The sequence below is a fragment of the Pseudomonas sp. JE3303 genome (assembly GCF_056312565.1).
Genome location: NZ_JBWGIF010000014.1, coordinates 1 through 230,686, shown reverse-complemented (window position 1 = coordinate 230,686; position 230,686 = coordinate 1). Strand labels below are relative to the sequence as shown.

Here is a 230,686-nt window from a genome sequence, read left to right as displayed (position 1 = left end):
TGCTCCATCCGTCCATGAGGATATGGTGGCTGGTGTAGACCAGGTGGTAGCGGTGCTCCGCGGTGCGGGCCAGCACCAGGCGCAGCAGTGGCGCCTGTGCCAGGTCGAAGCCCGCGGCGCGTTCATCGCGAGCCAGTTGCTCCAGTGTCGCGTCGAGCGCTGCCGAGGCGCGCAGGTCATCGATACGCATCGGCATCGGCACCTGCTTGTGCACCACTTGCAGCGGCTGCTCGCCAAGGTTCCAGACAAAGCCGGTGCGCAGGATTTCATGCCGCTCCAGCACCTGCTGCCAGGCCTCGCCGAACCGCTGCGGGTCGAGCCCGCTGACGTCCATGCGCATCTGGTTGATGTAGCCAGTCTCGCCCTGCTCATAGAGGCTGTGGAACAGCATGCCCTGCTGCATGGGCGAAAGCGGGTAGATGTCTTCGATCTGCGCGGCCGGCACCGCGAGGCCATCGAGCTGCGCCTGGGCAAGGCCCGCCAGAGGGAAGTCCGAAGGCGTCACGCCACTGTGACACGGCTCGCTGCAATGGGTGATCAGCGCCTGCAGCTCGGCGGCATACTGCTCGGCCAGGCGCTCGATGGTAGCGGTGTCGAACTGCGCCTCGCTGAAATTCCAGCCCAGGCTCAGCTGGCCGTCATAGACCTGGCCGTTGAGGGTCAGCCAGTTGCCCAGCGGCGCCTCCGGGCTTTGCTCGGCACCGGCCGGTTCAGGGGCCGGCGACCACAAGCGGTCTTCGCTGCTGTCGAAGCTGGCATCGAACTGGCCCAGATAGTTGAAGGTCATGCGCGGGACCGGCAATACGCCCAGGGCCTGCTGGGTGGCCGTGTCACCCAGGTGACGCAGCACGCCGAAGCCCAGGCCCTTGTCGGGGATGGCCCGCAGCTGCTCCTTGAGCTGCTTGATCGAGTCGGCCATCTCGGCCTGTGGCGTCAGCAGGACCGGGAAGACACTGGTGAACCAGCCCACGGTACGGCTCAGGTCGACCTGCTCGAACAGCGCCTCGCGACCATGGCCTTCCAGCTGCAACAGCAGCGATTGCTGGCCGGTCCAGCGCACCATGACGCGCGCCAGGGCAGTGAGCAGCAGGTCGTTGACCTGGGTCCGGTAGCTGGCGTTGCAGCCTTGCAGCAGCCGGCGGGTCGCCTGGGCATCCAGGCGGGTGTGCACGCGGCGGGCGCGGGCATTGCCCAGGTCATCGCTCGGGCGGTCACGCGGCAGGTCGCGCGGCGCATCGCGCAGGCGCTCTTGCCACTGGCGCACCTGGGCCTGGCGTTGATCGTCCCGCGCCCAGTCCTGCAGGCGCATGGCCCAGGTCTTCAGGGCGCTGGTCTTGAGCGGCAACTCGACCGGCTGGCCGGCGAGCAGGCGCCCGCAGGTGGTGCCCAGGTCTTCGAGCAGAATCCGCCAGGACACGCCGTCCACCGCCAAGTGATGGATCACCAGCAGCAGGCGTTGTTCACCGTCCGGCAAACTCGCCAGCAGCGCGCGCAGCAATGGGCCCTGGGTCAGGTCAAGGCTGCGCTGGGTCTCTTCGCAGGCAGCTTCCAGGGCCTGGGCGTCAGCCACGTCAAGGGTACGCAGCAACGGCTGGGCCAGGGCGTCCTCGACGCTGCGATAGCGCGCGGACCAGCCCTCGTCCCCGTGGCTGAACGCCAGGCGCAGCGCATCGTGATGGCGCACCATGGCCTGCAACGCCTGCTCGAGCACCTCGGGCTGCATGGGCGCATGGGCGCGCAGCAGCAAGGACTGGTTCCAGTGATGACGCTCGGCGATCGGCTCATCGAAGAACCATTGCTGCACGGGCAGCAACGGTGTGCTGCCCGCCACCGGCGCCTGGTCGATGGCCAGCGACGCGGCGCCGACCTGGGCGACCCGTGCCAGGCCCATCACCGTCTGGTGCTGGAACAGGTCCTTGGGCGTGAAGTGAATGTCCAAGGCACGCGCCCGGCTCACCACCTGGATGGAGACGATGGAGTCGCCGCCCAGCTCGAAGAAGTTGTCCGCAAGGCCGACGCGCTCCAGCTTGAGCACCTGTTGCCAGATCTCGGCGATCTGCTGCTGCACGGGTGTCTGCGGCGCCTGGTAGGTCTGCTGCAGGGCACTGAAGTCCGGCTGCGGCAGACGCTTGCGGTCGACCTTGCCGTTGGGCGTCAACGGCAGCTCGGCAAGCATCAGCAGGTGCGCCGGCACCATGTAGTCGGGCAGACGCTCCTTGAGATGACCGCGCAATGCCTCCCGCAGCGTGGCCTGCGCCTGGCTGTCGCCAAGCAGCACCTGGGCAGCCTCCGGCACCACGTAGCCGACCAGTTGCTGGCCACTGGGGCCTTCACAGGCCACCACGACGGCCTCGCGCACCGCGGCGCTGTCGAGCAGCCGCGCCTCGACCTCGCCCAGCTCGATGCGGAAACCACGCACCTTGACCTGACGGTCGATCCGGCCCAGGTAGTCGATGATGCCGTCGTCACGCTGCGCCACCCGGTCGCCGCTGCGGTAAAGCCGCGCACCGTCGCCGAACGGGTCCGGCACAAAGCGCTCGGCGGTCAGGGCCGGGCGGTTGAGGTAGCCACGCGCAAGGCCCTGGCCACCCAGGTACAGCTCGCCGGGAATCACCAGCGGCAACAGGCTAAGGTTGCCATCGAGCACATACGCGCGGCGCTCGCCGACACGCTCCCCGATGGGCGCGTAGGCGGCGCCGCAGCGGTCGTGCCCAGCGGCCTTCCAGATCAACGGGGTGACTACCGTTTCGGTCGGGCCATAGCCGTTGATGATGTATTGCGGGCGCAGCGCGCGCCGCGCCAGGGTATAGCTGGCGTCGGCCACGGCGTCGCCGCCGAAGCAGTAGACGCGCACAGGTGGCGGGTTGCCGTCACGCTCGGCGTGCTCGGCCAGTTGCTGCAGGTAGACGGGCGGGAATGCCGCCACCGTCACGCCATGGGCATGCAAGGCTGCGTAGGTCTGTTCGGGCGTCCATAGCTGCGGGTCGCGGATCAGCAGCGAGGCGCCGTGGGTCAGCGCGGTCAGCCAGCGCTCGTGGGCACCGTCGAAGGCAAACGACATGAAGTGCAGCTCGCAGTCCTCGGCACTCATCTCGTAGCGTGCGCCGATTGCCCGGCAGTGCATGGCGATCGGCCCGTGGGCCACCGCCACGCCCTTGGGCAGGCCTGTGGAGCCGGAGGTGTAGATCACGTAGGCCAGGTGCTCGGCGTGCAGCGCGACCTCTGGGTCATGGGCCGGCAGGTCATCGAGGCGCAGTTGGTCGAGGGCCAGGGTGTCGAGGCCCTGCGGCACCGGCAGGCGCTTCAGCAGTGCGGTATCGCTGAGCAGCAGGGCCATGCCACTGTCCTGCATCAGGTAGGCCAGGCGCTCGCGCGGGTATTCCGGGTCCAGCGGGGCGTAGGCGCCACCCGCCTTGAGTACCGCCAGCAGGCTGACCACCATCTCCAGGCCGCGCTCCAGCGCGATGCCGACCAGGACCTCAGGCCCGGCACCCGCGGCGATCAGGGCATGGGCCAGGCGGTTGGCGCGCAGGTCGAGTTCGGCAAAGCTCATCTGCTGGTCGCCAAAGATCAGCGCGGTGGCGTCCGGCGTCTGCCGGGCAAGCTCGGCGATGCGCTGGTGTACCAGCGGCCCCTGCACGTGACGCAGGTCAGGCGCATTGCGCTCGATCAGCAGGTGCTCGCGCTGCGCCGGGTCGAGCATCGGCAGTTCGGCGATGCGCTGGGACGGCCCGGCGACGATGCCCTGCAGCAGCGTCAGCCAGTGGCCGCCCAGGCGCTCGATGGTGGCGGCGTCGAACAGATCGCTCGCATAGGTCAGCGAGGCCCACAGGCCTTGCTCGCCCTCGACGGTGTCCAGGGTCAGGTCGAACGAGGCGCTGTGGCTGTCCCAGAACAGGCCTTCGATCTCCAGGCCCGGCAGCTGCCGGGCGCGATTGTCACGGGCCTGGCGATCCTGGCGCTGATGGTTGTACATCACTTGGAACAATGGGCTGTGGCTCAGGCTGCGGTCCGGTTGCAGCGCCTCGACCAGTTGCTCGAATGGCAGGTCCTGGTGCGCCTGGGCGCCCAGCACGGCCTGCTTGACCTGCTGCAGCAGCTGGCCGAAGGTCTGCGCGCCGTCGACCTGGGCACGAAGCACCTGGGTGTTGACGAAGAACCCCAGCAGGCGGTCGGTCTCGACGCGGTTGCGGTTGGCGGTGGGCACGCCGACGCGGATGTCATCCTGGCCGGTGTAACGGTGCAGCAGCACCTGGAACGACGCCAGCAGCAGCATGAACAGCGTCACCTGTTCGCGCTGGGCCAGGGCCTGGAGGGCTTCCCCCAGCGCCGGGTCAAGCGGCAGGTCGAAGCGCGCGCCCCGATGACTGGGCTGCGCCGCGCGCGGGCGGTCCGTGGGCAGTTCCAGTACCGGCTGCTGCTCACCCAATTGCGCACGCCAATACGCCAGTTGCTGTTCGCTGCCGCCGGCCTCCATCCAGCGCCGCTGCCAGACCGCATAGTCGGCGTACTGGATGTCCAGCGCTGGCAGGTTCACGTCATGGTCCCCGGCGAAACCCAGGTACAGCTGGACCAGCTCATCGACCATGACCTGCATCGACCAGCCGTCGGAGACGATATGGTGCTGGACCATCACCAGCACATGCTCGTCCTCGCTCACGCGCAGCAGGCTGACCCGGATCAGCGGCCCCTGCTCCAGATCGAAAGGCAACGCCACCCGGCGTTCCACCTCGGCCTGGATCAGGGCTTCGCGCCCGGCGGCGTCAAGGGTCTGCGTGAGTTCGCCCAGCTCGATGTCCAGCGGCATCTGCGCATGGACCTGCTGGCGCGGACGCTCGTCGTCGACGACAAAGGTCGTGCGCAGGGTTTCATGGCGCTCGATCAAAGCGGTGAACGCCTGGCGCAAGGCGCCGACCCGCAGCCGGCCACGCAGGCGCAGCGCGGTGGGGATGTGGTAGGCAGCGCTGCCGGGCTCCAGTTGCCAGAGGAACCACTGGCGCTCCTGGGCGAACGACAAGGGCAGGGTCTGCAGCTGGTCGCGGATTTCAGGGATCGGCAGGTTGGCCGGCGAAACCTTCTGCTCGGCCATCTTTTCAAGGTACTGGCGACGCTTGTCCAACGGCAGGGCAATGAAGCGTCTGGCAATGCGCAGGGCGGTGGAACGGTCCATTACGCCTCCTCCATTTCGTCGAGCAGGCTTTCGAGCTGGTTCAGGGTGGAGTCATCCATGCCGTCGCCAGCCTGTTCAAGCTGTTGGGCGAGGTCGCCAAGGGTCGGGTACTGGAAAATCAATTGCGCTGTTGCCTTCATACCAAGCTCGAGTTGAATGCGTGAAACCAGGCTCACGACGAGAAGAGAGTGGCCGCCAAGGTCGAAGAAGTGGTCGTTCAGACTCACCTTCTCCAGCTTGAGCACGTCTTGCCAGATCGCTGCCAGCTGGCATTCGACCGGGGTACGTGGCGCCACAGGGGGGTGTTGCGGTTGGGACGCTTGCGGCAGGGGCAGGGCCTTGCGGTCCAGCTTGCCGTTGGGGCTCAGCGGCCAGCGTTCGAGCAGTACCCAGTGGGCAGGCACCATGTACTCGGGAAGGCTGGCCTTCAGGTGCGCCTTGAAGCCTTCGCGCACAGGGGCCTGGTGCTCGCTTTCAAGATGCTCGGGTGCGGCCAGCACATAGCCGACCAGCTGTTGGCCGGCAGGGCCTGGCTGGGCCAGGACCACCGCGTCGCGAACCTGCGCCAGCTCCAGCAGGCGGGCTTCGATCTCGCCCAGCTCGATACGCTGGCCGCGGATCTTCACCTGATGGTCCAGCCGGCCGAGGTACTCGAGCGCGCCGTCCTGGCGTTGGCGCACCAGGTCACCGGTGCGGTACAGCCGCTCGCCGTCGCCGAACGGGCTGGCCACGAAGCGCTCGGCGGTCAGCGCCGGGCGGCGGTGGTAACCGCGCGCCAGCCCCACGCCGCCCAGGTACAGCTCGCCCGCCACGCCCGGCACCACCATTTGCAGCGAGGCATCCAGCACATGGCTGCGCAGGTTGGCGATCGGATGGCCGATCGGCACGCTGTCCGCGCCCTCCTCCACGCAGGTCCAGTGGGTCACGTCGACGGCCGCCTCGGTCGGCCCGTACAGGTTGTACAGGGCCGCCTTCGGCAGGCGGGCGAACACCTGGGCCTGGGCCTCCAGTGGCAAGGCCTCGCCGCTGCAGACGATGCGCCGCAGGCTGTGGCAACCGGCCAGGTCCGGCGACTGCAGGAACACCTGCAGCATCGACGGCACGAAGTGCAGCGTGCTGATGCCATGGCGCTCGATCAGCGCGGTGAGCTGCGCCGGGTCACGGTGCGCGCCCGGCTCGGCGATCACCAGCTGGGCGCCGGTGATCAGCGGCCAGAAGAACTCCCACACCGACACGTCGAAGCTGAACGGGGTCTTCTGCAGTACCCGGTCGCTGGCGTCCAGGCTATAGGCCTGCTGCATCCAGTACAGCCGGTTGCCCAGGGCCAGGTGGCGGTTGCCGGCACCCTTGGGCTTGCCGGTGGAGCCGGAGGTGTAGATCACATAGGCCAGGTGCTCGGGCGACAGCGCGACCTGCGGGTTGGCCAGCTCGGTGTCGAGGTTTTCAGGCACGTCCAGCAGCAACGTCGGCAGCGCAGCCGGTACTGGCAAGGCCACGTCCAGGCTGCGTTGCTGCAGCAACAGGGCGATGCCACTGTCCTCGATCATGTAGGCCAGGCGTTCCCCGGGGTAGTCCGGGTCCAGCGGCAGGTAGGCGCCGCCGGCCTTGAGGATCGCCAGCAGGGCCACGACCATCTCCAGGGAGCGCCGGGCGGCGACGCCCACCAGCACCTCCGGGCCGACGCCGCGCCCGATCAGCGTCAGCGCCAGTCGGTTGGCGGCCTGGTTGAGCTGGCGGTAGCTCAGCTGGCGGTCACCGAACACCAACGCTACCGCGTCGGGCGTGGCCTGCGCCTGGCGCTCGAACAGGCGCTGCACGCAGTATTCGCCGGGGTAGCGGACATCGGTATGGTTCCAGGCCTGCAGGGCCTGCTGCTGTCCGGCGTCCATCAGCGCCAGCTCCCCCACCCATGCCTGTGGGTCGGCCACCATGCCCTGCAGCAGGTGCTGCCAGTGGCCGGCCAGGCGTTCGAGGGTGGCGGGCTCGAACAGGTCGGTGGCATAGGTCAAGGTGGCACCCAGCCCGAGGCTCGTCTCGAAGGTGTCCAGCGACAGGTCGAACTGCGCGGTCTGGTGCTCGCCGACCAAGGTCTCGACGTGCAACCGCGGCACCTGGAAGCCTTCGCCCAACTGCTGGTCAAGGGCATTGCGGTGGTTGAACATCACCTGGAACAGCGGGTTGTGGCTCAGGCTGCGGGCCGGCTGCAAGGCCTCGACCAGTTGTTCGAACGGCAGGTCCTGATGGTCCTGGGCGCCAAGGGATGCGAGGCGCACCTGTTCGAGCAGATCGCTGACCCGCAACGGCGTATCGAAGCGGGCGCGCAGCACCTGGGTATTGACGAAGAAGCCGATCAACCGCTCGGTCTCCAGCCGGTGCCGGTTGGCCACCGGCACGCCGACGCGAATATCGGTCTGGCCACTGTAGCGGTGCAACACGGCCTGGAACGAGGCCAGCAGCACCATGAACAAGGTGACGTTGTGCTGCTGGGCAAGGGCTTGCAGGCCTTCGGCAAGCTGCGCGGGCAATGCCACCTCAAGGCGTGCACCGCGATAGCTCTGCACGGCGGGCCGGGCATGATCGGTGGGCAGCTCCAGTACCACGGGATCGCGGCCCAGTTGCTCGGTCCAGTAGGCCAGCTGTTGCTCGCGCGCCCCGGCATCGAGCCACTGGCGCTGCCAGTGCGCATAGTCCAGGTACTGGATCGGCAGGGCCGCCAGCGCCGGCGGGTGTCCTGCGCAGAGGCTGGCGTAGCTCTGCATCCACTCATCGACCATCACCTGCATGGACCAGCCATCGGAGACGATGTGGTGCTGCACCAGGGTGAGCACATGGTCGTCCTCGGCAACGCGCAGCAGTCCGATGCGCAGCAGCGGGCCGGTCACCAGGTCAAAGGCATGCGCGGTCTGCCCCGCGATAAACGCCTGGATACCCGTGTGCCGCTCCTCGCCCGCGGGCAGCGGCTCGACCGTGACAGGCAAGCGCAGCGCGGCGTGGATCACCGGGCGCACTTGGTCGTGCTCCTGGATAAACGTGGTACGCAGGCTCTCGTGGCGCTGGACCAGCAGGTTGAAACTGTCTTCCAGCGCCCGTACATCAAGCTCACCCCGCAGGCGCAAGGCCATCGGGATGTGATAGGCGGCGCTGTGCGGGTCGAGCTGCCACAGGAACCACTGGCGCTCCTGGGCGAATGAGAGGCGCAAAGGCTGGCTGCGGTCGATGGCCACGATCTTCTGCGCGCCATTGCCCTCCAGGGTGCTCAGCGCCCGGGTGAAAGCCTGCAACGTGGTGTGTTCGAACAGCAAGGCCAGCGGGACTTCCAGGTCCAGCTCCCGGGCCACCCGGGAAACCACCTGGGTCGCCAGCAGGGAGTGCCCGCCCAGGTCGAAGAAGTGATCGGCCATGCCGACCTGCTCCAGGTGCAGCACTTGCCCCCAGATGGCCGCCACCGTGCGTTCAAGTTCGCTGACCGGTGCCTGGAAGTCCTGACGCGCCTGGCCTGGTTCAGGGGCAGGCAGGGCCTTTCGGTCCAGCTTGCCGTTGGGGCTCAGCGGCATGGCTGGCAGCCACACAAGCTGCGAGGGCACCATGTAAGCCGGCAGGCGGGCGGTCAGTTCGGCCTTGATGCGCTCCTGCCAGGCAATCAGGTCGGCTGGCGGCAACGGATCGGCCACGTAGCCGACCAGGTGCTGGCCCTGCTCGTCGCTGCGGGCCACCACCAAGGTCTCCCCTCCCGCCACCTCGAGCAGGCGGGCTTCGATCTCGCCCAGCTCGATACGCTGGCCGCGGATTTTCACCTGATGGTCCAGCCGGCCGAGGTACTCGAGCGCGCCGTCCTGGCGCTGGCGCACCAGGTCACCGGTGCGGTACAGCCGCTCGCCGTCGCCGAACGGGCTGGCCACGAAGCGCTCGGCGGTCAGCGCCGGGCGGCGGTGATACCCACGCGCCAGCCCCACGCCGCCCAGGTACAGCTCGCCCGCCACGCCCGGCACCACCGGTTGCAGCGAGGCATCCAGCACATGGCTGCGCAGGTTGGCGATCGGATGGCCGATCGGCACGCTGTCCGCGCCCTCCTCCACGCAGGTCCAGTGGGTCACGTCGATGGCCGCCTCGGTCGGGCCGTACAGGTTGTACAGGGCCGCCTTCGGCAGGCGGGCGAACACCTGGGCCTGGGCCTCCAGTGGCAAGGCCTCGCCGCTGCAGACGATGCGCCGCAGGCTGTGGCAGCCGGCCAGGTCCGGCGACTGCAGGAACACCTGCAGCATCGACGGCACGAAGTGCAGCGTGCTGATGCCATGGCGCTCGATCAGCGCGGTGAGCTGCGCCGGGTCACGGTGCGCGCCCGGCTCGGCGATCACCAGCTGGGCGCCGGTGATCAGTGGCCAGAAGAACTCCCACACCGACACGTCGAAGCTGAACGGGGTCTTCTGCAGTACCCGGTCGCCGGCGTCCAGGCCATAGGCCTGCTGCATCCAGTACAGCCGGTTGCCCAGGGCCAGGTGGCGGTTGCCGGCGCCCTTGGGCTTGCCGGTGGAGCCGGAGGTGTAGATCACGTAGGCCAGGTGCTCGGGCGACAGCGCGACCTGCGGGTTGGCCAGCTCGGTGTCGAGACTTTCAGGCACGTCCAGCAGCAACGTCGGCAGCGCAGCCGGTACTGGCAAGGCCGCGCCCAGGCTGCGTTGCTGCAGCAACAGGGCGATGCCACTGTCCTCGATCATGTAGGCCAGGCGTTCCTCGGGGTAGTCCGGGTCCAGCGGCAGGTAGGCGCCGCCGGCCTTGAGGATCGCCAGCAGGGCCACGACCATCTCCAGGGAGCGCTGGGCGGCGACACCCACCAGTACATCCGGGCCGACGCCGCGCCCGATCAGCGTCAGCGCCAGGCGGTTGGCAGCCTGGTTGAGCTGGCGGTAGCTGAGCTGGCGGTCACCGAACACCAACGCCACCGCGTCGGGCGTGGCCTGCGCCTGGCGCTCGAACAAGCGCTGCACGCACTGTTCGCCGGGGTAGCGGACATCGGTATGGTTCCAGGCCTCCAGGGCCTGCTGCTGAGTGGGGTCGAGCATCGGCAATTCACCGATGGCGCGACCGGCATCGGCGGCCATGCCGCGCAGCAGGTGTTGCCAGTGGCCAGCCAGGCGCTCGATGGTCGCCGGTTCGAACAGGTCCGCGGCATAGACCAGCGCGACCGCGATGCCTTGCGGTGTCTCCACGGTTTCCAGCGACAGCTCGAACTGCGCACCACCCCCGTCGAGCAGCAACTCGCCAGCCTGGAGGCCTGGCAGGCTGCTGCCATTGGCGGTAGCGCCGAGCGTGCTGAGGTGGTTGTACATCACCTGGAACAGCGGGTTGTGGTTCAGCGCCCGCTGCGGATTGAGCACTTCGACCAGCCTGTCGAACGGCATGTCCTGATGGGCCTGGGCGGCCAGCGTCACTTCCTTGACCTCATGCAGCCATTGCCCGACCGGCGTCTGCGGCTGCGGGCACAGGCGCATCACCAAGGTATTGACGAAGAAGCCGACCACGCCTTCCAGCTCCTGGCTATTGCGGTTGTTCACCGGCACGCCGATTCGCAGGTCATGCTGGCCGCTGTGACGTTGCAGCAACAAGGCGAACGCGGCGAGGAAAAGCTGGAACAGGGTCGTGCCCTGGGCCTGGGCGAGGCCGCGCAACTGCCGCTCCAGATCAAGGGGCAGCCGCAGGTCCAGGCGCGCGCCACGGTCACTGGCCTGTGCACTGCGCGGGTGGTCGGTCGCAAGCTCCAGCACCACCGGCTCGCCGCCCAGTTGCTCGACCCAGAAATCCTGCTGGCGCTGCATCTCGCCCTGCTCCAGCCAGGCGCGCTGCCAGTGGGCGTAGTCGGCGTATTGCACGGCCAGGGGGGCCAGTTGCGCGGCCACGCCTGCAGTGAAGGCGCGGTACAGCTCGACGAATTCGTGCACCAGCAGGCTCATCGACCAACCGTCGGAGGTGATGTGGTGCAAGGTGAGCACCAGCACGCAGTCCTGCGCCGAACTCGCGATCACCTTGGCCCGCATCAGCGGCCCCTGGTGCAGGTCGAACAGGCGGGTGATCTCCTCGCGCACTGCCCATTCCAGCTGCGGCTGGCTGGCCCCGGGCAGTTCGGCCCACCGCAAGTCCACCGAGGTGGCGGGCTGGACCTGCTGGCAGAGCTGGCCGTCGCGCTGGACAAAGGTGGTGCGCAGCGATTCATGACGCGCCAGCAAGGCGTCGAGAGCCTGTTGCAGCGCCTGGCGGTTCAGTTCGCCTTGCAGCCGCACCGCCAGCGGCGTGTGATAGGCGGTGCTGTGTGGTTGCAGGGTCCAGAACAGCCATTGGCGCTGTTGCGCATAGGACGCAGGCAGGGCATCGCTGCGCGGCTGACGGGGGATGGCCGCCTGCTCGCGAACCGGCTCGCAGTGTTCCAGCGCCGCGGCCAGCGCCTGCAGGTCGGCGGTGTCGAAGATCGTGCGCAGCGCCAGGTCCAGGCCCAACTGGCGACGCACCCGCGAGACAATCTGCACCGCTAGCAGCGAGTGGCCGCCCAGGCTGAAGAAGTTATCCTTGAGGCTCACCGACGGGACCTTGAGCACCTGCTCCCAGATGCCCGCCACTGCCTGCTGCAATGCAGTGACCGGGGCCACGTGATCCTGCAGCGCACGCTCGAGGCCCGGTGCTGGCAACGCACGGCTGTCGAGCTTGCCGTTGGCGGTCAGCGGCATGACGTCCAGGGCCTGGTAGAACGTCGGCAGCATGTAGTCCGGCAAGCGCTGGGCGAGCCAGTCCTTCAGCTCGACAAGGGCCTGCTCGGCGGCGTCCTCGGCGAACACCACATAGGCCACCAGCTGCGCCTCACCGGCGTCACCCACCATCAGCACCGCAGCGTCCCGCACCTGGCCGGCGGTGCGCAGCACCACCTGTATTTCTTCCAGGTCGATGCGGTAGCCGCGCAGCTTGACCTGACGATCGACCCGGCCGAGGAAAGCCAGCTCACCGCCCGCGCGCCGGCGCACCCGATCGCCGGTGCGGTACAGGCGTGCACCCGGAGCGCCGAAGGGATCGGGGATGAAACGTTCGGCGGTCATGCCCGGCCGGCCCTGGTAGCCACGGGCAAGGCCGGCACCACCGATGTACAGCTCGCCATGGCTGCCCGCGGCCTGCAGTTGCAGCGTGCGGTCCAGCACATGGGCGCACAGGTTCGGCAGCGGCCGTCCCAGGGCGATCGGGGTGTCGACGGCCGTCAGGGACTGGGTCAGCACGCCAACGGTGGTCTCGGTCGGGCCGTAGTGGTTGACGATCTCGCAGAGCCCGAGCTCGCGCACGCGTTCGATCAGGGCGGCAGAGCAGGCTTCGCCGCCAAGCACCAGGCAACGGCGCGGCAGTACGCGCTGCGGCTGCTCGCTGCCCAGCAGCGCCTCCAGGTGCGATGGCACGATCTTCAACACATCGATGCCATGGGCCTGCAGGTAGTCTCCGAACCTGACCGGGTCGAGCGCGACATCCTGTTCGATGACATGCAGCGTACGGCCAGAGCACAGTGCGCCGAAGAGCACCGTATGGCCCAGGTCGGCCGCCAGGGTCGAGACCACCGCCATGCTGGCCGCGCCTTCCAGCGGCAAGGTGTGCAGCATCCCGTGCAGGTAGTTGCCCAGCGCGCCATGGCTGACGGCCACGCCCTTGGCCTGGCCGGTGGAGCCGGAGGTGTAGATCACATAGGCCAGTTGGCGAGGGTCGATGACCCGCTGCGGGCCGTGTTCGGCGCTTGCGGGACGCTGCGGATCGAGCAGCAGCGTGGTCACGCAGGCAGGCACCGGCAGGCTGTCCAGCAAGGCCTGCTGGGTCAGCAGCACGCCGATGCGACTGTCTTCGATCATGTACGCCAGGCGCTGGGCGGGAAACTCGGGATCGAGCGGCACGTAGGCGCCGCCGGCCTTCCAGATAGCCAGCAGGCCGATCACCATGTCCAGCGAGCGATGCGCTGCCAGGCCGACACAGACGTCCGGCCCGACACCCAGCTCCACCAGGCGCAGCGCCAGCCCGTTGGCCCGCGCATCCAGCTCGCCCAGGGTCAGGGACTGGCCCGCATGGACCAACGCCTGGGCCTCGGGTGCGCGCCGCACCTGCGCCTCGAACAGCTCGCACGCAGAGGCCGCCCGGGAGGCTGAACCGTTCCCACCCAGCAGCAATTGCTGCCGATGCTCGTGCTCGTCGAGCAACGCCAGCAGGCCGACGGGCTGATCGGCGCTGGCGACCATCGCGTCCAGCAGCCTCAGCCAGTGCCGTGCCATCCGCGCGACCGTGGCCGGCTCAAACAGCTCGCAGGCGTAGGTGAGGGTCGCGTGCAGCTTGCCACCGCGCTCGAAGGTCGTCAGGGTCAGGTCGAACGGCGTCGAACGGCTGCCGGCTTCCAGGGGACGCAGCTCAAGGCCGCTGCCCACGCGCATCACTTCGACGTCGGCGACATCCGGCAGGTGGTTGTACATCACCTGGAAGAGTGGGTTGTGGCTGCGGCTGCGGTCGATGTCCAACGCTTCGACCAGTTGCTCGAAAGGCAGCTCTTGATGCGCCTGGGCGCCGCTGACAGTCTCCTTGACCGCTGCCAGCAACTGCGCCACCGACTCGCGTTCGTCGATGCGGGTGCGCAGCACCTGAGTGTTGACGAAGAAGCCGATCAGCCCTTCCACTTCCGCCCGGTTGCGGTTGGCGATCGGCACCCCGACCCGCAGGTCGGACTGGCCACTGTAGCGGGACAACAGCACGTTGAAGGCGGCCAGCAGCACCATGAACACGGTGACGTTGTGTTTTCTCGCCAGGGCACGCACCTGCTCGGCCAGCTCGGCGTCGATCGCGAACTCATGCCGCAGGCCACGCTGGCTCGACACGGCTGGGCGCGGCATGTCGGTCGAGAGCTCCAGCAGGGGGTGCTCGTCACCCAGCTGAGCCCGCCAGTAGTCGAGCTGGCGTTCCTGCTCGCCCGCCTCCAGCCACTTGCGCTGCCACAGGGCATAGTCCCCATACTGGATCGGCAAGGCCGGCAGGCCGGGCTCTTGCCCTTGCTCGAAGGCTGCGTAGCAGCGGCTGAATTCATCGATGAGCACGTTCATCGACCAGCCATCGGAGACGATATGGTGCAGCGTCAGCAGCAGCACGTGCTCACGCTCGCCCAGTACCAGCAGGCTCACCCGCAGCAGCGGCCCGTTGCCCAGGTCGAACGGACGCAGCGCCTCTTCCTCGGCCAACTGCCGGACCCGGGCTTCTCGCGATGCCTCGTCCAGTCCGCGAAGATCCACCCGCGTGACGGTAAGGCCGTGCGCAGCCGGCGCTTGCAGCAGCTGATCATCCACGCCCTGGACAAACACCGTGCGCAGGCTCTCGTGACGCGCCACCAGGCTCTGGAACGCCTGTTCCAGGGCCACGACATCCAGGTTTCCGGTCAGCCGTACCGCGCTTGGCAGGTTGTAGGCACCGCTATGGCGATCGAGCTGCCAGAGAAACCACATGCGCTGCTGCGCATAGGACAGGGCATGACGGTCGTCGACCTCGACGCCGGCCGGAATCGGAAACTGGGAGAAGTCGATGCCTTCGGCCCGCAAACCGTCGAGAAACAACCGACGCTTTTCCACTGGCAATTCAATGAAACGGCGGGCAAGCGCCTGGGACTTCTCGGCATTCATCTGCAATCTTCCGTACAGTTGGGTATCGAGCTTCGGCTCGGCTATCCCTACGGAACGTAAGAAGACGCGGGAAAATTAGCGCCAGGGGCCGCTGGCCCGTCGCTAAATCGCCGGTTGCGGCCGTCGTTATCTGTGAACCAAGACAGACTGACGAGGCTTACCGTGGACCTGCAAAGCATCATTGCCAGACTCTTCGCCAACGCCCATGGCGTTGGTATCGAAGGCGTATTCCAATTCGTCTTCGGGCCCGACCGCATTATCTGGTCCGAAGTCGGCGCCACCAGCCGCACGGGAACAGGCCTGCATGCCGCGCCGGACGTGACCATCGAAGTGGTCGAAGGCGACTTTCTCGGCATCATGGGCGGCACGGCCAATGTCGAAGAGCTGTTCGCCAGCGCGCGCCTGAAGATCACCGGCAACATGGGCCTGGCCACGCTGCTGCCGCAGATCATCAACAGGGCCCGCCAGGGCACGGCGGCCGCCAAGGTGGCCATGAACCAGCGCTACGCTACCCCCACGCGCATCAGCGAACGGGTCTCGGCGGCGCAGCCCCCGATGGTGAGCGTCGAGCGCATCCCGCGCGCGCAGATGAGCCGGGAGCGTTTTCGCGATCACTACCTGTCAAAGGGCACGCCAGTGATCCTCAGCGATGCCCTGCAGGACTGGCCGCTGTTCACCATGGGCCGCGAAGCCTCCCTTGCCCACTTCGCCGAGCTGCAAGGCATCACCCGGCACGGCGACTATGTAGCGAAAACGTTCTCTACCGACCGTGATTTTCGCTCCACCTCGATGGCCGACTTCATCGCTTCGCTGGATGAACCGGCCAGCGCCGGGACGGGGGCGCCACCGGCTTATATGGGCAACAACATCGTCCCGGAGAAACTGCTGGAGCTGATCCGATTCCCGGACTATTTCGAGCGCTCGCGTTTCATTGCGCCGCGTATCTGGATCGGCCCCAGGGGCACCCTGACGCCGTTGCACCGTGACGATACCGACAATTTGTTCGCGCAGGTGTGGGGGCAGAAGTCGTTCATCCTGGCGGCGCCGCACCACCGGCCTGTTCTGGGAACCTGGTCGACCTCGCCAAAGGGCGGGCTCGACGGTTGTGATTTCAATCCCGATGCGCCGGATTACCAGCGGTATCCCGGCGCGCGGTCGGTGGGTTTCCTGCGGGTCGTCCTGGAGGCCGGGGACCTGCTGTTCCTGCCCGAGGGGTGGTTCCATCAGGTGGAGTCGGTGAGCACGTCGTTGTCGGTCAATTTCTGGGTAAATTCGGGGCGGGGGTGGTGAGCCTGCAGTTTCATCATGCAGGCGGCCCGCCCCCCGGTCCCGATCTGGCTAGAGCCCCTCCAGCTCGGCCATCAGGTCCCCCAGCCGGTCCACCTTTTCCTCATTCAGCACACTCCCGCGCAACCCCTCCACATAGACCCCCAGCTCTTGCACCGTACTGCACTCGAACATCGCCCGCAGCGGCACGTTCAACTCCAGCCGCTTCTGCACCCGCGATGCGATCTGGGTGGCCAGCAAGGAATGACCTCCAAGCTCGAAGAAGTTATCGCGTACCCCTACCCGCTCGACGCCAAGCACCTCAGCCCAGATCCCGCTGAGGGTCTGTTCGAGCTCATTGCGCGGCGCAAGGTACGCCTCGCTCTGCTGGCCCCCGATTTCAACCACCGGCAACGCCTTGCGGTCCAGCTTGCCGTTGGCGTTGTGCGGCAGCTGCGCCAGCCATGACCAGTGCAACGGCACCATGTATTCCGGGAGCTGAGCCCGCAGACGCTGCCTGACCCGGTCAAGCAGGTCGGCGCTGGCCGCCACACCTTCATGGGCGACCAGACAGCCCACCAGATAGGTGCCGTTGGCGCCATCCTGCACGCCCACGGCCGCATCCCGCAGCTCGGGCTGCTCGTGAAGGCGCGCTTCGATCTCGCCAAGCTCGATACGGTAGCCGCGGATCTTCACCTGATGATCGATACGACCGACGTATTCAAGCACGCCGTCGGGCCGGCGCCGTGCCAGGTCGCCGGTGCGGTACAGGCGCTCGCCCAGGGCACCGTGAGGATGGGGGATGAAGGCCTGCGCCGTGCGCACCGGGTCCTCGACATAACCCCGGCCAACGCCGGTCCCCGCGACACACAACTCACCCACCGCGCCCAGCGGCACCAGAGTCTGCTCTTCGCCCAGCAGGTACAACCGGTTGTTGTCGGTCGGCGTGCCGATCGGCAGGTAGCTGCCCTCGGTCGAGGCGGCATCGACGCGGAAGAAGGCCACGTCATCCGAACACTCCGCAGGCCCGTAGGCATTGACCAGGCCAATCGCAGGGTAGCGCTGCAGCCACTGCGCGGCCAGCTCGGGCGGCATGGCCTCGCCGGTCGGCAGCATCCAGCGCAGGCCGTCGAGGGCTTGATGCTCGTTGGCGAGCATGCCCTGGATCAGCGATGGCACGCTTTCGAGCACGGTGATGCCAGTGGCCTGTACATGCTCCAGCAATCCCTGCGGATCATGGGCGATGGCGTTGGGCACTATCTCCAGCCGGGCTCCGAACAGGGGCGCGGCGAGGAACTGCCAGACGGAGATATCGAAACTCTGCGAAGCGGTCTGGGCGATCACGTCGCGCTCGTCCAGCGCCAGATACGGCACCTTGCTCAACTGGTTGTTGAGCATGCCGCGCTGCTCGACCATCACGCCCTTCGGCATCCCGGTAGAGCCTGAGGTGTAGATCACATAGGCGAGGTTGTCGGGGGCGCTGTGGATGCCAGGGTCATGGCTGGCCACCATGCTGCCCTGGACATCTTCCCAGACCAGCAGCCTGGGACGCGCTACACCGGCCACCTCGTCGAGCAACTGCCGCGCCTGCTCGGCATGGGCGGCGGTGCAGACCAGTACTGGCGTGCGGCTCAGCTCGACGATGCGTTGCAGGCGGGCAGGTGGCAGGCCAGGGTCCAGCGGCAGGTAGCCCGCACCGGCCTTGAAGCTGCCGACGATCATGCCCAGCAGCGGCAGTCCGCGCTCGGCCAGCAGCGCAACCGGCTGGTCGATGCCCACGCCAGCGGCGACCAGGGCATGGCCCAGGCGGTTGGCCGCCAGGTTCAGACCGGCATAGTCGAAGCAAGCGTCCAGGCAGCGGGCGACGGTGCGCTCAGGGTGCGCGGCGACCCGCGCCTCGAACAGCTCGACGTAGCTTTGCTCCAGGCTGTACGCATGCTCGGTGCGGTTGCATTCTTCGAGCAGGAAACGCTGCTCGTCGGCACCCAGCAGCGGCAGTGACTCCACCTCGGCGTCAAAGCCCTCGACCAGCGCCATCAGCAGGCGCTTGAACTCGGCCAACAGGCGCTCGACGGTCGGGTAGTCGAAGTAGCGCTGGTCGAACGACAGATGCAGGCCCAGCTCATCGCCCGGGTAGCACACGGCGGTCAGCGGGAAATTGGTGTGGGTACGGCCCGAATCGGAGCTGGCGTTGAGGTGCTGGGCATGGTCGAGCACGGCGGTTTCCACCGGGGCGTTCTCGAACACGAACAGGCTGTCGAACAGCGGCTGGCCCTTGGGCAGCTCGCTGCGCTCCTGGATCGCCACCAGCGGCAGGTACTCGTACTCGCGCAGTTCCATGTTGCGTTCCAGCAGGCCTTGCAGCCACTGGCGCACACTCTGCCGCTGGCCTGGCCGAGGCAGCTGCACGCGCAAGGCAACGCTGTTGATGAACAGGCCAACAGTGCGCTGCATCTGCGGCATGCTCACCGGACGCCCGGCAACGGTGACGCCGAAGACCACGTCGCGCTCGCCGCTGTAGCGGGCCAGGACCAGCGCCCAGGCTGCCTGGGCAAAGGTGTTCACAGTCAGCTGGTGGGCTTGCGCCAGCTCGCGCAGCCGCGCCCCTTGGGCAACCTCCAGCCGGGTATGGCAGTCGCCGACGATCATGCCGTCTCCCGCATGGTCATGGCGCAGCGGCCGGTCGCTGGGCAGCGCCGTGGCACGCTCGAAGCCGGCCAGGTTGGCCTGCCACCACTGGCGCGCTTCGCCCAGGTCCTGGTGTTGCAGCCAGCCGATATAGTCGCGGTAGCGCGGCGGCACCGGCAGCTGGGCCTGGCGGCTATCGCCCAGGGCCTGGTAGATCTCGAAGAAGTCATTCATCAGCAGCGATCGGCACCAGGCATCGATGAGGATGTGGTGGTTGCTCATCATGAACCAGTAGCGTTCATCGGCCACGCGCACCAGCCGCAGGTGGAAGGGCGCCTGCACCAGCAGCTCGAAACCGGCCTCGCGCTCCTGCTTGTGCAGGGCCTGCAGGCGGCCTTCCTGGACAGCCTCGTCGAGGCCGCGCCAATCCTGGTAGTCCACGGGCGTCTTGCCCGGCTTGTGGATGATCTGCAGCATCGCCTCGCCGGCGTTCCAGCTGAACGACGCTCGCAGGGCCTCATGCCGGGCCACCACCGCCTGCCAAGCCTGGGCGAAACGCCGCGGGTCCAGCGCGCTGTTGATCCGGTAGCGGTCCTGCATGTAGTAGATGCCGGTGCCCGGTTCCAGCAAGGTGTGCAAGAGCATGCCTTCCTGCATGGGGGTCAGCGGGTAGACGTCGTCGATCTCGGCTGCCGGGACCGGCAAGCTGTCGATCTGGCCCTGGCTCAGGTGTGCCAGGGGGAAGTCCGACGGCGTGAAGCTGCCATTGCCTTCGGCCAGGCAATGGGCGACCAGCGCCAGCAGCTCATCGCGGTAGGCGTTGGCCAGCTCGGCGATGGTGCGTTCTTCATAGCGCTCGGTGCTGAAGGTCCAGCGCAGTTGCAGGGCACCGCCGTAGACCTGGCCATCCACGCTCAGCCAGTTGGGCAGCGGCGCTTCCGGGTCATGGGCCAGGCCCGCCGGTGCATCCAGCGGCTGGAACAGCGCGGCATCGTCGAACTGCTGGTCGAACTGGCCCAGGTAGTTGAAGGTGATCCGCGCCTGGGGCAGCGCGGCCATGGACTCGCGCACGGGCTCGTCGGCCAGGTAGCGCAGCACGCCGTGGCCGATGCCCTTGTGCGGCACCTGGCGCAGCTGTTCCTTGATGCGCTTGATGGAACCTGCACGCGCCAGGTCGTCCTCCCCCGCCTCAGGGCTCAGGGCCAACGGATAGGCATTGGTGAACCAGCCGACGCTGCGGGTCAGGTCGATATCCTCGAACAGTGCTTCCCGGCCGTGGCCCTCCAGTTGCACCAGTACCTCCTTGTCACCGCTCCAGCGGCACAAGATCCGAGCAAGGGCGGTCAACAGCAGGTCGTTGACCTGGGTGTGGTAGGCGGCCGGCGCCTGTTGCAGCAATTGCCGGGTCTGCTCCACATCCAGGCCGATGGCCAGGGTGCTGGCATGGCGGTTGAGGTTGCCGCCTTGCGGGTGGTCGCAGGGCAGCTCATGGCCCACGCTTCCCAGTTGGTCCTGCCACCAGTCCTGCTCGTCGCGCAGTGAATCGCTGCCGGCGTAGGTGGCCAGGCGCGCTGCCCAGTCGCCCAACGTGTGGGTCTTGGCGGGCAGCGGTTCTCCACGGTACAGCGCCTGCAGGTCTTCGAGCAGCACGCGCCAGGACACGCCGTCGACCACCAGGTGATGGATCGCCAGCAACAGCCGTTGCGCACCCTGCCCGTCGCTGACCAGCAAGGCGCGCAGCAGCGGTCCCTGCTGCAGGTCGAGGCTGCGTTGCACGTCGGTGTAGAGCGCCTGGCAATCCTCGAAGCTGGCCACGATGGCGGTCCACAGCAGTGCCTGCGCCGCTGGCTGGGCGTACTCGCCCTGCCAGCGGCCGATCACGTCGGTGAAGCGCAGGCGCAGGCTGTCGTGATGCTCAAGCAATGCCGCCAGCGCCTGCTCCAGGGTTTCCGCCAGCAGCGGCTGGCGGACCTGCAGCAGCACAGCCTGGTTCCAGTGCTGGCGCTCGACCACGTCGCTGTCGAAGAACCAGTGCTGGATTGGCGTCAACGCGGTCTCGCCCTGCCGTGCACCCTGTTCGATATCGCTCGGCGCCTCGCTGTGCCGGACCACCGCCGCCAGGGTCTGGATGGTCTGGTGCTGGAACAGGTCGCGCGGGGTGAACTGCAACCCCAGCTGGCGCGCGCGGCTGACCACCTGGATCGACAGGATCGAATCGCCGCCCAGTTCGAAGAAGTTGTCCTGCACCCCTACGCGGGCCACGTTGAGCACTTCGCCCCAGACGTGCGCCAATTGCGTTTCGAGCTCGCTGGCCGGTGCGTGGTAGTGCTGCTGCGCCTGCTCGAGGTCCGGCGCTGGCAGGGCGCGACGATCGAGCTTGCCGTTGCCCGTCAGCGGCAGCTGGTCGAGCAGCACCAGGTGCACAGGCACCATGTAGTCCGGCAGGTGACGGCGGGCATGCGCCTTCACCCCCTCGCGCAGGCTGGCCTGGGCCTGGGCATCGGCGTTCGCCTGGGCGCAGACCAGGTAGCCGGCCAGTTGCCTGCCTCCTGGCAGGTCAAGTGCCAGGACCACGGCCTCGTCGACATCGGCATGTTCCTGCAGGCGGCTTTCGATCTCGCCCAGTTCGATGCGGAAACCGCGGATCTTCACTTGCTGGTCGGCGCGACCCAGATATTCCACCAACCCGTCGACACGCAGGCGTACCAGGTCGCCGGTGCGGTACAGGCGACCGCCGTCCTGGCTGAAGGGGTCAGCGACAAAGCGCTCGGCCGACAGCCCCGGGCGGTCGTGGTAACCCTGGGCCAGGCCTGCGCCACCGACATACAGCTCACCCGTGCCACCCTGGGGCAACAGCGCCAGGTTTTCATCGAGGATGTACGCGGTGCGGGCGCCGATCATCCGGCCGATCGGCACGCTGCCAGCATCGGCAGGCAGGCTGTCGGGCGCCAGGCAGGCCAGGGGCATGACCACGGTTTCGGTGGGGCCGTAGGCATTGAAGAACTGCTGGGGTGCGAACGCCTGGCGGATGCGCTGCAGGTGCTCGCCCGTCAGCGCCTCACCCCCGGTAATGACCAGCCGCACCGGCAACCGCTCGGCGACACTGGCCAGGTACTGGGCCAGCTGGCTGCCATAGCTCGGGGTGAAGCCCAGGACGTTCACCTGCTGCTCGCGCACCAGCTGGCAGATGTCCTCGGCACCCCACTGGCCCTGGGCGCGGATGACCACGCGCGCACCGCACAGCAGCGGCGCCAGCAGGCGCTCGGTGGCGGCGTCGAAGTTGATCGAATAGAAGTGCAGCTCGCAGTCGTCGCTGCGCATGCCAAAGGCGGCGATCACTGCCTGGCAGTGCATGGCGATCTCGCCATGGCTGACCATCACGCCCTTGGGCTTGCCGGTGGAGCCGGAGGTGTAGATCAGGTACGCCTGGTGCTGCGGGAGGGTCAGGTCGTCCAGCGCGGTATCGCCATAGGCGGACAACGACGTCATGTCGTCCTCGAGGCTCCAGCGCGACACGCCTGCGGGCAGCTGGCCCAGGCTTTCGAACAGGGCGCGCTGGCCCAGGAGCAGGCCGATGCGACTGTCTGCGATCATGTAGTGCAGGCGGTCGAGCGGGTATTCCGGATCAAGCGGCACGTAGGCGCCACCGGCCTTGAGGATCGCCAGCAGGCCGACCACCATGTCCAGTGAGCGCTCAAGCGCCAGCCCCACCCGTACCTGCGGGCCCACGCCGCGCTCGCGCAGGGCGCGGGCCAGGCGGTTGGCCTGCTGGTCCAGCTCGGCGTAGGTCAGGTGCTGGCCAGCGCAGGTCAGCGCGCGGGCATCCGGCGTGCGGCGAACCTGCGCAGCGAAGAGGCCGTGGAGCGTGTGGTCGAGTTCGAAATCCTGCTCGCCCTGAAGCTGGCCCGACAGCACCTGCTGCTCGGCCGCCGCCAGCATCGGCAGCTCGGCCAGGCGCTGCTGGGGATTGTCCAGCAGGCCCAGCAACAGTTGCTGCCAGTGCTCGGCCATGCGCGCGATGCGTGGTTCGTCGAACAGGTCGCGGCTGTAGGTCAGGCAGCAGCCCAGGCGGCCATCCAGGTCGGTGACTTCCAGGTAGAGGTCGAACTTGGTCGCGCTGGCGTCGTTGACCAGGTAGTCCACCTGCATGCCGGCAAGTTCGCGGCTCTGCTGGAAGGCCCAGCGCTGGACGTTGCACATCACCTGGAACAACGGGTTGTAGGCGCTGCTGCGCGGTGGCTGCAGGGCCTCGACCAGCTGGTCGAACGGCAGGTCCTGGTGCGACTGGCCCTCGATGACGCGCTGGCGCACCTGCTCGAGCAACTGCGTCGCACTCATCTGCCCGTCCAGTTCGCAGCGCAGCACCTGGGTGTTGAGGAAGGCGCCGATCAGCCCTTCGCTCTCGGGGCGGATGCGGTTGGCCATGGGCACGCCGATACGCAGGTCGTGCTGGCCGCTGTGGCGGTAGAGCAGCGCGGCCAGGGTGGCAGTCATGGTCATGAACAGGGTCAGGCCACGTTCGCTGTTGAACTGGCGCACGCGGGCGGCCACCTCGGGGGCCAGGTCGAAGCGATAGAGCTCGCCGCGATGGCTCTGCACCGGCGGGCGTGGGCGATCTCCAGGCAGTTCGAGCACCGGGTGCTCGTTGCCCAGGCGTGCTTGCCAGTAGTCGAGCTGGCGCTGGCGTTCGCCGCCTTCGAGCCACTGGCGCTGCCAGACGCTGTAGTCCAGATATTGCACCGGCAGTGGTTGCAGCGGCGAGTCGCGCTCATCGACGAAGGCTTCGTACAGCTCGCCCAGCTCGCGGGCAAAGATGTCCATGGCCCAGCCTTCCGTGACGATGTGGTGCAGGGTCAGCACGAAGTAGTGCTCGCGCTCGCCGGTCTTGACCAGGCAGGCGCGCAGCAGCGGGCCGCGCTCCAGGTCGAACGGCTGGTGCGCCTGGTCATCGGCGAGCACCTTTAGCCGTTGCTCGCGGTGCTCGGCGGTACCCCCGGTGAAGTCGAACCAGTGCATCTGCAGCGGGCTGTCTGCGGCCACGCACTGGCATGCCACGCCATCGATGCTCGGGAAGGTGGTGCGCAGGGTTTCATGGCGCACGACCAGGGCGTGCAAGGCACGCTCGAAGGCGTCGACATGCAAGGTGCCGCGCAGCCGCGCCATGCCGCCCACGTTGTAGGCGGGACTGTGCGGCTCCATCTGCCAGAGGATCCACATGCGCTGCTGCGAATAGGACAGCGGTACGTTCTGGGCACGGTCGACCCGGGCGATCTCGCCTTGCAGGTCATGCTCTCCGGCCAGGCGCTTGCGCTCGACTTCGGCGCAGAACGCCCCCAGCTCGCTGGACTCGAACAGTGCCTTGAGCGGCAGCTCGACATCGCAGGCCTGGCGGGTGCGCGAGACGATCTGCGTGGCCAGCAACGAGTGGCCGCCCAGGGCGAAGAAGTCATCCTGCAGGCTCACCCGCGCAAGCCCCAGCACTTCGCGCCAGATCGCCGCGACCTTTTGCTCCAGGGTGGTCCGCGGCTCGACGTGCTCGCGCTGTTGCCACACGGGCGCGGGCAGCGCCTTGCGGTCGACCTTGCCGCTCGGCCCCAGTGGCAGTTGCGCCAGGTGAATGAGCTGCGCCGGCACCATGTAGGCCGGCAGGCGTTGGGCCAGCGCGGCCCGCAGCGCCTCCGTCTGCCCGGTGCCGCTGTAGTAGCCGACCAGCTGGGCGCCGATGCGGTCCTGGTGGATGAGTACCACCGCCTGCTCCACACCGGCCTGGGTCAGCAGGCATGCCTGGACCTCCTCGGGCTCGACGCGGAAACCGCGCACCTTCACTTGCTGGTCAAGCCGCCCGAGATACTCCAGCGCGCCCTGCCCTACCCGCCAGCGGGCACGGTCGCCGCTGCGGTACAGCCGTTCGCCATTGCCATCGGGCCGGGGCACGAAGCGTTCGGCGGTCAGGCCTGGCCGGCCGAGATAACCCCGGGCCAGGCCCGCGCCGCCCAGGCACAGCTCACCGGCGATGCCCGGCGCGCTCAGTTCCAACTGGTCATCGAGTACGCGGCACAGCACGTTGCCCAGCGGACGGCCGATTGGCGAGCGATCGCCATCCTCGGCGCGGCAGTGCCAGTGAGTGACGTTGATGGCGGTTTCGGTCGGGCCGTAACGGTTGTGCAACTGCACCTGCGGCAATACCTGCAAGGTCCTGTCACGCAGGCTGGCCGACAGCGCCTCGCCGCCGGAGAACAGCCGGCGGAGCTGGGTGCAGCCCACCGCCAGCGGCTCTTGAACGAACGCTTGCAGCAGCGGCGGCACGAAGTGCAGCGTGGTCACGCCGTGCTCGCGCGCCAGCTCGGCGATACGCCGGGGATCGCGGTGCTCGCCAGGACCTGCGAGCACCAGCTTGCAACCGGTGACCAGCGGCCAGAAACACTCCCATACCGAGACGTCGAAGCTGATCGGCGCCTTCTGCATCAGCACGTCGGTGTCATCCAGTGCGTAGGTGGCCTGCATCCACTGCAAGCGCTCGGCCAATGCCGCGTGGGTGTTGCCCACGCCCTTGGGCTGGCCGGTCGAACCGGAGGTGTAGATCACGTAGGCCAGGTTGTCGCCTTCCAGGTGCAGGCCCGGCGCGTGGCCTGGCCAGTTGTCCAGGTGCAGCTGGTCCAGGGCGATGGTGCTGATGCCGGCCACCTGGGGCAGGTGATCGAGCAGGCCGCTGTGGCTCAGCAGCAGGCTGGCCTTGCAGTCATCGAGCATGTAGGCCAGGCGCTCGGCCGGGTAGTCCACATCCAGCGGCACATAGGCGCCGCCTGCCTTGAGGATGGCCAGCAGGCCGACCAGCAATTGCGGTGAACGCTCCACGGCGATGGCCACACGGGCGTCGGGGCCCACGCCCTTGTCGCGCAGGTAGTGGGCCAGGCGATTGGCCTGCTGGTGCAGGGTGGCATAGTCGAGGCTGCCGCCTTCCCAGGCCAGCGCCGTGCGGTCCGGAGTTTGCCGGGCCTGCTCGTTCAACTGCTCGACCACCCACCGGCGCGCTGCGGGTGCCGGGGCCTGGCCCCACTCCAGCAGTTGCGCACGGGCCTGTTCATCGAGCAGGCGCACCTCGCCCACTGCCAGCCGTGGCTCGGCGCAAACCTGCTCAAGCAGAGCCAGCAGGTGATCCGCCAGGCGCTTGATGGTCGTCAGCTCGAACAGTTCGCACGCGTAGTCGAAGGCCAGGCTCAGGCGGCCCAGGTGATCTTCCTCGCTGTGCAGCTGCAGGTCGAACTTGGCCTCGGGGCTGTGCCAGGGCAGCTCTTCGGCAAGCAGGCCCGGCAGGCGGCGCAGGGCCGAGAGGTCACGTTGCTGGTGGTTGAACATGACCTGGAAAAGGCCATGCTCGCGGGCCTGGGGCAACGCTTCGAGCAGCTGTTCGAACGGCAGGTCCTGGTGTGCCTGGGCTTGCAACGTGGCGTCGCGCACCTGGACGAGCAGCTGCTCGAACGGCAGGCGCGCATCGAGCTGCGCCCGCAGCACCTGGGTGTTGATGAAGAAGCCGACCATGCCCTGGGTTTCCAGGCGCGGGCGGTTGGCATTGGGCACCCCGACGCGGATGTCGCCCTGGCCGGTGTAGCGGTGAAGCAGGCCCTGCCAGGCGGCCAGCAGGACCATGAACAGGCTGGCCTGGTGATCGCGGGCCAGGCGCTTGAGCGATTCGGCGAGGGGGGCCGGCACCTTGACACTCAGGCGCGCGGCGCGGTCCTGCCGTTGGCTCGAGCGCGGGTGATCGGTGCTCAGGTCCAGTACGGGTGACTCATCACCCAGTTGCTGTTTCCAATACTCCAGCTGGCGTGCCGCCTCGCCCTTGCCCAGCCATTGGCGTTGCCAGGTGCCGTAGTCGGCATAACCCAGCGGCAAGGCCGCCAGTGTCGCCTGCTGACCTTGGCAGCGCGCGGCATAAAGGCGGGCGAACTCATCGAGCAGGATGTTCAGCGACCAGCCATCGGCGACGATGTGGTGCAGGGTTACCCAGAGCTGGTGATGTTCATCGCCCAGGCGGGCAAGGGTCACGCGCAGCAGCGGGCCCTGGGTGAGGTCGAACGGCTGCTGGGCCTGTGTCTCGCGGTGCGCCGCGACGTCGCTGGCGTCCAGCCCTTCGAGGTCGACGCGATGGAGGACGAACCGTTGCTCCGGCAGGACGCGTTGCAGGGCCTGGCCTTCGACCTCGCTGAACAAGGTGCGCAGCGATTCATGCCGTGCGACGAGGGCCTGGAAGCTCGCTTCGAGCGCCGCTTCGTCGAGTTCGCCGCGCAGGTGCAGGCCGGCGGGAATGTTGTAGGCAGCGGACTGTGGTTCCAGTTGCCACAGCAGCCACAGGCGGTTCTGCGCCAGCGACTGTGGCAACGCCTGGCCACGGCCGAGCGTGTCGATGGGCCCGTTGCCCGGTCGGCCCTCGGCAAGGAGAGCGGCCACGGCCGCGCTGTAGTCGGCGAGCACCGGCGCCTCGAACAGGGTGCGCAGGCTGAGGGGGATGTCCAGCTCATCGGCCAGGCGCGCGGTGACCTGGGCCGCGGCAATGGAGTTGCCGCCCAGCAGCAGGAAGTGGTCGTCCGGCGCAACAGCCTCGACCTTGAGCAGCTCGCGCCAGGCCGAGGCGATGCGCGCTTGCAGTTCGTCCACCGTGGTGGCTGGCTGTGCAGTGGCCTGCATGGCCGGGAAGCGTGCGTAGCAATCCAGGCTGCCATCGTCGAGGCGCAGGCGGCAGGCCGAGCGCTGCAGCTTGCCGCTGGAGGTCTTGGGCAAGGCGCCCGGGTTGAGCAGCAGCACCACGGCCGGGGCCTGGCGGCAGGCATCGGCGATCACCTGGCGCAGCGTCTTGATCAGCGCCTGCGCATCGTGCGCCTTTTGCATGTTGCGGCTGATTTCCACGGCGACGCCGATCCCCTCCTCGCCTTGGTCGTCTACCGCGAACACCGCCACGCGGCCCTTGCGCAGGACATCGACCTCGCGCTCCAGGGTCCTTTCCAGGTCCTGCGGGTAAAGGTTCTGGCCACGGACGATCAGCATGTCCTTCAGGCGCCCGGTGACGAACACCTCACCCTCCCGCATGAAGCCCAGGTCGCCCGTGCGCAGCCAGGTCTGGCCGTCCATCTCGACGAAGGTGCGCGCCGTGGCCTCGGGGTTGCGCCAGTAGCCCAGGGCGATACTCGGGCCGCCGGCCCAGATTTCACCGACCCGGTTGTCGGCGAGCACCTCGCGGCGTTGCGGGTCGACGATACGGACCGCGTGGCCCGGCTGCGGATAGCCGCAGCTCATCAGCACGCTGCCATCGCCTGGCTCGGCACGGTTGCTGGCGAGCGCCTCGGCGTCCAGCTCCAGTGAGGGAATCCCCTCGCCACGGCGGCTGCCGCTGACGAACAGGGTTGCCTCCGCCAGGCCGTAGCTGGCGAAGTAGCTCTGTGCGGTGAAGCCTGTTGGCGCGAACTTGTCGGCGAACGCCTGCAGGCTGTCCTGCCGGATCGGCTCGGAGCCGGAATAGGCCACGCGCCAGCGGCTCAGGTCGAGCCCTGCCAGCGCCGCGTCGCTGACCCGCTCGCTGCACAAGCGGTAGGCGAAGTCCGGACCGCCGCTGATGGTGCCGCCGTAGTCGCTGATTGCCTGCAGCCAGCGCAGCGGCCGGGCCAGGAAGTACCCTGGGGACATCAGTACACAGGGCACGCCGCTGAAGATCGGCTGCAACAGCCCGCCGATCAAGCCCATGTCGTGATACAGCGGCAGCCAGCTGACGATGACGTCGTCCGGGTTCACGTCGATGCCAAAGCCCTGGCGGATCAGGCGCTCGTTGGCGACCAGGTTGCCATGGCTGACCTGCACGCCCTTGGGCAAGGCCGTGGAGCCGGAGGTGTATTGCAGGAACGCGATGTCTTCGGCGGCCAGCACGGGCGGCTGCCAGGCACTGGCCTCGGCAAGATCGAGCGAGTCGACTGCCATCAGCGCCGGTGCGTCGGTGGCAGACAAGGCATCAAGACCCATCAGACCCTCGCGCAGCGCATCCACAGTCAACAGCAGGCGCGGCTGGGCGTCGTCGATGATCGACAGCAGGCGCTCCTGATGATGCTGGCGTGCGGACTCCGGCGGATAGGCCGGCACCGCGATCACGCCCGCATACAGGCATCCGAAAAAGGCGGCGACGTAGTCAGGCCCGCTGGGGAACAGCAGCACAGCACGCTCCCCGAATCCGGCATGCGCCTGCAAGGCCGCGGCGATGGTCCGCGCGCGCAGGTCCAGATCCCGGTAACTGAGCACGGCCTGCTCACGCGGGTCGTCTGCCAGAAAGCGCAGGGCGATCTTGTCCGGGGTCTGCGTGGCGCGCTGGGCCAGCGCCTGGACCAGCGAGAGCGGGAGTTCGAAGGCGTCCGTCATGGGGTGTTCCTGCCAATGTCTGGGTGAGCCGGGCCGAGGCAGGTCTCAGCTTGCAGGTAGCAAGAACGAGCGCCTGGCATGCGGCCGGGGGATGTACTCAGAGGAACGGATCTGGCGGAAAAATAATTAGGTGGGAGCCCACAGGCCTGGAGTTGCGCGGGGAACACGACCCCGAGGTGGTAGCAGAACGCCGGCATTATTAATATCAAGACTCAATGCTTTTCGCGTTTGACAATCATTATCATTACGCATAGCTTGTCGCACGTCTTAGGAAGTACCCGACAGGAGTCGCTTCCTTTTCCTACAAAAGACAGGTGATTTCCATGGCGGAACAACTATCCACAAGTAAGTGCGATTCACCATTGCTTCAAGCGTTCGTCGACAACCGCAGCATCCTGGTCAAGATTGCCGCGCGCATCACCGGCTGCCGCTCGCGCGCCGAGGATGTGGTGCAGGACGCTTTTTTCCGACTTGCCTCGGCCCCCCAGATCACGTCCTCCTTCAAGGCTCAGCTCAGCTACCTGTTCCAGATCGTACGTAACCTTGCGATCGACCATTACCGCAAGCAGGCGATGGAGCTCAGGCATTCGGGCAGCGAAGAGGAAGGCATGAACGTGGTCATCCAGAACGCCTCACCGGAAGCCACGCACATCAACCTGGCGACCCTCGAGCACATCGCCGACGCGCTCGGAGAACTGCCCCAGCGCACCCGCTATGCGTTCGAGATGTACCGGCTGCACGGCGTGCCGCAGAAGGATATCGCCAAGGAGCTGGGGGTTTCGCCGACCCTGGTGAACTTCATGATCCGCGATGCCCTGGTGCATTGCCGCAAGGTGTCGGCGCGGCGGGGGTGAGGGTTGCGGGGGGGATCGCGGGGCGGGCGGCGCTCGATCTCAAGAGCGCTAAAAGCCCCAAGGCATGCACCTCCAAACCACCCTGCATCCCTCCCCTTCACACCAACCCACACCGGTCAAAAAACTGCTCCCGCCCCAGGATCATCAGCGCGGCGCGCTTGTGGGGAAAATCGAATTCCTTTTCACAGTGAAAACACTGCTCCTGCATGTACCCGATCATCCGGACATTGTCGGCGCGTGGCTCGGCGACCACGCGCTGGGTGCGGGGGTCGTCGAGGAAGAGGTAGTGCACCAGGGCCGATAACCAGCTGGCGACCTTGTGCGGGCCGCGGTGGGTTTCTTCGCCGACCAGCATGTGGATGCCGCGGTCATGGTCACCCGCCGGGTAGAACGGGGCGATGCGGTCTTCCTTGGCCCAGTAGGCTTCGAAGTAGGCAAACGGCTGGTCGTCGAAGCAGCCGATCAGGGTCAGCGCATGAGGGTCGGCCGCGAGCTTGTCCAGATAGCTGCGGTGCTGTTCCAGGGTGCCGCCCTCCTGCCAGAACTTGAGCACGCGCGGGTTGTTCTGCCAACGGTTGAAACGCTCCAGGTCATGTTCGATTTCCAGGGTACGCAACGAAACCCAGGCGCCCACGCGCGCATCGAAACGGCGGTACACCTCGCCCCGGGGCTTGGGCGCCCGGCGGGGGTGGCGCTTGCCGTCGCTGATCTGCATCTGCTGCGGATACACCCCGTCCACCACCTGCCCCAGCCAGGGCTGCGGCAACTGCCAGAACAGCGTGCGCTCGCAGTGATAGACCCCCGTCTCGACGCTGGCCACCAACAAACCGCTGGCCAAGGCCTGCACGGGCGGCTGTGGCAAGTGCCAGGCCAGGCGCTGGCAACCGGGGTCGCGGGACAACAGCCAGTAGCAGGTTGCCCACAGGGCTTGCTGCGGGCGCTCCCCGCAGCACTGCTCGAGATGCACCTGCAACACGTCACCTGGCACCAGCCGCACCTGCGACAACGCGCGTCCTTCGAGGGTCAGGCTGAGGCGGTGCTCATGCTGTTCTCCGGCGAGACTGCGCCAGCGTGGAAGGGACAAGGGTTGCGAAGCATCGATGGGCATGATCCGGGCTCACGAAGAAGGTGTCACTGGACATGACGTGGCCAGGGCGGACGAATTTAGTCGCTCGCCGCAGGCCCAACGGTGATCTGGTAGGGCTTGAAGATGCGAAGCAGCTCGCCGTTGTCGCGCAGGCGCTGCATCAGGCTGGCGAACTCGGCGCCGTTGAGGGGCGCGCCGGGGCGCAGCAGCGCGTAATGGTGATAGGCCTGGTCGACGCGCGCCGAGGCCATCAGCTCGCGCGCGCTGCCGGGATGACGCACGATGAAATCGTTGAAATAGGAACGGGTCACCAGGGCGATATCGGCGCGCCCGCGCTGCACCATGAAGAGGTTGCTGTCATGGGAATAGGTCAGGATGGCCGGGAAGGCTTCGCCCAGATAGTGCGGGTCGGCATTGAAGTCGGCGAAGGCGTAGTGGTAACCGTTGAACAGCGCCAGACGCTTGAGGTCCAAATCGTCGAAGTAATGCTGGTCACGTCCGGGAAGCTGGCGCGCGACGAAGATTTCGGCGTCTTCCAGGCCCATGTCGACCGCTTGATGGGGAATGCTTTGCCAGCCCCAGCCGGGGTTCTCGAAGATCGCCATGTCGGTGCGGGCCTGCTGGAAGTCGCCAAAGCGCCGCGGGATAGAGGTAGGTACCAGCACGAAACGGTACTGCTGCTGCACCTGGTTCAACGCGTTGACCAACTCTGGCAACAGGCCGCTGTCGGCGCCCTGCTCCGGGCGCAGGGTATAAGGAGGGAAATGAGCGGCGCCGATCTTCACCTCGATGCGCTGGGCCGCCCAGCCCGGGCCTGCCTGCCACGACACGGCGAGCATCAGCATCAGAAACAAGGCCTTGCAGCGGGACACGGGAATCAAGGCAACACGCTCATCATCACAGGTTGAGGCCAGAATCCGCCTAAGCTAGGCGTTTTCCTGCCGAGGCACAACCGGCGCTTGCGTCACCCCATGGCAGTGGGCCAGGGGATGCATGCTGGCTGACATTGGCTACGCTCACCTGAGCATTTTTTACTTGGGAACCTTGTATGGGCCATTGGCTGGTGATCGATCTGGAAGCTACCACCGATGATGGTGGCTGGCCGGTGACGGAGATGGAAATCATTGAAATCGGCGCAAGCCTGGTGACCCGCGATGGCCGCGAGGTCGATCACTTCCAGCGGTTTGTCCGACCGCGCAGGCGCCCGCAGTTGACGCCGTTCTGCCGAGAGCTGACGCACATCAGCCAGGCCAGCGTCGACAGCGCCGCCACGCTGCCCGAGGTGTGGGCGAAGTTCGAGCGCTGGCTGGGGCATCACCAGGCGCACCTGCAGGCCTGGGTGAGCTGGGGCGACTACGACCGCCAGCAACTGGTGCAGGAGTGGCAGCAACATCGGTTGCACAGCCTGCTGGCCGAAGTGCCGCATATCAACCTCAAGCAGCGCTTTGCCAAGGCCCGGCATCTGCAACGGCCGCTGGGGCTCAATGGCGCACTGCAACTGGCGGGACTGCAGTTTTCCGGGCAGCAGCACCGGGCGCTGGAGGATGCGCGCAACACGGCGCGGCTGCTGCCGTTGAGCCTGCCGGCCGTGGGTGCCTGAAAGCGGATGACGGGGCCAGATGCCTTGGGCATACTGGCCAGCCCTTTTTTCCATCCTATTGTTCAGGAGTCGCCCATGTTTAAAGTCAACGAGTACTTTGATGGCACCGTGAAGTCGATCGCCTTCACCACCGGTGAAGGCCCGGCCACTGTCGGCGTCATGGCCCCGGGCGAATACGAGTTCGGCACTGCCCAGCGCGAGATCATGCACGTGGTGTCCGGCGAGCTGACCGTCAAGCTGCCGAGCAGCGACAACTGGGAAACCTTCAAGACCGGCGACCAGTTCAATGTACCGGCCGACAGCAAGTTCCAGCTGAAGGTGGCGGTCGATACCGCGTACCTGTGCGAGTACCGCGACTGATCGGCTGGCGATCCTGCCTGATTGCCGCGGGGTCGCCAAACCTGTGGGAGCGGCCTTGTGCCGCGATCGGCTGCGAAGCAGTCGTGAAACCTGCATCCGCAGACTACCTTGCAGATTGAGGCCGCAGGTCTTGCGACTGCTTCGCAGCCGATCGCGGCACAAGGCCGCTCCCACAGGATCTGCGGAAATCAATAAGCTTCAGGGAAGTACCCCTAAGATTTCAGCAGCCTTCTCAGCACATCAACCCCGCTGCTTGAGAAACGCCGCCACCCGGCCCGCCGCCGTCTGCAGATGCTGCTCATGACTGAACCCGGAAACCTTCAGCGGCTTCAGGTCATGATCCCCCGACTCCAACCAGCACACCTCGATCGCGGGCGACAACTCATACCCCTCGACCGTCTCGCGATTGCCCAGCGCATCACGCTCGCCCTGGACGATCAATGTGCGCGTGCGCAAGCCCGCCAGGTGCTCGACCCGCGGTTTTTCCGGCTTGCCCGCGGCATAGAACGGGTACCCCAGGCACACCAGTGCATCGGCCTCGAGCTCGTCGGCTAGCAGGCTGGCCATCCGGCCGCCCATGGACTTGCCGCCAATGGCAATGGTTCCAGCGACCATTAGCCGCACCTGCTGGTACACCTCACGCCAGGTTTCGAGCAATAGCTTCTGTGGATTCGGCGGACGCCTGCCCGCCGTGGCCCGCCGCTGCGCCATGTAGGGAAACTCGAAGCGCACGACCCCAATCCCTTGCGCCGCAAGCTTTTGCGCGATGTCGTCCATGAACGGACTGTCCATCGGCGCGCCTGCCCCGTGGGCCAGAATCAGGCACCCCGCATACCTCCCTTCCCCCAGGTTTTGCGGGGCATTGCAGCGCCAGCCGGGCGTTTTCGCCAGCTGCACCCATTGATCCCCGTCAATACCGGACCGTGGCCCATTACTCATGCTTGCCCCGCTTATCAGTCTGCCTATAACCGTGGATGGGAACCCATACATGAACACAAACACAAGTACCACCTACAACTACAAGGTGGTTCGCCAGTTCGCCATCATGACGGTGGTATGGGGGATCGTCGGGATGGGGCTCGGCGTTTTCATCGCCGCCCAGCTTGTCTGGCCCTCACTCAACTTCGACCTGCCCTGGACCAGTTTCGGCCGCCTGCGCCCGCTGCACACCAACGCGGTCATCTTCGCCTTCGGCGGCTGCGCACTGTTCGCGACCTCCTACTACTCGGTGCAGCGCACCTGCCAGACCACCCTGTTTTCCCCGCGCCTGGCGGCCTTCACCTTCTGGGGCTGGCAACTGGTGATCCTGCTGGCGGCGATCAGCCTGCCGCTGGGCTACACCAGCTCCAAGGAATACGCCGAGCTCGAATGGCCGATCGACATTCTCATCACCATCGTCTGGGTCGCCTATGCGGTGGTGTTCTTCGGCACCCTGGCCAAGCGCACGACCAGGCATATCTATGTGGGCAACTGGTTTTTCGGCGCATTCATCCTGACCGTGGCGCTGCTGCACGTGGTCAACAATCTCGAGCTGCCGGTCAGCCTGACCAAGTCCTACTCGGTGTATGCCGGCGCCACCGACGCCATGGTGCAGTGGTGGTATGGGCATAACGCGGTGGGGTTCTTCCTGACCGCAGGCTTCCTGGGGATGATGTACTACTACGTACCCAAGCAGGCGGGACGCCCGGTGTATTCGTACCGGTTGTCGATCGTGCACTTCTGGGCACTGATCACCCTGTACATCTGGGCCGGCCCGCACCACCTGCACTACACCGCCCTGCCCGACTGGGCCCAGTCGCTGGGCATGGTGATGTCGCTGGTCCTGCTGGCGCCCAGCTGGGGCGGCATGATCAACGGCATGATGACGCTGTCCGGGGCCTGGCACAAACTGCGCAGCGACCCGATCCTGCGGTTCCTGGTGGTGTCCCTGGCCTTCTACGGCATGTCGACCTTCGAAGGGCCGATGATGGCGATCAAGACCGTCAACGCCCTCTCCCACTACACCGACTGGACCATCGGCCACGTGCACGCCGGCGCCCTGGGCTGGGTGGCGATGATTTCGATCGGCGCGTTGTACCACACCATCCCCAAGGTGTTCGGCCGCGAGCGGATGCACAGCATCGGGCTGATCAACGCGCACTTCTGGCTGGCGACCATCGGCACCGTGCTGTACATCGCCTCGATGTGGGTCAACGGCATCGCCCAGGGCCTGATGTGGCGGGCGGTCAATGCCGACGGCACGCTGACCTACTCCTTTGTCGAGACCCTGGTGGCCAGCCATCCGGGCTTCATCGTGCGCTTTGTCGGTGGGGCGGTCTTTCTCGCTGGCATGCTGCTGATGGCCTGGAACACCTGGCGCACTGTGCGCGCCCCGGTTACCGCCAACGTGCCCGCCGCAGCACAGCTGGCCTGAGGAGAACGCCTGATGAAACACGAAGTCATCGAAAAGAACGTCGGCCTGCTGGCCCTGCTGATGGTGCTTGCCGTCAGCATCGGCGGCCTGACCCAGATCGTCCCGCTGTTCTTCCAGGACGTCACCAACACCCCGGTCGAGGGGATGAAGCCCTACACCGCGCTGCAACTCGAAGGCCGCGACATCTATATCCGTGAAGGCTGCGTAGGTTGCCACTCGCAGATGATCCGCCCATTCCGCGCCGAGACCGAGCGCTACGGCCATTACTCGGTGGCGGGCGAAAGCGTGTGGGACCACCCGTTCCTGTGGGGCTCGAAGCGCACCGGCCCGGACCTCGCCCGCGTGGGTGGGCGCTACTCGGACGACTGGCACCGCGCGCACCTGTACAACCCGCGCAACGTGGTGCCGGAGTCGAAGATGCCGTCCTACCCCTGGCTGGTCGGCCAACCCGTGGACAACGCCCATACCGACACCAAGATGCGCACCCTGCGCACCCTCGGCGTGCCCTACAGCGACGAAGACATCGCCGGTGCCCGCGATGCGGTCAAGGGCCGCAGCGAGATGGATGCGCTGGTCGCCTACCTGCAGGTGCTCGGCACCGCGATCAAGAACAAGAGGTGACCGCGATGGACCTTTCACTGGACATCGGCCTGATCCGCGGCCTCGGGACGCTCGTGGTGATGATTGCCTTCATCGGCTTGTGCCTGTGGGTATTCAACCGCCGCCGCGACCGTGATTTCGCCGAAGCACGCTTGCTGCCCTTCCTCGACGACGAGACCCCGCCCCCGGCTTCAAGGAGTACCCGGCCATGACCACCTTCTGGAGTGCGTACATCAGCGTACTGACCCTCGGCAGCCTGATCGGCCTGACGTGGCTGCTGCTCAGCACCCGCAAGGGCCAGGGCAAGGACACCACCGACCAGACCATGGGCCACAGCTTCGACGGCATCGAGGAATACGACAACCCGCTGCCCAAGTGGTGGTTCTGGCTGTTCGTTGCCACCCTGGTATTCGCCGTCGGCTACCTGGCGCTGTACCCCGGCCTGGGCAACTGGAAAGGCCTGCTGCCCGGCTACCAGGACCCCACCGAATTCGCCAACGGCGAGGCTGGCTGGACGGGTGCCCACGAATGGGAAAAGGAAATGGCCAAGGCGGATGCCCGCTTCGGGCCGATCTTTGCCAAGTTCGCCGCCATGCCTGTCGAAGACGTTGCCAACGACCCGCAAGCGCTGCAGATGGGCGCGCGGCTGTTTGCCTCCAACTGCTCGGTATGCCACGGCTCCGACGCCAAGGGCGCCTACGGCTTTCCCGACCTCACCGACCAGGACTGGCGCTGGGGCGGCGCGCCGGAGACCATCAAGGCGTCGATCCTCAATGGCCGCCATGGAGTGATGCCGGCGTGGGCCGAGGTGATCGGCGAACAGGGCGTGGCGGATGTGTCGGCCTATGTGCTGAGCAATCTTGACGGGCGCAGCCTGCCTGAAAATGCCCGGGCCGACGTGGCCAAGGGCAAGGAGATCTTTGCTGCCAGCTGCGTGGCGTGCCATGGCCCGGAGGGTAAAGGCACGCAGGTGATGGGCGCGCCCGACCTGACCCATCCCCAGGCCTTCATCTACGGCTCGAGCTTTGCCCAGTTGCAGCAGACGATCCGCTACGGCCGCCAGGGGCAGATGCCCGCGCAGGTGGATATCCAGGGGAATGACAAGGTGCATCTGCTGGCGGCGTATGTGTATAGCCTTTCGCGGGAGGAAGTACCGGAAGCACACTGAACATCTCGCTGCTTGGCACCCTGATCGCGTGCAACCTTGCCAGCGAACTCGGTAAAACCGCAAAACGATAGGTGGCAACCGTACTGCCAGACGCCCCATACACCTCAATCCGGCAGGACCGCCAGCACCGCACCCACCATGCTGTTAAACGTAGCCGGCGAGTCGACGACACGCGCAGGGACTTTTACCTCGCCGTCGGCACGCGAGGCCCGCGGGGCCTGATCGGCGGTGGCTGACAGCTTCACGATCACCACTTCGCGGCGCGGGTTGATATAGATTTTCTGACCGAAGCGCCCACTGGCCTCGACCGAACCATCGCCGTCGTTCTTCTGGTACCAGTAATTGCGGTAGCCGTAGCCAGGGCGGCCGGGGCCGAGGTTGCCTTGGGCGAACACCATCGGATCTGCAGGCTGGAAGGTGCTGTGCACCGCCTGGTTGAAGCTGTCGCCCTTGGTATCGCGGGCCAGTTCGCGACGCACCAGTTCGGCGAAGCGGGCGGTGTCGCGCAGGCTGCAACTGATGCCGCCACTGGCCATTTCGGTCCCGAGCGAGTCGACCTGCACGTAGGCATCGTCCTCGGCGAAGCGTGACCACAACCGCTGCTCGACCAGTTGAGCCCAGTTGAGCCCGGTGATGCGCCGCAATGCCCAGGCCAGTGCTTCCGGCGACCCGTTCTGGTAGAAGAACGGCGCCTGGCCACCAGGGTTCGGCGCCTGCTGCACCTGCCGGAGAAAGCTGTAGATATCCCCCGGCATGCCCTCGCCCCGCGGTATCAGGCCGGTGGCGGCAAACAGGCCGAGGTCCGGCGGCATATGCGCTGGGTACTCCACCGCCACCTGCATGTCCAGGTTGGCCTGCACCGTCGCCTCGCCGAACGGCGTGCCGCTCAGTTCCGGCACGTAATGCGCCAGGTTGCGCTGCGGGTCCAGCGCCCCTTCAGCGATCAGCTGGGAGGCGATCAGGCCGGTGACCGACTTGGTCATCGATGCCCAGATATGCGGCTGGCCGGGTTGGAATCCTTCCAGATAACGCTCGTGCACCACCTTGCCCCGGTGCAGCACGATCAGCCCGTCGGTGCTGGTGTGCTGCAGGTAACCGGCCAGGGTCAACGGCTGGTCGCCGGCGCTGAAGGCCAGCAGGTCGAGCGCCGGCCCGCTGCCTTCGGTCAATGCCAGCGGTGTGGCTGCACGGCCGATGCCACGGGTCGGCGACACCTCGCGGGCGTGGCGGATCGACCAGCGCAGGTACGGTGGCTGAAAGGCATTGGCCTGGTTGACACGCCATTCCGGTGCCGGAGGGAATCCCTGCATCACGCCCTGCCCGTTCGGTGCACCGACCGCCAGTCCCGGTGCCAGCGTACCGGCCAACATCAGGCCGATGCCGGACAGGTTGGCGGATGAAGACTGCATGCTGCGCTTGGACATCGTCTTGCTCCTTGGTTGCACTAGAAAGTGGCGCCCACGCTGAACGCGACATAATCCCGGTCGCCGCGGGTGCCGTAATCGCCGTCGAGGTAATCGGTGTAGGCCAGGCTTGCCCAGTACTGGCTGGCCAGACTGACGTCCACGCCCAGGCTGATCGAGCGCGAGCCTTGGTTGAAGGCTGAGCCGTCCGCGGGTGAGTAACCCTTGACGTCATGGGCCCAGGCCAGGCTGGGGCGGATGTCCAGGCCCTGGATCAGGTTCGGGTAGCTCCAGGTCGCACGCAGCCGGTACCCCCAGGAAAAGGGCGTGACAAAACCCTCGCCGTTGCAGTCACCCGGGCTTTTCGAGATCGCCAGGCAAAGGCTGTTGTCGGCCAGTTCGCCGTTGCCATAGGCACCGGAGCGGCCATAACGCGGCCCGAAACGCCCCTCCAGCCCGCCGACATAGGTGGCACCCACCTCGCCCATCAATAGCAACTGGTTGGCGCCCATGACCTGGCTGAACGCCTGCACGGCCGACACCTGGGCCTGGGTCACCTCCTTGCGCCGATAACCGTCGAATGGCGTGTCGTCGGTCGCAGGGCGCAGGCCTTCGGCGTTCAGCGGGCTGCGGCCAGGGGCATTGAGCAACGACTGCAACACATCGTTGCCGTTGAGCTGTACGGGCATGTTCGGTCGGTAGCTCAGCTCCCCTTGCACGGCGATACCGTTGCGCAGAGTAGTGGCGAAAGTGAGGCCGTACAGGCGGATATCCTCTGGGTATTGCGCCCGGTACTGCGAGGTGCCCATGCGCAGCGCACCGGCCAGGGTCTGCCCGTTGCTGGAAGCCAGAAAAGCGCCGCAGTTGGCCAGCACCACGCCGACATTGCCGCACAGTTCCCTGGCAAACTCCGTATTGGCGTAATAGCGGCTGCTGACCGTGCCCAGGTAGGGCGAGCGGCTGTGGTAGTTGGCGGCGAACAGGCCGAACTCGGTATCCAGCCGCTCGATGTACCAGTGCAGCGAAAAACCCCATTGGCCGCCATTGCGCGCATCCTGGTCGGCACCCCGGGGCACACGCACGCCTTCCTCCGTCAGGGTTACGCCGAACGGGGCCAGGGCCTGCGAAACGGCCGGGTTGGTGACCATCTGCCCGCCGACATCAAGGCCCTGGCAGCCCTCGGGCATGAAGTCGTTGCCGGAAAAGAACGTTGCGCAGTTGTCCAGCCGGGCCTGCTCCCAGTCCAGCTGGTAGAAGGCGTCGAAAGACAGCGCCTGGTTGAGGTTCTGCGTGACATACACCAGGTTGACCGGCGCCAGGGCGTCCTTCACCTCTGAACCGGGCCGGCGCAGCGCAGCCTGATTGAAGGGATTGACCACATTCAGCCCGCCTTGGATGAACAGGCTTTCCCCCCAGTTCACCACCTGTTTGCCCAGGCGCAGCGAACCGGGCTCACCGTCGATGTCGTAAAGGGCGTAGGCGAACGCATCGAGCAGCTCCGCACCAGCGGTTTTCGCCGAGACCTGGCGGTTGCGGTCGTCGATGTCGACTGCCCGCTGGCTGTGGTCGCGCTGTGCGGTGTCATACCAGTAGGTGCCACGCAGGAATACACCGACATTATCGCGGCGCAGTTCCAGGTCGTGGGTGCCTTTGAAGATTGCCGAAAACACGTCGCCCGCGCGGTAGTTGCGCCGCCCGTCGTTGCCGTTGGCAGCCTGCAACTGCTGTTTGTCGGGGTTGGCAGTGCTGACGGCAGTACCGAATGACAGGGCCGAGTCGAAGCGCCCTTGCAGCGGGCCAACGTCGAATTGGACGCCCGCAACCGGGGTGGCAAGCAGGCAGCACAGGGCCGCCAGCGGCGCGCGGCGCCGACAGAATAGAAGGGTTGCGCTCACTCTTAACCTCTTGTTGTTTTATTAGAGAGGGAAATGATGGGTTCAGCGCGGACGCGCCGGCCGCTCAGGCCGGCGGTGACGGTGACTGGGAGTATCAGGTAGGTTTGACGACGCTCACAAATAGCGTCTTCGGATCAATGCCATGCCGGTTCGTTATGGCTCGACGGCGGTGGTTCAGAGCACCTCGAACAAGCCCGCCGCGCCCATGCCACCGCCGACGCACATGCTCACCACCACATAGCGCACCTTGCGCCGGCGGCCTTCGAGCAAGGCATGCCCGACCATGCGCGCACCGCTCATGCCATAGGGGTGGCCGATAGCGATGGCCCCACCGTTGACGTTGAGCCGCGCCGGGTCGATGCCCAGGTATTCGGCGCAGTAGAGCACCTGACAGGCGAACGCCTCGTTGATCTCCCACAACCCGATGTCCTCGACCCGCAACGCGTGACGCGCCAACAGGCGCGGTATCGCCAGCACCGGGCCAATGCCCATTTCCTCCGGGGCCAGGCCGACCACCGCCATGCCCCGGTAGAGTCCCAGCGGGTGACAGCCCGCGCGTGCCGCCCGTGCACCGCTCATCAGCACACAGGCGCTGGCACCATCGGACAACTGGCTGGCGTTGCCTGCGGTCACGCAGCCACCCTCGATCACCGGTTGCAGTGCCTCAAGGTCCGCCAGCCGGGTCTGCGGGCGGTTACCTTCGTCCTGGCTCAGGTGCACGCGTTCGTGGGTCTGAATGCCGGTCGCCTTGTCGACCACCCTGCGTTGCGCCGTGACCGGCACGATTTCATCAGCGAACAAACCGGCCTCCTGCGCTGCCGCTGTTCGCTGCTGCGACAGCAAGGAGTAACGGTCCTGGGCGTGGCGATCGATGCCATAGCGTTTGGCGACGTGCTCGGCCGTGTGCAGCATGGGCATGTAGGCGTGCTCGCACATGCGCCGCACCGTGGCGTCTTGGGCAGCATTGGCGGCCTGCATGTGCGCCTGTTGCACCAGGCTGATCTGCTCCTGCCCGGCCCCGACCACCACCTGCATGCCCTCGCCGCGAATTTGCTGGGCACTGATGGCGACGGCCATCAGCCCCGAGGCGCATTGCCGGTCGATGGTCTGCCCGGCCACCGACAGCGGCAGCCCGGCCGCCAGGGCCGACAACCGCGCAGGGTTGATCGCAGCGGTACCACTCTGCATGGCGGTACCCAGCACCAGGTCCTCGATTTCGCCCGGTTCTATGCCCGCGCGCTCAACTGCAGCGCGGATGGCAATGGCGCTCATGCTGGGCGTGGTGAGGTCGTTGAAGGCGCCGCGCCAGGCCTTGGCGATCGGCGTGCGCGCGGTGGATACGATGACGGCGTCTTGCATGAAACAGCTCTCCTTGGGCAGTTACACCGGCAGCAGGTGCTCGTAGGCGCTGCGCAGCTTGGCGGGAATGGCGACCGGTCGGTTGTCACGGCGGTTGACGAAGACATGGGTGAAACGGCCGGCCGCGCAGGCTTCAGGTTCGCCCTCGACGAACACCGCCAGGGCGTACTGCACCGAACTGTTGCCCAGCCGCTCGACGGCAATGCCCACTTCGATGCGTTGAGGGAAGGCAATGGCGGCGAAATAGTCGCAGGCGGACCCGGCTACGTAGGCCACCACCGGGTCGTGGTGGATATCCAGGCCAGCGTGCTCGATCAGCCAGCTACTCACGGCACTGTCGAAAAAACCGTAATAGACGACATTGTTCACATGCCCATACAGGTCGTTGTCGTGCCAGCGCGTGGTGATCGGCTGGAAGTGGCGGTAGGCGCCGCGCAGCGGGCGCTCCCTGGCCATGCTCAGAACGCCGCCTGGTAGAGGGCCAGGGCATCGGAGAGGGTCACCTTGCGCGGGTTGTTGACCAGCAACCGTTGCTGTTGCAAGGCATCCTCGGCCAGCGACGGCAAGCTGTGCCGCGGTACGCCGACATCACGCAGCCGGTTGGGCAGGCCGCAGCGCGGCGCCAGTTGTGCAAGCTCATCGATGAACTGGCTGCACAGCTCATGGGAGTCGCCAGGCACTAGGCGCTCACCCAGCAGCGCCGGCGCCAGCGCCGCATAGTCGGCGAATGCTTCGCGCTGGTTGAAGCGCATCACGTGGGGCAGCACCAGGGCGTTGGCCAGCCCATGCGGCACGTGGTAACGCGCCCCCAGCGGATAGGCCAGCGCGTGCACCGCCGCCACCGGCGCGTTGGCAAACGCCTGCCCGGCCAGGCAGGCCCCCAGCAGCATGGCCTGGCGCGCAGCCAGGTTGCCGCCGTTGTGTATCGCCTGGTCGAGGTTGCCGGCCAGCAGCGCCAACGCTTCACGGGCCAACAGGCTGGACAGCGGATTGCGCTTGAACTGGCTGGTGGTGGCCTCGATGGCATGGACCATGGCATCGATACCCGTGGCTGCGGTGATCGCCGGGGGCAGGCCCAGGGTGCGCTCGGCGTCGAGCAGCGCCAGGTCGGGCAGCAACAGCGGTGAAATCACCGCCATCTTGGCCGCCTCGCCGGTGGTGATCACGGCGACGGGGGTGACCTCCGAACCGGTCCCGGCGGTAGTCGGCACCTGGATCAGCGGCAGGCGCTGGCCTTTGGCCTGGTCGATGCCGTAGACCGCTTCCAGGGTCTGGTCACAGGCCGGGTGCGCCAGCAGCGCCACCAGCTTGGCGACATCCATGGAGCTGCCGCCACCGAAACCGACGATCAGCTCGGCGCCAATATGCCGCGCCCTGCCGACCGCCGCCAGCACGCATGCGTGGCTTGGGTCGGCGCTGACTTCGCTGAAGATCGCCACGCTCAGGTGCGCCTGGGTGAACCCTGGTAGCAAGTCATCGAGCATGCCCAGGTTGACGATGCCTGGGTCGGTCACGATCAGCACGCGGCGTGCGCCGCGTTGCTGGCACAGCTGCGCCAGGCGCCCGGCAGCGCCGGGTTCGCACAGCAGATGGGGGGTGGTGGCAAAACTGAAAGGCTGCATGTTCGAGTTCCTCTTGTTCTTGTGGGTGAACAGCTGGAGCGGATCAGAAGGCGAAGTGCGCTTCATCCAGGCTCATCAGGCACTGTGCGCCGCCGCGCAACGCCTCGCAGTGGGCACTCGCGCGCGGCAACACCCGCCGCCAGTAGAAGGCTGCGGCGTCCAGCTTGGCCTGGTAGAAGGCACTGTCTTCGCTGCCTGCGGCCAATGCCGCGCTGGCCGTTTCGGCAGCCCGCAGCCACAGCGCGGCCAGCAGCACGTAGCCCGAGTAGGCGAGAAAATCCACCGATACCGCGCCGATTTCCTGTGGGTCGCAGCGGCAGGCGTCCAGCACCTCGGCGCTCAGGTTGCGCCACTCCTGCAGGCGCTGAGAGACAACCTGGACCATCCCGGCCAGCGCGTCGGCGCGGCAGTTGCGTGCCGCTTCGAGCAACTCATCGATCAGCAGGCGCAGCTGCTCGCCGCCATCGCCGAGCACCTTGCGGCGAATCAGGTCCAGGGCCTGGATGCCATTGGTGCCCTCATATAACTGCGTGATACGGCTGTCGCGCATCAGTTGCTCCATCCCCCATTCGCGGATGTAGCCATGCCCGCCGTACAGCTGCACGCCCAGGCTGGCGGCCTCCTGGCCGACGTCGGTGAGAAATGCCTTGACGATGGGGATCAGTAACGCCGCCCGGTGCCCGGCGGCAGCCTGCGCTTCAGGCTGCGCGGCGCCGTGCTCCAGGTCCAGCGCTTGGGCTGCAAGGGCCGCCAGCATGCGGCAGCCCTCGCTGAGGGTTTTCTGGGTGAGCAGCATGCGCCGCACATCAGGGTGGCAGATGATCGGGTCGGCACTGCGCTCGGGCGCCACCGGCCCGGCCAGGCTGCGGGACTGCAGGCGCTCGCGGGCATAGGCCAGGCCACCCTGGAAGGCCGCCTCGGCGATGCCCAGCCCCTGCAGGCCGACCTGGAAGCGCGCATCGTTCATCATGGTGAACATGCAGGCCAGGCCCTGGTTGGCCTCGCCCACCAGCCAGCCACGGGCGCCATCGAAGTTCATCACACACGTCGCCGCACCCTTGATGCCCATCTTGTGCTCGAGCGCGCCGCATTCGACGGCATTGCGTGCACCCAGCCCACTGTCCCCTGTGCATTCGAACTTGGGCACCAGGAACAGGCTGATGCCACGCACACCGGCCGGCGCATCCGGCAGGCGCGCCAGCACCAGGTGGACGATGTTGTCGGTCAGGTCCTGGTCGCCGCCGCTGATGAAGATCTTGCTGCCGCTGATGCGGTAGCTGCCATCGCCATGCAGCTCGGCGCGGGTGCGCAGCAGCGCCAGGTCAGTGCCGGCCTGCGGCTCGGTCAGGCACATGGTTCCAGCCCATTCACCGCTGACCAGCTTGCCCAGGTAGTCGCGTTTGAGCGCTGCGCTACCATGCCGATGCAAGGCCAGCACGGCGCCCTCGGTCAGGCCGGAATAGATTCGAAACGACAGCGACGCCCCCATCAGCATTTCGTGAAAACAGGCCGAGACCATTTGCGGCAGGCCCTGGCCATCGTGGTCCAGGGGGCCGGTCATGCCACCCAAGCCCTGTTCTACATACTGCCGGTAGGCGTGGCGAAAGCCATCGGGTGTGCGCACGCTGCCTTGCTCCAGGCGGCAGCCCTGCTCGTCGCCCTGGCGGTTCAGCGGCGCAACCACCTCGGCGGCAAAGCGTGCACCCTGTTCAAGGATGCCATCGATGGTTTCGCGGTCCAGCTCGCTGCCCAGGCGGGCACAATGCGCCGTCACATCGAACAGTTCGTGCAGCACGAAGTGCATGTCACGCAGGGGGGCTTGGTAGTTCATGCGCGGCCCTCGCGGACATCAGCCAGCCGTTTGCCCTCAGCCACCAGGCGCATCAGCAGCCCGGCCGGGCGCCAGAGTCCGCCGAACCGGCCCTGCAGGCGCTCCAGCCGTGCCAGCAACAACCCAAGCCCCTGCTGATCGGCCCAGCGCATCGGTCCGCCGGCCTCTGCCGGGAAGCCATAGCCATGCAGGTAGACCCGGTCGATGTCGGCGCTGCAGCTGGCCACCGACTCCTCGAGAATCTTCGCCCCTTCATTGACCAGCGCCAGCAGGCAACGCTCGCGGATTTCCTCGTCGTCGATTTCGCGCCGGTGCACGCCCAGGTCCTCGGCGACCTTGAGTACCAGGGCATCGACCTCGGGATCGTGCTCGGCCTCGCGGCTGCCTGGGGCATAACGGTAGTAACCCTGGCCGCTTTTCTGACCGAAACGCTCCAGCGCGCACAGGGCATTGTCAACCTGCACCAAAGGCGCATCCATGCCTTTGCCGGCCAGCTGGCGCGCACGCCACTCCAGGTCGATGCCGACCACGTCATACATGCGAAACGGGCCCATGGCCATGCCGAACGCCTGCAGCGCCTCATCTACCCGCCGCGGCGTGGCGCCTTCGAGCAGCAGCTTGCGCGCCTCGGCCACATAAGTGCCGAGCATGCGGTTGCCAATGAAGCCCGGGCAGTTGCCGGCCACCACCACCTCCTTGCCCATGCGCTGCCCAAGGGCCTGGGCCGCATCGAGCACAGCAGGCGAGGTGCGCTCTCCCCGCACGACTTCCAACAACCGCATCACATGGGCCGGGCTGAAGAAATGCAGCCCCAGCACCTGCTCGGGTCGACGGGTCACGGCAGCGATGGCGTCGATGTCCAGTGCCGAGGTGTTGCTGGCCAGGATGGCTTCGGCTTTGAGCGTGCTGTCCAAGGTGCGGAAGATGTCCTGCTTGAGCGCCAGGTTCTCGTACACCGCTTCGATCACCAGGTCGGCTTCGGCGATGTCGGCATACGCCATTACCTGATGCACCCGAGCCAGGCAGGCGTCGGCCTCGGCCTGGTCGATGCGTCCCTTGGCCACCTGCTGTGCCCAGGTCTGCGCGAGCATCACCAGGCCGGCTTTCGTGGCGCTGGGGTCGTTGTCCAGCCACAGTACCGGAAGGCCTGCCCGGGCCAGGCTGATGACTATGCCGCGGCCCATGGTGCCGGCGCCGATCACCGCCGCCTGCTGAACGTTATAGGGAGTACTCACGGGTGACGCTCCTGATGATGTGGTGAAGGCATTGCCCTCACCCTAGTCAGGCGACTACTATTTTTGAAATTCTCATTTTCCATCCCATGTATTTTTTGCATGAATATATCCAACTTCGATCTCAACCTGCTGCGTGTGCTGGACATGCTGCTGCGTGAACAGAACGTGTCCCGCGCCGCCGAGCGCCTGGCCCTGACCCAGCCAACGGTGAGCAACGCCCTGGCTCGCCTGCGCGACCTGCTGGGCGACCCGCTGCTGGTGCGCGTGGGCCGGCGCATGCGCCCCACCCCGCGCGCCTTGGCCCTGGAAGGCCCGATTCGCGCGGCGCTGCAACTGATCGAGCAGACCCTCGGCGTCGGCGACAGCTTCGACCCGCAGCTCAGCCACCGGCAGCTGCGCATCGCCCTCACTGACTTCGCCGAACAGCTATGCGTGCCCGGCTTGCTTGCCACCTTGCAGACCCAGGCGCCGCATTTACGCGTGGACATGCTGCACCTGACTCCCAACCTGCCGGCCGAAGCTCTGGACCGAGGCGAAATCGACCTCGTGCTGGGGCGCTTCGATGATGTGCCCGCGCGCTACGAGCGACGCCACTGGCGCAGCGAAACCCTGCACGTGGCGGTGCGCCAGGGCCACCCCGAAGTGGACGGCACGCTCGACCTGCAAGCCTTCCTCGCTCTGCGTCACCTGTGGGTGCACGGCGGTCAGACCCGCGGCATGGTCGATCAATGGCTGGGCGAACAGGGCTTGGCCCGCCGCATCGTCTACACCACACCCAATTACCTGCAAGCCGCGCACCTGGCCGCAAGCTCCGACCTGTGCGTGGTGCTGCCCACCGCCCTGGCCCGCCATTTCGCCCGGCTGCTGCCGCTGCAGGTATTCGACCTGCCGTTCGCCCTGGAGCCGTTCCAGCTGGAGCTGGTGTACCTAGCCCATCGCCAGCACGACCCCGCACTGGCCTGGCTGGTGGCGCGCATCATGGACATTGGCGCCGGCTGAGCCATCGCATCCAGGCATGGACAGCCATGCAAGAGTGGTATTGGTTCGGCGGCAAGCTCTTTCCTTAGAGTGTTCGCCATCAGAACAACAAGGACCACCCCATGCGCCTACCAACACTGCCCTGCCTGCTGGCCCTGGCCCTGCCCTTCGCGGCGCTGGCCGACGGGCCGGCCAAGGACGCCACCGACCTCACTCGCCAGAGCAATCAGCAATGGTTGCAGCGCCTGCCCTTCGCCGACCGCAGCGACTTCGACAATGCGCGCCGCGGCCTGCTCGAAGCCGTCGAACAGGCCGTGGTCAATGCCGACGGCAAAACCGTCTGGGACCTTCAGCGCTACGCCTTCCTCAACGGCGAGGCACCGGCCACGGTGAATCCAAGCCTTTGGCGCATTGCCCAGCTCAATACCATCGCCGGGTTGTTCAAGGTGACCGACGGCATCTACCAGGTGCGCGGGCTGGACCTGGCCAACATGACCCTGGTCGAAGGCGAGCACGGCCTGATCGTGATGGACCCGCTGCTGTCGATGGAAACCGCCAGGGCCGGGTTGGCGATGTACTTCCGTCATCGCCCGCAGCGGCCGGTGGTGGCGGTGATCTATACCCACCCCCACGTCGATCACTTCGGGGGGGTGCGCGGGGTGATCGACGAGGCCGAGGTCAAGGCCGGCAAGGTGCAGGTCATCGCCCCGCAGGGCTTCTTCGAGCATGCCATCAGCGAAAACGTGTTGGCCGGGCCTGCAATGAAGCGCCGGGCGCAGTACATGTACGGCGCGCCGCTGCCACGCGGCCCACGCGGCCAGGTGGATGCAGGCCTGGGCAAGGGTGTGCCGGCCAATGCCACGGTCAGCCTGATCGCCCCGACCCGGCTGATCGAACAGCCCTTCGAGACCCTGCGCATCGACGGTATCACTATCGAGTTCCAACTCACCCCTGGTACCGAAGCGCCTGCTGAAATGAACCTGTGGTTCCCCCAGTTCAAAGCCCTGTGCATGGCCGAGAACGCCTCCCACGTGCAGCACAACGTGCTGACCCTGCGCGGCGCCCAGGTGCGCGATGCCAAGGTGTGGGGGCACTACCTGGACCAGTCGCTGTTGCGCTATGGCGACCAGGCCGAGGTGGTGTTCGCCCAGCACCATTGGCCGACCTGGGGTGGCGCGGCGATCCGCGAGTACCTGGCCGATCAGCGCGACATGTATGCGTTCATCGACAGCCAGACCCTGCGCATGATCAACCGCGGCCTTGGCCCCACCGAGATTGCCGCCGAATTGACCACGTTGCCGCCACGGCTGGCCAGCAAATGGTACAGCCGCGACTACTATGGCTCGCTCAGCCACAACGTTCGGGCGGTGTATCAGCGCTACATGGGCTTCTACGACGGCAACCCGGCGACCCTCAACCCACTGCCGCCGAGCGAGGCCGGGACGCATTACGTCAAGGCCCTGGGCGGCGCCGAGCGGGTACTGACCCTGGCGCGCGAAGCCTTTGGCAACGGTGATTACCGCTGGGTTGCCGAGCTCACCCGGCACCTGGTGTTCGCCCAGCCCGACAACAGTACGGCGCGCGAGCTGCAGGCCGACTCCCTGGAGCAACTGGGCTACCAGAGCGAGAACGCCACCTGGCGCAACGCCTACCTGACCGGCGCGCAGGAGCTGCGCACCGGCGTGGGGCCGGCCGCCAGCAAGGGCGGCAGCGCCGACGACCTGGTGCGTGCCCTGACCCCCTCGTTGTTCTTCGACTATCTTGGCGTACGCGTGGACGCCGCCAAGGCCGCCGAGCAGGACCTGACCATCAACTGGCGCTTCACCGACCTGGACGAGGACTACGCCCTGACCCTGCGCAACGGTGTGCTCACCCACCGCGACCACACCCGCCACACGCAGGCCGACGTCGAGGTGACGATGAGCAAGGCCACCCTGGACCGCATCGCCCTGAAGCGGACCGGCTTTCTCAAGGAATCGACCGTGGGTGATATCGACATCAGTGGCGAGCGGATGAAGTTCATGCGCTTCATGGCAGGACTGGACGAACCGGATGGACGATTCAATATCGTCACACCCTGAACCACCAAAAGCGTCGCTCTAGAGCGAGCGGCGCAACCAAACGCCCAGCACCAGACCCGCCACCCCCAACGTCCAGAGCGGCACCATCCAGGTGCCTGCCTGGCCCTGCTCGCGGCGCAGCATACCCAGGCCACGGCGGTAGACCCCGCGCTCGCGCGCCCGGCCCAGCAGCGCCAACAGCGCCGCCATGCCGGCCACCATCCACATTTCGCCACGCCAGGCCAGGCACGCTACCAGCAGCAACGACACCTGCGTGCGCCGCCAGGCCAGCACCGTACGTTCGGCCTGCAGCCCGGTGTCGCTCGCGCTATCAGCCATGCCAACGCCCCCATAGCACGGCTACCAGCAGCACGCAGGCAAGCCCGCATGCCACGCTCAGCAGGGGCACCAGGCGCGGCAGCGGCAGCGGCGCCTCGCGACGCAGTGCGCGCTCCACAGTCAACCAGCGCCAGCCAGCGCCCAGGCTCACCAGCAAGCTGGTGGCCAGCAACGCCAGTTCCATCGCCACGCGCCCCGACGGGGGCCAGGCATGGGCGGCGAAGGTTTCGATGGCAATGGCGCCACCGAGCAAGGCCAGGGCGGTGCGGATCCAGGCGAGAAACGTGCGTTCATTGGCCAGGGTGAAGCGTGGGTCGGGCGCTTTGCCCTGCCCCAGCAACCAGCGCTCCCACAGGGTGTCACGGTGATCGGAGTTCATCGGGGGTCCTGTGTCAGCGCAGCCCTTGGCTGCGCAATGCGCCGGGTGAAAAGAAGGAAGCGCTGGTGCGCACATCGAAGGCAAACGGCCTTGGCTGCTGGTTGGTCAGGCCCGACAACTGGTAGCGGCCGCTGCGCAGGTCGTAGATCGCCTCCATGGCGTTGACCAGCGCCTGCCCGGTGACGTGGTAGTAGCTGTGGGCCTGGGCGGTGCGCCACAACTGCCCTTTATGATCGAAGAAGTCCGCCTCGACGATGGCCCAGCTGTCCTCGTCGAGGTAGTAGCGGCGGCTGGCATAGATATGCTTCGCCCCAGGTTTGAGGGTGCCCACCACCTCCCACACCCGGTGCAGCTCGTAGCGGGTGGGTTGCGGGTTGACGTGGCCAGGCCCGACCAGCGCGGCATAACCCAACAGGGGCGACGCCAGCCGATAGCTGTTGTAGGGCACGTGCAGGACCTTCTTGCCCACCAGGGTCCACTGATAGAGATCGGGGGCACCATTGAACATGTCGCGGCTGTCGGCCGTGCGCAGGCCCGCCGTGCCCGGGGTGATGCTGTCATAGGCCAGCGCCGGGGCACGCCGTACCCGCCGCTGGCTGCTGCTGTACAGCCACGACAGGCGCGGCTGCGCCACCTGATCGAGGGTCTCGTGCAGAACCACGGCATCGCCCGCCAGGCGCGAGGGCGCGGTCATGCGGTAGCTCAGGTAATACAGCACATTGCCCGTTTGGCCATCGTGCAGCACATCGGGCCGGGCAAAGCTCTGCTGCAGGCTCATCATCATGAAGCGCCCATCGCCACGCGGGGTGATGCTGTCCGATGCCAGGCTGTAACTGCCGTTGCGTGGCCGGGTGAGGTGGTTCCACAGCACCTGCAGCCCATTGCCGGGCCTGGGGAATGCCAGCACGCCAGTGAAGCCTTCCACGCCATTGCCGTCATTGACCAGGCGAGCACTGGCAGCATTGTGCCGGGCCCATTCGTCCACCTGAGGCGGCACCGCGACACTGCGGTGCGACGGGTACACCGGCAGGCGAAACGACTTGGGGTAACGCTGCATCAAGGCCACCTGCCCCGCCGTCAGTTGCTCCCGGTACTGCCTGTAGTTCTGTGCAGTGATGACGTACAGCGGCTGCTCATCGGCGTACGGGTCCAGTGGCGTGCCGTTGACCGCCAGCGACACCTGCCCCGCATGCAGGCCGCCACTCCAGGCCGGAATGCGGCCGTCGCTGCTGGGCCCGCCTTCGGCCCCCACCGGCGTCAGGTCGGGTAACAGCGGAGTGGCGCCAAGGTGCAAGGCCAGCAGGCTGGCGTTGACGAGCAGAATGCTGCGCAGCAGGGCGGCAGGTTTCATCGGGGTTGGCCTCTTGTTGTTGTGTTGTCTCGGCCGGGCTTGCCTTGGCCCGCCCTTTCGGGGTGATACTAGAAGCCGCGCTTCGAACCTCACAAATAACGTGTTTGGATACGTGCCATATCAGTTCGGCATACCCTTGGAACCGCTCCGATGACCCTGAAACAGCTCCGCTACCTGATCGCCATCGTCGAAGCCGGCAGCTTCTCCTCGGCCTCGCGCCGCGCCTACATTGCGCAACCTGCGCTGAGCAGGCAGATCAGCCTGCTGGAAAGTGAACTGGAAATGCAGTTGCTCGACCGCCAGCACGACGGCATTGCCCTGACCGATGCCGGGCGCCAGTTGTATGAAGTGGCCCGCCAGGTGGTGCAGAAACTCGACTCGGTGAAGGACGAGCTGAAATCGAGCCGCGGCGACCCCAAGGGCCACGTGGCCATTTCCATCCCGGCCACCGCCGCCGACCTGCTGCTGCCGGAAATCGTCAGGCGCGCCGAACAGCGCTTCCCCGGCGTGACCCTGACGGTGTGGGACGGGCTCAGCCGCGAAGGCGGCCAGGCCATCGAACTGGGCAAGGTGGACTTCGGCGTGGTGCCCAATGCCGAGGAGCTCGACCATGTCGAGGCCGAGCCGATCTTCACCGAGGCGCTGTACTGGGTCGGCGCATCAGCACCGGGTGCCCCCGCCACCATCACCCTGGCCGAAGCCGCCGCCACCCGGCTGGTGCTGCCACCTCGGGCGCTGCACCTGCGCCGGCGCATCGAGCAAGCCGCCATGGAAGCCGGCGTGCCACTGACCGCGGCCTACGAACAGCAATCGGCGCCCGGCATCGCCAGCCTGGTGCGCGCCAGCCTGGCGGCGACCATCAGCAACTGGCCGCCGCTGAGCGAACTGCTTGAACCCACGGCGGCGCGGCGCATCGTGGAGCCGCGCATCAGCCGCACCATCGCCTTGGCTCATTCGCAGCACAAACCCCTGTCGTTCGCCGCCGGCTGCCTGCGCGACCTGGTGCGCAGCGTGCTGATCGACCTGGTCAACAGCGGCCGCTGGCGCGGCGAACTGATCGGCAAGGAGGCCGAGCCGCTGGAGTCCGTGCCAGGCGTTCAGCTGGCAGTCTGAGCGCGCGCCTGCCCATCACCAGCAGCCGTGTCGCGCAAGCGCTGCAGGGTGCGCTGCGGGTTCAAGGTAGCCAGGCCAACCAGCCCGGCCACCACCAGCACCCCGCCGCAAACCAGGAACCCCTGGGCATACCCCGCCGGGTGGTCGGCACCCGCGCCCTGCACCAGCAAGCCGGTCACCACCGGCGCTGCCAGGCCGGCCAGTGAAGCAATGCCGTTGCCCATGGCGAGGATGCCGCCGCGTTGGGCCGCAGGGGTGAACTCGGCGAGCATCGCCGGGCCCACGGAATACATGACCAGGGCCAGGCCGCCACTTAGGGTCAGCGCGGCAACCCGCACGACGGTGCTCAGCCCGGGCAGGATCAGCGATGCCGACAACAGCCCGCCCAGTATCAGGCACACTGAAACGAACACGCCGCGTGCCACCCGCGAAGGCAGCCCGCGGCGCATCAGACGCTGGGAGGACCAGGCCAGCAGCAAGCTCAGCGGCGTGGTCACCACGACGAACACGACGAAGATGCGCCCGGTCTGCAGCGGATCGATGCCCAGGCCCACCTGCAGGTAACTGGGTACCCAGGTCAGGGTCAGGGCCAACGACCAGTTGGCGGCGAAGTGGCACAGGTAGTTGCCCAGTACACTGGGGTCACCCAAGAGCCTGCGATAGGGAATTGCCGGTTCATTCGCCTTGAGCTGGCTGGCGCGCAGGCGCTCAAGGGTGCCCTCCTGGCCTAGCCGCCACCACAGCAGGCACCAGACCAGGCCGATCAGCGCAAGGATGATGAAATTGGTACGCCAGCCGTAATGCAGGCTGACCCAGGGGATCATCGCCCCAGCCACCAGCAGCCCCATGGCACTGCCGGCATGCAGCAGGGCCACCGGCAGGTTGCGCCGGTCGTTGGGGAACCACTTGTACAGCGCATGGGTGGCGACCGGCGATGCCGGCCCCTCACCGATGCCCAGCAGCACCCGGCAGGCAACAATGGCCCACAGTGAGGTGGCAAACAGCATCGGCAGCTGGATCAGCGCCCAGAACAGGCCCATGCCCAACAGCAGAGTGCGGGTTGGGCGCCGGTTGGCCATGAAGCCACCGACCACGGCGGAGATGGCGAAAAACCAATGCAAAGCGCCGCCAATCAGGCCGAACTCGGTGGCCGTCAGGCCCAGTTCGGCGCTCATCGGTACCGCCACCAGGCCGATCACCACCTTGTCGAGAAAGTTGACCAGCATCAGCAGGGCCAGCAGCGCGGCCACCATCCAGGCAGTACGAGCGTTGGGCAGGGAAGAATCCGCAGTCATGGCGAGTACTCTTGTTATTGTTGTGGGGTGTTGCCAAAAGGCCGCCGCAACGGCGGCCCATCGGTCAGACATGCATCAGCACGCCTTTGGCGATGGTGTTGCGCTGGATCTCGCTGGTGCCGGTGAGGATACGCATCATCCGTGTGGCGCGGAAAATCCACTCCACCGGGTGGCCCTGCATCAACCCGGCCCCGCCATGCACCTGCACCGCCTTGTCGGCGATACGGAAGGCGGCCTCAGAGACGAACAGCTTGCACATCGGCGCCTGGGTGCGGATATCGCCCCCGGCGTCGTTCACCTGGGCCGTGGCGTAGACCATGCTGCGTGCAGCGTGCAGCTCGGTGGCCATGTCGGCGATCATGTGGTTGACCGCCTGGAACATGGCGATCGGCTGGCCGAACTGCTTGCGGCTGCGCGCATGCTCGATCGACAGGTTCAGGGCCAGGCCGGCCATCCCCAGCAGGGTGGGGCAATGCAGCAGGCGGTTGAGGGTGATGCGCCCCATGGCCAGCTTGAACCCCTGGCCCTCTTCACCTATCAGGTTGGCCGCCGGCACGCGCACTTGGTCGAGCACGATGTCCCCATGGGCACCACCACCGGACATCACCGAATAATCGCTCTCGATTCGCACACCTGGGGCCTTGAGGTCGACGAAGAACGCCGAAATACCCTGGGCGCCCTGCCCCGGCCCGGTCACCGCCAGCAGCACCGCCAGATCGGCATAGGTGGCCCCGGAGATGTAGCGCTTGCTGCCGCTGAGTACATAGTGGTCGCCGTCGCGGTGTGCCTGGGTGCGAATGGCGGTCGCATCCGAGCCTGCCTCGGCTTCGGTCAGCGCAAAGCACACGGCTTTTTCAGCGCGGCACACTGGCTTCAGGAAGGTCTCGACCTGGTAGGGGCTGGCCACCTTTAACAGGTGGCCGACCCGCGGTGGCCCCGACAGCTCGCCCAGCACATGCGGCGCGAGCATGGAGCCTGTCAGCACCGTGGCCTCCTTCACCGCGCACAGGTCGGCCACGTTCAGGCCGGCTCCGCCCATGCTTTCGGGCAGCATGGCGGTGTACAGGCCTTGCTCGCTGGAGCGCTTCCACACCTGCCGCAGCACCGCCTGCGGATGCGGGCGCGCCCAGTCCAGCTGCGCCTGCTGCTCCAGCGGGCGAACCTGGTCACGGACGAAACCCTCGATCGCTTCGATGATCTGCGCAGCCTTTGCACTTGGTTGATACATGGTGATGCTCCCTGTTCAGATACGACGTTCGCTGTGTTGCCAGTAGGTGTCCCGGACCAGGCGGCGCACCACCTTGCCATTGGGGTTTTTCGGCAGTTCGCTGACAAAGTCAACGCCGCGCGGCTTCTTGAAACCGGCCAGCGCACGGCTGCAACGCTCGATGAGATCGGAGGCCTCCAGCTGCGCCCCAGGCTTGAGCACTACCACCGCGCGCACCGCTTCGCCCCACTGGGCGTCCGGCACGCCGACCACCGCCACCTCGAACACTTCAGGGAAGCCGTAGATCACCTGCTCCACCTCGCTGGGGTACACGTTGAAACCGCCGGAAATGATCATCTCCTTCTTGCGGTCGACGATGAACACATAACCCTGCGCATCGACCTTCGCCAGGTCGCCGGTGAGGTAGTAGCCATCACGCATGACCTCGGCGGTGAGCGCCGGGGCGCGCCAGTAGCCCTGCATGACGTCCGGGCCCTTGACCACGATCTCGCCGACCTCGCCGGGCGCCACATCCTCGAACGCCTCGTTGACCACCCGCAGGTCGGTTTCGAAATAGCACCGCCCGCAGGAGGCCAGGCGCTGGTAGTCGCCGTCTTTCACCAGGTGGTCCTGCTCGGTCAGCACCGTGACCAGCGAGCAGGTTTCCCCGGCGCCGTAACCCTGCACCAGAATCGGCCCGAACAGTTCCATGGCTTTCTTGACCAGGGCCGGCGCCATGGGCGCGGCGCCGTACATGACCAGCTTCAGGCTGGACAGGTCGAAGCGCTCGACGCCGGGGTAGTTGACCAGCCGGTTGATCATCGCCGGCACCAGGAACAGCCGGGTCACCCGTTCGCGCTCGATGGTCTCGAGCAACAGGCGATCGTCGTAACGATCGAGCAGCAGGTTGCAGGCGCCCACCGCCAGCAGCGGCATGATCTGCATGCCGCTGGCATGGGTGATGGGCCCCACGTGGGCCATGACGTCGCCTGGCCCGGAGCGCCGCGTGGGGCTGGCGATGCTCTTGCGCACCAGCGCCTTGCGGTTGCCGAACGACAGCATGGCGGCCTTGAGCACGCCCGAGCTGCCGGAGGTGTAATGCAGCACGGCCAGCGCGTCGTCAGGCGGGTCCAGGCCCAGCGCTGCTTCGCTGCCGCGCTCGAGCAACGCGGCATAGCCCAGGTCACCGCCCTCGCCCTCCAGCACGATCAGCTGGCGCAGCAGCGGCAACTGCGCGCGCCGCGTTGCCAGCGCCTGGGCAAAGCTGGCGTCGGTGATCAGGGCAACGCTGCAGGAGTCTTCCAGCACCCGCACCACTTCATCCAGCGACAGCCGCGCATTGATCGGTACCTTGACCATCGCCGCCTTGTACAGCGCCACTTCCGCTTCCACCAGCTCCACGCGGTTGGCAGCGAGGATCGCCACATGCTCGCCGACGGCCACGCCCAGCGTACCCAGCCCTGAGGCCAGGCGGTTGCTGCGGCGTTCCAGCTGGGCGTAGGTTATACGTGTCTGGCTGTCCGCCACGGCGATGTGGTCCGGCCAGTAGCGGGCGCTTCGGGTAATGATCGTTCCAAGGTTCACGTTGTTGTTCTCGTCGACAGGAAGACATCGACGATGCTAAACAGCCGCGCTCGGGCAGATGAAATACAAGATTAAGATGTCGGCCATAACGTTATTAGCTGGCTGAAGCTTGCTACGTGCTCTAACCGGCGTCCTGCGGAACAACACATGAATTGGCTACCGGTCATTGCGCCCTATTCGAAGAGGAATGACCGGTAGGCGATGCCAATTATTTTTGTGCCAGCAACGCTTTACGCTCTGCCTTGTCGTTTTTCATTGCGGTAATTTCACGCTCGCAGGCCTCGGCATCGAACGAGTTGTCCCACTTGGCAATCGCGATGGTGCCAATACCGTTGCCGATCAAGTTGGTCACGGCCCGCGCCTCGTTGAGGAACCGATCGATGCCCAGCAGCAAGACCAGGCCTACCAGTGGAATGGAGTGGATGGTCGTGAGCGTTGCAGCCAGCGTCACGAACCCCGCGCCCGCCACGCCCGCCGAGCCTTTCGAGGTCAGCAGGAATACGCCCAGCAAAATCATCTGATCCATGAAGGTCAGGGGCGTATTGGTCGCCTGGGCGATGAAGATGGCCGCCATGGTGAGGTAGATGCAGGTGCCGTCCGCATTGAAGGTGTAGCCCGTGGGCAGCACCATGCCCACCACCGATTTTTTGCAGCCAAGCTTTTCAAGCTTCACCATCATCCGGGGCAACACGGCTTCGGTCGAGCAGGTGCCCAGGGTGATGAGAATTTCATCCTTGAAGTAACGCAGGAACTGCATCAGCGGCATGCCCGACCACCTGGCCACTGCACCCAGCACGACCACGATGAAAATCAGGGTGGTGATGTAGAGCGCCACCAGCAACTGGCCGAGTGACAGCAAGGTGCCGATCCCGTATTTGCCAATCGTGAACGCCATGCCGGCACCGGCACCAATCGGCGCCAGGCGCATGACCATTGCGACGATCTTGAACAGACCTTGCAGGAACAGATCGATGGTGTTGATCAGCGGCTTGCTGGTTTCGCCCATTTGAACCAGTGCCACGCCCATCAGCACCGAAAGCAGGATGACCTGAAGCATGACGCCATTGGAGAATGCACCGATGAAGGTGTGGGGGATGATGTTGAGAAAGAACTCGATGGTCCCGCCTTGCTCGCTGGCGGCCTGGCTGTACTTGCTGATAGCACTGACATCAAGCGCGTTGGCGTTGATGTTCATCCCTACGCCAGGCTTGACGATGTTGACCACGATCAGGCCGACGACCAGGGCGATGGTTGAAAGAATCTCGAAGTACATCAGCGCTTTCACGCCGATGCGCCCGACTTCCTTGATGCTGCCCATCTTAGCGATACCCACGACAACCGTACCGAAAATGATGGGCGCCAGGAGCATCTTGATCAGTTTGATAAAGCCATCGGCAAAGGGTTGCAGCTTGGCGCCGATATCAGGCACGAAGTAACCGATTGCTGCGCCGATCACGATGCCGATCAACACTTGCACATACAGCTGGCTGTACCAGCGGGACTTGGAAATTTCCACGGAAGCACCTCATTTTATTGTTGTGATGGGCATGTGGCGTGGCGTCGGTGGGGACGCCTCAATCTGCGGCCTCGTCCAGCGAGGCCGCAGACCGAGGGAGGATCAGCCTTCGCCCAACTCGCGCATGACGGCGTACAAGGTGGACTTGGCTTCGAAACCGACACCTGGAATATCCGGCAGGCCGACGTAGCCGTTTTCGACACGGATCCCGTCAGCGAATCCACCGAATGGCTGGAATACGTCTGGATAGGATTCGTTACCGCCCAGGTGCAGGCCTGCAGCGATATTCAGGGACATCTGGTGACCACCGTGCGGCACTACGCGGCGAGAAGACCAACCCATTTCTTCCATCACTTTCAGAGTTCGCATGTACTCCACTAGCCCGTAGGACAATGCACAGTCGAACTGGAGATAGTCGCGATCAGGGCGCATGCCACCGTGGCGCAGCAAGTTACGTGCATCCTGGTGGGAGAACAGGTTTTCACCAGTAGCCATCGGCAGTTCATAGTGATTGGCCAACTCGGCCTGGAGTGCATAGTCCAGCGGATCGCCGACCTCTTCGTACCAGAACAGGTCGTACTTTCCGATGGCTTCGGCGTACGCAATACCTGTCTGCAGATCGAAGCGACCGTTGGCATCGACCGCCAGACGACGACCGTCTCCAACCACTTCGAGTACCGCTTCGATGCGCCGGATATCTTCGTCCAGTGGCACCGCACCGATCTTCATCTTGACGACGTCGTAGCCTCGATCCAGATAGCTCTGCATCTCTGCCTTGAGCTTGGTCTGGTCTTTGCCCGGATAGTAATAGCCACCTGCCGCATAAACCCAAACCTTGTCATCTGCCACGCCATCGCGGTAACGGTCGGCCAGCAGGCGGTAGAGCGGCTTGCCTTCGATCTTGGCAACTGCATCCCACACGGCCATGTCAATGGTGCCGACTGCCACTGAACGCTCGCCGTGGCCACCTGGCTTTTCGTTGGTCATCAGGGCCTTCCAGATGGCGAACGGATCCAGGTTGTTGTTCTCATGGTCGATAAGAGTATCCGGATCAGCTTCCATGACTCGCGCCAGGAAGCGATCACGCATCAAGGCGCCTTGACCATAGCGACCGTTGGAGTTGAAACCGTAGCCGATGACAGGTTTACCATCGCGAATCACATCCGTGACAACAGCGACGACCGAACAGGTCATTTTGGAAAAATCGATGTAGGCATTGGCGATTGGGGAAGCAATCGAAACTGTTTTTTCACGGATGTCGACGATACGCATGACGGGTTCCTCTTGTTGTTGGTGGCCTCACCGTATGCTTTGCGATGACACTCGCCCAATGCTATTAATGCCGCGCCCTATGCACAGGAGGCATTGCCTTTGGAACTCGTCTGGCTCGAGGATTTATCAGCTCTTGCGGAATACGGCAGCTTTGTTCGCGCCGCAGAAGCGCGACACGTTACTCAGCCGGCATTCAGCCGCAGAGTACGTTCATTAGAGAATTGGATGGGGGTGGAGTTGTTTGTGCGCACCCCCCAAGGTGCAACGCTTACCGAGGCAGGGCGGCAGATTTTGCCCACCGCTCAGGAGGCTGCCAGACGGCTGTACAGGATGCGCACAGAGGCACAGGAGGTGGCTGGAATGGCAGCCAGGACGTTGCAATTTGCAGCGACTCACTCCCTGTCATTCACATTTTTTCCACGATGGCTGAGACGCACTGAAAACGGCGCTCCGATAGAGGCTGTACGCTTGCACTCGGACAGCATGGCTGTTTGTGAGCAGATGCTGACCCACGGCCAGGTTCAGTTCCTGCTGTGCCATCGCCATCCCGACGTTCCGCCGTTACTGGCCCCCGATCAGTTTATTGGGAAAAAGGTAGGAGAGGATGTGCTCGTGCCTTTGGCAAGCGCCTCTGCCAATTTTGGTACCTCACCTGAGACGATGCCCTACTTGGCGTACACCGAGGAATCGGGTCTAGGCCGCATCGTCGCTCACCGACTTTACGGGAAGAGGGACTACCTTCACCTCAAGCCGCTTTTCAGCAGCCACCTGGCAGCAGTGCTGATGTCCATGGCCTTGGAAAGCAAGGGTGTCGCATGGTTGCCGAAAACCCTGACAGAACAGGAAATGGCTGACGGTCGGCTGGTCAGAGCGCTCGACGAAAGCTGGGATATTCCCTTGGAAATTCACCTCACTCGTCCCACCGCCCCAATCAGCCCCTCTGCCGAAGAATTCTGGGCCAAGCTGGGCGATTAATACACAAGATCGAGCGCCGCCCGCGCGGTGCATCGCAGGCAAGTCGGGACGCCGAACCGCCGCTCCTACAGGCCACCTTGCACCCCCTCCCAGCAGAACTAGACTTTCCCGTCGAGTAGCCCCACACCCCGCATGGCTACCGCGCCGGCCTCGCCTTCCCGGCACCTGAAAAAAAGCTTGACCAAACGGACAGAAAAAGGCGAAAAACAGTACACATTACAAAGATTTGTTTGTGTACAATCGAGACGCCTCACGACGCCGTGCAACGTCGATCAACAAGAATATCCAAAAACCGTGGTGCCTTAGAATGACTACAGCAATCAGTCCGACTGCTTATAACTATAAGGTCGTCCGCCAGTTCGCCATCATGACGGTGGTCTGGGGAATCCTTGGCATGGGAGTCGGGGTGTTCATCGCCTCCCAGCTGGTCTGGCCAGAACTGAACCTGGACTTGCCCTGGACCAGCTTCGGCCGCCTGCGCCCGCTGCACACCAACCTGGTGATCTTCGCCTTCGGCGGCTGTGCGCTGTTCGGGACCTCCTACTATGTGGTCCAGCGAACGTGCCAGACGCGGCTGATCTCCGACAGCCTGGCGGCCTTTACCTTCTGGGGCTGGCAGGCGGTGATCGTCAGCGCGCTGATCACCCTCCCGATGGGCTATACCACCACCAAGGAATACGCCGAGCTCGAATGGCCAATCGCGATCCTGCTGGCCATCGTCTGGATAACCTATGGCGTGGTGTTCTTCGGCACCATCGTCAAGCGCAACACCAAGCACATCTATGTCGGCAACTGGTTCTACGGCGCCTTCATCGTGGTCACGGCGATGCTGCACATCGTCAACCACATCTCCTTGCCGGTGAGCCTGTTCAAGTCGTACTCGGCGTACGCCGGCGCGACCGATGCGATGATCCAGTGGTGGTATGGCCACAACGCCGTGGGCTTTTTCCTGACCACGGGTTTCCTGGGGATGATGTACTACTTCGTGCCCAAGCAGGCTGAACGGCCGATCTACTCGTATCGCCTGTCGATCGTGCACTTCTGGGCGCTGATCACCCTGTACATCTGGGCCGGCCCGCACCACCTGCACTACACCGCCCTGCCCGACTGGGCCCAGTCGCTGGGCATGGTGATGTCGATCATCCTGCTGGCGCCGAGCTGGGGCGGCATGATCAACGGGATGATGACCCTGTCGGGTGCCTGGCACAAACTGCGCACCGACCCGATCCTGCGCTTCCTGGTGGTGTCTCTGGCCTTCTACGGCATGTCGACCTTCGAAGGCCCGATGATGGCGATCAAGACGGTCAACTCGCTGTCGCACTACACCGACTGGACCATCGGCCACGTCCACGCCGGCGCTCTGGGCTGGGTCGCGATGATCTCGATCGGCGCGGTGTACCACATGATCCCGCGCCTGTATGGCCGTGCGCAGATGCACAGCGTCGGCCTGATCAATGCGCACTTCTGGTTGGCGACCATCGGCACCGTGCTGTACATCGCCTCGATGTGGGTCAACGGCATCACCCAGGGCCTCATGTGGCGTGCGATCAACGACGACGGCACCCTCACCTACTCCTTCGTCGAGGCGCTGCAGGCCAGTCACATGGGTTATATCGTCCGCGCCCTGGGCGGTGCGATCTTCGCCTCGGGCATGTTGCTGATGGCCTACAACGTCTACCGCACCGTGCGCGCCGCCGAGCCGGCCGAGGCTGAAGCCGCCGCCCGCATCGTCGTCGTGGGAGCTCACTGATGAAACATGAAGTCGTCGAGAAGAACATCGGCCTGCTGGCCCTGTTCATGGTCATCGCCGTGAGCATCGGCGGCCTGACCCAGATCGTCCCGCTGTTTTTCCAGGACGTGACGAACAAGCCGATCGAGGGCATGAAGCCGCGGACCGCGCTGGAGGTCGAAGGCCGTGACGTGTATATCCGCGAAGGCTGCGTGGGCTGCCACTCGCAGATGATCCGCCCGTTCCGCGCCGAGACCGAACGCTACGGGCACTATTCGGTGGCGGGCGAAAGCGTGTGGGACCACCCCTTCCTGTGGGGCTCCAAGCGCACCGGCCCGGACCTCGCCCGGGTGGGCGGCCGCTACTCCGATGACTGGCACCGCGCGCACCTCTACAACCCGCGCAACGTGGTGCCGGAGTCGAAGATGCCGTCCTACCCGTGGCTGGTGGAAAACACCCTGGATGGCCAGGACACCCCGAAAAAACTCGAGGTCCTGCGCACCCTGGGCGTGCCGTACACCGATGCCGACATCGCCGGCGCCCGTGACGCGGTCAAGGGCAAGACCGAAATGGACGCCCTGGTGGCCTACCTCCAAGGCCTGGGCACCCTCATCAAGAGCAAACGGTGACTGTGATGGATATCGGGATGATTCGCGGTCTCGGCACCGTCGTGGTGCTGGTGGCTTTTGTCGGGCTGGCACTGTGGGTGTTCAGCGGCCGACGCAAGAAAGACTTCGACGAAGCGACCTTGCTGCCTTTCGCGGACGATCCCGAAGCGATCAGGCACGTTGAGCAAGCCAAAGCGAGCGCTTCGAGGAGTAACAAAGCATGAGCACCTTCTGGAGTCTGTACGTCACCGTCCTGACCCTGGGCACCCTCTTCGCCCTGACCTGGCTGCTGCTGTCGACCCGCAAGGGCCAGCGCAGCGACGTCACCGACGAAACCGTGGGCCACGCCTTCGATGGCATCGAGGAATACGACAACCCACTGCCCAAATGGTGGTTCTGGCTGTTCGTCGCCACCATCATCTTCTCACTGGGCTACCTGGTGCTGTACCCAGGCCTGGGCAACTGGAAAGGCATCCTGCCCGGTTACCAGGATTCTTCGGAATTCGCCAACGGGCAGGCCGGCTGGACCGGCGTGCACGAGTGGGAAAAGGAAATGGCCAAGGCCGATGCCCGCTTCGGGCCGATCTTCGCCAAATACGCCGCCATGCCCATCGAGGACGTGGCCAGGGAGCCGCAAGCATTGAAGATGGGCGCGCGGCTGTTCGCCTCCAACTGTTCGGTGTGCCACGGCTCGGACGCCAAGGGCGCCTATGGCTTCCCCAACCTGACCGACCAGGACTGGCGCTGGGGTGGCGAACCCGAGACCATCAAGACCAGCATCATGAACGGCCGCCACGGCGTCATGCCGGCCTGGTCGGCAGTGATCGGCGAACAGGGCGTGGCCGACGTCGCCGCCTTCGTGCTGACCAATCTCGATGGCCGGGCACTGCCGGAAGACATCAAGGCCGATCCGGTCAACGGGCAGAAGATCTTCGCCGCCAACTGCGTCGCGTGCCATGGCCCCGAGGCCAAGGGCACGCCGGTGATGGGCGCGCCCGACCTGACCCATCCGCAGGCGTTCATCTACGGTTCGAGCTTTGCCCAGCTGCAGCAGACCATCCGCTACGGCCGCCAGGGCCAGATGCCGGCGCAGGCGCAGTTGCAGGGCAATGACAAGGTGCACCTGCTGGCGGCGTATGTGTACAGCCTGTCGCATCCGGAAGAGGAAACGCCGGCAAAGGCCGACTGACTCTCGGCTGGATGATCTGGATCAATGGCAACGCTCTCCAGGGGCGTCGCCACCGGCGTATCATGCGCCCGATGCGCCATAGGCTTCACGACTGCGGCCGGCATGCACTGGCCGCGGCACCCTTCCACTGCCGTGGGACTCGATGATGAGCAAGCAGATTCCGGTACACGATGTCACCCCGCCTGCCAGCAAGCACAGTGACAGCGTCGACCTCTATGCCTCCCGTGAAAAGATCTACACCCGGGCCTTCACCGGCATGTTCCGCGACCTGCGCAGGGTGGCTGGGGCACTGTTGTTCCTGCTCTATTTCGGCACCGTCTGGCTGAACTGGGGCGAGCACCAGGCGGTGTGGTGGAACCTGCCCGAGCGCAAGTTCTACATCTTTGGCGCGACCATCTGGCCGCAGGACTTCATCCTGCTGTCGGGGCTGCTGATCGTCTCGGCGTTCGGGCTGTTCTTCATCACGGTGTTCGCGGGCCGGGTGTGGTGCGGCTACACCTGCCCGCAAAGTGTCTGGACGTGGATCTTCATGTGGTGCGAGAAGGTCACCGAGGGTGACCGCAACCAGCGCATCAAGCTCGACAAGTCACCCATGAGTGCCGACAAGCTGGTGCGCAAGACCGCCAAGCACAGCCTCTGGCTGCTGATCGGCTTTGTCACCGGCATGACCTTCGTCGGGTACTTCTCGCCCATCCGCGAGCTGGTACTGGAGTTCTTCACCGGCCAGGCCGATGGCTGGGCGTATTTCTGGGTGGGCTTCTTCACCCTCGCGACCTACGGCAACGCCGGCTGGCTGCGCGAGCAGGTCTGCGTGCACATGTGCCCGTACGCGCGCTTCCAGAGCGTGATGTTCGACAAGGACACACTGATCGTCTCCTACGATCCACGGCGTGGCGAGGTGCGTGGCCCGCGCAAGAAGGACGCGGACTACAAGGCCAAGGGCCTGGGTGATTGCATCGACTGCACGATGTGCGTGCAGGTCTGCCCGACCGGCATCGACATCCGCGACGGCCTGCAGATCGAGTGCATCGGCTGCGCCGCCTGCGTCGACGCCTGCGACAGCATCATGGACAAGATGAACTACCCAAGGGGGCTGGTCAGCTACACCACCGAGCACAACCTGTCGGGGCAGAAGACCCACAAGCTGCGCCCGCGGCTGATCGGCTACGCGCTGGTATTGCTGGCGATGATCGCCTTGCTTGCCGCCGCCTTCGCCACCCGCTCGCTGGTCGGCTTCGACGTCAGCAAGGACCGCGTGCTCTACCGCGAGAATGCCCAGGGCCGGATCGAGAACGTCTACAGCCTGAAGGTGATGAACAAGGACCAGCACGACCACGTCTACGTGATCGAGGCCAGCGGCCTGCCGGGCCTGGTGCTCGAAGGCGCGCGCGAGATCCGCGTGCCCGCGGGCGACATTGTCAGCCTGCCGGTGCGCCTGTCGGTGGCGCCCGAGCGCCTGCCCTCGACCACCAATGAAGTCACCTTCCTCCTCAAGGACGCCGACGACGGCGACTCGCAGGTCGAAGCCCAGAGCCGGTTCATCGGCCCGCAAATACGTTGAGAGAACCCAGCATGCCTTCCGCCACCGCCGCCAGCCCTTGGTACAAGCACCTCTGGCCCTGGATCATCATCGGCATCCTGACTACCTCGGTGTGCCTGAGCCTGACCATGGTCACCATTGCGGTGCGCAACCCGGACAATCTGGTCAACGACAACTACTACGAGGCCGGCAAAGGCATCAACCGCTCGCTGGACCGCGAGTTGCTGGCGCAGACGCTGGGCTTGAAGGCGAGCTTGCATCTGGATGACCTGACGGGTGAAGTGCAACTGCGCCTGGATGGCCAGAGCGCGCCGCAGAGCGTGGAGCTGAACCTGATCTCACCGACCCAGCCGGGCAAGGACCGCAAGGTGGTGCTGAACATGAGTGCGCCTGGGCGGTATGTCGGGCAGCTGGATGACCGGGTCGAGGGACGGCGCTTCGTTGAATTGCTCGGTGAGCAGGAGGGGCAGGTGTGGCGGTTGTTCGAAGAGGAAAAGGTCGGGCATGGGGTGACGCTGCAGCTCGGGGATGAGGCCTTGCAAGCGGCGGAACATCACGGGAAAAGACCACAGTGATTTTTCGATGAACCACCCCACCCCCTGCTACCACTGCGCCCTCCCGGTCCCCGCCGGCACCCGCTTCACCGCCGTGGTCCTGGGCCAGCCGCGGGCCTTCTGCTGCCCCGGTTGCCAGGCGGTGGCCGAGGCCATCGTCGCAGGGAACCTGGAGCGCTACTACCAGCACCGCAGCGAGGCCAGCGCCAACCCCGAGGCCCTGCCCCGGCAGCTGCAGGACGAACTGGCGCTGTACGACCGCGCCGATGTGCAGCAACCGTTCGTGCGCCGCGAGGGCGAGCAGGCCGAGACGACGCTGCTCATCGAAGGCATCAGCTGCGCCGCCTGCGGCTGGCTGATCGAAAGACACCTGCGCAACCTGCCAGGCGTCACCGAAGCACGCCTGAACCTGTCCAACCACCGCTTGCAGGTCAGCTGGGCAAGCGGACAACTGCCCCTCTCGCACCTGCTCGCCGAACTGCGCCAGATCGGCTACGCCGCCCACCCCTACCAGCCCGACCAGGCCGCCGGGCAACTGGCCCGCGAGAACCGCACCGCCCTGCGCCGCCTGGGCGTGGCGGGCCTGCTGTGGTTCCAGGCGATGATGGCGACCATGGCCACCTGGCCCGAATTCAATATCGACCTTAGCCCGGAACTGCACACCATCCTGCGCTGGGTCGCGCTGTTCCTGACCACCCCGATCGTGTTCTACAGCTGCGCGCCGTTTTTCAAGGGCGCGGCCCGCGACCTGCGCACGCGCCACCTGACCATGGATGTGTCGGTGTCGCTGGCCATCGGCCTGGCCTATGGCGCGGGAATCTGGACGGCAATCAGCGGCAGCGGCGAGCTGTATTTCGACACCGTCGGCATGTTCGCACTGTTCCTGCTCACCGGCCGCTACCTGGAACGTCGCGCCCGCGAGCGCACGGCCGCGGCCACCGCGCAACTGGTCAACCTGCTGCCGGCCTCGTGCCTGCGTCTCGACGGGCACGGCCAGAGCCAGCGCGTGCTGCTGACCGAGCTGCGCGCGGGGGAGCGGGTGCTGGTACAGCCGGGGGCGGTGATTCCCGCTGACGGGCGCATCGTCGACGGGCGTTCGAGCATCGACGAGTCGCTGCTCACCGGCGAATACCTGCCCCAGTCGCGCGGCCACGGCGATGCCGTCACGGCGGGCACGCTGAACGTGGAAAGCACCCTTACCGTCGAAGTCCAGGCACTGGGCCAGAACACCCGTCTGTCAGCCATCGTGCGCCTGCTCGAACGCGCCCAGTCGGAAAAACCGCGCCTGGCGGAAATTGCCGACCGGGCGTCGCAGTGGTTCTTGCTGTTCAGCCTGATCGCAGCAGCGGGCATCGGCCTGTTGTGGTGGCAGCTGGATGCGCCGAGGGCGTTCTGGATCGTCCTGGCCATGCTGGTTGCCACCTGCCCATGCGCGCTGTCGCTGGCCACTCCGACGGCGCTGACCACGGCCACCGGCACCTTGCACGGCCTGGGTTTGCTGCTGACCCGGGGGCATGTGCTCGAAGGGCTGAACCAGATCGACACGGTGATCTTCGACAAGACCGGTACGCTCACAGAAGGTCGACTGGTCCTGCGCAGTGTCCTTCCCTTGAGCAGCCTGACGGGCGAGCAATGCCTGGAACTGGCCGCCGCCCTGGAAAACCGCTCCGAGCACCCCATCGCCCGGGCCTTCGGGCGGGCGACTGCAGCGGCGCACAACGTCCGCACCGAGCCTGGCCTGGGCCTGCGAGGGCAGGTCGGCGAGCGTGAGCTGCGCATTGGCCAGGCAGCCTTTGTCTGTGCCCTGAGCGGCGCAGCGGTACCGGACGCGCCGACCGATCACGGCCAGTGGTTGCTGCTGGGCGACCGCCAGGGGCTGCTGGCCTGGCTGGTGCTCGACGACCGCCTGCGCAGCGATGCCGGTGAACTGGTCGCGGCCTGCAAGGCGCGTGGCTGGCGCACCCTGTTGCTGTCCGGCGACAGCTCGCCGATGGTGGCCGAAGTGGCGGCGCAATTGCAGATCGACGAGGCCAGCGGCGGCCTGCGCCCGGACGACAAGCTGGCGCGGCTCAAGGCCCTCCAGGCCCAGGGCCGCAAGGTGCTGATGCTGGGCGATGGGGTCAACGACGTGCCGGTGCTGGCGGCGGCCGATATCAGCATTGCCATGGGTTCGGCTACCGACCTGGCCAAGACCAGCGCCGATGCGGTGCTGCTGTCCAACCGCCTGCAGTCGCTCGTCCAGGCCTTCGCGCTGGCCCGTCGCACGCGGCGGATCATCCTCGAGAACCTGCTCTGGGCAAGCTTGTATAATGGCCTCATGTTGCCGTTTGCCGCGCTGGGGTGGATCACGCCGGTGTGGGCCGCGGTCGGCATGTCGGTCAGCTCGCTGATCGTGGTGCTCAACGCCCTGCGCCTGACCCGCACGCCGTGCCCCGCGGCCACGGCCGGCTTTTCCCACCCCGCCACGGCCTGAGCAGGAGTGTCCCCATGCCCGCCCTCTACGTCATGATCCCGGCCGCCCTGCTGATCGTCGGCATTGCCGTGTATATCTTCTTCTGGGCCGTGGACAGCGGCCAGTACGACGACCTCGAAGGCCCCGCCCACAGCATCCTGTTCGACGACGAAGATCCTCGTCACCAGGGCGCCCAGCCCCAGGCCGAGCGCAAGACCGGCGATGAGGACGACGACCCCCGTGCCTGATCTTCTTCCCCTGCTGGGTTCCGCACTGATCCTCGGCCTGCTTGGCGGCGGCCATTGCCTGGGCATGTGCGGCGGCCTGATGGGCGCCCTTACCCTGGCCATCCCCCCCGAACAGCGCAGCCGCCGCCTGCGTCTGCTGCTGGCCTACAACCTGGGGCGGATCCTCAGTTACGCCACCGCCGGCCTGTTGCTCGGCCTCGCTGGCTGGGCGCTCGCCAACAGCCCGGTAGCGTTTGGCATGCGCGTGGCAGCGGGCCTGTTGCTGGTCAGCATGGGGCTTTACCTGGCCGGCTGGTGGAGCGGTCTGACGCGCATCGAAGCACTCGGCCGCGGCCTGTGGCGGCATATCCAGCCAGTGGCCACGCGCTTGCTCCCGGTGTCCAGCCTGCCGCGCGCCCTGCTGCTGGGCGCGCTGTGGGGCTGGCTGCCGTGCGGACTGGTCTACAGCACGCTGTTCTGGGCCGCCAGCCAGGGCAACGCCGTGGACAGCGCCGTCCTGATGCTCGCGTTCGGCGTGGGCACCTGGCCGGTGCTGCTGGCCACCGGCCTTGCCGCCGACCGCGTCATCCGCCTGCTGCGCCAGCGCAGCGTGCGCATGACCGGTGGCGTGCTGGTGATGCTGTTCGGCCTGTGGACGTTGCCCGGCCCGCACCAGCACTGGCTGATGGGCCACTGAGGCGGTGTTGATTTGAATCAACACGAGACTCAGGGGCGGTCCCTAGACTGCAGGCACCGCTGCTTTCTCCGGGGACCGCCCTCATGCTCGACGACCTTCGTTGGGATTCCGACCTGATCCGCCGCTACGACCTGGCCGGCCCACGCTACACCTCCTATCCGACCGCCGTGCAGCTGCACAGCGAGGTGGGCTCCTTCGAGCTGCTGCACGCCCTGCGCGAGAGCCGGCGCGCGGTGCGCCCCCTGTCGCTGTACGTGCACGTGCCGTTCTGCGCCAACATCTGCTACTACTGCGCCTGCAACAAGGTCATCACCAAGGACCGTGGCCGCGCCCTGCCCTACCTGCAGCGCCTGGAGCAGGAAATCCAGCTGATCGCCTGCCACCTGGACCCGGGGCAGCGTGTCGAGCAATTGCACTTTGGCGGGGGCACCCCGACCTTTCTCAGCCATTCGGAACTGCGCCAGCTGATGACGCGGCTGCGCGAGCAATTCAACCTGCTGGACGATGATTCGGGCGACTACGGCATCGAGATCGATCCGCGCGAGGCGGACTGGTCGACCATGGGCCTGCTGCGCGAGCTGGGCTTCAACCGCGTGAGCCTCGGCGTGCAGGACCTGGACCCGGTGGTGCAGCGCGCCGTCAACCGGCTGCAGAGCCTGGAGCAGACCCGCACGCTGATCGAAGCGGCGCGCACGTTGCAGTTCCGCTCGGTCAACCTCGACCTGATCTATGGCCTGCCCAGGCAGACACTACAAGGGTTTGCCCGTACCGTCGAAGAAGTCATCCGGCTGCAACCCGACCGCCTCTCGGTGTTCAACTACGCGCACCTGCCCGAGCGCTTCATGCCCCAGCGGCGCATCGACAGCGGCGAGCTGCCCGCCCCGGCGGCCAAGCTTGAAATGCTGCAAGCCACCATCGAGCAGTTGACTGCGGCGGGTTACCGCTACATCGGCATGGACCACTTCGCCCTGCCCGATGACGAGCTGGCCATCGCCCAGGAAGAAGGCACCCTGCAGCGCAACTTCCAGGGCTACACCACCCACGGCCACTGCGACCTCATCGGCCTCGGGGTGTCGGCGATCAGCCAGGTCGGCGACCTGTACTGCCAGAACAGCAGCGACCTGAACACCTACCAGGCCGCCCTCTCAGGCGCGCAGCTTGCAACCCAACGTGGGCTGGTCTGCAACCAGGACGATCGCCTGCGCCGCGCGGTCATCCAGCAGCTGATCTGCCACTTCGAACTGGATTTCGACAGCATCGAGCGAGCCTTCATCCTCGATTTTGCCGGTTACTTCAAGGCGCTCTGGCCGCAGTTGCAGGCCATGCACCAGGACGGCCTGATCTACCTGGATAACAGGGGCATCAAGGTACTGCCGGCCGGACGCCTGCTGGTACGGTCGGTGTGCATGGTCTTCGATGCCTACCTCGCGATGCACAACCACCAGCGTTTTTCACGCGTGATCTGAACCAAGGAGGATGTCAGCGCAGGGAGCGCACACTGGTCTCAACCCTGCACCGTGGGTTACCCTTACGGCTTATGTGTGTTTTCCCACAAGGATCGATCGAATGCCCGAGCCAGTCAAACTGCGCGCCAACAACCAGGCCCATTGCAAGGATTGCAGCCTGGCGCCCCTGTGCCTTCCGTTATCCCTCGACCTCGAGGACATGGATGCACTGGATGACATCGTCAAACGCGGGCGACCGCTGAAAAAAGGCGAGTTCCTGTTCCGCCAAGGGGACGATTTCGGCTCGGTCTACGCGGTACGCTCCGGCGCCTTGAAAACCTTCAGCCTGAGCGATGCCGGCGAAGAGCAGATCACCGGCTTCCACCTGCCCAGCGAGCTGGTCGGCTTGTCGGGCATGGATGCCGAGGCCTACCCGGTCTCGGCCCAGGCCCAGGAAACCACCTCGGTGTGCGAGATACCCTTCGACCGCCTCGACGAGCTGTCGGTGCAACTGCCGCAGTTGCGCCGCCAATTGATGAGGGTGATGAGCCGGGAGATCCGCGACGACCAGCAGATGATGCTGCTGTTGTCGAAAAAGACCGCCGACGAGCGCATCGCCACGTTCCTGGTCAACCTCTCGGCGCGCTTCCGCGCACGCGGTTACTCGGCCAACCAGTTCCGCCTGAGCATGTCGCGCAATGAAATCGGCAATTATCTTGGATTGGCGGTGGAAACCGTCTCGCGCGTGTTCACTCGCTTCCAGCAAAATGGGCTGATCAGCGCCGAGGGCAAGGAAGTGCATATCCTTGATCCGATCCAGCTGTGCGCGCTCGCTGGTGGCGCAATGGAGGCCTGAGCCGCCGCAGACCGGTTATACTGGCGGGCATTCGATTTTCAGGATACCCGCCTCATGCACAGCGACACCTTCGACCTCAAAGCCCTGATCCGCCCTGTACCCGATTTTCCCAAGGCAGGCGTGATCTTTCGCGACATCACCCCGCTGTTCCAGTCGCCCCGCGGCTTGCGCTACGTCGCCGACCAGTTCATCGAACGTTATGTCGAGGCCGAATTCAGCCACATCGGCGCCATGGATGCGCGTGGCTTCCTGATCGGATCGATCATCGCCCACCAGTTGAACAAGCCGCTGATCCTGTTCCGCAAGCAGGGCAAGCTGCCCGCCCATGTGTTGTCGGAGGGTTACCAGACCGAGTACGGCGAAGCCTTTTTGGAAGTGCATGCCGACAGCTTGTGCGAAGGTGATTCAGTGGTGCTCTTCGATGACCTGATCGCCACGGGCGGTACCCTGCTGGCCGCGACCAACCTGATCCGCCGCACCGGCGCCCAGGTATTCGAGGCTGCCGCGATCATCGACCTGCCAGAGCTGGAAGGCTCGCGCCGGTTGCAGGCCACGGGCGTGCCGACGTTCTGCCTGACGGAGTTCCTGTTGACGGAGTACTGACAGGCAGATCCTCGGCAGTCGCAAATCCCCGTGTGGGGGGGGCCTTGGGCCGGTCCCCCGCCCCGTTGCGCGCGGGCCGGCGTCCCGGCACAAGGCCGCTCCTACGCAAAGTCAGCATTGCACCTGTTTGCCTGCAGATCGCCCCCTTACAGCGAAATCGGCCTGCGCCCCGCAAAGGAGTGCGCCAGCGTCCCGCCGTCCACCAGCTCCAGCTCTCCACCCAGCGGCACGCCGTGGGCAATCCGCGATGCGACCAGCCCCTTGTCCGCCAGCAACTGCGCGATGTAATGGGCCGTGGCTTCGCCCTCGACCGTCGGGTTGGTCGCCAGGATCACTTCGGTGAACGTGCCCTGCTCTGCCACCCGCTGCATCAGCTGCGGAATACCGATCGCATCGGGCCCCAGCCCGTCCAGTGGCGACAGGTGCCCCTTGAGCACGAAGTACCGCCCGCGATAGCCGGTCTGCTCGACCGCATACACATCCATCGGACCTTCCACCACGCACAGCAGGGTGTCGTCGCGGCGTGGGTCGGCACATTGCGGGCAGAGTTCCTGCTCGGTCAGCGTGCGGCATTGGCGGCAGTGTCCCACGCCATCCATGGCCTGGCTCAGCGCCTGTGCCAGGCGCGTGCCGCCGCTGCGATCGCGCTCGAGCAATTGCAGCGCCATGCGCTGTGCGGTTTTCTGGCCGACGCCGGGCAAAATGCGCAAGGCGTCGATCAGTTGGCGGATCAGGGGGCTGAAGCTCATGGTGTGTTGGCCTGCCAAGTCATCGAGTACGGATAAAACAATAATGGGAGCACCAACCTCAAGGCCGATGCTCCCATGGGGTCACGCGCGGTACCGCTTAGAACGGCATCTTGAAGCCCGGCGGCAGCTGCATGCCGGCGGTCATGCCGCCCATCTTGTCCTGGCTGTTCTGCTCGACCTTGCGCACGGCGTCGTTGACGGCGGCGGCGATCAGGTCTTCGAGCACTTCCTTGTCTTCCTGCATCAGGCTGTCATCGAGGCTGATGCGCTTGACGTCGTGACGACCGGTCATGACCACGCTGACCAGGCCGGCGCCGGACTGGCCGGTCACTTCGGCATTGGCCAGCTCTTCCTGCATCTTGGCCATTTTTTCCTGCATCTGCTGGGCCTGCTTCATCAGGCCTGCCATGCCACCTTTCATCATGGGGATTTCCTCGATCGGGTTACGTGATGCGGACGACAGGCGCCGGCCGCATGATTCATCAAGTTACTGGCCCTGGCTGACCAGGGCGTCCACAGGTTCAATACTATCCTGCCGCACGGTGGCGCCGAACTGGCGGATCATCTGCTGGATGAGCGGATCGCTGTCGATCGCCTCCTCGGCCTCGCGCTGACGGTTGGCGCGCTTGCGCGCGGCAGCCTGGGCGGGGGTTTCCTGCTCGGGCCGGACCAGTTCGATCGACAGGCTGAGCGTGCGGCCGAAGTGCTGGTTGAGGGCCTCGTTCAGGCGCCGCTGCTGCGTGCTGTTGAACAAGGCGCCCTGGGCCGGGTCCAGGTGCAACAGCCAGTCATCGCCGTTCACGGCAATAAGACTACAGTTCGCGGCGATATTGCCGGTCATCCCTGAGATCGGCAACTGTGGGAATAATTCCAGCCATTGCAGCGCCAATCCGGTAGCCGGTTGCGAGGCAGGCAGTGGTTCCGGGACGCTGATCACCTCGTCGGGCTCATGCACATGCTCGGCCAGCTCGTCGAGGTAGCTGAAGCCGACCGGGTCGACTTCTGGCGCGTAGTAGTCCTCGTCCAGCGGCGGCTCGTCATCGCGGTCCATGCCCACGGGGTTGTAGCCGCCGTCATCGAACGGCGGCTCATGCGCGTCGGAGGGGCTGGAGGCCACCGGGACGGGCGCCACAACGGGTTCGGGTTCGGGCTTGGGTGCAGCCGCCGCAGGTGTCTCTACCGGATCATTCCAAGGCAGATCGACATGTTCTTCAGGCTGCCCGGGGGCCGGCTCGGGCTCAGGCGTGCGCGGTGGCGCTGCTACGGGCGCAGGCGCCCGCACTGGAGCTTCGACTACAGGCGGCGCGACGACCGCCGCCGCTGCCACCGCACTTGGGGAATCAGCTGTGGCCTGGCTGATCCCCACCGGCTTTAGTACCGGTCTCGGTGCATCGTCGGCATCGGCCGGCCGGAACGCCAGCATGCGCAGCAGGACCATCTCGAAGCCGCCGCGGGGATCGGGCGCCAGCGGCAGGTCACGACGGCCGATCAGGCCCATCTGGTAGTAGAACTGCACATCCTCGGCCGGCAGTGCCGAAGCCAGCGCCAGCACCCGGTCGCGGTCACCCTGGCCGTTGTCCACGGCCTCGGGCAGCGCCTGGGCAATTGCCACGCGGTGCAGCACATTTAGCATCTCGGCCAGCACGCCGCTCCAGTCCGGACCCTGTTCGGCCAGCTGCCGCACTGCTTCGAGCAGTGCGCGGGCATCGCCTTCGAGCAGCGCCTGCAACACACCGTACACCTGGCCATGGTCGAGGGTGCCGAGCATGGCGCGCACGTCGGCGGCCAGCACCTTGCCTTCACCAAAGGCGATGGCCTGGTCGGTCAGGCTCATGGCATCGCGCATCGAGCCATCGGCGGCGCGCCCGAGCAACCACAGGGCATCCGGCTCGAACGGCACGTTCTCGGCGCCGAGCACATGGCTCAGGTGCTCGACCACGCGCTCGGGCGTCATGTTCTTCAGCGAGAACTGCAGGCAGCGCGACAGGATGGTCGCCGGCAGTTTTTGCGGGTCGGTGGTGGCGAGGATGAACTTGACGTAGGGCGGCGGCTCTTCCAGCGTCTTCAGCAACGCGTTGAACGAGTGGCTGGAGAGCATGTGCACTTCGTCGATCAGGTAGACCTTGAAGCGCCCTCGGCTCGGGGCGTACTGCACGTTGTCGAGCAGCTCGCGGGTGTCCTCGACCTTGGTGCGGCTGGCGGCGTCGATCTCGATCAGGTCGACGAAGCGGCCCTCGTCGATTTCCCGGCACACCGAGCAGCTGCCGCAAGGCGTGGAGGTGATGCCGGTCTCGCAGTTCAGGCACTTGGCGATGATGCGTGCGATGGTGGTCTTGCCCACCCCGCGGGTACCGGTGAACAGGTACGCATGGTGCAGGCGCTGATTGTCCAGCGCATTGATCAGAGCCTTGAGCACATGGGTCTGGCCGACCATTTCGCGGAACGAGCGCGGACGCCATTTACGTGCAAGAACCTGATAACTCATGAAAACCATCGCAGCCGATAAGCAGAAGACCGCTAATGCTAGCGGAGCGAGGGCAAAATTGCACCCTGCCGATCTCGTCTAAGCTAAGCGACGACCCCGCGAAATCGGCATATCAAGGAGGAGTACGCGTGCGGCGAAGTCTGGCGATCCTGTTGTTGTGGGCAACCCATGGCCTGGCGAGCGAGCCGGTGCTGCGATTTTCGGTCGCCGAGAGCTGGAGCATGCCGCTGATCCGCATCGAGAACGAGCAGCCGGTGGAGGGTATTCTGTACGACCTGATGGAGGCCATCGCCCGCCACACCGGGGCCCGCCCGGAGTACCACGTCATGGCGCGGCTGCGCTTGCAGCAGGCCATGGAAGACGGCGACATCGATGTGCGCTGCTACGTGGCCACCCAGTGGCTCAATGACCGTCCCGGCGACTACCTGTGGAGCGTCCCGGTAATTACCCAGCACGACCTCCTGGTCGCGGCTCCAGGCGCCGCTGGCCCCTCCCGCCCGGAACAACTGCCTGCCCAGGCCATCGGCACGGTGCTGGGCTTTGCCTACCCGCCCCTCGACCCTCTCTTCGCCAGCGGTCACCTGGAACGCGAAGACAGCCGCAGCCAGCTGCTGGTGCTGCACAAGCTGCATGCCGGTCGCTACCAGCACGCCGTCAGCAACCAGCTCTCGCTGGACTGGTTCAACCGCCAGCTGCCAGACGCGCAGCGCCTGCGTTCGGTGCATGTGCTCGATGAGCAGCAGCTTGGCTGCATGGTGCGCAGCGACACCTCGGTTCCCGCCCAGGGCGTGTTGCGGGCGTTGGTGCGGATGAAGCAGTCGGGCGAGGTGGACCGCATCATTCAGCGTTACACCTCCGACCGGCCTCACGCGGGCTGAGTCCATACACCATCGGAGAACGTTTGCAAATACGTTTCAGCTGTAAACGTGATTGCAAATGCTAAATATTTCTATTTACATATTTTTCACAATTACATAGCCTTTTGCTGGCACCTACGGCTGGGCGCGACTTTTCCTACACGGACGTTCTTACATTTACCTCGACTCCGCCCCAAGGGCCTGAGTCCCCTTGGGTTGTGTCCGATGTTCAATTCGAAAATGAATCCATACACCCTGCGCCCGCTTGCGCTGATGGTTTCCCTCGCCGCGGCAGGATCCCAGGCCTACGCTGCCGATGCGGTCGAGCTCAGCGCCAGCCAAGTCACCGCAACTGCGGAATCGGCAGCCAACCAGGCTACGACGGAAGGCACAAATTCCTACACCACAAAATCCATGAGCACCTCGACCGGCCTGCCGCTGTCGATCCGCGAAACCCCGCAGTCGGTCAGCGTGATCACCCGCCAGCGCATCGAAGATCAAGGCATGAACAGCCTTGATGACGTGGTGAAATACGCGCCAGGTGTCACCCTGCGCAAGTTTGGCTCGGACCGCCGCGAATTCCTGGCACGCGGCTTTCGCATCGACAACATCATGTACGACGGCCTGTCGACGACTGCCGGGACCTTCTCGCTCGACACCCTCGCTTCGGCAGACCTGGCCATCTACGACCGTGTCGAAGTCGTGCGTGGCGCCACTGGCCTGATGACCGGTGCCGGCGACCCCTCGGCAACCCTGAACCTGGTGCGCAAGCGCCCCACCGCCACGCCGCAGCTGAGCATCACCACCAGCGCTGGCAGCTGGGACCGCTACCGCACCGAGGTGGATGCCTCGAACAAGCTCAATGATTCCGGCACCTTGCGCGGACGTGTGGTCGCGGTCTACGAGGACAACAACAGCTTTGTCGACGTCCGCGAGACCAAGCGCCAGACGTTCTACGGCATCCTGGAAGCTGACCTGAGCGACTCGACGACCTTCACCATTGGCGCTTCCAAGCAGCGTGAAGACAAGAAATCCGACTGGGGCAGTCTGCCGAGTGGGCCTAACGGCGAGAACCTGGGGTTGTCGCGGTCCACTTTCTACGGTGGCGACTGGGCGTACTGGGACCAGGACAACTACACGCTGTTCGGCGACATCACGCACCAGTTCGACAATGGCTGGACCGGCAAGGTGGCTGCGCAGAAGATCTGGGGTGAGTCGGATACGTTTTCCAACTACCTGACGTCGCTTGCGTCCGACTACAGCTACAGCTCGGTATCCGACCTGGGCACGGCTTCGGGTCACTACCTCACCGACGACGACATGCTGAACGTCGATGCTTCGCTAGGTGGCCCGTTCCAGCTGTTCGGCCGCGATCATGACTTCAAGGCCGGTATCAGCCGTCGCCAGGAGAATTACTATCAGCGCGGGGGTTATTGGTCTGGCACTCCGGTCGACATCTACAATTTCGATCCCGGCAGTATCGCGAAACCCTCCATTGGCACACGCAGCCCCTATTCCAGCAAAAACGAAACGATTGAAGAGGCCGCTTATGCCGTGGCCCGCTTCAACCCGATCGATCCGTTGCACATCATCGTTGGCGGACGGGTGAGCTGGTGGGACTACGACAACAAGCTCAGCGACGGCGATTACAAGGCTACCCGCGAGTTCACCCCGTACGCAGGCATCATCTATGACCTGAACGACACCTACTCCGCCTATGCGAGCTACACCGAGATCTTCAAGCCGCAGAGCGAGCAGTCCGTGGATGGCTCGGTACTGGACCCGATGACTGGCGAAAGCTACGAGATCGGCCTGAAGGGCGAATACCTGGACGGCGCGTTGAACGGCTCGGTAGCGCTGTTCGAGATGACACAGGAAAACCGTGCATACGCCACTCCCAACCAGCCGGCGGTCTGCGTCGCCCAGAACCGTACCTGCTATGACACTGCCGGCGAAGTTCGCAGCCGTGGTATCGATGCGGAACTGAGCGGTGCCCTGACCCCGAACTGGCAGTTCTCCGCAGCGTACACCTACGTCATGAGCACTTACGTCAAGGATGTCACCTACGAAGGCAGCCGCTTTGCTGCGGACCAGCCCAAGCACCTGTTCAAGGCCGCCACCAGCTACAACCTGACCGGCGACCTGAGCAAGTGGCGCGTGGGCGCGGACGTCTTCGCCCAAAGCGGGACCTTCAAACGCGTAGGAACAGGTTATGCCGAGCAGGACAGCTACGGCGTCGTCGGCCTGATGGCCGGCTACCGCTTCGACGAGCATTGGGATGGCCGCGTGAACCTGAACAACGTCTTCGACGAGAAATACTGGCAGGGTATCCCGAACGGCACGGGCATGGGCGTCTACGGCGACCCGCGCAACGTGATGTTCAGCCTGAAATGGACGCTGTAACAAGCGGCGCAAGCCACTGAACGGTCGAGCAAGACGCCAGCCTCAGCGCTGGCGTCTTGTGTAGCAAATGCCTTTCGCAGGTAGAAGATCACGCAGGTCTGCCTCTACCCTTTACGACCGTTAGTTCACCCTGCCCTCCGTTTGAGAAACCCCAAAGCAGGAAGTCTCTGCGCGCTGATAAAAATCGCTATCCCCGCAATGATCAATCCGATCGCCAATACCTGCTGGTCATCCAATGTTTCATCAAAGAACAGGTATGAACTTATCAAGCCGGATACTGGCACCAGCAACGACAATGGAGCCACCGTCGCAGCAGGATATTTCTTCATCAGATTGTTCCAGACTCTGTACCCCACGATAGTCGTTATGTAGCTCTGGAAAATGATGGAGAAGGCCGCGCCCCAGGTCATATCGGCCTGCATGCTGGTGAAAGGCTCCGTGCCTTTGTAGGCGAGGGTCAGTGCCAGGACGACAGGCAGCGAGAAAAGACTCGACCAGATAATGAAGGCAAGCATGTCTCCGGGCTGTTTTATCTTCACGATCAGATTGCACAGCGACCATGAGGCGGCGGCAATGAGCACCAGCCCTATCCCCAGGGTGGTAGAGCGTTGCTCAGCGGCAGCGAGAATCAGCATCAGACCTGTCGATGCGAGCGCCATCCCTAGCCAGTGAGCACTCTGGATACGCTCCTTTAGGAACAGCGCGCACAGGATGATAGTGAAGAAAGCGCTGAACTGAAGGAAAACAGAAGACAATCCGGCTGAAAGCCCACTGGAAATGGCCAGGTTCACCACCCCCCACAGACCGGCGCCAAACACCGTCCCATAGACGGCAAGGGTTGAATAGGTGACGTCAGCTGGTTTTTTTATGAAAAAAACCAGTGGGAACGCGCAAAACGTGAATCTCAGCAACGTGAGCAGAAACGGGTCCAGCGACTTCAAGCCTAGCCCTATCACTGAAAAGTTGCAGCCCCATACAACGGTGACGATTACTCCCGCGCACAAGTCCAACCTACCAATCTTCATGACGCCTCCGATGTGTGACATTGTGCCGAGTGCCTTGAATACTGACAGATGTCCAATTTTCAATCTGTCAGGAGCTTCCGGAACTTTTGTCAGCTCCTGCCTAGAAAATTGCCACAGGCATAAACACAATGTTTCCAACAGGCTCCGTCATGAGATATGCCATCCAGGTATCTAACCCGGCGTGCGTTAATACCCGTGCGATTCGCGGAACATGCCCTTGTGGAAATCGATCCACTCGTTCAGCTCATAGGGCAGGAAGAGCTTCTGCCGGGCGCGTGAAATGGCGATGTAGACCGCACAGATTCGCTGGTCGAACTCGTAGGCGTCCTTGAATCGGACGGTGGTCAGCAGCTCGGGGGTCAGCAGCACCTGGTCGAATTCCCAGCCGCCCGCATCCTCTGCCACCATCAACAGGCAGCCAGCGGCATTGCTGGTGATCATGCGGTCCAGCGCTGTCAGGTCGGCCATGTTGAAGCCTCTTTCCAGCTCGGACTGGACCCACGCGAATGACTGATCGAACTGGCTGGCTTCCTGCACTTGCCGCCAGTCCGCGAGCTCGGCAAAGCTGGCGTGCAATTCGTCGTGCCCTTCGACTCCATAGAACTGCGGCCTGAACAGCTTGATGGCGCTGGTCATGAAGCGCTTCATGTCCTGCTCCGCCACCTTGTCGAAGAAGCTGAAACCACAGTTGGCCCGGGACAACTCCAGTGCCCACTTCATGGTGTCCCAGCGAGACGCGGTCAGCACGACGCAGCCCTCGGGCGGGGTGAAGCGCTCGGGATAGGTCTCGATGCTGACGTCTGCGTCGCGCGCGCCTTCAAAAGGTACTTTGGACTTCTCGGAGTGCAACGAGATCAGTGGATTGACCAGGGCCTCCACCTTGCGGCCTGAACGTACCGAATAGCTGACATCGCTCTGCCGAACCTGGCGCTTGCGCCGGACCACCGGGCCACTGGCCTTCTGGTACTCGTCACCCATAGTGATCAATACCTGTCGCCCGCGCTCGATGATCTGCAGCAGTGACGCCGGGATGTCCTGGCTTTCGTCGACGATGACGTGGGTAAAGCGCGAAGGCACCACGCACCCCGCGAGGCTAGCGCGCTTGACGTCCAGCAGCGCCTCGAACCCGGTACGGCTGGCCCATTGCGGATGGGCTTCCAGCCAGGTCCACACACGGCTCGCGTACTCCAGCAGCACCCGGTTCTCGACATTGGACAAAGGCTGCTGGAAAAACGGCAAATGCCGCAGCGCGAGGCTTTGATCCCAGTATTCGCAGAACCGCGTGACGACCGCCAGGCAGATATCCAGCGTCTGCTCGGCGCTGTAGCCGCGAAAGCCGAAAATCGCCAGTTCCTCGGCCAGCGCCGCCTTGGTGGGAAGCCTGCCCGATGGTTTTTCAGCTCGAGGGATCGACCCGCCGCGGGGTCCCTTGAGCAAGGCCAGGGCAAACGCCTGAAAGGTCATGCCCAGTGGCTTGTCGGCGGGAACGCCCAGGCGCTGGCGCAGGGCCGCAAGCTTACCGGCGGTACGCGCCAGGGGCAGCGTCCGGCCGGGCGGCAGGCACTCCATCAACGTCCCTAGCAAGTGGCTTTTTCCGACGCCGGCATAGCCTTGGACGTGTAGGTCTTCGTCCAGGTTGGCGCGAAAAGTCCTCACCAGCTTGTCCTGGGCCGAGCTCAGCCAACGTTCCTTGCGAACGGGGGTTTCCATCTGCTTGGTAAACGGATCGTGACGGGCGTGGTGTCGCACCTTGTAGGCAAGGTCCCACTTGCCATCGGGCAGCAGGTAATCGCGTGCCGCGACTTCATCCGCGTCCAGCAGGCGCAGGTTCAAGGTCTTGAGGATGTCCAGGCCGAAGTAGAGCTTGCGCTGGTCGAACAGCCGCTGGGTTTCGGACAGCAAGCCTGGATAAGGCGTGTCGATTGCCCAGCCGATGAGCTTCGCCAGGATCTTCTCGGCCCCGCCGGCGGTAATGCTCTTCTCCCCCGCCTGCGCCAGGTGCTGGATCACCATGACCGCCGCCAACTCGGCGTCGCTCAGCGACCCAAGCCCGCTTGCGCCCTCAGCGCCCAGAAGGCCCTGGGAGGTTTCCTCCGTGATCGGCAGGAAAACAGGGTTGGAAAAGTCATGGTGTTCCGGGTGCATGCAACCTCACGGGTGTAACGGGCTCGGCGTCGAGCGCTAGTTCAAATCGGTATTCACCGAGGGTACCGGACATGCTGCGGGCGCCGGGTGTGTCCGGCTGATCGAGCATGCCATCGAGCTCGTAGAGGGCCAGCTCCAGGAGTTTGCGCAGGTCCTGCGGGGTAGCGGCGGCTGCAGTGAGCTGAAGATTCACGCCGTTGTTGACCAGGGGATGAGCGCTGGAGCTCGCGGGCTGACGTTTTGCCTCGTGGAGGATCTGCTCGTGCTCGTCGTCCATGAGGTCCAGTATGCGGGACAGCTCAAGGGTTTTCTCGGGGTGGTCCTGCATCTGGTCCTTGATGGCCAGGCGGCGGACCTGCCATTCCCGCAGGCGCTCTTTGGTCAGGTGGTCAACTTCTTCCACGATGGGTACTCCTCAAAGCCACACGAACGAGCCTGGTGGGGCGGAGGATAACGAAATGTGCAGGTTGGAGCACCTTCAACAAGACTGGCGCATTCGATTTGGCGCGCTGCATAGGGTGGAGCTATGCCAAGCAGCGGCTGGCGTTCACACCGGCTGTGCCTCAGCGAGCACCTGAGCGCGAAAGGTCGGCGGCAAATCCTCGGGTGTTAATACATCAACCTGAAGACCCAGCAAAGTCTCCAGCTCCATCTGCAATCCACCCAAGTCGAACAGAGTTGCACCAGGCAACGTATCTACCAAGAGATCAAGGTCGCTACCGTCGCGATCGATGCCGTGGAGAACGGAGCCGAGACTCGCGGGTTTGCTGTGCGAAAACGGCCAACCTTTTCACGCACTGCATTACGTTCTAGGTTGAGAACAACGGACGGTTTCATGGGCAAGTTCTACCAGCACTGATGAAAATACAGGTATTGCAAGAGCACGAGGGGTAGGCGTACTCCCCGCCTTCCCCTCGTTCAGCTGGACTAACGAATAGGCCCCGTCATCATCCCGTGCGTTACATCCTCGACCAGCGCCTTGGCCATTCCGCTGAGGTAATGCGCACCCCAGACCATCTGGCCATTCCCATCGACCCCTGCGTCCAGCGTCATCTTGTAGACGCAGTCCAACAGCACCGACGCTTGCTCCAAGGCGTATTCCGCATCGTGCCCAGGCGTGACCTTGAACCGGCGCACCGAGGTGCCCCACGCACAGCCGCCATAACGCGGTGCACATGCGGTTTTATTTCAGATTCCGGTCTGTCAAAACCGATCGTGAATACCAACGACGAGCCGAGACTAGACCGGGCAAATCTTCACCGCAAGCGAACGCGCTCGCTGCTCCGAGCAGATCCACGATGAGTGGACGCGGAATGTACTGAAAAAACGATCTGACCTGACACAAGCACAACTTGAGCGCACAGTGAAATTCATGAACCGGGCCATTCCTGATTGCTTGGTGAGCAACTACGAGCCATTGATGATGAACGCTCTGCCCGGTCTGGCCTGGCAAGATTGCCAGTTTTGAATTCGGTCCGGATGGGGGAGTTTGGTCTCCATACGAACCTAGCGGCTGGCAGGGTGCAGAGACCAATGAAAAACAAGATGAGCATGTTTTATCTACAGGGTCAGTTAGTGACCGTGTTCAAGGCTGAAAGACCGCATCGACTGGTGTGGTTTGGCAACATTCCATTGGCCGAGATAGACCGACAGCTCACAGGGCACAGCGGAGTAGCTCTGGAGACTGATATGGCAGGGTCTGTGATTACGTTCGACTCTGCTCCATCCATGTCGCTGGTTTACGACGCTTACGGTCATGGCTTGCCCCTCAACGGTGATGCACCCCTGTTGAGGTATAACGCTGCGCTGCTGGATACCTTCAATGTGTATCTATTGGGTAATGGTACCCGCACTTACAGCCCTGCACTGAGGCGTTTTGTTAGCCCTGATGCGTTGAGTCCATTTGGAGATGGGGGATGTAATGCCTATGCCTACTGCTCAGGCGATCCGGTCAATCGTACAGATCCTACGGGACAAACCTGGGAGTTTTTGAAATCTGCATTGCGCAGCGGGGGGCTGATGAAGTCTCGAGATCCGATGGGTGTACAGGGAGGTGGAAGTGGCGGCTTGGGCGGACTGAGCGAGGCCGCATTCGGGAATATCGGGAAGATGGAGAAGGGTCGGCATTTTGCCGGTGTGATGTCGGTCAGTAGCAGACGTATCGACATCGCCATCTCGAACCAGCTGGGCCATGTGGGTTCGGACGTCGAAAAGGCCATGCCCAAGGGCATGACTTATCAAATTGGCTCAGGCGACAAGGCCAAAACTATCCCCGTGCCGTTGGAAGGCTTGCACGAGGTCGGCCGACACGTCGGAGGCGAGCCATTCGACATCACTGGGCACGCAATGATGGTCAAGATATTGGGCGGCAAGGAAGAGAATTATGTGGGGTTCTCCGGTATCAAGCGTGGCAAGAACACAGTACGCCTGAAATGGGCTTCCCGAACGTTGAATCCCTACCATGCGTCATTCATGACCCGCCACCACTTAGGCAACCCTGGACAGGGGCGGGACTACATCCTGTCTGTATCACTTAGGCAGAAAGTCATCAGGCAATTCAAGCATTCGGGTTTTGATGTGATCACGGACTAGCCGCGGCCCAAAAACCAAAGCGTGGCACGCAGAGACAAGGTGGTTACGATCGCGGCGCTCGGGATGAAAAAGTATGATCACAAGCACAGTTAACCGTTCAGGTATACCTGACGCAGTCGCACTTCTAGATTCTTAAGAGGAAAGCCCCCGAGAATTCAAGGACTTGCGTAATGGAGGCAGCCCCACCAGCCACACCCCGGCACACAATGTTCCCGCTGTGGCTGCTTCCTTCCGGATCTGACCAGGTTGACGGGTAATCGTTGCGGGGGGACCGATGGGGCCACCACTACGCGGCTCGTCATGTGACGAACCGCGCCATTGTACCGGTCCTGAACGAAGTTACAACCTCTGTCCGGAGAAAAAATCATCATTTCTCAATGACTTGTCTTCCAGGCCGGTCAGACGGTGATGCCCTGCCCGTCCAGGAAGGCAATGAAGGCGTCTTCGTCCAGCACCTTCACCCCCAGTTCACTGGCCTTGGCAAGCTTGGACCCGGCGCCGGGACCGGCGACGACGCAGTGGGTCTTGCCGGAAACGGAGCCTGCCACCTTGGCGCCCAACCCTTCGAGCTTGTCCTTGGCGATGTCGCGGCTCATGCGCTCGAGCGAGCCGGTCAGTACCCAGGTCTGGCCCGCCAACGGCAAACCTTCGGCGGTCTTTTTCTCGCAGGCCCAGTGCATGCCGAACTCTTGCAACTGCGCTTCGATCGCGCGGGCAAGCTGCTGGTTGGCCTCGACACGGAAGAACTCACGCACGGCGCCCGCCTGGCGGGTGTTGAGCGCTTGCCGCAGGTCGATGCCGTCGGCCTGGATGATCTGCTCCAGGGTACCGAGCTTGGCAACCAGCTTTTCAGCCCCGGTCGGGCCGACGGAGCTGATGTCGAGCTTGGCGATCAGGCCCGCCAGGGTGGTGCTGGCGGCGAATTCGGCGGCGAGCTCGCCTTCGTCTTGCAGCTGCATCCCGCAGTCGAGCAGTTGCTGGATGACGCTCTGGTTGTGCTCGTCTTCGAAGAAGTTGTGAATCTCATGGGCAACTTCCAGGCCGATATCGGGCAGATAGGTCAGGACTTGCGGCAAGGCAGCCTGGACCCGTTTCAGAGTCCCCAGCGACCGGGCGAGGACCTTGGCGGTCTCTTCGCCGACATCGGGGATGCCGAGGGCGTAGATGAAGCGCGCCAGCGCCGGCCGCTTGCTGGCCTCGATGCCGGCGAGCAGCTTGTTGCTGGACACTTCGGCGAAGCCTTCAAGCCCGACGACTTGCTCGAAGGTCAGGCGGTACAAGTCCGCGGGGGAGCGGATCAGGCCTTGGTCGACCAGTTGCTCGACGCTTTTCTCGCCAAGGCCGTCGATGTCCATGGCTCGCCGGGAGACGTAGTGGATGATCGCTTGCTTGAGCTGTGCGGCGCACGCCAGGCGGCCGACGCAGCGGTACACGGCGCCCTCGCTCAGGGTTTCCTTGCCCTTGCTGCGCTTGATCAGTTGGGTGCGCTCGACCTGGGAACCGCAGACAGGACACTCGCTGGGGACCGGCACCGGGCGGGCCGTGTCGGGGCGGCGCTCTTCGACCACTTGCATGACTTGCGGAATGACGTCGCCAGCGCGGCGGATGATGACGGTGTCGCCGATCATCAGGCCCAGGCGGGCGACTTCGTCCATGTTGTGCAGGGTGGCGTTGGAGACGGTGACACCGGCGACCTTGATCGGCTTGAGGCGGGCCACGGGGGTCACGGCGCCGGTGCGGCCGACCTGGAACTCGACGTCGAGCACTTCGGTGAGCTCTTCCATGGCCGGGAACTTGTGGGCGATGGCCCAGCGGGGCTCGCGGGAGCGGAAGCCGAGCTCCCGCTGGGAGGCCAGGCTGTTGACCTTGAACACCACGCCGTCGATTTCATAGGGCAGCTCGTTACGCCGGGCGCCAATGTCGCGGTAGTACTCCAGGCACTGCTCGACGCCTTCGGCATGACGCAGCTCTCGGCTGACCGGCAGACCCCACTCCCTGAGCTGCTCGAGGGTGTGGATGTGGGTGTCGGCCAAGGGTGCGGACACCTGCCCCAGGCCGTAGCAGCAGAATTCCAGCGGGCGGCTGGCGGTGATCTTCGAGTCCAGCTGGCGCAGGCTGCCGGCGGCGGCGTTGCGCGGGTTGGCGAAGGTCTTGCCGCCCACGGCGGCCTGGGCGGCGTTGAGGCGGTCGAAGCCGGCCTTGCTCATGAACACTTCGCCGCGCACTTCAAGCACGGCGGGCCAGCCACTGCCCTGGAGCTTCAAGGGGATGTTGCGCACCGTACGCACGTTGGTGCTGATGTCTTCCCCAGTAGTGCCGTCGCCGCGGGTAGCGCCTTGCACCAGCTGGCCGTCACGGTACAGCAGGCTGACGGCCAGGCCGTCGAGCTTGGGCTCGCAGCTGTAGTCGACGCCGACAGTGCTGGTGCTGGGGATGTCCAGGCCGTCGACGACGCGGCGGTCGAACTCGCGCAGGTCGGCTTCCTCGAAGGCGTTGCCCAGGCTGAGCATGGGGACTTCATGGCGAATCTGGCTGAAGGCTGCCAAGGCGGTACCGCCAACCCGCTGGGTGGGGGAATCGGCGGTGACCAGCTCTGGGTGCTCAGCTTCGAGCGCCTTGAGTTCGTTGAACAGGCGGTCGTACTCGGCGTCCGGCACGCTGGGTTCGTTCAGCACGTAGTAGCGGTGGTTGTGCTGGTCGATTTCAGTGCGCAGTTCGCGGATGCGGGATTCGGCGGTCATGGGGTTTTCTTCTCTTGCAATGCAAAAGAGCAGCCGGGGCTGCTCTCAGGTGAATCCGATTCGGTGAAGTGTCACCGCTTCTGGGTCAGGGCGCGGCGCTCGAATTCGACGATGCGCTGACGGTAATGCTCGATCGTCTGGGCGGTCATGACGCTGCGCTGGTCATCCTTGAGCTCGCCATTGAGCTCGTGGGCGAGCTTGCGGGCGGCGGCCACCATCACGTCGAAGGCCTGCTTGGGATGACGAGGGCCCGGCAGACCGAGGAAGAAGCTCACCGCGCGGGTACTGAAGTGGTCGATGTCGTCCAGGTCGAAGATGCCGGGCTTGACCGCATTGGCCATCGAGAACAGCACCTCGCCGTTGCCGGCCATGCTTTCGTGGCGGTGGAAGATGTCCATTTCGCCAAAGCGCAGGCCGCTTTCGAGGATGTTCTGCAGCAGGGCCGGGCCCTTGAAACCACCTTCGTCGCGGGAGATGACGCTGATCACCAGCACTTCTTCAACGGGAGGCAGTTCCTTGTTGACCTGGCCATTGGCTGCGAAGCCAGTGTGGCGGTTGTCATCGGGATAATCGTCATCGGCATCGGCGAACAGGTCGGCGTCACGCGAATCGGCCGAAAAGCCCATCTCGCTCGGCTGCAGCTTGGCGCGCTTGGCGGCCTTGGCCGGTTTGACTTCGCGCTCACGCTCACGCTCACGCACTGGCGCGCTCATAGACGGCAGGTCGTGCTCGTCCAGCTCAGGCTCTTTCTGACCTTCCAGCACCCGCGGCGGGCCCAGGACTTCGGCATTGCCTTCTTCGTCAGGAAGATTGGAGAAGCTGCGATCCAGGCGGAATTTCAATTTGCCCTTGCCGCCGCGCATGCGGCGCCAGCCGTCGAAAAGAATACCGGCGATGACAATGATGCCGATGAGGATCAGCCACTCGCGCAGACCGATTTCCATTTAATCCCGTGCCTCTGTAAAAAAATGCTGAAAAATAAAGGGTTTAAACCCCTTTAACACGTGGCGCCAACTCTATGTTCTGACAGGCGTTTTTCCCACGGAAAATACAGGTGACATAAAGCTAGCACGACCTACGTCAACTTTACACCGTCAGTCACACATGACGGGGCATTTGCCGCTTGATCGCGCTCATTCCAGCGCATCAGGCGTCGACCATGGCCATCGCCTCCTCCACATCGACGGCGACCAATCTTGAACAGCCCGGCTCGTGCATCGTCACGCCCATCAGCTGGTCGGCCATCTCCATGGCGATCTTGTTGTGCGTGATGTAGATGAACTGCACGGTCTCGCTCATTTCCTTGACCAGCCTGGCGTAACGCCCGACGTTGGCATCGTCCAGCGGGGCATCGACCTCGTCGAGCATGCAGAACGGTGCCGGATTGAGCTTGAAGATGGCAAATACCAGCGCCAGCGCGGTCAGTGCTTTTTCGCCACCGGACAGCAGATGGATGGTGCTGTTCTTCTTGCCCGGTGGTCGCGCCATGATCGTCACCCCTGTATCGAGTAGATCTTCGCCCGTCAGTTCCAGATAAGCGCTGCCACCGCCGAAAACTTTTGGAAAAAGTGCCTGCAAACCAGCGTTTATCTGATCAAAGGTATCCTTGAAGCGGTTACGGGTTTCCTTGTCGATCTTGCCGATGACGCTTTCCAGTGTCTCCAGTGCCTCGACCAGGTCGGCGTTCTGCGCGTCGAGGTAGCGCTTGCGCTCGGATTGCTGCTGGTACTCCTCGATGGCGGCGAGATTGATCGCACCGAGGCGCTGGATGCGAGCTTCGACTTGCTCCAACTCCTGGCTGGTGCCTTCCTCGCTTGCTTCTGAGTCTAGCGTGGCAAGCACGCCCTGAAGGTCGTAGCCGTCGGCCAGCAACTGCTCCTGCAAGGTGGTGCGGCGCACGTCCAGGCCCTGGCTTTCGAGGCGGATCTGTTCCAGCTGGCCGCGCAGCAACTGCGACTGCTGCTCGGCCTGGGTGCGGCGTTTTTCGGCATCGCGCAGTTCGCGGTCGGCTTCGTCCATGTGCAGGCGGGCCTGGCGCATTTCTTCGTCGACGCTCATGCGCCGTTCGAGCATTTCTTCAAGGGTCAGGCGCAGCTCTTCAAGTGGTGCTTCGCCCTCTTCGAGGTTGAGGCTGAGTTGCTCTTGCTTCTCGGTCAGGCGCGCGGCCTGCAGCTCCAGGCGCTCCAGCGCCTGGCGGGTGGAATCGTGCTGGGCGCGCAACGAGCCCAGGCGGACGGCCAACTGGTGAGCGTGATCCTTGTGCTGACGGGCGTCCTGGCGAACGCTGTCGAGGTGCACTCGCAGGGTGTCGCGGCGAGCCAGCAGTTGTTCACGCTGCTCGGTGTCCTGGGCCATCAGCTCGAGGGCGTCTTGCAGCAACAGCCGGGCCTCGCCGAGCTGCTCGTGCTCCAGGGCACGCTGCTCCTGCAGTTCAGCCAGCTCTTCGCTCAGGCGACGACGGCGCAGTTCAAGCTGTTCGGCACGGGCACGGCCGGCCGAGAGCTGGGCCTTGAGCTCGCTGTGCTGGCGGCTTTCCTGCTGGTTGCGGCGGCGCAGTTGTTCGCGCTGCTCTTCCAGCTCGCGCTGCTGGTCGCGCAGGCTCTGGACCTGCTGCTGAAGTTGTTCGAGCAGGGCTTCGTGCTCGCGCTGCTCCAGGCCAAGGCGCTCGATTTCCTGGCCACGGGCAAGCACGCCGCCCTGGGATTCACTGGCGCGGCTGATCCGCAGGAAGTGCCGGCCGACCCAGTAGCCGTCGCGGCTGACCAGGCTCTGGCCTTCGCCTAGCCCGGCACGCTGGGCCAGCGCCTGCTCGAGGTTTTCGACCGGGCGAACCTGGCCTAGCCAAGGCGAGAGATCGGCCTTGCCCTCAACCTTGTCGAGCAAGCTGTCTTGAACGCCCGGGCCCGCGCCTGCCGTCACCAACAGACGCAGGTCGCCTTGCTCCAGCGCCGCGAAATCAAACTCATTGAAATCATCGACCAGCACCGCTTGCAGGTCGGCCCCGAGCACGGTTTCCACCGCCAGCTCCCAGCCCGCTTCGACGCGCAGTCCTTCGGCCAGCCGCGGCCGCTGTTCCAGGCCTTGCCCGCGCAGCCAGTCGGCGGTGCCGCCGCCCGGCTCAAGCGCGGCTTGCTGCAAGGCTTCCAGCGAAGCCAGGCGCCCGCCCAGGCGCTGCAGGTCACCCTGGGCCTGCTGCTCTGACTGAGTGGCCTGCTGCAGCTGCCCGCGCACGCTTTCAACCCGCTCGATCACCTGTTGCTCGGCCATCTGCAGTTCTTCGAGCAGAAGCTCGCTGCTGGCCACCTGCTCTGTCAGGTCAAGCATGGCCGCGTCCTGGGGATCGGCGCTCAGCTGGTCGCGCTCTTCACCCAGCTTGCGCTGGCGATCGGCCAGGCGCTCCAGACCGGTTTCCAGTTGCTGCAGGCGCGATTGCTGGACTTCGGCCTGGCGGCGCGGCTCCGAAGACCGGGTATTGAAGCTGTCCCATGTTTCCTGCCAGCCGTGCATGCCCAGCTCGGCTTCTTCAAGGGTGGCGGAGGCTTCTTCGGCCGCGGCCAGGGTGAGCTCCTGCTCGGGCTCGAGCATTTCCAGCTCTTCACTGAGCGTGGCCAGCAAGGTGCGGTCGTGGCCCAGGTGCGACTCGGTTTCGAGGCGCGTGCGCTCGGCTTCCTTGAAGTCGTCCTGCAACTGGCGCAGACGTTGCTGGCCGTGCTGGATGCTCTGCTCGACGCGGGCGATGTCGCCGGCCACCGAATAGAAGCGCCCTTGCACCTGATTGAAGCGCTCTGACAGTTCATGGTGCCCGTCACGCAGGCGCTCGATGCTCGCATCGGCGTTGCGCTGCTCGGCGACCAGGGCTTCCATGCTGACCTGCTGGTCGCCGATCACGCTCTCGCGCTGGCGCACCTGGGCGTCGAGCGACTGCCAGCGCAGGGCCGACAGGCGTGCCTTGAGCTGGCGCTCCTGGGCCTTGAATTCCTTGTACTTCTCGGCAGCCTGGGCCTGGCGGTGCAGCCGGTCCAGCTGGCGCTCGAGCTCTTCGCGCAGGTCAGTCAGGCGAGCGAGGTTCTCCTGGGTACGGCGAATGCGGCTCTCGGTCTCGCGGCGGCGCTCCTTGTACTTGGAGATGCCCGCGGCTTCTTCGATGAAGTTGCGCAGTTCCTCGGGCTTGGCTTCGATCAGCTTGGAGATCATGCCCTGCTCGATGATCGAATAGCTGCGCGGGCCCAGCCCGGTGCCGAGGAAGATGTCGGTGATGTCGCGCCGGCGGCACTTGGTCCCGTTGAGGTAATAGGTGTTCTGCGCGTCGCGGGTCACTTTGCGGCGAATCGAGATTTCGGCGTAGGCCGCGTATGCGCCCACCAGGGTGTTGTCGCTGTTGTCGAAGACCAGCTCGATACTGGCCTGGCTCACCGGCTTGCGGCTGGTCGAGCCGTTGAAGATGACGTCGGTCATCGACTCGCCGCGCAGGTTCTTGGCCGAGCTCTCGCCCATCACCCAGCGCACCGCATCGATGATGTTGGACTTGCCGCAGCCATTGGGACCGACCACGGCGGCCATGTTGCTGGGGAAGTTGACCGTGGTGGGGTCGACGAATGACTTGAAGCCGGCCAGGCGAATGCATTTGAGGCGCATGGTCAGTCCGGCGCCAGTGCAGCCAGCACCAGCTCGCAGCTGCGCTGGCAATAGGCACGCAGTACGTCGCGGATGCGCGCCAGGTCACGCTTGACCACGGCGTCCAGCAGCTGGGCAAACAGCGCGAGGTAGTCCTGCATGCTGGCCTGGCGCTGGTCAAGCGCCAGGTAATAGGCACGGCTCATGGCCGGCTGCAGGTTCTCGACGGTTTCTTGCAGGTACGGGTTGTTGGCGAACGGATACGCCGCGCGCATGACTGCGAAACTCTCGGCGACAAAGGCCTTGATGTCCTGGCGGTCGTGCGCCTCCTGCAGGCGCTGCTGGATCGCCAGGAAAGGCTGCAGGTCGCCCTCGCTTTGCCAACGCTCGGCCACGGCATTGCCCAGCAGGGTGTACAGCTCGCCCATCAGGTTGCACAGGCTGCGCACGTTGTGCTCGTCCAGGCGGGTCACGTGTGCACCACGGCGTGGCAGGATCGCCACAAGATGGCGCCGCTCGAGGATCAACAACGCTTCGCGCACCGAACCACGGCTGACGTTCAGCGCCTGGGTCACCTTCTGCTCCTGGATGCGCTCACCGGGCACGAGCTCGCCACGGATGATCCGTTCGGCCAGATAGTGGGCGATCTGCTCGGAGAGGCTGTCCGGCGCCTTGAACGTCATGGTTTTCCTTCGAAATCAGTGGACTCTGCACGGGGGCGCGATTGTAGCGCACTTGCCTGGCCGCCGCGCAGAGGCGACACCGGCTTTAATCGACCGCAGGGCGTAAAACCCCCGTCCAGAACAGGCCCGATCTATGCTTGAAGTAAAGGTGGATGGGCGGCCAGGATCCAGCTCGGGCACTTTCCTGACCTTTGAGTCAGAAAATTATTGACCATGGGGTCAGCGCTCGCTTAGATTCCACCCAACAACAATAAACACTTGATGAGGCCTTCCCAGTGATCCAGTTTCTTGTCAATCAGGAGCTGCGCAGTGAGCATGCCCTGGACCCGAACATGACGGTGCTGCAGTACCTGCGCGAGCACCTTGGCAAATCCGGCACCAAGGAAGGCTGCGCCAGCGGCGACTGTGGCGCGTGCACGGTGGTGGTGGGCGAGCTTTGCCTGGATGACGAGGGCCAGGAGAGCCTGCGTTACCGCAGCCTCAACTCATGCCTGACGTTCGTTTCGTCCCTGCACGGCCGGCAGCTGATCAGTGTTGAAGGCCTCAAGCACCAAGGCCGCTTGCACAGCGTGCAGCAGGCCATGGCGGACTGCCATGGCTCGCAGTGTGGGTTCTGCACGCCAGGCTTCGTGATGTCGCTGTTCGCGCTGCAAAAGAACAGCGAAGGCCATGACCTGCACCAGGCCCAGGAAGCCCTGGCTGGCAACCTCTGCCGTTGCACGGGCTACCGGCCGATCCTCGCGGCCGCCGAGCAGAGCTGCCGTCGGCCCTGCAAGGACCAGTTCATCGAACAGCAGGCGCAGACCATCGCCCGCCTCAAGGCCATCGCCCCGCAGGACACCGGCGAACTCAACAGCGGCGACAAGCGCTGCCTTGTGCCGCTGACCGTCGCCGACCTCGCCGATCTCTACAGCTCGCACCCCGAGGCCCGCCTGCTGGCCGGCGGCACCGACCTGGCGCTGGAAGTGACGCAGATGCACAAGGCGCTGCCGGTAATGATCTACGTGGGGCACATCGCAGAGCTCAAGCGAGTCGAGACCACCGCTACGCATATCGAGATCGGGGCCGCCACTTCGCTGACCGACTGCCATGCCGCGCTCAGCGCCGACTACCCTGACTTCGGCGACCTGCTGCACCGCTTCGCCTCCTTGCAGATCCGTAACCAGGGGACCCTGGGCGGCAACATAGGCAATGCCTCGCCGATTGGTGACTCGCCGCCGCTGCTGATTGCCCTGGACGCGCAGGTCGTCCTGCGCCAGGGCGGGCGCCAGCGCACCCTGGCCCTTGAAGACTATTTCATCGACTACCGCATCACTGCGCGCCAGGACAGCGAGTTCATCGAGAAGATCATCGTGCCACGGGCCAGCAATGAGTGGACCTTCCGCGCCTACAAGGTCTCCAAGCGCCTGGACGATGACATCTCCGCGGTGTGCGCGGCGTTCAACCTGCGCATCGAAGACGGTGTGGTCAGCGGCGCGCGTGTCGCCTTCGGCGGCATGGCGGCGATTCCCAAGCGTGCCCGTGCCTGCGAGGCGGCGCTGCTCGGCAAGCCCTGGAACCACGCGACTCTGGAGCGGGCCTGCCAGGCCCTGGCCGAAGACTTCACGCCGCTGTCCGACTTCCGCGCCAGCAAGGAATACCGACTGCTGACCGCGCAGAACCTGCTGCGCAAGTACTTCATCGAACTGCAAACGCCGCACATCGAGACCCGGGTGACCGCTTATGTCTAACCATCACGTAGCCAAGAGCCAGGCCGAGATGGCCGAGCTGTTCAGCCAGGACCTGACCACGGGCGTCGGACGCAGCCTCAAGCACGACAGCGCTGACAAGCACGTGTCGGGCGAGGCGGTGTATATCGACGACCGGCTGGAGTTTCCCAACCAGCTGCACGTCTATGCACGCATGTCAGACCGCGCCCACGCCAGGGTGCTGCGCATCGACACCACGCCCTGCTACGCCTTCGAGGGTGTACGCATCGCCATCACCCACGAGGACATCCCCGGCCTCAAGGACATCGGCCCGCTGCTGCCCGGCGATCCGCTGCTGGCCATCGACAAGGTCGAGTTCGTCGGCCAGCCGGTGCTCGCCGTTGCCGCGCGCGACCTTGCAACCGCACGCAACGCCGCGATGGCGGCCATCGTCGAATATGAAGACCTGGAGCCGGTACTCGACGTCGTCGAGGCCCTGCGCAAGAAACACTTCGTGCTCGACAGCCACACCCACCAGCGCGGCGACTCGGCCAGCGCCCTGGCCACTGCGCCATATCGCCTGCAGGGCACGCTGCACATCGGCGGCCAGGAGCACTTCTACCTGGAAACCCAGATCTCCTCGGTGATGCCTACCGAGGATGGCGGGATGATCGTCTACTGCTCGACCCAGAACCCCACCGAGGTGCAGAAGCTGGTGGCCGAGGTGCTCGACGTGCCGATGAACAAGGTGGTGGTGGACATGCGCCGCATGGGCGGCGGGTTTGGCGGCAAGGAAACCCAGGCCGCCAGCCCTGCCTGCCTGTGCGCGGTGGTCGCGCGCCTCACCGGGCAGCCGGCCAAGATGCGCCTGCCGCGGGTCGAGGACATGCTCATGACTGGCAAGCGCCACCCCTTCTATATCGAGTACGACGTCGGCTTCGACGACAGTGGCCGCCTGCACGGGATCAACTTCGATCTCGCCGGCAACTGCGGCTGCTCGCCCGACCTCTCGGCCTCGATCGTCGACCGCGCCATGTTCCACGCCGACAACGCCTACTACCTGGGCGACGCCACGGTGCACGGCCATCGCTGCAAGACCAACACCGCGTCCAACACCGCTTATCGCGGCTTCGGCGGCCCCCAGGGCATGGTCGCGATCGAGCAGGTGATGGACCATATCGCCCGCCACCTGGTGCTCGACCCGCTGGCCGTGCGCAAGGCCAACTACTACGGCAAGACCGAGCGCAACGTCACCCACTATCACCAGACCGTCGAGCACAACATGCTCGAAGAGATGACCGCCGAGCTCGAGGCCAGCGCCGACTATGCCGAGCGGCGGGAATCGATCCGCCGCTTCAACGCCAACAGCCCGGTGCTGAAGAAGGGCCTGGCGCTGACCCCGGTGAAGTTCGGCATCTCGTTCACCGCCAGCTTCCTCAACCAGGCCGGCGCGCTGATCCACATCTACACCGATGGCAGCATCCACCTCAACCACGGCGGCACCGAGATGGGCCAGGGCTTGAACACCAAGGTGGCGCAGGTGGTGGCCGAGGTGTTCCAGGTCGATTTCAATCGCATTCAGATCACCGCGACCAATACCGACAAGGTGCCCAACACATCGCCGACCGCAGCGTCCAGCGGCGCGGACCTGAACGGCAAGGCCGCGCAGAACGCTGCCGAGATTCTCAAGCAGCGCCTGGTCGAGTTTGCCGCCCGGCACTACAAGGTTAGCGAAGAGGATGTCGAGTTCCGCAACAGCCATGTGCGCGTGCGCGACCAGATCCTCAGCTTCGAGGCGCTGGTGCAGCAGGCCTACTTTGCCCAGGTGTCGCTGTCGAGCACCGGTTTCTACCGCACCCCGAAGATCTACTACGACCGCAGTCAGGCGCGCGGCCGGCCGTTCTACTACTTCGCGTTTGGCGCCGCCTGCGCCGAGGTGATCGTCGACACGCTCACGGGCGAGTACAAGATGCTGCGCACCGACATCCTGCATGACGTCGGTGCCTCGCTGAACCCGGCCATCGATATCGGCCAGGTCGAAGGCGGTTTCATCCAGGGCATGGGCTGGCTGACTACCGAAGAGCTGGTGTGGAACGCCAAGGGCAAGCTGATGACCAACGGACCGGCGAGCTACAAGATCCCGGCAGTGGCCGACATTCCGCTGGACTTGCGCGTGAAGCTGGTGGAGAACCGCAAGAATCCCGAGGACACGGTGTTCCATTCCAAGGCCGTGGGCGAACCGCCGTTCATGCTCGGCATCGCCGCCTGGTGCGCGATCAAGGATGCGGTGGCGAGCCTTGCCGACTACCGCGTGCAGCCCCAGGTTGACGCCCCGGCGACGCCCGAGCGGGTGTTGTGGGGGTGCGAGCAGATGCGCAAGGTGGTGGCGGCGCAGCAGCCGGCCGAAGCCCCAGAAACCGTCACGCCGTAACCGTACAGGCGCGCGCACCCCGCAAGAGGATTTCCATCATGCACCAATGGATCAACGCCCTCGCCGACCTCCAGGCCCGCGGTGAACCCTGCATCCTGGTGACCATCATCGAGGAGCGCGGCTCGACCCCGCGCAATGCAGGCTCGAAGATGGTGGTCAGCGCCAGCCAGCTGTTCGATACCATCGGCGGCGGCCACCTGGAATTCAAGGCGCTGCACATCGCCCGGGAGATGCTGGAGCACAAACGCGACACGCCGCACCTTGAGCGCTTCAGCCTGGGCGCCAGCCTTGGCCAGTGCTGTGGCGGCGTCACCGTGCTGCTGTTCGAGCCCATGGGCGCGGTGCAGGCGCAGATCGCGGTGTTCGGCGCAGGCCATGTCGGCCGCGCTCTGGTACCCTTGCTCGCCGCGCTGCCCTGCCGGGTGCGCTGGATCGATTCGCGCGAGCAGGAATTCCCCGAGCTCATCCCGGCCGGGGTGAGCAAGGTGGTCAGTGAAGAGCCGGTCGACGAAGTGGAAGCACTGCCCGCAGGCAGCTACTGCATTGTCATGACCCATAACCATCAATTGGACCTCGAGCTGACCGCCGCGATCCTCAAGCGCAACGACTTCACCTGGTTCGGCCTGATCGGCTCGCAGACCAAGCGCGCCAAGTTCGAGCACCGCCTGCGCGAGCGCGGCTACAGCGACGCGCTGCTGCAACGGATGCGATGCCCGATGGGCCTGGCCGAGGTCAAGGGCAAGCTGCCCATCGAGATCGCCGTGTCGATCGCCGGTGAAATCATCGCCACCTACAACGCCCGCTTCGGCCAGCACGACGCTGCCGCCAATGCCGGCCCCATTGCCCAGTTGCTGCCGCCTTCGCGGCGCAGCCACGCCAGTTGACGAGAGCCATATGAGCGCAACCCGCAAAGCCTACAGAGCCGCCCTGCTGCACAGTGTCGCCGACCCCGCCGAGGTCGGCATCGAAGCCTCCTTCGAGTATTACGAGGAGGGCCTGCTGGTGGTCGACAACGGCCGCATCAGTGCCTTGGGCGAAGCCCATGAGCTGCTGCCGACCGTGGATGCCGACATCGAAGTGGTGCATTACCAGGATGCCCTGATCACGCCCGGCTTCATCGACACGCATATCCATTTCCCACAGACGGGCATGATCGGCTCCTACGGCGAACAGCTGCTCGACTGGTTGAACACCTACACCTTCCCCTGCGAAAAACAGTTCGCTGACAAAGCGCATGCCGACAAGGTCGCTAAGATCTTCGTCGAGGAATTGCTGCGCAACGGCACCACCACGGCCCTGGTATTCGGTAGCGTGCACCCCGAATCGGTCAACGCGCTGTTCGAGGAAGCCGAGCGCCTTGACCTGCGGATGATCGCCGGCAAGGTGATGATGGACCGCAACGCCCCGGACTACCTGACCGACACCGCCGAGTCGAGCTACACCGAGAGCAAGGCGCTGATCGAGCGCTGGCACGGCAAGGGCCGCCTGCACTACGCCGTCACGCCACGCTTCGCGCCCACCAGCACGCCCGAGCAGCTGACACTCGCCGGGCAATTGCTCAAGGAGTACCCGGACCTGTACATGCACACCCACCTGTCCGAGAACCTCAAGGAGATCGATTGGGTGAAGGCACTGTTCCCCGAGCGCAAGGGTTACCTGGATGTGTACGACCACTTCGAGCTGCTCGGCGAGCGCTCGGTGTTCGCCCACGGCGTGCACCTGTGCGACGAGGAATGCCAGCGCCTGGCCGAGACGGGCTCTGCCGTGGCCTTCTGCCCGACGTCCAACCTGTTCCTGGGCAGCGGGCTGTTCAACCTGCCCCAGGCCGAGCGCTTCAAGGTCAATGTGGGGTTGGGCACCGACGTGGGGGCGGGTACCAGCTTCTCGCTACTCAATACACTCAACGAGGCGTACAAGGTCATGCAGCTGCAGGGTGCGCGCTTGCATCCGTTCAAGTCGCTGTACCTGGCCACGCTGGGGGGCGCACGTGCATTGCGCCTGGACGACCGGATCGGCAGCCTGCGGCCGGGCAACGACGCGGATTTCGTGGTGCTCGACTACAAGGCTACGCCGCTGCTGGGGTATCGCATCGAGCAGTCGAAGAGTATCGAGGAGACATTGTTCGTGCTGACCACGCTGGGCGATGACCGCACCGTGCGGGAAACCTATGCGGCGGGACAGTGCGTGCACCGCCGCTAGGCAACCATGGAAGCGGGTGTGTCGATCAGCCCTTGCTCGACACCCGCTTCTTGCTCTGCAGCAGATGCGAAAACACCGCGTGCAGGTCGTCCGAGGCGCTTTCTTCGTCGAGGTTGAGCTTGCTGTCGATATGATCCATGTGATGCATCATCAGGCTCACTGCCTGCTCGGCATCACGCGCCTCGATGGCGTCGATCAACTGCATGTGCTCGTCATAGGAGCAATGCGAGCGGTTGCCGCTTTCATACTGGGCGATGATCAACGAGGTCTGCGACACCAGGCTGCGCTGGAAACTCACCAATGGCGCGTTGCCTGCCGCCTCGGCCAGCTTGAGGTGGAATTCGCCCGACAGGCGAATGCCCGCGCCGCGGTCACCGCGTGAAAAACTGTCGCGTTCTTCACGGACCATCTGGCGCAACTCATTGAGCTGCTCGGCCGTGGCGTGCTGCACGGCCAGCTCGGTGATGGCGCGTTCGACCATGCGCCGCGAGAAGAACACCTGGCGAGCCTCTTCGACCGTCGGGCTCGCGACAACCGCGCCACGATTGGGGCGCAGCAAGACCACGCTCTCGTGCGCAAGGCGCGACAGGGCGCGGCGGATGATGGTGCGGCTGACGCCAAAGATCTCGCCCAGCGCTTCCTCGCTCAACTTGGTACCCGGCGCCAGGCGCTGCTCGAGGATCGCCTCGAAGATGTGCGCATAGACGATGTCGTCCTGGGTGCCGCTGCGGCCGGCCTTGCCGGTGCGCGCAGGCTTTTTCAGAGGTTGCAGCTGTTCGTTCATGGGCACTCGAGCACAGGAAAGGTATGGGCGCATTGTACACAGGCATAACCGTTTCTGCAGGTGGCGATTGCCCATATATCGACAGTGCGTCCGATTGTACGCGCAAAAGATAAAACATTATTTGCATTCTTTGTACACAAACGCATAATCCAGCGAGCCGCTTCCTGACCTGAAAGTCAACAAAAGGCCAGGCATCTGCTTCCCTCGCGGAGTCCCCAAGTGCATCGCTCAGGACCAGGCTCCGAACAACAAGAAGACTTGAGGAGTACTCGCTGTGGAAAGCCGCAAATCAGAAGCCCCCACGCTCGACCTCGCCCCACCGCTCGAAACGGGCTGGCTGGAACGCCTCTTCAAACTCAAGCGACACGGCACCACCGTCAGGACAGAGCTGATCGCCGGGGTGACCACCTTCATCACCATGGCCTACATCATCTTCGTGAACCCCAACATCATGGCCGACGCCGGTATCGATCACGGGGCGGCCTTCGTCGCCACCTGCATCGCCGCAGCGCTCGGCTGCCTGCTGATGGGCCTCTACGCCAACTGGCCAGTGGGCCTGGCGCCGGGCATGGGGCTGAACGCCTTCTTCACCTACACCGTGGTCGGCACCATGGGCTACACCTGGGAAGCAGCGCTGGGCGCGGTCTTCGTGTCCGGGGTGCTGTTCATGATCCTGACGCTGTCGCGGGTGCGTGAATGGCTGCTCAACAGCATCCCCGTGAGCCTGCGGCACGCGATGGGCGCCGGCGTCGGACTGTTTCTCGGACTGATCGGCCTCAAGACCGCGGGCATCGTCGTCGACAGCCCGGCTACCCTGATCAAGCTCGGCTCGATGCACGAGCCCGCTCCCCTGCTGGCTGCGGTCTGTTTCCTGATGATCGCCGTGCTCAGCTATCACCGGGTGTTCGGCGCGATCCTCATCAGCATCATCGCCGTCACGCTCGCCGGCTGGGGCCTTGGCCTGGTCGAATATGGCGGGGTGTTCTCCCTGCCGCCCAGCCTGGCCCCGACCTGGATGGCCATGGACGTGGCGGGCGTGTTCAACGTCAGCATGATCAGCGTAGTGCTGGCATTTCTGTTCGTGCACATGTTCGATACCGCCGGCACCTTGATGGGCGTCGCGCAGCGGGCCAACCTGGTCAGTGCCGACGGACGCATCGAAAACCTCTCGCGCGCGCTCAAGGCCGACAGCGCCTCCAGCGTATTCGGGGCCGCCGTCGGCGTACCGCCCGTGACCAGCTACGTGGAAAGCGCCGCCGGCGTTGCGGCGGGCGGGCGCACGGGATTGACCGCCGTGGTGGTCGGCCTGCTGTTCGTCGCCGCGATGTTCTTCGCGCCGCTGGCCGGGATGATTCCCGCGTATGCCACGGCAGGGGCGCTGATCTACGTCGCGATGCTGATGATGGGGAGCATGGCGCATATCGAGTGGGACGATGCCACCGACAGTATTCCGGCGATCGTCACAGTGATCATGATGCCGCTGACTTTTTCTGTGGCGGACGGGATTGCGCTTGGGTTTATCAGCTATGTGGCGCTGAAGGCAGGGACCGGGCGCTGGAGCGAGATCTCAGCGAGTCTGTGGGTACTGTGTGTGATCTTCATCGCCAAGTTCGTGTTTCTCTGAGCGCAGGGGGGGCCTCTGGTGCCGCGGATCTCAAGCGCGCCACAAGGTCCCAAGCGCACGCCCCGCGATGCGCCGCGCGGGCGGCGCTCGATCTCATAGGCGCCACAAGGCCCAACCGCACCCCCGCAGACAAAAAAAAGCCCGCAGTGTGAGCGGGCAAGGACCTACGAAGATTCTTCCAACGACCTACTAGCTTCCGCGATAGGTCGAATAGCTGTACGGCGAAATCAGCAGCGGCACATGGTAGTGCTCCTGCCCCGCATCGATGCCAAACCTCAATACCACCACATCAAGAAACGCAGGCTCCGGCAACGCCACGCCCCGGGCGCGGTAATAATCGCCAGCGCTGAACTGCAGCTGGTACACCCCACTGCGGTAGTCGTCACCCTGCAACAACGGCGCGTCCACCCGGCCGTCGCTGTTGGTCAAGACAGTGTTCACCAATTCCAGCTGCTGGCCTTCGACCCGATAAAGCTCGACCTTGATCGAGCTGCCAGGGCAGCCGTGGGCAGCGTCCAGTACGTGCGTGGTCAAACGTCCCATTTGCTTGTCGCCTCTTGTCAGATCCGTGGGCAGAAAATACACGCGAATCGCCGCGACCAAGGCAGGCGGCGTTCGGGAATGACGTTATTAAGACACTTGAACGGTAAATTGTACACAATTTTTCACGCCCTCTTGGCACCGTTGCCGCTGCGCATCATAAACTTGCCCATCAGTCGCAAATACAGGCGCGGTAACGACGCCGTCGTCACAAGCTGACTATCCAGGCAGGTTTCTTGCAGCATCTTTCTGCATGACCGCAAGGAAGAAATGCGGAAAAACAGGCTTACAAAAGATTTCAGAAGTTGTATACAATCACTCCATCCGGTGCGCGCGATACCCAGACTCGGGACGGCCACTACCCGCACAAACGCACAAGAAGGAAGACTGCAGTGAGCGCTGACTACCCTCGCGACCTGATCGGTTACGGCAACAACCCACCTCATCCGCGCTGGCCGGGGAATGCCCGCATCGCGTTGTCTTTCGTGCTCAATTATGAAGAAGGCGGCGAGCGCAACGTCTTGCATGGCGACAAGGAGTCCGAAGCCTTCCTGTCCGAGATGGTCGCGGCTCAGCCCCTGCAGGGCGTGCGCAACATGAGCATGGAGTCGCTGTACGAATACGGCAGCCGCGCCGGCGTCTGGCGCCTGCTCAAGCTGTTCAAGGACAGCGGCGTGCCGTTGACCGTGTTCGCCGTGGCCGAGGCCGCCCGCCGCCATCCGGATGCGATCCGCGCCATGGTCGAGGCCGGCCACGAGATCTGCAGCCACGGCTATCGCTGGATCGACTACCAGTACATGGACGAGGCCCAGGAACGCGAGCACATGCTCGAGGCCATCCGCATCCTCACCGAACTGACCGGGGAGCGCCCGCTGGGTTGGTACACCGGCCGCACCGGCCCCAACACCCGCCGCCTGGTGATGGAAGAAGGTGGCTTTCTCTACGACAGCGACACCTATGACGACGACCTGCCCTACTGGGAAAAGAACAACCCTACCGGCAAGCCGCACCTGGTGATCCCCTACACCCTGGACACCAACGACATGCGCTTCACCCAGGTGCAGGGCTTCAACTGTGGCGAACAGTTCTACCAGTACCTCAAGGACGCGTTCGACGTGCTCTACGAAGAAGGTGCCGTGGCGCCGAAGATGCTCTCGATCGGCTTGCACTGCCGCCTGGTCGGCCGCCCCGCCCGCCTGGCCGCGCTCAAGCGCTTCGTCGACTACGCCAAGGGCCACGAGCAGGTGTGGTTTGCCCGCCGCGTCGACATTGCCCGCCACTGGCACGCCACCCACCCGTTCAACGCAGAGAACGCCAGATGACCGCTTTCAAGACCCTCACGCCTTCGACCCTGGACCGCACTGCGTTCGTCGAGGCTTTCGCCGACATCTACGAGCACTCGCCGTGGGTCGCGGAAAAAGCCTTTGACCTGGGCCAACCGGGGGAGCTGGACGACATCGAGACCCTGCACCAGCGCATGAGCGACATCCTGCTCAGCGCCGACCATGCAGCGCAGCTGGCACTGATCAACGCCCACCCGGACCTGGCCGGCAAGGCAGCGGTCCAGGGCGAGCTGACCGAGTCCAGCACCCACGAGCAGGCCGGTGCCGGTATCCACCAGTGCACCGCCGAGGAATTCGCCCGTTTCACCGAGCTCAACGACGCCTACAAGGCCAGGTTCCAGTTCCCGTTCATCATGGCGGTCAGGGGCAGCAACCGGCACCAGATCCTCGCCTCGTTCGAAAAGCGTATCCACAACGACGCCGATGCGGAGTTCAAGGAAGCGTTGGCCCAGATCAACCTGATCGCCCTGTTCCGCCTGTTGCAGCTGTAAAGGCCGCGCGTCCGCGGCCTGCTTCTTGCTAGTCCCTACAACACAGATAAAGAGATACCCGCATGCGCACTCTAGTGATTGAGCCCCTGACCAAAGAAGCCTTCGCCGCGTTCGGTGACGTGATCGAAACCGACGGCAGCGACCACTTCATGATCAACAACGGCTCGACCATGCGCTTCCACAAGCTCGCAACGGTCGAGACCGCCGAGCCCGAGGACAACGCGATCATCAGCATCTTCCGCGCCGACGCGCAGGACATGCCGCTGACCGTTCGCATGCTGGAACGCCATCCGCTGGGCAGCCAGGCTTTCATCCCGCTGCTCGGCAACCCCTTTCTGATCGTGGTCGCGCCAGTTGGCGATGCACCTGTATCAGGTTTGGTCCGCGCCTTCCGCAGCAATGGCAGGCAGGGCATCAATTACCATCGCGGCGTCTGGCACCACCCGGTGCTGACGATCGAAAAGCGGGATGACTTCCTGGTGGTTGATCGCAGTGGTTCTGGCAACAACTGCGATGAGCATTTTTTCATTGAGGATGAGCAACTGATCCTCGACCCCCACCAATAAGAGAAGACCTGAGCGCCCGGCAACAAGGGCGCCAGTGGAGGTAAAGACTGTGGAAGCACATTTGCTGGAATGGCTGAACCTGAGCGTGCGCTGGGTTCACATGATCACTGGCGTGGCCTGGATCGGCGCGTCGTTCTATTTCGTATGGCTGGAGAACAACCTCAACCGCGTCAATCCGCGCGACGGCTTGTCGGGTGACCTCTGGGCGATCCACGGTGGCGGCATCTACCACCTGGAGAAATACAAGCTCGCCCCGCCGAAGATGCCGGACAACCTGCACTGGTTCAAATGGGAAGCCTACTTCACCTGGATGTCGGGCATCGCGCTGCTGTGCCTGGTGTTCTACTGGAACCCGACGCTCTACCTGCTGGCCCCTGGCAGCACCCTGAGCGGCCCGGAAGGCGTGGCCATCGGCATCGGCTCGCTGGTCGCCGCCTGGTTCATCTACGACTTCCTCTGCGACTCGCCCCTGGGCAAGCGCCCCGTCCTGCTCGGCGGCGTGCTGTTCGTGCTGATCATCGCGGCGTGCTTCGGCTTCAGCCTGGTGTTCAGCGGCCGCGGCGCCTACCTGCACACCGGTGCGATCATCGGCACCATCATGGTCGGCAACGTGTTCCGCACCATCATGCCCGCCCAGCGCCAGCTGGTGGCCGCGATCGAGCGTAACGAAACCCCCGATCCGATCCTGCCGGCCAAGGGCCTGCTGCGTTCGCGCCACAACAACTACTTCACCCTGCCGGTGCTGTTCATCATGATCAGCAACCACTTCCCGAGCACCTACGGCAGCCAGTACAACTGGCTGATCCTGGCCGGGATCGCGGTAGCCGCGGTATTGATCCGTCACTACTTCAACACCCGCCACGACAGCAACAAGTACGCATGGGCCGTGCCCGTCGGCGCCCTGGCGATGATCTGCCTGGCCTACGTCACCGGTCCCAAGCCGCTGCCGACCGCCCCTGAGCAGGCCGCCGCCAAGGTCGAGTACCAGCCGCTGCCCGAGACCGCACTGGGCGGCAAGACCGCTGCCGAAAAAGCCGCCGAACAGGCTGCCGCTCCAGCGCAGCCCGCGGCACCTGCCGAGGCTCCGGCCGAAGCGACCGCCAAGCTGGATGACGCCGGCTTCGACAAGATCCACAACGTCATCCAGGAACGCTGCACCGTGTGCCACTCGGCCCAGCCGACCAGCCCGCTGTTCAGCGCCGCCCCCGGTGGCGTGATGTTCGACACCCCGCAGCAGATCCAGCAGCAGGCCGCGCGCATCCAGGCGCAAGCGGTTGCCAGCCAGATCATGCCGCTGGGCAACATCACCCAGATGACCCAGCAGGAGCGCGAGATGGTCGGTGCGTGGATCGCCAAGGGCGCCCCTACCCACTGACAGCAGCCGCAATCCAGTACGTAGCAAGCATCGAGCTGCAGGCTCCAGGCACGCAGGCTTCTCTCTTGAAGCCCGCGGCCTGAAGCGTGCCGCTTGGATCCGAGAATAAAAACAAGACTCGAGGTGCTGCATGTCCGTGTCATCCAAGGCGTACATTCCCGTCGCGCCCCCACGACAGCCGCTGTCCCTGTTCCAACTGATCCTGGTGGGCCTGCAACATGTATTGCTGATGTACGGAGGCGCGATCGCCGTGCCGCTGATCATCGGCCAGGCCGCGGGATTGTCCCGTGAAGAAGTCGCTTTCCTGATCAACGCCGACCTGCTGGTCGCGGGGGTCGCCACCATCGTCCAGTCGTTCGGCATCGGCGCCGTGGGTATCCGCATGCCGGTGATGATGGGCGCAAGCTTTGCGGCCGTCGGCAGCATGGTCGCCATGGCCGGCATGCCGGGCGTCGGCCTGCAGGGGATCTTCGGGGCGACCATCGCCGCCGGGTTCTTCGGCATGCTGATCGCGCCCTTCATGTCAAAGGTCGTGCGCTTCTTCCCTCCCCTGGTCACCGGCACGGTAATCACCTCGATCGGGCTCTCGCTGTTCCCGGTCGCGGTCAACTGGGCCGGAGGCGGCGAAGAGGCGGCTGTCTTCGGCTCACCGATCTACCTCACCGTGGCTGGCCTGGTGCTGGCCACCATCCTGCTGATCAACCGGTTCATGCGTGGCTTCTGGGTCAATGTCTCGGTACTGATCGGCATGGGCCTGGGCTACGTGCTGGCGGGCTCGATCGGCATGGTCGACCTGTCTGGCCTGGACCAGGCGCCGTGGCTGCAGGTGGTCACGCCGCTGCACTTCGGCATGCCGACGTTCAGCCTGGCGCCGATCCTGTCGATGTGCCTGGTGGTGGTGATCATCTTTGTCGAGTCGACGGGCATGTTCCTGGCCCTGGGCAAGGTCACCGACCGTGAAGTCACCCCGGGCATGCTGCGCCGGGGCCTGATGTGCGATGCCGGCGCCTCGTTCGTGGCGGGTTTCTTCAACACGTTCACACACTCCTCCTTTGCCCAGAACATCGGCCTGGTGCAGATGACCGGCGTGCGTTGCCGCTACGTCACCGTGGTAGCGGGCGGCTTGCTGATCGTGTTGAGCCTGTTGCCCAAGGCGGCCTTCCTGATCGCGTCCATTCCGCCTGCGGTACTGGGCGGGGCCTCGATCGCCATGTTTGGCATGGTTGCGGCCACGGGGATCAAGATTCTCCAGGAAGCGGACATCGGCGACCGGCGCAACCAGCTGCTGGTGGCCGTGAGCGTCGGCATGGGACTGATCCCGGTGGTGCGTCCGGAGTTCTTCGCGCAGATGCCCCAGTGGATGGAGCCCATCACCCACAGCGGCATCGCCATGGCCACGGTCAGCGCGCTGGTACTGAACCTGCTGTTCAACATCCTTGGTGGGGCCGAGCGCGCCGTGCACAACGACGCCGCCCACCAGCACTGAGTCATCCGGGAATCACGACATGACGCGTATCGTTCCGACTTTATTGCTCGGCTGTACCCTGCTGGCCACCGTCCCGGCCATGGCAGGCGACTGGTTGCAATGGCAAGGCAACAGCCTGACGTACCTGTATGGCAAGGATTTCAAGGTCAACCCGCGGATGCAGCAGACGGTGACCTTCGAGCATGCCGACAAATGGAAGTACGGCGACAACTTCCTGTTCATCGACAAGATCTTCTACAACGGCCAGGCCGACCGCAACAAAGGCGGCACGACCTACTACGGCGAGTTCAGCCCACGGCTCTCGTTCGGCAAGATCTTCGACCGCAAGTTCGAGTTCGGGCCCATCAAGGACGTGTTGCTGGCCATGACCTACGAGTCTGGCGAAGGTGACAACGAGGCGTACCTGATCGGCGCGGGCTTTGACCTGGCGATTCCCGGCTTCAACTACTTCACCCTCAACATCTACCAGCGCAATACCGAGGGCAGCCGTCCTGGGGACCGGGTCTGGCAGATCACCCCGGCGTTTTCCTACACCATTCCCGTGGGCCGTTCGGACATCCTCATCGACGGCTACATGGACTGGGTGGTCGACAACGACCAGACCCGCCGCGGCACCTACCACGCCAACCTGCAGTTCAACCCCCAGGTCAAGTACGACCTGGGCAAGGCCCTGAACCTGGGCGCCAAGCAACTCTACGTGGGTGTGGAATACAGCTACTGGAAGGACAAGTACGGCATCGACAACCGCGGCAATGTGGACAGCAACCAGAGCGCTACCAGCGCGCTGGTCAAGGTGCAATTCTAATAAGCTGACCAAACGCCCAACTTTGTTGCAACGTGCTTCATGAAGGAGCACTTGAGGCCCGGCGCGCAAGCCAGTAATCTGCGCGCCCCCTCGATCAGGGCAGGACGGATTCTGCTCATGTTTACTGACCGCTCAGTCAATGAATTCGGGCGGTTGGCGAATCTGTTGCCAGCCTCAAAACCGTTTTTCATCCGTTCAGAACGACGTCGAGCAGGATGGTTGTGCCTTACCCGGAAAGTTGGCGCAGCTCTTGCCAAACAGCTGTGGGCAATCGAAAAAAGCTGACTCAAAAGACAAAAATCAAAGCACACAACAGCGCCGCTTCGAGCGCTGACAACAGAACCAATCAAGGGAGCGACCTACCCATGCGCATCACCAACAGCCTGATCCTGGCCGCCGGCCTGCTGGCCACCGGCAACAGCCTTGCCGGCGACCTGCTGCAGTGGCAGGGCAACAGCATCACCTATCTCTACGGCAAGGATTTCACCGTAAATCCCGAGATCCAGCAGACCTTCACCTTCGAGCATGCCGACGGCTGGAAGTACGGCGACAACTTCATCTTCATCGACAAGATTTTCTACAACGGCAAGAAAGACTCAGGCAACGGGCCGAACACCTACTACGGCGAGATCAGCCCGCGCCTGTCGTTCGGCAAGATCTTCGACCAGAAGCTCGCGTTCGGGCCGGTCAAGGACGTGCTGCTGGCCATGACCTACGAGTTCGGCGAAGGCGACACGGAGGCCTACCTGATCGGCCCTGGCTTTGACCTGGACGTCCCGGGCTTCGACTACTTCCAGCTCAACTTCTACCAGCGCACCACCGACGGCGACCGTGCGGGCGATAACGTCTGGCAGATCACCCCGGCCTGGTCCTACACCATCCCCGTGGGCTCTTCCGACATTCTCATCGACGGCTTCATGGACTGGGTGGTCGACAACGACAAGAACCGCCGCGGCACCTACCAGGCCAACCTGCACTTCAACCCGCAGATCAAGTACGACCTGGGCAAGGCGCTGAGGATGGGCGACAAGCAGCTGTATGTCGGTATCGAATACGACTACTGGAAGAACAAGTACGGCATCAAGGACAGCGATGCCTTCGACACCGACCAGAACACTGCGAGCCTGCTGGTGAAAGTGCAGTTCTGATCGTCTGGAAGTCGCCCCGCAGGCACTGCGTGCGCCCGGCAGCTTTAGTGCGCGGGGCGCATCGCGCGCCAGAGCTTGCTGGCCACCGCTACTACGGCCAGCACCGCGGCGCCGGCGATCACGCCGGCCACGCCGTTGAGCAACGCCCCGGTCAAGGCGCCGCCGCGCCCTTCGCTGAACGCTTCGATGGCGTGGTGCAGCGGCGCGATGCCATGCACCAGGATACCGCCGCCCACCAGGAACATCGCCGCGGTGCCGATCACCGACAGGCTCTTCATCATGTACGGCGCCGCCCGCAGGATACCGTTACCGATCGCCTGCGCAGCGCTCGATGCCTTCTGGGTCAGCCACAAACCCAGGTCGTCGAGCTTGACGATACCGGCCACCAGCCCATACACACCGATGGTCATGACGATCGCGATACCCGACAGCACGATGATCTGCTGGGTCAGCGGCGCATCGGCCACCGTGCCCAGGGTGATGGCGATGATCTCGGCCGAAAGGATGAAGTCGGTGCGCACCGCGCCCTTGATCTTCGTCTTCTCGAATTCCACCAGGTCGACGCTCGGGTCGGCCACCGCTTCTGTCAGCGCCGCGTGCCCGGCCTGGTCCTCGTCCTTGCTGTGCAGGAACTTGTGCGCCAGCTTCTCGAATCCCTCGTAGCAAAGGAACGCGCCGCCCAGCATCAGCAGCGGCGTCACGGCCCAAGGGATAAAGGCACTGATCAACAGCGCGGCCGGCACCAGGATCAGCTTGTTCAGGAACGAGCCCTTGGCCACCGCCCAGACCACCGGGATTTCCCGCTCGGCGCGCACGCCGGTGACCTGCTGGGCGTTGAGCGCCAGATCATCGCCGAGTACGCCCGCGGTCTTCTTCGCGGCGACCTTGGTCATCACCGACACATCGTCGAGAATCGTGGCGATGTCGTCGATCAGCACCAGTAGACTGCTACCTGCCATGGTCTTGGGTTTCCAGAAGTGTAATGGGCCTTGAGTCTAGCCCAAAGTCGCTGCCTTGAGCGCGTTGCAAGGCCGGTGCTACCATGCGCGATCACCCCTGCCGGGCCACTGCCTGCGGCCAGACATGAGGAAATGCCCTACCATGAGCAGCATTCGCGAGCGCAACAAGGAGCTGATCCTGCGCGCGGCCAGTGAAGAGTTCGCCGACAAAGGCTTTGCCGCTGCCAAGACCAGCGATATTGCCGCCAAGGCCGGGCTGCCCAAGCCGAACGTCTATTACTACTTCAAGTCCAAGGACAACCTCTACCGCGAGGTGCTCGAGAGCATCATCGAGCCGATCATGCAGGCGTCGACGCCGTTCAGTGCCGACGGCGAACCCAACGAGGTGCTCAGCGCCTACATCCGCTCGAAGATCCGCATCTCCCGCGACCTGCCGTTTGCCTCCAAGGTATTCGCCAGCGAGATCATGCATGGCGCGCCGCACCTGAGCCCGAGCCAGGTCGAGCAGCTCAACGAGCAGGCCCGTCATAACATCGAGTGCATCCAGCGCTGGATCGAACGCAAGCAGATCGCCCCGATCGACCCGCACCACCTGATGTTCAGCATCTGGGCCGCGACCCAGACCTACGCCGATTTCGACTGGCAGATCTCGGTGATCACCGGCAAGCACAAGCTTGATGACAGTGATTACGAAGCTGCAGCGCAAACGATCATTCGCCTGGTGCTCAAAGGGTGCGAGCCGGACGCCTGATCCAGGGACACCACGCCCCTGTAATGGAATACCCGAGAGGACTATTCCACTACAGGGCAACCTGGGTGCTTAAGCCACGACTCCCGCATCCGCCGTCAACCCCACCTCCTCGATCGCCGTGATCGCGCACTGCTCATCGATATCCGACGTGTCCCCACTGATCCCCACCGCCCCCAGCACCTTGCCCTGCTGATCACGGATCAGCACGCCACCCGGCGCCGGCACCACCGGGCTCTGGCCCAGGCCATTGAGCGCGGCAAAAAACGCCGGGCGCTGCTGGGCGTCCAGCGCCAACAGCCGCGAGCCCTTGCCCAGGGCGATGGCGCCCCAGGCCTTGCCCATGGCCACTTGCGGGCGCAGCAGGCTGGCGCCGTCCTCGCGCTGCACGGTCAACAGGTGTCCACCGCTGTCGAGCACCACCACCGTAAGCGGCGCGGCGTTGATCTTGCGGCCCGCGTCCAGCGCGGCGTCGACCAGGCGTACAGCGGTCTTCAGGTTCAGAACGTTCATGCAAAGGTCCTCTTCTTGTTGTGAGCAGCCGTAAAGGCAGGTGAAAAACCGACCACGCAAATAGAACACAACACTCAAGAATTTTGTATACAATATTTTGCAAACAACGCGCACGTTCAGACCAAACGCCGTTTTCACTGGCTTCCCGACGAAACCTAGCGTCCCCGATGAAAATGGATTGACCTGAGTCACCAGCCATGAATACACTTTGGCACAGAGCAAGTTGTATACAATTACAAAATCGATGAGGCACAACCCATGAGCAAAATGAGAGCAATCGATGCAGCCGTTCTGGTCATGCGCCGTGAAGGCGTAGACACTGCGTTCGGCATTCCAGGGGCTGCCATCAATCCGCTGTACTCGGCCCTCAAGAAAGTCGGCGGCATCGATCATGTCCTCGCTCGTCACGTCGAAGGCGCCTCGCACATGGCCGAGGGCTACACCCGTGCCAATGCGGGCAATATCGGCGTGTGCATCGGCACCTCGGGTCCGGCCGGCACCGACATGGTCACGGGCCTGTACAGCGCCGCCGCCGACTCCATCCCGATTCTCTGCATCACCGGCCAGGCCCCGCGTGCCCGCCTGCACAAGGAAGACTTCCAGGCTGTAGACATCACCAGCATCGTCAAGCCGGTGACCAAGTGGGCCACTACAGTGCTCGAACCGGGCCAGGTGCCCTACGCCTTCCAGAAAGCCTTCTTCGAAATGCGCTCCGGCCGTCCGGGCCCCGTGCTGATCGACCTGCCGTTCGACGTGCAGATGGCCGAGATCGAATTCGATATCGACGCCTACGAGCCGCTGCCGGTGCACAAGCCAGCCGCCAACCGCGTCCAGGCCGAAAAAGCCCTGGCCATGCTCAATGACGCCGAGCGCCCACTGCTGGTGGCAGGCGGCGGCATCATCAACGCCGACGCCAGCGACAAGCTGGTTGAGTTCGCCGAGCTGACCGGCGTGCCGGTTATCCCGACCCTGATGGGCTGGGGCACCATCCCGGATGATCATGCGCAGATGGTGGGCATGGTCGGCCTGCAGACTTCGCACCGCTACGGCAACGCCACCCTGCTCAAGTCCGACCTGGTGCTGGGTATCGGCAACCGCTGGGCCAACCGCCACACCGGCTCCGTCGACGTCTACACCGAAGGGCGCAAGTTCATCCACGTGGACATCGAACCCACCCAGATCGGCCGTGTGTTCACCCCTGACCTGGGCATCGTCTCCGATGCAGGCTTTGCGCTGGATGCGTTCCTTGAAGTGGCCCGCGAGTGGAAAGCTGCCGGCAAGCTCAAGGACCGCAGTGCCTGGCTCGAGGATTGCCAGCAGCGCAAGGCCAGCCTGCACCGCAAGACCCACTTCGACAACGTGCCGGTCAAGCCGCAGCGCGTGTACGAGGAGATGAACCAGGTGTTCGGCAAGGACACTTGCTACATCAGCACCATCGGCCTGTCGCAGATCGCCGGCGCGCAGTTCCTGCACGTCTACAAGCCGCGCCACTGGATCAACTGCGGCCAGGCCGGCCCCCTGGGCTGGACCATTCCAGCCGCACTGGGCGTGGTCAAGGCTGATCCGAAGCGCAAGGTCGTGGCGCTGTCGGGCGACTATGACTTCCAGTTCATGATCGAAGAACTGGCGGTGGGCGCGCAGTTCAACCTGCCCTACGTGCACGTGCTGGTGAACAACGCCTACCTGGGCCTGATCCGCCAGTCGCAGCGTGGTTTCGAGATGGACTACTGTGTTCAACTGGCTTTCGAGAACATCAACTCCCCTGACCTGAACGGCTACGGTGTCGATCACGTCGCCGTGGTCGAAGGCCTGGGCTGCAAGGCCATCCGTGTGTTCGAGCCCGGCGACATCGCCCCTGCCCTGCTCAAGGCCCAGAAAATGGCCGAGGAGTTCCGGGTGCCGGTGGTGGTCGAGGTGATTCTCGAGCGCGTGACCAACATTTCGATGGGCACCGAGATCAACGCCGTCAACGAATTCGAAGACCTGGCGCTGGTTGGCAATGACGCGCCGACCGCCATCTCGTTGCTCGACTGACAGAAGGAGACAACCATGCCCCGCTTCGCTGCCAACCTGTCCATGCTGTTCACCGAGCAGGACTTCCTGGCCCGTTTCAAGGCCGCTGCCCAAGCCGGCTTCAGCGGTGTCGAATACCTGTTCCCGTACGATTTCAGTTCGGCCGAGATCAAGCAGCAGCTCGACGACAATGGCCTGACCCAGGTGCTGTTCAACCTGCCGGCCGGTGACTGGGCCAAGGGTGAACGCGGCATTGCCTGCCACCCTGACCGGGTCGAGGACTTTCGTGCCGGCGTGGACCTGGCCATCGCCTACGCCAAGGTACTGGGCAACACCCAGATCAACTGCCTGGCAGGCATCCGCCCACAGGGCCAGGATTGCGCCACCGTACGGCAGACCTTTGTCGACAACCTCAAGTACGCGGCGCACAAGCTCGAGGCTGCCGGGATCAGGCTGGTCATGGAAATGATCAACACCCGCGACATCCCGGGCTTCTACCTGAACACCACGAAGCAGGCGCTGGAGATCCAGGACGAAGTGGGCAGCGACAACCTGTTCCTGCAGTACGACATCTATCACATGCAGATCATGGAAGGTGACCTGGCACGCACCCTGGAAACCAACCTGAAGCGGATCAACCACGTCCAGCTGGCCGACAACCCCGGCCGCAACGAGCCAGGTACCGGCGAGATCAACTATCGCTTCCTGTTCGAGCACCTGGACCGCATCGGTTACCAGGGCTGGGTCGGCTGTGAATACAAGCCGCTGACCACGACCGAAGCCGGCCTGGGCTGGCTCAAGACCCATGTGGGAGCGGGCTTGTCCCGCGAAAGCGCCCGCGACACCACCACTGCCTGATCAGCCGCATTCGCGGGACAAGCCCGCTCCCACAGGGTTCAGGGCGAATCCGAGCATCTGAATATACAAATACAAAGAGGCACATTCTCATGGCTAAAATCGGTTTCATCGGCACGGGCATCATGGGCAAGCCCATGGCCCAGAACCTGCAGAAGGCAGGTCACAGCCTGTTCGTCTCCACCCATCACGACGCCGCCCCTGCCGACCTGATCGCCGCAGGCGCCGTCGCGCTGGCCAACCCCAAGGAAGTCGCCCAGGAAGCCGAGTTCATCATCGTCATGGTCCCGGACACGCCACAGGTCGAGGCCGTGCTGTTCGGTGAAAACGGCGTGGCCGAGGGCGTGGGCCCGAACAAGGTCGTGATCGACATGAGCTCGATCTCGCCGACCGCCACCAAGGCCTTCGCCGAGAAGATCAAGGCGACCGGCGCCACCTACCTCGACGCCCCGGTATCGGGCGGTGAAGTCGGCGCCAAGGCTGCGACCCTGAGCATCATGATCGGTGGCTGCCCGAAGGCCTTCGAGCGTGCGCTGCCGCTGTTCCAGGCGATGGGCAAGAACATCACCCACGTCGGCGGCAACGGTGACGGCCAGACTGCAAAGGTGGCCAACCAGATCATCGTCGCCCTGAACATCCAGGCCGTCGGCGAAGCCCTGCTGTTCGCGGCGAAGAACGGCGCCGATCCTGCCAAGGTCCGTGAAGCGCTGATGGGCGGCTTCGCCTCCTCGAAGATCCTCGAAGTGCACGCCGAGCGCATGATCAAGGGCACCTTCGATCCGGGCTTCCGCATCAACCTGCACCAGAAGGACCTGAACCTGGCCCTGCAGGGTGCCAAGGAGCTGGGCATCAACCTGCCCAACACCGCCAACGCCCAGCAAGTGTTCAGCACCTGCGTCGCCCTGGGCGGCGGCAACTGGGACCATTCGGCGCTGATCAAGGGCCTGGAACACATGGCCAACTTCTCGATCCGCGACGAGTAACGCCCGCACGCCGTTCCCACAGGGGACGCACCGTCTGGGAAACACCGAGCAACACCGCCCCTGGTCCGGCCTGCACGGAGGCAGTTCCGGGGGCGTTTTCGATCCTGCAGAACAATAAGAAGGGAGCCTGCCATGTCGGTCGATCCGCAAAAAATTCTCCGCGAGCTGTTCGACACAGCCATCGCTGCCGCTCACCCCTGCCAGGTCCTGGAACCTCACCTGCCTGCCGACCGCTCCGGCCGGGTCATCGTCATCGGCGCCGGCAAGGCGGCCGCAGCCATGGCCGAAGTGGTCGAGAAATGCTGGCAGGGCGAAGTCTCGGGCCTGGTGGTCACCCGCTACGGCCACGGCGCCAACTGCCAGAAGATCGAGGTGGTCGAAGCAGCCCATCCCGTCCCCGATGCCGCCGGCCTGGCCGTGGCCAGGCGCGTGCTGGAAATGGTCGGCAACCTGAGCGAAAGCGACCGGGTGATCTTCCTGCTCTCTGGCGGCGGCTCGGCCCTGCTGGCGCTGCCGGCCGAGGGCCTGACCCTGGCGGACAAGCAGCAGATCAACAAGGCGCTGCTCAGATCCGGCGCCACCATCGGCGAGATGAACTGCGTGCGCAAGCACCTCTCGGCGATCAAGGGCGGGCGCCTGGCCAAGGCCTGCTGGCCGGCCACGGTGTACACCTACGCCATCTCCGATGTGCCCGGCGACCTGGCCACGGTCATTGCCTCCGGCCCGACCGTGGCCGATCCGAGTACCTCGGCCGACGCGCTGGCGATCATCAAGCGCTACGCCATCGACGCGCCCAAGGCCGTCATCGACTGGCTCAACAACCCTGCCTCCGAAACCGTCAAGGCCGACGATCCCGCCCTGGCGCGCAGCCACTTCCAGTTGATCGCCCGGCCCCAGCAGTCGCTGGAAGCCGCCGCGGTAAAGGCCCGCCAGGCAGGCTTCAGCCCGCTGATACTGGGCGACCTGGAAGGCGAATCGCGAGAGGTGGCCAAGGTCCACGCCGGTATCGCCCGGCAGATCGTCCTGCACGGCCAGCCCTTGGCGGCGCCGTGCGTGATTCTTTCTGGCGGCGAGACCACCGTGACCGTGCGCGGCAACGGCCGTGGCGGGCGTAATGCCGAGTTCCTGCTGAGCCTGACCGAGAGCCTCAAGGGCCTGCCGGGCGTACACGCCCTTGCCGGTGACACCGATGGCATCGACGGCTCCGAGGAAAACGCCGGGGCCTTCATGACTCCCGACAGCTACGCCCGTGGCCAGGCGCTGGGCCTGTCGGCCTCGGACGAGCTGGACAACAACAACGGCTACGGCTATTTCGCCGCGCTGGATGCGCTGATCGTCACCGAACCGACGCGTACCAACGTCAACGACTTCCGCGCCATCCTGATTCTTGAGACTCCGCAATCATGACGCCTGATAAAAAAGTCAAAATCCTTGCCACCCTCGGTCCTGCGACCAAGGGCCTCGACGACATCCGCCAGCTGGTCGAGGCCGGGGTGAACATCTTCCGCCTCAACTTCAGCCACGGCGAGCATGCCGACCACGCCCTGCGCTACCAGTGGATCCGCGAGGTAGAGAGCCAGCTGAACCAGCCGCTGGGCATCCTGATGGACCTGCAGGGCCCCAAGCTGCGCGTCGGCCGTTTCGCCGAAGGCAAGGTCCAGCTGCTGCGCGGCCAGCCGCTGCGCCTGGATCTGGACGACACCCCTGGCGACCATCGCCGGGTCAACCTGCCGCATCCTGAAATCATCGCGGCGCTGGAGCCTGGCATGGACCTGCTGGTCGATGACGGCAAGCTGCGCCTGCGGGTGACCGCCAAGCACAGCGACGCCATCGACACCGAAGTACTGGCCGGCGGTGAGCTGTCGGACCGCAAGGGCGTCAACGTGCCCCAGGCAGTGCTGGAGCTGAGTCCGCTGACCACCAAGGACCGCCGCGACCTGGCGTTCGGCCTGGAGCTTGGTGTCGACTGGGTCGCGTTGTCGTTCGTCCAGCGCCCCGAAGACATCGCCGAGGCCCGCGCGCTGATCGGGGACCGAGCCTACCTGATGGCCAAGATCGAGAAGCCGTCCGCGGTCGATCAGTTGCAGGCGATCGCCGAGCTGTCCGACGCGATCATGGTCGCGCGTGGAGACCTGGGCGTGGAAGTGCCGGCCGAAAGCGTGCCGCAGATCCAGAAGCAGATCATCGACACGTGCCGCCAGCTGGGCAAGCCGGTGGTGGTAGCGACGCAGATGCTCGAGTCGATGCGCTTCTCCCCGGCACCGACCCGCGCCGAAGTCACCGACGTGGCCAATGCGGTGGCCGAAGGAGCCGATGCGGTGATGCTGTCGGCCGAGACCGCGTCAGGCGACTACCCGCTTGAGGCCGTGCAGATGATGAGCAAGATCATCCGCCAGGTGGAAAACGGGCCGGACTACCAGGCCCAGCTCGACGTCGGCCGGCCCAAGGCCGAAGCCACCGTCTCGGACGCTATCAGCTGTGCGATCCGGCGCATCAGCGGCATTCTGCCGGTAGCCGTGCTGGTCAACTACAGCGAGTCGGGTGCCTCGACCTTGCGCGCTGCGCGCGAGCGGCCAAGGGCGCCGATCCTCAACCTGACGCCGAACCTCACCACTGCGCGGCGCCTGAGCGTGGCCTGGGGTGTGCATTCGGTAGTCAACGACCGTCTGCGCCAGGTCGACGAAATCTGCTCCACCGCGCTAGAGATCGCCCAGGCCCAGGGCATGGCCAGCCGCGGCGACACGCTGCTGATCACTGCCGGCGTGCCGTTCGGCAAGCCGGGCACGACCAACACCTTACGGATCGAAACACTGGTCTGAAGAACCGCACTTCGCTCTTTGCATATGTGCGTGCGCGCGTATGTGTGCGCCGTGTGCGTGTGCGCGCATACGCACACCCACGCACGCACACGCACCGCGGCGCGGCGAGGCGCACCTGAACATTGCGGAAAACCGAGGCCCACAAGAGGCCCACCGCTTCCAACCACCTTCACTGACTGCCCCATGCACACCACATCATTCACCACCCCGTGTCCCGACTGGGCCACGGCGTTGCTCAACGGCTTCAGCCAGGTCCTGCTGCAGCGCAGCCCGCTGTGCGGCCTGTGCTGCCTGCTCGCCATCCTCCTCACCGCCCCGCAACTGGTCGGCGGCGCGCTGCTCGGCGCTCTCGCCGGGCTGCTCACCGCCCAGCGCCGCGGCTATGACCGCGCCGACCGCCAGGCCGGCCTGTACAGCTACAACGGCGTGCTGATCGGCATCCTGATCAGCCACGCACTGCCCTGGTCGGCGCTCGTGCCGCCACTGATCATCGCTGCCGGCGGGCTTTCCAGCATCCTGGTGCACCAGTGGCTCAAGCGCGGCGCCACGCTGCTGCCTGCCTATACCCTGCCGTTCGTGCTGATCAGCTGGGGGGTGTTGTCGCTACCGGAGGCCGGGCTCAACAGCACACCGGTGCTGACACACCCGGCGTATGGCGTGGTGATGGGAGTGGGTCAGATATTCCTGCTTGATCAGCCGCTGGCAGGCGTATTGATTCTCTTTGGTCTGTTTGTCGCGAACCGCAACGCCGCAGGGTGGGCGCTGGTCAGCTCAACGACAGGGGTAGTAGTCGCCTATCTGCTGGATGAGCCTGGCGCAGGCAGGTTGGGTCTTTACGGTTTCAACGCCATCCTGGCGGCGATCGCCTTCAGCGGCAGAGGCCTGCCGCTACCAGGCATTGCGCTGTTGATCGCCATCGCTGCCCAGGCGGCGCTGGCGTCAGCCCCTGTGCCGATGCTGACTGGGCCTTTTGTGTTGGCCTGCTGGTGTGTGCGGTTTGGACAAGCAGCGCCACCAATGCTCAGGAGAATCCTTGGTTGACATGACCTCGGATATTTCCCATCTGATCGCTCGGAACATTGATCAGGACATGAGTTGGCTCAGGCAACGTCCGTTTCTCGTACCCTCTGTCCAATAAAAACTTCCCCAGCGCTTCGGACCGTTTCACATTCAAATTTATATAGAGCGCATCCTTTTTGAAAAACTCTCCTTTCAGATCGTAATACTCCACCAGGTGAGAATTCTCGAAAAATGACAGCCCTCCGTCTTTAGACTGAAACGTGAACTGCTTTGCCTGGTGACCCTCAAGTCTGTAGATCTCAATGGGACTTTCTCTTTGCTTCGACTTGAGCAAATCGAGGTAAGGTTTTACATCCTTCTTCGGTACATTGTTTTTTTTCATGAACGCAGTCAGCCCCGTTTTCTGACTACTCCTCTTGAAGATATTCACACGACCAGAGGGATCGACCCTGTTCACAGGATCTCCAGAACAATAGGCGTAGGCATTCAAGCCCCCCTCGCCAAAAGGGCTCTGCCCATCCGGCGCCTTGAAACGCATCAGCGTCGGGCAGTACAGCCGATGACCATTGCCTAGCAGGTAGGCATCCAGCGCCGGATCCAGCCAGTGACCATTGAAACCCAAGGGTCCTGCCAGCGCGCCTGACCTTGAGTAGCCATAGACGGAATACCCCGCTGGAGAAAACTGGGCTGCCTGCTCGCCCAGAACCGACCCGCCCTCATCAGTCTGCAGCATATGCATTGCATCGATCCGCACAGCCATTGTCTTGCCTTGCGCGTCAAGTGCCCGAACGGTGCGCCAGCCCGTCTCGCTGATCCATCTATTACCCTGGTAGAAATGCTGCGTGTATTTTCCGGGTCGGAATTGACCGGTCATATAGCCCCCTGCTGTTGCAGTAATGGAGACAACCATACTGAGAGGGTGTGCTGATCATGAGAACTGGCGCACTTGCCAGGGAGCACAGGCTTTGCCCGCGCTTGCACAGATGATCCGCAGGGTTCAGTCTTCCCGCGATCGCATTACGACCCGGATATCACATGCCCACCCCGCAAACCTGGCGCGAGCGCCTTTTCGTTATCGTCTTCCAATCCGACACCACCGCTGGCCGGCGCTTCGACAAGATCCTGCTACTGATCATCCTCGCCAGCCTGGTGACGGTGATCCTCGACAGCATCAACGAGGTGCACCGCAACTATGGCAACGTGCTTGCCGGCATGGAGTGGGGCTTCACGGCGATCTTCCTGACGGAATACCTGGCCCGCCTGTACTGCTCGCCCAAGCCCCTGCGGTATGCCTTCAGCTTTTACGGCCTGGTCGACTTGCTGGCGATCGTGCCGGGGATCATCGCGCTGTACAACAGTGACGCCCAATACCTGCTGATCGTCCGGGTGATCCGCATGCTGCGGATTTTCCGCGTGCTCAAGCTCAGCCCCTACCTCAAGCAAGCCAACTACCTGATGGCGGCGCTGCGCGGCAGCAAGCAGAAGATCATCGTGTTCCTGGTCAGCGTGTCGACCCTGGTAACGGTGTTCGGCACCTTGATGTATGTGGTCGAGGGCCCGGAACACGGCTTCACCAGTATCCCCAAGGGCATCTACTGGGCCATCGTCACCCTGACCACCGTAGGCTTTGGCGACATCGTGCCGATCACGCCCGTGGGACAGGTGCTGTCATCGCTGGTGATGATCACCGGCTACTCGATCATCGCCGTGCCCACCGGGATCTTCACTGCGGAACTGGCCAACGCCATGCGTGGCGAGCAGCTTCAGCATGACTGCCCCAGCTGCCACAAGAAGGCCCATGAACACGATGCCGCGTTCTGCTCGCGCTGCGGCAGCGCGCTGTTCCAGAAACGGGAATAAACAAAGTGTTTTTTGTTCTTTAAACGGCTGCGAACGAACGGCTATAGTCGCTGGCAAAGTGCCGTCAACCCCCGTCAGAACAAGGAACGCGTCGTGAAAAAACTGTTTACCGCCTCGCTGCTGGCCGCAGGTCTTGCCCTGGGCAACCTGGCCCAGGCTGCGCCCACACTGTTAAACGTTTCCTACGACGTGATGCGCGATTTCTACAAGGACTACAACCCGGCGTTCCAGAAACACTGGGAGGCCGAGCACAAGGAAAAGGTCACGGTGCAGATGTCCTTCGGCGGATCGAGCAAACAGGCGCGGTCGGTGATCGATGGCCTGCCGGCCGATGTCATCACCATGAACATGGCCACCGACATCAATGCCCTGAGCGACCATGGCAAGCTGGTGCCGGAAAACTGGGTCACCCGCCTGCCGAACAACAGCGCGCCGTTCACCTCGGCCACCGTGTTCATCGTGCGCAAGGGCAACCCCAAGGCGCTGAAGGACTGGCCCGACCTGCTCAAGGACGGCGTGCAGGTGATCGTGCCCAACCCCAAGACCTCGGGTAACGGCCGCTACACCTATCTATCGGCGTGGGGCTATGTGCTCAAGAACGGCGGTGACGAAAGCAAGGCCAAGGACTTTGTCGGCAAGCTGTTCAGGCAGGCGCCGGTGCTCGACACCGGGGGCCGCGCCGCCACGACCACGTTCATGACCAACCAGATCGGCGACGTACTGGTGACTTTCGAGAACGAAGCCGAGATGATCGCGCGCGAATTTGGCCGCGACCAGTTCGAAGTGGTGTACCCGAGCGTGTCCGCCGAGGCGGAGCCACCGGTGAGCGTGGTCGACAAGGTGGTCGAGAAAAAAGGCTCGCGTGCCGTGGCCGAGGAGTACCTGAAGTACCTGTGGTCACCCGAGGCCCAGGAGATCGCCGCCAACAACTACCTGCGCCCACGCGATGCCAGCGTGCTGGCCAAGTACACCGACCGATTCCCCAAGGTCGACTTCCTTTCGGTGGAAAAGACCTTCGGTGACTGGCGTACCGTGCAGAAGACCCATTTCAATGACGGCGGGGTGTTCGACCAGATCTACAGCGGTCAGTGACCTGAGGAAGCACGCCGCAGTGCCACTGCGGCGTGCATGACATTACTGTCATCCATCGAACTTTCCCGCCGCTTCACCAATCAGTTCCTTGAGTAACCCTTTCCCGCTCGCCCGGCCCTAGGAGTACTCCAGTGCTGCGTCACCTTTCCCTGCTCCTGCTCGGCTGTCTGCTGAGCACCCATTTGCTGGCCGCCGAGCCGGCGCCCACCGAAGAAACCCCAGCCGAGCCCGAAGCCGTGCTCCAAGGCGGCCTCCTGGGTGCCCTGGCCGATGGCCTGGACAGCGCCGCCAAGGACATGGACCTCGATGCCCATCTGGTCGACGCCTGGCGCCTGCGGTCCGATCGCGCCTCCAAGGAGATGCAGCGCCTGGTCAACCGCCACTCAGGCAATGACACGCTGGCGTTGGCCGGTGACTTCCTGCTGCTGACCATGGCGTGGGCCGCAAGCTTCTCGCTCCTGACCCTGCTCGGCCGCATGGTCTTCAGGCGTTGCGCGCGCAGCCAGGCACTCAGTCGGCGCAAGCGGGTACGCAGCGTGATCGGCCTGCTGCTGCCCTATACCCTTCCCGCACTCGCTGCCCTGCCGCTGACGCTGTATGCCAGCCGCTTTCTCGATCCATCGGTGGCCCGCGCCCTCGGCCTGAGTTTGGCCTATGCCACCAGCAGCGGCCTGTTCTCGACCTCGATCATCCTGTGCCTGATCACGCTGTTCGACGCCGGTCACAAGCGTGCCGCGGTCGCCGCGATCCGCCGCCTCGCCCCGCGCCCGCTGTTCATGATCGGTTTTCTCGCCGCCTGGAGCGACGCGCTGACCAGCCCGCAGATCGCCCGCCAACTGGGCGGCAACATCACCAGCAGCATCGCCGTGATAACCGGCCTGCTGGCGACGCTTGTGTTCGCCACACTGGTCATCCGCCTGCGCCGCCCGGTCGCGCATCTCATCCGTAACCGTCCGTACGAAGACCGCGTGCAGCACCGCGCCCTGCAAGAAACGCTGCGGATCTTCTCGACGCTCTGGTACCTGCCGATCCTGCTGATGATCCTGGTGTCGGCGATTCACTTGATCGGCGCGGGCGAGGAAAGCCAGCGGGCCCTGCAAAACGCTCTGCTGACCACGGTATTGCTGGTCGGCACGGTATTCCTCAGCACCCTGCTCCAGCACCTGTTCGCCCCACGGGCCAACGCCCCCGCTCCGCGCTTGCAGCCTTACAAGGAACTGCTGCGCAGTCTTGCCCACGCGTTGCTGCGGATCATCATGGCCGTGGCTTTCATCGAATTGCTCGGGCGGATCTGGGGCTTCTCGATCATCGATTTCGCCATGCGCAACACCTTGGGGCGGGCGATCAGTGACTCGCTCAGCAGCATCGGCCTGATCCTGCTGGTGACCTGGCTGCTCTGGGTAGTGCTCGACACCGCTATCCAGGAAGCTCTCAAGCCCGCAGTCGGCCGGCGCAGTTCGCGCCAGCCGAGTACCCGGGTGCGCACGATCCTGCCGATGCTGCGCAACGCGATCAAGATCATCCTGGTCGTGATCTGCACCATCACCACCATGGCCAACCTGGGCATCAACGTCGCCCCGCTGCTCGCCGGTGCGGGTGTGGTGGGCCTGGCGATCGGCTTCGGCTCCCAGCAACTGGTGCAGGACGTGATCACCGGCCTGTTCATCCTCATCGAAGACACCATCGCCATCGGCGACTGGGTGGTGCTCGACTCTGGCCACGCCGGCACCGTCGAAAGCCTGACCATCCGCACCCTGCGGCTGCGCGACGGCAAGGGCTTCGTGCACTCGGTGCCATTCGGCCAGATCAAGGCAGTCACCAACCAGTCGCGGCAGTTCGCCTATGCGTTCTTCTCGGTGCAGTTCACCTACGACAGTGACGTCGATGCATCCTTGGGGCTGATCCACGAAGTGGGCCAGTCGATCAGCGAAGACCCGCTGCTGCGCATCAACCTGCAGGGGCCCCTGCAGGTGTTCGGCGTTGACCGCATGGACCTCAACGGGTTTGTGCTGACCGCGCAGTTCCGCACGATTTCCGGCGGGCAATATGCCGTGAGCCGCGCCTTCAACGAGCGGCTGAAGAAGAAGGTCGACCAGACCGACAACGTCAGCTTCGCGCAGCTGTATCCAATGGCGCCGGCGTTGCGGGGTGAGACAGCCTGAACACCAAGGCCTTGAGGCCGCCCGCCGGGTCCGCATCCGGGAACTCCGGCGGGTTCTCCAGGCGCTCGACGAACCCAAGCTCCGGGGCCTGCTCGGCCATGCCCTGGATCAGGAACTCCGGCCCGATCGCGGGATCGTTCACGCACGCCAGCACTGTTCCACCTGCCGTCAAGAGTTCCGGCAAGCGGCGCAGGATCTTGGCGTAATCCTGGGTCAGCGCAAAGCTGCCCTTCTGGAAGGTCGGCGGGTCGATGATGATCAGGTCGTACGGGCCATACTTGCGCACCTTGCCCCAGGACTTGAACAGCTCATGCCCGAGAAACGCGACCTGCCCCAGGTCGTGCCCATTGAGCCGATGATTGTCCCGCCCGCGGTTCAGCGCTGCCTTGGCCATGTCCAGGTTCACCACCTGCTCGGCGCCGCCAGCGATTGCCGCCACCGAAAAACCGCAAGTATAGGCGAACAGGTTGAGCACCCGCTTGCCAGCCGCCTGCTCGCGCACCCAGCGCCGGCCATGGCGCATGTCGAGAAACAATCCGCTGTTCTGCTTCAGGCCCAGGTCCAGCTGGTAGCGAAGGCCGTCCTCGTCGATGATCCGGTGCTGACTCGGTTCGCCCAGCAGCCAGTGGCCGGGGCTGTCGGGCAGGTAGCGGTGCTGGATGATGATGGCCTGGCCGGTCCAGCGGGGGCCTGCCGCCAGCCTGCGCAGCATGCTTTCCAGTTCGGCCAGTTGGCCCTCAGGTAGCTCGCGGAACAGCGCCACCAGCAACACACCTTGTAGCCAGTCGACAGTGATCTGTTCCAGCCCAGGCCAGCAACGGCCACGCCCGTGGAACAAACGGCGGGTTTCGCTCGGAGCGGGGTCGAGGGCGGCAAGCAAATGCTGCTCCAGGGTGTCGATCACGGAAGTCATGGCAGGGTCGCAGAAACGAAAAGGGGGGCATTCTACCCCCTTCTGCGCCGCTGGCCTTACTCGGTCTTGATCGAAGCCCGCCTGGAGGCCGATCGCAACCACCAGCCTTGCTGCATGCCCGCCGCTGCCAGGAGGATCGCCGCCACACCGACCCACTGCAGCAGTTGCAGGCGATGACCGAAGGCGATCCAGTCGACCAGGATCGCGGCAATCGGATAGATGAACGACAGCGCGCCGGTCAGCGCTGTCGGCAAACGCTGGATGGCGCTGTAGAGCAGCACGTACATCACCCCGGTGTGCACCACGCCCAGGGTGATCAGGCTGGCCAGCGCCGGCGCCTCGACAGGCAGCCCGCCGACGTCGGCCCAAGGCGCGAGCAGCAGGATCCCGGTAGTCACCTGGACCAGCGCGATCATGTGCGGGGGCGTGCCGACCATGCGCTTGATGATCAGCGCCGCTACCGCGTACAGCAGCGCCGCGCCCAACGCCAGGGCAATCCCCAGCAGGTAATCGTCGCCGCTGCCCTGCTCGCTGCCATGGGCGCTGACAATGGCCAGCATCCCGGCAAAAGCCACTCCTAGCCAGAACAACTTGGGGGTGGTGATCTTCTCGCCCAGGAAAAACGCGGCAAGCCCCACCAGCATGAACGGCTGTACGTTGTATACGGCGGTGCCGATAGCGATGGAAGCGCGTGAATAGGAGGCGAACAGCAGCACCCAGTTGCCGACGATCGCCACACCGCTTAGCAGCGCCAGGACGAAGGTGGTGCGGGTCAGCACGCCGGGCTTGAAAAAGCCCATGGCGGCGCAGATCAGCAACAGCGTCCCGGCGCCGAACACGCAGCGCCAGAACACCACGTCCAGCACCGGCTGCCCGGACACCAGCACAAACCAACCAATAGTCCCTGAAATCAGCATGGCGGCCACCATCTCGCTTGAGCCGCGACGCATTGAACTGTCCATCAGGTAACTCCTCTTCTGTATGGCCACAGTATGCTCGCGGCCAAGGCTCTTGTGCGGTTATGAGTTGGTCAAAACTTGTACACAAGAATGTCACCTTAAGTGCCATTATTGTGTGCACTTCTTTGGATATCGCCCCAAGTTGTAACATTTCTTCCGTGAGTATATTTGACCAAATGATCAGGTAATAGGCGTTGTTTCAAATTAAACCTGTTTACTTGGTCAGTTTATAACGTCTGAATTTCATCAAGTTAAGTAACTTAGTGGCTAAAACCGATTCGCAGTATATTTTTCGGTGAAAGTTCCCTGGCATGGAATTGGCTTTAGGGTCTACGTGTTTTGTATACAAATCGAACAAAACATACACACACAATGCTGCGCGCCCTGGCCTCCAGGCCAGGCGCGCACAGCCCGACCCAGTGATGCCAACGCCTGCACCGACGAGATGGCGCGCCCGTGCGCATGCCCGCTCTATCGCAGTCCGCACGCATCAGGAGCCTGACGAATGAGTAACAGTCTCGACCTTGCCCCTGAACTTTCCGTTGCCAGCACCAGCCCCTCTTCCACCTTCAGCGGCGCGCCACCGACGGTGGAGCTGAGCCCGCGCCTGCACAACAGTGACCTGGCCCCGACCCGCCTCGAAGGACGTCGCTGGGGGCGCTACAGCATCTTTGCGCTATGGACCAACGACGTGCACAACATCGCCAACTATTCCTTCGCCATGGGCCTGTTCGCCTTGGGACTGGGTGGCTGGCAGATACTGCTGTCACTGGCGATCGGCGCGGTGCTGGTGTACTTCTTCATGAACCTCTCGGGCTACATGGGACAAAAGACCGGCGTACCGTTTCCGGTGATCAGCCGCATCGCCTTCGGCATCCATGGCGCGCAGATCCCGGCGCTGATTCGCGCGGTGATCGCCATCGCCTGGTTCGGCATCCAGACCTATCTCGCCTCGGTGGTGTTGCGAGTGTTGCTCACCGCCGTCTGGCCACAGGTGGCCGCGTACGACCACAACAGTATCCTGGGCCTGTCGAGCCTGGGCTGGGTGTGCTTCGTGGCGATCTGGCTGGTACAGCTGGTGATTCTTGCCTACGGCATGGAGATGGTGCGTCGCTACGAGGCTTTTGCCGGCCCCGTGATCCTGTTGACCGTGGCCAGCCTTGCCGGCTGGATGTACTTCCAGGCGGATGCGCGGATCGCCTGGTCGGTGAACGAGCCGCTGACCGGCTTCGAGATGTGGCGCAACATCTTCGCCGGCGGTGCACTGTGGCTGGCGATCTACGGGACCCTGGTGCTCAACTTCTGCGACTTCGCCCGTTCCTCGCCATGCCGCAAGACCATTCGCGTAGGCAACTTCTGGGGCCTGCCGGTGAACATCCTGGTCTTCGCGGTGATCAGCGTGGTGCTGTGCGGCGCTCAGTTCAAGATCAACGGCCAGATCATCGACAGCCCGACCCAGATCGTCGCCACCATCCCGCACACGTTGTTCCTGGTGCTGGGCTGCCTGGCGTTCCTGATCGTCACCGTGGCGGTGAACATCATGGCCAACTTCGTGGCCCCTGCCTTCGTGCTCAGCAACCTGGCGCCGCGCCATCTCAACTTCCGTCGAGCCGGGCTGATCAGCGCCACCCTGGCGGTGCTCATCCTGCCCTGGAACCTGTACAACAGCCCGCTGGTGATCGTCTACTTCCTGTCGGGCCTGGGCGCCCTCCTTGGCCCGCTGTACGGCGTGATCATGGCCGACTACTGGCTGCTACGCAAAGGCCGGGTCAACGTGCCCGAGTTGTACAGCGAGCATCCCAGTTGCGCCTATCACTACCGCCGTGGCGTCAACCCACGCGCCATCGCAGCTTTCATACCGGCCGCGGCGTTGGCCATCGTGCTGGCGCTGATACCCAATTTCCACAGCGTGGCGCCGTTCTCCTGGCTGATAGGGGCAGGCATCGCCGCCGCGATCTACCTGCTGGTTGCGCCGCGCCACGCCCAGTATCACGACGTCAGCGGCGAGTGCATTGCCGTCGACCCCAGCAGCCATTGATTGCGGAGAGCCGTTCATGCGCATTCTGATCGTCAACGTAAACACCACCGAAGCCATCACCGAGGCCATTGCCGAACAGGCCCGCAGCGTCGCCGCGCCAGGTACCGAGATCGTCGGCCTGACCCCATGGTTTGGTGCCGAATCGGTCGAAGGCAATTTCGAGAGCTACCTTGCCGCGATCGCCGTCATGGACCGAGTCATGGCTTATGAGGAACCGTATGACGCCGTGATCCAGGCCGGCTATGGCGAGCATGGCCGCGAAGGCTTGCAAGAGCTGCTGAATGTTCCCGTGGTGGACATCACCGACGCCGCCGCCAGCACCGCGATGTACCTGGGCCATGCCTACTCGGTGGTCACTACCCTGGATCGCACCGTGCCGCTGATCCAGGACCGTCTGCGTTTGTCGGGCCTGTACGACCGCTGCGCCTCGGTGCGCGCCAGCGGCCTTGCGGTGCTGGAGCTCGAAGCCGACCCGCAGCGTGCGGTGGAAGCCATCGTCGGCCAGGCCGAACGGGCGGTGCGCGATGACAAGGCCGAGGTCATCTGCCTGGGTTGCGGCGGCATGGCCGGGCTGGATGAGCAGATCCGCCAGCGTACCGGTGTGCCGGTGGTGGATGGGGTCAGCGCGGCGGTGACCATCGCCGAGTCGTTGGTACGGCTGGGGTTGAGCACGTCGAAGGTCAGGACCTACGCGACGCCCCGGGCGAAGAAAGTTGTCGGTTGGCCGATGCGCTTCGGGCGGTAATAGCTAAAAGGAGTCAGTTTCTACAAGGCCGGCGCGTGCCTGTGGGAGATTTTATGGTGGATGGCAAGCCCCACAGGTACGGCGGCGGTATCAAAATGGCAGCGCGACAGCGCTTCTCAGCTAGGACAGGTCTGCGCGCCGCCGTCCAGGCCCTGGCGATAGTTGCGGCTCAGCATGCTCGCCTTGCCGTCGCGCCAGGTCAGGGTGATCACATACAGCGAGTCGAAGTCCTCGCCGTTCCAGTTGTCGGTGATGACCCGCTTTTCGCCCAGTGCCTTGCCGGCCACAGCATTGATCAGGTCAGGCAGGTAACCGTGCGACCAGGCGGTATAGACCGTCGCGTTGCGGTACTTGTCGCTCATCAGCTCTTCGGCCAGATCGTCTGTATCGTTGGCGCCGAAGTCGATATTCACCGGCAAGCCCAGCTTGATCGCGCTCGGGCTGATGGTCATCAGCGGACGGATGTAGCTGTAGCTGTCGTCGCGACTGCCTTCCTCGACATGGCGTGAGGGGTTGGCGGCGAACACATAATCTGCGTTGCCGAATTTTTCTGGCAGCACTGTTGCCAGGTCCAGGGCTCGGTTCAGACCTTGGCAGTTGAGCTGCCCCAGGCCTTCACCGGGTTTTTCGGCATGGCGCAGGAACACCAGGGTCTGGGTGCCGTCGACCGGCTCCGCGCGGCTTTCCATCACTTCGAACGCCAATGGCGCGACGGCGGCGGCAAGCGCTGCGCCCAGCAGTAGATGGCGATGACGGACAACGAACGAAGGCAGCTTCATGGCGGCAGACTCTGGCGGCTGATTGAGATGAATGCCCCACCTGACCCACTCGCGGCGGGCGCCGCGAGACCTTGTTGTCAGGCTTCCACTCCGTGGAAGCGAGCCAGGTTCAGAGTGTCAAACGGGCAATTGGTTCATCATGGGGTGCCGTCCTGGCGCAAACGGGACTTTAAACGGGGAATGTTTCGGTATCGAGTCACGGGGTCAGTCGTCGCGGGTCAGCACTTCCAAGAGCTCGATCTCGAAGGTCAGGTCGGAATTGGGCGGGATCGCGCCGACTGTGCGTTCGCCGTAGGCCAGGTGCGCCGGTACCTGCAGCTTGCGCTTGCCGCCTACGCGCATGCCGATGAGCCCTTGGTCCCATCCTTTGATGACGCGGCCTGTGCCGATCACGCACTGAAACGGCTTGCCCCGCGACCAGGAGGAGTCGAACTCACTGCCGTCGGCCAGCCAGCCGGTGTACTGGGTGGTGATCAGGGCACCCTTTACCACGGTCTTGCCGTCGCCTTCCTGGATATCGATGACGTGCAGTTCGCTGCTCATGCTGTCTCTCAAGACCGCCCTGCTTATCCGCAGCCCAAACTACTGCGCGAACGCCCGCCCCAGCCCACCTGGCACACCACTACTGTCAGTGTCCTGCCAAGGACCATCAGGACTGGTCGACCAACTCCATCCGTCGTTCCAGCGGTAGTAAGTGCGCTGCCGGTAGAAGGTATTGGTCTTCTTCTCTAGCACGTAAACCCCAAGCTTGGGGTCCCAATGGCTGGCACCCCCAGGTGGCGGGGCGAAGCTTGCAGAAGTGCGCGGCATAGGCTTGGGTGCTGGGGTAACCACTGGCGTGGACGGCTTCTTGCCCGGCAATGGCTTGACCACCGGCCCCGTGGGCGGCGGAGCGGTCTCGATCGGCGGCAGCGGCCGCTCCGCTGGCTGCTGGTGCACCGTACACGCGCTGAGCCCCATCACGAGGGTCAGCAGGGTCAGGCGGACGGCGTTGTTCATGGCGCGGCTCTCTTGAAATCAGGCTTACGGATCGGGGCTGTCGATGATCAGGTGTTGCGCCGCCTGGGTGGTGCTGGGCAGCGCTGCGCTCTGGCCGATCCATTCGCCTTGGGTGGGCTGGCCGGCACGGGAAACGCGTGCAACCAGTTGGACTTCGGCAAAGTCGGACAGTTTCATCTGGGCCAGCATCGCATCGGCGTCGCTCAGCTCTACGTCGATCGGCAATTGCGCAACCGTGACGCGCTTGGCCGCCAGGGGCATGGGTGGGCCATTGCTGGCACGGGCGAAGATGAACACCGTGTCATCGGGCTTGACCTTGTCGGTGAGCGCTGGCGCGAGCTCCACGCGCACTTTCAGCCGCACCGCCTGGACAGGCGCGCCGCCCGATACCTGAAGCTTTTCGGCGGCGCGGTCGATACCGCCCTGCAGTGCGGCGCGTGAGGCGTCGCCCTCGGGCAGCTGCGCCAGCAGCCGCTGCCAGTAGCCAATGGCTTCCTGGTATCGCTCGCCCTCGAAGGCGGCGATACCGAGCAGGCCCAGGCTGGTGACTTCCTTGGGATCAGCCTTCAGCGCCTCGTCGCTCAACGCCTGCAGCTGCGGATTCCACTGCTTGCCGTTGGCAAAATACAACGCCTGGGCCCATTGCCCGAGCAGCTCGGGCTGGCGCCCGCCCACGGCCACGGCGCGCTCGAAGGCCTTGGCGGCATCGGCTGGGCGCTGGTCGGCCATGTAGGCACGGCCAAGGAAGTACAAGCCCTCGGCCGAACCGGGCTGGGCCGCAACGGCGCGCTCCAGGCGCGTGGTCATGTCCTGCATGTTCTTTGGCGCCTCGGCGAACTCGCGGGTCAACTCGACCTTGTCGGCAGCGCCAAAATGCAGGTACACGCCCAACCCCACCAGGGGGACAAGCATCGCCACCAGCAAGGGCAGCGGTCGGCCCAGTCGGCCATGGCGGGCGGACTCGGCATTTTCGGTGTCGGCCAGCAGCTCACGGGCCGCCTCGTCGCGGCCCCTGTCCAGTTGACCGGCATCGAGCACTCCTGCCTCATGCTGGGCGGCCAGTTCAGCCACACGCTCCTGGTACAGGGCCACGTTCAGTGCGGTGCGGTCTTCTTCATGCTGCTGGCGGCGGCCACGCAGCACGGGGATCAACAGGAAACCCAGGGCTGCCAGCAACAGCAGGCCTGCGCAAAGCCAGAAATCAATCATGGGGGCGTTCTTTATCCAGCAGTTTGGCGAGACGCTCGCGTTCATCCAGGGACAGCTCGGTACTGCCAACAATGGCCTGGCTCCGACGGCGGCGCACGATCACGGCAAGCACCACGAAGCCGCCCACCAGCAGGATCCCGGGACCAAACCAGAGCAACCAGGTGCGCCCGGTGAGCGCGGGCTTGTAGCGCACGAAATCACCATAGCGGTCGACCATGAAGTCGACGATCTGCTGATTGCTCTTGCCCTCGCCAAGCATGCGGAAGATCTCACGACGCAGGTCCGCGGCGATCGGCGCGTTGGAGTCGGCGATGTCCTGGTTCTGGCACTTGGGGCAGCGCAGTTCCTTGGTCAGTTGGTGATAGCGCTCGCGCTCGGCATCGTCGGCGAATTTGTAGGTGTCGATGGCCGCCTGGGTCACGCCACCCAGCCCCAGGGAAAGCACGGCCACCGCCAGCCAGCGCCTCATGGCCGGGCCTCGTCGACCAGGCCTTGATAGAGCGGTGCCAGCTGTTCCCGCCAGACCGTGGCGTCGACAACGCCGACATGCTTGTAGCGGATCACGCCCTTGGCATCGATCAAGAAGGTTTCGGGCGCGCCGTACACGCCAAGGTCCAGGCCCAGGGTGCCCTGCTCGTCACGGATGTCGAGCTGGTAGGGGTTGTGGAAATCGCGTAGCCATTTGAGCGCCGCGGCGTTGTCGTCCTTGTAGTTGACGCCATGGATCACTACGCCCTGCTCCGCCAGCTGGTTGAGATACGGATGCTCGACCTTGCATGAAGGGCACCACGTGCCCCAGACATTGACCAGCGCAGGCTTGCCCATCAGGTCGGCCTGGGTGAGCGTGCGGTCGCCCTGCACAGAGGCCAGGGAAAACGCCGGGAACGGCTTGCCGATCATTGCCGACGGCAGCTCGCTCGGGTCCAGGTACAGGCCCCGGTAGAGAAACACCGCTACCAGCAGGAACAGCGCCAGCGGCAATACCATGATCCAACGCTTCATGCAGTGGCTCCAGACAGGCCTAGTACATCACGCACCCGGGCATTGACCTTGACCCGGTAACGCCGGTCGAAGGCCGCCACCAGACCGCCCAGGCCGGTCAGCAGACCGCCCAGCCAGATCCAGCGGACATAAGGTTTGACGTGAACGCGCACGGCCCAGGCGCCATTGTCCAGCGGCTCGCCGAGCGCGACATAGAGGTCGCGGGTGAAGCCTGCATCGATACCGGCCTCGGTCATCACCGACTGCTGCACGGTGTACAGGCGTTTCTCGGGGTGCAGCACGCTGATCTCGCGTCCCTCTTCCAGAACGCGCACCGTGCCTTTGTCGGACGTGAAGTTGGGGCCCTCGAAGTGCTTGGCGCCCTCGAAGACGAACTGGTAGCCGGCAAGCTCCACTGTCTCGCCCGGCGCCATGCGCAGGTCGCGTTCGGCGCTGTTGTTGCTCGACAGCACCACGCCCAGCGCACAGACCGCCAGGCCCAGGTGCGCCAGTTGCATGCCCCAGTAGCTGCGGGTGAGCGTGGGCAGGCCCTTGACCAGCCCTTTGTGACGGGTCTTGTCGACGATATCGCGCGCGCCGGCCAGTATCACCCACGCTGCCAGGGCGAAGGTGGTCAGCACGGGCCAGTCGAAGTCGTCGACCAGCAGCCCGCCGAGCGGCGCGAGGATGGCGCAGCCCACCAGCACCGGGGTCAGCATGCCGGCTAGCCACTTGCCGGGCGTGTCTTTCCAGCGCACCAGCACGCCAATGCCCAGCACCAGCATCAGCAGCGCCATCAGCGGCAGGAACAAGGCATCGAAATACGGTGGGCCGACCGACAGCTTGGCGCCCGTGAGCGCATCGAGGATCAGCGGATAGAGCGTGCCGAGGAGGATCATCGAGGCCGCCACGACCAGCACCAGGTTGTTGGCCAGCAGCAGCGTCTCGCGTGACCACGGGGCAAAGCCGACCTGGCTCTTCACCACCGGCGCGCGCAGGGCGAACAGCGTCAGCGACCCGCCGACCACGCACAGCAGGAAGATCAGGATGAACACGCCGCGGGCCGGGTCCGAGGCAAAGGCATGCACCGACGTCAGCACCCCGGAGCGGACCAGGAAGGTACCCAGCAGGCTCAGCGAGAACGCCGCGATGGCCAGCAGCACCGTCCAGCTCTTGAACACGCCGCGCTTTTCGGTGACCGCCAGCGAGTGGATCAGCGCCGTGCCCACCAGCCAAGGCATGAAGGAAGCGTTTTCCACCGGATCCCAGAACCACCACCCGCCCCAGCCCAGCTCGTAGTACGCCCACCACGAGCCCAGGGTGATGCCGATCCCCAGGAAGGCCCAGGCCACGATGGTCCACGGCCGTGACCAGCGCGCCCAGGCCGCATCCAGCCGTCCGCCGAGCAGCGCCGCGATGGCGAAGGCGAAGGCCACCGAGAAGCCCACATAGCCCATGTAGAGCATCGGTGGGTGAACGATCAGGCCAAAGTCCTGCAGCAGCGGATTGAGGTCGCGCCCATCGGTAGGCACCTGCGGCAGCAAGCGCTCGAAGGGGTTGGAGGTGATGATCAGAAACGCCAGGAAGCCCACGCTGATCATCCCCATCACCGCCAGCACGCGTGCCAGCATCACTTGGGGCAGCTGGCGAGAGAACACCGAAACCGCAAAGGTCCAGCCACCGAGAATCAACGCCCACAGCAGCAGCGAGCCCTCGTGGGCGCCCCACACCGCGCTGAACTTGTAGTACCAGGGCAAGGCGCTGTTGGAGTTGCTGGCCACATAGGCGACCGAGAAGTTGTCGGTCATGAAGGCGTGGGTCAGGCAGGCGAAGGCGAACAGCAGGAAGGCGAACTGTCCCCAGGCCGCTGGCCGGGCCAGGCCCATCCACAGGCTGTCGCCGCGCCAGGCGCCAAACAGCGGAACGGTCGCCTGGACCACGGCAAAGCAGATCGCCAGGATCATCGCCAACTGGCCCAGCTCAGGGATCAACAGGGCTGCGTTCATGGCTGGGCTCCCGCTTGGCCGCTTTCGTTCAGCGCCTTGGTGACTTCAGGTGGCATGTACTTCTCGTCATGCTTGGCCAGCACCTCGTCGGCCACCACCACGCCCTCGGCGTTGAGCTTGCCAAGGGCGACGATGCCCTGCCCCTCGCGGAACAGGTCAGGCAGGATGCCGCGATAGCTGATCGGCACCGATCTGTTGAAGTCGGTGACCACGAAGCGCACGTCCAGCGAGTCGCCGGAGCGCTGCAACGAGCCCTTCTCGACCATGCCGCCGGCACGGATGCGAGTGTCCTGCGGGGCTTCACCATTGGCGATCTGGGTCGGGGTGTAGAACAGGTTGATGTTTTCCTGCAGGGCGCTCAGGGCCAGGGCCAGGGCGACGCCGACACCCGCCACCAGGCCGAGGATAAGCAACAGGCGTTTCTTGCGCTGCGGATTCACTGGTGGTTCTCCCGGCGCAGACGACGCGCCTCTTCTTGCAGGTAGCGACGCCGCGCCAGGAGGGGCGCTGCAACATTGAGCGCCAGTACCGCCAGGCAGATGCCATAGGCCGACCAGACGTAGAGACCGTGGTGGCCCATGGCGAGAAAATCGCTGAAGGATGCAAAGCTCATCGCGCCGCCCCCCGGCCAAGGCTGTTCAAGACTTCCTCCCTGACCCAACTCGCGCGCGCCTCGCGCTTGAGCACTTCAAGGCGCATGCGCAGCAGCAGCACGGCGCCGAAGAAGCAGTAGAACCCCAGCACCGTGAGCAACAGGGGCAGCCACATCTCGGCCGGCATCGCGGGCTTTTCGGTGAGGGTGAAGGTGGCGCCCTGGTGCAAGGTGTTCCACCACTCCACCGAGTACTTGATGATCGGGATATTCACCACTCCGACAAGGGCCAGCACCGCGCACGCCTTGGCCGCGCTGTCGCGATTGCTGATCGCCTGGCCCAGGGCGATGATCCCGAAGTACAGGAACAACAGGATCAGCATGGACGTCAGGCGCGCATCCCAGACCCACCAGCTGCCCCAGGTCGGCTTGCCCCAGATCGCGCCGGTGACCAGCGCCACGGCGGTCATCCAGGCGCCGATGGGGGCTGCGCATTGCAGCGCGATGTCGGCGATCTTCATCTTCCACACCAGCCCCACCGCGCCAGCCACCGCCAGCAGCACATAGCAGGACTGTGCCAGCATCGCCGCCGGCACGTGGATATAGATGATGCGGAAACTGTTGCCCTGCTGGTAGTCCTGCGGGGCGAATACCAGGCCCCAGACCACGCCGACCAGCAGCAGGAGCACGGCCGCGATGGCCAGCCAGGGCAGCATGCGGCCGCTGATGGCATAGAACCACTTCGGCGAGCCCAGCTTGTGAAACCACGTCCAGCTCATTTTCATCACGGTACATCCAGGGTCTTTGCTGGGCGCGCACGCCCAGACCTCGTTATTCGCCGACGCTGATCTTCAGGCCGGCCGCTATTGCAAAGGGTGCCAGAGTTACGGCCAGGGCAGTCAGGCTGCCGAGCCAGAGCAGATAACCGGTCGCCGGCATAGCCTGCAACGCCGCCTGCAAGGCGCCACTGCCCAGGATCAACACCGGGATATATAACGGCAGTATCAACAGTGCCAGCAGCAGGCCGCCGCGCTTGAGACCGACGGTCAGCGCCGCCCCCACCGCACCCAGCAGGCTCAGCACCGGCGTGCCCAGCAGCAGCGAGGCCAGCAGCACCGGCAGGCAGGCCGGTGGCAGCCCCAGCATCAACGCCAGCAGCGGCGCCAACAATACCAGCGCGAGCCCGGAAAAGATCCAGTGCGCCAGCACCTTGGCGAGCACCAGCAGCGGCAACGGGTGCGAGGACAGTACCCACTGCTCCAGCGAGCCGTCCTCGAAATCGCTGCGAAACAGACCGTCCAGCGAAAGCAGCACCGACAGCAATGCAGCAACCCAGACCAATCCTGGCGACAAGGTTTGCAACAATTGTGTCTCGGGGCCGACCGCCAGCGGAAACAGCGCAATGACAATGGCAAAGAACACCAGCGGGTTGGCCAGCTCGGCCGGCCGACGGCATAGCAGCCGGGCTTCGCGGCGCAACAGCAGGACAAAGACGCTCATGCGGCCCACTGCCCCAGGTTCAGCTCGCGATAACCGCCAGGCATGCGCGCCAGCGTGTGGTGGGTCGTCAGCACGACCATTCCGCCCTGCTCGCAGTGCGCGGCCAGGTGGGCCTCCAGCTGGGCCACGCCGTCCTTGTCGAGAGCCGTATAGGGCTCGTCGAGAATCCACAGCGGCGGGCTGTCCAGGTACAGGCGCGCCAAAGCGACCCGGCGCTGTTGGCCTGCCGACAACGTGTGGCATGGCACGTCTTCGAATCCGCGCAGGCCTACCGCCTCGAGCGCCTGCCAGATCGCCGCGGTAGTCGCGGGCTGGTGCAACGCGCACAGCCAGGACAGGTTTTCTTCGGCGCTGAGCAGGTCCTTGATCCCTGCGGCATGGCCAATCCACAGCAAGGCCTTGGCAAGCTCGTGGCGCTGCCCGGCCAGCGGCTGGCCGTTGAGCAGGATCTGCCCTGCGGTTGGCTGCATCAGGCCGGACAGCAGGCGCAACAGGCTGGTCTTGCCGCTGCCGTTGGGTCCGCTGACCTGCAGCATGTCGCCGGCCTGCAACTGCAGGTCGAGGTGCTCGAAGAGCATGCGCCAGTCGCGCTCGCAGGCCAGGCCCACGGCTTGGAGATGAAGGGTCACGGTTCTGCCTTATGCATTGGCTGTCTCAAGTCGGCTTCGGCCCTGCCGTTATACTGGCATTGGCGTATGCCCCGCTGTCTGGAGGGAGCTGCCGCTGAACGATCGGCCGGCATTATACATGCGGCATCCCGCTGCCAAGAGGGCTGGTTTCACAGGTTGTATACAATCATGACGGAAATCAATAGTCTCGCTGCGCAAAACGCGGTCACTCAGCAGGCCACCAAGGCTTCGATGACCGGTGAACTGCTGCGTCTGCTGCAACCGCAGCCCGGTCTGCTGGCGCCGGGAGAGACTGCCAGCGCGCAGGTCTTGTCCCTGCGCCAGGTCGGCCAGGACTTCCAGCTGCTGTTGCGCCTGACGCTGGCCAATGGCAGCCAGGCCCAGGTGCAGGCGAGCGCCGCCCAGCCGCTGCCCCAGGGCAGCCAACTGGTCGTCAGCCAGTCGGCCAGCACCAGCCTGAACATCGCCCTGCAGCAGGCCGCTACCAGTAATATCGCTACGATGACCCACCTCGACACCCGCCAGGTGCCGGTCGGCACGCTGCTGCAAGGCAAGGTGCTGACCAGCCAGGCGCTGCCCCAGGGCAATGGCGAAGCCGCCAGTTTCCGCTCCCTGGTCAGCCTGCTCAACAGCGCCATGGTTGGCGCGACGCTGACCGTCGACGGTCCCCGGCCGTTAGCGGTAGGCAGCCTGCTCAGTGCCTTGGTGCAAGGGGACCAGTCGTTGCGCTTCGTGCCCTTGACGGGCCGCCAGGACCAGTTGGCCATCGCCCAGCACCTGTCAGCCCAGCAAGGTCGCCAGGCCTCGTTGACTGGGCTGCTGGACCTCTTGGCGCAAGTCGGCGCCGACGCCAGTGGCGAGGTGCGCTCCAGCGCCGAACGCCTGTTGGCCAGCCTGCCGGATGTGCGCCAGCTCAGCGATGCCAAGGGCCTGGCCCAGGCACTGGGCAACAGCGGCGCGTTTCTTGAAGGCAAGCTGCTGGGCGGGCTTGGTGCCCAGGCAGGCAGCGATCTCAAGGCGCAGATGGCAAGGCTGGTGGCGCAAGTGTTGCCGGGCGTGCCCGGCAGCAATCCATTCAATCCCGCCACGGCGGCCAGCACCTTGGCGCATGCCATGCCCGGAGCGGTTCGCGGCGCCCTGGGCATGCTTGGCCAGGTCAGCCCTCGCCCGCAGCCAGGCGGCTTCCCCCTACCTTCGCGGCTGCTGCAGAACCTCGAAGAGAAAGGCGACCTGCAGCAATTGCTGCGTCTTGCCGCCGCCGCTATTTCGCGCCTGCAAAGCCACCAGCTGACCAGCCTGCAACAGACCGGTACCACCGATAGCGGCAACCTGCAGACCACCTGGCAAACAGAAATACCGGTGCGCAGCGGGCAGGAGTTCGTGCCCTTGCAGGTCAAGCTGCAGCGCGAAGAAACCCCGGAGCAGCAGCGTGACCCGCAACGCGAACAGCGCGACCCGCTGCACACCCTGTGGCGCATCGAGCTGGCGTTCGACCTCAGTCCCTTGGGCCCACTGCAAGTCCAGGCCCAGCTGACCCAAGGCAATCTCAGTGGCCAGCTCTGGGCTGAACGCCCGGCCACGGCGCAACTGATCGGCCAGCAGCTCGGCGAGTTGCGCACGCGCCTGTTGGCGCGAGGGCTCAACGTGAGCGAGCTGGAATGTCATCCCGGCACACCGCCACAAGGCTCCCATACCCGTCTTGAACAACGCTGGGTGGATGAAACCGCATGATCGACAAGCAGCCCCGCCAGGCCATCGCATTGAGCTACGACGGTCAACAGGCACCCACCCTCAGCGCCAAGGGTGACGACGAGTTGGCCGAGGCGATCCTGGCCATTGCCCGCCAGCATGAAGTGCCGATCTACGAAAATGCCGAGCTGGTACGCCTGCTCGCGCGCCTGGAGCTGGGCGACCAGATCCCCGAGGCGCTGTACCTGACCATCGCCGAAATCATCGCTTTTGCCTGGCAACTGCGTGGAAAGGTGCCCGAAGGTTTTGTCGCCGAGACACCCGCGCCGCGCGATGTGACGCCAGGCCAGCTGCTGCCGCCGACCTGAGACGCAGGGCTCACCCTCCCCGGTGCATCCTGCTCATGAGCTGCGCTTCGGCCTGGGTCAGGCCGCAGGTCTGGGTGAGCTCATCGACGCTGGCGCCCATGCCTACCAGGCGGGCAGCCTGGGTGAACGAAAGGCTGCTGGGGTCACGCTGCTCCAGTTGCAGGAGCTTGTCAGGCAGCGGCGCAACCACCAATCGCAGCTCGTGCAGCGCTTCGCCCATGCGCACGTTGGTGTTCTGATAATCGTCCAGACGCTTGGCCAGATCCTTGATGCGCTGGTCGCGCAGGGCATCGCGCTGGGCCTGCTCGGCGGCAAGCCCGGCGGCAAGCTCGCGCTGACGCCTGGTGTAACCGAGAAAGAACCACATGCTCAATGCCCAGAGCAGCGCCAGGAAGATGACAGCAACTTCGAAGATCAACTCAGATGTTCTCCAGCTCGGACCACTCTTCCTCGGTCATCATCTTGTCGAGCTCGACCAGGATCAGCAGTTCACCGTTCTTGTTGCACACGCCCTGGATAAACTTGGCCGATTCCTCGTTACCGACGTTCGGCGCAGTCTCGACTTCGGACTGACGCAGATAGACCACTTCGGCGACGCTGTCGACCAGAATGCCCACGACCTGCTTGTCGGCCTCGATGATCACGATGCGAGTGTTGTCAGTCACCTCGGTCGGCATCAGGCCAAAGCGCTGGCGGGTATCGATGACCGTCACCACGTTGCCGCGCAGGTTGATGATGCCCAGCACGTAGCTTGGCGCACCCGGTACAGGCGCGATCTCGGTGTAACGCAGCACTTCCTGCACTTGCATCACGTTGATGCCATAGGACTCATTGTCCAGCCGGAAGGTGACCCATTGCAGGATCGGATCCTCGGAACCCTGTGCAGACGACTTTTTCATTCCCCAAACCCTCAAAATCCGCCTTGGGCGGTGTGTACTCTCATTTATGGTTCATGTGCATCTGCTTGACGGCGCCGCTGGCGATCAGCTCGGCCAGCTCGGCGACGTCGAGCAACGCGCACATGTGTTCGATCACGGTTCCGGCCAGCCACGGGCGCTGACCCCGTTGGCTGCGCCATTTGATCTCGTCAGGGTCCAGGCGCAGCGAACGGCTGACCTGATGCACCGCCAGCCCCCACTCGTAGCCCTGCACCGAAATCACGTATTGCAGTCCTTGGCGAAAATCGTCGCGGTAGCGGTCAGGCATGACCCATCGCGCGGTGTCCAGCACCTTCAGGTTGCCCGCCTGGCACGGCAGGATGCCGAGAAACCAGTCAGGCTGGCCGAACAACGGCGTCAGCTCCTGCCCGGCCAGGGTGTAGATCGAGCCCAGGCACACCAGCGGCACCGCCAAGGTGAGCCCGGCGACGTCGAACAGCAGGCACTCGAACGGCTCCGCCGCCCAGGCCGGGCGCCCGTCGAAAGTGGCCGGCGGCACGGGCGCCGCGGGGCCGGCCGGCAGATGCAGGTCGACCAGCGGTTCGGCGGGTGCCTGCAAATCAAGCAGTACCGGCACGCATGCCTGGGCGACCACCTCGGCTTCAACCACGGTCACCACGGGCTGGGCATCGCGGGCCTGCTCCTCGCGGACCGCGGCCTCGAATTCATCGGTCGGCACGTGATGTGCCTCAGGCGCGGCGGCAGGCATGTCCAGGGGCGCATCGAGTTCTTCGGTCGCCTCCTGCAGCAAGCCATCGAGATAGGACTGCAGCGCCAGTTGCGGGCGTGTGGCCGTCTGAGTGGAACGTGTCATCAGGCCACCTGCAATGCGCTGTTGTATGTCAGCAGCTGCTTGAGCAGCGCCCGGTAGGCAACCACGCCGCGGCTCTTGCCGTCGAACTGAGAAGGCGTGAGCCCGGCCCGGCTGGCATCGCGCAGGCGCGTGTCGACCGGAATGAATCCTTGCCAGAGATGCTCCGGATAGCCGTCGCGCAGCACCTTCAAGGTGCCCAGCGAGGCCTGGGTGCGCCGGTCGAACAGCGTCGGTACGATGTGATAGGGCAAGGCCTGCTTGCGCGACCTGTTGACCATCGCCAAGGTCCCGACCATCCGCTCCAGCCCCTTTACCGCCAGGTACTCGGTCTGTACCGGGATCACCAACTGCTGGCTGGCCGCCAGGGCATTGACCATCAGCACCCCGAGCAGCGGCGGGCTGTCGATCAATGCGTAGTCGAAATCCTGCCACAGCTGCGCCAGACTCTTGGCGATCACCAGGCCCAGACCACCCTGCCCCGGCGACTGGCGCTCGAGCACTGCCAGCGCCGTGCTCGACGGCAGCAGGGAGATGCGCTCATGGCTGGTCGGCAGCAGCAGTTGCCCCGGCAGCCCCTCGGGCACTACTCCCTTGTGCAGGAACAGGTCGTAGCAGCTGTGCTCCAGCGCATCGGGGTTATGCCCGAAATAACTGGTCATGGACCCGTGCGGGTCCAGATCGACCACCACCACGCGCTTGCCCGCGTCGGCCAGAAGGCCGGCCAGGGCGATCGAAGTGGTGGTCTTGCCCACACCACCTTTTTGATTGGCTACTGCCCAGACTCTCATCGTGCGTTGCTTCCTCCCGGCAGGGCCGCCTGCGCTGCCAGGAACGGGTTTTAAAAAGTCGGTGACGGGGAATTGACGGGATTGCCCCCAGCCGTCGGTATGGCCGATGCAGGTGCAGTTTGTGTGCCAGCCCGCCTCAATGCCGCATCCGGAGTCGAATTTGCCGATCCCGAGCTGGTCAGGCTGCGGCGCACCTCAAGATTCCGAGAGATCACCAGCACGACCCGGCGGTTACGCGCACGGCCCTCGGCAGTGTCGTTGCTGGTCACCGGCTGGTACTCGCCGTAACCGACCGAGGCCATGCGCCCGGGATCCACGCCATCCATGGCCAGCAGACGGACAATGCTTGCCGCCCGTGCCGACGACAGCTCCCAGTTGGTGGGGTACTGGGAGGTGCGGATCGGCCGGTTGTCGGTGAAACCCTCCACATGCACGGGGTTGGCGAAGGGCTTGAGAATGTTCGCCACCTTCTCGATGATGGCGAACGCCATGTCGCTGGGCATGGCGTCACCGCTGCCGAACAACAGGGAAGAATTGAGCTCGATCTCTATCCACAGCTCGTTGCCGCGCACTGTCATCTGATCCGACTTGATCAGGTCGCCAAAAGCATCGCGGACGTCATCGGCAATGGTCTTGAGCGCATCGCTGCCCATTTGCCCGAGGCCTGCGTCAAGCTGCTCACTGTCCTTGATCAACGGCTCCGCCGGCTTGACGCTCAGCGGCTGCTCATCTCCGACAGGAACCGGCTTCATGCTCCGCGCGGGGTCGTTGAACACCCCGAGCAGCGCCTCGGACACCACCTTGTACTTGCCCTCGTTGATCGAGGAAATCGAATACATGACCACGAAAAACGCGAACAGCAAGGTGATGAAGTCGGCGTACGACACCAGCCAGCGTTCGTGGTTTTCGGGCTCTTCGACCTTGCGACGGCGGGCCATGCGTTACTCCATGAAGCCTTGCAGCTTCAGCTCGATAGAACGCGGGTTTTCACCTTCGGCGATCGACAGCAGGCCCTCGAGCAGCATCTCGCGGTAGCGCGACTGGCGCATGGCGACGGCCTTGAGCTTGCTCGCCACCGGCAGCAGGATCAGGTTGGCGCTGGCCACGCCATAAATGGTCGCGACAAAGGCCACGGCGATGCCGCTGCCCAGCTGCGCCGGATCGGCCAGGTTTCCCATCACGTGAATAAGGCCCATGACCGCGCCGATGATGCCGATGGTCGGCGCGTAGCCGCCCATGCTTTCGAACACCTTGGCTGCCTGGATATCGCGGCTTTCCTGGGTGAGAAAGTCCACTTCGAGAATGCTCCGGATAGCCTCTGGCTCGGCGCCGTCGACCAGCAGCTGCAAGCCCTTGCGAGCGTACGGGTCGGGCTCCGCGTCAGCCACGCCTTCGAGGCCCAGCAAGCCTTCCTTGCGCGCCGTGAGACTCCAGTTGACGACCCGGTCGATACCGCCGGCCAGGTCGACCCGCGGCGGGAAGAAGATCCAGATCAGTATCTGCATGGCGCGCTTGAACGCGCTCAGGGGCGACTGCAGCAGCGAGGCCGCCAGGGTACCGCCCAGCACGATCAGCGCCGCCGGGCCGTTGACCAGCGCCGAGATATGCCCACCTTCGAGGAAGTTGCCGCCGATGATGGCGACAAAGGCGAGGATGATGCCGATGAGGCTCAGGACATCCATCAGACGCACGCCTCGACCAGGTGCTTGCCGATCTCGTCCAGGCTGTACACCGCATCGGCCAGGTTGGCCTTGACGATCGCCATCGGCATGCCATAGATCACGCAGCTCGCCTCGTCCTGGGCCCACACGGTACTGCCGCCCTGCTTGAGCAGGCGCGCGCCCTCGCGCCCGTCGGCGCCCATGCCGGTGAGCACCACCGAGAGCACCTTGTCGCCATAGGACTTGGCGGCCGACCCAAAGGTGATGTCCACGCAGGGCTTGTAGTTGAGGCGCTCGTCACCGGGGAGGATCTTCACCGTGCCGCGGCCGTCGACCATCATCTGCTTGCCACCGGGCGCCAGCAGGGCGAGGCCCGGGCGCAGTACATCACCGTCTTCGGCTTCCTTGACGCGGATGCGGCAGAGCTTGTCGAGGCGTTCGGCGAAAGCCTTGGTGAACGCCGCCGGCATGTGCTGGATCAGCACGATCGGCGCCGGGAAATTCACCGGCAGCTGGGTCAGCACCCGCTGCAGGGCCACAGGGCCGCCGGTCGAGGTACCGATGGCGACCAGTTTGTAAGGCTTGCGCTTGGGTGCCGGCGAATGTGCGTGTGCAGGCGCCGCGCTGCGGGCCGGGGCCATGGGCGTGCGCAGGGCTGCACCGCCGGCAAGGCTGCTGGCAGGCGCCGCAGCGTTCGGCGCCGGGGCTGGGGACGCGGCGGCCACAGATGCGGCAAGGCCGCCGAAGCGGCGATTGCTGCGCGACAAGGTGTGGACCTTCTCGCACAGCATCTGCTTGACCTTGTCCGGGTTGCGCGAGATGTCCTCGAAATTCTTCGGCAGGTAATCCACGGCACCGGCATCCAGCGCGTCGAGCGTCACGCGCGCGCCTTCGTGGGTGAGCGATGAGAACATCAGTACGGGCGTCGGGCAGCGCTGCATGATGTGACGCACGGCGGTGATGCCATCCATCATGGGCATTTCATAGTCCATGGTGATCACATCGGGCTTGAGCGCCAGGGTCTGGTCTATCGCTTCCTTGCCGTTGGCCGCAGTCCCCACCACCTTGATGGTCGGGTCTGCCGAGAGAATTTCCGAGACGCGCCGGCGGAAGAAACCGGAATCATCCACCACCAGGACCTTGACTGCCATAAACACTCCATTGGACGGCGCAACCGCCAGGTCACGCCGCCGAAATCAAATACGCCGGGCGGCGTAACGCTTGAGCATGCTCGGTACATCGAGGATCAGCGCAATGCGCCCGTCACCGGTGATGGTGGCGCCCGACATGCCGGGGGTGCCCTGGAGCATCTTGCCCAGCGGCTTGATCACGACTTCTTCCTGGCCGACCAGCTGGTCGACGACAAAACCGATGCGCTGGGTGCCGACCGACAGGATCACCACATGGCCTTCCCGCTGCTCTTCATGGGCAGCGGAGCGCACCAGCCAGCGCTTGAGGTAGAACAGCGGCAAGGCCTTGTCGCGCACGATCACCACTTCCTGGCCGTCGACCACGTTGGTGCGCGACAGGTCGAGGTGGAAGATCTCGTTGACGTTGACCAGCGGGAAGGCAAACGCCTGGTTGCCCAGCATGACCATCAGGGTCGGCATGATCGCCAGGGTCAATGGCACCTTGATGACGATCTTCGAACCCTGGCCCTTGGCCGAGAAGATGTTGATCGAGCCGTTGAGCTGGGAGATCTTGGTCTTGACCACGTCCATGCCCACACCGCGGCCCGACACGTCCGAGATCTCGGTCTTGGTCGAGAAACCCGGGGCGAAGATCAGGTTGTAGCAGTCCGACTCGCTCAGTCGCTCGGCGGCGTCCTTGTCCATCAGGCCCTTTTCCACGGCCTTGGCACGCAGCACGTTGGGGTCCATGCCCTTGCCGTCATCGGAGATCGACAGCAGGATATGGTCACCCTCCTGCTCGGCCGACAGCACCACCTTGCCGCCACGCGCCTTGCCTTCGGCCTCGCGCTCTTCAGGGGATTCGATGCCATGGTCCACGGCGTTGCGCACCAGGTGGACCAGCGGGTCGGCCAGGGCCTCGACGAGGTTCTTGTCCAGGTCGGTCTCTTCGCCGACCAGCTCCAGGTTGATCTCTTTCCTGAGCTGGCGGGCCAAGTCCCGGACCAGCCGCGGGAAGCGCCCGAAGACCTTCTTGATCGGCTGCATGCGCGTCTTCATGACCGCGGTCTGCAGGTCGGCGGTGACGACGTCCAGGTTCGACACGGCCTTGGACATGGCCTCGTCGCCGCTGTTCAGGCCCAGGCGCACCAGGCGGTTACGCACCAGCACCAGTTCGCCGACCATGTTCATGATTTCGTCCAGGCGCGCGGTATCGACGCGCACCGTGGTTTCCGCTTCGCTGACCGCAGGCTTTTCGGCGCCAGGCGCACCGGCACGGGCCGGTATCCCAGGCTTGGCGACAGGGGCTGGCCTGGCTGGCGCGGCGGCCTGTGGCTTGGCGGCAGGAGCAGGCGCGGCGTTCGCCACGGCGCTGTCGGAAAACTTGCCCTTGCCATGCAGCTCATCGAGCAAGGCTTCGAATTCGTGCTCGCTGATGTGCTCGGCGGGCGCTTGGTTGCCGGTGGCCGGAGCGGCAGGCGCGGTGCTGGCTGCGGGCAGCGCATCGGCGGCAAAGGTGCCCTTGCCGTGCAACTGGTCGAGCAGTGCCTCGAACTCGTCATCGGTGATCTCGTCCCCGACAGGCGCCGCGGCGGGCGTCTTCTCGACGACAGGGCTGACGACATCGGGCACGAACTGGCCCTTGCCGTGCAGCTGGTCGAGCAGCGACTCGAACTCGGCATCGGTGATCTCGTCACCCGCGGTGGCGCCAGGCACCTCGCCTTGCAGCTGCTCGGCAGCCTGGGCCTGAGCCTTGATTGCATCGAGCGAGTCGAGCAATTGCTCGAACTCGGTGTCGGTGATGTCATCGCTGGCGGCGGGCGCCTCGATGACCGGCGCCGCTACCACAGGTGCGGCTGCGCCGGGCTCGGCAAGGCGCGCCAAGGCATCCAGCAGCTCAGGCGTGGCCGGTGTGACGGGGCTGCGTTCGCGAACCTGGCCAAACATGCTGTTGACCGTGTCCAGAGCTTCCAGGACCACGTCCATCAGTTCCGCGTCCACGCGCCGCTCGCCCTTGCGCAGGATGTCGAACACGTTCTCGGCGATATGGCAGCACTCCACCAGCTCATTGAGCTGGAGGAAGCCGGCGCCCCCTTTTACAGTGTGAAAACCGCGAAAGATCGCATTGAGCAGGTCGGCATCATCGGGCCGGCTTTCCAGCTCGACCAATTGCTCGGACAGTTGCTCAAGGATCTCGCCGGCTTCTACCAGGAAATCCTGAAGGATTTCTTCATCGGCGCCGAAACTCATCAAAGGTGCTCCCTAAAAACCAAGGCTGGACAGCAGATCGTCGACATCGTCCTGACCGGACACAACGTCTTCACGCTTATCGGCATGAATCTGCGGACCTTCACCCCGAGTCGGATGTATTTCTTGATCTTTTTCAGCACGCAGCTGCTCATGGTCATGTTCGATACCGGCAAACCGGTCGACCTGACTGGCCATCAGCACGAGCTTGAGCAGGTTGCTTTCCACATCGGTGACCAGTTGCGTCACCCGTTTGATCACCTGGCCGGTCAGGTCTTGGTAGTCCTGGGCCAGCAGAATGTCGTTGAGATGCCCGGCGACCTTGCGGTTGCCCTCCTCGCTGCGCGTCAGGAAACTGTCGACGCGCTTGGCCAGCTCACGAAACTCCGGCGCCGCGACCTCGCGGCGCATGAAGCGCTGCCAGTCGACGCTCAGTGACTGGGCCTCGGACGCCAGCGAGTTCAACACCGGCGTGCTGTCCTCCACCAGGTCCATGGTCCGGTTGGCCGCGCCCTCGGTGAGCCTGACCACGTAGGACAGGCGCTCGGTGGCATCGGTGATCTGCGACATTTCCTCGGCCTGCGGCATGCGCGGGTCGATCTGGAAACTGACGATCGCACTGTGCAGCTCGCGGGTGAGCTTGCCGACTTCCTGGTACAGGCCACGGTCGCGGGTCTGGTTGAGCTGATGAATCAGCTGCACCGCCTCGCCGAAGCGCCCCCGTTCAAGGCTCTCGACCAGTTCCTGGGCGTGTTTCTTCAGGGTCGATTCAAACTCCCCCAAAGACGATTGTGTTGACTCCATGACGCCCCCTGACGTGACTCAGCCGTTGACGCGTTCGAAGATCTTTTCGATCTTTTCTTTGAGTACTTGCGCGGTGAAAGGCTTGACCACGTAGCCGTTGACGCCGGCCTGCGCCGCTTCGATGATCTGGTCGCGCTTGGCTTCGGCCGTGACCATCAGTACCGGCAGGTGCTTGAGGCGCTCATCGGCGCGCACCTTGCGCAGCAGGTCGATACCGGACATGCCGGGCATGTTCCAGTCAGTCACGAGAAAGTCGAAATGACTGCTCTCAAGCATCGGCAGCGCGGTGGTGCCGTCGTCGGCTTCCTGGGTATTGGTGAAGCCCAGGTCACGCAACAGGTTCTTGATGATCCGCCGCATCGTCGAGAAGTCGTCAACGATGAGGATTTTCATGTCTTTGTTCAATTAGACCTCCAAGCAGTCTTAAACGCGCTCAGCGCTGAGCGCGTGCTCAATCAATTCGGCACCACAAAAAAACACTGTGAACAGTCGGTTCAACGCGCCCGCCATTCCCCGAGGCGGCTGCGCAGACGCGCTGCGCACTGGCTGTGCAACTGGCTGACACGCGACTCGCTGACCCCAAGCACCTCACCGATTTCCTTGAGGTTCAGCTCTTCGTCGTAGTACAGCGCCAGCACCAGGCGCTCACGCTCTGGCAGGTTGGCGATGGCATCGGCCAGGGCCGCCTGGAAGCGCTCGTCTTCCAGGTCACGCGAGGGCTCGACCTGGGCGCTGGCGCCGTCCTCGTGCAGGCCTTCGTGCTCGCCGTCCTGCAAAAGGTCGTCAAAGCTGAACAGGCGGCTGCCCAACGTATCGTTGAGAATCGCGTAGTAATCATCGAGACCCAACTGGAGTTCGGCCGCAACTTCGTGATCTTTAGCGTCACGGCCGGTTTTTGATTCAACGGCGCGGATCGCGTCGCTGACCATGCGCGTGTTGCGGTGCACCGAACGCGGTGCCCAGTCGCCCTTGCGCACCTCGTCGAGCATGGCCCCTCGAATGCGGATACCGGCATAGGTCTCGAAACTGGCGCCCTTGCTGGCGTCGTATTTGTTGGCCACTTCCAGGAGGCCGATCATGCCGGCCTGGATCAGATCCTCGACCTGCACACTCGCAGGCAAGCGTGCCAGCAGGTGATAGGCGATCCGCTTGACCAGAGGCGCGTAGCGTTCGACCAGCTCGTACTGGGCGTCGCGCGAAGCTTTGGGATACATCTTGAAACCGCTCGCGTTCATAACACCGGTCCTGCGCTGGTGGGTTGCACCAGGCGCTCGACGAAAAATTCCAGATGACCGCGCGGGTTGGCGGGCAATGGCCAGCTGTCGACCTTCTGCGCGATGGCCTTGAACGCCAGTGCGCATTTGGACCGAGGGAAGGCCTCGTACACGGCCCGCTGCTTCTGTACCGCCTTGCGCACGCACTCGTCGTATGGCACGGCGCCGACGTATTGCAGTGCTACGTCGAGGAAGCGGTCGGTGACCTTGGTCAGCTTGGCGAACAGGTTGCGTCCCTCCTGAGGGCTTTGAGCCATGTTGGCGAGCACTCTGAAACGATTCATCCCATAGTCACGGTTCAGCAACTTGATCAGCGCATAGGCGTCGGTGATGGAGGTCGGCTCGTCGCAGACCACCAGCAGCACTTCCTGGGCGGCGCGCACGAAACTGACCACCGAGTCGCCGATACCGGCCGCGGTGTCGATCACCAGCACATCGAGGTTGTCGCCAATCTCGCTGAAGGCCTGGATAAGGCCTGCGTGCTGCGCCGGCGCCAGATGCACCATGCTCTGGGTGCCCGAGGCGGCGGGCACGATGCGCACGCCACCCGGCCCCACCAGGAGCACGTCGCGCAGCTCGCAGCGACCCTCGATCACATCGGCCAGCGTGCGCTTGGGCGTAAGGCCCAGCAACACGTCGACGTTGGCCAGCCCCAGGTCTGCGTCCAGCAGCATGACCCGACGGCCAAGCTCAGCCAGCGCCAGCGAGAGGTTCACTGACACGTTTGTCTTGCCGACGCCACCTTTACCACCGGTTACGGCAATCACCTGTACGGGATGCATGCTACCCATGTTGTCTTATTACCTTGTCTCGCTTGAACCCGGGCCACATGAGGGATTGCGCTGTGAATGCCAGGCACTTGCCGGGCAACCCCTTGATGTAGGTTGTTTGCAATATTATGACCCTCAACCTGCTCGCCTGCCTGGGTTGTGGTAGAGATCAGCGAACATGTCGGCCATGGCCTCCTCGCTGGGCTCCTCCTGCATCTGCACACTGACCGCGCGGCTCACCAGCTGGTGACGGCGTGGCAGGTGAAGATCGTCAGGAATCCGTGGTCCGTCGGTCAGGTAGGCCACGGGAAGTTCATGACTGATGACCAGGCTCAGCACTTCGCCGAGGCTGCCTGTTTCATCGAGTTTGGTCAGGATGCAACCGGCCAGGCCACAGCGCTTGTAGCTGTGGTAGGCGGCGGTCAGCACCTGCTTCTGGCTGGTGGTTGCCAGTACCAGGTAATTGCGCGACGCAATGCCACGACCCGCCAGGGTTTCGAGTTGCATGCGCAGGGCCGGGTCGCTGGCCTGCAGGCCAGCGGTATCGATCAGCACCACGCGCTTGCGCAGCAGCGGCTCCAGCGTCTGGGCCAGGGATTGCCCCGGGTCGACGTGGGTCACCGACACACCGAGAATCCGGCCGAGGGTCTTGAGTTGCTCCTGGGCACCAATGCGGTAGCTGTCCATGCTCACCAGCGCCAGGTTCTGCGCGCCGTACTTGAGCACATAGCGAGCGGCCAGCTTGGCCAGGGTAGTGGTCTTGCCCATGCCGGCCGGACCGACCAGGGCAATCACCCCGCCCTCCTCGATCGGCTCGACTTCAGGTACATCGATCTTGCGCGCCAGGTGGGCCAGCAGCATGCGCCACATCTGGCGCGGCTCGCTGATACCGGCAGTCTGGTCAAGCAACTCGCGGGCAATCGGGCCGGACAGCCCGATGCGCTGCAGGCGGCGCCAGACATTGGCCTGCTGCGGCTGGTTGCCCTGCAGCTGGCCCCAGGCCAGCGAACCGAGCTGCACTTCGAGCAGCTCGCGCAGGCCCGACAGCTCCGAACGCATGGCATCGAACAGGCGCGGGTCGACCGGCGCTGGCGCGACAGGCGCGGCCGGAGCGTCCACGTGCGGTTCGATGAGCGGCTCGGAAGCCGTCAGCGACTGGCCGGCGAACAGCTGGCGGTTGCCCTCTTCGTTCTCGCTGCGCCCGGACAGTTCGGCCTGGGCGGTGGCGATGCGCGACTGGGTCTTGCGCAGCTCGTCTTCAAGCTCGGCATTGGGGACCCGTGGGGCCAGCGCGGACGGCGTGTAGTCCAGCGCCGCCGTCAGTTCGACACCGCCGGCAATGCGTCGGTTGCCGATGATGGCGGCATCGGAGCCAAGCTCATCGCGGACCAACTTCATGGCCTGGCGCATATCGGCGGCGAAGAAACGCTTAACTTGCATGGTGCACTACCTCAGCCGTTGGGGCCCACAGTGGCGACGATGGTCACTTGCTTGTTGTCAGGTATTTCCTGATACGCCAAAACATGCAAGTTCGGTACAGCCAGGCGGCCAAATCGCGACAGCATCGCCCTGATCGGTCCTGCGACCAGGAGGATCGCCGGCTGCCCTTGCATCTCCTGACGCTGGGAAGCCTCGATCAGCGAACGCTGAAGCTTTTCGGCCATGCTCGGCTCAAGAAGAACACCATCTTCCTGACCCTGCCCAGCCCTCTGCAGACTATTTAGCAAGATCTGTTCCAACCTTGGTTCCAAGGTGATCACAGGGAGCTCCGACTCAATGCCGACAATGCTTTGCACGATGGCGCGGCTCAATCCGACACGTACCATGGCGACCAGCGCGGCGGTATCTTGACTCCGGCCTGCGTTGTTTGCGATGGCCTCGGCAATGCTTCTGATGTCACGTACTGGCACTTGTTCGGACAACAGGGCCTGCAGGACCTTCAGCAGCCCCGACAGGGAAATGACGCCCGGCACGAGCTCCTCGGCAAGTTTCGGCGAAGCTTTGGCGAGAACTTGCAGCAGTTGCTGGACTTCTTCGTGGCCAATGAGCTCGTGGCAGTGCTTGTACAGGATCTGGTTCAAGTGAGTGGCGACAACCGTGCTCGCATCGACCACCGTGTATCCCAGCGACTGGGCCTGGCTGCGCTGGCCGACATCGATCCACACCGCCTCCAGGCCAAAGGCCGGATCGCGCGCGGCGATACCATTGAGCGTGCCGAACACCTGACCCGGGTTGATGGCCAGCTCGCGGTCCGGGTAGATCTCGGCTTCGGCCAGGATCACCCCCATCAGCGTCAGGCGGTAGGCGCTCGGCGCCAGGTCGAGGTTGTCGCGGATATGCACCGTGGGCATCAGGAAGCCCAGGTCCTGGGAGAGCTTCTTGCGCACCCCCTTGATCCGCGCCAGCAGTTGCCCACCCTGGTTGCGGTCGACCAGCGGGATCAGCCGGTAGCCGACCTCCAGGCCGATCATGTCGATGGGGGTCACGTCGTCCCAGCCCAGCTCCTTGGTGTCTATCGCCCGTTGCGGCGAAGGCAGCAGGTCTTGCTGGCGCTGCACTTCCTGCTGGGCCTTGACCTTGTCCTGCTCCTGCTTTTTCCAGACCAGGTAGGCGGCTCCGCCAGCCAACAGACCGAGACCCAGGAAGGCCACGTGCGGCATGCCCGGCACCAGGCCCATCACGATCATCAGGCCAGCGGACACTGCCAGCGCCTTGGGCGAGTGGAACATCTGCCGGTTGATCTGCTTGCCCATGTCCTCCGAGCTGGAAGCTCGGGTAACCATGATCGCCGCCGCGGTGGACAGCAGCAGCGATGGCAATTGCGCCACCAAACCGTCACCGATGGTCAGCAGCGCGTAGACCTTGCCCGCTTCACCGAACGGCATGCCGTGCTGCAGGATGCCGATCAGCATGCCGCCGATCAGGTTGATGAACAGGATCAGCAAGCCGGCGATGGCGTCACCGCGCACAAACTTGCTGGCACCGTCCATGGAGCCGTAGAACTCGGCCTCCCCCGCTACCTCGGCACGGCGTGCCTTGGCCTGGGCCTGGTCGATCAGGCCGGCATTGAGGTCCGCGTCGATCGCCATCTGCTTGCCGGGCATGGCATCGAGGGTGAAGCGTGCGCTCACCTCCGAAATACGCCCGGCGCCCTTGGTCACCACCACGAAGTTGATGATCATGAGGATGGCGAACACCACCGCACCCACCACGTAGTTGCCGCCGATCACCACCTCGCCAAAGGCCTGGATCACCTTGCCCGCGGCCTCGTGGCCCTCATGGCCGTGGAGCATCACCACACGCGTGGAGGCCACGTTGAGCGCAAGGCGCAGCAGTGTCGCCACCAGCAGGATGGTCGGAAACGCCGCGAAGTCGAGCGGACGCAATGCGTACACACAGACCAGCAGGACCACGATCGACAGCGCGATGTTGAAGGTAAAGAACACATCGAGCAGGAACGGTGGTACCGGCAACATCATCATTGCCAACATCACCAGCAACAGCAGCGGCACGCCCAAATTGCCCCGGCCGATACCGACCAGGTTGCTACGGGCGCTGTTGATTAACTGCGTGCGATCCACCGAGAGTCCTCTTCAAGCAAACTTTTGACGCCTGAGCGGCGCCTGACGGTCGTCTTTGCAAGAAGCTTTCCAACTTTGGTGGGTTGGGTTTTTAGTGTGCGCTTGAGGCCTTGTGGCGCCCGCGCGAAGTGTGCGCTTGGGGCCTTGTGGCGCCGCATAAATCGAGCGCCGCCCGCGCGGCGCATCGCGGGACAAGTCGGGACGCCGAACCGCCGCTCCCACATTTGTTGCAACGTGCCATGGCCTGACAGTTCGGAGTCTTAGCCTTGACGGTACGGCGAAAATGTTGCGGCGAGCACACCGCCCCCCACCCGTCCTCTGCCATGCACCAAGGCTGACAACCCAAATCCCACAGGCCATGGCACGTTGCAACAAATTGTGGGAGCGGGCTTGTCCCGCGATGCGCCGCGCGGGCGGCGCTCGATTCATGCGGCGCCACAAGGCCCCAAGCGCACGCGGCGCTCGATCTCAAGGCCGCTGAATCTCAAGACATGCCCCCCGTCAGCCATCCCGCCGCAAATCCGGCGGAATGGGCAAATCTTCCTTCAGCGGCTCGGGCGGCTTGCCCTTGCCGGCGCGGTACTGGCGGATCTGGAATACATAGGCCAACACCTGCGCCACGGCCATGTACAACCCGGCCGGGATCTCCTGCTCAAGCTCGGTGCTGTAGTAGATCGAACGCGCCAGCGCGGGGGATTCGAGGATCTGGATGTTGTGCTGCACGGCAATCTCGCGGATCTTCAGGGCAATGAAGTCGCTGCCCTTGGCCAGCAGCAGCGGCGCGGCGCCGCCCTTCTCGGGGTCGTACTTGAGCGCCACGGCATAGTGGGTCGGGTTGGTGATGATCACGTCCGCGTCAGGAACCGCGGACATCATGCGCCGCTGCGACATCTCGCGCTGCAACTGGCGAATGCGCTGCTTCACCTCGGGACGGCCTTCGGAGCTCTTGTGCTCATCGCGCACTTCCTGCTTGGTCATCTTCAACTTGTTGAACGACTGCCATATCTGGAACGGTACGTCCGCGGCGGCGATCAGCAGCAGCCCCGAGGCCATCCACAGGGTGCTCCAGCCCACCACCTGCACACTATGGATGATTGCCTGGTCCAGCGGCTCGTTGGCAATCGCCAGCAGCGCATCACGGTCGGAAGACAACACGAGCAGGGCGACCATCAGAATCACCACGAACTTGGCGATGGCCTTGAGCAATTCCGTGAGCGAGTTGAGCGAGAACATGCGCTTGATCCCGGCCAGCGGGTTCATGCGGCTGAATTTTGGCTGCAGCAGGCTGCCGGAAAACAGGAAGCCGCCCAAGGCGATCGGCCCGATGAAAGCCACGATGAACAGCAATACCAGCACCGGTTGCACCGCCCAGATGGCCATCTTGCCGGAGGCTAGCAGGAACAGCCCCATCGAGCGCTCGTCGATCAGCACCTCGCGCGACAGCGTGAAGTTGGTGCGCATCAGCTGCATCATGGTTTCAGCCAGCGACCCGCCAAACCCCAGCAAGGCGCCAGCACCCGCCAACGTCACCAGCACCGTGTTGAGCTCCTTGGAGCGGGCGATCTCGCCTTTCTCGCGCGAATCCTTGCGGCGCTTGTCGGTGGGGTCTTCTGTCTTGTCTTCGCCGCTCTCGCTTTCGGCCATGCTCAGCGCGCCCGTGCCAGTTCACGCAGCCACTGCAGCGATTCGCTGGCCAGTGACTGGTAATGAGGAAGGATATCGGCCAGCGTCACCCAGAAGATGCCCATGCCAAGCACCAGGGTCAGCGGGAAGCCGATCGAGAAGATGTTCAACTGCGGCGCGGCGCGGGTCATCACGCCAAAGGCGATGTTGACCACCAGCAGCGCGGTGATCGCGGGCAATACCAGCAGCAGCGCGGCGCCGAACACCCAGCCCACGCGCCCGGCCAGCTCCCAGAAGTGATTGACCAGCAGCCCGCCGCCCACCGGCAAGGTGGTGAAGCTTTCGGTCAGCACCTCAATCACCACCAGATGACCGTTCATCAACAGGAACAGTATGCTCACCAGCATGGTCATGAACTGGGCTACCACCGCGGTATTGACCCCGTTGGCCGGATCGACCATGGACGCGAACGCCATGCCCATCTGGATAGCGACAATCTGCCCGGCCACCACGAACGCCTGGAACAGCATCTGCATCGCCAGTCCGAACATCGAGCCGATGATGATCTGCTCGGCGCACATCATCAGCCCGCTCAGGCCCAGCGGGTTGAATTCGGGCATCGGCGGCAGGCCCGGGGTGATGACCACGGTAATCGCCAGGGCGAAGTACAGGCGTACGCGGGCGGGCAGCATCTTGGTGCCGATGATCGGCATGGTCATCAACACCGCTGTCACCCGGAACAGCGGCAACATGAAGGTGGCGACCCAGGCGCCGATCTGCGTGTCGGTCAGCTCTAGCATGGCAGCCTCAACCGATCAGCTGCGGAATGCTGCTGTACAGGCCGGTGATGTACTCCATGAACGTCTGCGTCAGCCAGGGTCCGGCGACGATCAGCGTGATCAGCATCACCAGCAGGCGCGGCAGGAAGCTCAAGGTCTGTTCGTTGATCTGGGTGGCGGCCTGGAACATCGCTACCACCAGGCCGATCAACAGGCTCGGCACCACCAGCACGGCGACCATGAGCGTCGTCAGCCAAAGGGCATCACGGAACAGATCGACGGCGACTTCTGGGGTCATGGGTATCTCCTCTAAAGCGTCAGACGCCGCCGAAACTGCCGGCCAGCGTACCCATGATCAGCGCCCAGCCATCGACCAGCACGAACAGCATGATCTTGAACGGCAGCGAGATGATCAGCGGCGACAGCATCATCATGCCCATGGCCATCAGCACGCTGGCGACCACCATGTCGATGATCAGGAACGGGATGAAGATCATGAAACCGATCTGGAACGCCGTCTTGAGCTCGGAGGTGACGAACGCCGGCACCAGGATCGTCAGCGGCGCCTGCTCGGGGGCGGCGATGTCGGTGCGCTTGGACAGGCGCATGAACAGCTCCAGGTCGCTCTGGCGGGTCTGCGCAAGCATGAAGTCCTTGATCGGCACCTGGGCGCGATCGAGCGCTTCCTGGGCGATGATCTGCTCGCTCAGGTACGGCTGCAGGGCGTCCTTGTTCACCCGGTCGAACACCGGGGCCATGATGAACATGGTCAGGAACAACGCCATGCCGGTGAGCAACTGGTTGGAGGGCGTCTGCTGCAGGCCCAGGGCCTGGCGCAGGATCGAGAAGACGATGATGATGCGGGTAAAGCTGGTCATCAGGATGACGAACGCTGGAATAAAGCTCAGCGCCGTCATGATCAGCAGGATCTGCAGGCTGACCGAGTACTCCTGCTGGCCGTTCGCCCCGTTGGACAGGGTAATGGCGGGGATCGACAGCGGATCGGCGGCCAGCGCCATTGGCGCCGCCATCATCAGCGCCAGGGTCAACAGCATGCGCAACGCGCCCATCACGGCTTGTCCTTATTGTCCTTGCCCATCAGCTCCATGAGCCGCAGGGCGAATTCGGGCGTAGCCTGGCGGGCGCTGGCGGGCACCTCCACAGGCTCGGCGAGCACGTGCAATGCCTCGATACTGCCCGGGCTGTGGCCCAGCAGGATCTGCTCCTTGCCCACCTGGACCAGCAGCAAGCGGTCACGCGGGCCGATGGCCCGGCTGGCGATGATCTCGATCACCTGACCGCCCCGCGGCGCGGCGCCCTGCACCCTGCGCAGCAGCCAGGCAAGGAAGAAGATCAGGCCGACGACCAGTCCCAGCCCCAGCACCAGTTGCAACAACTGGCCGCCCAGGCCACCAGGAGTGGCAGTGCTGGCCGCCGGTGCGACGGCTGCCGCCGCGGCCGCTGCGGCCTCACCGCTCAATACCAGGCCCAAGGCCAGAATGGCCCGCTTCACGACCTTCACTCAGCGCAGCTTCTTGATGCGTTCGCTGGGGCTGATCACGTCGGTCAGGCGGATGCCGAACTTCTCGTTGACCACCACCACTTCGCCATGGGCAATCAAAGTGCCGTTGACCAGCACGTCGAGCGGCTCGCCGGCCAGGCGGTCGAGCTCGATCACCGAGCCCTGGTTGAGCTGCAGCAAGTTGCGGATGTTGATTTCGGTGCTGCCCACTTCCATGGAGATGTTCACCGGGATATCCAGGATCACATCCAGGTTCGGGCCTTCGAGGCTGACGTGGCCGTTGGGCCGCGGCGAGCTTGCGAACTCTTCCATCGGCAGGCGGCCTGCGCCGGACTTGGCGCCGTTGCCCGTATCGGCGGCGAGCAAGGCGTCGATGTCAGCCTGCCCGGCGTCGCCGGTTTCTTCCAGGGCCGCGGCCCATTCATCGGCCAGGGCCTGGTCCTCTGCGGAGGTAAAATTGTTCTGGTTAGCCATAATGTCCTCGACAGGCATTCAATTCGGAGGTTGCGACCGGTACGCGCTCAGCGGCGTTCGATCGGATCGATGATCTGCAGGGCCAGGTTGCCCTTGTGCGAGCCCAGCCGGGCCTTGAACGATGGCACGCCGTTGGCGCGCAGCACCAGGTGCTCGGGCAGCTCCACCGGGATCACGTCGCCTGGCTGCATGTTCAGGATGTCGCGCAGTTTCAACTGGCGCTTGGCGACGGTGGCGGTCACCGGCACGCTGACATCCAGCACGTCTTCGCGCAGGGCCTTGACCCAGCGCTCGTCCTGATCGTCCAGGTCGGACTGGAAACCGGCATCGAGCATCTCGCGCACCGGCTCGATCATCGAGTACGGCATGGTCACGTGCAGGTCGCCGCCACCGCCGTCGAGCTCGATGTGGAACGTCGACACCACCACCGCCTCGCTGGGCCCGACGATGTTGGCCATGGCCGGATTGACCTCCGAGTTGATGTACTCGAAGTTGACCGGCATGATCGCCTGCCAGGCTTCCTTGAGATCGACGAAGGCCTGGTCCAGCACCATGCGCACCACGCGCAGCTCGGTGGGGGTGAATTCACGCCCTTCGATCTTGGCGTGACGGCCGTCGCCGCCAAAGAAATTGTCCACCAGCTTGAACACCAGCTTGGCGTCGAGGATGAACAGCGAGGTGCCCCGCAGTGGCTTGACCTTCACCAGGTTGAGGCTGGTCGGGACGTACAGCGAGTGTATGTACTCGCCAAACTTCATGACCTGCACGCCACCTACCGCCACGTCGGCGGAGCGGCGCAACAGGTTGAACATGCTGACGCGGGTGTAGCGCGCGAAACGCTCGTTGATCATCTCGAGGGTCGGCATGCGACCGCGTACGATCCGGTCCTGACTGGTCAGGTCGTAGCTTCTGACGCCGCCAGGCTCGCTGGCGCTATCGGTTTGTACCAGACCGTCATCGACGCCATGCAAGAGGGCGTCGATCTCATCCTGGGACAGCAGGTCCTGCACGGCCATCGGTGGCTCCTACTGCAATACGAAATTGGTGAACAGCAACTGGTCAACGACCGGCTTGCCGACTTCTTTCTGCGCCACTTCCTGAACCACCGCGGTGGCTTTCTGGCGGAGCATTTCCTGGCCAACCGGACTGCCGGCGAGGGTGTCGAACCCTTGCCCGGAGAACATCATCACCAGGTTGTTGCGAATGACCGGCATATGCACTTTCAGGGCATCCAGCGCAAGCTGGTCACGGCCTTGCAAGGTAATGCTCACCTGCATGTAGCGCTGCCGGCCGTTCTGGTTGAAGTTGACCACGAAGGCAGGCGTCAACGGCTCGTAGATTGCCGGCGCCTTGACGTTGGTTGCTGCTGCGTCCGGCGCGGGTTCGCTGTCGGGCTTGTGCATGATGAACCAGGTAGCGCCCACCGACAGGCCGACGGCCAGCAGCAATGCCACCACCCCTATCACGATGACCTTGAGTTTGCCTCTAGCGGCGGGGTCTTTCACTGTGTCGCTCTTCGCCATGCCAATAATCCGTCATCCATCAGGGTTTCATAGGAGATGACAGGGCTTGAGCAAGTGTTATGCCAGATCAGGGGCAAACCGGACGAGATGGCCGCCCGCACAGGTCAGGCGTAGTAGTCGACCGCGCTGGAGCCGATGATCACCTGGTGCTCCACGGGCCTGGCGGCGTCGGCAACCTCTGAACTGCCCCCTTCCTGAGCCGCGCGGCGCGCGGCCACGCCGCTCAGGTGCGAACCTTCCTGCCGGCCCTGTTGCTGCTGCCCACGGGATTGATCGGCGACGTTGACGTCAGGCTGGGCCAGGCCTTGCTGGGCAAACAGTTCCCGCAGACGCTGCACCTGGCCTTCAAGGGTATCGCGCACGCCGACGTGACCGCTGATGAAGGTGACCTGGGTCTGCTGGTCCGCCGCGACATTGACGCGGATGTCCAGGCGGCCGAGTTCGGCAGGCGCCAGCTGAATCTCCGCCGATTTGAGGTTCTGGCTCGACAGGTACATCACCCGATTGACCAGGCCCTCGGTCCAGCCGCTCTGGGTCATCGTCAGCGGCTGCTGCATGACGTTGGCCGACGGCGCCACGTGAGCGGTTTTGGGCGTAGCGGCCTGGGTCAGCGCGGCAAGGCGGTCGGCAAAATCATCGACGCGGGTGTCGCTGGCGGCGCCCTTGAGATCCTTGAGACCATCGTCGAGCAAGCCCGAAAACGCCTTGTCGCTAGCTTCACCCTCCCCGCCCTCACCGTCGTTGAGTTGCAGCAGGCTCGCCAAGGTATTGACGGCAGGCTGCCCTGGAGCCGCTTCGAGCTCGGCATCCTTGGCATGGGCAGACGTAGTGCCCTGGGCCTGGGCACTTTGCTCCAGGGCCAGGCGCAAGGTAGGCAGGCCTTCCAGGGGGTCTGCCTCCGGGTCGAACGCGGTTAGCGCCGCAGCGTCGTCTTCACCACTGGCCGCTGCGGCCTGCTGCTGGAGCATCGGCGAGAGGGTCTGAGCCTGGGCCTGGATCAGCTGAGCGCCAGGCTGGGCATCGGTAAGCTGCCCGGCAACGAGACTGGAATCATGCACCGTCGAATCAGCGGCGTCATCGGCAGACTCATCGGCCGCTGGCAACTTCTTGCCGTCACCGGCAACAGAGTCGGCGGCGTCGGTACGCGGCTTGCCGCTGTCAGCCTGATCGGCACGAACCTTCGGCCTGGCCGAGGCCACCTCGTCATCGCGGCCCTGGCGCGCCATCACCTGGTCGAAGCCCGCGCCCCTGCCGTTCAACGTCTGCTGAGTCTTGTCCGCAAGGTTTGCGGCCGTGCGCGCAGAGGCGCCAAGGGCACTCGCTTGCAACAGTGGATTGGATGCAACAGGCATTGAAAAGGTCTCCGCGCCAGAAGGCTTTACTCATCTGGGCAAAGAACAGGCAAGACTCGCGCCAGGTTCGCGCTCTAATTGGCGGAAACCCGATGCCGCTCGTCCCGGTAGAAGCGCTGAACCTCGACATATTCCTGGTCGATACGGTTGATCAGGTCCTCGATGCCATACAGTGGCTGCTGCCGGACACGCTCTTCGAGCAGGCTGCACAATGAGGCCAGCCCTACCGCCCCCATGTTGCTGCTGCTGCCCTTGAAGCTGTGCGCCGCCAGGCCAAGTTCATGGGCGTCCTTGGCTCCGTGCAACTGGTCAAGCCGCTTTTCGGAGTCTTCAAGAAAGGTTTCGAGCAGTTGCAGGTAGCCATCTTCCATGACCTCCCGCAGGTCGCTCAGGACCTTGTGATCGATATGATTCTCGGACACTTGTTCACTCCTTGATCAAGCTGGATTATGCCTGAGCCGCCCAGGCGAACTCCACTCGCGCACAACGCCCGTCATCCAGCCAATGGGCACGTTGACTCAAGCGCGTTATCAGGTTCAGGCCGCGACCACTTAAACCCAGCGGTCCAGCCGCACGCGCCAGCACTTCGGCCACGTCAAAACCGCTGCCACTGTCGCGCACCTCGATACTCAGACGCCCACCGCCCTCATGCGGTTCAACCTTGAGGTCGATACAGATGAATCCGCCTTGCTGCTGGTCAAGGCGCCGGTCGCGCTCCTGGTAGTACCATGCAAATCCCGCGGCATCGCGCTTGAGCGCGGAGTCCAGGCCCAGCACGCCATGTTCAAGGGCATTGGCATAGAGCTCGGCAAGCACGCTGTGCAGGGCACCGCTCAGGCCCCGCAACCCCTGGATCCCCTGGAGAACTTGCAGCAGATACGGAACGGGATTGAAACGCTTCAGGCTGTCGCCCCGCAATTCCAGGCGCATCGACCAGTCCAGCGGGCAGTGCGGTCTGTTGTCAGGGTAGACCATTGGCGGCGGCGTGAACTGCGCGGGTACAAGCATCCCGACGTCCAGCAGGCTGATGTCATCGCGAGCCCGGCCGCCGAAGCGCTCCAGCGCCAGCATGACCTCGCTGAACAACTGCTCGGGGTCGCGGTTGTCGGCAAGCACCGCGCGCAGCCGCTCGACACCGAACAACTGCTCGTGCGTATCGCTGGTATCGACCACCCCGTCGGAGAGCAGGAATAGTCGTTCACCAGCAAGCAGGGGCAATACCTGGGTGCTGTCATCGAACCGCTCAGGGCTCAGGATGCCCAGCGGCAAGTGATGCGAGACAAGCGGCGTCAGCGGCCGGCCGTCCGCCGAGAGGCGATAGCCGTCGGGCATCCCTCCATTCCAGAACTCGACCGTGCCGCGCTGCATATCCAGCTTGAGCAGCAGCGCGCAGCAGAACATGTCGACCGGCAGGATGTGCTTGAGCTTGGTGTTCATCTCGCGCAGGGTTTCCGCCAGGCCGAAGCCCTTGGCGGTCATGCCGTAGAACACATCGGCCAGGGGCATGGCGCCCACCGCCGCCGGCAAGCCGTGGCCAGTGAAGTCACCAAGCAGCACATGCATGTCACCGGACGGCGTAAAGGCCGCCAGCAGCAGGTCGCCGTTGAACAGCGCATAGGGTGACTGCAGGTAGCGGATGTTTGGCGCCGCCAGGCAGCCGGCATGCGCCACCTTGTCGAACACCGCCTTGGCCACGCGTTGCTCGTTGAGCAGATGCTGATGGTGGCGGGCGATCTGGTCGCGCTGCTGCAGTACCGTTTCCTGCAGCCGGCGCAAGCGGTCCATGGACTGGATCCTGGCGGCCAGGATGACCGGGCTGTAGGGCTTTGCCATGAAGTCGTCGCCGGCTTCGAGGCAGCGCACCAGACCGTCCTCTTCGTTGAGCGACGTGAGGAAGATAATCGGCACCAGGACCTCGCCCGCGAGGCTCTTGATCTGCCGTGCGGCCTCGAAACCGTCCATGACCGGCATGAGCGCGTCCAGCAGGACCAGTTGCGGGCGCATTTCATTGAACAGCGCCACGGCCTCGGCACCATCTTGCGCGGTATAGACAATATGGCCCAGGCGCCGGACGATCTGCGCCAGCAGCAGGCGATCGGCCGCACCGTCCTCGGCGATCAGCACGCGCAGCGCGGCGGTGTCAGCCATGGCGGCGCTCAACTGATATCGAACAGCTTGTCGAAATTGGAGATGGCGAGAATCTTGCGCACATCCGAACTGGTGTTGACCACCTGCACCTCGGCACCGTCGCCGCCAACATGGTCACGCAACAGCAGAAGCATGCCCAGGGCGGAACTGTCCAGATAGGTGGCTTCCTTGAGGTCGACGATCACCTTTTCCGGCTTGGGATGCTGACGCTCGTAGGCCTGCCTGAATTCCTGATGCTTGCCGAAATCGAAACGGCCCTTGATCCTGATCGTCAAACTGTTCCCGTCCAGGGAAAAAACGGTTTCGACAGCCATGCGAGTTATCCCTTCAAAGATGGCGTGAAGAGAAAGGTTTAGCAGTGAAATGGCGGTGCGGCAAGGTGAGGTGCATGAGCGCGCATGATCCGCCGGGACCGCGTTCTTTCAATCGACCGTATGCCGCGGCAGGCGCTGTGACAGCTCGTCGAGAAGACGCTGCTCGCGCTTGTCTTCGGCGCGGCGCGCTTCGTCGAGATAACGCTGCACCAGCTTGCGCAGGCCTTCGACGCGGGCATAGGCCTGCTGCCAGGTGCCGCGGGCGTTGTTGAGATTGTTCTGGTGCCACACCAGGCTCTGGCGCTGCTGGGTCATGGCGGTTTCAAGCTGGCCAAGAAACCGCTGGTAGTTGACCAGCCAGCTGCCGTTGACGCCCTGCCCGCCGCGGTTGATCCACTGCAGCTGGTAGTCCTCGCGAAACCGCTCGAGCTCGGTGAGCTTGGCCTGGGCCTGGCTGACCTGCTGCTGGAAATGCCCCAGGCGCTGCACGGCCTTGCGCTCGGCTTCTTCGGCCATGTCGACCACCGGCGCCAGGCGCGCCCCTCGGCTGAGTTCGGCCATGGTCTATCAGTTGCCCGCCGGCGGCGCGAAGACGCCCGCCAGCTGCCCACGGCTCTGGTCGAGACTGACATTCTCGTCAAGCGCCTGGCGCAGGTAGCCGACCAGCTTGGGCTGCAGGGCAATGGCGAGATCGGTTTCCGGATCACCACCGGGCACGTAGGCCCCCACGCTGATCAGGTCACGACTCTGCGACAGGCGCGACCACAGTTGCTTGAATTTCTGCGCCTGGCGCAGATGCTCAGGGCTCACCACCTGGGGCATGACCCGGCTGATCGAAGCCTCGATGTCGATGGCAGGGTAATGCCCCTCTTCGGCCAGGCGGCGCGACAGCACGAAGTGCCCGTCGAGCACGCCCCGCGCCGAGTCGGCGATCGGGTCTTGCTGGTCATCGCCTTCGGACAGCACGGTATAGAATGCAGTGATCGAGCCCCCGCCCTTCTCGCCGTTACCCGCGCGCTCGACCAGCTTGGGCAGCTTGGCGAACACCGAAGGCGGATAACCGCGGGTAGCCGGCGGCTCGCCGATCGCCAGGGCGATCTCGCGCTGTGCCTGGGCGAAACGGGTGAGAGAATCCATCAACAGCAGGACATTCTTGCCCTTGTCGCGAAAATACTCGGCGATTCGGGTGCAGTACATGGCTGCGCGCAAGCGCATCAGCGGCGCGTCATCGGCGGGCGACGCCACCACCACCGAACGCTTGAGGCCTTCTTCGCCGAGGATGTGCTCGATGAACTCCTTGACCTCTCGGCCACGCTCGCCGATCAGCCCGACGACGATGATTTCGGCCTCGGTGAAACGCGTCATCATGCCCAGCAACACCGACTTGCCCACGCCAGTACCGGCAAACAGGCCCAGCCGCTGGCCACGGCCCACGGTCAACAGTCCATTGATGCTGCGAATGCCGACGTCCAGGGGCTGGCTGATCGGATCGCGGTTGAGCGGGTTGATCACCGGGCCATCCATCGGCACCCAGTCCTCCGCCTTCATGCCGCCCTTGCCGTCCAGCGCGCGGCCGGCGCCGTCCAGCACCCGGCCAAGCATGCTCATGCCCATGGGCAGCCGGTTGCTGTCGTCGAGCGGCACCACCCGCGCACCGGGCGCGATGCCGGCGACACTGCCGACTGGCATGAGGAACACCTTGCCGCCAGAAAAGCCCATCACTTCCGCCTCGACGCGCACCGGGTGGTAGCTGTCGTCGTTGATCACAACGCAGCGGCTGCCTATCGCGGCGCGCAGGCCTTCGGCTTCGAGGGTCAGGCCGACCATGCGCAGCAGGCGCCCTTCCACCACAGGCTGCGCGGGCAGGTCCACCGCCCCGGCGTAGGCGCCCAGGCGCTTGGCGAAACTGGTGCGGTCAAGGCGCATCGGGGTTGTCCAGGTCTACCGAAAGGTCAGGCGCGGCTGGGTGCAGCGCCTGGTCATGCAACTGATCGAACAATTGTGCCAGGCCTTTCTCGATACGCGTCTCGATGGTGGCATCGATGCGGCTGTGGGCCGTCTCGATACGGCAACCGCCCGGCAGCAGCGTTTCGTCTTCGAGGAATTTCCAGTTTTCTTCGTGGCGTTCGCGCAGGGCCTTGGCCAGCTCGAAATCCTGGGGATTGAGGTGAATGCGGATGTTTTCGGCGCCCATCGGGAGCAGCTTGAGCGCTTCACGCAGCACCTGGGTGATCTGGCTGGAGTCGGCGCGCAACTCGCGGCCGATTACCTGGCGGGTGATGTGCCCGACCAGGCTGATCATGGCCTTCTCGATCTGGGTGTCCTGCTCGGCGATCGGCTCCATCAGGTGGCCCATCAGCCGTTCTAGGCCGGCGAGCTTGTCGGCCAGCGCCGCTTCGGCTTCCTGGCGGACCTTGAGCTGAGTGCTGTGAAAACCTTCGCGCTCGCCGGTAGCGAAACCTTCGTTGTAGGCTTCCTGGCGGATGCTCTCGAGTTCCTCGAGGGTCAGCGGCTGGACTTCCTCCAGCGGCACTTCCTCGATTTCCTCCTCGATGACTTCAGGCTCGGGTTCGGGCGCAGGCTCCGGCCGCGGGTCGAAGCTGGGCAAGGCCCAGACATCGAGGCCTTCCAGGTCACGGGCGCGGATCAGGTCGCTGGGACGTTCTGTGGACATATTTCTGGACTACTCCTGAACCGTTTGGACGCTCCTGCAGTTAAATCATTTCCTCGCCGCCCTTGCCGCCGAGCACGATCTCGCCGGCTTCGGCCATGCGGCGGGCAATGGTGAGGATCTCCTTCTGCGCGGTCTCGACGTCGCTGACGCGGACCGGGCCCTTGGCCTCGAGGTCGTCGCGCAACAGCTCCGAGGCACGCTTGGACATGTTCTTCAAGACCTTGTCCTTGACTTTCTCGTCCGCGCCCTTGAGCGCTACCACCAGCACGTCCGAAGACACCTCGCGCATCAGCGCCTGGATACCGCGGTCGTCCACGTCGGCAAGGTTGTTGAAGACAAACATCAGGTCTTCGATCTGCTCGGACAGGTCGCCATCGACCTCGCGGATCGAGTCCATCAGCTGGCCTTCGACCGAGCTGTCGAGGAAGTTCATGATGTCGGCCGCCCGCTTGATCCCGCCCAGCGTGGTGCGCGCGGCATTGGAGTTGCCCGAGAACTGCTTCTCGAGAATCTGGTTCAGCTCCTTGAGCGCTGCCGGCTGCACGGTATTGAGCGAGGAGACGCGCAGGATGATGTCCAGGCGCACCTTGTGGTCGAAATTGCTCAGCACTTCGCCAGCCTGGTCGGGGTCGAGATAGGCGACAACGATAGCCTGGATCTGCGGGTGTTCGAAGCGGATGACGTCGGCCACGGCACGCGGCTCCATCCACTTCAGGCTGTCCAGGCCGCTGGTGTTGCCACCGAGCAGGATGCGGTCGATCAGGCCGTTGGCCTTGTCCTCACCCAGGGCCTGGTTGAGCATCTTGCGGATGTAGCCGTCCGAGCCCACGCCCAGGCTGGTCTGCTCGCCGACGACTTCGACGAACTCGCTCATCACCTGCTCGACCTGCTCGCGATGGATGGTGCCCATCTGCGCCATGGCAACGCCGACCCGCTGTACTTCCTTGGGGCCCATGTGCCGCAATACCTGGGCGGCGTCGGTCTCGCCCAGGGACAGCAGGAGGATGGCCGCCTTGTCGACACGGGTCAGTTTGGCGGTAACGGCTCGGTTATCACTCATCGGCGTTGATCCACTCTTTGACGACCTGGGCCACTCGGCCCGGGTCTTCGGCCACCAGGCCCTTGATTGCGTTCAACTGCGCCTCGTAACCCTCGGTCGGGCTTGGCAACAGAATGCTTTGCGGGCCACCGAGGCTGACGCGGTCGTTGGCCACTTCGCCATCCATACCGATCATCCCGCCCAGTTCCATGTCGCGGTCGTTGGCAGCGGCCTGCTTGCCGCCACCGGTGATATTGTTGAGCACCGGGCGCAGCACGCCGAATACCAGAACCAGGATGAACAGCACGCCCAGCACTTGCTTGACGATGTCCCAGAACCAAGGCTGCGAATAGAACGGGATCTCGGCGATCACCTCGCCGCGGTCTGCGGCGAATGGCACGTTGATCACGCTGACGCTGTCGCCACGGCTGGCGTCGAAGCCCACGGCGTCCTGCACCAGACGGGTGAAGCGCGTCAGGTCCTCGGCCGTCCAGGGCGCACGGGTCGCCTCGCCGGTCGCGGCGTCGAGCTTGACCTGATCGTCCACCACCACGGCCACCGACAGGCGGGTCAGACGACCCTGCTGCTGGCGGGTATGACTGATGGAGCGGTCCAGCTCGAAGTTCTTGGTCGATTGCTGGCGCTTGTCGGCCGGGTACGGTGCGAGCATCGGCTGGCCAGTGGCCGGGTCCATGATCTGCTGGCCGTTGGCGTCGAGCAGCGGCTGGCCAGGCTGAATCGCCCCCGCCGCGCCGGCGGTGCCACCGGTGGTCTGCGGTGCGCTCGCGGGACCTGGCGGCTGGTTGCTCAGCGCACCGGGCACGCCCTGCGGGCCCTGGCTGCTGGTGCGTTGTTCTTCGACCGACTGCTCGCTGCGCAGCGCTGGCTGGTCAGGGTTGAACTGTTCGGAGGTGGACTCGACGGCGCTGAAATCGACGTCGGCCGACACTTCGGCCTTGTAGCGGTCATTGCCCAGCACCGGTTGCAGGATGTTGTGCACACGCTGGGTAAGCATGCCTTCCATGCGGCGGCTGTAGTCGAACTGCTTGCCGGCCATGGTCAGCTCGGTGTTCTGGATCTGCTCGGACAGCAGGTTGCCCTTCTGGTCCACCACGGTGACCTGAGACTTGTCGAGCTCGGGAACGCTGGCGGCAACCAGGTTGACGATGGCTGCCACCTGACCGGCCTCGAGGCTGCGGCCGGCGTACATTTCAACCAGCACCGAGGCGCTCGGCTTGCGCTCATCACGGACAAACACCGAGCTTTTCGGGATGGCCAGGTGCACGCGGGCGCCCTTGACGTTGTTCAGGCTCGATACGGTCCGCGCCAGTTCGCCTTCGAGGCCGCGGCGATAACGCGTCGCTTCCATGAACTGGCTGGTACCCAGGCCCTGCTCCTTGTCGAGGATCTCGAAGCCCACGTTGCCATCGCTCGGCGCCACGCCCGCAGCAGCCAGCTTGAGGCGCGCACGGGACAGGTCGTCGGCCTTGACCAGCAGCGCGCCGGAGTTGGGCTCGACGTTGTAGGAAATGTCGGCAGCAGCCAGGGTATCCATGATCTGCTTGGTGTCCATGCCCGACAGGCTGCCGTACAGCGGACGGTAGTCGGGCTGCTGGGACCACAGCACTACGGCGAAGCCGATGGCCACGCTCGCGGCCAGGCCGACCAGCAGGGCAACCTGGCGCAGCACGGGCATGCGCGAGATGTTTTCCAGGAACGACATGCCAAACAGGGGCGGCTTGCCACCTGGCGGGCTGCTTTTCGCGGGCATGTTGTCGGAGACTGCTTCGGCCATGACTTACTCTGTCCTCAAACCGGCATTTGCAAGATGTCTTGGTACGCCTGGACCACTTTGTTGCGCACCTGCGTCAGCGCCTGCATCGACACCGAGGCTTTTTGCGAAGCGATCATCACGTCAGTGAGGTCGACACCGCTCTTGCCAATTTCAAAGGCGCTCGCCAGCTGCGAGGAAGCCTGCTGGGTGTCGCTGACTTTGTTGATGGCCTGCCCGAACAGATCGGCAAAACTGCTCGAACCCACTTCGGGTGCGGCAGATGCCTTGGGCAGCGACATGGCATCGGCCTGCATGGCCCGCATGTCCAACATCAATCGATTGAATTCAACACCTTGGCTCATGGACTCTTCTCTCCGAGGGCCGCATTTTTTTGACACTACACAGCGGCTAGCCAGGATCTAGCAACAAGAGTGCCAGCCCGGCCCGTAGCGATATTAAAAAGGACTTGCGGGCATCAGCCGTAGAGGCTGGCCTCCACGTCGAAGCCCGCATCACGCATCTGCGCCAGCTTGTAACGCAGGGTGCGGGGGCTGATACCCAGACGCTCGGCGGCTTCCTTGCGGCGGCCGCGCTCGGCGCGCAGGGTGTCGATGATCATCTGGAATTCGTGGCGCCGCAGGTCGTCGCCCAGGCCGCCAGCCATGTCGGCTTCGTCGCGTGGCGCAGGCACTGAGGATGGCTGCGGCCCAGGGGCCGGCACCAAGCCTGGTTGCGGCCCAGGGGCCGACAAGGGGATGACGCCGGCCAGACAGAAATCCGCCGCCTCGATCACCCCGCCCTGCTGCAGGATCAACGCGCGCTGGAGCGCATTGTCGAGCTCGCGCACGTTGCCCGGCCAGGCATGGCCTTGCAGGCAGGCGCGCGCGGCATCGGACAGGCACACCTGCACATGCTTCATCTTGCGCGCATGGCGCGCCAGGAGACGCTCGGCCAGCGGCAGGATATCGGCGCTGCGCTCACGCAGGGGCCGCCAGGACAGCGGGAATACCGAAAGCCGGTAGAACAGGTCTTCACGAAAACGTCCCGCCGCCACTTCACCGGTCAGGTCACGATTGGTAGTGGCCAGCACGCGGATATCCAGGGCGATCGGCTTGCGCCCACCGACCCGCTCCACTTCGCGCTCCTGCAACACCCGCAGCAGCTTGGCCTGCAGCCCCAGGGGCATCTCGGAAATCTCGTCGAGCAGCAAGGTGCCGCCATTGGCCTGTTCGAACTTGCCCGCCTGGGCGGCGATGGCACCGGTGAACGCGCCTTTCTCGTGGCCGAACAGCGTGGCCTCGAGCATGTTGTCGGGAATGGCCGCGCAGTTGATCGCCACGAAGGGCTGCGCCGCGCGAGGCGATTGCTGGTGAATGTAGCGCGCCAGCACTTCCTTGCCGGTACCGGACTCCCCGGAAATCAGCACGGTCGACTCGCTGCGCGCGACGCGTGCGGCGAGCTCCAGCAACTGCCGACTGGCGGGCTCGCTGGCCACCGGACCGTCGTCGCCGGCTGCAGGCAAGCGGCCGGCGGCGTGCCGGTCCACCAGCGACAGCAAGGCCTTGGGCTCGAATGGCTTGACCAGATAATCCACCGCACCTTGGCGCATGGCCTCGACAGCGCGCTCGACCGCGGCGTGGGCGGTCATCAGCAGTACGGGCAGCTGGGGCTGGCGCTGGCGCAGCCGGGCAAGCAACTGGTGCCCGTCCATGCCAGGCATGTTCACATCGCTGACGACCAGGCTGAAGGCTTCGCTTTCGACAGCCAGGAGAGCGTCTTCGGCGCTGCTGACCGCGTGGTAGTCGAAACCGCCGATCTCAAGCGTGTCGCCCAAGGCCTCGCGCAGCACGCGGTCGTCTTCGACCAGCAATACCTTGATATCCATTACAGCGCCTGGCTCGGCTGGGCTGCGATCAGCGGCAGGATCACCCGCACGCAGGTGCCACGGCCGACCCGCGAGCGCAGTTGCAGGCTGCCCTGGTGAGCACGCGCCACGGCTTTGGCCACCGCCAGGCCCAGCCCGGTGCCGGTGGCCTTGGTGGTCAGGAAGGGCTCGCCCAGGCGCGCCAGCAGATCAGCTGGTATGCCACTGCCGGCATCGCTGATGCACAGGTGCAGGTCTTGCCCGCGCCGGTACAGGTGCACCTTGAGGCGAGCGGGATCAGGACTCGCCTGCAAGGCGTTATCAACAAGGTTGAGCAGTGCGCCGACCAAGGTGTCGCGGTTGCACAGCAGCTCGCCGAGCTGACAGTCGCACTGCCAGCGCACCGCATGGCCTTGCACGTGGGTCTGGGCCGCATGCTGCAAGGCCTGGAACAGCGCCTTGGGGGTCAGGCGGTCGCCAAGCGGCAGCTCGCCACGGGCAAAGACCAGCATGTCGCGGACCTGATGTTCAAGCTCATGCAGGCGCTCCTTGAGATTGCCGGCAAACCGCAGCCGGGTCTCCTGTGGCAGCGATTGCTCGGGGTCGGCAAGGTGACTGGCGTAGAGCATGGCGGCCGACAGCGGCGTGCGGATCTGATGCGCCAGCGAGGCGACCATGCGTCCCAGCGACGACAGGCGCTCATGGCGCGCCAGCTGGTCTTGCAGGCGGCGCGTCTCGGTGAGGTCGGTGAGCAGCACCAACTGGCCCGGCTCGGCATCCAGCGAACGGGTAGCGATCGACAGGCGGCGGCCATCGCGCAGCGACACCTCGTGGCCATCGTCTTCACGGGGCGAGAAACTGCGGGCGATCACCTGGCGCCACAGCTCACCTTCGAGCGGCTCCCCCAACAGCTCGCACGCCGCGGGATTGGCCTCGCGCACGTAGCCTTGGGCATCGATCACGATGATGCCCCCAGGAAGCAGGTCCAGCAGGTTTTGCAAACGATTGGCCAGCCGCTCTTTCTCGCCCAGCTCGGCGATGCGCTGCGCACTGACCACGGCCAGTTCACCCTTGAGCTCGCTGACCCGTGCCTCGAGCATGCCGTAGGACTCGCTCAACTGGCTGGACACCTGGTTGAACAGCGCGAACGCCTGTGCAAGGTCGGGACGGCGTTCCTGCTCGGCCGGGGTACGCGCGTGCGAGGCGGGGACTCGGGAAATAGGGGCGGCCTGGGGCATCGTGCTCTCTCGCGTGGCTGACCGTCATAAAACGGTGTGTTGCCAGCGGTATAGCAATAGACGTGCCGAAGGACGTGCGAGGAATCGGGGATCAGTGCCCAGAAACTGGCCGAGGCCTGAGCTGACGGGGCTTTGCGCCCTTGCGAAGACGAAGGTGATATCGGCTGACGGGCCCTCCGTGGCCCTCATGACATGAGGCAGGCGTCAATCCTCCGCCTGCTCCTCCCCATCACGGCGGCTCATGCCGTATTTGCGCATTTTCTCCACCAGCGTGGTGCGGCGAATACGCAGGCGCTCGGCGGCCCGGGCCACGATGCCATTGGCGTCGTCCAGCGCCTGCTGGATCAGTCCCTGCTCAAGGCCACCCAGGTAATCCTTCAGGTCCAGCCCCTCGGGGGGCAACATCGCGTGGGAAGAGAAGTTCTGTGTATGACCGTTGATGGCCACGCGCTCTTCCAGATCGGAGCGAAGGCTGTCGACCAGCTGCTCGTCCTCATCATCGACGTAGCGGAATTTCTTCGGAAGTTCCGCCACGCCGATCACGCCGTAGGGGTGCATGATCGCCATGCGCTCGACCAGGTTGGCCAGCTCGCGGACGTTGCCCGGCCAGGCATGCCGGCAGAGCGACATGATGGCGGCGGAGTTGAAGCGGATCGAGCCACGTTTCTCGTGCTCCATGCGCGAGATGAGCTCGTTCATCAACAGCGGGATGTCCTCGACGCGTTCGCGAAGTGGGGCCATCTCGATGGGGAATACATTGAGCCGGTAATAGAGATCTTCGCGGAAAGTACCCTCCTCGATCATGTTCTCGAGGTTCTTGTGGGTCGCGGCGATGATGCGCACGTCGATGCTCTGGGTCTTGTTGCTGCCCACCCGCTCGAAGGTACGCTCCTGCAGCACGCGCAACAGCTTGACCTGCATCGGCAGCGGCATGTCGCCGATCTCGTCGAGGAACAAGGTGCCGCCGTTGGCCAGCTCAAAGCGCCCGGCACGGCTGGTGATGGCGCCGGTGAAGGCACCTTTTTCGTGACCGAACAGCTCGCTCTCCAGCAGCTCCGCCGGAATCGCGCCGCAGTTGACCGGCACGAACGGCGCTTCGCGGCGCTTTGAATGGTAGTGCAGGTTGCGCGCGACCACCTCTTTGCCGGTGCCCGACTCACCAAGGATCAGCACACTGGCGTCGGTATCAGCCACCTGCTGCATCATCTGCCGCACGTGCTGGATGGCACGGCTGGTGCCGACCAGGCTGCGGAACAGGTTGGGCTCGCGCTGGCGGCCGCGTTCACGGGCCTGGTCGTACATCTCGCGATAGACCTGGGCGCGGTGCAGGGAATCGAGCAGCTTGCTGTAGCTGGGCGGCATTTCCAGGTTGGAAAGTACGCGCCTGCGCAGCTCGTCCGGCAGCTCGGCCGAAGAAGTTTCACCTAAAAGCAGGACCGGAAGGAACTCATCCCATCCTGCCACTGTCTTTAGCAAGCCCAAAAGGGTCGATGGCGCGCTCACGGCTCCAACGAGGACACACAGTACCTCGCGAGTAGTGGGCAAAGACTGCACTGCCTGCTGCCAGTCGTCGCTAGAACAGGACAGGTTGTCTTCGCCGAGAAAATTCAGCACCACGGCCAGATCGCGGCGGCGGGCGCTGTCGTCATCGATCAGCAGAATCTTGGTTTCACGCCACATGCAATCGGAACTTCCCTAGTCATCTCGCGCCCGAAGGGCTTGCTCGACATCGATCAGTCGAAACGGTGTTCGACGATCGAGATTGGAATACAGACACTAGTTAAGTCAAAAAAAAGCACACAGTCAAATTTATGGCGTGGCTTCTTGGTCGGTCCAGCGTCAGCTGAACAGATGGTATACCTTTGAGGCGTTCTGCGCCTGACGGATCTGGGTCATCTCGTCGACTATCGACTGACGTGCGTCACTTGCGACCTCGATCAGTTGCCGATACACCGAGAGCAGATCCTCGAGGGCGGCTCGCAACGCGATCTCGTTGACCGAGGCTTCGGCCATCACATCCTCCACGCACAGCCGGCACTCGACGTCGAGGTCGCCGATCACTTCCCAGTTGCGGCGGGCCAACGCGGCAACCAGCCCCTGGCGGGTCTGTTCAATACGCTCGAGTACCACGCTCATGATGCTCTCCTACACAGCCTGGGCGGGATCAGCGACCGAGTCCCAGCCTTCCTTGACCGTGATCAGCAGGCGCGCGACCTCGTCGAGGATGGAGGAGTCGTTCTTGGCATTGGCTTCGACCAGGCGACGGCTCATGTAGGTGTACAGGCTGTCGAGCTCGGCGAGGGACTCGCCGTGGTTTTCCAGGTCGAGCCCTTCACGCAGGCCACCGACGATGCCGATGGCCTTGCCGATCAGCACGCCACGCTGGGCAATATCATTGCGCGCCATGGCGCCCTTGGCCTGAGCGATACGGTCCAGGCCACCCTGCATCAGCATTTGCACCAGGCGATGGGGGCTGGCCTCGGAGGTCTGTGCCGCACCATTGACTTTCTGGTATTGCCGAAGGGCCAACATCGGGTTCATGTCTTACCTCATTGCAGCGATAAAGGTTGCGTATGGCCTTTATATCGCCTGTCGTTCAGGAAACTTTAGGGAAGGAAGATGCATGCCAGGGCTGCAAACCCCAGGGCATGCATCAGCAATCAGGAACTCTTCTGAGCGTTGATCGCATCGAAGAACGAGGTGATCTGGTCGGCCTGGGCTTTCATCTTGCCCAGCGCAGTGTCCAGGGCCACGTACTTCTTGGTCAGCGCTTCGGTCATCGAATCGGTGCGCCGGTCGAGCGCGGCCTGCTGTTCGGTGAGGTTCGAGGCCACTTTGTCCAGGCTGCTCTTGCGGGTCGCCAGGCTGCCGTCGGTGGAGTTGTACGGGTCGATAGCAGCACTCAGACGCTCGAACACCCCACCGGTACCGGTGAAGAAGCTCTGGACCTGGGAACCGAGCTTCTTGTCATTGAGCGCTGCGGTGAACTTGGTGGAATTGAACTCCAGCGTGCCGTCCTTCTGGGTGTTGATACCCAACTGGCCCAGCGTATTGAGCTCGTCGCCAGCGCCTACCTCGGACATCACCTTGCGCACATCGGCCAGCAGCGAGCGCGTGGTAGGATCGTTGGTCAGCGAGCCCAGCACCAGGTTGTCATCCGCGTCACGGCTGGTGGACGTCAGCGTGGTGATCGCTTTTTGCATCGTGTTGTAGGCATCGACGAACGCCTGCACCGATTTTTTCAGGCCATCGCTGTTGGTCGCCACGGTCAGCTTGGTAGCTGCCCCGCCGGTCGGCGTGGCACCCGTCAGCTCGAGCGTCAGGCCGCTGATGGCTTCGCTCACGGTATTGGTGGCGCTCTTGACGGTCAGCCCGTCGATCGTCAGTTCAGCATCCTGCGCGGCGGCGGTGATATATCCGGCGCCACTGCCGCTCATCTGCTGGGTACCGTCGATATTCAGCGCGGGTATGCCGCTCAGGGAAATGTCGTTGCCCGCACCTGTCGCCGTGGAGGTCAGCACCAGGCGGGAGCCGGTATCGTCCGTGATGATGTTGGCGGAGATGCCGTTGAAGCTCATTTCCTTGTTGATCTGGTCACGAACGCTTTGCAGCGTGGCGCCGCTGGCCACGTCGAGCTTGTACGACTTGGTGCCCACGCCGATGGTCAGTTCGCCCGCGTCGATCGATGAGGACGCGCCATCTTCGAACTGCTGGCTGGCTACCTTGGAGCCGGTGGCCACCTGCTTGACCAGGATGTCGTAGTTGCCAGCGACCGCAGTGTTGCCCGAGGTCACCTTGACCACACCCTCGTTGGCCGACGTTGCCGCATAGGCATTGAAGGAGGGCGAGGTGGTGGTGTTGAGTTTCTTGATGGCGTCCTGGAACGCCGTGAGGGAGCTGCGCAGCGCGCCGATGCCCGAGATCATCGCCGAGTTGTTGGCGGTCTGGCGAGTGATCTGCGCCTTCTTGGCAGCGGTATCGGAATTGACCAGCGCCGAGACGATGTCGGTGATGTTCAGCCCCGATCCCAGGCCTGTGGATGAAGTAATCGGACTTGCCATGCTGTTGCCCCTCTGGTTGACGCGTCAGGTCGCTTCTGCACGCCCGACGATGGCCACGCCATGGTGTGTTCGCCGCCCGGTCAGACCTTGGCGTCGAACAGAATGCTGTTTACATCGCTCAGGTTGTTGGCGATCCGCAGCGCCTCCTCGGAGGGTAGCTGGCGAATCAGCTCACCAGAATCGCTGGCGATGACCTTGACCACGATCTTGCCTGATTCTTCATCCGTGGAGAATTGCAGGTTGCGTCGGGTCGAGTTGAGAAATTGTTCGATGTCCGAGACGGCGCTCTTGACCTTGTCGACGTCGTCCGCCGATGACAGCTCGGCTTTTTCACTATCACGCGGTGTCTCTGCCAACCGGGCCACCGGTTTGTCGCCAACCTGCTCGGCCGTACGCAGCGCCGGGTAAGACAGGTTCAACTTGACGCTCATGTCCATGTCGACCACCTCAGAATGAAAAGACGGGGAAGCGCTTCAAGAGCACTCCCCCGCCGGTGACCATCAGCGATTACTGAAGCAGTTTCAGTACGGCGGACGGCAGCTGGTTGGCCTGGGCCAGAACCGAGGTGGAAGCTTGCTGCAGGGTCTGCTGCTTGGTCAGCTGGGCAGTTTCAGCAGCGAAGTCGGTGTCCTGGACGCGGCCACGAGCGGCCTCGGCGTTTTCGTTGATGCTCTGCAGGTTGTTGATGGTGCTGCTGAGACGGTTCTGGGCGGCACCGAGGTCTGCACGGGTGCTGTTGATCGACTGCAGTGCGTCATCGATAGCGCCGATGGCGGCGTTGAAGTTGGTTTCGATGTCCGAATCGGCGCCGCTGATGGCGATGGTGCCGCTGGAGACGCCCAGGGTCGATGCGGTCAGGTCAGCCAGGGTGATGGTGATCTGGTTGTTGGTACCGGTGTTCGAGCCGACCTGGAAGGTCATGGTCACGCCGGAGTTGAGCAGGTCCTTGCCGTTGAGCTGGGTGCTGTTGGCAATACGGGTCAGCTCGTCGGACATCTGGCCGAATTCGGTGTTCAGGGCGGTGCGGTCTTCTTCGCTGTTCGAGCTGTTACGCGACTGGACGGCCAGTTCACGCATACGCTGCAGAATGTTGGTCTGCTCTTGCATCGCGCCTTCAGCGGTCTGGGCGATCGAGATACCGTCGTTGGCGTTCTTGATCGCCATGGTCTGGCCACGGATCTGCGAGGTCATGCGGGTAGCGATCTGCAGGCCGGCGGCATCGTCTTTGGCGCTGTTGATTTTCAGGCCGGAAGACAGACGAGTCATCGAAGTCGACAGCGCATCGGTAGCACGGTTCAGGTTCTTCTGGACGCCCAGGGAGGTGGTGTTGGTGTTGACAGTCAAAGCCATGACGAATTCCTCGTTGGATTAGTTACTACGGCTTCCGGCCCTGGCATCCGCCGGGTGTGGCCTAGAGAACCTTCATGATTGTTATCGTCGCCAAACCCACTTGCTTTAGTGCTTTTTCAAAAAATATTGCTGGCATCCTGCTACCGCCCCGTAAAACAAGAGCCTGGAAGCGTCAGCCTCGGCTCCACGCCTGGGCCCACCCGAGCACGGAGGATTGATCGAGCATCCACTGCTCGTTTACCTGCTGGCGCAGACGTTGCCCCTGTCGCGCCCTGTCTTGCGGATCCGCGAGATGACGCTCGATAGCGTCAAGCCATTGCTGCCCTGTATTGGCGACGCGCGTCACCTCGAGTGGGTTGTCGAAGGCCGGGGTATCGCTGGCGATAACGCAGTAGCCGCAGGCGCCAAACTGCAACAGCGCCAGCGGGCTGCGGCAGCTGTCGAGGCCGCTGGTGCCGAGCGGCGCCAGGGCCAGGTCGAGGCGCAGGGCGGCGAGCCGCTGGGGGTCATTGTGCGGTGCGTCATCCAGCACCTCATGGGCAATCTCGCGCAGCGCGGGGGATACGTCTCCCCACAATATCCAATCCACCCGGCCGGCCAATGCCTCTACCACGCTGGCAACCAGCTGTGGATCGAGGCTCGTCGAGGGTTCGATGGCGCAGCCGATACGCGGCCGGGTGTCGCACACAGCCTCTGCCGGCAGGTTCAGCCACTGCTTGCCCAGGCGGGTCTCGCGTACTTGAATGTCCGGGTGCAACGGCGCAAACGCCTCCGCCAGTGCCTGGGTGGGGACGATCAGGCGGTCCGCCAAGGCAGCTGCCTGAGTGAGGGCATCCCAGCGCTGCATCGGATCGACCCCTGCAGCGGCGGGTGAAGTCGACAGAAACGCCTGGACCTCCAGCACGACGAACACACCGGGCACGCTGCGCGCCTGGCGCATGGACTCGAGCGGCACGGTGTGCAGGGCGTCCTGGAACACCACTACATCGGGCGCGAGCCGTCGCAACTCCGAGGCAGACAAGGCCTCGCTGCTGATGGCCGCATCGACCAATCCTGCTTCGCTCATGGCCTCAAGCGGTGCGAGCAGCCGCGGCTCCTGCGCCTCCATCGCAGCGTTCGGGCAGCCGAGCACCACCGGCAGGGGCCGCCAGGCCAGCGGCCGCCAGTTGAGCGCGGTCCGCGATTCCAGCGCGAAGGCTTCAGCGCTCAAGGTGAGGTTGCTGTTATAGGCTGGATCATTGGCAAGCACCTGCGGCCAACGCGCCTGGACCAGCTCAATATCCGCCGGGGCTGGAGGTCCAGCTTGCCGTTGCTCTTGCACCAGCATCGCATGGGGCGTCCACACCACCAGATGGCCGGCCCGGGTGATTCTCAGGCACAGGTCGAGATCGGCCAGGCTGCCTGGGGACATCTCTTCGTCCAGCCCGCCAGCGGCTATATAAAGATCCTTGCGCACGAGCATGCATGCGGAGGGCACGGCGCTGAAATTCTGCACCGTACTCAAGCGCTGCATGAAACCGCTCTGGTTGATGGTCAAGTGGTCGAACGCGGGCGCAGCCCCGTCTTCCAGACCCGCGATGAGACCCGATTTCTGCACCCGCCCATCTGTGGTGACCAACGTCCCGGCGACGATCGCGACCTCGGGACGCTGCCCCTGATTGAGCAGCTCATCGAGCCAGTCGGGACGGATGGCGACTGTATCGCCGTCAAGCAGCACGAGGAATTCCCCGCGGGCCTGCTGGCTGGCCTGGTTGACCGCGGCGGCCCGCGAGGCAGCAGCGGTAGCCTGGATGACCCGCACCTTGCCGGCGCCGATCCCCTGCATGCCCGATAGCCATTGGCGTGCCTGCGCATCCTCCAGTTGATGATCGACGATGAGGATTTCGAAGAAGGCGTAGCCCGTGTGACTCAACAGGCTCTGCAGGCAACGCTGCAGCAACTCCAGGGGGTAACCGGCGTATACCACGATCGACACGAAGGGACGTTCGGCATGCGCGTAGTCGATGCGGTAGCGACGGCTGCCTTGCGGGGCGACTTGCGCCTGCTCGAAGCCTCGCCGCGCAAGGTGACGCTCGAGGCTCGCGACTTCGTCCGGATTATCAGCGGCGACTGGCGCATCGCGCAGCAGCAGGGGTTCGGACAAGTGCGCGATACCCTGCAGGCCACCCTCCTCGATCAGCCGCAGGATCAGGTCCAGCTCCCCGGCACCCGGCAAGCTCGCATCGAAGCCGCCCACCTGCGCGACCTCGCTGCGGCGCAACAGCCAATGCCCGGCCATGATGACCGGCATGCCGAGCAGGTAATCCAGGTTGAAACCCGGGCGCAGTGCCGCCTCCATGTCGCGCGTGCCCCGGTACAGTTCGTCGCAGTACACCATGCGCGCAGCGCCCGCGTCCGGCAGCTCGAGGTCGAGCATGAGCGTGCCGCTGGCCAGCAGTTCGTCGCCAGCCTCAAGCAGAAGCAGCCAGTCCTTGTCGCTGTGCCGAACGATGTAGTTGAGTTCGCCGACCCACAGGTCGGTGCCAGGGGCAGCATCGATGACATGCCGTTCAAGACGAGCGGTGGTGACGCCGGACCAGGCCTCGACGCTTGCGCGCGTGGTTTCCAGCGCAGCGCCTGCCCCTTGGCGGTCGATGACAATGATGCAAAGGCTCAGCCGGCCGGCCAGGTGCGCACGGCGCTCATCGACCAGCCGCTGCTGCACTGGCGTCAGGGTACGTTGTGACAGCCAGTGCTTGACTGGCGTCGCCCGGGCGGCTGAGTTGTACCATGCCTGCAGGTCGGCGTTGCCCATCGGCTGCACCCCTTCGGTGCTGAAATAGCCCATGAGGTCGAGCTCGTGGAAATGCTTCGGCGCCTTGAGCGTCGCCACCTTTACAGAGTGGTTCTGGCCCTCGGGGCGAACCCAGCCGAGTGCCTTGGCCGCCGTACGGTAGCGGGCGAAGTGGCCTGCGGTGATCTCCGGCGTCTCGCGCTGGATATGGCTGAACTGCGATTCGGAAACCCGGAAGCACGCAAGCATTTCGTTCAGCAAGACCAGATCGCCCTGGCGCAGCAGCTTGAGGTAGATCGCCAGGTCGCCCACCCAGTGCATGACCTCGCCATCGAGCAGCATCAGGTCATCGCCAAAGGCGAGCACGTCCTCGCGCCGGCACAGCACACAGACCGGTTCTCCGATGAAGTTGTAGATATGCTCGCCCAGGAACGAAGCCAGCTCCTGGCCATCGATGATGACGTCATGCTTGAACGGGAAGATGGTCAGGATGGTGTTGCCGAGCAGCTTGTCGTGCCCATCGATGATGCACCGGCGTGCCGAGACCAGGCTGGCCTGCGGGTGGGCCTGGGCTGCAGCGAGCAAGGTGCTTACCGCTGTCGGCAGCAGCAGGTCGTCATCGTAGAGAAACTTGATGTATTCGCCCCGGGCTTCGCGGATGCCGCGGGCGAGGTTGCGGTATTCGCCCAGGCGCTCGGCGTTGTGGAAATAGCGGATGGGAAATCGGCTGCGGGGGCGGTTCCGTTCGATGATCAGCTCGATGGCGTTGTCCGGGCAGTCGTCGCATACCACGATTTCGATGTGGGCGTAGTCTTGCAGCAGGGCGCTGTTGAGGGCCTTTTCGAAGAAGTGGGGTTTGTAGGAAGGGACTACGATACTGACCAATGTGGGGCTGTTCATCTAACGTCCTGCTGAACGGAAAGGGTCAAGGGCCGTTGGGGGGACGTGATGTCAGGTTTCCGGCGGGGGTCCTCGAATTGGCAGGGTCAAGCAAGAACTTGGCCAAGGGTCGTGGCAAAGGCAGGCAGATCAAGGCCGGACGGGTTACGCCGGATCCGAGGGGGCGTGCGATGAGGCTATGGCTGTATTCGAAGTCACACGGGTTATCGGCCCAAAAAAAACGCCGCTATGGCAATAGCGGCGTTTTTTCCACAACAGGACGACTTAGTCGGCGCGCTGGATGATCGCAGAGCCCCAGGAAAGGCCTACGCCGAAGCCGCTCAGCGCTACGCGCTTGAAGCGTGAATCGAGGACGTGCTTCTCGAGCAGCAGCGGAATGCTCGAAGAGACGGTGTTGCCTGTCTCGATCATGTCCTTGATGAACTTGTCCGGGTCGGCTTCCTCGAATCGCCGGGCGACGGCATCGACGATCGCAGCGCTGCCCTGGTGAATGCAGAAGGCATCGATCTCGCCTGCCTCCAGGTTCGACTCCTGCAGCAGTTCCTGCAGATGGGCCGGTACCTTCAGCAGGGCGAAGTTGAACACCTGGCGCCCGTTCATGAAGAACACGCCATCGGTGACTTTCAGATGAGCGGCCCCCGAACCGTCGGTCCCGAACTTGGCCTTGCCCAGCTGCCAGGGGGCGTCTTCGCCCATCCAGGTCGCGGTCGCGGCATCACCGAACAGCATGGCGGTGTTGCGGTCTTCGGCATCGACGATCTTCGAATAGGGGTCGGCGGTAATCAGCAGGCCGTTGCGCAGCCCCGCCGCTTCCATGAACCCCTTGAGCGCGTAGATGCCGTAGACATAACCCGAGCACCCCAGGGAAATGTCGAACGCCGCCACATGGGTGGGCAGGCCGAGCTTGTCCTGGACGATCGCCGCCGTGTGCGGCAGACCTTCTTCGTCACCGTTCTGGGTGACGACGATCACGGCGTCGATGGCGTCGCGCGACAGCTGGGGATTGGCGGCGAACAGCGCATTGGCTGCCTCGACGCACAGATCCGAAGTTTCCTGCTCAGGCGCCTTGCGCGGCAGGAACGCCGAACCGATCTTGCCCAGGATGAACGATTCGTCCTTGCCGAACCGGGCACCCTGCTCATAATTGTCCGTGCCTTCTGGTGGCACGTAGCTCGCAATGCTTTTGATGCCAATCATCATGGCTTCCCAATGAATTAGCTGCTCTATTTCACCGCCTGGGGCCGCAGGTATCGACGAACGATCACCCCGCCAGCAAGCGAGTGCAGGCACCGACCGATAGCATTGACCAGTCGGGAACCCCCGTAATGGTATAGAGATGCATCTGGTGACTTACAAGTCACGCCTATGACCTACGATCGCATATTTCATCTGGCGGCGCACGCTCAACCCTGCGCCCGGCGACTCAGTCGGCCAGCCAGCCGCGTACCCATTGCTGCAGGTGATGATCGCGCAGCACGTAGTCGCGCCGCACTGCCTCGCGCAGCTCATCGCCCATGCGGTAGCTGGCCACCGGATCGCCGAGATGCTGGCGGATGGCCTGGAGCCACTCCTCGGTACTGTTGCTGCGTACCCGTGTGCACGGCAGATCGCCCTTGTAGGCCGCCGTATCGCTGCAGATCACCGGATAACCGCAGGCACCGTATTCCAACAGGCGCAAGTTGCTCTTGCAATCGTTGAAGATGTGGAACTCCAGTGGCGCCAAGGCGAGGTCCAGGTTCAGGCTGGCCAGCTTGGCGGGGTAAAGGGGCAGGTTGACCACCGGGTGGAACTCATGGATGTAGGGCTTGAGCGCCTCCGGGCACATGCCGAAGAACACCCACTCCACCTGGTCCGCGAGCGTGCGCACTACGTCGGCGATGATTTCCAGGTCCCCGCCATGGCTGGTCCCTCCTCCCCAGCCGACGCGAGGCTTGGCGCCAACTCCCCGGCGGCTCTGCAGCTTGAGCCAGGGATCAGGGTCGAGCATGTTGGGCACGACGCGGATGTCCCGGTGCATGCCGGACAGCGCATTGGCCAGGGCATCAGTGGTGACTACCACACGGTCGCACAGGCCGATGCCACGCCGCAGGTGGTGCTCGATGTCGCTGGGCTTGTTGCGCGCATGGCTGTTCTTCGACGGTGCCTGGAGCACGTAGTCGTCGATCTCGAAGATGCGCCGGGCGTTGGAGAAGCGCGCGATGCGCTCGATGTCCTGCACCGCTTCGTGGTTGTGGCGCAGCTGCAGGATGACCACGTCAGGGTCCATCCGCGCCAGCTGGACGATCGTCGGCGCTTCGTAGGCGATGCGGCCGATCACCTGGCCGGCGGCTTGCAGCGCCTGGAGCGGCTGGATCACCCGATAGGTGCCGACTGCCGAGGAGTTGATCGGCAAGCCCAGCACCGACGGCACCGCGCGTGCGCACAACGGGTTCCAGCTGTCGCGCAGACCAGGATCGAGGCTGTAGTTGACCGTCATCAACCCCAGGTTGCTGTTGTACGCGGGGTCGCGCGCAACAAAAGGCAGCCAGCGCTCGAAGAACGCGCGCTGCTGCGCCTGAAGCTGTTCGCCAGGCACCAGGCTGGCCGCACGCGCCCCGCCCTGCAGGCAGGCGTAAGGCGTCCACACCGCCAGATAGCCGATCTGCCGCGCCTTGAGGCACAGGTCGAGCTCGCTCAGGCCCCAGTCGAACGCTTGCCCATCGAGCCCACCGACTTCCTCGACCACAGCCTTGCGCACCAGCAGGCAATCGCCCGACAGCACGGTCCAGTTCTGTACGACCTGCAGGCGCTGCAGGTATCCGCGCGACAAACCATCCTCACCCACGCTCACCGGGCCGACGGCATCGCCGCCGCCCATGACCAGGCCCGCATGGACGATCTTGCCGGACGCGTCCACCACCTTGGCGCCCACCAGCGCGACTTCGGGGCGTTGGGCATGCAGCATCATTTCGTCCAGCCACTGTGCCTGGAACACCTGCAAGCGTGGCGACAGGGTCAGCAGATAGTCGCCCTGGGCCTCGCGGGCGGCAGCGCCGATCAGTGCCACCGGAGCACTGGCGGCCACTTGCAGCACGCGCAGCATGGCGCCGCCCACCCCCGACATTGCCTGGAGCCACGACTGCGTGGCGGCGTCGACCTGCTCACCGGCCACCAGCAACAGCTCGTAGCGCGGGTAGGCCGTGCGTTCGATCACGCTCATCACGCACTGCTGCAACGTTGCCAGGTCGCCTTCACACACCACGATGATCGATACCAGCGGCTGCAGCTCATGCAGGTACTCGACCCGGTTGAGCATTGGCAGGTCAGCTGGATGAACACGGTGGTTCACGCCAAGACGGTCCAGGTGAGCCTTCACCACGTGGCTGTTCTGCTCCGCCACGGCGCCCTGCGATAGCCACTGGGCAAAGGTGAAGGCCGACTGCACCTGCAGCTCGGCGATGTGATCGACCACCTGCGGCCCCCCGCTTTCGACCAGCCGCCAGAGCAGGTCATGCGCGGCCAGTTCGCCGAACTGCGCGTCAAAGCCGCCAAGCGTCCTCACCGCCTCGCAATCGAAGGCCAGGGTACGGCCCACGTAGGGATAGCTGCGCATCAGGTCCAGGTTGAAGTCCGGCTTGAACACCGGGTCGACCGCCCGCTCGTCGACCCAGGCGCCTTCGTCGCTGTAGGCGCAGGCAATGCCTGGCATTACAGCGATGCGCTCGGCAAGCACCAGCAGGGCCGACTCGGCGAGCCGGTCGCCTGCGCGCAGCAGGTAGATCCAGTCAGCGTCCTGCAGCCCCGCCAGCACGCCGCTGAGCTGGCCAGGCCAGTTCGCGTCCGGTGCCAGACAGGTTACAGGCAGCGAGGTGGCTGGCGCTTCGCTGGTCAGCACCACGCAGTGCTGCGCCGGATAGAGCTGTGATTCAAGGCTTGCCAGCGTCTGGCGCACGCCCTCGGCATCGCCTTCGGGATCGAGCAGCACGGGCACGATCCGCGGCTGCCGCGGCCAGGCCGCCAGCGTCGGCGGCAGCATGCGCCGCTGGGCCGGCGTCAGGCACCGCTCACCGAGCCACTGCTGATACAGCTCGTCGTAGCTTTCGCTGTCGGTGCCGACACGCCCCAGCATGCAGGTCTGCCAGTTGCCCAACTGCAACACCATGTTCACTTCCTGCCACGGCCTGGGCGCGAGCTGCGCCTGCACCAGCGGTATCAGGCGCACCCAGCCATTGGCAGGCGCCTGTTCGCCGGTACGCTGGGCGAGCATCTGCTGCAACCAGCCGCGCTCGGCCCTGGCGGCCAGCACGCTGTCCGGCTGCTTGCTCAGACGCTCAGGATGCAAGCGCTCGATCAGCAGCACCTCGGTGAGCATCACCATGTTCGCGCGGCGCATCAGGCAGACGAAAAACGCCTGGTCGAGCAGCGCGTTGAAGCCCTGCCCTTCCCCGGTCAGGGCGCGCAACAGCTCGAGCGCTTCTTCACGGCGCATGAGCGCTGCGGAGAAATTGCCCAGGAAATTCAGCGCGCGCCCGTCGAGCATGGACAGGATGTCGGCCCCCTTGAACAGGCTGTCGACATTGGCAAAGCGCGCGTTGGACAAGCGCATCGGCAGGATGTAGTTGCCCGCATCCGCGTACACCCGCTGCGCCAGCACCAGGCCGACATCGGCATGCTCGCTCAATACCTGCGCCTGGCGCTCCACGCACCGCGGCAACAGCCGGTCATCGTCGCACAGCACCTTGACGAACTCGCCCTGCGCCAACGCCACCGCCTGCACCAGATTGGCGACAAAGCCCAGGCGCCGCGAATTGCGCACATAGCGCAGCGATGCGCTGCCCTGACCTTCCAGGGAACGGACGATGGCCTCGATCTCGTCCCCATCGCTGTCATCGCACACCAGCACCTCCAGCCCCTGCTGGCTCTGGGCCAAGGCACTCTGCAGGGCGAGATTGAAGAAACGCGGATTGAAGGCGGGGATGACGATGCTGGCGCGGGGCTTATCGTTCACGGCGGGAACCTGGAGAAAGGGCGCATGCGCCGCTCGAGGCGACGCATGGCGTTGAAACGGGAGGACGAATCAGAGGTAGTTGACCAACGAGAGGTTGGCGATCTTGGCGTAGGACTGCAGCGAAGCGGTGAGCATGTTGCTCTGCATCTGCAGGCGCACCAGCACTTCCACCGAGTCGGTATCGCGGATCGAGCCCTGGGTCTTGGTGTTCTCGGCGCTTACTGCCTCGTTGGTCTCGGCCTGCACATCCAGCGCCTGGCCACGGCCACCGATGGCACTCACCGAGGCGCTGACCTGGTTGATGGCGCTGAACACGTTGCCCATCGCCGAGTCCAGCGAGGCCTGGAAGTTCTGCCGCGACGCCTCATCGCCGCCCACCGGCGTGGTCAGTGTGGTGCGCAACTGGCCGATGGTGTCGAGGATGTTCTGGGTCTGGTGGGTATTGACCTTGATCGCGAAGCTGTCACCGGACTTGGCTGCATTCGGTGCGCCCGAGAGCTCGAAGCTGACACCCGCCGCAGTGGCGGTGGTGCCATCGGCACCGCCGAGCGCGCCCTTGGCCACCGGACGGCTGTTGGCGGTGATCGGGTCGGCGTACAGCTCGAACTCGGTGTCGCTGGTGAACTTGAGCACGGCGCCGCCGCCTGGGAAGGCTGCCTTGTACTTGTCCACGTCGGTGATGCTTGCCGAAGTCACCTGGCTCGACGACGAGTTGCCGGCGCTGCGGGTGCCGGTGATCGAGTCGGGCTTGGAAGTCAGGCTGAAGGTGTGCCCCTTGATGGCTGCGTCCGGGTCGGCGCTGTCGCCTTCCTTGTAGGTGACGTCCAGGCGCAGGTCGACACCACGGAAGCTTACCGTGGCATTTTCGGCATCGGGGTTGAACTTGCCGCCCTCGGTCGCTTCCAGGGTCACGTCCTTGCCCGCGCCATCGGTGATCTTGAACTGGGTGCTGCTGGTGAATTCGAGGGTGTAGGGTTCGCCGCTGCGGAAACGATCGTTGTACACGGCACTGCCCGATACCTGGCCATTGGTCAGGTTGACGCGGCTGTCGGCGGCGGCTGGCGAGAGCAGGCTTGTCTGGCTGCGGCTGGTGTTCACGGCCTGCTCGAAGGCGGCGTAGCCGGTTTCGTTGGCGGCAAGGCTGAGCGTGTCGCCCACCTGCAGCAACAGGCTGCTCTGGTCGCCCTGGTAGGTATAGGTGCCATCGGCGTTGCGCGTGTAGGGCGCGGTATCGCTCTTGGAGCCCGCGAACCGATACTTGCCGTTCTCGTCCTTGCTGTTCATCAGGCTGACCAGCTGTTCTTCCAGGGACGTCAGCTCATCGGCGTTGGCCTTGCGGTCGGCATCGGTGAAGCTGGCGTTGCCGGAGCTGATGGCCAGCTCGTTCACCCGCTGCAGGATGTTGCCGATGCTGTTGAGCGTGCTCTCGGCGGTACCCAGGGCATTGCGCACGGTGGTGATGTTGCCGCTGTACTGCTTGAGCATGTCCTGCTGCTGCTCAAGCTGCAGCAGGCGCGCGGCGCCTACCGGATCGTCGGCCGCGGTGCGGATGCGCAGGTTGTCGGAGGCCTGCTGCTGGGTCTTCACCGTGTTGGCGAAGTTGCGCTGATAGTTGCTGCTGCTGTTGGTGTAGAACTGGGTAGTGGAGATGCGCACGGTCTACGGCTCCTTAAAGGCTGTTGATCAAGGTGGCGAAGGTTGCTTGTGCCGCCTTGATGATCTGCGACGACGCCGTGTAGTACTGCTGGAACTTGATCAGGTTGCCGGTCTCTTCATCGATCGACACCCCAGACACCGAGTTGCGGCTGTCGGTGGCGGACTGGTGCAAGGCGGTCGTGGCATCGCTGTCCATGATGGACTGCGCGGCCTTGCCGCCGACGTTCGACACCAGCTTGGCGTAGGCATCGGTGATGCTGATGCCCTTGCCGTCGGCACCGAGGCCGACGGTCTGCCTGGTCTGCAGGTCGAGCACCGCCTGGGCGTTGCGGTTGTCGGTCGAGCCTGCGCCAGTCAGTGCCACCGTGTAGTTGTCGCCGTTCCTGGGCGCGCCGGTGATCGTCATCTCGAAGCTGAAGGTCTTCTGCGTGGTGCCGTCCATGACCGGGTTGCCACTGGCATCGACCATCGGCACGCTCAGCTGCAGCTTGTTGCTCTGCCCGGGGACGATGGAGCCGGAACCGATCGCGGTGCCTTGGGCGTCATACAGCTTGTAGGCCTGGGGCGAGCTCGTGTCGTCACCGAACACCAGCTTGACCGGGGTCGAATACTTGATGCCGGCCTGCAACTCGGAGCGCTGCGCAGAATCGTAGATGTCCAGCTCGGACACCAGTGTCGGCTGGCCGATCTGGCCAGTGCCCTGGTTGCCGGAGCCATTGGTGGCAGTCAGCGGCGAAGACAGCGCCAGGCGCTTGGGGTCGGTGAGCACCGACACGATATCGGCCGCAGCGTTGCGCGTCGGGGTGATCTTGAAGCTGTCACCCGCCTTGAGCGTATTGCCGTTGAGCGACAGGCTGAAACCCTCGATCACCGCGGGCGGATCGTCGTTCAGGTCGAAGCTGCCCATGGCGGTGCCTTCGGGCAGCTTGCGCACGCTGTAGCCGGTCTCGCTGGTGAAGGTCACCTGGTAGTCGCTGGTGGTCAACTTGCCGGTGTCCTTGATGGTCACATCGAGGTTGCCGGAGTTCTTGTCGTTGGTGCTGCTGGCAATGCTGCGCTCGCCCTTGGCCTTGGCGCTGTTGATGTCACCGAACAGCATGGCGCCGAAGTCGCCGTTGTTGTCGATGCCTTGGGACAGCTGGCTGTTGATCGCATCCGACACCACCAGGGCCACGCGCCCCAGCTCGTTGAGCGCGGGGTCGAGGGTTTCCTTGCGGTAGCGCAACAGGCCCCCGAGCTCGCCGCCGGTGGTGCTGTTGGTGATGTCCATCCTGGTCGAGCCGCGGTTGAGCATCAGGCTCATGCGCGTCGGGTCGCTCTGGCCTGGCGCCACTTCCAGGGTCTGGGTGGTCTTGCCGAGCACCAGCGCCTGACCGTTCTTGAGGTAGACGTCGTAGTTGCCTTCGCGCTCGACCACGTCCGCGCCAATCAGCCCGGTGAGCTCGCGCACCGCGCCGTCACGCTTGTCGAGCAGGTCGTTGGGGGCACCGGATACCGACGACACCCGCGAGATCTGGTCGTTGAGGTCGGCGATCGACTTGGTCAGGTCGTTGACCTTGGTAGCGAGCGCTTCCATGTTGCCGTTGATGGTGGTGTTCTGCTGGGTCAGCTGCGAGGACAGCGCGTTGAAGCGTTTGGCCACGGTCTGGGCGCTGGTCAGCAGCAGCTGGCGAGAGGCGTCTTCGCTCGGCTTGGCGGCGGCATCCTGCATGGCGGTGTAGAAGCTCTGCAGCGCCGCGGTGATACCGGTGTCGCTGCTCGACAGGGCGGAGTCCAGCGGGGTGATCTGGCTCAGGTAGGTCGAGGCGTCGGTGCTCAGCGAGTTGGTGCTGCGCAGCTGGTTTTCCAGGAACGAGTTGTACACCCGGCGCACGTCGGCCAGGGTGGTACCGCTGCCGATGAAGACGTTGCCGTACTGCTGCGAGCCTTTGGTCTGCTGGACGGTCTGCTGGCGCGAGTAGCTCTCGACATCGGCATTGGCGATGTTGTTGCCCAGGGTGTACAACCCGGACTGGGCGGCGCCCAGCCCAGACATGCCAATATTGATCAAACTCGCCATGGATCCAGCCCTTTAAAGTTTCGTTGTGGTACCGAGCGACGCATAGCTCTCGTACGACTTCATCTGTCTTGCGATCTGCGAGATCTTGCTGGCGTAGTTCGGGTCGGTTGCGTACCCGGCCTTCTGCAGCTCTCGCACAAACTGTTCCGGGTTATCGGCAGACTTCACCGCATCTTGATACCGCGCATTGTTCTGCAACAGGCTGACCAGGTCATGGAAGCTGTCCTGGTAGGAGTCGTACGAGCGGAACGTTGCCGTTTCCTTGACGAACTTGCCATCGACGAACTCGCTGGTGATCGCCCGTGCCTTGTCGCCTTCCCAGTTGCCGCTGGCCTTGATGCCGAACAGGTTGTGACTGCTCCCACCATCGGCATCGCGCATGACCGACTTGCCCCAGCCAGTTTCCAGCGCAGCCTGGGCCACCAGGTAGCGTGGGTCGATACCGATGCGCTTGGCGGCTTGCTCGGCCATCGGCAGCATGGTGGCGACGAACTCGTCGCTGTTGGCAAAGGCCTTCTTCGCGGGTGCCAGCGGCGGCTGGGCCACTGCGCGGCCCTGGATCTGCAGGCCGCCAGGCGCTGCGAAGGTTTTTGCCGGCTCCCAGTCGCCCTTGGCAATCGCATCGCCCTGCACGCCTTGGCGGGCCGGCAGCGCGGCGGTGTTGGTCACCGCTGCCGCAGCATTCGCCGATGGCACGATACCGGCCAGAAGACGGTCGGTAAGCTTGCCCGGCAACGCCAGGCGGCGCGAATTGAGCGCGGCAACATCGTTGCGCGCTGTGGCACTCGATTCGCTGCGCACTGGCTCGGTCACCCGATTGCCCCACAGCGCCGGCTGGTTGCCTTCGATGCGCGGGAACGGGCTGGTGTTGGCGCCACTTGCGCCCTTCTGCTTGGACAGCTGGCGCATCAGCACTTCCTGCAGGCCGATACCGCCGCCCTCGCGGGACATGCTCACGGCCAGCTGCTGGTCGTACATTTCCTGGTACTGCTTGACCGTCTCGGTGTTCAGCGGGTTGTCGGCGGCCAGCACATCGCTGGCCTTGCGCGAGGCCTTGAGCATTTCGCTGATGAACAGCGACTCGAACTCCTGGGCCACCTTGCGCAGGTTGCCGTCGCTGTCGCGGTCGCCGACCTTCAGCGAGTTGAGGCGATTGAGGTCGGAGTACGAACCGCTGTCGGCAGTGCTGGAGACCAGGCTCTTGGGATTCATCGCCAGCGTCCTCAGATCACGATCAGGTCGGCCTGGAGCGCGCCGGCCTGTTTCAGGGCTTCAAGGATGGCCATCAGGTCGCTCGGCGCCGCGCCGACCTGGTTCACCGCGCGGACGATCTCATCCAGCGTGGTACCCGGGCCGAACTTGAACATCGGCTTGGCTTCCTGCTCGGCATTGACCCGCGAGCGTGGCACCACGGCCGTCTCGCCATTGGACAGCGGCCCGGGCTGGCTGACGATCGGGTCTTCGGTGATGGTCACCGTCAGGCTGCCATGGGTGACCGCCGCAGGCGATACCTTGACGTTCTGGCCAATCACGATGGTGCCCGTGCGCGAATTGATGATGACCTTGGCCACGGCCTGGCCCGGATCGATCTCGAGGTTTTCCAGGATCGACAGGTAGTCGACACGCTGGCTCGGGTCCATGGGCGCGGTCACTTGTACCGAGCCACCGTCCAGCGCCTGGGCGACGCCTGGGCCGAGCAGGTCGTTGACCTTGTCGACCACGCGCTTGGCCGTGGTGAAGTCGGGCCGGTTGAGGTTCAGGGTAAGGCTGTTGCCCTGGTTGAAACCGCTCGGCACGGCGCGCTCGACGCTGGCGCCGCCGGGAATGCGGCCGGCCGACGGCACGTTGACGGTGATGCGCGAACCGTCGCGGCCCTCGGCATCGAAACCGCCGACCACCAGGTTGCCCTGGGCGATGGCGTAGACGTTGCCGTCGATACCCTTGAGCGGAGTCATCAGCAGGCTGCCGCCGCGCAGGCTCTTCGAGTTGCCGATCGACGACACGGTGATGTCCACCACCTGGCCTGGCTTGGCGAACGCAGGCAGGTCGGCATGCACCGAGACCGCCGCGACGTTCTTGAGCTGCATGTTGCCGGAGCCTGCCGGCACCTTGATGCCGAACTGCGACAGCATGTTGTTGAAGGTCTGCACGGTGAACGGCGTCTGGGTGGTCTGGTCACCCGTGCCGTTGAGCCCTACCACCAGGCCGTAGCCGATCAGCTGGTTGGTGCGCACGCCCGAAATACTGGCGATGTCCTTCAGGCGCTCGGCGTGGGCACCGAGAGCGAAGGTCAGGACGAACGTTGCGGCAATCAGCTGCCTGAAATTGAACATGGGCATCCTGACTCAGAAGGGCCAAAGCGGGCTGAGGAAGAAGCGGTCCAGCCATCCGGGCTGGCTGGCATCGGCAAAGGCACCGGTGCCCGAATAGGTGATGCGCGCATCGGCGACCCGGGTAGACGGCACGGTGTTGTCGGTGGCGATGTCATCGGCGCGGATCAGGCCGGCGATGCGCACCAGCTCGTCACCGGTATTGAGCGTCATCCACTTCTCGCCGCGCACGGCGATGATGCCGTTGGGCAGCACGTCGGCCACGGTCACGGTGATCGAGCCGGTCAGGGTGTTGCCCTGGGCGGCCTTGCTGTCGCCCTTGGTCGAGCGGTCGCCGCTGTAGCCGGCGTCCAGGCTCAGGTCGCCGCCACCGAACGGATTGTTGGTGTTGGGCGTGGCGCCGAACAGCGAGCTCAGGCCGATGCTGGCCTTGCTGGTCTTGCCGACCTGCGAGTTGGCGCTCTTGCTCGCTGAGGTGCGCTCGTTGAGGGTGATGGTGATGATGTCACCCACGCGGAAGGCCTTGCGGTCGCCATACAGGTTCTGCTCGAACCCCGCCTGGTAGATCGAACCGTTGTTGGCCGCCGCCGGCAATGGGGTGCGCGGCAACACCGGCGCATAGTACGGGTCGTTGGGCTTGGCGACAGGCGCAACGCAGCCAGCCAGCAGCACCACGCCACCGAGGGCGAAGACGGATAACAGACGATTCATGACGCTTACCTCATGGTGTAACGGGGTGCTGGAGCGGTCTCGGGCCTTCAGGGCTTAGAGCTGCTGGGTAACGAACGAGAGCATCTGGTCGGCGGTGGAGATGACCTTGGAGTTCATCTCGTAGGCCCGCTGGGTGGTGATCATGTTGACCAGTTCCTCGACAGTGCTGACGTTGGAGTTCTCCAGGGTCTGCTGCAGGGTGGTACCGAAGCCGTTGAGGCCCGGGGTACCTACCTGCGGCGCGCCGCTGGCGGCAGTTTCCAGGAACAGGTTGCCACCCATCGCCTGCAGGCCAGCCGGGTTGATGAAGTCGGCAGTCTGGATGTTGCCGATGACCTGCGCGGCCGGGTTGCCGGCGGTGGTGATCGACACAGTGCCGTCCTGGCCGACGGTAAAGGTCTGGGCTTCTGGCGGCACGACTACCGCAGGCTCCAGGGGGAAACCGTTGGCGGTGACGATCTGGCCATCGGAGTTCAGGTGGAAGGTGCCGTCACGGGTGTACGAAACGGTGCCGTCTGGCTGCAGGACCTGGAAGAAGCCACGGCCGTTTACCGCCATGTCCAGCGGGTTCTCGGTGGTCTGCAGGCTGCCCGTGCTGAAGTTCTTCTGGGTGCCGACGATGCGCACACCGGTACCAACCTGAAGGCCCGACGGCAGTTCGCTGTCCTGGGTCGACTGGGCACCTGGCTGACGCTTGATCTGGTAGAGCAAGTCCTGGAATTCGGCGCGATCACGCTTGAAGCCGGTGGTCGAGACGTTGGCCAGGTTGTTGGAAATGACCGTCAGGTTGGTGTCCTGGGCGGACAAGCCGGTTTTACTGACCCAAAGAGCCGGAAGCATGGTGTTCTCCTCGCGCGCCTGATTTACGGCGCCCGTTCAAGTTTGATTAGACGATTTGCAAAACCCGAGCCATGGCTTCATCGCCTTCCTTGGCCGTGTTCATCATTTTGATGTGCAGCTCGAACTGCCGGGACAGCGCCAGTACCGAAGTCATTTCTTCGACGGCATTGACGTTGCTCGCCTCCAGGAAACCCGACACTACCTTGACGTTGACGTCTGCGTCGGCAGGCTGGCCGTTCTTGGTGTGGATCATGCCGTCCAGGCCCTTGGTCAGGTTGCCGATGCCCGGGTTGACCAGCTTGATGCGGTCAACCTCGGCCATCACCCGTGGGTCCTCGCCCATGGCGCGGATACTGATGGTGCCGTCATCACCGATCTCGACCTTCTGCTCTGGCGGCACAGCGATCGGGCCACCATTGCCGAGGACCGGCATGCCGTTGCCGGCACGCAGCACGCCAAGGGCGTCGATGTTGAGGCTGCCGGTGCGCACGTACGCTTCGCTGCCATCAGGCGCCTGCACGGCGATAAAGCCATTGCCGCTGACGGCGACGTCCAGCTCGCGGCCGGTCTCCTGCAGCGCACCCTGGGTGAAGTCGGTGGCCGGACGCTCGCTCAGGGCATAGGCCCGCGACGGAAAGCTGTCGCCGAACACCGGCATCGAGCGCGCCTGCTCCAGGTCGCGCTGGAAGCCGTTGGTGGATATGTTCGCCAGGTTGTTGGCATGGGCCCGCTGTGCCAGCGCGTTCTGGCTGGCTCCGGTCATGGCCACGTAAAGCATCTTGTCCACAGTCATCCTCCGCTGCACGGGCGGTCGATTGCCGCTCGCCGTTGCTTGTGCAGCCACTAAAGCAAGTTTCAAACCAACTTTCATTTAAATGAAAAAACCCCGTGAATACGGGGCTTTCAGCATGCGGGCGGCAAACCCGACGTCGTAATTACGGCGCCGGCTTGCCGCTGGCGGCAACAGATCAGCGGTCGCGACAGCCGCCGTTGGTGTATGGGCCGGCGAAACGCTTCCAACCCTCGCCCGGGGACCACTGCGAACAGACCAGGCGCCCATCGGCCTGGCTTTCCCACCGGTACCAGGGAGCCGTGCCGGCGTGGGCCTGGAGCAGGAAAACGGTGGCCGCAAGAGCGACGAGAATGGACCTGATCATGTTGCCCATCACGCCATCTGGATAACGGTCTGCATGATGGTGCTTTCAGTCGAGATGGTCTTGGCGTTCGCCTGGTAGTTGCTCTGCGCCTTGATCAGCTCGACCAGCTCCTGGGTGAGGTTGACGTTCGAGCCTTCCAGGGTGTTGGATTCGATCGAACCGAGGGTCCCGGTCCGTGGCGCGTCGATGTCGACTGCACCGGACGAGTACGTTTCCTTCCAGCGTGTACCGCCGACCTGCTGCAGACCCTGGTCGTTGGCGAAGCTGGCGACCGCTACCTGGCCAATGGCCCGCGATTGCTGGTTGCTGAAGCTTGCAAACAGGACACCCGTGGAGTCGATGCTGAGGCTCGACAGCACGCCCGTGGCATAACCGTCCTGGGACTGCGATTCGCGCGCGGTCTCGGCATTGTAGGAAGTGGCGCCATTCAACGACAGCTTCATGCCCTCGGCATTGCCGACCGCGCCGTTGGAGCCCCAGGTGCCAGCGGCATTCTGTGCAGCCGGAACCCAACCCGTCATGGTGAACACACCACTGGCCACGGAGAACGAGGAGCCCGCTGGCAGGCCGGTGCTGTCAGCAGTCATGTTCTTGACGCTGCCATCGCTGTTGAAGCTGATGGTGCCGGTCAGTGGCGTGGTGCTGGAGGGGTCCATCGGATTGCGGCCGTCGATCAGGGTGTAGGTCGACCATTCGTTCGTATCCGTCTTGCGGTAGAACTGCTCCATGGTGTGCTCGTTACCCTGGCTGTCGTAGACCTTGGTCGGGAACGACCGGCTGTAGGTCGTGTCATCGGACGGGTCGAAGGCCTTGTTGGCGACCAGGGTGCCGGTGCCGGTGCCATCGTCGACCTGCAGCGGGATGGAATCGGCCGACGAGTTCAGGTTGATGCCCTGGGCGATCCGCGTGGTGGCCTTGGGGTCGATTGCCGAGGTGTCGATCTTCAGGTCCGTGAGCACGTCCTTCTTGATCACGCCGTTGGTGTCGGCGCCGTAGCCTTGCAGGCGCAGGCCGTCGGAGGTCACCACATAGTCGTCCTTGTCGGTCTGGAAGGCACCTGCGCGGGTGTAGCTGCGCGAGCCGCCGTCACTGAGGACGAAAAAGCCCTGCCCCTGGATGCCCATGTCCAGCACGTTGCCAGTGGTGCCCATGTCACCCTGGACAAACTGCTGCGAAACGGCGGCCAGGCGCACGCCGTTGCCGATGGCATTGTTGCCGGCGCCCAGGCGGTTGGCACCTGCGTACACGTCGGCGAACTCGGCGCGCGACGATTTGAAACCGGTGGTGCTGACGTTGGCAATGTTGTTGCCGGTGACGTCCAGTTGCTTGTTGGCTGCGTAGAGACCGCTAAGGCCGACGTTGAAAGACATGTACTGCTCCTTTTGCCGTTTTGATCGGCCTTAGATTCCGATGGTTTGCACTTTGGACAGGGCGACCTGGCCGAGACCTGCGAGGTTGAGCATCATCTCGCCACCCGTCTGGCTGATGGTGACGCTGGTGACAGCGGCCGGCAGCAGGGTATTCATCTGCATCGACTGGCCATCGACGGTAGTCGTGGCGGTGAAGGTGTAGCTGCCCGGATCGACTGCCTCGCCATTGGCGTTGGTGCCGTCCCAGATGAACTGCGCGTTGCCGGCGGCTTGCGAGCCCATCTCGATGGTCTTGACGGTGTTGCCGCTCGCATCCTTGACGGCCACGCTGGCCGAGTCGATGGACTGCGGGACCACCACCGAGCCGGTGAAGCTCTTGGTGGTATCGACCACTGCCGTGTCGTTCTGCACCACCACCGACCGGCCTACCAGGGAAGAGGCCTGCAGGGCCTGGGACGAACCCAGGGAGCTGGTGATGGTGTTCACCGAGTCGTTGAGCGAGGTGATGCCTTCAAGGCTGCTGAACTGGGCCAGCTGGGCGACGAACTCGCCATTGTCCTGGGGCTCGAGCGGGTTCTGGTTCTGCATCTGGGTGACCAGCAACTGCAGGAACGCATCCTTGCCCAAGGCGCTGTTGTCGGTGGTGGCCGTGGTCTTGGAGGTGCTGGTGCTGCCGGAGGCCGCAAGCACGTCACTGAGATTCACACCGCTGGTGCTATCGATTGCCATGGTTTTCTGGTCCTTGTCACTGACCCAGGGTCAGCACTTTCTGCATCATGGTTTTGGCGGTGTTCATCAGCTCGGCGTTGGTCTGGAACGAACGGTTGGCGGAGATCATGTCGGCCATTTCCTCGACGACGTTGACGTTGGGGTAGTAGACGTACCCGTCCTTGTTCGCCGCCGGGTGACTGGGCTCGTAGCGGGCCTCGAGCTCGCTCTGGTCCTCGACGATGCCCATCACCTGCACGCCCTGCCCACCGCCGTCCTGATCCTGGAACAGCGACTGGCTGACGCCTTCCTGAGCCTGCTGGAAGGTGGTGGCGAAGACGGGATGACGGGCACGGTAGGTCTGGTCGATGCTCGACGAGACGGTCTCGGCGTTGGCGATGTTCGAGGCGACGGTATTCAGGCGAGTGGTCTGGGCACTCATGCCGCTACCGGCAATGTTGAAAACGCTGGCAAGGGACATGGATTATTCTCCGCGCAGGGCCGACATCAGCCCTTTGAATTTGCTGTTGAGCAAGGTGAAGCTGGCCTGGAAGCCCATGGCGTTTTCCGCGTAGCTGGCCTGCTCGACCTGCGCGTCCACGGTGTTCTGGTCGAGCGACGGCGCGGTGGGCGTGCGGTACTGCAGGTTCTGGTCGCCCATGCTCAGGCCTTCGGCCTCGATGTGCCGGGAGCTGGTTCGCTCCAGGGCGAAGTGGCCGCCCTGGCGCTTCTCGCTCTCGGCGGCCAGCACGGACGAGAAGTCCATGTCGCGCGCCTTGTAGTTTGGCGTGTCGGCGTTGGTGATGTTGTTGGCCAGCACCTCTGCCCGTTGCCCGCGGAAGTTCAGGGCCTTTTCATGGATGCCGAGTGCGTTGTCGAAGCTGATGCTCATGACGGGGAAACCTTCGGGTTGACCGGAGTATGCGTTGGCAAAGTCTTAGCAAGCCTTGTGCCAACTGATCGAGCCCAGGTTTTCCGCGGGGTTTGGAGCGTTGCCGGGGGCGGCAATGTCAGAAAAGCGGCAAGGGATTACCGCTTGGTGTCAGCAAAGCGGCAATCGGGGTCACTTGGCCTTGTAGATGATTCCCGGACTGCACTGGACCATCTGGTAATGATCCGGCAGGCCGTTGAGCGCTTCGGAAGCGCCAAGGAACAGATACCCACCCGGCTTGAGCGTGCTGTGGATGCGCAGCAGGATGTCCTTCTTCACCTGGGCGGAGAAGTAGATCAGCACGTTGCGGCAGAACACGATGTCGAACTTGCCGAGGCTCGCATAGCTGTCGAGCAGGTTGAACGAGCGGAACTCGACGCGGCTGCGGACTGCGGGCTTGACCGCCCAGCGCCCCGGCGCCTTGACGTCGAAGTAACGCTGCAGGCGTTCTTGCGACAGGCCGCGGGCAATGGCCAGGCTGTCGTACTCGCCGCTCTTGCAGTTGGTCAGCATCAAACCGGACAGATCGGTGGCCACGATCTGCGCACCCATCTTCAACTGGCCCAGATTGCTGCGCTCGAACTCATCGATGGCCATGGAGATCGAGTACGGCTCCTGCCCCGAGGAACACGCCGCCGACCAGATGCGCAGGCGCTGGCCAGGGTTGGCCTTGATCTGCTCTGGCAGCACCCTGTTCTTGAGCACTTCGAACGGATAGGTGTCGCGAAACCACAGGGTTTCGTTGGTGGTCATGGCATCGACCACCTGCTCGCGCAGGCCACTGCGCGGCTGGGCCTGGATGCGCTGCACCAGCTCGGTCAGTGACTTGATGCCCTGCTGCTCCAACAACTTGTTGAGGCGGCTGGAGACCAGGTACTGCTTGTTCTCGCCCAGCAGGATGCCACAGGCTTTTTCCAGGAAGACCCGGAACTGCTCGAAATCCAAATTACCCGTAGACACTGGTGCCGCCTCTCAAATCGTCTGTAGCGCCAAGGAAAGCCCCCTGGCGATTAATGCGTAGCCTTGATGCGGTCGACCACTCGCTGCGCCAGGTCATCCGGCTTGAACTTGGCCAGGAAGTCATCGGCGCCCACCTTCCGCACCATGGCATGGTTGAACACGCCAGACAGGGAAGTATGCAGGATGATATGCAGTTTTTGCATACGAGGGTCGCTGCGAATCTCCGCGGTCAGGGTATAGCCGTCCATCTCCGGCATTTCAATGTCCGAGATCATCATCAGGAACTCGTCTTCCGGACGCTTGCCCTCATCCACCAGCTTGCGCAGGTACTCCAGGGCCTGTCGGCCATCGTTGAGCGCCACCACTTCGACGCCCACGGTCTGCAGGCAACGGCTGACCTGCTTGCGCGCCACCGAGGAGTCGTCCACGGTCAGCACGCGCAGCATCACGGCCTTGTCCTGCACCTCGGCATCGACCACGCCTGCGGAAATCGTCTCCGAGGTCGGTGCCACTTCGGCCAGCACCTTCTCGACGTCGATGATGTGCACCAGCTTGTTGTCGACCCGGGTAACCGCCGTCAGGTAGTGATCGCGGCCGGTGCCCTTGGGCGGCGGATGGATCTCTTCCCAGTTCATGTTGACGATGCGCTCGACCGAGTGCACCAGGAAACCCTGGGTCTTGGTGTTGTACTCCGTGATGATCACGAAGCTCTTGCGCGTCTCTTCCTTCAGACCGGGCAAGCCGGTCGCCATCGACAGGTCGAGGATGGGGATGGTCGCTCCCCGGATATTCGCCACACCGCGCACCACTGGATTGGACCTCGGCATCACGGTCAGGGCCGGGCACTGCAGCACCTCGCGGACCTTGAACACATTGATGCCGTACAGCTGATCGCCATTGAGGCGGAACAGCAGCAGTTCGAGGCGGTTCTGCCCCACCAGTTGCGTGCGCTGGTTCACCGAATCCATAACACCAGCCATGCCTGACTCCTTCAAAACGTTTTGAGCTTGTGTACCAAGTCGGCACGAGGATTGCTTTTTTGAGCGCCATGCACATGAAAACGACATTTTCCCGACGACTGACCCGCACCCTTTCCGGCCTTCTGGCCGTGCTGTGCCTGTGGGCACCCGGTGCGCGTGTCCTGGCCGATGCGTTTACCCTGCCTGAACAGCTTATCGGTGTGACCCAGGGGTTTCTTGAGTTCACCGTCGAAGATTATCTGGCGAGCAGCCAGACCGAGGGCCGATACGAGATCCAGGTCAACACCCTGGACCCGCGCCTGCGCATGCCACAGTGCGCCCAGGAGCTGGACGCAACGCTGGAAAGTCCGGCGCAGCCGATGGGCCGGGTCACGGTGCGGGTTCGCTGCAACAGCAGCGCGCCGTGGACGGTGTTCGTGCCGGCCCAGGTGAAGCTGTACCGCGACGTGGTGACCATGGTCCGTCCGCTCAAGCGCGAAAGCGTGATCGGCGCCGAGGACGTGGCACTGCGTGAACGCGATGTCGGGACGCTCAAGCAGGGCTTCCTGAGCCAGCTCGACCAGGCCGTGGGCATGAAGCTGTTGCGCCCGACCGTGCTGGACCAGGTGCTGACCCCTCAGCACCTCGAACAGCCCGAAGTCATCCAGAAGGGTGACCAGGTCGTGATCACTGCGCGCAGCGGCAGCCTGGCCGTGCGCATGCCAGGCGAGGCCCTGGTCAAGGGTGGCCTGAGCGAGCAGATCCGGGTACGCAACCTCAACTCCAAGCGAGTGGTGAAGGCGCGGGTGATGGGACCCGGCCAGGTCGAGGTGGCAATGTAAGAGAACGCTGGCGATGCGGAACCGCATTTCCTAAACTGTGTCAGAACGTCTTGCGCTGGCTTGCTGTCAGGCGGCTTTGCATTAGCGCCTAAAGTTTCTTTCGGGTTGGCCGAAAACAAGGCAAGCGTCCAGACATCCAGAGGTTTTCTGATCATGGTCATCGACTTCAGTCGTTTGAATAACACCCCGTCCACGGGCGGTGTGCGCAGCACTGCTGCGACCGGTAACGCCGAAAAGACGGGCGAGGCCAAAAGCGCCCCACAAGCCGCCGCTGCAAGCGGAGAAACGGTCTACCTGAGCCCAGAGGCCCAGCAATTGCAGAAGATCACCGACAAGCTGCGTGACCAGCCGGTGGTCGACAGCGCCCGCGTGGCCGAGTTGAAACAGGCCATCGCCGACGGCAGCTACAAGGTCGATGCCGACCGGGTTGCCAGCAAGATGCTCAATTTCGAAGCCCAGCGCTGACCTGAAGGCGCGCTGACTTCAAGGACGCAACACGCCAAGAGCCAGCCATGCACGACACTACCCTGCTGCAATTGATCGAAGACGACATCGCGCCAACGCAACACCTGCTCGAGCTGCTCGAAAACGAAGCAGTTGCCTTGCATGGCCGCGACATGGTGCTGCTGGAGAACATCCTGGCGCGCAAGCAGTCGCTGATCGTCTTGCTTGACCAGCAGGGCCAGCGGCGCAACCACCTGCTCACCAGCCTGGGCCTGACCGCCAACCGCGCGGGCGTGCAGGCAGTGGCCGCGCAGTCGCCAAATGGCGCGCTGATGCTGCAGCAGCTCGATGTGCTTACCCAGCTGATGGACGCCTGCCAGAAGGTCAACGAGACCAATGGCCGGATCATCCAGATGCAGCAGCACGCCACGGCCACCCAGATCCGGATCCTCGGGGGAGACGCGCCGTCGCTCTACGACAGCCGTGGGACCACCTCGCCAATGGCCAAGCCCCGGGCGCTCAGCCAGGCGTGATTAACGCTATTCAAGTCACGGAAGATACTGGCAAAATGCCGTTAATTGCGTGTGTGTCGTTTTTGCCTGGAGATTGAAGACCCGTGTTCACTGAAGCCGATGCTCCGCAACCGCCCAAGGTGCTGGACACTCCTTTGGAAATCGCTGCCAACCTGCGATCGCTGCTCGAGAGCCACGACCCGCTGATCGTCACGTTTCCCGAGCGCAGCCAGCGCTTCCAGAGCTACGTCGTGCACGTCGACCGCGACACCAACAGCTGGGCGCTGGACGAGATGATCCCCCGTGACGGCGAACGTTTTATCGAAAATGGCGAGCCGTTTCGCATCGAAGGCTTCCATGATGGCGTACGCATCGCCTGGGAATGCAACAGCCCACTGACCATCACGCAGATCGACGGCAATCGCTGCTACAGCGGTGACCTGCCGCTGGAAGTCACCTACCACCAGCGCCGCAACGCCTTCCGCGCCGCGTTGAAGCTGTCGCAACTGGTTGATGTCGTGCTTGATGGCAGCCGCCTCAAGGGCACTGGCCCCCTGCGCGGCAAACTGCTGGATATTTCCGCCACCGGCTGCAAGCTGCGTTTCGAGGGCAATATCGAGGACCGCCTGCAACTGGGCCAGGTCTACGAAAAGTTCGTCGCCGGCAATCCGTTGAGCTTGAGCCAGACCATGGTCGAGCTGCGCCACCTGCATTATGAAGAGCGCATCAACACCACGTTTGCCGGGGTTCGCTTCCACAACCTCAACGGCCAGATGCAGCGCAAGATCGAAAGCTTCGTCTACCAGCTGCAGCGCGAAGCGCGCCGGTTCGATCAAGACGACTACTGACAGAAAGACCGCGGGGCAGGCCCTGCCCCGCGGTCATCTTCAGACCTGAGGCGGCTTGCCCGCATCGTTGGCTACGGCCTCCTCCTCCAGCTCCGCTGCTTCCTGCTCGGCTTCGGTGTCTTCCGCCGCGACCGGGGCCTGCATCTGGTCCTGCACCACCTGCTCATCGACCCGTGGGTCAAGCGCCGCCGACAAGGGCGAGCCCGCTGCCGGCATCGCCACGTGATGCAGCGGCGCGTCGTCGACCTGGTGCAGGCCGGTGACGGCTTTCGGCCGGATCCGCCAGACCAGCACCAGGGCAAAGAACACGAAGAAGGCATAGAGCATCTGCGGGCCGAGCATCTTCATCAGCACACCGGCCGCCAACGGACCGATACTCGCGCCCACCCCGTAGGTAACCAGCAGCATGGCCGTCAGCGACACCCGCCGTTCGCCCTCGACATGGTCATTGGAAAACGCCACCGCCAGCGGATACAGGCAGAACTGCAGCAGCGAGATCACGAAGCCGATGCCGAACAGCAGCTCCAGCGGCACGTTGGGCAGGATCGCCAGGGGCAACGCTGCCAGCGCCAGGCCCACCGCCGCACTGCGGATCAGCAGGGCCCGGTCATAGCGATCGGACAGCCAGCCCAGTGGCCACTGCACCACCAGCCCGGCAAAGATGCAGCACCCCATGAACAGACCGACCTGCTCGGTGGTCAGCCCCTGCCCGGTCGCATACACCGGCGCCAGGCCGTAGAACGAGCCGACGATAAGGCCTGAACCCAGCACCGTGCTGAGCGATTGCGGTACCCGCTTGATGAAGAACTTCGGGTCCATCGGGGCCGGATGCAACGGCGCGGGGTGGATGCGGCGGGTCATCGCCACCGGCACCAGGCACAGTGCAAAGCACATCGCGACCAGCATCAGCAGCTCTGGACCCAGGCCCGGATGCACTACCAGCACCAGCTGGCCAAGCACCAGGCCCAGGTAGGAGGCGATCATGTAGCCGCTGAACACCGCGCCCCGCTGACGTGCCTCTGCCTGCTCGTTGAGCCAGCTTTCGAGGACCATGTACTGGCACATCATGCCCAGGCCGACGATCATCCTCAGGCCTACCCATGCCGGCAGCCAGTCGGTCATGCCGTGGCCCAGCACCGCCGCGCCGACGATGCCGGCGCAGGTGGCGTAGGCGCGGATATGCCCGACCCGGGCAATCAGCCGGTGACCGATCTTGCCGCCCAGGGCCAGACCGAAGTAGTTGGCCGCCATGAGCGCACCGACCCACAGGCTGTCGACGTTTTCGGCCGCCAGGCGCAAGGCCAGGTAGGTACTGAGCAGACCAGAGCCGATCAACATCATCAGGGCGGCGAAATACAGCGAGCGAAATGACTTCCAGATCTGTCGCATCAGCGTCCCGGAGGGCTCCTTGGTGCAGGTGGAGAACTGTTCGAAGCATAAGGGCAAACGCTCGACGGCGCAGGCCCCGCGCTCAAAAAAAACCGCTTAGGGTCGCGCCCGGACCGGTTTGTGTCTTCGCCGGCAAAATCCGGCTCAGGCCTGGGCCGCCAGCACGCGCCGCTCCCACGGAGTGATCTCATTGAAGAAGTCGGTCAGCTCCAGCGTCTTGGTCGCGACATAGCCTTCGATGAACTCGCCGCCGAACAGTTCCCGTGCCAGCGCGCTGCGTTTCAGGCGCTCCAGCGCCGCATGCAGGGTGCACGGCAAGCTCAAGTGATCGGGCACCACGAATTCGCCCTGGATGGCCGCGCTGGGCTGCAGTCGTTGCTCGATGCCGTGCAATCCGGCCGCCAGGCTCGCGGCGATCGCCAGGTAAGGGTTGGCGTCGGCGCCCGGCAAGCGGTTCTCGACCCGGCGCGCCACTGGAGCACTGGCTGGGATGCGCAGCCCGGCGGCGCGGTTGTCCTCGGACCAGCAGGCATTGTTGGGCGACGCGTAGGGATGGCACAGGCGCTGGTACGAATTGACGTTCGGCGCGAAAAGCGCGGTGAAGTCGGCCATGCAGGCCTGCAGCCCGCCGATGAAGTGATGGAAAGTGTCTGTCGGCAAGCCGTCGCTGTCGCTGAAGACATTGCGGCCACTGCCGATCTCCACCAGGCTCTGGTGGATGTGCATCGAGCTGCCCGGCGTGCCCGCCAGCGGCTTGGCCATGCACACCACGGTGAGGCCATGCTTGAGCGCCACTTCCTTGAGCAGGTGCTTGAACAGGAAGGTCTGGTCGGCCAGCAACAGCGGATCACCGTGCAGCAGGTTGATCTCGAACTGACTGACGCCCATCTCGTGCATGAAGGTATCGCGTGGCAGGCCCAGCTCGGCCATGCAGCGATAGACCTCGCTGAAAAACGGACGCAGGCCATTGTTGGAGCTGACGCTGAACGCCGAGTGGCCCATTTCACGCCGGCCGTCCTTGCCCACCGGCGGCTGGAAGGCCAGCGAAGGGTCGGCGTTTGGCGCAAAGACGAAGAACTCGAGCTCCGTCGCCACGACAGGCGCCAGGCCCCGCGCCGCATAGCGTGCAATCACTGACTTGAGCAGCCCGCGCGTGGACAGGCCCGAGCGCTCGCCCGTCAATTCATTGGCATCGCAGATAGCCAGCGCGCGGGGTTCATCGCTCCAGGGCAGGCGGAACGTCTGCTGCGGGTCGGCGACAAGCGCCAGGTCGCCATCATCGCTGCCATAGAACCGTGCCGGCGGGTAGCCGCCCATGATGCATTGCAGCAGCACACCCCGCGCCAGTTGCAGGCGGCGGCCTTCAAGAAAGCCCTCGGCGGTCATCACCTTGCCGCGCGGCACGCCGTTGAGGTCTGGCGTGACGCACTCGATTTCATCAATGCCCTTCAATCGCTCGGCGAATGAATGCTGGCCATTGGTCGTCATGACACTGTCCTTATTGTTTTCGCATGCCGTGAACGGCGATGGCTAAACATAGGCTGGAGGTGTTTGAAAGATCAAGGGCATTGCAGTTGCGCCCGCCGCTCACCGGCTTGCGAAGTCATGGCGGGGTCAGGCGCCTGGCAATACGCGCACAGGCGATTCGAACATCGGCGAGTAGAAGGTCATGTCCGCGATACTGCCGCTGTAGTGGCGCTGCAGGTTCAAGTAACAGTGGGCCCCTACCCTCGTCATCCGCGCCAGGCTCGAGTTGGCGCATATTGTGGTGAAGTCCCCCACGCTGGCGCCCTCTCGAATGGCTACGTTGGCCTCCAGCGTCACGAAGCGGCCCAGTACCACATCTTCGCTGAGCACCACGTTGGGCCTCAGTACGGTATAAGCGCCCAGCGTCACGTTCGCACCGATCACGCAGCCGCTGGCAACGATCACGTTGTCGCCCAGTACGGCGCTGGGGTCGATATCCGCACGAGGGGATATCACAGATGCCGGCTCATAGCCCAAGGCCACGATCTTTTCCTGCAGGGCACGCCGCACGTCGTTGATGTAGAACTCGTTGACCGCCACGCAGACTTGCCATTGCCGCGGGTCGAAATCGGCAAGGCCAGACAGGTCGAAGTGGTAGTAATCGGTTGACGGTACCGCCAGCATCTCGACGCGCCGCTGTGGCCAGGCCTGCTGGGCGGTTGCGTGGATGCCACGCAGTGAACTGTCAGGTCCCAGGACCAGCAAGGATTTCATCGTTCGTCCTCTTCGAGCAGACGTTGCATGTACCACTCGCCCACCGCTGCCAGCGGTGCCTCATGGTCTCCCATGATGCCGACCGTGGAGGCACTCTTGAGGGCTTTTTGCAGTTCGGTCAGCAAAACGGTGTCTTCGTCGATCACGCGCTTTTCGGCGTGATGAATACCCCACAACAGATGGGGTTGAGACGGCGTGTCGGGTTTGAGCCGGGAGGTGAACACCCAGGAATGGTATTCAATGCTGTCCGGTCCTGTGGGTACATACTGCTGAACATAGAAATGCTCGCCGTGGATAGACCCGAAGTTCACGTTAGGGAACAGATTGCAGGCAAAGAACGCTCCCATGTCGCAAGGCGATTCCAGCAAAGGAGAGAACCACCGGGGCGCATAGGGCATCGAGGAACGCCCGAAGAACGAAATGTCCTTCAACTGCACCTTGGACGCGTGGATTGCCGCAGCGGCCTCGACGCTGAATGTATTCTTGTCAACGGCCTCGGCGCCCTCCCCTTCGCGACCCTGAGCAAATAGCAACGAGACAACTTCGGCAGGCGCCTCGAACGTCCCATCACTGGCAAATTGCAGCAGGGGTGCCAGTGTCTGCGGGTGAACAAACTGGGCATGGTTCCAGTCGAGAATGTTCTCGTAGTTCAGCTTCCAGTTGTAATGATTGACGAACCGGGCATACGACACCTGTGGCGCAAAGTACGCCGAGCTGCTCGTCAATACATTCAATACTTCGCTTGAGAACTGCTCGGTGATGGGCAGGGGATGTTCGGACAGATTCACGAACACGAAGTTGCCGACGACCTCCAGGGCATAGCGCTGCAGCCTGGCACCGTCCTTCTGCTCCTTGCACATGTTGTAGATCCCGGCATTCGGGATCCCGCGCACCGCGCCGTCTTCGCGATAGCCCCACCCATGGTAGGGGCAGACCATCTTGCGGACACCGTGGTCGGCCGTCTGCAACGGCATGCCCCGGTGCGCGCAGGCGTTGCGGAACGCGCGCAGCTCGCCCTTGATGTTCTGCACCAGCACTGGCGTGCCGCTGAAATTCCGGGTGATGAAGCTGTCTTCGGCCGCAAGCTGCTGGGTCAATCCTGCCAGCAGCCACAACTGTCCGAAGATCGCCTTCTGTTCGCGATCGAACCAGTCCTGCTCGGTGTAACAGGCCGGGGACAAGACCGGCTTGATCATGGGCGAGCCTCGGCATACAGGATGCTGTCGTAGTAGTAGTACGAGTGATGGCGAAGGCGGAGCTCGTAGGACGGCTCGATATCATCGAGCAGCCTGACGATGTCCAGCAGGTCATCCGCATAGTGATACCCCGTCACGGCAAGCCTCGGCCGATGGGTCGAAATCAGCTTGCGAGCACCGCGCAGCACGCAGGTCTCATGACCTTCGACGTCCATCTTGATGAATGTCGCGTAGTCGACGACATCATCCAGCGGCATCGCCTGGATCTCGACGTTGCCCTCCAGGTCGATCCGGCTCCCCATGGTGCCGGTCTGGGCGAACTTCAGGGTCGAGGGAGCATCGGACAGCGCCATGTTGTAGGCATGGAAATTGTCGAGGCTGGCGAAATAACCGCGCTTGAGCGCCGAGTGATTCTGGATGTCCGGCTCGAAGGCATGAATGGCCTTGTACTGCCAGCGGGTGGCGGTCAGGAACTTGCCGATCGTAGTGCCTACGTGGGCGCCCACGTCGACCAGCACTTCATCGCTGCCCAGCTTGAAAGTATCCACATCGCCAGCCGCATAGGGCGCGAAGTACTCGTTCTCGAGGCTGCACAGCACCGGCAGAACAGCCTTGCGGTCAAGCGTGAAGCGCAGCTTGAGCAAGGCTGCGAGGGTCTGGATGCTCAGGGGATCGTTGAAGCGCCGGGCCAATGCGCAGTATTCGTCCAGGCGTTCCAGCGTCGCAGTGCGCATATGCGCGGCTGTCTGGTAGATCACTGGCAACCCGAAGTAGTCGAGCACCGGGATGATGTCCAGCTCTTGCACGCCAGCGCGTTGCGACGCCTGCGAGAAAAAGCCCGCGGCAAATACCGAGTTGCCAAGGTTCACCGAAACGCCGCCCAGATGAGCGCGTGCATCGGCAACGAAGCCTTCGGTGCTGAGCACCGGTGACTGAGCGAACGACTCACCGCGGCTGGCGAGACCGTCATCCACGCAGAAGGTCTCGATGCCCATCTCGGTCAGCCTGGCGGCGAAGGTCGCGGCAAAGCTGGCACCCAGGAACGAGGTAGGGCCCAGCAAGTAGACGCGTGTGGCCTGCTTGATGACGTCCACATGGCTGTCATCGAATGCGGTCTCGGCCAATACGGAGATATCTGCTTCAAACTGGCTCAAGGCCTGATCACGGTTCACGCTGAATCCTCATTTGGAAAATATGGCCCGTGCCGGGTTACCGAACACGGTGACGCCCGCAGGCACGTCCTTCACGACAACCGAACCGATGCCAACGGTTGCGCCGTCACCGATGCGGACATCCTTGGCAATGGTGGCGCGCGGATGGATGCTGACCCCGTGCCCGACGGTCACACCACCGGCCAGGAATACCCCGGCACCCAGCATGGCGTGATCGCCGATGGTCACGTCATGCCCCAGCACCACGTAGGTGTCGATGTAGACACAGCGACCGATGACGCTGTCGACCGATACCACCGCACCCGGCGTCAGGAACGAACCTGCACCGACGCGTGTGCGAGCACCGATGAAGGCGGTTTCGCAATAGCTGACAAGCTCCGCACCCTGCTCCAGCAGGGGTGCGAGCAAGCGCTCGCGCCAGCCGGGATCGCCAACCGCGGGGATGAACACCTGGTCCGCCTGCACGACATGGTCGACCGGACTGCCCAGCACCGGCACCGGGATATCCTCCGGCAAGGTGAGATCTGGCCGCGTGTCGAGAAAACCGGCGAAGGTGTAGCGCTCGCAGAATGCCGGGTCGTTGACCAGGACGTTGTACACCACCCTGCCCAGGCCCCCGGCCCCCACAATGATCAAGTTCTTGCGCATGGTCATTCCACCGTATGGCCGCCGTCGAGCACCAGCGCCCTGCCGGTGATCCAGCGACTTGCCTGGGACAGGAAGAAGATCGCGGCATTGGCCACATCCTCTGGCTGGCCGATGCCCAGTGGGTATCGGGCCACGGTGGCATCCAGGTTCCCCGTGGTGGCCAGCGCTGCGTCGAGCATGGGCGTCTGGACAAAGCCGGGCGCCAGGCAATTGACCCGTATCTTGCGAGGCGCAAGCTCTATCGACAAGCTGCGGGCGAGCCCTTCGACAGCGGCTTTGCTCGCAGAGTAGGCTCCCACGCCACGCACGCCGATGTGAGCGGAGATCGAGGAAATGAACACGATCGATCCGCCATTGCGTACTGCCTGGCGAGCGAGCAGATAGCGCGTCAACAGCATCGGCGCAATCACGTTCGTCGCCAGCTGGCTCTCAATATGCTCGCGGCTGGCCATGCGCAATGGCGACAGGGCCGATATGCCGGCGCTGTGCACCAGGCCGTCGATCCTGCCGACCTCCTTGCTCAACGCATCAACCTGCGCTTCGTCGTTCAGGTCGGCGACCAGCATCCGGTGCGGCGCGCCGCCCAGCTCGTCGAGCAGTGCCTGCAAACGCTCACTGCTGCGCCCGGTGACCACCAAGGTCGCGCCAGCCCCGGCGCAGCTCAAGGCGATCTGCCGGCCGATGCCCGACGAGGCGCCGGTCACGAGGATGGTTCGCTCGTGCAGGCCGAAAGCACTCAATACGGTATCCATGGCTGTCATGCCTCGATCAGTTCGGGGAACCTGGCCCCGCTGATATCGACCAGGCAGGTACCCCACGACAAGCCGATGCCAAAGCCGCAGAGCACAACCCGGTTGCTGTGGCCATCGAGTTGTTCACGAATGCGTGCAGTCATGGTCACGGGCAACGAAGCGCCGCTGGTGTTGCCGAAATCGCGCAATGTGGACGGGACCTTTTCAACCGGCAACCCGAGCTTCTTGCGGATGGTTTCGTTGATCATGCGGTTGGCCTGATGGAAGATGAAGTAGTCCACCCCATCGATCGGCGCCTGCGCGTAGTCGAGCAACTGGTGCACGGCGGGCGGCACGCGCTGGGTCGAAAAGCTGAGCACCGCCGGTCCGTCGAGAACCAGGTCCACGGCCCGACGCCAGTGGTCGTGCTCGCTGTTGCGGAATGGAATCAGGTGCTGCGGGCCGACCGGCTCGCGGCTGCCGCCCACAGGCAGCATGATTGCCTTGTGGCCGCTGCCGTCGCTGTTGAGGTCGAAATACATCGGCGGTGCTTCGCTGCTGAATTCCAGCGCAGTGGCGGTGCCTGCGTCGGAAAACAACGGATCGTCCAGCGTACCGGCCTTGTCACCGACCAGCAGCAAGCCTTTCTTCACCGCCCCCGAGGCGATCATCGAACCCAGCAGGTGCAAGCCGAACGGGTACGCCGAGCAGCCCAGGTTCACATCGAAGGCGATGGTCGTGGTGGGCAGGCCCAGGCGGTCCTGTAGGATGATCGCAGTGGCCGGCGCGAGATAATCCGGCGACTGCGTCACAACGATGAGCGCATCGATCTCATCGCGCTGCCACTGCAAGGTGTCGAGCAGCTTTTCCGTGGCTTCGAAGGCAAGGTCGGAGAAGCACTGCCAGGTTTGCGACAGACGACGGAATTCGATGCCGATGTTGCGTACCAGGCGCTCACGCTCTGGGCGTATCTGCGGCTTGCAGTCCACCAGGTTTGAGACGATACGCTTGGGTACGCACGATGCCATCCCGGCAAATCGAACGTTCTTCAAGGTGGAAACGCCCATTCCGCTTACCCCGCCAGCGCGTAGAGGTCACCAACGGTGACCGCTTTTTCAAGGTGATCACCCGTGATGGTTTTCTTGTACTCCATGTCGAACATCACGATCACGCCCAGGGCTGCCAGCGAATCCCACTCGGGAAGGTCGCGCAGGGCAGTGTCCAGGGTGACGTCTACCGGCTCCTGAAAATCGGTCGCGGTCAGGAAGTTCTCGATGAATTGTTCGTGGGTCATGTCACGCTCTCGCTGTAATTACTGATCAGGCACTGCTGGGGAAAGCGCGGCGGTCCGGATGACCCGGACCACGCGCTCGATATCGTCTTGCTGCAGATCCGGATAGATCGGCAGGCAGATGACCCGCGCCGCCGCCCGATGGGCGGCCGGCGTGGGGAATGTACGGACGGCGTTCTTGTACACCGCCATTTCCGTGACCAACGGATAGAAATACCGCCGGGCGAAGATGTTTTGTGCTTTCAAGCATTCGTAGAGCGCATCACGGGTTATCCCATAGCGCTCGTCGACCAGAATCGGGAAGTACGCATAGTTGGCCGAGTAGTCTTCAGCGCTGGGCAAGCACTGGATCCCCTCGATACCCATGAGCTGGTCGCGGTACTGGCAATCGATTTCCCGGCGGCGCTGCAGGGCCTGCTCGACATGGTTCAACTGGACCAGGCCGAAGGCAGCGTTGATCTCGCTCATCTTGCCGTTGATGCCGACTGTCATGACGGTGGTCTCGTCGACAAAACCGAAGTTGCGCAGTTGGTCTATGTGCTGTTTCACCGCAAGCGTCGGGCTGATGATCGCGCCGCCTTCGAAGGTGTTGAAAACCTTGGTGGCGTGCAGGCTGAGCACGCTCAGATCGCCATGACGCAGAATGCTGCCGCCTGAATCATTGACGCCGAACGCATGGGCAGCGTCATACAGCACGCGCAGGCCATGCTTGTCGGCGATGGCCTGGATGGCCTCGACATCACAAGGGCAGCCGTAGCAATGCACCGGCATGATCGCCGTGGTGCGCGGAGTGATCGCCGCTTCGATCTTCGCCGGATCGATGTTGAAGGTGCGCGGGTCGATATCGACAAATACCGGGGTCAGGCGATTCCAGACCAGGGCATGCGGCGTCGCCACGAAGGTATAGGGCGTGGTGATCACTTCCTCCTGGATGCCCAGCGCTTGCAATGCGGTGATCAACGCGGTCGTGCCGTTGTTGAACAGCGACAGGTAGGGCACGCCAAGAAAACGCGCCAACGACTCTTCCAGCTCTTCATGGAAAGGCCCGTTGTTGGTCAGGCGCTTGCTCTGCCAGATCTGCTCCAGATACGGAAGAAATTCTTCCAGTGGAGGCAGCAGCGGGCTGGTCACCGTGATCAGTTTTTCCATTCGCGCAAGCTTCCCAGTGCGTACTCTATCGAGTGGTTGCCCATCCTATCCACCGGCCGTACAGGCCGGTCACCACGCCATGCGGCGGTGTCAGTAAATCGACACTCATCCAGGCACGCAGCGATAAAGCAATAAGCAGGCCAGTCGCTCCAGGCGCCGAAACGACAAGGCTGACCGTGGGCAGATGTGGTCGCGGAGAACTACCCCCGCAACGTCATCCCGTTCACCGGCAACGGCAATGCCGTCTTGTAGCGCACTTGCTTGAGCGCAAAGCTCGAGCGGATGTTCGCCACCCCGGGAAGGCGCGTGAGGTAGTCCAGGAAGCGCTCCAGCGCCTGGATGCTGGGCAGCAGCACGCGCAGCAGGTAGTCGGGGTCGCCGGTCATCAGGTAGCACTCCATCACCTCGGGGCGCTCGGCGATCTCTTCTTCAAAGCGGTGCAGCGACTGCTCGACCTGCTTCTCGAGACTGACATGAATGAACACATTCACGTCCAGGCCAAGTGCTTCGGGGGACAGCAAGGTCACCTGCTGGCGGATGACGCCGAGCTCTTCCATGGCCTTGACCCGGTTGAAACAGGGCGTGGGCGAGAGATTGACCGAGCGGGCAAGCTCGGCGTTGGTGATGCGGGCGTTCTCCTGAAGGCTGTTGAGAATGCCGATATCCGTGCGATCCAGTTTACGCATGAGACAGATTCACCTGATTCTTGTGTTTATCCGGAATGTTTATCTCCTGGCTTCGCCAAAGGCAACGAAGTTGAGAGAAAAATTCTTCCAGCGGCCCACTAAGATGTAATCAACGCTGACCCTTCGGTCACAAGCCGGTGTCAGCAGCGACCGCTTCAAAGCTCACAAAAACAAATACCGAGCGAGCGTAAAAAGCATGAACGAGTACGCCCCCCTGCGTTTGCATGTGCCCGAGCCTACCGGCCGGCCAGGCTGCCAGACCGATTTCTCCTACCTGCGCCTGAATGATGCCGGCCAGGTACGCAAGCCCCCTGTCGACGTGGATGCCGCCGACACCGCCGACCTCTCCAACAGCCTGATCCGCGTGCTGGACGAACAGGGCAATGCCTTGGGCCCCTGGGCCGAGGGCGTCGAGGCCGATGTCCTGCGTGCGGGCATGCGCGCCATGCTCAAGACCCGGCTGTTCGACAGCCGCATGGTCGTGGCCCAGCGCCAGAAAAAGATGTCCTTCTATATGCAGAGCCTGGGCGAGGAAGCCATCGGCAGCGCCCAGGCATTGGCGCTCAACCGCACCGACATGTGCTTCCCGACCTACCGCCAGCAGAGCATTCTCATGGCCCGCGACGTGTCGCTGGTGGACATGATCTGCCAACTGCTGTCGAACGAGCGTGACCCGCTCAAGGGCCGCCAGCTGCCGATCATGTACTCGGTGCGCGAGGCCGGTTTCTTCACCATCAGCGGTAACCTGGCGACCCAGTTCGTGCAGGCGGTCGGCTGGGCCATGGCCTCGGCGATCAAGGGCGATACCAAGATCGCCTCGGCCTGGATCGGCGACGGCGCCACTGCCGAGTCCGACTTCCACACCGCCCTCACCTTCGCCCACGTGTACCGCGCCCCGGTGATCCTCAACGTGGTCAACAATCAGTGGGCGATCTCCACCTTCCAGGCTATCGCGGGTGGCGAGGCCACGACCTTCGCCGGCCGCGGCGTTGGCTGCGGCATTGCCTCGCTGCGGGTCGACGGCAACGACTTCATCGCCGTCTACGCCGCCTCGCGCTGGGCAGCCGAACGCGCCCGCCGTGGCCTCGGCCCGAGCCTGATCGAATGGGTCACCTACCGGGCGGGGCCGCACTCCACGTCGGACGACCCGTCCAAGTACCGTCCTGCCGATGACTGGAGCCACTTCCCGCTGGGCGACCCGATCGCCCGCCTCAAGCAGTACCTGCTGGCCCAGGGCCTGTGGAGCGAGGAAGAGCACCAGGCCGTCACCGCCGAGCTCGAAGCCGAGATCATCGCCGCCCTGCGCGAAGCCGAGCAGTACGGCACCCTCGGCCATGGCCATGCGCCAAGCGCCGCCTCGATGTTCGAGGACGTGTACAAGGACATGCCCGACCACCTGAGGCGCCAGCGCCAGGAACTGGGGGTGTGAGATGAACGACCACAACAGCAGCATCGACCTGGACACCGCCATGACCACCACCACCATGACCATGATCCAGGCCTTGCGCTCGGCCATGGATGTGATGCTCGAACGCGATGACAATGTCGTGGTGTACGGCCAGGACGTGGGCTACTTCGGCGGCGTGTTCCGCTGCACCGAAGGCCTGCAGGCCAAGTACGGCAAGTCGCGCGTGTTCGACGCGCCGATCTCCGAAAGCGGCATCGTCGGCACTGCCGTCGGCATGGGCGCCTATGGCCTGCGCCCGGTGGTGGAGATCCAGTTCGCCGACTACTTCTACCCTGCCTCCGACCAGATCGTCTCCGAGATGGCACGCCTGCGCTATCGCTCGGCCGGCGAGTTCATTTCGCCCCTGACCCTGCGCATGCCCTGCGGCGGCGGCATCTATGGCGGCCAGACCCACAGCCAGAGCCCGGAGGCCATGTTCACCCAGGTCTGCGGCCTGCGCACCGTGATGCCGTCCAACCCCTACGACGCCAAGGGCCTGCTGATCGCCTCGATCGAAAACGACGACCCGGTGATCTTCCTCGAGCCCAAGCGCCTGTACAACGGCCCCTTCGACGGCCACCACGACCGTCCGGTGACGCCGTGGTCGAAGCACCCGGCCAGCGCCGTGCCGGATGGCTACTACACCGTGCCGCTGGACAAAGCCGCCATTACCCGCCCGGGCAATGACGTGACGGTGCTGACCTATGGCACCACCGTCTACGTCGCCCAGGTCGCCGCAGAGGAAACCGGCGTCGACGCCGAGGTGATCGACCTGCGCAGCCTCTGGCCGCTGGACCTTGAAACGATCGTCGAGTCGGTGAAAAAGACCGGCCGCTGCGTGGTGGTCCACGAGGCCACGCGCACCTGCGGTTTCGGCGCCGAGCTGGTAGCGCTGGTGCAGGAGCACTGCTTCCACCACCTCGAGGCCCCGATCGAGCGGGTCACCGGTTGGGACACGCCCTACCCCCACGCGCAGGAATGGGCCTACTTCCCAGGTCCATCGCGGGTGGGCGCGGCATTGAAACGGGTCATGGAGGTCTGAATGGGCACGCACGTCATCAAGATGCCGGACATCGGCGAAGGCATCGCGCAGGTCGAACTGGTGGAGTGGTTCGTCAAGGTCGGCGACATCGTCAGCGAAGACCAGGTGGTGGCCGACGTCATGACCGACAAGGCCACGGTCGAGATTCCGTCGCCGGTCAGCGGCAAGGTCCTGGCCCTGGGCGGCCAGCCGGGTGAAGTCATGGCGGTCGGCAGCGAGCTGATCCGCATCGAAGTCGAAGGCAGCGGCAACCAGCGGGAAACGGCCGAGGCCAGGCCGGTCGAGGCTGCACCAGCTCCGGCCCCTTCCCCGGCGGCTGCGGCGGCACCTGCCCCGGCACCCGTCGTGACCGCACCGTCCAGCACCTACGCCGCGCCGGATATCGTCCCGCGCGAGGCCAGCGAACGTCCCTTGGCCTCTCCCGCCGTGCGCAAGCGCGCGCTGGATGCCGGCATCGAGCTGCGTTATGTGCATGGCAGCGGTCCCGCCGGACGCATCCTGCATGAAGACCTCGATGCCTTCATCAGCCAGCCCCAGCGTTCCAGCGCCTCGGCACCGGCCGGCTACGCCCGCCGCAGCGACAGCGAGCAGATCCCGGTGATCGGCCTGCGCCGCAAGATCGCCCAGCGCATGCAGGACGCCAAGCGCCGCGTGGCGCACTTCAGCTACGTCGAGGAAATCGACGTCACCGCCCTCGAGGAACTGCGCCAGCACCTCAACAAACAGTGGGGTGAGAGCCGCGGCAAACTCACCCTGCTGCCGTTCCTGGTGCGCGCCATGGTCGTCGCCCTGCGCGATTTCCCACAGATCAACGCCACCTACGACGACGAAGCCCAGGTCATAACCCGCCACGGCGCCGTGCACGTCGGTATCGCCACCCAAGGCGACAACGGCCTGATGGTGCCCGTGCTGCGCCATGCCGAGGCCGGCACCCTGTGGAGCAACGCGGGCGAGATCACCCGCCTGGCCCACGCCGCGCGCAGCAACAAGGCCAGCCGCGAGGAACTGTCGGGCTCGACCATCACCCTCACCAGCCTCGGCGCGCTCGGCGGCATTGCCAGCACACCCGTGGTCAACACGCCGGAAGTCGCGATCGTCGGCGTCAACCGCATGGTCGAGCGGCCCATGGTGATCGACGGCCAGATCGTCGTGCGCAAGATGATGAACCTGTCCAGCTCGTTCGATCACCGGGTGGTCGACGGCATGGACGCCGCCCGCTTCATCCAGGCCGTGCGCGGCCTGCTGGAACAACCCGCCTGCCTGTTTGTGGAGTGATCATGCAACCGACCTTGAATACCACGCTGCTGATCGTTGGCGGCGGCCCTGGCGGCTACGTGGCCGCCATTCGTGCCGGGCAACTGGGGATTCCCACCGTGCTGGTCGAAGGCCAGACGCTGGGCGGCACCTGCCTGAACGTGGGCTGCATTCCGTCCAAGGCGCTGATCCATGTGGCCGAGCAGTTCCACCAGATGAGCCACGCGTCGAGTCTCGGCATCAGCGTCTCGTCCCCTCGCCTGGATATCGGCCAGAGCATCGCCTGGAAGGACGGCATCGTTGACCGGCTGACCAGCGGCGTGGCAGCCCTGCTGAAAAAGCACGGCGTGCAGGTCATCCATGGCTGGGCGAAGATCGTCGACGGCAAGAGCGTCGAGGTCGACGGACAGCGGATCCAGTGCGAGCATCTGCTGCTGGCGACGGGCTCCAGCAGCGTCGAATTGCCGATGCTGCCGGTGGGCGGACCCGTCATATCCTCCACTGAAGCGCTGGCACCGGACAGTCTGCCCAGGCACCTGGTCGTGGTCGGGGGCGGGTACATCGGCCTCGAGCTTGGCATTGCCTATCGCAAGCTGGGCGTCGCGGTCAGCGTGGTCGAAGCTCGCGAGCGCATTCTGCCGACCTATGACAGCGAATTGACGCAGCCCGTGGCCGAGTCGATCAAGAAGCTCGGCATCCAGTTGTACCTGGGCCACAGCGTCGAAGGCTTCGAGCCTGAGGCGCAGTGCCTGCTGGCCCGTAACAGTGACGGCGAGCAGGTACGCCTGGAGACCGACCGCGTGCTGGTGGCCGTCGGCCGCCGCCCGCGCACCCAAGGCTTCAACCTCGAGAGCCTGTCCCTGAAGATGAACGGTGCCGCCATCGCCATCGACGAGCGCTGCCAGACCAGCATGCGCAACGTCTGGGCCATCGGCGACCTGGCCGGCGAGCCCATGCTCGCCCACCGCGCCATGGCGCAGGGCGAGATGGTCGCTGAGCTCATCGCCGGCAAGGCGCGGCGGTTCGAGCCCACGGCGATTGCTGCCGTATGCTTCACCGACCCCGAGGTCGTGGTAGTCGGCAAGACACCCGAGCAGGTGCAGGCGATCGGGCTGGACTGCATCGTCAGCCAGTTCCCGTTTGCGGCCAACGGCCGGGCGATGACGCTGGAGTCGAAGAGCGGCTTCGTGCGAGTCGTGGCGCGGCGGGACAACCACCTGATCCTTGGGTGGCAGGCGGTCGGGGTTGGCGTGTCAGAGCTGGCCGCTGCCTTTGGGCAATCGCTGGAGATGGGGGCTTGCCTTGAGGACGTGGCAGGCACCATTCATGCGCATCCGACGCTGGGTGAAGCGGTGCAGGAAGCGGCGCTGCGGGCGTTGGGGCATGCGTTGCATATCTGACCTGGAGCTTCGGGGCTCCGAGGGTTTAGCATCGGGGTCGCTTGCAGCGAGTGGTGACTTTAATGCTGCCATTGCCCTAAATGGTAACCGGCGAGCATTGCTCGCCGGTTGCCGGCCGCTTTGTCAGCCTACCGCACCGGTCCTGTAATCATCCCGTGCGCCACATCCTCGACCAGCGCCTTGGCCATGCCAGTGAGGTAATGGGTTTCCCAGGCCCTATCAACGTCACCTTCGACGGCTGCATCCAACGTCATCTTGTAGAGACAAGACAACAGTGCTGCAGCTTGCTCCAAGGCATATCCCGCATCCTGTCCTGGCGTCACCTTGAACAACCGATCGGCGACCCTTCCCCCGAGCCCCTCACCAAAGGTTCCTATCCCGCAAGTCTTCAAGTTCTTCGTATCCATTCTGCTGCTCATACCAATCTCCATCGCATGCTGACGCACGCCTGTCCATGTAAGTGCGGGTTTGTCCCGCGGAGCATTCAACTCGGCCTGAGTGACTCAGTGCGTAACCCGCACCCGAGCCAACGCCAGCTCAACCAAACTGTGAGCATTCTCAATCTCATGCATCGCCGCCAAGGTCATAACCTGCCCGGCGGGCTTGGGATTGAGCAGCACTGTCTGCTGCGCGACTGTCAGGGCGCAGACCAGGTATTCTGAAGTTTGGAGAAGCAGGGCTTCGATGGAGGGGGTTGAATTTTCTTCGAACGGAGGATCTGGAACCATCTTCAACATAGTGGAGCTCCTACTGATTGTTGGGAGCTAACACACATCTGCTGTCAAACAGAAAGGTGGCAGCTGTACGCGGGTTGACAGACCGGCCAATAGGCGAACCGGCGCACCGAAGTGCCCCACGCACAGCCGCCATAACGGGCAGCGCACGTGGCCTATGAATGAACCCGGCCTGTCAAAACCGATCGTCGATTAGCAACGACCGGCCGAGATTAGACCGGCAATATCACCATCGCAAGCACTCAAAGGCGGTACCACCATAATTCGGAAAAGTCCTACAAAATAGAGGACAAGTCTGAAGTTTTATAAACATTTCTCGCCCTATTTCATCGCGACTGCGGCTTAAATCGTGATCGGCAGGCTCGTCAGGCCCTCTAAGTCGACGCCCAGGCAGTCTACGCCGCTCGCCTATCCGTGCGCTTCGTGACACCCACGTCGCCTGATCAACAAACGCTATCCGTTTCCCACCGGTTCCGTGAATCATTGATCCGCAACCGAACTAAGACCGGGCGGCGGCAAAAACTGAGTGCAACACCTGACCAACCCGGTACGGTGTGCCTATGTCCTATCAAGAACTCAGCATCGAAGAACGCATCACGATTCAATTTGGTCAACTCCAAGGCATGAGCCAGAGGGCTATTGCCAGGTTGCTTGGTCGTAGCCCCTCGACCATCAGCCGAGAGCTTCGCCGCAACGCCCCTGAGGCGGGCCGCTACTCGGCGAGTCAGGCTCATCAGCACATGCGACACCGACGTGTGGCTTGCCGCCCCAGGCGAAAGCTGCTGCCCGGAAGCCAGCTGTTTGACCTGGTGGTTTATCTGCTGCGTAAACGCTTTTCTCCCCAGCAAATTGCCGGCAAGCTTAACGCCATGGAATTTCCGAATATTGAAGATGCATACGTCTGTCGCGAGACGATCTACAACGCCATCTATGCGCTGCCGGTGGGCGAGCTTCGCAAGGAGTTGATCATCTGTCTGCTACAAGGCAAAACCAGCCGCCGCCCACGTTCTGGCGGGGTTGATCGCCGAGGCCAAATACCCGACTTGGTCAGCATTCACGTTCGTCCTCCCGAGGTGGAAGACCGCCAAATGCCAGGCCATTGGGAGGGTGACCTTATCAAAGGAAAAGCCAATGCTTCTGCGGTGGGTACCCTGGTCGAACGCAGCACCGGTTACTTGATGCTTGTGAAAATGAGCGACGCGACGGCAACCTCGGCAGTCGAAGGCTTCAGTGCTGCCTTGAACCGCATGCCAGTAGTGGCCCGCAAAACGCTGACCTACGATCAAGGTAAAGAGATGGCCCGCCATGCCGAAATCACCCAGCGAACTGGGGTGGCAGTCTATTTTTGCGACCCGCATAGCCCGTGGCAGCGCGGTAGCAATGAGAACATCAACGGCCTGATACGCCAATATCTGCCTAAAGGCACGGACCTTTCGGGCCATAGCCAGGAGCAACTGGATGCAATTGCATACGAGCTGAACATCCGGCCACGCCAGCGATTTGATTACAAATGCCCTATAGAAATGATGACGGCAATGATGGGCATCATGAGAGTCCATCCTTAACTCAGTAGTCGGGTGTTGCACTCAGCCTCTGAAACCGCCCATCACCCAAATAAATAGTATTAATTCTTGGCTTTGCCTAGATAAAAATTCAACGCAGAATGAATTTCGCTCTAAAGCCAATTAAACAAGCCAATGGAAACAACCTCTGCCACAAGACAGAGGATACACATGGTAAGAAATCATGGCACAGCAAGACTGCGCCATCAAACATAAAAATCATGCAGCGCCATCTAGAACATCCATACAACGACTATAAAATATCAAGAAAATCGTCATTATCCATATAATAATTCAGCGCCAACACAGCGTCTTCCATCGTAGCCGCTTCGTTTTGGCGATATATGTTATTCAATACATCTTGAAATTGCTGACCGTAGTATACAAGCTGCAACCCGTTTGCCCTTACATACTCACTATATACATCCTGATCATCTACAATCTCAGGATAATCAGATAAATAACATATAAGACCCAAGGTGATTTCATCTACATCCTCTTTCGCAAAAACGCAAAAATTATCGATTGGGATATCTCCCAATCGAACAGCCCTGATCAGTGCAGCCATAGTGATAGGCTGATCAATCTTACATTCGCTCATGAACATCCGCCTTTTAATGGTTTTCCAGTTTTCCCATCAAGCTTTCCTTTACGCCCTGGCTTCCCTCCACCCCATATATCCCTGCCTCCTTTTCCGGTAGGGTGATAGATTCCGTGCTTAGATCCATGGTCAGACCGATCTACAAGTTTCAAAACACCTATATCCTCGTGATGATGCTAAGTCAACCCTGATGGACTGTTTCCCATGCCTGGTTTTTTTAGCCATGAGTCAAACTCCGGATACCTCCCCAGCATGTCTCGGCGGAAAGCAGCGTCTGTGTTCATATTTTTAATAAAACTTTGATTTGCGCGATTGAACTGCACGCTGTCGCTTGAATTCCTGAGATCGGACGGGACTTCAAAACTATCGAATGAATGGTAGACATTTTGCGTCCGAACTCCCATCCATCCGAGTGGGTCAAACCATGAGTATGGGTTTGGACCATACTGATATAGATTCACCCCACCAGCTAATCCAATCGGATCCTGCGTAACAAACCGCCCCACCTCCGGATCGTAATACCTAAACGTATTGTAGTGCAGCCCCGTCTCAGCATCGAAGTACTGCCCCTGAAACCGCAGGTTCTGCTCGACGTCATTGACAGCCAGACTATCCACCGCACCCCACGCCCGGTAGGTCGCCTGCCAAACGATCTCACCCTCGCTGTCAGTCACCTCCAGCGGCGTACCGATCTGATCGGTATGGAAGTAGTAAAGCTTCTGCGCCTCCCCCTCCGCCTGATCCACCCGCGCCAACGGCGCATAGCTGCCCGGCTCGTAGAAGTACAAAATACTCTGCGCCGGCGTCTCTTCCCGCAGCATCCTCAGCCCTTGCCAGAGGAAGTGCTTTTGCTCGACGCGGCCATCGATTTCGGCTCGCTTGGCGACCCGCCGCCCCAGGCTGTCGTAGCGGTACTCGCCCACGCTTTCCAGCTTGCCACTGATGTATGTCTGCGCCTTGATCAGCCGGTTTTCGCAGTCGTAGCTGAAAGTCTGCTGCTTGAACGGCCCACTGAGTTTCTCGATCAGGTTGCCCCAGGGGTCATACCGATACTCCTGGTCCCGCCATGTCCTGATCCGGTTGTCCTTCACCTTGTCGAACTGGCTGGTATTGAAGTTCAACCGGTTCGCCGCCGGGTCGTAGCGGAAGGCTTCGCTGTCTTCCAGGCGCCCGGTCTCGCGGCTGTGCAGCTGGCCGTTGGCTTCGTATTGGTATTTCGTCTCACCGCGCAGCTTGTCCAGCGTGCGGCTTAGTTCGCCGGCCGGGTCGTACTGATAACGACGATGAATCGGATTGTAGGCATGCTCAACCAGCAACGAGATATTGATGCCGGGGTTCTGTATGCCCGACAGCTTTTCGGCCGGCAACCTTGAGGCGAATTGCCAGGCCTTGCGCCCGCGGGCGTCATACCCGAAGCAGCTGGTCAGCTTGCCCTGGGTGCGGTAGACCTCGCGGTGCAGGTCGTCGCGCTCCATGTCGCTGATCACCTGGCCGTCGAGGTTGACCTGGTGCAGGTGGCCGCTGCCGTAGTACAGGTGGTTCAGGTGCTGGCCGGTGGGCAGTGTCAGCGTGGTCAGGTTGCTCAGTGGATCGTATTCATACGCCAGCGGGCCTTGCGGGGTGGTTTCCTGGGTGAGCCTGCCCAGCAGGTCGTAGGCAAATTCCAGTTTTTCTTCGGTTATACCCAGTCGCTTGCCGGTATCGGTCGGCTGGCGCTGGATACTCAGCAGCCGGTCCGCCTCGTCGTAGGCATAGCCTTGGCGCGCATCGTTGTTCAGCTTGGCCAGCAGCCGGCCAATCGGGTCGCGCTCGAACAGCGTGCTGCGCTGGGGCTGCTCGCCCTGCTCGCCATGGCCGATCTCGTCCAGCCGGATCAGGTGCCCGCCGGCGTTGTAGCTGAAGCGCCGGGTCAGGTTGTCGATGCGCTTTTCCTCGATCAGGCGATCGGAAGCGTCGTAGCGGAAGTCGTAGGTGGCGTTGTTTTCGTTGACCAGTGCGGTAAGCCGGAACGCCTTGTCATAGGCATAGCGGATCCGCTGGCCCTTGGCGTCTTCCCGGCTGCTGGGCAAACCGCGCTGGTTGCGCAGCAGGCGGGTGACCTGGCCCTTGCCGTCGGTGTGGGTGAGCACCTGCCCGAGCTCGTTGTAGCCGAAGGACTCCGCCGTGCCGTCTGGATGATGGATGCGCAGCACTTCGCCGTCCGGCTTGCGCTCGAGGGTGGTGGTCTGGTTGAGCGCGTCGGTCACGGCGACCAGGTGCTGGCGCTCGTCGTAGCGGTAGCAGGTGCTTTTGCCGGAGCAGTCCTGGAAGCGTTCGACCTGGGCGTAGGCATTCCACCACAGGTACTTGGACTTGCGCGTCGCGTCGATGATGGTGTGCGGCAGGCCGTCATCGCTGTTGAGGTACTCGGTCATCTGGCCGAGCGCGTCAATCTCCGCGATCAGGTTGCCCTTGCTGTCGTAGCGGGCCTGCCAGGTGCTGCCGTCGGGGTAGCTGGCCTGGGTCACCAGCGTGGTCAGGTGGTGGTACTGGTAACGAATGGTGCGGCCCAGCGGGTCGGTTTCCTCGAGCAGGCGGGCGTATTCGTCGTACTTGAAGCGCAGCTGGTGGCCGTCGGGCAGAGGCCGGTCATGTTGCCGGTATCATCGAGCTCGATGGCGTAGCGCTCGCCGCCGTAGTCGCGGCTGGCGATGACGCGGTGGTCGGGGTTGTAGTGGATCTCCAGCTCGCGCCCCAGTACATCGATCACCCTGCTGGTGCGGGCCTCGAAGTCATAGCGGAACTGGAAGCGCTCGCCGTCGCTGGTCGAGTGTTCAACTACCCGTGGCTGGCCGTTGAGGGTTTCCCAGCGGTATCTGCAGGTCAGGCCCAGGGCGTTGCTGTGCTGGGTCATCACACCGTCGGTGTAGGCGAACGTGCGCATCGAGGCGCCATTGCGGTTGATGACTTCGTTGAGCTGGCCGTTTTCGTCGTAGCGGTAGCGGGTCAGGGTCTCGACTGCTTCGTTGTTTACCACGCGGCGGATGTCGGTCAGGCGGCCAAGCGGGTGGTCGTAGTGCAGGTGCACACGGATGCCGCCGGTGGCGCTGATGTCGGTCAGGGTGCCTTGGGTATCACGGGTGAAGTGCAGGTAGTGGCCGAAGTACTTTTATGTAAGTTGCGTTCGAATTCGCAGCTTTTGTATAGACTTTGAAAGTATAGCTGCACGTGCCGCTCGTCGTGGCGGTAGCGGGTGCTCTTGCCGGAGCAGTCCTGGAAGCGTTCAACCTGGGCCAGCGGATTCCACCACAGATACTTGGACTTGCGGGTCGCATCTATGATGGTGTGCGGCAGGCCGTCATCGCTATTGAGGTACTCGGTCATGCTTCGATAAGCTTGTAAAAGGTTATGCCACTGTGGTCTTGCTGGCTTGTGCCATGCGTTGTCTGAGACACCTTTTTCAAGACAGAGTCTAATAACTGAGGGATGAAGTGACTGAGACAATGTTGGCAGCCACTTCACGTCGCACAATTTTAAAGATCAAAAATAGTACTGCGAATTACAAAACATAAAACAAATCTGAATGAAAGCTTTTAGGAGACCCAGATTTATATCGAACCCTCTCACACTCAGAAAATCATCCTTATATCAATGACAACCAACCCTTAAAAGTTTCCAGCGACGGCGTTGCTGCTTACCTTCGAACACCTACCTATAGATCCGGTTTGACAACGATTTGCTTACTGCCACTATTGCTAGAAGATTTTCGAAGATCTCAGTAAAGACCAGTCGCACTCCCTGGGTCGAATATGGGAGTTTGACCGTCCGCAATCATATTATAGCTGAGCATAAAAGGTACTCCAGAACGAGCCTCTACGATCTCGGTGATCCATCCAATCGGATTGGTAAATAGCGAATTATCGGGGCTCAATACGCCGATCGCGCCCCTTTCCTCATCATAATCCCACACGACGCTACCCCAGTGCCATTTCAAGCCTTGGACATACTGGCACCCCAGAAGAGCCCCTAACGCATATGTTTGCTCCTCCGTCAGCTCTACACTGATATCTCTGGATAAACGAATATATTCAGTAATCGCAGCAACAATGGCGTGGGGCTCCGCATCTGCACATATACCAAGCAGCGCTCGACCATTTTTTTCTAGGGCATTAATCTCATCCATTAATTCTGAAGAGACAGCTTCTATTTTTGTCATTGTAATTTCCAATTAGAAATTTATTCAAAACAAACAACGCGAAATCACCATTGACGATTAGCACTCCTAAGCCAGGGTCATGACGCCTTCGGCGTAGCTGAACTGACGCACCGAGTTGCGCTTGCGGTTGATGACTTCGTTGAACTGGCCGTAAAAATCATACGATAAAATTTCGAAGTCAGGGATAGCGCTGCTCTTGATACCCGTTCGGAAATACGTTTACGATATTCTTAAGATCGTCACCAACATATTCAAATAAAACCTCAAAATCAGAGAACGATTCATCAGACCACTCTCTTTGCTGGACCATTATTTTCGCAAGACGAGCACTAGAATAAATATAGTCAGAAATACTACACCCGTATTCACCCCAATTGTAATCCTTCACCACCATCTCGCCCTCAAAAAGAGATAAAGATATATTTCGCAAATCTCCGGCACTTGTAAAGTGTAAGCGCTCAAGACGCTGATCACCGTAAAAGCAAAACTCCTTACTTATTATATTAGCAGACTGACCATAAACCTCAAAAAACACCAACGCCCCATTATGATTTAAATGATAAACATGCGTATTTTTAATATTTGCAGGAAGCTTATTAAGCTTTCTTCCTTTTTTAAAACCTGCGCGCTCAATTTCATATGGGCGGATATTGTACAGCGCTCCCTTACTGATCACTTGATCAAGCACTAAGGGTAGCGCTTCATTTAAAAACTCAGATAAATACTTTTCACTTTTCTGACTGATGGTGTTAAATTTTTTTTCAAGCTCTTCTAGTACACCCATAAAACCTCCCAGGATTCAGAATATTCCGCGAGCAATCTCAAAATTCACTTGTTTTAGTTCCTTCAAGAAACTACTGCGATCATCTAAAGATATCAATCGGTCATATACTTTTTGCTTATATACATTTGCATGAATGCTAGCATGATTTGGCAAGGTGCTGCCTGGTGGAAGTTTTACCTTACTGGTTGAAGGAAGGAAGATACCATTCTCAGCGGTATTTATATTTATACTTAGCTCTTTCATTTTTGACTTTAGCGTCACCATCCGCACATCTTTTGAATTAGACATGACTATGTGGTGAGCCGAATTTTTAAAATTAGGCTCGACTTTACCGGCAGCAACCATATTTACTCTCAGTGCTTTAGCGTCGCTTGAGCACGTTAAACCCCAAGGATCAACCCATACAACAGGATTGATCGCATATCCATATATGTTTATGCCGCCCCGCAACCCGATGGGATCCTGCGTAATGAAGCGCCCTGCACCACCATCATAGTACCGGTACGTATTGTAGTGCAGACCAGTTTCACTGTCGAAATACTGCCCCTGAAACCGCAAGTTCTGCTCGGCCTCATCAACGCTGAGCTGCTCTATGGCCCCCCATGCTCGATACGTCGCCTGCCAAACGATCTCACCCTCGCTGTCGGACATCTCCAACGGCGTACCGATCTGATCGGTATGGAAGTAGTAAAGCCTCTGCTGCTCCCCCTCCGCCTGATCTACCCGCGCCAGCGGCGCATAACTGCCCGGCTCGTAGAAGTACAAAATACTCTGCCCCGGACTCTCCTCGCGCAGCATCCTCAGCCCTTGCCAGAGGAACCGTTTCTGCTCGACGCTGCCATTGATCTCGGCTTGCTTGGCGACCCGCCGCCCCAGGCTGTCGTAACGGTACTGGCCGACGCTTTCCAGCTTGCCCCTGACAAACGTCTGCGCCTTGACCAGTCGATTTTCGCAGTCATAGGTAAAGATCTGCTGCTTCACCGGTCCGCTGAGCTTCTCGACCAAGTTGCCCCACGGGTCATAGCGGTATTCCTGATCCCGCCACTTCCTGATCCGGTTGTCCTTCACCTTGTCGAACTGGCTGGTGTTGAAGCCCAGCCGGTTCGCCGCCGCGTCTTACCGAAACTCCTCACTGCCCACCAGCGAGCCGGTGTCGCGGCTGCGCAACTGGCCATTGGCTTCGTACTCGTACTTGATCTCGCCGCGTAGTTTGTCCAGGGTCCGCACCAGTTCACCGGCGGGATCGTACTGATATCGACGGTGAATCGGGTTGTACGCATGCTCCATCAGCAAAGCCGGTTCGATGCCGGGGTTCTGTACCTGCGAGAGCTTCTCCGCCGGCAAGGTCGAGGCGAACTGCCACGCTTTGCGGCCCATCGCGTCGTAACCGAAGCAGCTGGTGAGCTTGCCTTGTGTGCGGTAGACCTCGCGGTGCAGGTCATCGCGCTCCATGTCGCTGATCACCTGCCCGTCCAGGTTGATCTGGTGCAAATGGCCGCTGCCGTAGTACAGGTGGTTGACTTGGCGCCCGTCCGGCAGGGTCAGCGTGGTCAGGTTGCTGAGGGGGTCGTACTCGTAGTTCAGCGCGCCGCTGGCCGTGACTTCCTGGGTCAGCCTGCCCAGCAGGTCGTAGGCGTACGCCAGTTTTTCTTCGGTGACGCCGACCTGCTTGCCGGTGGCGGTCGGTCGTCGCTGGATGCTGAGCAAGCGATCGAGGTCGTCGTATTCGAAGTCTTGCCTGGTGTCACTGTTGAGCTTGGCCATCAGCCGGCCGATGGCGTCACGCTCGAACAGCGTGTGGCGCTCTGGCCGCTCGCCGCGCTCGCCGTAGCCAATTTCATCGAGGCGGGTCAGATGCCCGCCGGCGTTGTAGGCGAAACGTCGGGTCAGGTTATCAATACGCACCTCTTCGCACAGACGGGCGGAGGCGTCGTAGGCAAAGCGGTAGGCCGCGTCGTTTTCATTGACCAAGGCGGTCAGTCGCAACGCCTTGTCGTACTCGTAACGAACCCAGTGCCCCTTGGCATCCTGGCGGCTGCTCGGCAACCCGCGGGAGGTGCGCTGCAAACGGGTCGTCTGGCCTTTGCCATCGGGGTGCGTCAGCACCTGGCCGAGGGTGTTGTAGGTAAACGTTTCCGAGGTGCCGTCGGGGTGGTTGATGCGCAGCACCTCGCCATCGGGCTTGCGCTCCAGCGAGGTGGTCTGGTTCAGCGCATCGGTCACGGCCACCAGGTGCTGGCAATCGTCGTAGCGGTAATAGGTGCTTTTACCCGAACAGTCCTGGAAGCGCTCGACCCGGGCGTAGGCATTCCACCACAGGTATTTGGACTTGTAGGTGGCATCGATGATCGTGTGCGGCAGGCCGTCGTCGCTGTTGAGGCACTCGGTCTTGTGGCCCAGCGGGTCGATCTCGGTGATCAGGTTGCCTTTGTCGTCATAGCAGGCCTGCCAGACGCTGCCATCCGGGAAACGCGTTTCGGTAACCAGTGGCGTCGCGTAGTGGTGCTTGTAGCTGATCGTGCGGCTCAGGGGATCGGTTTCTTCGACCAGGCGGGCGAAGTCATCGTATTTGAGTGCGAGGTGATTATTGTCGGGCAAGGTGATGCCGATGATGTTGCCGACGGTATCTAGTTCGATGCCGTAGCGCTCGCCGCCAAAGTCACGGCTGGCGATGACGCGGTGGTCGGCGTTGTACTGCACTTCCAGCTCGCGGCCCAATACGTCGGTTGCCCAACTGGTGCGGTTGTTGAAGTCGTAACGGAAGTGGTAATGCTCACCGTCGCTGGTCCAATGCTCCACGACCCGTGGCTTGGCATGGTGGGTTTCCCAACGGTACTCGCAGATCAGGCCAAGGGCATTGCTGTGCCGGGTCATGACGCCTTCGGCGTAGCTGAAGTGACGCACCGAGTCGCCGTTGCGGTTGATGACCTCGTTGAGCTGGCCGTTGTCGTCGTAGCGGTAGCGCACGAGGGTTTCGACGGCGCTGTCGCCGACCACTCGAGTGACGTCGCTCAAGCGGCCCAGGGCATAGCGATGGTGCAGATTGATACGGACGTATTCGGCGCCGTGATCTCGGTGAGACCACACTGTTTTTGAAATGAAGATAATGGCCCGTTAGTCCGTAAGCGCTTCATAAACCCCACCTTGTAAAAGGCAGAGCGGTGCGTCAGCGATGGACCTGGGGCATGCAATTCCACGGCAAAAGAGCTTCATAATCCTCAACTGAGGACATCCGCGGCAGGCGTTCAAGTGCGTGGCACAGCCACGCAAAGGGCTCTTGGCCGTTGGCTTTAGCAACGTTAGTGGAGTATTTTGTCAGAGTAGCTTGGCTTCAATAATCCATCTCCATTTCTTCATCAGACTGCAAACCAATTATAAAACTCTCAAATGAAGAAGCTAGCCTTCTCTGAGAATTTATATGATTCAAAGCCATCTCCAAGTCGGACTGAAAGTTATCCGTTGTATAAAATATTACCCCCCCAGTATTTTTGTCTATGCAGAAGAAATTACCACCCTCATCGCAGGCAAAAGGGACAATACCTGAAGGGATCACATTTTTTGAAACCATTACACCGAAGCAGCCACCTATATACTTGGTCTCATTTTTATCTTGGGAATCTCTGACAGCAATAGATTTGAAATCCGCGACCATGATTGGCTCATACTCATCCTCGCTATCCCACCAACCCTTGCTTGGCGCGCCTCCATTATTGGCGAGATAAATCTCCGTAAAAGATAATGGAAACTTATACTCAACATCCAGCTCCAGCTGATTAATATCCTCTAGCTTTACCGGGGCAGCGGATCCCTCAAGAAAAAAAACATCCATTTTTGAACTCCTCAACAAGTTATTGAACTCGACTTTGGGTGACGACCTTTAAGCCACCCTTTGGACTGAGAAATCCCAATCGCATCGGCGGTACCGTAGGCGCCGGAAGCCAATCCAAAGTGCCTCTCAAATTGAGCTACCGACCCTGTGTGTGGCAAAGATGCCTCATGCGCAGACCTAGTAATCAATTGCATCGAGGCCTTTCCGGTTACAGGATCAAAATCGTCCAAATGGTGCCATGTATAACTCCCTACAGCTTCCCTGGAGCTCGATAGTGACAATATTTTTCTGACTTCCTGAAACCGGAAACAGATCTGGAGAACCTTCAAAGTTTACACTCTTGAACGCCATCCCAAAAGGATCAATCCACTGGCTTGTATTTGGCGCATACTGATAAAAATTAGTACCTCCGCCCAAACCAATCGGATCCTGCGTTACAAACCGCCCCACCTCCGGATCGTAATACCTAAACGTATTGTAGTGCAGCCCCGTCTCATCATCGAAGTACTGCCCTTGGAACCTGAGGTTCTGCTCGACCGTATGGACAGTCAGTCTTTCCACCGCACCCCAGGCCCGGTAGGTCGCCTGCCAAACGATCTCACCCTCGCTGTCGGACATCTCCAACGGCGTTCCGATCTGATCCGTGTGGAAGTAGTAAAGCCTCTGCGCCTCCCCCTCCGCCTGATCTATCCGCGCCAGCGGCGCATAGCTGCCCGGCTCGTAGACGTACAAGGTGCTCTGCCCCGGAGTCTCCTCCCGCAGCATCCGCAAGCCCTGCCACAGGAAACGCTTCTGCTCGACCTTGCCGTTGATCTCCGACCGTTTGGCTACTCGCCGTCCCAGGCTGTCGTAGCGGTACTCGCCTACGCTTTCCA

The 230,686-nt window shown here is 63.7% G+C and carries 191 protein-coding genes, 1 other RNA gene and 4 pseudogenes (1 of these 196 cut by a window edge); 63 read left to right on the top strand and 133 right to left on the bottom strand.

Translation table 11 applies throughout. The annotated features are described in order from the left end of the window. The coding region annotated (locus AC0ZZU_RS20405) for an amino acid adenylation domain-containing protein (protein ID WP_476343095.1) crosses the window boundary (this coding region is incomplete at its 3' end): on the bottom strand, positions 1–5,170 show 5,170 of its 6,433 nt. Its footprint begins 1,263 nt before the window's first position. After that, positions 5,170–14,838 carry an amino acid adenylation domain-containing protein gene (locus AC0ZZU_RS20400; protein WP_476343094.1) on the bottom strand — a complete coding sequence of 3,223 codons (9,669 nt, stop codon included), beginning with the start codon at positions 14,836–14,838 and terminating at the stop codon, positions 5,170–5,172. The genes AC0ZZU_RS20405 and AC0ZZU_RS20400, both read right to left, overlap by 1 nt. Positions 14,839–15,000: 162 nt before the next feature. On the opposite strand from AC0ZZU_RS20400, the gene AC0ZZU_RS20395 reads away from it, so the two are divergent. Then, the gene (locus AC0ZZU_RS20395) at positions 15,001–16,128 is read left to right on the top strand and encodes a cupin-like domain-containing protein (RefSeq protein ID WP_476343092.1); all 1,128 of its coding nucleotides are present in this window, start codon (positions 15,001–15,003) and stop codon (positions 16,126–16,128) included. Between the two features lie 48 nt (positions 16,129–16,176). On the opposite strand, the gene AC0ZZU_RS20390 is transcribed toward AC0ZZU_RS20395, so the two are convergent. Continuing rightward, positions 16,177–29,130, bottom strand: coding sequence for a non-ribosomal peptide synthetase (locus AC0ZZU_RS20390; protein ID WP_476343090.1), 12,954 nt, complete (start codon positions 29,128–29,130; stop codon positions 16,177–16,179). Positions 29,131–29,453: 323 nt separating this feature from the next. Here AC0ZZU_RS20390 and AC0ZZU_RS20385 point away from each other — a divergent pair, with 323 nt between their 5' ends. Then, on the top strand, positions 29,454–29,984 hold the full coding sequence (locus AC0ZZU_RS20385; RefSeq protein ID WP_158461586.1) for an RNA polymerase factor sigma-70: 531 nt from the start codon (positions 29,454–29,456) through the stop codon (positions 29,982–29,984). Positions 29,985–30,081: 97 nt separating this feature from the next. On the opposite strand, the gene AC0ZZU_RS20380 is transcribed toward AC0ZZU_RS20385, so the two are convergent. Continuing rightward, positions 30,082–31,092 carry a GNAT family N-acetyltransferase gene (locus tag AC0ZZU_RS20380; RefSeq protein WP_476343087.1) on the bottom strand — a complete coding sequence of 337 codons (1,011 nt, stop codon included), beginning with the start codon at positions 31,090–31,092 and terminating at the stop codon, positions 30,082–30,084. A 56-nt stretch (positions 31,093–31,148) separates the two neighbouring features. Continuing rightward, on the bottom strand, positions 31,149–31,952 hold the full coding sequence (locus tag AC0ZZU_RS20375) for a substrate-binding periplasmic protein (protein WP_476343086.1): 804 nt from the start codon (positions 31,950–31,952) through the stop codon (positions 31,149–31,151). Between the two features lie 167 nt (positions 31,953–32,119). Here AC0ZZU_RS20375 and AC0ZZU_RS20370 point away from each other — a divergent pair, with 167 nt between their 5' ends. Both AC0ZZU_RS20370 and ppnP read left to right on the top strand, forming a co-directional pair. Continuing rightward, positions 32,120–32,671 (top strand): 3'-5' exonuclease, encoded by a 552-nt coding sequence (locus tag AC0ZZU_RS20370; RefSeq protein WP_476343084.1) that lies wholly within the window; start codon positions 32,120–32,122, stop codon positions 32,669–32,671. Positions 32,672–32,746: 75 nt separating this feature from the next. Next, on the top strand, positions 32,747–33,031 hold the full coding sequence (gene ppnP, locus AC0ZZU_RS20365; RefSeq protein ID WP_158461589.1) for a pyrimidine/purine nucleoside phosphorylase: 285 nt from the start codon (positions 32,747–32,749) through the stop codon (positions 33,029–33,031). A gap of 240 nt (positions 33,032–33,271) precedes the next feature. On the opposite strand, the gene AC0ZZU_RS20360 is transcribed toward ppnP, so the two are convergent. Continuing rightward, on the bottom strand, positions 33,272–33,970 hold the full coding sequence (locus AC0ZZU_RS20360; protein WP_476343081.1) for an alpha/beta family hydrolase: 699 nt from the start codon (positions 33,968–33,970) through the stop codon (positions 33,272–33,274). A 49-nt stretch (positions 33,971–34,019) separates the two neighbouring features. Between AC0ZZU_RS20360 and ccoN (AC0ZZU_RS20355) the strand changes: the two genes are divergently transcribed. From ccoN (AC0ZZU_RS20355) to ccoP (AC0ZZU_RS20340), 4 genes are read left to right on the top strand one after another with little or no spacing between them, the layout of a single operon-like run. Next, a complete protein-coding gene (ccoN, locus tag AC0ZZU_RS20355; protein ID WP_476343080.1) occupies positions 34,020–35,444 on the top strand; it encodes a cytochrome-c oxidase, cbb3-type subunit I in 1,425 nt (474 codons plus the stop codon). 12 nt (positions 35,445–35,456) lie between these two features. Then, the gene (gene ccoO, locus AC0ZZU_RS20350; protein ID WP_476343078.1) at positions 35,457–36,065 is read left to right on the top strand and encodes a cytochrome-c oxidase, cbb3-type subunit II; all 609 of its coding nucleotides are present in this window, start codon (positions 35,457–35,459) and stop codon (positions 36,063–36,065) included. Positions 36,066–36,070: 5 nt separating this feature from the next. Next, positions 36,071–36,256 (top strand): cbb3-type cytochrome oxidase subunit 3, encoded by a 186-nt coding sequence (locus tag AC0ZZU_RS20345; protein ID WP_476343076.1) that lies wholly within the window; start codon positions 36,071–36,073, stop codon positions 36,254–36,256. After that, entirely contained in the window at positions 36,253–37,212 is a 960-nt protein-coding gene (gene ccoP, locus AC0ZZU_RS20340; RefSeq protein ID WP_476343075.1) for a cytochrome-c oxidase, cbb3-type subunit III, read from the top strand. Before AC0ZZU_RS20345 ends, ccoP (AC0ZZU_RS20340) begins: the two co-directional genes overlap by 4 nt. 104 nt (positions 37,213–37,316) lie before the next feature. Here ccoP (AC0ZZU_RS20340) and AC0ZZU_RS20335 read toward each other — a convergent pair whose 3' ends face one another. From AC0ZZU_RS20335 to AC0ZZU_RS20305, 7 genes are all read right to left on the bottom strand, one after another. Then, on the bottom strand, positions 37,317–38,636 hold the full coding sequence (locus AC0ZZU_RS20335) for a serine hydrolase domain-containing protein (RefSeq protein ID WP_476343073.1): 1,320 nt from the start codon (positions 38,634–38,636) through the stop codon (positions 37,317–37,319). Positions 38,637–38,656: 20 nt separating this feature from the next. Beyond that, a complete protein-coding gene (locus AC0ZZU_RS20330) occupies positions 38,657–40,510 on the bottom strand; it encodes a DUF1302 domain-containing protein (RefSeq protein ID WP_476343072.1) in 1,854 nt (617 codons plus the stop codon). Positions 40,511–40,684: 174 nt separating this feature from the next. After that, complete coding sequence (locus AC0ZZU_RS20325; protein ID WP_476343070.1) at positions 40,685–41,869, bottom strand: acetyl-CoA C-acyltransferase; 1,185 nt, start codon at positions 41,867–41,869, stop codon at positions 40,685–40,687. Positions 41,870–41,890: 21 nt separating this feature from the next. Further along, on the bottom strand, positions 41,891–42,325 hold the full coding sequence (locus tag AC0ZZU_RS20320) for an acyl-CoA thioesterase (protein WP_476343069.1): 435 nt from the start codon (positions 42,323–42,325) through the stop codon (positions 41,891–41,893). Positions 42,326–42,327: 2 nt separating this feature from the next. Continuing rightward, complete coding sequence (locus AC0ZZU_RS20315; protein WP_476343068.1) at positions 42,328–43,491, bottom strand: iron-containing alcohol dehydrogenase; 1,164 nt, start codon at positions 43,489–43,491, stop codon at positions 42,328–42,330. 43 nt (positions 43,492–43,534) lie between these two features. Next, entirely contained in the window at positions 43,535–45,322 is a 1,788-nt protein-coding gene (locus tag AC0ZZU_RS20310) for an acyl-CoA dehydrogenase C-terminal domain-containing protein (protein WP_476343066.1), read from the bottom strand. After that, a complete protein-coding gene (locus AC0ZZU_RS20305) occupies positions 45,319–46,557 on the bottom strand; it encodes a 3-hydroxyacyl-CoA dehydrogenase (protein WP_476343064.1) in 1,239 nt (412 codons plus the stop codon). The genes AC0ZZU_RS20310 and AC0ZZU_RS20305 overlap by 4 nt, the downstream gene beginning before the upstream one ends. Before the next feature lie 99 nt (positions 46,558–46,656). Here AC0ZZU_RS20305 and AC0ZZU_RS20300 point away from each other — a divergent pair, with 99 nt between their 5' ends. Together AC0ZZU_RS20300 and AC0ZZU_RS20295 are read left to right on the top strand one after the other, a co-directional pair. Beyond that, entirely contained in the window at positions 46,657–47,556 is a 900-nt protein-coding gene (locus AC0ZZU_RS20300; protein WP_476343062.1) for a LysR family transcriptional regulator, read from the top strand. 101 nt (positions 47,557–47,657) lie between these two features. Beyond that, on the top strand, positions 47,658–49,616 hold the full coding sequence (locus AC0ZZU_RS20295) for an alkyl/aryl-sulfatase (protein WP_476343060.1): 1,959 nt from the start codon (positions 47,658–47,660) through the stop codon (positions 49,614–49,616). Positions 49,617–49,634: 18 nt separating this feature from the next. Here the strand turns inward: AC0ZZU_RS20295 and AC0ZZU_RS20290 are convergent, their stop codons facing one another. Genes AC0ZZU_RS20290 through AC0ZZU_RS20280 form a run of 3 tightly spaced genes read right to left on the bottom strand, consistent with a single transcriptional unit; the run spans position 49,635 to position 51,664 of the window. Next, positions 49,635–49,934: a DUF202 domain-containing protein gene (locus tag AC0ZZU_RS20290; RefSeq protein ID WP_476343059.1), complete on the bottom strand. Its 300-nt coding sequence runs from the start codon at positions 49,932–49,934 to the stop codon at positions 49,635–49,637. Continuing rightward, a complete protein-coding gene (locus tag AC0ZZU_RS20285; RefSeq protein ID WP_476343057.1) occupies positions 49,927–50,313 on the bottom strand; it encodes a YidH family protein in 387 nt (128 codons plus the stop codon). Before AC0ZZU_RS20285 ends, AC0ZZU_RS20290 begins: the two co-directional genes overlap by 8 nt. 13 nt (positions 50,314–50,326) lie before the next feature. Beyond that, positions 50,327–51,664 carry a DUF1329 domain-containing protein gene (locus AC0ZZU_RS20280; RefSeq protein ID WP_476343055.1) on the bottom strand — a complete coding sequence of 446 codons (1,338 nt, stop codon included), beginning with the start codon at positions 51,662–51,664 and terminating at the stop codon, positions 50,327–50,329. 150 nt (positions 51,665–51,814) lie between these two features. Here AC0ZZU_RS20280 and AC0ZZU_RS20275 point away from each other — a divergent pair, with 150 nt between their 5' ends. Further along, positions 51,815–52,777: a LysR family transcriptional regulator gene (locus AC0ZZU_RS20275; RefSeq protein WP_476343054.1), complete on the top strand. Its 963-nt coding sequence runs from the start codon at positions 51,815–51,817 to the stop codon at positions 52,775–52,777. On the opposite strand, the gene AC0ZZU_RS20270 is transcribed toward AC0ZZU_RS20275, so the two are convergent. From AC0ZZU_RS20270 to AC0ZZU_RS20250, 5 genes are all read right to left on the bottom strand, one after another. Further along, the gene (locus AC0ZZU_RS20270; protein ID WP_476343106.1) at positions 52,762–54,030 is read right to left on the bottom strand and encodes an MFS transporter; all 1,269 of its coding nucleotides are present in this window, start codon (positions 54,028–54,030) and stop codon (positions 52,762–52,764) included. The genes AC0ZZU_RS20275 and AC0ZZU_RS20270 overlap by 16 nt on opposite strands. Before the next feature lie 106 nt (positions 54,031–54,136). Then, entirely contained in the window at positions 54,137–55,300 is a 1,164-nt protein-coding gene (locus tag AC0ZZU_RS20265) for an acyl-CoA dehydrogenase family protein (RefSeq protein WP_476343053.1), read from the bottom strand. Between the two features lie 15 nt (positions 55,301–55,315). After that, entirely contained in the window at positions 55,316–56,863 is a 1,548-nt protein-coding gene (locus AC0ZZU_RS20260) for an AMP-binding protein (protein ID WP_476343052.1), read from the bottom strand. Positions 56,864–57,071: 208 nt separating this feature from the next. Further along, complete coding sequence (gene dctA / locus AC0ZZU_RS20255; protein ID WP_476343050.1) at positions 57,072–58,379, bottom strand: C4-dicarboxylate transporter DctA; 1,308 nt, start codon at positions 58,377–58,379, stop codon at positions 57,072–57,074. A gap of 102 nt (positions 58,380–58,481) precedes the next feature. Continuing rightward, the gene (locus AC0ZZU_RS20250) at positions 58,482–59,651 is read right to left on the bottom strand and encodes a mandelate racemase/muconate lactonizing enzyme family protein (RefSeq protein ID WP_476343049.1); all 1,170 of its coding nucleotides are present in this window, start codon (positions 59,649–59,651) and stop codon (positions 58,482–58,484) included. Positions 59,652–59,750: 99 nt separating this feature from the next. Here AC0ZZU_RS20250 and AC0ZZU_RS20245 point away from each other — a divergent pair, with 99 nt between their 5' ends. From AC0ZZU_RS20245 to AC0ZZU_RS20185, 13 genes are all read left to right on the top strand, one after another. Then, positions 59,751–60,626: a LysR family transcriptional regulator gene (locus AC0ZZU_RS20245; protein WP_476343047.1), complete on the top strand. Its 876-nt coding sequence runs from the start codon at positions 59,751–59,753 to the stop codon at positions 60,624–60,626. Between the two features lie 307 nt (positions 60,627–60,933). Continuing rightward, complete coding sequence (ccoN, locus tag AC0ZZU_RS20240) at positions 60,934–62,376, top strand: cytochrome-c oxidase, cbb3-type subunit I (RefSeq protein ID WP_476343045.1); 1,443 nt, start codon at positions 60,934–60,936, stop codon at positions 62,374–62,376. Continuing rightward, positions 62,376–62,984, top strand: a complete 609-nt coding sequence (ccoO, locus tag AC0ZZU_RS20235; protein WP_476343044.1) for a cytochrome-c oxidase, cbb3-type subunit II — start codon at positions 62,376–62,378, stop codon at positions 62,982–62,984. The genes ccoN (AC0ZZU_RS20240) and ccoO (AC0ZZU_RS20235) overlap by 1 nt, the downstream gene beginning before the upstream one ends. Before the next feature lie 5 nt (positions 62,985–62,989). Next, positions 62,990–63,187, top strand: a complete 198-nt coding sequence (locus AC0ZZU_RS20230) for a cbb3-type cytochrome oxidase subunit 3 (RefSeq protein WP_158461600.1) — start codon at positions 62,990–62,992, stop codon at positions 63,185–63,187. After that, positions 63,184–64,152 (top strand): cytochrome-c oxidase, cbb3-type subunit III, encoded by a 969-nt coding sequence (gene ccoP / locus AC0ZZU_RS20225; RefSeq protein ID WP_476343043.1) that lies wholly within the window; start codon positions 63,184–63,186, stop codon positions 64,150–64,152. Before AC0ZZU_RS20230 ends, ccoP (AC0ZZU_RS20225) begins: the two co-directional genes overlap by 4 nt. Before the next feature lie 145 nt (positions 64,153–64,297). Beyond that, positions 64,298–65,713 (top strand): cytochrome c oxidase accessory protein CcoG, encoded by a 1,416-nt coding sequence (gene ccoG / locus AC0ZZU_RS20220; protein ID WP_476343042.1) that lies wholly within the window; start codon positions 64,298–64,300, stop codon positions 65,711–65,713. Between the two features lie 11 nt (positions 65,714–65,724). Then, entirely contained in the window at positions 65,725–66,267 is a 543-nt protein-coding gene (locus AC0ZZU_RS20215; protein WP_476343041.1) for a FixH family protein, read from the top strand. Between the two features lie 7 nt (positions 66,268–66,274). Beyond that, on the top strand, positions 66,275–68,719 hold the full coding sequence (locus AC0ZZU_RS20210) for a heavy metal translocating P-type ATPase (RefSeq protein WP_476343040.1): 2,445 nt from the start codon (positions 66,275–66,277) through the stop codon (positions 68,717–68,719). A 14-nt stretch (positions 68,720–68,733) separates the two neighbouring features. Continuing rightward, positions 68,734–68,946: a cbb3-type cytochrome oxidase assembly protein CcoS gene (gene ccoS, locus AC0ZZU_RS20205; RefSeq protein ID WP_476343038.1), complete on the top strand. Its 213-nt coding sequence runs from the start codon at positions 68,734–68,736 to the stop codon at positions 68,944–68,946. Continuing rightward, positions 68,939–69,622 (top strand): sulfite exporter TauE/SafE family protein, encoded by a 684-nt coding sequence (locus AC0ZZU_RS20200; protein ID WP_476343036.1) that lies wholly within the window; start codon positions 68,939–68,941, stop codon positions 69,620–69,622. The genes ccoS and AC0ZZU_RS20200 overlap by 8 nt, the downstream gene beginning before the upstream one ends. 83 nt (positions 69,623–69,705) lie before the next feature. Continuing rightward, positions 69,706–71,088, top strand: a complete 1,383-nt coding sequence (hemN, locus tag AC0ZZU_RS20195; RefSeq protein WP_476343034.1) for an oxygen-independent coproporphyrinogen III oxidase — start codon at positions 69,706–69,708, stop codon at positions 71,086–71,088. Positions 71,089–71,188: 100 nt separating this feature from the next. Then, positions 71,189–71,923 (top strand): Crp/Fnr family transcriptional regulator FnrA, encoded by a 735-nt coding sequence (gene fnrA, locus AC0ZZU_RS20190; protein WP_476343033.1) that lies wholly within the window; start codon positions 71,189–71,191, stop codon positions 71,921–71,923. Between the two features lie 54 nt (positions 71,924–71,977). Then, entirely contained in the window at positions 71,978–72,526 is a 549-nt protein-coding gene (locus AC0ZZU_RS20185) for an adenine phosphoribosyltransferase (RefSeq protein ID WP_476343031.1), read from the top strand. 146 nt (positions 72,527–72,672) lie between these two features. Here the strand turns inward: AC0ZZU_RS20185 and recR are convergent, their stop codons facing one another. From recR to dnaX, 3 genes are all read right to left on the bottom strand, one after another. Continuing rightward, complete coding sequence (recR, locus tag AC0ZZU_RS20180; RefSeq protein WP_476343030.1) at positions 72,673–73,275, bottom strand: recombination mediator RecR; 603 nt, start codon at positions 73,273–73,275, stop codon at positions 72,673–72,675. Positions 73,276–73,372: 97 nt separating this feature from the next. Beyond that, positions 73,373–73,699 carry a YbaB/EbfC family nucleoid-associated protein gene (locus AC0ZZU_RS20175; RefSeq protein WP_119143025.1) on the bottom strand — a complete coding sequence of 109 codons (327 nt, stop codon included), beginning with the start codon at positions 73,697–73,699 and terminating at the stop codon, positions 73,373–73,375. 63 nt (positions 73,700–73,762) lie between these two features. After that, a complete protein-coding gene (gene dnaX, locus AC0ZZU_RS20170; protein WP_476343028.1) occupies positions 73,763–75,760 on the bottom strand; it encodes a DNA polymerase III subunit gamma/tau in 1,998 nt (665 codons plus the stop codon). Positions 75,761–75,888: 128 nt separating this feature from the next. Here dnaX and AC0ZZU_RS20165 point away from each other — a divergent pair, with 128 nt between their 5' ends. Beyond that, positions 75,889–76,638: a substrate-binding periplasmic protein gene (locus tag AC0ZZU_RS20165; RefSeq protein WP_476343027.1), complete on the top strand. Its 750-nt coding sequence runs from the start codon at positions 75,889–75,891 to the stop codon at positions 76,636–76,638. A 219-nt stretch (positions 76,639–76,857) separates the two neighbouring features. After that, complete coding sequence (locus tag AC0ZZU_RS20160; RefSeq protein ID WP_476343103.1) at positions 76,858–79,020, top strand: TonB-dependent siderophore receptor; 2,163 nt, start codon at positions 76,858–76,860, stop codon at positions 79,018–79,020. 125 nt (positions 79,021–79,145) lie between these two features. Here AC0ZZU_RS20160 and AC0ZZU_RS20155 read toward each other — a convergent pair whose 3' ends face one another. From AC0ZZU_RS20155 to AC0ZZU_RS20135, 5 genes are all read right to left on the bottom strand, one after another. Further along, on the bottom strand, positions 79,146–80,045 hold the full coding sequence (locus AC0ZZU_RS20155; RefSeq protein ID WP_476343025.1) for an EamA family transporter: 900 nt from the start codon (positions 80,043–80,045) through the stop codon (positions 79,146–79,148). 186 nt (positions 80,046–80,231) lie between these two features. Then, complete coding sequence (locus tag AC0ZZU_RS20150) at positions 80,232–82,190, bottom strand: hypothetical protein (RefSeq protein ID WP_476343023.1); 1,959 nt, start codon at positions 82,188–82,190, stop codon at positions 80,232–80,234. Beyond that, positions 82,171–82,593 carry a hypothetical protein gene (locus AC0ZZU_RS20145; protein ID WP_476343021.1) on the bottom strand — a complete coding sequence of 141 codons (423 nt, stop codon included), beginning with the start codon at positions 82,591–82,593 and terminating at the stop codon, positions 82,171–82,173. The genes AC0ZZU_RS20150 and AC0ZZU_RS20145 overlap by 20 nt, the downstream gene beginning before the upstream one ends. A 144-nt stretch (positions 82,594–82,737) precedes the next feature. After that, on the bottom strand, positions 82,738–82,881 hold the full coding sequence (locus AC0ZZU_RS20140; protein WP_476343102.1) for a nucleotidyltransferase family protein: 144 nt from the start codon (positions 82,879–82,881) through the stop codon (positions 82,738–82,740). Between the two features lie 236 nt (positions 82,882–83,117). Beyond that, positions 83,118–83,327, bottom strand: a complete 210-nt coding sequence (locus AC0ZZU_RS20135; RefSeq protein WP_476343020.1) for a DUF3077 domain-containing protein — start codon at positions 83,325–83,327, stop codon at positions 83,118–83,120. A gap of 396 nt (positions 83,328–83,723) precedes the next feature. Here AC0ZZU_RS20135 and AC0ZZU_RS20130 point away from each other — a divergent pair, with 396 nt between their 5' ends. Then, complete coding sequence (locus AC0ZZU_RS20130; RefSeq protein WP_476343019.1) at positions 83,724–84,782, top strand: RHS repeat-associated core domain-containing protein; 1,059 nt, start codon at positions 83,724–83,726, stop codon at positions 84,780–84,782. 180 nt (positions 84,783–84,962) lie between these two features. Here AC0ZZU_RS20130 and ffs read toward each other — a convergent pair. The 5 genes from ffs to AC0ZZU_RS20105 all read right to left on the bottom strand — a co-directional run bounded on the left by ffs (position 84,963) and on the right by AC0ZZU_RS20105 (position 92,820). Then, positions 84,963–85,059, bottom strand: an RNA gene (ffs, locus tag AC0ZZU_RS20125) — signal recognition particle sRNA small type. A gap of 121 nt (positions 85,060–85,180) precedes the next feature. Continuing rightward, positions 85,181–87,523, bottom strand: coding sequence for an NAD-dependent DNA ligase LigA (gene ligA, locus AC0ZZU_RS20120; RefSeq protein WP_476343017.1), 2,343 nt, complete (start codon positions 87,521–87,523; stop codon positions 85,181–85,183). A 71-nt stretch (positions 87,524–87,594) separates the two neighbouring features. Continuing rightward, positions 87,595–88,467, bottom strand: coding sequence for a cell division protein ZipA (gene zipA, locus AC0ZZU_RS20115; RefSeq protein WP_476343015.1), 873 nt, complete (start codon positions 88,465–88,467; stop codon positions 87,595–87,597). Between the two features lie 202 nt (positions 88,468–88,669). Further along, a complete protein-coding gene (gene smc / locus AC0ZZU_RS20110) occupies positions 88,670–92,158 on the bottom strand; it encodes a chromosome segregation protein SMC (protein ID WP_476343014.1) in 3,489 nt (1,162 codons plus the stop codon). A 2-nt stretch (positions 92,159–92,160) separates the two neighbouring features. Next, complete coding sequence (locus AC0ZZU_RS20105; protein WP_476343012.1) at positions 92,161–92,820, bottom strand: GntR family transcriptional regulator; 660 nt, start codon at positions 92,818–92,820, stop codon at positions 92,161–92,163. Between the two features lie 275 nt (positions 92,821–93,095). Between AC0ZZU_RS20105 and xdhA the strand changes: the two genes are divergently transcribed. The 4 genes from xdhA to guaD are packed head-to-tail and all read left to right on the top strand — an operon-like array spanning position 93,096 to position 99,138. Continuing rightward, the gene (gene xdhA / locus AC0ZZU_RS20100) at positions 93,096–94,550 is read left to right on the top strand and encodes a xanthine dehydrogenase small subunit (RefSeq protein WP_476343011.1); all 1,455 of its coding nucleotides are present in this window, start codon (positions 93,096–93,098) and stop codon (positions 94,548–94,550) included. After that, on the top strand, positions 94,543–96,939 hold the full coding sequence (xdhB, locus tag AC0ZZU_RS20095; protein WP_476343009.1) for a xanthine dehydrogenase molybdopterin binding subunit: 2,397 nt from the start codon (positions 94,543–94,545) through the stop codon (positions 96,937–96,939). Before xdhA ends, xdhB begins: the two co-directional genes overlap by 8 nt. A gap of 38 nt (positions 96,940–96,977) precedes the next feature. Next, positions 96,978–97,823, top strand: coding sequence for a xanthine dehydrogenase accessory protein XdhC (gene xdhC, locus AC0ZZU_RS20090; protein ID WP_476343008.1), 846 nt, complete (start codon positions 96,978–96,980; stop codon positions 97,821–97,823). A 10-nt stretch (positions 97,824–97,833) separates the two neighbouring features. Beyond that, the gene (gene guaD / locus AC0ZZU_RS20085) at positions 97,834–99,138 is read left to right on the top strand and encodes a guanine deaminase (RefSeq protein WP_476343006.1); all 1,305 of its coding nucleotides are present in this window, start codon (positions 97,834–97,836) and stop codon (positions 99,136–99,138) included. Between the two features lie 25 nt (positions 99,139–99,163). Here the strand turns inward: guaD and AC0ZZU_RS20080 are convergent, their stop codons facing one another. Continuing rightward, positions 99,164–99,922: a GntR family transcriptional regulator gene (locus AC0ZZU_RS20080; protein WP_476343004.1), complete on the bottom strand. Its 759-nt coding sequence runs from the start codon at positions 99,920–99,922 to the stop codon at positions 99,164–99,166. Positions 99,923–100,196: 274 nt separating this feature from the next. Here AC0ZZU_RS20080 and AC0ZZU_RS20075 point away from each other — a divergent pair, with 274 nt between their 5' ends. Then, positions 100,197–101,546 carry an NCS2 family permease gene (locus AC0ZZU_RS20075; RefSeq protein ID WP_158461635.1) on the top strand — a complete coding sequence of 450 codons (1,350 nt, stop codon included), beginning with the start codon at positions 100,197–100,199 and terminating at the stop codon, positions 101,544–101,546. A 189-nt stretch (positions 101,547–101,735) separates the two neighbouring features. Here AC0ZZU_RS20075 and uraH read toward each other — a convergent pair whose 3' ends face one another. Continuing rightward, complete coding sequence (uraH, locus tag AC0ZZU_RS20070) at positions 101,736–102,089, bottom strand: hydroxyisourate hydrolase (protein WP_158461636.1); 354 nt, start codon at positions 102,087–102,089, stop codon at positions 101,736–101,738. Positions 102,090–102,478: 389 nt separating this feature from the next. Between uraH and puuE the strand changes: the two genes are divergently transcribed. The 7 genes from puuE to AC0ZZU_RS20035 all read left to right on the top strand — a co-directional run bounded on the left by puuE (position 102,479) and on the right by AC0ZZU_RS20035 (position 109,300). After that, positions 102,479–103,408: an allantoinase PuuE gene (gene puuE / locus AC0ZZU_RS20065; RefSeq protein WP_476343002.1), complete on the top strand. Its 930-nt coding sequence runs from the start codon at positions 102,479–102,481 to the stop codon at positions 103,406–103,408. After that, positions 103,405–103,920, top strand: a complete 516-nt coding sequence (gene uraD, locus AC0ZZU_RS20060; protein WP_476343000.1) for a 2-oxo-4-hydroxy-4-carboxy-5-ureidoimidazoline decarboxylase — start codon at positions 103,405–103,407, stop codon at positions 103,918–103,920. Before puuE ends, uraD begins: the two co-directional genes overlap by 4 nt. Before the next feature lie 62 nt (positions 103,921–103,982). After that, positions 103,983–104,486, top strand: coding sequence for an ureidoglycolate lyase (locus AC0ZZU_RS20055; protein ID WP_158461639.1), 504 nt, complete (start codon positions 103,983–103,985; stop codon positions 104,484–104,486). A 49-nt stretch (positions 104,487–104,535) separates the two neighbouring features. Further along, the gene (locus tag AC0ZZU_RS20050; protein WP_476342998.1) at positions 104,536–105,861 is read left to right on the top strand and encodes a urate hydroxylase PuuD; all 1,326 of its coding nucleotides are present in this window, start codon (positions 104,536–104,538) and stop codon (positions 105,859–105,861) included. Positions 105,862–105,991: 130 nt separating this feature from the next. Continuing rightward, positions 105,992–107,347, top strand: coding sequence for a nucleobase:cation symporter-2 family protein (locus AC0ZZU_RS20045; protein ID WP_476342997.1), 1,356 nt, complete (start codon positions 105,992–105,994; stop codon positions 107,345–107,347). A gap of 19 nt (positions 107,348–107,366) precedes the next feature. Further along, positions 107,367–108,152, top strand: a complete 786-nt coding sequence (locus tag AC0ZZU_RS20040; protein ID WP_476342995.1) for an outer membrane protein OmpK — start codon at positions 107,367–107,369, stop codon at positions 108,150–108,152. Positions 108,153–108,517: 365 nt separating this feature from the next. After that, entirely contained in the window at positions 108,518–109,300 is a 783-nt protein-coding gene (locus AC0ZZU_RS20035) for an outer membrane protein OmpK (protein WP_476342994.1), read from the top strand. 44 nt (positions 109,301–109,344) lie between these two features. On the opposite strand, the gene AC0ZZU_RS20030 is transcribed toward AC0ZZU_RS20035, so the two are convergent. Then, on the bottom strand, positions 109,345–110,259 hold the full coding sequence (locus AC0ZZU_RS20030; protein WP_476342992.1) for a DUF808 domain-containing protein: 915 nt from the start codon (positions 110,257–110,259) through the stop codon (positions 109,345–109,347). Positions 110,260–110,401: 142 nt separating this feature from the next. Here AC0ZZU_RS20030 and AC0ZZU_RS20025 point away from each other — a divergent pair, with 142 nt between their 5' ends. Next, on the top strand, positions 110,402–111,010 hold the full coding sequence (locus tag AC0ZZU_RS20025; protein ID WP_158461645.1) for a TetR/AcrR family transcriptional regulator: 609 nt from the start codon (positions 110,402–110,404) through the stop codon (positions 111,008–111,010). A 69-nt stretch (positions 111,011–111,079) separates the two neighbouring features. Here the strand turns inward: AC0ZZU_RS20025 and AC0ZZU_RS20020 are convergent, their stop codons facing one another. After that, positions 111,080–111,520 carry a GlcG/HbpS family heme-binding protein gene (locus tag AC0ZZU_RS20020; protein ID WP_476342990.1) on the bottom strand — a complete coding sequence of 147 codons (441 nt, stop codon included), beginning with the start codon at positions 111,518–111,520 and terminating at the stop codon, positions 111,080–111,082. A 258-nt stretch (positions 111,521–111,778) separates the two neighbouring features. On the opposite strand from AC0ZZU_RS20020, the gene gcl reads away from it, so the two are divergent. The 6 genes from gcl to AC0ZZU_RS19990 all read left to right on the top strand — a co-directional run bounded on the left by gcl (position 111,779) and on the right by AC0ZZU_RS19990 (position 119,231). Then, the gene (gene gcl / locus AC0ZZU_RS20015) at positions 111,779–113,554 is read left to right on the top strand and encodes a glyoxylate carboligase (protein WP_476342988.1); all 1,776 of its coding nucleotides are present in this window, start codon (positions 111,779–111,781) and stop codon (positions 113,552–113,554) included. 15 nt (positions 113,555–113,569) lie between these two features. Next, on the top strand, positions 113,570–114,391 hold the full coding sequence (hyi, locus tag AC0ZZU_RS20010) for a hydroxypyruvate isomerase (protein ID WP_476342986.1): 822 nt from the start codon (positions 113,570–113,572) through the stop codon (positions 114,389–114,391). Between the two features lie 89 nt (positions 114,392–114,480). Beyond that, entirely contained in the window at positions 114,481–115,371 is an 891-nt protein-coding gene (locus tag AC0ZZU_RS20005) for a 2-hydroxy-3-oxopropionate reductase (protein WP_476342984.1), read from the top strand. 132 nt (positions 115,372–115,503) lie between these two features. Beyond that, positions 115,504–116,778, top strand: coding sequence for a glycerate kinase type-2 family protein (locus tag AC0ZZU_RS20000; RefSeq protein ID WP_476342983.1), 1,275 nt, complete (start codon positions 115,504–115,506; stop codon positions 116,776–116,778). Beyond that, positions 116,775–118,190 carry a pyruvate kinase gene (gene pyk / locus AC0ZZU_RS19995; RefSeq protein WP_476342982.1) on the top strand — a complete coding sequence of 472 codons (1,416 nt, stop codon included), beginning with the start codon at positions 116,775–116,777 and terminating at the stop codon, positions 118,188–118,190. Before AC0ZZU_RS20000 ends, pyk begins: the two co-directional genes overlap by 4 nt. Positions 118,191–118,373: 183 nt before the next feature. Next, a complete protein-coding gene (locus AC0ZZU_RS19990; RefSeq protein ID WP_476342981.1) occupies positions 118,374–119,231 on the top strand; it encodes an urea transporter in 858 nt (285 codons plus the stop codon). Here the strand turns inward: AC0ZZU_RS19990 and AC0ZZU_RS19985 are convergent. Beyond that, on the bottom strand, positions 119,212–120,084 hold the full coding sequence (locus tag AC0ZZU_RS19985; protein WP_476342979.1) for an RHS repeat-associated core domain-containing protein: 873 nt from the start codon (positions 120,082–120,084) through the stop codon (positions 119,212–119,214). The two genes, AC0ZZU_RS19990 and AC0ZZU_RS19985, sit on opposite strands and share 20 nt — an antisense overlap. Before the next feature lie 161 nt (positions 120,085–120,245). Between AC0ZZU_RS19985 and AC0ZZU_RS19980 the strand changes: the two genes are divergently transcribed. The 3 genes from AC0ZZU_RS19980 (at position 120,246) to AC0ZZU_RS19970 (ending at position 124,324) form a co-directional block, all read left to right on the top strand. Continuing rightward, entirely contained in the window at positions 120,246–121,070 is an 825-nt protein-coding gene (locus tag AC0ZZU_RS19980; protein WP_476342977.1) for an ion transporter, read from the top strand. 93 nt (positions 121,071–121,163) lie between these two features. After that, on the top strand, positions 121,164–122,162 hold the full coding sequence (locus AC0ZZU_RS19975) for a sulfate ABC transporter substrate-binding protein (protein ID WP_476342975.1): 999 nt from the start codon (positions 121,164–121,166) through the stop codon (positions 122,160–122,162). A gap of 131 nt (positions 122,163–122,293) precedes the next feature. After that, complete coding sequence (locus AC0ZZU_RS19970) at positions 122,294–124,324, top strand: mechanosensitive ion channel family protein (RefSeq protein ID WP_476342973.1); 2,031 nt, start codon at positions 122,294–122,296, stop codon at positions 124,322–124,324. Here AC0ZZU_RS19970 and AC0ZZU_RS19965 read toward each other — a convergent pair. Both AC0ZZU_RS19965 and AC0ZZU_RS19960 read right to left on the bottom strand, forming a co-directional pair. Continuing rightward, positions 124,269–125,237, bottom strand: coding sequence for a class I SAM-dependent methyltransferase (locus AC0ZZU_RS19965; RefSeq protein ID WP_476342972.1), 969 nt, complete (start codon positions 125,235–125,237; stop codon positions 124,269–124,271). The two genes, AC0ZZU_RS19970 and AC0ZZU_RS19965, sit on opposite strands and share 56 nt — an antisense overlap. A 56-nt stretch (positions 125,238–125,293) precedes the next feature. Continuing rightward, a complete protein-coding gene (locus AC0ZZU_RS19960; protein WP_476342971.1) occupies positions 125,294–126,199 on the bottom strand; it encodes a DMT family transporter in 906 nt (301 codons plus the stop codon). A gap of 502 nt (positions 126,200–126,701) precedes the next feature. On the opposite strand from AC0ZZU_RS19960, the gene AC0ZZU_RS19955 reads away from it, so the two are divergent. Together AC0ZZU_RS19955 and AC0ZZU_RS19950 are read left to right on the top strand one after the other, a co-directional pair. Continuing rightward, positions 126,702–128,234, top strand: coding sequence for an NCS1 family nucleobase:cation symporter-1 (locus AC0ZZU_RS19955; protein ID WP_476342970.1), 1,533 nt, complete (start codon positions 126,702–126,704; stop codon positions 128,232–128,234). A 16-nt stretch (positions 128,235–128,250) separates the two neighbouring features. Next, complete coding sequence (locus AC0ZZU_RS19950; RefSeq protein WP_476342969.1) at positions 128,251–128,979, top strand: aspartate/glutamate racemase family protein; 729 nt, start codon at positions 128,251–128,253, stop codon at positions 128,977–128,979. A gap of 116 nt (positions 128,980–129,095) precedes the next feature. Here the strand turns inward: AC0ZZU_RS19950 and AC0ZZU_RS19945 are convergent, their stop codons facing one another. From AC0ZZU_RS19945 to ccmA, 12 genes are all read right to left on the bottom strand, one after another. Next, positions 129,096–129,758, bottom strand: a complete 663-nt coding sequence (locus AC0ZZU_RS19945) for a histidine phosphatase family protein (protein WP_476342968.1) — start codon at positions 129,756–129,758, stop codon at positions 129,096–129,098. 204 nt (positions 129,759–129,962) lie between these two features. Continuing rightward, positions 129,963–130,301, bottom strand: a complete 339-nt coding sequence (locus AC0ZZU_RS19940; RefSeq protein ID WP_476342967.1) for an FKBP-type peptidyl-prolyl cis-trans isomerase — start codon at positions 130,299–130,301, stop codon at positions 129,963–129,965. A gap of 39 nt (positions 130,302–130,340) precedes the next feature. Continuing rightward, complete coding sequence (locus tag AC0ZZU_RS19935) at positions 130,341–130,757, bottom strand: hypothetical protein (protein ID WP_476342966.1); 417 nt, start codon at positions 130,755–130,757, stop codon at positions 130,341–130,343. Positions 130,758–130,781: 24 nt separating this feature from the next. Beyond that, positions 130,782–131,966, bottom strand: a complete 1,185-nt coding sequence (gene ccmI / locus AC0ZZU_RS19930; RefSeq protein WP_476342964.1) for a c-type cytochrome biogenesis protein CcmI — start codon at positions 131,964–131,966, stop codon at positions 130,782–130,784. After that, positions 131,959–132,435: a cytochrome c-type biogenesis protein gene (locus AC0ZZU_RS19925; RefSeq protein ID WP_476342962.1), complete on the bottom strand. Its 477-nt coding sequence runs from the start codon at positions 132,433–132,435 to the stop codon at positions 131,959–131,961. Before AC0ZZU_RS19925 ends, ccmI begins: the two co-directional genes overlap by 8 nt. Continuing rightward, a complete protein-coding gene (locus tag AC0ZZU_RS19920; RefSeq protein WP_476342961.1) occupies positions 132,432–132,968 on the bottom strand; it encodes a DsbE family thiol:disulfide interchange protein in 537 nt (178 codons plus the stop codon). Before AC0ZZU_RS19920 ends, AC0ZZU_RS19925 begins: the two co-directional genes overlap by 4 nt. Further along, entirely contained in the window at positions 132,965–134,938 is a 1,974-nt protein-coding gene (locus AC0ZZU_RS19915; RefSeq protein WP_476343100.1) for a heme lyase CcmF/NrfE family subunit, read from the bottom strand. Before AC0ZZU_RS19915 ends, AC0ZZU_RS19920 begins: the two co-directional genes overlap by 4 nt. An 11-nt stretch (positions 134,939–134,949) precedes the next feature. After that, the gene (ccmE, locus tag AC0ZZU_RS19910) at positions 134,950–135,393 is read right to left on the bottom strand and encodes a cytochrome c maturation protein CcmE (protein ID WP_476342959.1); all 444 of its coding nucleotides are present in this window, start codon (positions 135,391–135,393) and stop codon (positions 134,950–134,952) included. Next, positions 135,390–135,566: a heme exporter protein CcmD gene (gene ccmD / locus AC0ZZU_RS19905; protein ID WP_476342958.1), complete on the bottom strand. Its 177-nt coding sequence runs from the start codon at positions 135,564–135,566 to the stop codon at positions 135,390–135,392. The genes ccmE and ccmD overlap by 4 nt, the downstream gene beginning before the upstream one ends. Then, complete coding sequence (locus tag AC0ZZU_RS19900) at positions 135,563–136,330, bottom strand: heme ABC transporter permease (protein WP_476342957.1); 768 nt, start codon at positions 136,328–136,330, stop codon at positions 135,563–135,565. Before AC0ZZU_RS19900 ends, ccmD begins: the two co-directional genes overlap by 4 nt. A gap of 46 nt (positions 136,331–136,376) precedes the next feature. Then, positions 136,377–137,045, bottom strand: a complete 669-nt coding sequence (gene ccmB, locus AC0ZZU_RS19895; protein WP_158460350.1) for a heme exporter protein CcmB — start codon at positions 137,043–137,045, stop codon at positions 136,377–136,379. Then, entirely contained in the window at positions 137,042–137,674 is a 633-nt protein-coding gene (ccmA, locus tag AC0ZZU_RS19890; protein WP_476342956.1) for a cytochrome c biogenesis heme-transporting ATPase CcmA, read from the bottom strand. The genes ccmB and ccmA overlap by 4 nt, the downstream gene beginning before the upstream one ends. Before the next feature lie 168 nt (positions 137,675–137,842). Between ccmA and fliK the strand changes: the two genes are divergently transcribed. Both fliK and AC0ZZU_RS19880 read left to right on the top strand, forming a co-directional pair. Continuing rightward, entirely contained in the window at positions 137,843–139,405 is a 1,563-nt protein-coding gene (gene fliK / locus AC0ZZU_RS19885) for a flagellar hook-length control protein FliK (protein WP_476342955.1), read from the top strand. Next, positions 139,402–139,731, top strand: coding sequence for an EscU/YscU/HrcU family type III secretion system export apparatus switch protein (locus tag AC0ZZU_RS19880; RefSeq protein ID WP_476342954.1), 330 nt, complete (start codon positions 139,402–139,404; stop codon positions 139,729–139,731). Before fliK ends, AC0ZZU_RS19880 begins: the two co-directional genes overlap by 4 nt. Positions 139,732–139,741: 10 nt before the next feature. On the opposite strand, the gene AC0ZZU_RS19875 is transcribed toward AC0ZZU_RS19880, so the two are convergent. The 57 genes from AC0ZZU_RS19875 to AC0ZZU_RS19595 all read right to left on the bottom strand — a co-directional run bounded on the left by AC0ZZU_RS19875 (position 139,742) and on the right by AC0ZZU_RS19595 (position 199,835). Then, complete coding sequence (locus tag AC0ZZU_RS19875; RefSeq protein WP_476342953.1) at positions 139,742–140,149, bottom strand: DUF2802 domain-containing protein; 408 nt, start codon at positions 140,147–140,149, stop codon at positions 139,742–139,744. Between the two features lies 1 nt (position 140,150). Continuing rightward, positions 140,151–140,630 (bottom strand): chemotaxis protein CheW, encoded by a 480-nt coding sequence (locus tag AC0ZZU_RS19870; protein ID WP_158460343.1) that lies wholly within the window; start codon positions 140,628–140,630, stop codon positions 140,151–140,153. Positions 140,631–140,670: 40 nt separating this feature from the next. Beyond that, positions 140,671–141,483: a CheW domain-containing protein gene (locus tag AC0ZZU_RS19865; protein WP_476342952.1), complete on the bottom strand. Its 813-nt coding sequence runs from the start codon at positions 141,481–141,483 to the stop codon at positions 140,671–140,673. Then, positions 141,483–142,271, bottom strand: a complete 789-nt coding sequence (locus AC0ZZU_RS19860) for a ParA family protein (protein WP_476342951.1) — start codon at positions 142,269–142,271, stop codon at positions 141,483–141,485. The genes AC0ZZU_RS19865 and AC0ZZU_RS19860 overlap by 1 nt, the downstream gene beginning before the upstream one ends. A gap of 50 nt (positions 142,272–142,321) precedes the next feature. Next, positions 142,322–143,209: a flagellar motor protein MotD gene (motD, locus tag AC0ZZU_RS19855; protein WP_476342950.1), complete on the bottom strand. Its 888-nt coding sequence runs from the start codon at positions 143,207–143,209 to the stop codon at positions 142,322–142,324. Positions 143,210–143,212: 3 nt separating this feature from the next. Further along, the gene (locus AC0ZZU_RS19850; protein WP_476342948.1) at positions 143,213–143,953 is read right to left on the bottom strand and encodes a flagellar motor protein; all 741 of its coding nucleotides are present in this window, start codon (positions 143,951–143,953) and stop codon (positions 143,213–143,215) included. Next, positions 143,953–145,083, bottom strand: a complete 1,131-nt coding sequence (locus AC0ZZU_RS19845; protein WP_476342947.1) for a protein-glutamate methylesterase/protein-glutamine glutaminase — start codon at positions 145,081–145,083, stop codon at positions 143,953–143,955. The genes AC0ZZU_RS19850 and AC0ZZU_RS19845 overlap by 1 nt, the downstream gene beginning before the upstream one ends. 45 nt (positions 145,084–145,128) lie before the next feature. Beyond that, the gene (locus AC0ZZU_RS19840) at positions 145,129–147,312 is read right to left on the bottom strand and encodes a chemotaxis protein CheA (RefSeq protein ID WP_476342945.1); all 2,184 of its coding nucleotides are present in this window, start codon (positions 147,310–147,312) and stop codon (positions 145,129–145,131) included. Positions 147,313–147,324: 12 nt separating this feature from the next. Next, on the bottom strand, positions 147,325–148,113 hold the full coding sequence (locus AC0ZZU_RS19835) for a protein phosphatase CheZ (RefSeq protein WP_476342943.1): 789 nt from the start codon (positions 148,111–148,113) through the stop codon (positions 147,325–147,327). An 18-nt stretch (positions 148,114–148,131) separates the two neighbouring features. Beyond that, entirely contained in the window at positions 148,132–148,506 is a 375-nt protein-coding gene (locus AC0ZZU_RS19830) for a chemotaxis response regulator CheY (RefSeq protein ID WP_476342942.1), read from the bottom strand. A gap of 101 nt (positions 148,507–148,607) precedes the next feature. Then, positions 148,608–149,348, bottom strand: coding sequence for an RNA polymerase sigma factor FliA (gene fliA / locus AC0ZZU_RS19825; protein WP_158460334.1), 741 nt, complete (start codon positions 149,346–149,348; stop codon positions 148,608–148,610). After that, positions 149,345–150,178 (bottom strand): flagellar synthesis regulator FleN, encoded by an 834-nt coding sequence (gene fleN, locus AC0ZZU_RS19820; RefSeq protein WP_158460333.1) that lies wholly within the window; start codon positions 150,176–150,178, stop codon positions 149,345–149,347. Before fleN ends, fliA begins: the two co-directional genes overlap by 4 nt. 114 nt (positions 150,179–150,292) lie before the next feature. Next, the gene (gene flhF / locus AC0ZZU_RS19815) at positions 150,293–151,597 is read right to left on the bottom strand and encodes a flagellar biosynthesis protein FlhF (RefSeq protein WP_476342939.1); all 1,305 of its coding nucleotides are present in this window, start codon (positions 151,595–151,597) and stop codon (positions 150,293–150,295) included. An 11-nt stretch (positions 151,598–151,608) separates the two neighbouring features. Next, positions 151,609–153,738, bottom strand: coding sequence for a flagellar biosynthesis protein FlhA (flhA, locus tag AC0ZZU_RS19810; RefSeq protein ID WP_476342938.1), 2,130 nt, complete (start codon positions 153,736–153,738; stop codon positions 151,609–151,611). Between the two features lie 501 nt (positions 153,739–154,239). Beyond that, complete coding sequence (gene flhB / locus AC0ZZU_RS19805) at positions 154,240–155,382, bottom strand: flagellar biosynthesis protein FlhB (RefSeq protein ID WP_476342937.1); 1,143 nt, start codon at positions 155,380–155,382, stop codon at positions 154,240–154,242. Positions 155,383–155,384: 2 nt separating this feature from the next. Beyond that, on the bottom strand, positions 155,385–156,161 hold the full coding sequence (fliR, locus tag AC0ZZU_RS19800; protein WP_476342936.1) for a flagellar biosynthetic protein FliR: 777 nt from the start codon (positions 156,159–156,161) through the stop codon (positions 155,385–155,387). Between the two features lie 7 nt (positions 156,162–156,168). Then, positions 156,169–156,438 (bottom strand): flagellar biosynthesis protein FliQ, encoded by a 270-nt coding sequence (fliQ, locus tag AC0ZZU_RS19795; RefSeq protein ID WP_476342934.1) that lies wholly within the window; start codon positions 156,436–156,438, stop codon positions 156,169–156,171. A gap of 19 nt (positions 156,439–156,457) precedes the next feature. After that, positions 156,458–157,210: a flagellar type III secretion system pore protein FliP gene (fliP, locus tag AC0ZZU_RS19790; RefSeq protein WP_476342932.1), complete on the bottom strand. Its 753-nt coding sequence runs from the start codon at positions 157,208–157,210 to the stop codon at positions 156,458–156,460. After that, a complete protein-coding gene (gene fliO, locus AC0ZZU_RS19785) occupies positions 157,210–157,662 on the bottom strand; it encodes a flagellar biosynthetic protein FliO (RefSeq protein WP_476342930.1) in 453 nt (150 codons plus the stop codon). The genes fliP and fliO overlap by 1 nt, the downstream gene beginning before the upstream one ends. Continuing rightward, on the bottom strand, positions 157,663–158,136 hold the full coding sequence (fliN, locus tag AC0ZZU_RS19780; RefSeq protein WP_476342928.1) for a flagellar motor switch protein FliN: 474 nt from the start codon (positions 158,134–158,136) through the stop codon (positions 157,663–157,665). 47 nt (positions 158,137–158,183) lie between these two features. Then, positions 158,184–159,152: a flagellar motor switch protein FliM gene (gene fliM, locus AC0ZZU_RS19775; protein ID WP_476342926.1), complete on the bottom strand. Its 969-nt coding sequence runs from the start codon at positions 159,150–159,152 to the stop codon at positions 158,184–158,186. 9 nt (positions 159,153–159,161) lie between these two features. Beyond that, positions 159,162–159,659, bottom strand: a complete 498-nt coding sequence (gene fliL / locus AC0ZZU_RS19770; RefSeq protein ID WP_476342925.1) for a flagellar basal body-associated protein FliL — start codon at positions 159,657–159,659, stop codon at positions 159,162–159,164. Positions 159,660–159,763: 104 nt separating this feature from the next. Next, positions 159,764–161,011 (bottom strand): flagellar hook-length control protein FliK, encoded by a 1,248-nt coding sequence (locus AC0ZZU_RS19765; RefSeq protein WP_476342924.1) that lies wholly within the window; start codon positions 161,009–161,011, stop codon positions 159,764–159,766. 74 nt (positions 161,012–161,085) lie between these two features. Further along, complete coding sequence (locus AC0ZZU_RS19760) at positions 161,086–161,433, bottom strand: Hpt domain-containing protein (RefSeq protein ID WP_476342923.1); 348 nt, start codon at positions 161,431–161,433, stop codon at positions 161,086–161,088. A 25-nt stretch (positions 161,434–161,458) separates the two neighbouring features. Next, on the bottom strand, positions 161,459–163,159 hold the full coding sequence (locus AC0ZZU_RS19755) for an ATP-binding SpoIIE family protein phosphatase (protein ID WP_476342922.1): 1,701 nt from the start codon (positions 163,157–163,159) through the stop codon (positions 161,459–161,461). A gap of 8 nt (positions 163,160–163,167) precedes the next feature. Next, complete coding sequence (locus tag AC0ZZU_RS19750; RefSeq protein WP_476342921.1) at positions 163,168–163,473, bottom strand: STAS domain-containing protein; 306 nt, start codon at positions 163,471–163,473, stop codon at positions 163,168–163,170. A gap of 108 nt (positions 163,474–163,581) precedes the next feature. After that, positions 163,582–164,034 (bottom strand): flagellar export protein FliJ, encoded by a 453-nt coding sequence (gene fliJ, locus AC0ZZU_RS19745; RefSeq protein WP_476342919.1) that lies wholly within the window; start codon positions 164,032–164,034, stop codon positions 163,582–163,584. A 6-nt stretch (positions 164,035–164,040) separates the two neighbouring features. Then, entirely contained in the window at positions 164,041–165,399 is a 1,359-nt protein-coding gene (gene fliI / locus AC0ZZU_RS19740; protein ID WP_476342918.1) for a flagellar protein export ATPase FliI, read from the bottom strand. Beyond that, positions 165,389–166,147 (bottom strand): flagellar assembly protein FliH, encoded by a 759-nt coding sequence (fliH, locus tag AC0ZZU_RS19735; protein ID WP_476342916.1) that lies wholly within the window; start codon positions 166,145–166,147, stop codon positions 165,389–165,391. Before fliH ends, fliI begins: the two co-directional genes overlap by 11 nt. Positions 166,148–166,187: 40 nt before the next feature. After that, entirely contained in the window at positions 166,188–167,207 is a 1,020-nt protein-coding gene (fliG, locus tag AC0ZZU_RS19730; RefSeq protein WP_158460315.1) for a flagellar motor switch protein FliG, read from the bottom strand. Then, positions 167,200–168,981: a flagellar basal-body MS-ring/collar protein FliF gene (gene fliF / locus AC0ZZU_RS19725; protein WP_476342914.1), complete on the bottom strand. Its 1,782-nt coding sequence runs from the start codon at positions 168,979–168,981 to the stop codon at positions 167,200–167,202. Before fliF ends, fliG begins: the two co-directional genes overlap by 8 nt. A 14-nt stretch (positions 168,982–168,995) precedes the next feature. Beyond that, complete coding sequence (gene fliE, locus AC0ZZU_RS19720; protein WP_476342913.1) at positions 168,996–169,322, bottom strand: flagellar hook-basal body complex protein FliE; 327 nt, start codon at positions 169,320–169,322, stop codon at positions 168,996–168,998. 113 nt (positions 169,323–169,435) lie between these two features. After that, a complete protein-coding gene (locus AC0ZZU_RS19715) occupies positions 169,436–170,845 on the bottom strand; it encodes a sigma-54-dependent transcriptional regulator (RefSeq protein WP_476342911.1) in 1,410 nt (469 codons plus the stop codon). Next, on the bottom strand, positions 170,845–172,062 hold the full coding sequence (locus AC0ZZU_RS19710; RefSeq protein ID WP_476342909.1) for a sensor histidine kinase: 1,218 nt from the start codon (positions 172,060–172,062) through the stop codon (positions 170,845–170,847). The genes AC0ZZU_RS19715 and AC0ZZU_RS19710 overlap by 1 nt, the downstream gene beginning before the upstream one ends. A 204-nt stretch (positions 172,063–172,266) precedes the next feature. Next, on the bottom strand, positions 172,267–173,742 hold the full coding sequence (locus AC0ZZU_RS19705) for a sigma-54 dependent transcriptional regulator (RefSeq protein WP_476342907.1): 1,476 nt from the start codon (positions 173,740–173,742) through the stop codon (positions 172,267–172,269). A 159-nt stretch (positions 173,743–173,901) separates the two neighbouring features. Beyond that, complete coding sequence (gene fliT / locus AC0ZZU_RS19700) at positions 173,902–174,198, bottom strand: flagellar protein FliT (protein ID WP_476342906.1); 297 nt, start codon at positions 174,196–174,198, stop codon at positions 173,902–173,904. Positions 174,199–174,207: 9 nt separating this feature from the next. Next, positions 174,208–174,603, bottom strand: a complete 396-nt coding sequence (fliS, locus tag AC0ZZU_RS19695; protein ID WP_158460308.1) for a flagellar export chaperone FliS — start codon at positions 174,601–174,603, stop codon at positions 174,208–174,210. 119 nt (positions 174,604–174,722) lie between these two features. Then, positions 174,723–176,123, bottom strand: a complete 1,401-nt coding sequence (gene fliD / locus AC0ZZU_RS19690) for a flagellar filament capping protein FliD (protein WP_476342904.1) — start codon at positions 176,121–176,123, stop codon at positions 174,723–174,725. 80 nt (positions 176,124–176,203) lie between these two features. Then, positions 176,204–176,560 carry a flagellar protein FlaG gene (locus tag AC0ZZU_RS19685; RefSeq protein ID WP_476342903.1) on the bottom strand — a complete coding sequence of 119 codons (357 nt, stop codon included), beginning with the start codon at positions 176,558–176,560 and terminating at the stop codon, positions 176,204–176,206. Positions 176,561–176,630: 70 nt separating this feature from the next. Beyond that, positions 176,631–177,473, bottom strand: coding sequence for a flagellin domain-containing protein (locus AC0ZZU_RS19680; protein ID WP_476342902.1), 843 nt, complete (start codon positions 177,471–177,473; stop codon positions 176,631–176,633). A gap of 172 nt (positions 177,474–177,645) precedes the next feature. Next, positions 177,646–181,146 carry a glycosyltransferase gene (locus tag AC0ZZU_RS19675; RefSeq protein WP_476342901.1) on the bottom strand — a complete coding sequence of 1,167 codons (3,501 nt, stop codon included), beginning with the start codon at positions 181,144–181,146 and terminating at the stop codon, positions 177,646–177,648. 264 nt (positions 181,147–181,410) lie between these two features. Further along, complete coding sequence (locus AC0ZZU_RS19670; RefSeq protein WP_476342899.1) at positions 181,411–182,343, bottom strand: ketoacyl-ACP synthase III; 933 nt, start codon at positions 182,341–182,343, stop codon at positions 181,411–181,413. A 226-nt stretch (positions 182,344–182,569) separates the two neighbouring features. After that, a complete protein-coding gene (locus tag AC0ZZU_RS19665; protein WP_476342898.1) occupies positions 182,570–186,133 on the bottom strand; it encodes a glycosyltransferase in 3,564 nt (1,187 codons plus the stop codon). A gap of 69 nt (positions 186,134–186,202) precedes the next feature. Further along, a complete protein-coding gene (locus AC0ZZU_RS19660) occupies positions 186,203–187,789 on the bottom strand; it encodes a flagellar hook-associated protein 3 (RefSeq protein ID WP_476342896.1) in 1,587 nt (528 codons plus the stop codon). A gap of 13 nt (positions 187,790–187,802) precedes the next feature. After that, on the bottom strand, positions 187,803–189,848 hold the full coding sequence (flgK, locus tag AC0ZZU_RS19655; protein ID WP_476342894.1) for a flagellar hook-associated protein FlgK: 2,046 nt from the start codon (positions 189,846–189,848) through the stop codon (positions 187,803–187,805). 12 nt (positions 189,849–189,860) lie between these two features. Continuing rightward, the gene (gene flgJ, locus AC0ZZU_RS19650) at positions 189,861–191,060 is read right to left on the bottom strand and encodes a flagellar assembly peptidoglycan hydrolase FlgJ (protein ID WP_476342892.1); all 1,200 of its coding nucleotides are present in this window, start codon (positions 191,058–191,060) and stop codon (positions 189,861–189,863) included. Between the two features lie 11 nt (positions 191,061–191,071). Then, positions 191,072–192,181: a flagellar basal body P-ring protein FlgI gene (locus tag AC0ZZU_RS19645; RefSeq protein ID WP_158460298.1), complete on the bottom strand. Its 1,110-nt coding sequence runs from the start codon at positions 192,179–192,181 to the stop codon at positions 191,072–191,074. Between the two features lie 12 nt (positions 192,182–192,193). After that, positions 192,194–192,889, bottom strand: coding sequence for a flagellar basal body L-ring protein FlgH (gene flgH / locus AC0ZZU_RS19640; RefSeq protein ID WP_476342891.1), 696 nt, complete (start codon positions 192,887–192,889; stop codon positions 192,194–192,196). Between the two features lie 54 nt (positions 192,890–192,943). After that, positions 192,944–193,729 carry a flagellar basal-body rod protein FlgG gene (gene flgG / locus AC0ZZU_RS19635; protein ID WP_158460296.1) on the bottom strand — a complete coding sequence of 262 codons (786 nt, stop codon included), beginning with the start codon at positions 193,727–193,729 and terminating at the stop codon, positions 192,944–192,946. 46 nt (positions 193,730–193,775) lie between these two features. Next, complete coding sequence (gene flgF / locus AC0ZZU_RS19630) at positions 193,776–194,516, bottom strand: flagellar basal-body rod protein FlgF (protein WP_476342890.1); 741 nt, start codon at positions 194,514–194,516, stop codon at positions 193,776–193,778. Between the two features lie 181 nt (positions 194,517–194,697). Continuing rightward, positions 194,698–194,886, bottom strand: a complete 189-nt coding sequence (locus tag AC0ZZU_RS19625; RefSeq protein WP_476342889.1) for a hypothetical protein — start codon at positions 194,884–194,886, stop codon at positions 194,698–194,700. 8 nt (positions 194,887–194,894) lie between these two features. Beyond that, positions 194,895–196,256 (bottom strand): flagellar hook protein FlgE, encoded by a 1,362-nt coding sequence (gene flgE / locus AC0ZZU_RS19620; RefSeq protein WP_476342887.1) that lies wholly within the window; start codon positions 196,254–196,256, stop codon positions 194,895–194,897. Between the two features lie 30 nt (positions 196,257–196,286). Then, positions 196,287–196,985: a flagellar hook assembly protein FlgD gene (gene flgD, locus AC0ZZU_RS19615; protein WP_476342886.1), complete on the bottom strand. Its 699-nt coding sequence runs from the start codon at positions 196,983–196,985 to the stop codon at positions 196,287–196,289. Between the two features lie 16 nt (positions 196,986–197,001). Beyond that, positions 197,002–197,445: a flagellar basal body rod protein FlgC gene (gene flgC, locus AC0ZZU_RS19610; protein WP_476342885.1), complete on the bottom strand. Its 444-nt coding sequence runs from the start codon at positions 197,443–197,445 to the stop codon at positions 197,002–197,004. Between the two features lie 3 nt (positions 197,446–197,448). Next, positions 197,449–197,856: a flagellar basal body rod protein FlgB gene (gene flgB / locus AC0ZZU_RS19605; RefSeq protein ID WP_476342883.1), complete on the bottom strand. Its 408-nt coding sequence runs from the start codon at positions 197,854–197,856 to the stop codon at positions 197,449–197,451. A gap of 171 nt (positions 197,857–198,027) precedes the next feature. Then, complete coding sequence (gene cheR, locus AC0ZZU_RS19600; protein ID WP_476342882.1) at positions 198,028–198,855, bottom strand: protein-glutamate O-methyltransferase CheR; 828 nt, start codon at positions 198,853–198,855, stop codon at positions 198,028–198,030. A gap of 50 nt (positions 198,856–198,905) precedes the next feature. Continuing rightward, entirely contained in the window at positions 198,906–199,835 is a 930-nt protein-coding gene (locus AC0ZZU_RS19595) for a chemotaxis protein CheV (RefSeq protein ID WP_476342880.1), read from the bottom strand. Between the two features lie 68 nt (positions 199,836–199,903). Here AC0ZZU_RS19595 and flgA point away from each other — a divergent pair, with 68 nt between their 5' ends. The 4 genes from flgA to AC0ZZU_RS19575 all read left to right on the top strand — a co-directional run bounded on the left by flgA (position 199,904) and on the right by AC0ZZU_RS19575 (position 202,460). Further along, positions 199,904–200,656 (top strand): flagellar basal body P-ring formation chaperone FlgA, encoded by a 753-nt coding sequence (gene flgA, locus AC0ZZU_RS19590; protein ID WP_476343099.1) that lies wholly within the window; start codon positions 199,904–199,906, stop codon positions 200,654–200,656. A 153-nt stretch (positions 200,657–200,809) separates the two neighbouring features. Next, positions 200,810–201,121: a flagellar biosynthesis anti-sigma factor FlgM gene (gene flgM, locus AC0ZZU_RS19585; RefSeq protein ID WP_476342879.1), complete on the top strand. Its 312-nt coding sequence runs from the start codon at positions 200,810–200,812 to the stop codon at positions 201,119–201,121. A 47-nt stretch (positions 201,122–201,168) separates the two neighbouring features. Next, entirely contained in the window at positions 201,169–201,633 is a 465-nt protein-coding gene (locus tag AC0ZZU_RS19580; RefSeq protein ID WP_476342878.1) for a flagella synthesis protein FlgN, read from the top strand. Between the two features lie 83 nt (positions 201,634–201,716). Further along, on the top strand, positions 201,717–202,460 hold the full coding sequence (locus tag AC0ZZU_RS19575) for a flagellar brake protein (RefSeq protein ID WP_476342877.1): 744 nt from the start codon (positions 201,717–201,719) through the stop codon (positions 202,458–202,460). 39 nt (positions 202,461–202,499) lie between these two features. Here AC0ZZU_RS19575 and AC0ZZU_RS19570 read toward each other — a convergent pair whose 3' ends face one another. From AC0ZZU_RS19570 to bkdR, 11 genes are all read right to left on the bottom strand, one after another. Further along, positions 202,500–203,849: an MFS transporter gene (locus AC0ZZU_RS19570; RefSeq protein ID WP_476342876.1), complete on the bottom strand. Its 1,350-nt coding sequence runs from the start codon at positions 203,847–203,849 to the stop codon at positions 202,500–202,502. A gap of 144 nt (positions 203,850–203,993) precedes the next feature. After that, a complete protein-coding gene (locus AC0ZZU_RS19565) occupies positions 203,994–205,235 on the bottom strand; it encodes a glutamine synthetase family protein (protein ID WP_476343097.1) in 1,242 nt (413 codons plus the stop codon). 228 nt (positions 205,236–205,463) lie between these two features. Next, positions 205,464–206,090: an LbetaH domain-containing protein gene (locus tag AC0ZZU_RS19560; protein WP_476342875.1), complete on the bottom strand. Its 627-nt coding sequence runs from the start codon at positions 206,088–206,090 to the stop codon at positions 205,464–205,466. Then, positions 206,087–207,286, bottom strand: a complete 1,200-nt coding sequence (locus AC0ZZU_RS19555; RefSeq protein WP_476342874.1) for an aromatic ring-hydroxylating oxygenase subunit alpha — start codon at positions 207,284–207,286, stop codon at positions 206,087–206,089. Before AC0ZZU_RS19555 ends, AC0ZZU_RS19560 begins: the two co-directional genes overlap by 4 nt. Then, positions 207,283–208,458 (bottom strand): FkbM family methyltransferase, encoded by a 1,176-nt coding sequence (locus tag AC0ZZU_RS19550; protein ID WP_476342872.1) that lies wholly within the window; start codon positions 208,456–208,458, stop codon positions 207,283–207,285. Before AC0ZZU_RS19550 ends, AC0ZZU_RS19555 begins: the two co-directional genes overlap by 4 nt. A gap of 9 nt (positions 208,459–208,467) precedes the next feature. Further along, complete coding sequence (locus AC0ZZU_RS19545; RefSeq protein ID WP_476342870.1) at positions 208,468–209,106, bottom strand: acetyltransferase; 639 nt, start codon at positions 209,104–209,106, stop codon at positions 208,468–208,470. Between the two features lie 2 nt (positions 209,107–209,108). Further along, positions 209,109–209,858, bottom strand: coding sequence for an SDR family NAD(P)-dependent oxidoreductase (locus tag AC0ZZU_RS19540; protein WP_476342868.1), 750 nt, complete (start codon positions 209,856–209,858; stop codon positions 209,109–209,111). Positions 209,859–209,863: 5 nt separating this feature from the next. Next, on the bottom strand, positions 209,864–210,904 hold the full coding sequence (locus AC0ZZU_RS19535; protein WP_476342866.1) for a ketoacyl-ACP synthase III: 1,041 nt from the start codon (positions 210,902–210,904) through the stop codon (positions 209,864–209,866). A 5-nt stretch (positions 210,905–210,909) separates the two neighbouring features. After that, the gene (locus AC0ZZU_RS19530) at positions 210,910–211,131 is read right to left on the bottom strand and encodes an acyl carrier protein (protein WP_476342865.1); all 222 of its coding nucleotides are present in this window, start codon (positions 211,129–211,131) and stop codon (positions 210,910–210,912) included. Between the two features lie 18 nt (positions 211,132–211,149). Beyond that, the gene (locus AC0ZZU_RS19525; protein ID WP_476342863.1) at positions 211,150–212,277 is read right to left on the bottom strand and encodes a DegT/DnrJ/EryC1/StrS family aminotransferase; all 1,128 of its coding nucleotides are present in this window, start codon (positions 212,275–212,277) and stop codon (positions 211,150–211,152) included. Between the two features lie 200 nt (positions 212,278–212,477). Next, positions 212,478–212,963, bottom strand: coding sequence for a Bkd operon transcriptional regulator BkdR (gene bkdR / locus AC0ZZU_RS19520; RefSeq protein WP_476342862.1), 486 nt, complete (start codon positions 212,961–212,963; stop codon positions 212,478–212,480). A gap of 196 nt (positions 212,964–213,159) precedes the next feature. Here bkdR and AC0ZZU_RS19515 point away from each other — a divergent pair, with 196 nt between their 5' ends. The 4 genes from AC0ZZU_RS19515 to lpdA are packed head-to-tail and all read left to right on the top strand — an operon-like array spanning position 213,160 to position 218,106. Further along, a complete protein-coding gene (locus AC0ZZU_RS19515) occupies positions 213,160–214,392 on the top strand; it encodes a thiamine pyrophosphate-dependent enzyme (RefSeq protein WP_476342860.1) in 1,233 nt (410 codons plus the stop codon). 1 nt (position 214,393) lies between these two features. Next, on the top strand, positions 214,394–215,452 hold the full coding sequence (locus AC0ZZU_RS19510; protein ID WP_158460272.1) for an alpha-ketoacid dehydrogenase subunit beta: 1,059 nt from the start codon (positions 214,394–214,396) through the stop codon (positions 215,450–215,452). Next, complete coding sequence (locus AC0ZZU_RS19505) at positions 215,453–216,727, top strand: dihydrolipoamide acetyltransferase family protein (RefSeq protein WP_476342859.1); 1,275 nt, start codon at positions 215,453–215,455, stop codon at positions 216,725–216,727. Between the two features lie 2 nt (positions 216,728–216,729). Beyond that, positions 216,730–218,106, top strand: coding sequence for a dihydrolipoyl dehydrogenase (gene lpdA, locus AC0ZZU_RS19500; protein ID WP_476342858.1), 1,377 nt, complete (start codon positions 216,730–216,732; stop codon positions 218,104–218,106). A gap of 128 nt (positions 218,107–218,234) precedes the next feature. On the opposite strand, the gene AC0ZZU_RS19495 is transcribed toward lpdA, so the two are convergent. Beyond that, complete coding sequence (locus AC0ZZU_RS19495) at positions 218,235–218,525, bottom strand: DUF3077 domain-containing protein (RefSeq protein ID WP_476342856.1); 291 nt, start codon at positions 218,523–218,525, stop codon at positions 218,235–218,237. 84 nt (positions 218,526–218,609) lie between these two features. Next, the gene (locus tag AC0ZZU_RS19490; protein WP_476342854.1) at positions 218,610–218,843 is read right to left on the bottom strand and encodes a hypothetical protein; all 234 of its coding nucleotides are present in this window, start codon (positions 218,841–218,843) and stop codon (positions 218,610–218,612) included. A gap of 375 nt (positions 218,844–219,218) precedes the next feature. On the opposite strand from AC0ZZU_RS19490, the pseudogene AC0ZZU_RS19485 reads away from it, so the two are divergent. Both AC0ZZU_RS19485 and AC0ZZU_RS19480 read left to right on the top strand, forming a co-directional pair. Next, positions 219,219–219,347 (top strand): annotated as a pseudogene (locus tag AC0ZZU_RS19485) (IS110 family transposase); the annotation flags it as partial. A gap of 53 nt (positions 219,348–219,400) precedes the next feature. Further along, positions 219,401–220,405, top strand: a complete 1,005-nt coding sequence (locus tag AC0ZZU_RS19480) for an IS30 family transposase (RefSeq protein ID WP_476342852.1) — start codon at positions 219,401–219,403, stop codon at positions 220,403–220,405. Positions 220,406–220,655: 250 nt separating this feature from the next. Here AC0ZZU_RS19480 and AC0ZZU_RS19475 read toward each other — a convergent pair whose 3' ends face one another. The 10 genes and pseudogenes from AC0ZZU_RS19475 to AC0ZZU_RS19430 all read right to left on the bottom strand — a co-directional run. Continuing rightward, entirely contained in the window at positions 220,656–221,003 is a 348-nt protein-coding gene (locus tag AC0ZZU_RS19475) for a DUF7716 domain-containing protein (RefSeq protein ID WP_476342850.1), read from the bottom strand. A gap of 407 nt (positions 221,004–221,410) precedes the next feature. Next, positions 221,411–224,142: pseudogene (locus AC0ZZU_RS19470) on the bottom strand (RHS repeat-associated core domain-containing protein); the annotation flags it as partial. After that, positions 224,100–224,366, bottom strand: a complete 267-nt coding sequence (locus AC0ZZU_RS19465; protein WP_476343108.1) for a hypothetical protein — start codon at positions 224,364–224,366, stop codon at positions 224,100–224,102. The gene AC0ZZU_RS19465 and the pseudogene AC0ZZU_RS19470, both read right to left, overlap by 43 nt. Before the next feature lie 391 nt (positions 224,367–224,757). Next, complete coding sequence (locus AC0ZZU_RS19460) at positions 224,758–225,198, bottom strand: hypothetical protein (protein WP_476342849.1); 441 nt, start codon at positions 225,196–225,198, stop codon at positions 224,758–224,760. A 178-nt stretch (positions 225,199–225,376) separates the two neighbouring features. Further along, positions 225,377–225,982: a hypothetical protein gene (locus tag AC0ZZU_RS19455; RefSeq protein ID WP_476342847.1), complete on the bottom strand. Its 606-nt coding sequence runs from the start codon at positions 225,980–225,982 to the stop codon at positions 225,377–225,379. A 15-nt stretch (positions 225,983–225,997) separates the two neighbouring features. Next, positions 225,998–229,033: pseudogene (locus tag AC0ZZU_RS19450) on the bottom strand (RHS repeat-associated core domain-containing protein); the annotation flags it as partial. Positions 229,034–229,148: 115 nt separating this feature from the next. Then, positions 229,149–229,277: pseudogene (locus AC0ZZU_RS19445) on the bottom strand (transposase domain-containing protein); the annotation flags it as partial. Positions 229,278–229,313: 36 nt separating this feature from the next. Further along, positions 229,314–229,811 (bottom strand): SMI1/KNR4 family protein, encoded by a 498-nt coding sequence (locus AC0ZZU_RS19440; RefSeq protein WP_476342846.1) that lies wholly within the window; start codon positions 229,809–229,811, stop codon positions 229,314–229,316. 11 nt (positions 229,812–229,822) lie between these two features. Then, entirely contained in the window at positions 229,823–230,041 is a 219-nt protein-coding gene (locus AC0ZZU_RS19435; protein WP_476342844.1) for an HNH endonuclease, read from the bottom strand. Further along, on the bottom strand, positions 230,028–230,686 hold a 659-nt coding region (locus AC0ZZU_RS19430), incomplete at its 5' end, for an RHS repeat domain-containing protein (RefSeq protein WP_476342842.1). The genes AC0ZZU_RS19430 and AC0ZZU_RS19435, both read right to left, overlap by 14 nt.

Excerpts from the sequence above, each read along its gene's own strand:
- AC0ZZU_RS20400 (WP_476343094.1), bottom strand. The coding sequence starts at position 14,838 with ATGAATGCCGAGAAGTCCCAGGCGCTTGCCCGCCGTTTCATTGAATTG.
- AC0ZZU_RS20390 (WP_476343090.1), bottom strand. The coding sequence starts at position 29,130 with ATGACGGACGCCTTCGAACTCCCGCTCTCGCTGGTCCAGGCGCTGGCC.
- AC0ZZU_RS20385 (WP_158461586.1), top strand. The coding sequence starts at position 29,454 with ATGGCGGAACAACTATCCACAAGTAAGTGCGATTCACCATTGCTTCAA.
- AC0ZZU_RS20380 (WP_476343087.1), bottom strand. The coding sequence starts at position 31,092 with ATGCCCATCGATGCTTCGCAACCCTTGTCCCTTCCACGCTGGCGCAGT.
- AC0ZZU_RS20370 (WP_476343084.1), top strand. The coding sequence starts at position 32,120 with ATGGGCCATTGGCTGGTGATCGATCTGGAAGCTACCACCGATGATGGT.
- ppnP (WP_158461589.1), top strand. The coding sequence starts at position 32,747 with ATGTTTAAAGTCAACGAGTACTTTGATGGCACCGTGAAGTCGATCGCC.
- AC0ZZU_RS20360 (WP_476343081.1), bottom strand. The coding sequence starts at position 33,970 with ATGAGTAATGGGCCACGGTCCGGTATTGACGGGGATCAATGGGTGCAG.
- ccoN (WP_476343080.1), top strand. The coding sequence starts at position 34,020 with ATGAACACAAACACAAGTACCACCTACAACTACAAGGTGGTTCGCCAG.
- ccoO (WP_476343078.1), top strand. The coding sequence starts at position 35,457 with ATGAAACACGAAGTCATCGAAAAGAACGTCGGCCTGCTGGCCCTGCTG.
- AC0ZZU_RS20345 (WP_476343076.1), top strand. The coding sequence starts at position 36,071 with ATGGACCTTTCACTGGACATCGGCCTGATCCGCGGCCTCGGGACGCTC.
- ccoP (WP_476343075.1), top strand. The coding sequence starts at position 36,253 with ATGACCACCTTCTGGAGTGCGTACATCAGCGTACTGACCCTCGGCAGC.
- AC0ZZU_RS20335 (WP_476343073.1), bottom strand. The coding sequence starts at position 38,636 with ATGTCCAAGCGCAGCATGCAGTCTTCATCCGCCAACCTGTCCGGCATC.
- AC0ZZU_RS20325 (WP_476343070.1), bottom strand. The coding sequence starts at position 41,869 with ATGCAAGACGCCGTCATCGTATCCACCGCGCGCACGCCGATCGCCAAG.
- AC0ZZU_RS20320 (WP_476343069.1), bottom strand. The coding sequence starts at position 42,325 with ATGGCCAGGGAGCGCCCGCTGCGCGGCGCCTACCGCCACTTCCAGCCG.
- AC0ZZU_RS20315 (WP_476343068.1), bottom strand. The coding sequence starts at position 43,491 with ATGCAGCCTTTCAGTTTTGCCACCACCCCCCATCTGCTGTGCGAACCC.
- AC0ZZU_RS20310 (WP_476343066.1), bottom strand. The coding sequence starts at position 45,322 with ATGAACTACCAAGCCCCCCTGCGTGACATGCACTTCGTGCTGCACGAA.
- AC0ZZU_RS20300 (WP_476343062.1), top strand. The coding sequence starts at position 46,657 with ATGAATATATCCAACTTCGATCTCAACCTGCTGCGTGTGCTGGACATG.
- AC0ZZU_RS20295 (WP_476343060.1), top strand. The coding sequence starts at position 47,658 with ATGCGCCTACCAACACTGCCCTGCCTGCTGGCCCTGGCCCTGCCCTTC.
- AC0ZZU_RS20290 (WP_476343059.1), bottom strand. The coding sequence starts at position 49,934 with ATGGCTGATAGCGCGAGCGACACCGGGCTGCAGGCCGAACGTACGGTG.
- AC0ZZU_RS20285 (WP_476343057.1), bottom strand. The coding sequence starts at position 50,313 with ATGAACTCCGATCACCGTGACACCCTGTGGGAGCGCTGGTTGCTGGGG.
- AC0ZZU_RS20280 (WP_476343055.1), bottom strand. The coding sequence starts at position 51,664 with ATGAAACCTGCCGCCCTGCTGCGCAGCATTCTGCTCGTCAACGCCAGC.
- AC0ZZU_RS20275 (WP_476343054.1), top strand. The coding sequence starts at position 51,815 with ATGACCCTGAAACAGCTCCGCTACCTGATCGCCATCGTCGAAGCCGGC.
- AC0ZZU_RS20270 (WP_476343106.1), bottom strand. The coding sequence starts at position 54,030 with ATGGTGGCCGCGCTGCTGGCCCTGCTGATGCTGGTCAACTTTCTCGAC.
- AC0ZZU_RS20265 (WP_476343053.1), bottom strand. The coding sequence starts at position 55,300 with ATGTATCAACCAAGTGCAAAGGCTGCGCAGATCATCGAAGCGATCGAG.
- AC0ZZU_RS20250 (WP_476343049.1), bottom strand. The coding sequence starts at position 59,651 with ATGCGTATCGTCGACATCCGTGAAAAAACAGTTTCGATTGCTTCCCCA.
- ccoN (WP_476343045.1), top strand. The coding sequence starts at position 60,934 with ATGACTACAGCAATCAGTCCGACTGCTTATAACTATAAGGTCGTCCGC.
- ccoO (WP_476343044.1), top strand. The coding sequence starts at position 62,376 with ATGAAACATGAAGTCGTCGAGAAGAACATCGGCCTGCTGGCCCTGTTC.
- AC0ZZU_RS20230 (WP_158461600.1), top strand. The coding sequence starts at position 62,990 with ATGGATATCGGGATGATTCGCGGTCTCGGCACCGTCGTGGTGCTGGTG.
- ccoP (WP_476343043.1), top strand. The coding sequence starts at position 63,184 with ATGAGCACCTTCTGGAGTCTGTACGTCACCGTCCTGACCCTGGGCACC.
- ccoG (WP_476343042.1), top strand. The coding sequence starts at position 64,298 with ATGAGCAAGCAGATTCCGGTACACGATGTCACCCCGCCTGCCAGCAAG.
- AC0ZZU_RS20215 (WP_476343041.1), top strand. The coding sequence starts at position 65,725 with ATGCCTTCCGCCACCGCCGCCAGCCCTTGGTACAAGCACCTCTGGCCC.
- AC0ZZU_RS20210 (WP_476343040.1), top strand. The coding sequence starts at position 66,275 with ATGAACCACCCCACCCCCTGCTACCACTGCGCCCTCCCGGTCCCCGCC.
- ccoS (WP_476343038.1), top strand. The coding sequence starts at position 68,734 with ATGCCCGCCCTCTACGTCATGATCCCGGCCGCCCTGCTGATCGTCGGC.
- hemN (WP_476343034.1), top strand. The coding sequence starts at position 69,706 with ATGCTCGACGACCTTCGTTGGGATTCCGACCTGATCCGCCGCTACGAC.
- fnrA (WP_476343033.1), top strand. The coding sequence starts at position 71,189 with ATGCCCGAGCCAGTCAAACTGCGCGCCAACAACCAGGCCCATTGCAAG.
- AC0ZZU_RS20185 (WP_476343031.1), top strand. The coding sequence starts at position 71,978 with ATGCACAGCGACACCTTCGACCTCAAAGCCCTGATCCGCCCTGTACCC.
- recR (WP_476343030.1), bottom strand. The coding sequence starts at position 73,275 with ATGAGCTTCAGCCCCCTGATCCGCCAACTGATCGACGCCTTGCGCATT.
- AC0ZZU_RS20175 (WP_119143025.1), bottom strand. The coding sequence starts at position 73,699 with ATGATGAAAGGTGGCATGGCAGGCCTGATGAAGCAGGCCCAGCAGATG.
- dnaX (WP_476343028.1), bottom strand. The coding sequence starts at position 75,760 with ATGAGTTATCAGGTTCTTGCACGTAAATGGCGTCCGCGCTCGTTCCGC.
- AC0ZZU_RS20160 (WP_476343103.1), top strand. The coding sequence starts at position 76,858 with ATGAATCCATACACCCTGCGCCCGCTTGCGCTGATGGTTTCCCTCGCC.
- AC0ZZU_RS20155 (WP_476343025.1), bottom strand. The coding sequence starts at position 80,045 with ATGAAGATTGGTAGGTTGGACTTGTGCGCGGGAGTAATCGTCACCGTT.
- AC0ZZU_RS20150 (WP_476343023.1), bottom strand. The coding sequence starts at position 82,190 with ATGCACCCGGAACACCATGACTTTTCCAACCCTGTTTTCCTGCCGATC.
- AC0ZZU_RS20130 (WP_476343019.1), top strand. The coding sequence starts at position 83,724 with ATGAAAAACAAGATGAGCATGTTTTATCTACAGGGTCAGTTAGTGACC.
- ligA (WP_476343017.1), bottom strand. The coding sequence starts at position 87,523 with ATGACCGCCGAATCCCGCATCCGCGAACTGCGCACTGAAATCGACCAG.
- zipA (WP_476343015.1), bottom strand. The coding sequence starts at position 88,467 with ATGGAAATCGGTCTGCGCGAGTGGCTGATCCTCATCGGCATCATTGTC.
- smc (WP_476343014.1), bottom strand. The coding sequence starts at position 92,158 with ATGCGCCTCAAATGCATTCGCCTGGCCGGCTTCAAGTCATTCGTCGAC.
- AC0ZZU_RS20105 (WP_476343012.1), bottom strand. The coding sequence starts at position 92,820 with ATGACGTTCAAGGCGCCGGACAGCCTCTCCGAGCAGATCGCCCACTAT.
- xdhB (WP_476343009.1), top strand. The coding sequence starts at position 94,543 with ATGTCTAACCATCACGTAGCCAAGAGCCAGGCCGAGATGGCCGAGCTG.
- xdhC (WP_476343008.1), top strand. The coding sequence starts at position 96,978 with ATGCACCAATGGATCAACGCCCTCGCCGACCTCCAGGCCCGCGGTGAA.
- guaD (WP_476343006.1), top strand. The coding sequence starts at position 97,834 with ATGAGCGCAACCCGCAAAGCCTACAGAGCCGCCCTGCTGCACAGTGTC.
- AC0ZZU_RS20080 (WP_476343004.1), bottom strand. The coding sequence starts at position 99,922 with ATGAACGAACAGCTGCAACCTCTGAAAAAGCCTGCGCGCACCGGCAAG.
- uraH (WP_158461636.1), bottom strand. The coding sequence starts at position 102,089 with ATGGGACGTTTGACCACGCACGTACTGGACGCTGCCCACGGCTGCCCT.
- uraD (WP_476343000.1), top strand. The coding sequence starts at position 103,405 with ATGACCGCTTTCAAGACCCTCACGCCTTCGACCCTGGACCGCACTGCG.
- AC0ZZU_RS20055 (WP_158461639.1), top strand. The coding sequence starts at position 103,983 with ATGCGCACTCTAGTGATTGAGCCCCTGACCAAAGAAGCCTTCGCCGCG.
- AC0ZZU_RS20045 (WP_476342997.1), top strand. The coding sequence starts at position 105,992 with ATGTCCGTGTCATCCAAGGCGTACATTCCCGTCGCGCCCCCACGACAG.
- AC0ZZU_RS20040 (WP_476342995.1), top strand. The coding sequence starts at position 107,367 with ATGACGCGTATCGTTCCGACTTTATTGCTCGGCTGTACCCTGCTGGCC.
- AC0ZZU_RS20035 (WP_476342994.1), top strand. The coding sequence starts at position 108,518 with ATGCGCATCACCAACAGCCTGATCCTGGCCGCCGGCCTGCTGGCCACC.
- AC0ZZU_RS20030 (WP_476342992.1), bottom strand. The coding sequence starts at position 110,259 with ATGGCAGGTAGCAGTCTACTGGTGCTGATCGACGACATCGCCACGATT.
- AC0ZZU_RS20025 (WP_158461645.1), top strand. The coding sequence starts at position 110,402 with ATGAGCAGCATTCGCGAGCGCAACAAGGAGCTGATCCTGCGCGCGGCC.
- AC0ZZU_RS20020 (WP_476342990.1), bottom strand. The coding sequence starts at position 111,520 with ATGAACGTTCTGAACCTGAAGACCGCTGTACGCCTGGTCGACGCCGCG.
- gcl (WP_476342988.1), top strand. The coding sequence starts at position 111,779 with ATGAGCAAAATGAGAGCAATCGATGCAGCCGTTCTGGTCATGCGCCGT.
- hyi (WP_476342986.1), top strand. The coding sequence starts at position 113,570 with ATGCCCCGCTTCGCTGCCAACCTGTCCATGCTGTTCACCGAGCAGGAC.
- AC0ZZU_RS20005 (WP_476342984.1), top strand. The coding sequence starts at position 114,481 with ATGGCTAAAATCGGTTTCATCGGCACGGGCATCATGGGCAAGCCCATG.
- AC0ZZU_RS20000 (WP_476342983.1), top strand. The coding sequence starts at position 115,504 with ATGTCGGTCGATCCGCAAAAAATTCTCCGCGAGCTGTTCGACACAGCC.
- pyk (WP_476342982.1), top strand. The coding sequence starts at position 116,775 with ATGACGCCTGATAAAAAAGTCAAAATCCTTGCCACCCTCGGTCCTGCG.
- AC0ZZU_RS19990 (WP_476342981.1), top strand. The coding sequence starts at position 118,374 with ATGCACACCACATCATTCACCACCCCGTGTCCCGACTGGGCCACGGCG.
- AC0ZZU_RS19985 (WP_476342979.1), bottom strand. The coding sequence starts at position 120,084 with ATGACCGGTCAATTCCGACCCGGAAAATACACGCAGCATTTCTACCAG.
- AC0ZZU_RS19980 (WP_476342977.1), top strand. The coding sequence starts at position 120,246 with ATGCCCACCCCGCAAACCTGGCGCGAGCGCCTTTTCGTTATCGTCTTC.
- AC0ZZU_RS19965 (WP_476342972.1), bottom strand. The coding sequence starts at position 125,237 with ATGACTTCCGTGATCGACACCCTGGAGCAGCATTTGCTTGCCGCCCTC.
- AC0ZZU_RS19960 (WP_476342971.1), bottom strand. The coding sequence starts at position 126,199 with ATGGACAGTTCAATGCGTCGCGGCTCAAGCGAGATGGTGGCCGCCATG.
- AC0ZZU_RS19955 (WP_476342970.1), top strand. The coding sequence starts at position 126,702 with ATGAGTAACAGTCTCGACCTTGCCCCTGAACTTTCCGTTGCCAGCACC.
- AC0ZZU_RS19950 (WP_476342969.1), top strand. The coding sequence starts at position 128,251 with ATGCGCATTCTGATCGTCAACGTAAACACCACCGAAGCCATCACCGAG.
- AC0ZZU_RS19945 (WP_476342968.1), bottom strand. The coding sequence starts at position 129,758 with ATGAAGCTGCCTTCGTTCGTTGTCCGTCATCGCCATCTACTGCTGGGC.
- AC0ZZU_RS19940 (WP_476342967.1), bottom strand. The coding sequence starts at position 130,301 with ATGAGCAGCGAACTGCACGTCATCGATATCCAGGAAGGCGACGGCAAG.
- AC0ZZU_RS19935 (WP_476342966.1), bottom strand. The coding sequence starts at position 130,757 with ATGAACAACGCCGTCCGCCTGACCCTGCTGACCCTCGTGATGGGGCTC.
- ccmI (WP_476342964.1), bottom strand. The coding sequence starts at position 131,966 with ATGATTGATTTCTGGCTTTGCGCAGGCCTGCTGTTGCTGGCAGCCCTG.
- AC0ZZU_RS19925 (WP_476342962.1), bottom strand. The coding sequence starts at position 132,435 with ATGAGGCGCTGGCTGGCGGTGGCCGTGCTTTCCCTGGGGCTGGGTGGC.
- AC0ZZU_RS19920 (WP_476342961.1), bottom strand. The coding sequence starts at position 132,968 with ATGAAGCGTTGGATCATGGTATTGCCGCTGGCGCTGTTCCTGCTGGTA.
- ccmD (WP_476342958.1), bottom strand. The coding sequence starts at position 135,566 with ATGAGCTTTGCATCCTTCAGCGATTTTCTCGCCATGGGCCACCACGGT.
- AC0ZZU_RS19900 (WP_476342957.1), bottom strand. The coding sequence starts at position 136,330 with ATGAAAATGAGCTGGACGTGGTTTCACAAGCTGGGCTCGCCGAAGTGG.
- ccmB (WP_158460350.1), bottom strand. The coding sequence starts at position 137,045 with ATGAGCGTCTTTGTCCTGCTGTTGCGCCGCGAAGCCCGGCTGCTATGC.
- fliK (WP_476342955.1), top strand. The coding sequence starts at position 137,843 with ATGACGGAAATCAATAGTCTCGCTGCGCAAAACGCGGTCACTCAGCAG.
- AC0ZZU_RS19880 (WP_476342954.1), top strand. The coding sequence starts at position 139,402 with ATGATCGACAAGCAGCCCCGCCAGGCCATCGCATTGAGCTACGACGGT.
- AC0ZZU_RS19870 (WP_158460343.1), bottom strand. The coding sequence starts at position 140,630 with ATGAAAAAGTCGTCTGCACAGGGTTCCGAGGATCCGATCCTGCAATGG.
- AC0ZZU_RS19865 (WP_476342952.1), bottom strand. The coding sequence starts at position 141,483 with ATGACACGTTCCACTCAGACGGCCACACGCCCGCAACTGGCGCTGCAG.
- AC0ZZU_RS19860 (WP_476342951.1), bottom strand. The coding sequence starts at position 142,271 with ATGAGAGTCTGGGCAGTAGCCAATCAAAAAGGTGGTGTGGGCAAGACC.
- motD (WP_476342950.1), bottom strand. The coding sequence starts at position 143,209 with ATGGCCCGCCGTCGCAAGGTCGAAGAGCCCGAAAACCACGAACGCTGG.
- AC0ZZU_RS19850 (WP_476342948.1), bottom strand. The coding sequence starts at position 143,953 with ATGGATGTCCTGAGCCTCATCGGCATCATCCTCGCCTTTGTCGCCATC.
- AC0ZZU_RS19845 (WP_476342947.1), bottom strand. The coding sequence starts at position 145,083 with ATGGCAGTCAAGGTCCTGGTGGTGGATGATTCCGGTTTCTTCCGCCGG.
- AC0ZZU_RS19840 (WP_476342945.1), bottom strand. The coding sequence starts at position 147,312 with ATGAGTTTCGGCGCCGATGAAGAAATCCTTCAGGATTTCCTGGTAGAA.
- AC0ZZU_RS19835 (WP_476342943.1), bottom strand. The coding sequence starts at position 148,113 with ATGGAGTCAACACAATCGTCTTTGGGGGAGTTTGAATCGACCCTGAAG.
- AC0ZZU_RS19830 (WP_476342942.1), bottom strand. The coding sequence starts at position 148,506 with ATGAAAATCCTCATCGTTGACGACTTCTCGACGATGCGGCGGATCATC.
- fliA (WP_158460334.1), bottom strand. The coding sequence starts at position 149,348 with ATGAACGCGAGCGGTTTCAAGATGTATCCCAAAGCTTCGCGCGACGCC.
- fleN (WP_158460333.1), bottom strand. The coding sequence starts at position 150,178 with ATGGGTAGCATGCATCCCGTACAGGTGATTGCCGTAACCGGTGGTAAA.
- flhF (WP_476342939.1), bottom strand. The coding sequence starts at position 151,597 with ATGCAAGTTAAGCGTTTCTTCGCCGCCGATATGCGCCAGGCCATGAAG.
- flhB (WP_476342937.1), bottom strand. The coding sequence starts at position 155,382 with ATGGCCGAAAGCGAGAGCGGCGAAGACAAGACAGAAGACCCCACCGAC.
- fliR (WP_476342936.1), bottom strand. The coding sequence starts at position 156,161 with ATGCTAGAGCTGACCGACACGCAGATCGGCGCCTGGGTCGCCACCTTC.
- fliQ (WP_476342934.1), bottom strand. The coding sequence starts at position 156,438 with ATGACCCCAGAAGTCGCCGTCGATCTGTTCCGTGATGCCCTTTGGCTG.
- fliP (WP_476342932.1), bottom strand. The coding sequence starts at position 157,210 with ATGGGCGCGTTGCGCATGCTGTTGACCCTGGCGCTGATGATGGCGGCG.
- fliN (WP_476342928.1), bottom strand. The coding sequence starts at position 158,136 with ATGGCTAACCAGAACAATTTTACCTCCGCAGAGGACCAGGCCCTGGCC.
- fliM (WP_476342926.1), bottom strand. The coding sequence starts at position 159,152 with ATGGCCGTGCAGGACCTGCTGTCCCAGGATGAGATCGACGCCCTCTTG.
- fliL (WP_476342925.1), bottom strand. The coding sequence starts at position 159,659 with ATGGCGAAGAGCGACACAGTGAAAGACCCCGCCGCTAGAGGCAAACTC.
- AC0ZZU_RS19765 (WP_476342924.1), bottom strand. The coding sequence starts at position 161,011 with ATGCCTGTTGCATCCAATCCACTGTTGCAAGCGAGTGCCCTTGGCGCC.
- AC0ZZU_RS19755 (WP_476342922.1), bottom strand. The coding sequence starts at position 163,159 with ATGGCTGACACCGCCGCGCTGCGCGTGCTGATCGCCGAGGACGGTGCG.
- AC0ZZU_RS19750 (WP_476342921.1), bottom strand. The coding sequence starts at position 163,473 with ATGGCTGTCGAAACCGTTTTTTCCCTGGACGGGAACAGTTTGACGATC.
- fliJ (WP_476342919.1), bottom strand. The coding sequence starts at position 164,034 with ATGGCCGAACTCAGCCGAGGGGCGCGCCTGGCGCCGGTGGTCGACATG.
- fliI (WP_476342918.1), bottom strand. The coding sequence starts at position 165,399 with ATGCGCCTTGACCGCACCAGTTTCGCCAAGCGCCTGGGCGCCTACGCC.
- fliH (WP_476342916.1), bottom strand. The coding sequence starts at position 166,147 with ATGTCCACAGAACGTCCCAGCGACCTGATCCGCGCCCGTGACCTGGAA.
- fliG (WP_158460315.1), bottom strand. The coding sequence starts at position 167,207 with ATGAGTGATAACCGAGCCGTTACCGCCAAACTGACCCGTGTCGACAAG.
- fliF (WP_476342914.1), bottom strand. The coding sequence starts at position 168,981 with ATGGCCGAAGCAGTCTCCGACAACATGCCCGCGAAAAGCAGCCCGCCA.
- fliE (WP_476342913.1), bottom strand. The coding sequence starts at position 169,322 with ATGAGCCAAGGTGTTGAATTCAATCGATTGATGTTGGACATGCGGGCC.
- AC0ZZU_RS19715 (WP_476342911.1), bottom strand. The coding sequence starts at position 170,845 with ATGGATATCAAGGTATTGCTGGTCGAAGACGACCGCGTGCTGCGCGAG.
- AC0ZZU_RS19710 (WP_476342909.1), bottom strand. The coding sequence starts at position 172,062 with ATGCCCCAGGCCGCCCCTATTTCCCGAGTCCCCGCCTCGCACGCGCGT.
- AC0ZZU_RS19705 (WP_476342907.1), bottom strand. The coding sequence starts at position 173,742 with ATGTGGCGTGAAACCAAGATTCTGCTGATCGATGACGACAGCGCCCGC.
- fliT (WP_476342906.1), bottom strand. The coding sequence starts at position 174,198 with ATGAGCGTGGTACTCGAGCGTATTGAACAGACCCGCCAGGGGCTGGTT.
- fliS (WP_158460308.1), bottom strand. The coding sequence starts at position 174,603 with ATGAACCCGATGTTGGCCCTTCGGCAATACCAGAAAGTCAATGGTGCG.
- fliD (WP_476342904.1), bottom strand. The coding sequence starts at position 176,123 with ATGGCAAGTCCGATTACTTCATCCACAGGCCTGGGATCGGGGCTGAAC.
- AC0ZZU_RS19685 (WP_476342903.1), bottom strand. The coding sequence starts at position 176,560 with ATGGACATGAGCGTCAAGTTGAACCTGTCTTACCCGGCGCTGCGTACG.
- AC0ZZU_RS19680 (WP_476342902.1), bottom strand. The coding sequence starts at position 177,473 with ATGGCTTTGACTGTCAACACCAACACCACCTCCCTGGGCGTCCAGAAG.
- AC0ZZU_RS19675 (WP_476342901.1), bottom strand. The coding sequence starts at position 181,146 with ATGAACAGCCCCACATTGGTCAGTATCGTAGTCCCTTCCTACAAACCC.
- AC0ZZU_RS19670 (WP_476342899.1), bottom strand. The coding sequence starts at position 182,343 with ATGATTGGCATCAAAAGCATTGCGAGCTACGTGCCACCAGAAGGCACG.
- flgK (WP_476342894.1), bottom strand. The coding sequence starts at position 189,848 with ATGGCGAGTTTGATCAATATTGGCATGTCTGGGCTGGGCGCCGCCCAG.
- flgJ (WP_476342892.1), bottom strand. The coding sequence starts at position 191,060 with ATGAATCCCAAGAGCCTGGTCTCCAGCACTGCCGACAGCGGTTCGTAC.
- AC0ZZU_RS19645 (WP_158460298.1), bottom strand. The coding sequence starts at position 192,181 with ATGTTCAATTTCAGGCAGCTGATTGCCGCAACGTTCGTCCTGACCTTC.
- flgH (WP_476342891.1), bottom strand. The coding sequence starts at position 192,889 with ATGAATCGTCTGTTATCCGTCTTCGCCCTCGGTGGCGTGGTGCTGCTG.
- flgG (WP_158460296.1), bottom strand. The coding sequence starts at position 193,729 with ATGCTTCCGGCTCTTTGGGTCAGTAAAACCGGCTTGTCCGCCCAGGAC.
- AC0ZZU_RS19625 (WP_476342889.1), bottom strand. The coding sequence starts at position 194,886 with ATGATCAGGTCCATTCTCGTCGCTCTTGCGGCCACCGTTTTCCTGCTC.
- flgE (WP_476342887.1), bottom strand. The coding sequence starts at position 196,256 with ATGTCTTTCAACGTCGGCCTTAGCGGTCTCTACGCAGCCAACAAGCAA.
- flgD (WP_476342886.1), bottom strand. The coding sequence starts at position 196,985 with ATGGCAATCGATAGCACCAGCGGTGTGAATCTCAGTGACGTGCTTGCG.
- flgC (WP_476342885.1), bottom strand. The coding sequence starts at position 197,445 with ATGTCCCTTGCCAGCGTTTTCAACATTGCCGGTAGCGGCATGAGTGCC.
- flgB (WP_476342883.1), bottom strand. The coding sequence starts at position 197,856 with ATGAGCATCAGCTTCGACAACGCACTCGGCATCCATGAAAAGGCCCTG.
- AC0ZZU_RS19595 (WP_476342880.1), bottom strand. The coding sequence starts at position 199,835 with ATGGCTGGTGTTATGGATTCGGTGAACCAGCGCACGCAACTGGTGGGG.
- flgA (WP_476343099.1), top strand. The coding sequence starts at position 199,904 with ATGCACATGAAAACGACATTTTCCCGACGACTGACCCGCACCCTTTCC.
- flgM (WP_476342879.1), top strand. The coding sequence starts at position 200,810 with ATGGTCATCGACTTCAGTCGTTTGAATAACACCCCGTCCACGGGCGGT.
- AC0ZZU_RS19580 (WP_476342878.1), top strand. The coding sequence starts at position 201,169 with ATGCACGACACTACCCTGCTGCAATTGATCGAAGACGACATCGCGCCA.
- AC0ZZU_RS19570 (WP_476342876.1), bottom strand. The coding sequence starts at position 203,849 with ATGCGACAGATCTGGAAGTCATTTCGCTCGCTGTATTTCGCCGCCCTG.
- AC0ZZU_RS19565 (WP_476343097.1), bottom strand. The coding sequence starts at position 205,235 with ATGACCGCCGAGGGCTTTCTTGAAGGCCGCCGCCTGCAACTGGCGCGG.
- AC0ZZU_RS19560 (WP_476342875.1), bottom strand. The coding sequence starts at position 206,090 with ATGAAATCCTTGCTGGTCCTGGGACCTGACAGTTCACTGCGTGGCATC.
- AC0ZZU_RS19555 (WP_476342874.1), bottom strand. The coding sequence starts at position 207,286 with ATGATCAAGCCGGTCTTGTCCCCGGCCTGTTACACCGAGCAGGACTGG.
- AC0ZZU_RS19545 (WP_476342870.1), bottom strand. The coding sequence starts at position 209,106 with ATGCGCAAGAACTTGATCATTGTGGGGGCCGGGGGCCTGGGCAGGGTG.
- AC0ZZU_RS19540 (WP_476342868.1), bottom strand. The coding sequence starts at position 209,858 with ATGGATACCGTATTGAGTGCTTTCGGCCTGCACGAGCGAACCATCCTC.
- AC0ZZU_RS19535 (WP_476342866.1), bottom strand. The coding sequence starts at position 210,904 with ATGGGCGTTTCCACCTTGAAGAACGTTCGATTTGCCGGGATGGCATCG.
- AC0ZZU_RS19530 (WP_476342865.1), bottom strand. The coding sequence starts at position 211,131 with ATGACCCACGAACAATTCATCGAGAACTTCCTGACCGCGACCGATTTT.
- AC0ZZU_RS19525 (WP_476342863.1), bottom strand. The coding sequence starts at position 212,277 with ATGGAAAAACTGATCACGGTGACCAGCCCGCTGCTGCCTCCACTGGAA.
- bkdR (WP_476342862.1), bottom strand. The coding sequence starts at position 212,963 with ATGCGTAAACTGGATCGCACGGATATCGGCATTCTCAACAGCCTTCAG.
- AC0ZZU_RS19515 (WP_476342860.1), top strand. The coding sequence starts at position 213,160 with ATGAACGAGTACGCCCCCCTGCGTTTGCATGTGCCCGAGCCTACCGGC.
- AC0ZZU_RS19510 (WP_158460272.1), top strand. The coding sequence starts at position 214,394 with ATGAACGACCACAACAGCAGCATCGACCTGGACACCGCCATGACCACC.
- AC0ZZU_RS19505 (WP_476342859.1), top strand. The coding sequence starts at position 215,453 with ATGGGCACGCACGTCATCAAGATGCCGGACATCGGCGAAGGCATCGCG.
- lpdA (WP_476342858.1), top strand. The coding sequence starts at position 216,730 with ATGCAACCGACCTTGAATACCACGCTGCTGATCGTTGGCGGCGGCCCT.
- AC0ZZU_RS19495 (WP_476342856.1), bottom strand. The coding sequence starts at position 218,525 with ATGAGCAGCAGAATGGATACGAAGAACTTGAAGACTTGCGGGATAGGA.
- AC0ZZU_RS19490 (WP_476342854.1), bottom strand. The coding sequence starts at position 218,843 with ATGTTGAAGATGGTTCCAGATCCTCCGTTCGAAGAAAATTCAACCCCC.
- AC0ZZU_RS19480 (WP_476342852.1), top strand. The coding sequence starts at position 219,401 with ATGTCCTATCAAGAACTCAGCATCGAAGAACGCATCACGATTCAATTT.
- AC0ZZU_RS19475 (WP_476342850.1), bottom strand. The coding sequence starts at position 221,003 with ATGAGCGAATGTAAGATTGATCAGCCTATCACTATGGCTGCACTGATC.
- AC0ZZU_RS19465 (WP_476343108.1), bottom strand. The coding sequence starts at position 224,366 with ATGACCGAGTACCTCAATAGCGATGACGGCCTGCCGCACACCATCATA.
- AC0ZZU_RS19460 (WP_476342849.1), bottom strand. The coding sequence starts at position 225,198 with ATGACAAAAATAGAAGCTGTCTCTTCAGAATTAATGGATGAGATTAAT.
- AC0ZZU_RS19455 (WP_476342847.1), bottom strand. The coding sequence starts at position 225,982 with ATGGGTGTACTAGAAGAGCTTGAAAAAAAATTTAACACCATCAGTCAG.
- AC0ZZU_RS19440 (WP_476342846.1), bottom strand. The coding sequence starts at position 229,811 with ATGGATGTTTTTTTTCTTGAGGGATCCGCTGCCCCGGTAAAGCTAGAG.